Annotated in this window: 212 protein-coding genes, 1 tRNA gene, 1 other RNA gene and 2 pseudogenes (1 of these 216 cut by a window edge); 28 read left to right on the top strand and 188 right to left on the bottom strand. The window is 48.1% G+C overall.

Going from position 1 to position 230,686, the window contains the following annotated elements; genetic code table 11:
* The 10 genes from DW949_RS03260 to DW949_RS03215 all read right to left on the bottom strand — a co-directional run.
* A protein-coding gene (locus DW949_RS03260; protein WP_118021843.1) for a DMT family transporter crosses the window boundary here: on the bottom strand, nucleotides 1-586 show its 5' portion. It extends 314 nt beyond the left edge of the window; the window shows 586 of its 900 coding nt (coding positions 1-586); its start codon is at nucleotides 584-586; its stop codon lies beyond the left edge, outside the window.
* Between the two features lie 22 nt (nucleotides 587-608).
* Entirely contained in the window at nucleotides 609-2,111 is a 1,503-nt protein-coding gene (gene thrC / locus DW949_RS03255; protein ID WP_118021842.1) for a threonine synthase, read from the bottom strand.
* Between the two features lie 101 nt (nucleotides 2,112-2,212).
* Nucleotides 2,213-3,436 (bottom strand): class I SAM-dependent rRNA methyltransferase, encoded by a 1,224-nt coding sequence (locus DW949_RS03250; RefSeq protein ID WP_118021841.1) that lies wholly within the window; start codon nucleotides 3,434-3,436, stop codon nucleotides 2,213-2,215.
* Nucleotides 3,437-3,600: 164 nt separating this feature from the next.
* Nucleotides 3,601-4,605, bottom strand: coding sequence for an electron transfer flavoprotein subunit alpha/FixB family protein (locus DW949_RS03245; protein WP_118021840.1), 1,005 nt, complete (start codon nucleotides 4,603-4,605; stop codon nucleotides 3,601-3,603).
* 14 nt (nucleotides 4,606-4,619) lie between these two features.
* Nucleotides 4,620-5,405 (bottom strand): electron transfer flavoprotein subunit beta/FixA family protein, encoded by a 786-nt coding sequence (locus DW949_RS03240; RefSeq protein ID WP_118021839.1) that lies wholly within the window; start codon nucleotides 5,403-5,405, stop codon nucleotides 4,620-4,622.
* Between the two features lie 180 nt (nucleotides 5,406-5,585).
* Entirely contained in the window at nucleotides 5,586-6,272 is a 687-nt protein-coding gene (radC, locus tag DW949_RS03235; protein WP_118021838.1) for a DNA repair protein RadC, read from the bottom strand.
* Nucleotides 6,269-6,829 carry a nucleoside triphosphate pyrophosphatase gene (locus DW949_RS03230; protein ID WP_118021837.1) on the bottom strand — a complete coding sequence of 187 codons (561 nt, stop codon included), beginning with the start codon at nucleotides 6,827-6,829 and terminating at the stop codon, nucleotides 6,269-6,271. Before DW949_RS03230 ends, radC begins: the two co-directional genes overlap by 4 nt.
* Before the next feature lie 24 nt (nucleotides 6,830-6,853).
* Entirely contained in the window at nucleotides 6,854-7,123 is a 270-nt protein-coding gene (locus DW949_RS03225; RefSeq protein ID WP_118021836.1) for a DUF4321 domain-containing protein, read from the bottom strand.
* 156 nt (nucleotides 7,124-7,279) lie between these two features.
* The gene (locus DW949_RS03220) at nucleotides 7,280-8,974 is read right to left on the bottom strand and encodes a glutamine--tRNA ligase/YqeY domain fusion protein (protein ID WP_118021835.1); all 1,695 of its coding nucleotides are present in this window, start codon (nucleotides 8,972-8,974) and stop codon (nucleotides 7,280-7,282) included.
* 187 nt (nucleotides 8,975-9,161) lie between these two features.
* Complete coding sequence (locus DW949_RS03215; protein WP_118021834.1) at nucleotides 9,162-10,331, bottom strand: iron-containing alcohol dehydrogenase; 1,170 nt, start codon at nucleotides 10,329-10,331, stop codon at nucleotides 9,162-9,164.
* Between the two features lie 315 nt (nucleotides 10,332-10,646).
* Between DW949_RS03215 and DW949_RS03210 the strand changes: the two genes are divergently transcribed.
* Nucleotides 10,647-11,558, top strand: coding sequence for a LysR family transcriptional regulator (locus DW949_RS03210; protein WP_118021833.1), 912 nt, complete (start codon nucleotides 10,647-10,649; stop codon nucleotides 11,556-11,558).
* Nucleotides 11,559-11,562: 4 nt separating this feature from the next.
* Here the strand turns inward: DW949_RS03210 and DW949_RS03205 are convergent, their stop codons facing one another.
* From DW949_RS03205 to DW949_RS03180, 6 genes are all read right to left on the bottom strand, one after another.
* The gene (locus DW949_RS03205) at nucleotides 11,563-12,135 is read right to left on the bottom strand and encodes a DapH/DapD/GlmU-related protein (RefSeq protein ID WP_118021832.1); all 573 of its coding nucleotides are present in this window, start codon (nucleotides 12,133-12,135) and stop codon (nucleotides 11,563-11,565) included.
* Between the two features lie 29 nt (nucleotides 12,136-12,164).
* Nucleotides 12,165-13,325, bottom strand: coding sequence for an alpha/beta hydrolase (locus DW949_RS03200; protein ID WP_118021831.1), 1,161 nt, complete (start codon nucleotides 13,323-13,325; stop codon nucleotides 12,165-12,167).
* A 195-nt stretch (nucleotides 13,326-13,520) separates the two neighbouring features.
* Nucleotides 13,521-14,147 carry a flavodoxin gene (locus DW949_RS03195; RefSeq protein ID WP_118021830.1) on the bottom strand — a complete coding sequence of 209 codons (627 nt, stop codon included), beginning with the start codon at nucleotides 14,145-14,147 and terminating at the stop codon, nucleotides 13,521-13,523.
* 37 nt (nucleotides 14,148-14,184) lie between these two features.
* Nucleotides 14,185-14,628 (bottom strand): carboxymuconolactone decarboxylase family protein, encoded by a 444-nt coding sequence (locus tag DW949_RS03190; protein ID WP_118021829.1) that lies wholly within the window; start codon nucleotides 14,626-14,628, stop codon nucleotides 14,185-14,187.
* A complete protein-coding gene (locus tag DW949_RS03185) occupies nucleotides 14,612-15,031 on the bottom strand; it encodes a cupin domain-containing protein (RefSeq protein ID WP_118021828.1) in 420 nt (139 codons plus the stop codon). The genes DW949_RS03190 and DW949_RS03185 overlap by 17 nt, the downstream gene beginning before the upstream one ends.
* A complete protein-coding gene (locus tag DW949_RS03180) occupies nucleotides 15,028-15,240 on the bottom strand; it encodes a hypothetical protein (RefSeq protein WP_118021827.1) in 213 nt (70 codons plus the stop codon). The genes DW949_RS03185 and DW949_RS03180 overlap by 4 nt, the downstream gene beginning before the upstream one ends.
* Nucleotides 15,241-15,398: 158 nt before the next feature.
* Here DW949_RS03180 and DW949_RS03175 point away from each other — a divergent pair, with 158 nt between their 5' ends.
* Both DW949_RS03175 and DW949_RS03170 read left to right on the top strand, forming a co-directional pair.
* Entirely contained in the window at nucleotides 15,399-16,304 is a 906-nt protein-coding gene (locus DW949_RS03175) for a LysR family transcriptional regulator (protein ID WP_118021826.1), read from the top strand.
* A 49-nt stretch (nucleotides 16,305-16,353) separates the two neighbouring features.
* Nucleotides 16,354-17,256: a fumarylacetoacetate hydrolase family protein gene (locus DW949_RS03170; protein WP_118021825.1), complete on the top strand. Its 903-nt coding sequence runs from the start codon at nucleotides 16,354-16,356 to the stop codon at nucleotides 17,254-17,256.
* Between the two features lie 180 nt (nucleotides 17,257-17,436).
* On the opposite strand, the gene DW949_RS03165 is transcribed toward DW949_RS03170, so the two are convergent.
* From DW949_RS03165 to DW949_RS03155, 3 genes are all read right to left on the bottom strand, one after another.
* Nucleotides 17,437-24,675: an ESPR-type extended signal peptide-containing protein gene (locus DW949_RS03165; protein ID WP_158570626.1), complete on the bottom strand. Its 7,239-nt coding sequence runs from the start codon at nucleotides 24,673-24,675 to the stop codon at nucleotides 17,437-17,439.
* Between the two features lie 463 nt (nucleotides 24,676-25,138).
* Nucleotides 25,139-25,318: a type II toxin-antitoxin system RelB/DinJ family antitoxin gene (locus DW949_RS03160; RefSeq protein WP_075582262.1), complete on the bottom strand. Its 180-nt coding sequence runs from the start codon at nucleotides 25,316-25,318 to the stop codon at nucleotides 25,139-25,141.
* Between the two features lie 548 nt (nucleotides 25,319-25,866).
* Nucleotides 25,867-27,063: a PLP-dependent aspartate aminotransferase family protein gene (locus DW949_RS03155; RefSeq protein ID WP_118021823.1), complete on the bottom strand. Its 1,197-nt coding sequence runs from the start codon at nucleotides 27,061-27,063 to the stop codon at nucleotides 25,867-25,869.
* 201 nt (nucleotides 27,064-27,264) lie between these two features.
* Between DW949_RS03155 and DW949_RS03150 the strand changes: the two genes are divergently transcribed.
* Nucleotides 27,265-28,185 (top strand): LysR family transcriptional regulator, encoded by a 921-nt coding sequence (locus tag DW949_RS03150; protein WP_118021822.1) that lies wholly within the window; start codon nucleotides 27,265-27,267, stop codon nucleotides 28,183-28,185.
* A 222-nt stretch (nucleotides 28,186-28,407) separates the two neighbouring features.
* On the opposite strand, the gene DW949_RS03140 is transcribed toward DW949_RS03150, so the two are convergent.
* Both DW949_RS03140 and DW949_RS03135 read right to left on the bottom strand, forming a co-directional pair.
* Entirely contained in the window at nucleotides 28,408-28,965 is a 558-nt protein-coding gene (locus DW949_RS03140) for a flavin reductase family protein (RefSeq protein ID WP_118021820.1), read from the bottom strand.
* Nucleotides 28,966-29,075: 110 nt separating this feature from the next.
* A complete protein-coding gene (locus tag DW949_RS03135) occupies nucleotides 29,076-29,774 on the bottom strand; it encodes an alpha/beta hydrolase-fold protein (protein WP_233539471.1) in 699 nt (232 codons plus the stop codon).
* A 195-nt stretch (nucleotides 29,775-29,969) separates the two neighbouring features.
* On the opposite strand from DW949_RS03135, the gene DW949_RS03130 reads away from it, so the two are divergent.
* A complete protein-coding gene (locus tag DW949_RS03130) occupies nucleotides 29,970-31,007 on the top strand; it encodes an HAD family hydrolase (RefSeq protein WP_118021902.1) in 1,038 nt (345 codons plus the stop codon).
* A gap of 83 nt (nucleotides 31,008-31,090) precedes the next feature.
* Here DW949_RS03130 and DW949_RS03125 read toward each other — a convergent pair whose 3' ends face one another.
* From DW949_RS03125 to DW949_RS03115, 3 genes are all read right to left on the bottom strand, one after another.
* The gene (locus tag DW949_RS03125; protein ID WP_233539477.1) at nucleotides 31,091-31,561 is read right to left on the bottom strand and encodes a nuclear transport factor 2 family protein; all 471 of its coding nucleotides are present in this window, start codon (nucleotides 31,559-31,561) and stop codon (nucleotides 31,091-31,093) included.
* A gap of 18 nt (nucleotides 31,562-31,579) precedes the next feature.
* Nucleotides 31,580-32,017: an Rrf2 family transcriptional regulator gene (locus DW949_RS03120; protein WP_118021819.1), complete on the bottom strand. Its 438-nt coding sequence runs from the start codon at nucleotides 32,015-32,017 to the stop codon at nucleotides 31,580-31,582.
* 157 nt (nucleotides 32,018-32,174) lie between these two features.
* Complete coding sequence (locus DW949_RS03115) at nucleotides 32,175-33,101, bottom strand: pyridoxal-phosphate dependent enzyme (RefSeq protein ID WP_118021818.1); 927 nt, start codon at nucleotides 33,099-33,101, stop codon at nucleotides 32,175-32,177.
* Between the two features lie 188 nt (nucleotides 33,102-33,289).
* Here DW949_RS03115 and DW949_RS03110 point away from each other — a divergent pair, with 188 nt between their 5' ends.
* Nucleotides 33,290-33,844, top strand: a complete 555-nt coding sequence (locus DW949_RS03110) for an XRE family transcriptional regulator (protein WP_158570624.1) — start codon at nucleotides 33,290-33,292, stop codon at nucleotides 33,842-33,844.
* 99 nt (nucleotides 33,845-33,943) lie between these two features.
* Here the strand turns inward: DW949_RS03110 and DW949_RS03105 are convergent, their stop codons facing one another.
* The 26 genes from DW949_RS03105 to DW949_RS02980 all read right to left on the bottom strand — a co-directional run bounded on the left by DW949_RS03105 (nucleotide 33,944) and on the right by DW949_RS02980 (nucleotide 59,679).
* The gene (locus tag DW949_RS03105) at nucleotides 33,944-34,225 is read right to left on the bottom strand and encodes a glutaredoxin (protein WP_118021816.1); all 282 of its coding nucleotides are present in this window, start codon (nucleotides 34,223-34,225) and stop codon (nucleotides 33,944-33,946) included.
* A gap of 188 nt (nucleotides 34,226-34,413) precedes the next feature.
* A complete protein-coding gene (gene brnQ / locus DW949_RS03100) occupies nucleotides 34,414-35,754 on the bottom strand; it encodes a branched-chain amino acid transport system II carrier protein (protein ID WP_118021815.1) in 1,341 nt (446 codons plus the stop codon).
* A 264-nt stretch (nucleotides 35,755-36,018) separates the two neighbouring features.
* The gene (cobD, locus tag DW949_RS03095) at nucleotides 36,019-37,101 is read right to left on the bottom strand and encodes a threonine-phosphate decarboxylase CobD (RefSeq protein WP_118021814.1); all 1,083 of its coding nucleotides are present in this window, start codon (nucleotides 37,099-37,101) and stop codon (nucleotides 36,019-36,021) included.
* Nucleotides 37,102-37,105: 4 nt separating this feature from the next.
* Complete coding sequence (locus DW949_RS03090; protein ID WP_118021813.1) at nucleotides 37,106-37,963, bottom strand: GHMP kinase; 858 nt, start codon at nucleotides 37,961-37,963, stop codon at nucleotides 37,106-37,108.
* The gene (gene cbiB, locus DW949_RS03085) at nucleotides 37,957-38,910 is read right to left on the bottom strand and encodes an adenosylcobinamide-phosphate synthase CbiB (protein ID WP_118021812.1); all 954 of its coding nucleotides are present in this window, start codon (nucleotides 38,908-38,910) and stop codon (nucleotides 37,957-37,959) included. Before cbiB ends, DW949_RS03090 begins: the two co-directional genes overlap by 7 nt.
* Complete coding sequence (locus DW949_RS03080) at nucleotides 38,907-40,436, bottom strand: cobyric acid synthase (protein ID WP_118021811.1); 1,530 nt, start codon at nucleotides 40,434-40,436, stop codon at nucleotides 38,907-38,909. The genes cbiB and DW949_RS03080 overlap by 4 nt, the downstream gene beginning before the upstream one ends.
* Before the next feature lie 129 nt (nucleotides 40,437-40,565).
* The gene (hslU, locus tag DW949_RS03075; protein ID WP_118021810.1) at nucleotides 40,566-41,969 is read right to left on the bottom strand and encodes an ATP-dependent protease ATPase subunit HslU; all 1,404 of its coding nucleotides are present in this window, start codon (nucleotides 41,967-41,969) and stop codon (nucleotides 40,566-40,568) included.
* Nucleotides 41,970-41,992: 23 nt separating this feature from the next.
* On the bottom strand, nucleotides 41,993-42,532 hold the full coding sequence (gene hslV, locus DW949_RS03070) for an ATP-dependent protease subunit HslV (RefSeq protein WP_059077238.1): 540 nt from the start codon (nucleotides 42,530-42,532) through the stop codon (nucleotides 41,993-41,995).
* Nucleotide 42,533: 1 nt separating this feature from the next.
* The gene (gene trmFO, locus DW949_RS03065) at nucleotides 42,534-43,844 is read right to left on the bottom strand and encodes a methylenetetrahydrofolate--tRNA-(uracil(54)-C(5))-methyltransferase (FADH(2)-oxidizing) TrmFO (RefSeq protein ID WP_118021809.1); all 1,311 of its coding nucleotides are present in this window, start codon (nucleotides 43,842-43,844) and stop codon (nucleotides 42,534-42,536) included.
* Nucleotides 43,834-46,107 (bottom strand): type I DNA topoisomerase, encoded by a 2,274-nt coding sequence (gene topA / locus DW949_RS03060; protein ID WP_118021808.1) that lies wholly within the window; start codon nucleotides 46,105-46,107, stop codon nucleotides 43,834-43,836. Before topA ends, trmFO begins: the two co-directional genes overlap by 11 nt.
* A gap of 184 nt (nucleotides 46,108-46,291) precedes the next feature.
* A complete protein-coding gene (locus tag DW949_RS03055) occupies nucleotides 46,292-46,780 on the bottom strand; it encodes a GNAT family N-acetyltransferase (RefSeq protein ID WP_118021807.1) in 489 nt (162 codons plus the stop codon).
* Nucleotides 46,781-46,858: 78 nt separating this feature from the next.
* Nucleotides 46,859-47,281, bottom strand: a complete 423-nt coding sequence (locus DW949_RS03050; RefSeq protein ID WP_118021806.1) for a F0F1 ATP synthase subunit epsilon — start codon at nucleotides 47,279-47,281, stop codon at nucleotides 46,859-46,861.
* Between the two features lie 3 nt (nucleotides 47,282-47,284).
* Entirely contained in the window at nucleotides 47,285-48,703 is a 1,419-nt protein-coding gene (gene atpD, locus DW949_RS03045; RefSeq protein WP_118021805.1) for a F0F1 ATP synthase subunit beta, read from the bottom strand.
* A 38-nt stretch (nucleotides 48,704-48,741) separates the two neighbouring features.
* A complete protein-coding gene (gene atpG, locus DW949_RS03040) occupies nucleotides 48,742-49,599 on the bottom strand; it encodes an ATP synthase F1 subunit gamma (protein ID WP_118021804.1) in 858 nt (285 codons plus the stop codon).
* Nucleotides 49,600-49,602: 3 nt separating this feature from the next.
* Nucleotides 49,603-51,138 carry a F0F1 ATP synthase subunit alpha gene (gene atpA / locus DW949_RS03035; RefSeq protein ID WP_118021803.1) on the bottom strand — a complete coding sequence of 512 codons (1,536 nt, stop codon included), beginning with the start codon at nucleotides 51,136-51,138 and terminating at the stop codon, nucleotides 49,603-49,605.
* A complete protein-coding gene (locus tag DW949_RS03030) occupies nucleotides 51,135-51,704 on the bottom strand; it encodes a F0F1 ATP synthase subunit delta (RefSeq protein WP_118021802.1) in 570 nt (189 codons plus the stop codon). The genes atpA and DW949_RS03030 overlap by 4 nt, the downstream gene beginning before the upstream one ends.
* Complete coding sequence (gene atpF, locus DW949_RS03025) at nucleotides 51,701-52,204, bottom strand: F0F1 ATP synthase subunit B (protein WP_118021801.1); 504 nt, start codon at nucleotides 52,202-52,204, stop codon at nucleotides 51,701-51,703. Before atpF ends, DW949_RS03030 begins: the two co-directional genes overlap by 4 nt.
* Nucleotides 52,205-52,242: 38 nt before the next feature.
* A complete protein-coding gene (atpE, locus tag DW949_RS03020) occupies nucleotides 52,243-52,488 on the bottom strand; it encodes a F0F1 ATP synthase subunit C (protein WP_059077229.1) in 246 nt (81 codons plus the stop codon).
* A 40-nt stretch (nucleotides 52,489-52,528) separates the two neighbouring features.
* Nucleotides 52,529-53,200, bottom strand: coding sequence for a F0F1 ATP synthase subunit A (gene atpB, locus DW949_RS03015; protein WP_118021800.1), 672 nt, complete (start codon nucleotides 53,198-53,200; stop codon nucleotides 52,529-52,531).
* Between the two features lie 18 nt (nucleotides 53,201-53,218).
* Nucleotides 53,219-53,596, bottom strand: coding sequence for an ATP synthase subunit I (locus DW949_RS03010; RefSeq protein WP_118021799.1), 378 nt, complete (start codon nucleotides 53,594-53,596; stop codon nucleotides 53,219-53,221).
* 14 nt (nucleotides 53,597-53,610) lie between these two features.
* Complete coding sequence (locus tag DW949_RS03005; protein WP_199595717.1) at nucleotides 53,611-53,865, bottom strand: AtpZ/AtpI family protein; 255 nt, start codon at nucleotides 53,863-53,865, stop codon at nucleotides 53,611-53,613.
* A gap of 169 nt (nucleotides 53,866-54,034) precedes the next feature.
* Nucleotides 54,035-55,183 carry a non-hydrolyzing UDP-N-acetylglucosamine 2-epimerase gene (gene wecB, locus DW949_RS03000; protein ID WP_118021797.1) on the bottom strand — a complete coding sequence of 383 codons (1,149 nt, stop codon included), beginning with the start codon at nucleotides 55,181-55,183 and terminating at the stop codon, nucleotides 54,035-54,037.
* Nucleotides 55,184-55,222: 39 nt separating this feature from the next.
* Nucleotides 55,223-56,257 carry a glycosyltransferase family 4 protein gene (locus DW949_RS02995; protein WP_118021796.1) on the bottom strand — a complete coding sequence of 345 codons (1,035 nt, stop codon included), beginning with the start codon at nucleotides 56,255-56,257 and terminating at the stop codon, nucleotides 55,223-55,225.
* A 40-nt stretch (nucleotides 56,258-56,297) separates the two neighbouring features.
* Complete coding sequence (locus tag DW949_RS02990) at nucleotides 56,298-57,656, bottom strand: PFL family protein (RefSeq protein ID WP_118021795.1); 1,359 nt, start codon at nucleotides 57,654-57,656, stop codon at nucleotides 56,298-56,300.
* Between the two features lie 12 nt (nucleotides 57,657-57,668).
* Nucleotides 57,669-57,941, bottom strand: coding sequence for an ACT domain-containing protein (locus DW949_RS02985; protein ID WP_118021794.1), 273 nt, complete (start codon nucleotides 57,939-57,941; stop codon nucleotides 57,669-57,671).
* Nucleotides 57,942-58,041: 100 nt separating this feature from the next.
* On the bottom strand, nucleotides 58,042-59,679 hold the full coding sequence (locus DW949_RS02980; RefSeq protein ID WP_118021793.1) for a phosphoglucomutase: 1,638 nt from the start codon (nucleotides 59,677-59,679) through the stop codon (nucleotides 58,042-58,044).
* A 155-nt stretch (nucleotides 59,680-59,834) separates the two neighbouring features.
* Here DW949_RS02980 and DW949_RS02975 point away from each other — a divergent pair, with 155 nt between their 5' ends.
* The 6 genes from DW949_RS02975 (at nucleotide 59,835) to DW949_RS02950 (ending at nucleotide 65,228) form a co-directional block, all read left to right on the top strand.
* Nucleotides 59,835-60,587 carry an exodeoxyribonuclease III gene (locus DW949_RS02975; RefSeq protein ID WP_118021792.1) on the top strand — a complete coding sequence of 251 codons (753 nt, stop codon included), beginning with the start codon at nucleotides 59,835-59,837 and terminating at the stop codon, nucleotides 60,585-60,587.
* A gap of 23 nt (nucleotides 60,588-60,610) precedes the next feature.
* Complete coding sequence (locus DW949_RS02970; protein WP_118021791.1) at nucleotides 60,611-61,114, top strand: hypothetical protein; 504 nt, start codon at nucleotides 60,611-60,613, stop codon at nucleotides 61,112-61,114.
* 100 nt (nucleotides 61,115-61,214) lie between these two features.
* Nucleotides 61,215-64,277: a leucine-rich repeat protein gene (locus DW949_RS02965; RefSeq protein WP_158570623.1), complete on the top strand. Its 3,063-nt coding sequence runs from the start codon at nucleotides 61,215-61,217 to the stop codon at nucleotides 64,275-64,277.
* A gap of 115 nt (nucleotides 64,278-64,392) precedes the next feature.
* Nucleotides 64,393-64,707, top strand: a complete 315-nt coding sequence (locus DW949_RS02960) for a Bro-N domain-containing protein (RefSeq protein WP_199595715.1) — start codon at nucleotides 64,393-64,395, stop codon at nucleotides 64,705-64,707.
* A complete protein-coding gene (locus DW949_RS02955) occupies nucleotides 64,682-64,993 on the top strand; it encodes a DNA-damage-inducible protein D (RefSeq protein ID WP_118021788.1) in 312 nt (103 codons plus the stop codon). Before DW949_RS02960 ends, DW949_RS02955 begins: the two co-directional genes overlap by 26 nt.
* 19 nt (nucleotides 64,994-65,012) lie before the next feature.
* Nucleotides 65,013-65,228: a nuclease gene (locus DW949_RS02950; RefSeq protein ID WP_233539470.1), complete on the top strand. Its 216-nt coding sequence runs from the start codon at nucleotides 65,013-65,015 to the stop codon at nucleotides 65,226-65,228.
* An 89-nt stretch (nucleotides 65,229-65,317) separates the two neighbouring features.
* Here DW949_RS02950 and DW949_RS02945 read toward each other — a convergent pair.
* The 12 genes from DW949_RS02945 to DW949_RS02890 form a co-directional block, all read right to left on the bottom strand.
* A tRNA-Leu gene (locus DW949_RS02945) sits at nucleotides 65,318-65,401 on the bottom strand.
* Nucleotides 65,402-65,531: 130 nt separating this feature from the next.
* A complete protein-coding gene (locus tag DW949_RS02940) occupies nucleotides 65,532-66,683 on the bottom strand; it encodes a S41 family peptidase (RefSeq protein WP_118021787.1) in 1,152 nt (383 codons plus the stop codon).
* A 12-nt stretch (nucleotides 66,684-66,695) separates the two neighbouring features.
* Nucleotides 66,696-67,937 (bottom strand): murein hydrolase activator EnvC, encoded by a 1,242-nt coding sequence (locus tag DW949_RS02935; RefSeq protein WP_199595713.1) that lies wholly within the window; start codon nucleotides 67,935-67,937, stop codon nucleotides 66,696-66,698.
* Nucleotides 67,938-67,941: 4 nt separating this feature from the next.
* Nucleotides 67,942-68,829, bottom strand: a complete 888-nt coding sequence (ftsX, locus tag DW949_RS02930; RefSeq protein ID WP_118021786.1) for a permease-like cell division protein FtsX — start codon at nucleotides 68,827-68,829, stop codon at nucleotides 67,942-67,944.
* Nucleotides 68,819-69,505, bottom strand: coding sequence for a cell division ATP-binding protein FtsE (gene ftsE / locus DW949_RS02925; RefSeq protein WP_059077213.1), 687 nt, complete (start codon nucleotides 69,503-69,505; stop codon nucleotides 68,819-68,821). Before ftsE ends, ftsX begins: the two co-directional genes overlap by 11 nt.
* 95 nt (nucleotides 69,506-69,600) lie before the next feature.
* Nucleotides 69,601-70,710: a polysaccharide pyruvyl transferase CsaB gene (gene csaB / locus DW949_RS02920; RefSeq protein WP_118021785.1), complete on the bottom strand. Its 1,110-nt coding sequence runs from the start codon at nucleotides 70,708-70,710 to the stop codon at nucleotides 69,601-69,603.
* Entirely contained in the window at nucleotides 70,703-72,760 is a 2,058-nt protein-coding gene (locus tag DW949_RS02915) for a DUF5693 family protein (RefSeq protein WP_118021784.1), read from the bottom strand. Before DW949_RS02915 ends, csaB begins: the two co-directional genes overlap by 8 nt.
* A 14-nt stretch (nucleotides 72,761-72,774) precedes the next feature.
* On the bottom strand, nucleotides 72,775-73,461 hold the full coding sequence (locus DW949_RS02910) for an LmeA family phospholipid-binding protein (protein WP_118021783.1): 687 nt from the start codon (nucleotides 73,459-73,461) through the stop codon (nucleotides 72,775-72,777).
* Nucleotides 73,461-74,598, bottom strand: a protein-coding gene (gene prfB / locus DW949_RS02905; RefSeq protein WP_366516715.1) for a peptide chain release factor 2 whose coding sequence is annotated in 2 segments (ribosomal slippage) — nucleotides 73,461-74,513 and nucleotides 74,515-74,598 — 1,137 coding nt in all. Because the reading frame shifts where the segments join, the coding sequence is not laid out codon by codon here. Before prfB ends, DW949_RS02910 begins: the two co-directional genes overlap by 1 nt.
* A 107-nt stretch (nucleotides 74,599-74,705) precedes the next feature.
* On the bottom strand, nucleotides 74,706-77,165 hold the full coding sequence (secA, locus tag DW949_RS02900) for a preprotein translocase subunit SecA (RefSeq protein WP_118021782.1): 2,460 nt from the start codon (nucleotides 77,163-77,165) through the stop codon (nucleotides 74,706-74,708).
* Between the two features lie 274 nt (nucleotides 77,166-77,439).
* A complete protein-coding gene (locus DW949_RS02895) occupies nucleotides 77,440-77,841 on the bottom strand; it encodes a C-GCAxxG-C-C family protein (protein WP_118021781.1) in 402 nt (133 codons plus the stop codon).
* Between the two features lie 170 nt (nucleotides 77,842-78,011).
* Nucleotides 78,012-78,353: a cupin domain-containing protein gene (locus DW949_RS02890; RefSeq protein WP_075582235.1), complete on the bottom strand. Its 342-nt coding sequence runs from the start codon at nucleotides 78,351-78,353 to the stop codon at nucleotides 78,012-78,014.
* 158 nt (nucleotides 78,354-78,511) lie between these two features.
* Here DW949_RS02890 and DW949_RS02885 point away from each other — a divergent pair, with 158 nt between their 5' ends.
* Entirely contained in the window at nucleotides 78,512-79,675 is a 1,164-nt protein-coding gene (locus DW949_RS02885; protein ID WP_118021780.1) for a 1-deoxy-D-xylulose-5-phosphate reductoisomerase, read from the top strand.
* A gap of 22 nt (nucleotides 79,676-79,697) precedes the next feature.
* On the opposite strand, the gene DW949_RS13785 is transcribed toward DW949_RS02885, so the two are convergent.
* Together DW949_RS13785 and DW949_RS02880 are read right to left on the bottom strand one after the other, a co-directional pair.
* Nucleotides 79,698-79,844: a hypothetical protein gene (locus DW949_RS13785; protein ID WP_233539469.1), complete on the bottom strand. Its 147-nt coding sequence runs from the start codon at nucleotides 79,842-79,844 to the stop codon at nucleotides 79,698-79,700.
* A gap of 30 nt (nucleotides 79,845-79,874) precedes the next feature.
* Entirely contained in the window at nucleotides 79,875-80,333 is a 459-nt protein-coding gene (locus DW949_RS02880) for a flavodoxin family protein (protein WP_233539468.1), read from the bottom strand.
* A 128-nt stretch (nucleotides 80,334-80,461) separates the two neighbouring features.
* On the opposite strand from DW949_RS02880, the gene DW949_RS02875 reads away from it, so the two are divergent.
* Both DW949_RS02875 and DW949_RS02865 read left to right on the top strand, forming a co-directional pair.
* Nucleotides 80,462-80,923, top strand: coding sequence for a MerR family transcriptional regulator (locus DW949_RS02875; protein WP_118021779.1), 462 nt, complete (start codon nucleotides 80,462-80,464; stop codon nucleotides 80,921-80,923).
* A 298-nt stretch (nucleotides 80,924-81,221) separates the two neighbouring features.
* On the top strand, nucleotides 81,222-81,551 hold the full coding sequence (locus DW949_RS02865; protein WP_118021777.1) for a helix-turn-helix transcriptional regulator: 330 nt from the start codon (nucleotides 81,222-81,224) through the stop codon (nucleotides 81,549-81,551).
* A 2-nt stretch (nucleotides 81,552-81,553) separates the two neighbouring features.
* On the opposite strand, the gene DW949_RS02860 is transcribed toward DW949_RS02865, so the two are convergent.
* The 11 genes from DW949_RS02860 to DW949_RS02810 all read right to left on the bottom strand — a co-directional run bounded on the left by DW949_RS02860 (nucleotide 81,554) and on the right by DW949_RS02810 (nucleotide 90,214).
* Complete coding sequence (locus DW949_RS02860; protein ID WP_199595711.1) at nucleotides 81,554-81,847, bottom strand: aldo/keto reductase; 294 nt, start codon at nucleotides 81,845-81,847, stop codon at nucleotides 81,554-81,556.
* 394 nt (nucleotides 81,848-82,241) lie between these two features.
* Nucleotides 82,242-82,841, bottom strand: coding sequence for a flavodoxin (locus DW949_RS02855; RefSeq protein WP_118021775.1), 600 nt, complete (start codon nucleotides 82,839-82,841; stop codon nucleotides 82,242-82,244).
* Between the two features lie 75 nt (nucleotides 82,842-82,916).
* Nucleotides 82,917-83,789, bottom strand: a complete 873-nt coding sequence (locus tag DW949_RS02850; RefSeq protein WP_199595709.1) for a carboxymuconolactone decarboxylase family protein — start codon at nucleotides 83,787-83,789, stop codon at nucleotides 82,917-82,919.
* 225 nt (nucleotides 83,790-84,014) lie between these two features.
* On the bottom strand, nucleotides 84,015-84,530 hold the full coding sequence (locus DW949_RS02845) for a cupin domain-containing protein (RefSeq protein WP_118021774.1): 516 nt from the start codon (nucleotides 84,528-84,530) through the stop codon (nucleotides 84,015-84,017).
* Between the two features lie 16 nt (nucleotides 84,531-84,546).
* Entirely contained in the window at nucleotides 84,547-84,774 is a 228-nt protein-coding gene (locus DW949_RS02840; RefSeq protein WP_199595707.1) for a hypothetical protein, read from the bottom strand.
* Nucleotides 84,775-84,779: 5 nt separating this feature from the next.
* Nucleotides 84,780-85,955 carry an iron-containing alcohol dehydrogenase gene (locus tag DW949_RS02835; protein WP_118021773.1) on the bottom strand — a complete coding sequence of 392 codons (1,176 nt, stop codon included), beginning with the start codon at nucleotides 85,953-85,955 and terminating at the stop codon, nucleotides 84,780-84,782.
* A 17-nt stretch (nucleotides 85,956-85,972) separates the two neighbouring features.
* Complete coding sequence (locus DW949_RS02830) at nucleotides 85,973-87,049, bottom strand: alpha/beta hydrolase (protein WP_118021772.1); 1,077 nt, start codon at nucleotides 87,047-87,049, stop codon at nucleotides 85,973-85,975.
* Nucleotides 87,050-87,375: 326 nt separating this feature from the next.
* A complete protein-coding gene (locus tag DW949_RS02825) occupies nucleotides 87,376-88,044 on the bottom strand; it encodes a hypothetical protein (protein WP_118021771.1) in 669 nt (222 codons plus the stop codon).
* Nucleotides 88,045-88,140: 96 nt separating this feature from the next.
* The gene (locus DW949_RS02820) at nucleotides 88,141-88,800 is read right to left on the bottom strand and encodes a TatD family nuclease-associated radical SAM protein (protein WP_118021770.1); all 660 of its coding nucleotides are present in this window, start codon (nucleotides 88,798-88,800) and stop codon (nucleotides 88,141-88,143) included.
* 28 nt (nucleotides 88,801-88,828) lie between these two features.
* Nucleotides 88,829-89,656 (bottom strand): pyridoxamine kinase, encoded by an 828-nt coding sequence (locus DW949_RS02815; protein WP_118021769.1) that lies wholly within the window; start codon nucleotides 89,654-89,656, stop codon nucleotides 88,829-88,831.
* A gap of 9 nt (nucleotides 89,657-89,665) precedes the next feature.
* Nucleotides 89,666-90,214: an ECF transporter S component gene (locus tag DW949_RS02810; protein ID WP_118021768.1), complete on the bottom strand. Its 549-nt coding sequence runs from the start codon at nucleotides 90,212-90,214 to the stop codon at nucleotides 89,666-89,668.
* Nucleotides 90,215-90,480: 266 nt separating this feature from the next.
* On the opposite strand from DW949_RS02810, the gene DW949_RS02805 reads away from it, so the two are divergent.
* Nucleotides 90,481-91,644 (top strand): M20 aminoacylase family protein, encoded by a 1,164-nt coding sequence (locus DW949_RS02805; protein ID WP_118021767.1) that lies wholly within the window; start codon nucleotides 90,481-90,483, stop codon nucleotides 91,642-91,644.
* Nucleotides 91,645-91,954: 310 nt separating this feature from the next.
* Here DW949_RS02805 and DW949_RS02800 read toward each other — a convergent pair whose 3' ends face one another.
* The 25 genes from DW949_RS02800 to trkA all read right to left on the bottom strand — a co-directional run bounded on the left by DW949_RS02800 (nucleotide 91,955) and on the right by trkA (nucleotide 121,995).
* Nucleotides 91,955-92,332, bottom strand: a complete 378-nt coding sequence (locus DW949_RS02800; RefSeq protein ID WP_118021766.1) for a hypothetical protein — start codon at nucleotides 92,330-92,332, stop codon at nucleotides 91,955-91,957.
* Nucleotides 92,333-92,432: 100 nt separating this feature from the next.
* Entirely contained in the window at nucleotides 92,433-93,896 is a 1,464-nt protein-coding gene (locus tag DW949_RS02795; RefSeq protein WP_118021765.1) for a 4Fe-4S binding protein, read from the bottom strand.
* A complete protein-coding gene (locus DW949_RS02790) occupies nucleotides 93,897-95,282 on the bottom strand; it encodes an aldo/keto reductase (protein WP_118021764.1) in 1,386 nt (461 codons plus the stop codon).
* 71 nt (nucleotides 95,283-95,353) lie between these two features.
* Nucleotides 95,354-95,803: a flavodoxin gene (locus DW949_RS02785; protein ID WP_199595705.1), complete on the bottom strand. Its 450-nt coding sequence runs from the start codon at nucleotides 95,801-95,803 to the stop codon at nucleotides 95,354-95,356.
* A gap of 88 nt (nucleotides 95,804-95,891) precedes the next feature.
* Nucleotides 95,892-96,608: a flavodoxin gene (locus tag DW949_RS02780; protein WP_118021762.1), complete on the bottom strand. Its 717-nt coding sequence runs from the start codon at nucleotides 96,606-96,608 to the stop codon at nucleotides 95,892-95,894.
* A 27-nt stretch (nucleotides 96,609-96,635) separates the two neighbouring features.
* Nucleotides 96,636-97,979, bottom strand: coding sequence for a GDSL-type esterase/lipase family protein (locus DW949_RS02775; RefSeq protein ID WP_199595703.1), 1,344 nt, complete (start codon nucleotides 97,977-97,979; stop codon nucleotides 96,636-96,638).
* A 12-nt stretch (nucleotides 97,980-97,991) separates the two neighbouring features.
* Nucleotides 97,992-98,876: a LysR family transcriptional regulator gene (locus DW949_RS02770; protein WP_118021761.1), complete on the bottom strand. Its 885-nt coding sequence runs from the start codon at nucleotides 98,874-98,876 to the stop codon at nucleotides 97,992-97,994.
* A 20-nt stretch (nucleotides 98,877-98,896) separates the two neighbouring features.
* Entirely contained in the window at nucleotides 98,897-99,427 is a 531-nt protein-coding gene (locus DW949_RS02765) for a flavodoxin (RefSeq protein ID WP_118021760.1), read from the bottom strand.
* 19 nt (nucleotides 99,428-99,446) lie between these two features.
* Nucleotides 99,447-99,854: a MerR family transcriptional regulator gene (locus tag DW949_RS02760; RefSeq protein ID WP_118021759.1), complete on the bottom strand. Its 408-nt coding sequence runs from the start codon at nucleotides 99,852-99,854 to the stop codon at nucleotides 99,447-99,449.
* A 51-nt stretch (nucleotides 99,855-99,905) separates the two neighbouring features.
* On the bottom strand, nucleotides 99,906-100,640 hold the full coding sequence (locus DW949_RS02755; protein WP_158570621.1) for a flavodoxin: 735 nt from the start codon (nucleotides 100,638-100,640) through the stop codon (nucleotides 99,906-99,908).
* 223 nt (nucleotides 100,641-100,863) lie between these two features.
* Nucleotides 100,864-103,908, bottom strand: a complete 3,045-nt coding sequence (locus DW949_RS02750) for an efflux RND transporter permease subunit (RefSeq protein WP_118021757.1) — start codon at nucleotides 103,906-103,908, stop codon at nucleotides 100,864-100,866.
* The gene (locus DW949_RS02745; RefSeq protein ID WP_118021756.1) at nucleotides 103,905-104,996 is read right to left on the bottom strand and encodes an efflux RND transporter periplasmic adaptor subunit; all 1,092 of its coding nucleotides are present in this window, start codon (nucleotides 104,994-104,996) and stop codon (nucleotides 103,905-103,907) included. Before DW949_RS02745 ends, DW949_RS02750 begins: the two co-directional genes overlap by 4 nt.
* On the bottom strand, nucleotides 104,993-105,454 hold the full coding sequence (locus DW949_RS02740) for a MarR family winged helix-turn-helix transcriptional regulator (protein ID WP_118021755.1): 462 nt from the start codon (nucleotides 105,452-105,454) through the stop codon (nucleotides 104,993-104,995). The genes DW949_RS02745 and DW949_RS02740 overlap by 4 nt, the downstream gene beginning before the upstream one ends.
* A gap of 169 nt (nucleotides 105,455-105,623) precedes the next feature.
* Nucleotides 105,624-106,148 (bottom strand): hypothetical protein, encoded by a 525-nt coding sequence (locus DW949_RS02735; RefSeq protein ID WP_147349044.1) that lies wholly within the window; start codon nucleotides 106,146-106,148, stop codon nucleotides 105,624-105,626.
* Nucleotides 106,149-106,234: 86 nt separating this feature from the next.
* A complete protein-coding gene (gene mscL, locus DW949_RS02730; RefSeq protein WP_118021753.1) occupies nucleotides 106,235-106,675 on the bottom strand; it encodes a large conductance mechanosensitive channel protein MscL in 441 nt (146 codons plus the stop codon).
* 105 nt (nucleotides 106,676-106,780) lie between these two features.
* Nucleotides 106,781-107,113: a YerC/YecD family TrpR-related protein gene (locus tag DW949_RS02725; protein ID WP_118021896.1), complete on the bottom strand. Its 333-nt coding sequence runs from the start codon at nucleotides 107,111-107,113 to the stop codon at nucleotides 106,781-106,783.
* A gap of 88 nt (nucleotides 107,114-107,201) precedes the next feature.
* Nucleotides 107,202-110,843 (bottom strand): PolC-type DNA polymerase III, encoded by a 3,642-nt coding sequence (locus DW949_RS02720; RefSeq protein WP_118021752.1) that lies wholly within the window; start codon nucleotides 110,841-110,843, stop codon nucleotides 107,202-107,204.
* 21 nt (nucleotides 110,844-110,864) lie between these two features.
* Nucleotides 110,865-112,427, bottom strand: a complete 1,563-nt coding sequence (locus DW949_RS02715; RefSeq protein ID WP_233539467.1) for a VanW family protein — start codon at nucleotides 112,425-112,427, stop codon at nucleotides 110,865-110,867.
* A gap of 1 nt (nucleotide 112,428) precedes the next feature.
* Complete coding sequence (gene holA, locus DW949_RS02710; RefSeq protein WP_370448705.1) at nucleotides 112,429-113,469, bottom strand: DNA polymerase III subunit delta; 1,041 nt, start codon at nucleotides 113,467-113,469, stop codon at nucleotides 112,429-112,431.
* Nucleotides 113,438-115,588, bottom strand: coding sequence for a ComEC/Rec2 family competence protein (locus DW949_RS02705; RefSeq protein ID WP_118021750.1), 2,151 nt, complete (start codon nucleotides 115,586-115,588; stop codon nucleotides 113,438-113,440). The genes holA and DW949_RS02705 overlap by 32 nt, the downstream gene beginning before the upstream one ends.
* Nucleotides 115,585-116,112 (bottom strand): helix-hairpin-helix domain-containing protein, encoded by a 528-nt coding sequence (locus tag DW949_RS02700; protein ID WP_118021749.1) that lies wholly within the window; start codon nucleotides 116,110-116,112, stop codon nucleotides 115,585-115,587. The genes DW949_RS02705 and DW949_RS02700 overlap by 4 nt, the downstream gene beginning before the upstream one ends.
* A gap of 121 nt (nucleotides 116,113-116,233) precedes the next feature.
* Nucleotides 116,234-117,685 carry a TrkH family potassium uptake protein gene (locus DW949_RS02695; RefSeq protein ID WP_118021748.1) on the bottom strand — a complete coding sequence of 484 codons (1,452 nt, stop codon included), beginning with the start codon at nucleotides 117,683-117,685 and terminating at the stop codon, nucleotides 116,234-116,236.
* Between the two features lie 29 nt (nucleotides 117,686-117,714).
* On the bottom strand, nucleotides 117,715-119,166 hold the full coding sequence (locus DW949_RS02690; protein ID WP_118021747.1) for a TrkH family potassium uptake protein: 1,452 nt from the start codon (nucleotides 119,164-119,166) through the stop codon (nucleotides 117,715-117,717).
* A 31-nt stretch (nucleotides 119,167-119,197) separates the two neighbouring features.
* Nucleotides 119,198-120,646, bottom strand: coding sequence for a TrkH family potassium uptake protein (locus tag DW949_RS02685; protein ID WP_118021746.1), 1,449 nt, complete (start codon nucleotides 120,644-120,646; stop codon nucleotides 119,198-119,200).
* Nucleotides 120,647-120,648: 2 nt separating this feature from the next.
* On the bottom strand, nucleotides 120,649-121,995 hold the full coding sequence (gene trkA / locus DW949_RS02680) for a Trk system potassium transporter TrkA (protein WP_118021745.1): 1,347 nt from the start codon (nucleotides 121,993-121,995) through the stop codon (nucleotides 120,649-120,651).
* Between the two features lie 155 nt (nucleotides 121,996-122,150).
* Here trkA and DW949_RS02675 point away from each other — a divergent pair, with 155 nt between their 5' ends.
* Both DW949_RS02675 and nadE read left to right on the top strand, forming a co-directional pair.
* On the top strand, nucleotides 122,151-123,698 hold the full coding sequence (locus tag DW949_RS02675) for a polysaccharide biosynthesis protein (RefSeq protein ID WP_118021744.1): 1,548 nt from the start codon (nucleotides 122,151-122,153) through the stop codon (nucleotides 123,696-123,698).
* 137 nt (nucleotides 123,699-123,835) lie between these two features.
* Entirely contained in the window at nucleotides 123,836-125,734 is a 1,899-nt protein-coding gene (nadE, locus tag DW949_RS02670; protein WP_118021743.1) for an NAD(+) synthase, read from the top strand.
* 201 nt (nucleotides 125,735-125,935) lie between these two features.
* Here the strand turns inward: nadE and DW949_RS13610 are convergent, their stop codons facing one another.
* The 37 genes from DW949_RS13610 to DW949_RS02480 all read right to left on the bottom strand — a co-directional run bounded on the left by DW949_RS13610 (nucleotide 125,936) and on the right by DW949_RS02480 (nucleotide 162,671).
* The gene (locus DW949_RS13610) at nucleotides 125,936-126,079 is read right to left on the bottom strand and encodes a hypothetical protein (protein WP_158570620.1); all 144 of its coding nucleotides are present in this window, start codon (nucleotides 126,077-126,079) and stop codon (nucleotides 125,936-125,938) included.
* Between the two features lie 284 nt (nucleotides 126,080-126,363).
* Nucleotides 126,364-128,052: a phage terminase large subunit gene (gene terL, locus DW949_RS02665; protein ID WP_255417791.1), complete on the bottom strand. Its 1,689-nt coding sequence runs from the start codon at nucleotides 128,050-128,052 to the stop codon at nucleotides 126,364-126,366.
* Nucleotides 128,048-128,347 (bottom strand): hypothetical protein, encoded by a 300-nt coding sequence (locus tag DW949_RS02660; protein ID WP_118021741.1) that lies wholly within the window; start codon nucleotides 128,345-128,347, stop codon nucleotides 128,048-128,050. The genes terL and DW949_RS02660 overlap by 5 nt, the downstream gene beginning before the upstream one ends.
* Nucleotides 128,348-128,744: 397 nt before the next feature.
* The gene (locus DW949_RS02655; protein ID WP_147349042.1) at nucleotides 128,745-129,143 is read right to left on the bottom strand and encodes a hypothetical protein; all 399 of its coding nucleotides are present in this window, start codon (nucleotides 129,141-129,143) and stop codon (nucleotides 128,745-128,747) included.
* On the bottom strand, nucleotides 129,144-129,740 hold the full coding sequence (locus DW949_RS02650; RefSeq protein ID WP_118021739.1) for a GH25 family lysozyme: 597 nt from the start codon (nucleotides 129,738-129,740) through the stop codon (nucleotides 129,144-129,146).
* Nucleotides 129,741-130,154: 414 nt separating this feature from the next.
* Nucleotides 130,155-130,625, bottom strand: a complete 471-nt coding sequence (locus tag DW949_RS02645) for a holin family protein (protein ID WP_118021738.1) — start codon at nucleotides 130,623-130,625, stop codon at nucleotides 130,155-130,157.
* Nucleotides 130,626-130,639: 14 nt separating this feature from the next.
* Nucleotides 130,640-130,843 (bottom strand): hypothetical protein, encoded by a 204-nt coding sequence (locus DW949_RS02640; RefSeq protein WP_118021737.1) that lies wholly within the window; start codon nucleotides 130,841-130,843, stop codon nucleotides 130,640-130,642.
* Nucleotides 130,844-130,962: 119 nt separating this feature from the next.
* A complete protein-coding gene (locus DW949_RS02635) occupies nucleotides 130,963-132,222 on the bottom strand; it encodes a phage tail fiber protein (RefSeq protein WP_118021736.1) in 1,260 nt (419 codons plus the stop codon).
* 6 nt (nucleotides 132,223-132,228) lie between these two features.
* On the bottom strand, nucleotides 132,229-136,923 hold the full coding sequence (locus DW949_RS02630) for a transglycosylase family protein (RefSeq protein WP_118021735.1): 4,695 nt from the start codon (nucleotides 136,921-136,923) through the stop codon (nucleotides 132,229-132,231).
* 18 nt (nucleotides 136,924-136,941) lie between these two features.
* Nucleotides 136,942-139,191: a hypothetical protein gene (locus DW949_RS02625; RefSeq protein ID WP_118021734.1), complete on the bottom strand. Its 2,250-nt coding sequence runs from the start codon at nucleotides 139,189-139,191 to the stop codon at nucleotides 136,942-136,944.
* Nucleotides 139,192-139,196: 5 nt separating this feature from the next.
* The gene (locus DW949_RS02620) at nucleotides 139,197-139,964 is read right to left on the bottom strand and encodes a hypothetical protein (protein ID WP_118021733.1); all 768 of its coding nucleotides are present in this window, start codon (nucleotides 139,962-139,964) and stop codon (nucleotides 139,197-139,199) included.
* Nucleotides 139,965-139,984: 20 nt separating this feature from the next.
* A complete protein-coding gene (locus DW949_RS02615) occupies nucleotides 139,985-142,303 on the bottom strand; it encodes a hypothetical protein (protein ID WP_118021732.1) in 2,319 nt (772 codons plus the stop codon).
* Nucleotides 142,300-142,866, bottom strand: a complete 567-nt coding sequence (locus DW949_RS02610) for a hypothetical protein (protein ID WP_118021731.1) — start codon at nucleotides 142,864-142,866, stop codon at nucleotides 142,300-142,302. Before DW949_RS02610 ends, DW949_RS02615 begins: the two co-directional genes overlap by 4 nt.
* Nucleotides 142,867-142,947: 81 nt before the next feature.
* Nucleotides 142,948-143,940, bottom strand: coding sequence for a phage capsid protein (locus DW949_RS02605; protein WP_118021730.1), 993 nt, complete (start codon nucleotides 143,938-143,940; stop codon nucleotides 142,948-142,950).
* A gap of 24 nt (nucleotides 143,941-143,964) precedes the next feature.
* Nucleotides 143,965-144,702 (bottom strand): hypothetical protein, encoded by a 738-nt coding sequence (locus DW949_RS02600; protein WP_158570618.1) that lies wholly within the window; start codon nucleotides 144,700-144,702, stop codon nucleotides 143,965-143,967.
* Complete coding sequence (locus tag DW949_RS02595; protein ID WP_233539466.1) at nucleotides 144,695-146,218, bottom strand: portal protein; 1,524 nt, start codon at nucleotides 146,216-146,218, stop codon at nucleotides 144,695-144,697. The genes DW949_RS02600 and DW949_RS02595 overlap by 8 nt, the downstream gene beginning before the upstream one ends.
* Before the next feature lie 3 nt (nucleotides 146,219-146,221).
* A complete protein-coding gene (locus DW949_RS02590) occupies nucleotides 146,222-146,527 on the bottom strand; it encodes a hypothetical protein (protein ID WP_118021728.1) in 306 nt (101 codons plus the stop codon).
* A gap of 185 nt (nucleotides 146,528-146,712) precedes the next feature.
* Complete coding sequence (locus tag DW949_RS02580; protein WP_147349041.1) at nucleotides 146,713-147,054, bottom strand: hypothetical protein; 342 nt, start codon at nucleotides 147,052-147,054, stop codon at nucleotides 146,713-146,715.
* A gap of 116 nt (nucleotides 147,055-147,170) precedes the next feature.
* Nucleotides 147,171-147,926: a hypothetical protein gene (locus DW949_RS02575; RefSeq protein WP_118021725.1), complete on the bottom strand. Its 756-nt coding sequence runs from the start codon at nucleotides 147,924-147,926 to the stop codon at nucleotides 147,171-147,173.
* Complete coding sequence (locus DW949_RS02570; protein WP_118021724.1) at nucleotides 147,923-148,504, bottom strand: FAD-dependent thymidylate synthase; 582 nt, start codon at nucleotides 148,502-148,504, stop codon at nucleotides 147,923-147,925. The genes DW949_RS02575 and DW949_RS02570 overlap by 4 nt, the downstream gene beginning before the upstream one ends.
* A 20-nt stretch (nucleotides 148,505-148,524) precedes the next feature.
* Nucleotides 148,525-148,674, bottom strand: a complete 150-nt coding sequence (locus DW949_RS13605; RefSeq protein ID WP_158570617.1) for a hypothetical protein — start codon at nucleotides 148,672-148,674, stop codon at nucleotides 148,525-148,527.
* Complete coding sequence (locus DW949_RS02565; RefSeq protein WP_118021723.1) at nucleotides 148,674-149,369, bottom strand: hypothetical protein; 696 nt, start codon at nucleotides 149,367-149,369, stop codon at nucleotides 148,674-148,676. Before DW949_RS02565 ends, DW949_RS13605 begins: the two co-directional genes overlap by 1 nt.
* Before the next feature lie 21 nt (nucleotides 149,370-149,390).
* Nucleotides 149,391-151,238, bottom strand: a complete 1,848-nt coding sequence (locus DW949_RS02560; protein ID WP_118021722.1) for a DNA polymerase — start codon at nucleotides 151,236-151,238, stop codon at nucleotides 149,391-149,393.
* A gap of 15 nt (nucleotides 151,239-151,253) precedes the next feature.
* A complete protein-coding gene (locus DW949_RS02555; RefSeq protein ID WP_118021721.1) occupies nucleotides 151,254-151,451 on the bottom strand; it encodes a hypothetical protein in 198 nt (65 codons plus the stop codon).
* Between the two features lie 14 nt (nucleotides 151,452-151,465).
* Nucleotides 151,466-153,229, bottom strand: coding sequence for an anaerobic ribonucleoside-triphosphate reductase (gene nrdD, locus DW949_RS02550; RefSeq protein WP_118021720.1), 1,764 nt, complete (start codon nucleotides 153,227-153,229; stop codon nucleotides 151,466-151,468).
* Nucleotides 153,230-153,495: 266 nt separating this feature from the next.
* A complete protein-coding gene (locus DW949_RS02540; protein ID WP_118021718.1) occupies nucleotides 153,496-153,966 on the bottom strand; it encodes a 4Fe-4S cluster-binding domain-containing protein in 471 nt (156 codons plus the stop codon).
* Entirely contained in the window at nucleotides 153,944-155,536 is a 1,593-nt protein-coding gene (locus DW949_RS02535; RefSeq protein ID WP_118021717.1) for a DnaB-like helicase C-terminal domain-containing protein, read from the bottom strand. Before DW949_RS02535 ends, DW949_RS02540 begins: the two co-directional genes overlap by 23 nt.
* Nucleotides 155,529-155,876 carry a hypothetical protein gene (locus DW949_RS02530; protein ID WP_118021716.1) on the bottom strand — a complete coding sequence of 116 codons (348 nt, stop codon included), beginning with the start codon at nucleotides 155,874-155,876 and terminating at the stop codon, nucleotides 155,529-155,531. Before DW949_RS02530 ends, DW949_RS02535 begins: the two co-directional genes overlap by 8 nt.
* A 3-nt stretch (nucleotides 155,877-155,879) precedes the next feature.
* A complete protein-coding gene (locus tag DW949_RS13920) occupies nucleotides 155,880-156,341 on the bottom strand; it encodes an endonuclease I (protein WP_370448708.1) in 462 nt (153 codons plus the stop codon).
* Nucleotides 156,342-156,355: 14 nt separating this feature from the next.
* Complete coding sequence (locus tag DW949_RS02520; protein ID WP_118021714.1) at nucleotides 156,356-156,898, bottom strand: hypothetical protein; 543 nt, start codon at nucleotides 156,896-156,898, stop codon at nucleotides 156,356-156,358.
* A complete protein-coding gene (locus tag DW949_RS02515; RefSeq protein WP_118021713.1) occupies nucleotides 156,895-157,380 on the bottom strand; it encodes a dUTP diphosphatase in 486 nt (161 codons plus the stop codon). Before DW949_RS02515 ends, DW949_RS02520 begins: the two co-directional genes overlap by 4 nt.
* Nucleotides 157,377-157,808, bottom strand: coding sequence for a DUF3310 domain-containing protein (locus DW949_RS02510; RefSeq protein ID WP_118021712.1), 432 nt, complete (start codon nucleotides 157,806-157,808; stop codon nucleotides 157,377-157,379). Before DW949_RS02510 ends, DW949_RS02515 begins: the two co-directional genes overlap by 4 nt.
* A 249-nt stretch (nucleotides 157,809-158,057) precedes the next feature.
* Complete coding sequence (locus DW949_RS02505) at nucleotides 158,058-160,598, bottom strand: DNA-directed RNA polymerase (RefSeq protein WP_118021711.1); 2,541 nt, start codon at nucleotides 160,596-160,598, stop codon at nucleotides 158,058-158,060.
* Between the two features lie 484 nt (nucleotides 160,599-161,082).
* On the bottom strand, nucleotides 161,083-161,667 hold the full coding sequence (locus tag DW949_RS02495; protein ID WP_118021709.1) for a hypothetical protein: 585 nt from the start codon (nucleotides 161,665-161,667) through the stop codon (nucleotides 161,083-161,085).
* Nucleotides 161,668-161,751: 84 nt separating this feature from the next.
* A complete protein-coding gene (locus DW949_RS02490; protein ID WP_118021708.1) occupies nucleotides 161,752-161,976 on the bottom strand; it encodes a hypothetical protein in 225 nt (74 codons plus the stop codon).
* Nucleotides 161,969-162,217, bottom strand: coding sequence for a hypothetical protein (locus DW949_RS02485; protein WP_147349040.1), 249 nt, complete (start codon nucleotides 162,215-162,217; stop codon nucleotides 161,969-161,971). The genes DW949_RS02490 and DW949_RS02485 overlap by 8 nt, the downstream gene beginning before the upstream one ends.
* Nucleotides 162,218-162,227: 10 nt before the next feature.
* Nucleotides 162,228-162,671 (bottom strand): RadC family protein, encoded by a 444-nt coding sequence (locus tag DW949_RS02480; RefSeq protein WP_118021706.1) that lies wholly within the window; start codon nucleotides 162,669-162,671, stop codon nucleotides 162,228-162,230.
* A gap of 491 nt (nucleotides 162,672-163,162) precedes the next feature.
* Here DW949_RS02480 and DW949_RS02470 point away from each other — a divergent pair, with 491 nt between their 5' ends.
* The 3 genes from DW949_RS02470 to DW949_RS02460 all read left to right on the top strand — a co-directional run bounded on the left by DW949_RS02470 (nucleotide 163,163) and on the right by DW949_RS02460 (nucleotide 165,354).
* Entirely contained in the window at nucleotides 163,163-163,321 is a 159-nt protein-coding gene (locus DW949_RS02470) for a ribbon-helix-helix protein, CopG family (protein ID WP_118021704.1), read from the top strand.
* A gap of 84 nt (nucleotides 163,322-163,405) precedes the next feature.
* Entirely contained in the window at nucleotides 163,406-163,657 is a 252-nt protein-coding gene (locus DW949_RS02465) for a hypothetical protein (RefSeq protein ID WP_118021703.1), read from the top strand.
* A 614-nt stretch (nucleotides 163,658-164,271) separates the two neighbouring features.
* Nucleotides 164,272-165,354: a site-specific integrase gene (locus tag DW949_RS02460; RefSeq protein WP_118021702.1), complete on the top strand. Its 1,083-nt coding sequence runs from the start codon at nucleotides 164,272-164,274 to the stop codon at nucleotides 165,352-165,354.
* Between the two features lie 27 nt (nucleotides 165,355-165,381).
* Here DW949_RS02460 and DW949_RS02455 read toward each other — a convergent pair whose 3' ends face one another.
* The 10 genes from DW949_RS02455 to DW949_RS02410 form a co-directional block, all read right to left on the bottom strand.
* Nucleotides 165,382-168,549, bottom strand: coding sequence for an efflux RND transporter permease subunit (locus tag DW949_RS02455; RefSeq protein WP_118021701.1), 3,168 nt, complete (start codon nucleotides 168,547-168,549; stop codon nucleotides 165,382-165,384).
* An 11-nt stretch (nucleotides 168,550-168,560) separates the two neighbouring features.
* Nucleotides 168,561-169,718 carry an efflux RND transporter periplasmic adaptor subunit gene (locus tag DW949_RS02450; protein WP_118021700.1) on the bottom strand — a complete coding sequence of 386 codons (1,158 nt, stop codon included), beginning with the start codon at nucleotides 169,716-169,718 and terminating at the stop codon, nucleotides 168,561-168,563.
* The gene (locus tag DW949_RS02445) at nucleotides 169,702-170,295 is read right to left on the bottom strand and encodes a TetR/AcrR family transcriptional regulator (protein WP_118021699.1); all 594 of its coding nucleotides are present in this window, start codon (nucleotides 170,293-170,295) and stop codon (nucleotides 169,702-169,704) included. Before DW949_RS02445 ends, DW949_RS02450 begins: the two co-directional genes overlap by 17 nt.
* Nucleotides 170,296-170,473: 178 nt before the next feature.
* Nucleotides 170,474-170,986 carry an energy coupling factor transporter S component ThiW gene (gene thiW, locus DW949_RS02440; protein WP_118021698.1) on the bottom strand — a complete coding sequence of 171 codons (513 nt, stop codon included), beginning with the start codon at nucleotides 170,984-170,986 and terminating at the stop codon, nucleotides 170,474-170,476.
* Nucleotides 170,979-171,788, bottom strand: coding sequence for a hydroxyethylthiazole kinase (gene thiM, locus DW949_RS02435; protein WP_118021697.1), 810 nt, complete (start codon nucleotides 171,786-171,788; stop codon nucleotides 170,979-170,981). Before thiM ends, thiW begins: the two co-directional genes overlap by 8 nt.
* 11 nt (nucleotides 171,789-171,799) lie before the next feature.
* A complete protein-coding gene (locus DW949_RS02430) occupies nucleotides 171,800-172,261 on the bottom strand; it encodes a YhcH/YjgK/YiaL family protein (RefSeq protein ID WP_118021696.1) in 462 nt (153 codons plus the stop codon).
* A gap of 24 nt (nucleotides 172,262-172,285) precedes the next feature.
* Nucleotides 172,286-173,230, bottom strand: a complete 945-nt coding sequence (gene ftsY, locus DW949_RS02425) for a signal recognition particle-docking protein FtsY (RefSeq protein ID WP_118021695.1) — start codon at nucleotides 173,228-173,230, stop codon at nucleotides 172,286-172,288.
* A 2-nt stretch (nucleotides 173,231-173,232) separates the two neighbouring features.
* The gene (smc, locus tag DW949_RS02420; protein ID WP_118021694.1) at nucleotides 173,233-176,787 is read right to left on the bottom strand and encodes a chromosome segregation protein SMC; all 3,555 of its coding nucleotides are present in this window, start codon (nucleotides 176,785-176,787) and stop codon (nucleotides 173,233-173,235) included.
* 385 nt (nucleotides 176,788-177,172) lie between these two features.
* Nucleotides 177,173-178,099 (bottom strand): ketopantoate reductase family protein, encoded by a 927-nt coding sequence (locus DW949_RS02415; RefSeq protein ID WP_118021693.1) that lies wholly within the window; start codon nucleotides 178,097-178,099, stop codon nucleotides 177,173-177,175.
* Nucleotides 178,100-178,158: 59 nt separating this feature from the next.
* On the bottom strand, nucleotides 178,159-178,836 hold the full coding sequence (locus DW949_RS02410; protein WP_118021893.1) for a DUF554 domain-containing protein: 678 nt from the start codon (nucleotides 178,834-178,836) through the stop codon (nucleotides 178,159-178,161).
* A gap of 207 nt (nucleotides 178,837-179,043) precedes the next feature.
* Here DW949_RS02410 and DW949_RS02405 point away from each other — a divergent pair, with 207 nt between their 5' ends.
* Nucleotides 179,044-179,997 carry a magnesium transporter CorA family protein gene (locus DW949_RS02405; protein ID WP_118021692.1) on the top strand — a complete coding sequence of 318 codons (954 nt, stop codon included), beginning with the start codon at nucleotides 179,044-179,046 and terminating at the stop codon, nucleotides 179,995-179,997.
* A gap of 147 nt (nucleotides 179,998-180,144) precedes the next feature.
* On the opposite strand, the gene pfkA is transcribed toward DW949_RS02405, so the two are convergent.
* The 27 genes from pfkA to DW949_RS02270 form a co-directional block, all read right to left on the bottom strand.
* Entirely contained in the window at nucleotides 180,145-181,107 is a 963-nt protein-coding gene (pfkA, locus tag DW949_RS02400) for a 6-phosphofructokinase (protein WP_118021892.1), read from the bottom strand.
* Entirely contained in the window at nucleotides 181,097-181,666 is a 570-nt protein-coding gene (locus tag DW949_RS02395) for a shikimate kinase (protein WP_118021691.1), read from the bottom strand. The genes pfkA and DW949_RS02395 overlap by 11 nt, the downstream gene beginning before the upstream one ends.
* 173 nt (nucleotides 181,667-181,839) lie before the next feature.
* Nucleotides 181,840-182,994: an N-acetylmuramoyl-L-alanine amidase gene (locus DW949_RS02390; RefSeq protein WP_233539465.1), complete on the bottom strand. Its 1,155-nt coding sequence runs from the start codon at nucleotides 182,992-182,994 to the stop codon at nucleotides 181,840-181,842.
* Between the two features lie 83 nt (nucleotides 182,995-183,077).
* On the bottom strand, nucleotides 183,078-183,989 hold the full coding sequence (locus DW949_RS02385; protein WP_118021690.1) for a ComEC/Rec2 family competence protein: 912 nt from the start codon (nucleotides 183,987-183,989) through the stop codon (nucleotides 183,078-183,080).
* 7 nt (nucleotides 183,990-183,996) lie between these two features.
* Nucleotides 183,997-185,652 carry an NAD(P)H-hydrate dehydratase gene (locus tag DW949_RS02380; RefSeq protein ID WP_118021689.1) on the bottom strand — a complete coding sequence of 552 codons (1,656 nt, stop codon included), beginning with the start codon at nucleotides 185,650-185,652 and terminating at the stop codon, nucleotides 183,997-183,999.
* Nucleotides 185,653-185,669: 17 nt separating this feature from the next.
* Nucleotides 185,670-186,602, bottom strand: a complete 933-nt coding sequence (locus DW949_RS02375; protein ID WP_233539464.1) for a peptidoglycan DD-metalloendopeptidase family protein — start codon at nucleotides 186,600-186,602, stop codon at nucleotides 185,670-185,672.
* A gap of 90 nt (nucleotides 186,603-186,692) precedes the next feature.
* Nucleotides 186,693-187,052, bottom strand: coding sequence for a holo-ACP synthase (acpS, locus tag DW949_RS02370; protein ID WP_118021687.1), 360 nt, complete (start codon nucleotides 187,050-187,052; stop codon nucleotides 186,693-186,695).
* Nucleotides 187,053-187,182: 130 nt separating this feature from the next.
* Nucleotides 187,183-187,482 carry a hypothetical protein gene (locus tag DW949_RS02365; RefSeq protein ID WP_118021686.1) on the bottom strand — a complete coding sequence of 100 codons (300 nt, stop codon included), beginning with the start codon at nucleotides 187,480-187,482 and terminating at the stop codon, nucleotides 187,183-187,185.
* A gap of 7 nt (nucleotides 187,483-187,489) precedes the next feature.
* Nucleotides 187,490-188,713 (bottom strand): aspartate kinase, encoded by a 1,224-nt coding sequence (locus tag DW949_RS02360; protein ID WP_118021685.1) that lies wholly within the window; start codon nucleotides 188,711-188,713, stop codon nucleotides 187,490-187,492.
* Nucleotides 188,714-188,954: 241 nt separating this feature from the next.
* Nucleotides 188,955-189,302, bottom strand: an RNA gene (rnpB, locus tag DW949_RS02355) — RNase P RNA component class A.
* Nucleotides 189,303-189,379: 77 nt separating this feature from the next.
* Nucleotides 189,380-190,363: a P1 family peptidase gene (locus DW949_RS02350; RefSeq protein WP_118021684.1), complete on the bottom strand. Its 984-nt coding sequence runs from the start codon at nucleotides 190,361-190,363 to the stop codon at nucleotides 189,380-189,382.
* A gap of 11 nt (nucleotides 190,364-190,374) precedes the next feature.
* Entirely contained in the window at nucleotides 190,375-190,899 is a 525-nt protein-coding gene (gene dcd, locus DW949_RS02345; RefSeq protein ID WP_118021683.1) for a dCTP deaminase, read from the bottom strand.
* Between the two features lie 74 nt (nucleotides 190,900-190,973).
* The gene (locus DW949_RS02340; protein WP_118021682.1) at nucleotides 190,974-193,106 is read right to left on the bottom strand and encodes a DNA topoisomerase III; all 2,133 of its coding nucleotides are present in this window, start codon (nucleotides 193,104-193,106) and stop codon (nucleotides 190,974-190,976) included.
* A 27-nt stretch (nucleotides 193,107-193,133) separates the two neighbouring features.
* Nucleotides 193,134-194,837 carry an ATP-dependent endonuclease gene (locus DW949_RS02335; protein WP_118021890.1) on the bottom strand — a complete coding sequence of 568 codons (1,704 nt, stop codon included), beginning with the start codon at nucleotides 194,835-194,837 and terminating at the stop codon, nucleotides 193,134-193,136.
* 316 nt (nucleotides 194,838-195,153) lie between these two features.
* Nucleotides 195,154-195,498 (bottom strand): histidine triad nucleotide-binding protein, encoded by a 345-nt coding sequence (locus tag DW949_RS02330; RefSeq protein WP_118021681.1) that lies wholly within the window; start codon nucleotides 195,496-195,498, stop codon nucleotides 195,154-195,156.
* Nucleotides 195,499-196,815 (bottom strand): tRNA (N(6)-L-threonylcarbamoyladenosine(37)-C(2))-methylthiotransferase MtaB, encoded by a 1,317-nt coding sequence (gene mtaB / locus DW949_RS02325; RefSeq protein WP_118021680.1) that lies wholly within the window; start codon nucleotides 196,813-196,815, stop codon nucleotides 195,499-195,501.
* Nucleotides 196,815-197,540, bottom strand: coding sequence for a 16S rRNA (uracil(1498)-N(3))-methyltransferase (locus DW949_RS02320; protein WP_118021679.1), 726 nt, complete (start codon nucleotides 197,538-197,540; stop codon nucleotides 196,815-196,817). The genes mtaB and DW949_RS02320 overlap by 1 nt, the downstream gene beginning before the upstream one ends.
* Complete coding sequence (prmA, locus tag DW949_RS02315; RefSeq protein WP_118021678.1) at nucleotides 197,540-198,418, bottom strand: 50S ribosomal protein L11 methyltransferase; 879 nt, start codon at nucleotides 198,416-198,418, stop codon at nucleotides 197,540-197,542. Before prmA ends, DW949_RS02320 begins: the two co-directional genes overlap by 1 nt.
* 132 nt (nucleotides 198,419-198,550) lie before the next feature.
* Nucleotides 198,551-199,510, bottom strand: coding sequence for a serine O-acetyltransferase EpsC (gene epsC / locus DW949_RS02310; protein WP_118021677.1), 960 nt, complete (start codon nucleotides 199,508-199,510; stop codon nucleotides 198,551-198,553).
* 180 nt (nucleotides 199,511-199,690) lie between these two features.
* Nucleotides 199,691-200,071: a PH domain-containing protein gene (locus DW949_RS02305; protein WP_118021676.1), complete on the bottom strand. Its 381-nt coding sequence runs from the start codon at nucleotides 200,069-200,071 to the stop codon at nucleotides 199,691-199,693.
* Nucleotides 200,072-200,250: 179 nt separating this feature from the next.
* A complete protein-coding gene (gene dnaJ / locus DW949_RS02300) occupies nucleotides 200,251-201,477 on the bottom strand; it encodes a molecular chaperone DnaJ (RefSeq protein WP_118021675.1) in 1,227 nt (408 codons plus the stop codon).
* A gap of 26 nt (nucleotides 201,478-201,503) precedes the next feature.
* A complete protein-coding gene (gene dnaK / locus DW949_RS02295) occupies nucleotides 201,504-203,366 on the bottom strand; it encodes a molecular chaperone DnaK (RefSeq protein ID WP_118021674.1) in 1,863 nt (620 codons plus the stop codon).
* A 35-nt stretch (nucleotides 203,367-203,401) separates the two neighbouring features.
* Entirely contained in the window at nucleotides 203,402-204,019 is a 618-nt protein-coding gene (gene grpE / locus DW949_RS02290; RefSeq protein ID WP_118021673.1) for a nucleotide exchange factor GrpE, read from the bottom strand.
* Nucleotides 204,020-204,033: 14 nt separating this feature from the next.
* Nucleotides 204,034-205,074, bottom strand: a complete 1,041-nt coding sequence (gene hrcA / locus DW949_RS02285; protein WP_118021672.1) for a heat-inducible transcriptional repressor HrcA — start codon at nucleotides 205,072-205,074, stop codon at nucleotides 204,034-204,036.
* A 222-nt stretch (nucleotides 205,075-205,296) separates the two neighbouring features.
* Entirely contained in the window at nucleotides 205,297-206,079 is a 783-nt protein-coding gene (locus DW949_RS02280; RefSeq protein WP_118021671.1) for an enoyl-CoA hydratase-related protein, read from the bottom strand.
* A gap of 42 nt (nucleotides 206,080-206,121) precedes the next feature.
* Nucleotides 206,122-206,979, bottom strand: a complete 858-nt coding sequence (locus DW949_RS02275; RefSeq protein ID WP_118021670.1) for a 3-hydroxybutyryl-CoA dehydrogenase — start codon at nucleotides 206,977-206,979, stop codon at nucleotides 206,122-206,124.
* 367 nt (nucleotides 206,980-207,346) lie between these two features.
* A complete protein-coding gene (locus DW949_RS02270; RefSeq protein WP_118021669.1) occupies nucleotides 207,347-208,873 on the bottom strand; it encodes an FGGY-family carbohydrate kinase in 1,527 nt (508 codons plus the stop codon).
* Between the two features lie 228 nt (nucleotides 208,874-209,101).
* Between DW949_RS02270 and DW949_RS02265 the strand changes: the two genes are divergently transcribed.
* The 5 genes from DW949_RS02265 to DW949_RS02245 are packed head-to-tail and all read left to right on the top strand — an operon-like array spanning nucleotide 209,102 to nucleotide 214,755.
* Complete coding sequence (locus DW949_RS02265) at nucleotides 209,102-210,088, top strand: HlyD family efflux transporter periplasmic adaptor subunit (RefSeq protein ID WP_118021668.1); 987 nt, start codon at nucleotides 209,102-209,104, stop codon at nucleotides 210,086-210,088.
* Between the two features lie 23 nt (nucleotides 210,089-210,111).
* Nucleotides 210,112-211,866: an ATP-binding cassette domain-containing protein gene (locus tag DW949_RS02260; protein ID WP_118021667.1), complete on the top strand. Its 1,755-nt coding sequence runs from the start codon at nucleotides 210,112-210,114 to the stop codon at nucleotides 211,864-211,866.
* On the top strand, nucleotides 211,863-212,981 hold the full coding sequence (locus DW949_RS02255) for an ABC transporter permease (protein ID WP_233539463.1): 1,119 nt from the start codon (nucleotides 211,863-211,865) through the stop codon (nucleotides 212,979-212,981). The genes DW949_RS02260 and DW949_RS02255 overlap by 4 nt, the downstream gene beginning before the upstream one ends.
* Nucleotides 212,981-214,096 carry an ABC transporter permease gene (locus DW949_RS02250; RefSeq protein ID WP_118021665.1) on the top strand — a complete coding sequence of 372 codons (1,116 nt, stop codon included), beginning with the start codon at nucleotides 212,981-212,983 and terminating at the stop codon, nucleotides 214,094-214,096. The genes DW949_RS02255 and DW949_RS02250 overlap by 1 nt, the downstream gene beginning before the upstream one ends.
* A 14-nt stretch (nucleotides 214,097-214,110) precedes the next feature.
* Nucleotides 214,111-214,755: a TetR/AcrR family transcriptional regulator gene (locus DW949_RS02245; protein WP_118021664.1), complete on the top strand. Its 645-nt coding sequence runs from the start codon at nucleotides 214,111-214,113 to the stop codon at nucleotides 214,753-214,755.
* Nucleotides 214,756-214,840: 85 nt separating this feature from the next.
* Here the strand turns inward: DW949_RS02245 and DW949_RS02240 are convergent, their stop codons facing one another.
* Together DW949_RS02240 and alr are read right to left on the bottom strand one after the other, a co-directional pair.
* Nucleotides 214,841-216,013 (bottom strand): pyridoxal phosphate-dependent aminotransferase, encoded by a 1,173-nt coding sequence (locus DW949_RS02240; RefSeq protein WP_118021663.1) that lies wholly within the window; start codon nucleotides 216,011-216,013, stop codon nucleotides 214,841-214,843.
* A gap of 132 nt (nucleotides 216,014-216,145) precedes the next feature.
* Nucleotides 216,146-217,348, bottom strand: coding sequence for an alanine racemase (gene alr / locus DW949_RS02235; RefSeq protein WP_118021662.1), 1,203 nt, complete (start codon nucleotides 217,346-217,348; stop codon nucleotides 216,146-216,148).
* 201 nt (nucleotides 217,349-217,549) lie between these two features.
* Here alr and DW949_RS02230 point away from each other — a divergent pair, with 201 nt between their 5' ends.
* The gene (locus DW949_RS02230) at nucleotides 217,550-218,410 is read left to right on the top strand and encodes a DMT family transporter (protein WP_118021661.1); all 861 of its coding nucleotides are present in this window, start codon (nucleotides 217,550-217,552) and stop codon (nucleotides 218,408-218,410) included.
* Here DW949_RS02230 and DW949_RS02225 read toward each other — a convergent pair.
* From DW949_RS02225 to DW949_RS02165, 12 genes and pseudogenes are all read right to left on the bottom strand, one after another.
* Nucleotides 218,390-219,592, bottom strand: a complete 1,203-nt coding sequence (locus DW949_RS02225) for an MFS transporter (protein ID WP_118021660.1) — start codon at nucleotides 219,590-219,592, stop codon at nucleotides 218,390-218,392. The two genes, DW949_RS02230 and DW949_RS02225, sit on opposite strands and share 21 nt — an antisense overlap.
* A gap of 99 nt (nucleotides 219,593-219,691) precedes the next feature.
* Entirely contained in the window at nucleotides 219,692-220,573 is an 882-nt protein-coding gene (locus tag DW949_RS02220) for an NAD(P)/FAD-dependent oxidoreductase (protein WP_118021659.1), read from the bottom strand.
* Between the two features lie 12 nt (nucleotides 220,574-220,585).
* Entirely contained in the window at nucleotides 220,586-221,773 is a 1,188-nt protein-coding gene (locus DW949_RS02215; protein WP_118021658.1) for a pyridoxal phosphate-dependent aminotransferase, read from the bottom strand.
* 170 nt (nucleotides 221,774-221,943) lie between these two features.
* Nucleotides 221,944-222,489 carry a phosphodiesterase gene (gene yfcE / locus DW949_RS02210; protein ID WP_118021657.1) on the bottom strand — a complete coding sequence of 182 codons (546 nt, stop codon included), beginning with the start codon at nucleotides 222,487-222,489 and terminating at the stop codon, nucleotides 221,944-221,946.
* Between the two features lie 15 nt (nucleotides 222,490-222,504).
* Nucleotides 222,505-223,074, bottom strand: a complete 570-nt coding sequence (locus tag DW949_RS02205; protein ID WP_158570614.1) for a TlpA disulfide reductase family protein — start codon at nucleotides 223,072-223,074, stop codon at nucleotides 222,505-222,507.
* Nucleotides 223,075-223,426: 352 nt separating this feature from the next.
* Complete coding sequence (locus DW949_RS02195; protein ID WP_118021654.1) at nucleotides 223,427-224,350, bottom strand: Rpn family recombination-promoting nuclease/putative transposase; 924 nt, start codon at nucleotides 224,348-224,350, stop codon at nucleotides 223,427-223,429.
* A gap of 281 nt (nucleotides 224,351-224,631) precedes the next feature.
* Nucleotides 224,632-224,826 (bottom strand): annotated as a pseudogene (locus tag DW949_RS02190) (dTDP-4-dehydrorhamnose 3,5-epimerase family protein); the annotation flags it as partial.
* A gap of 37 nt (nucleotides 224,827-224,863) precedes the next feature.
* Nucleotides 224,864-225,925, bottom strand: a complete 1,062-nt coding sequence (locus DW949_RS02185; protein ID WP_199595700.1) for a hypothetical protein — start codon at nucleotides 225,923-225,925, stop codon at nucleotides 224,864-224,866.
* 383 nt (nucleotides 225,926-226,308) lie between these two features.
* Complete coding sequence (locus tag DW949_RS13915) at nucleotides 226,309-226,482, bottom strand: NAD-dependent epimerase/dehydratase family protein (protein WP_233539461.1); 174 nt, start codon at nucleotides 226,480-226,482, stop codon at nucleotides 226,309-226,311.
* A gap of 210 nt (nucleotides 226,483-226,692) precedes the next feature.
* A pseudogene (locus DW949_RS02175) lies at nucleotides 226,693-227,064 on the bottom strand (dTDP-4-dehydrorhamnose 3,5-epimerase family protein); the annotation flags it as partial.
* A gap of 117 nt (nucleotides 227,065-227,181) precedes the next feature.
* Nucleotides 227,182-227,466 (bottom strand): P-loop NTPase fold protein, encoded by a 285-nt coding sequence (locus tag DW949_RS02170; protein ID WP_118021653.1) that lies wholly within the window; start codon nucleotides 227,464-227,466, stop codon nucleotides 227,182-227,184.
* Nucleotides 227,467-227,562: 96 nt separating this feature from the next.
* Entirely contained in the window at nucleotides 227,563-230,451 is a 2,889-nt protein-coding gene (locus DW949_RS02165) for a P-loop NTPase fold protein (RefSeq protein WP_118021652.1), read from the bottom strand.
* Nucleotides 230,452-230,686 lie beyond the last annotated feature (235 nt).

The raw sequence follows: 230,686 nt of genomic DNA, 5'->3' as shown, positions 1-230,686 counted from the left end.
CGCCCAGTATCATGAGCACAGCTCCCGACAGGGCCGCACAGACCAGGAAATACAACACGATTTCATAGGGATGATGCTTCCCTGAATCGGTCAGTTTACTCACTGTCGTATAGGCACCGGCAGCAAACACAGCCTGGGCCAGGGCAAACAGGGAGTATACATTGAAGGAATCAAAATTCCATGGCCGGACGACAAGACAACCGCCGGCAAAAATGACGACAAGAGGGAGTTTCGCACCTTTCGGCAATACTTCTTTCAGGAAAATCGCTGCAAAAAGCATGACAAAAAATGCCGATAACTGGGAAATGATGGAAACGTCTGCCAGAGGCATGCCCCGGAGGGCATAAAAAATGCATATCATCCCCGTACCACCCAGTATGCCGCGCAGCCAGAGCGTGGGCCGGTCTTCGCGAGATAAGTGGACGTGATTGACCCGCATCAGTCCCAGGATAAGAACAGCACTGAGAAAACCGCGAAAAAACGCGATTTCCCCAGTGCTCATGGTATACGACAACTCCTTGACTATGACATTCTGAATGCTGAACGCCAGAGCTGATAAAATGGCATACACAACGCCTTTATTCATATAAAACCAGAGCGCCTCTTTTCTATTGCTTCTTGCTGATATCGTCAATAAAGGACAATACCGCCTGCTTCATATCTTCTTTTTCAATAGTGTCTGCAAAACGGACCGGCTTCTGCTGCAATGCGGCCAGCGGTTCCGGCAGGGCGATGCCGGTCAGACTGCTGATAGACTGGAGCATGGTAAACGGATCGTCACTGGACGGCAATGCCAGGGCCTTGCAGATGACTGGTGGGAATTTGTACGGATGGGCCGTAGACATGATGACCGTATGACGGCCCTGGTCCAGGCCCTGCTTGTGACGGTTCAGATACACGCCATAGGCGACAGCCGTATGCGGATCCAGAAGATAGCCAAAATCATTATATACGTGATTGATGACGGCTTCTGTTTCGTCATCGTCGATCCAGCCGCCACAGAATTCCTGTTGCAGCCATGCCAGTTCCGCTGCATTTACGGCCATCTTTCCCGTTTCCTGCAGATTCTTTTCCCACTGGGCTACACGCTGGCAGTCGCCCTTTGCTACGTAGAATAAAAAGCGTTCGAAATTACTAGAAAGGAGGATATCCATGGACGGGCTGTCTGTCGTATAGAAATCGCGGTTCATATCATAGACACCAGTTTCAAAGAAATCCGCCAGGACTTTATTGCGGTTGGATGCACAGATGAGCCGCCCGATATGAGCCCCCATCTTTTTGGCAAACCAGCCAGCCAGGATATTGCCGAAATTTCCTGTAGGCACGACGACATCAAACGATTCATCGGGACCGATGACGCCATCATCTACGAGGCGTACCCATGTAGAGACATAATAGGCAATCTGCGGGAAGAGGCGGCCGATGTTGATGGAATTGGCACTGGAAAAGAGCACGCCATGATTATGGGCATAGGCATTGACTTCTTCGCTCGTAAAGACCCGTTTCAAAAAGCTCTGGGCATCGTCAAAATTCCCGTGGATAGCGCTGACACGGACGTTCCGGCCTTCCTGTTTCTGCATCTGCTGTTTCTGCATGGGGCTGACGCCTTCGCTGGGATAGAAGACCATGATATTCGTACCATTTACATCCTTGAACCCTTCGAGAGCTGCTTTTCCCGTATCACCACTGGTTGCAGTGAGGATAAGAATATCCCGTTTTTCTTCTTCCTGCACCTTGGCTGCCGTCAGTAAATAGGGAAACAGGGATAAGGCCAGATCTTTGAAGGCCAGCGTGCGGCCATGGTACAGTTCCGCAATAGAAAGGTCCGTGTCAATCGAATGGAGAGGCACGATGCGGTCATCACGGAATGTCTGGTCATTGTAAGCGGCATCAATCATTTTCTGCCGTACTTTGGGAGTAAAATTCGTAAAAAAGTACGATAACACGGCATCGGCAATTTCCTGATACGATTTTTCTTTCAGGTCTGTATAAGACAATACCTGTTCCGGGAATGTTTCCGGGACATAGAGCCCGCCATCCCGGGCCAGGCCATGTAATAAGGCATAGGACGGAGTAACTGTTTCTTGAGAACGAGTACTTCTGAAATTCATGGGACCCTCTCCTTTATTTCATTCAGTAATAGTAGGCCAAATCTGCTGTTTTATTATACCATACTTGACTGGCGGCGTCAGCCTCGCCAGATGCATGTGTGTCAGACGACCTGAAATAAATAGAACTTCAAATAATTCGTTTCTGGTACATTCCAGAGAATGGGATGGTCCGGAGACTGCTGGCGCGCTTCAATCTGGCGCAGATGAACACCGGCATCGGAAGCCGCATCGGCCAGCATAGACCGGAATAAGTCATCGCGCATGAAATGGGAGCACGAACAAGTAGCCAGATACCCGCCCCGTGGCAGCAGCTTCATGGCCTTCAGATTGATTTCCTTATAGCCCCGGATGGCATTACGCACCGTATGGCCCGATTTGGTGAAGGCAGGCGGATCGAGGATGATGAAATCATAGTCATGATTTTTATGGTCTGCCAGATCCGTCAGGAGGTCAAACACGTTGGCCTGCCGGGCCGTAACCTTGTCTTCCAGTCCGTTGCGGCGGATATTTTCCCGGGTCATGGCAACGGCTTCGTCTGATATATCGACGGCAGTCACACTTGCCGCGCCGCCTCTGGCAGCATTTAGGGCAAAGGCACCAGTATGAGTGAAGCAATCCAGCACATGATGACCTGTTGCAATTTTGGCTACAGCCAGCCGGTTATATTTCTGGTCGAGGAAAAATCCCGTTTTCTGTCCGTTTTCTACGTCCACGTCATATAATATACCGTTTTCATCGATAGTCGTAAGCACACTGCCCGGTTCCAGCAGATAGGGTGCACGGTACCAGCCTTTATACTGCTCCATCCCATCCAGTTCACGGACGCGGACATCGTTACGTTCGTAAATGCCACGCACAGTGACTCCCATAAGGCGCAGCTGTTCAGTCAGTGCCTTGAAGATAACCGGTTTTACTACATCCATGCCATAGCAAAGCGTTTGAGCCACAAGCAGGTCATTGTAGCGGTCTACAGTCAGGCCCGGCATTTCGTCGGCATCGCCAAAAATAAGACGGCAGCAGGCAAAATCCTTTTCTCCCATTACCGTCCGGCGGTACGCCAGCGCATACTGGACACGGCGCTGCCAGAAGGCTTCGTCGAAACGGTCGTTAGCATTATGCGATACGATGCGGACGCGGATTTTAGAAATATCATTGGCAAATCCCGTTCCCAGGTATTTTCCTTTTTCACTGAGGACATCTACCAGGTCCCCCGTCTTGTATTGCCCATCGACATGGGTCACTTCTTCTCCATAGACCCAGGGATGGCCGCTGCGGGCAGCCCGTTCTCCTTTGCGGGTCAGATATAATTTGGCGTATGGTCTCATATGACTCCTTTATACTATACGAAAATGGTAAACAAAAGATAAACCAATTATAAGGTTATTGTTAATTATGTCAAATATCAGCCGGAAGTGCAATAGCCAGTCGAGAAAACAAGGCCAGGACCGCTGCATGACAGCGTTTCCCGGCCTTGATGGAATACAAGGGTTTATTTGGCCTGCAATTTTTTGATTTCCCGCTGAAGAACAGGCATGACTTCAAATAAATTACCTACGATACCATAGTTGGCAAATTTGAAGATAGGTGCATTGGGATCGGTATTGACTGCTATAATCAATTCCGCTTCTTTCAGCCCCAGCTGATGCTGGATGGCACCGGAAATTCCCAGGGCAATATAAATCTTAGGAGCGATTTTTTTGCCTGTTACGCCAATCTGGGCATCATGGGGCATCCAGCCGTTATCGACAAGCGGTTTGGAAACGCCTAAGGGAGCGCCGATGGAAGCTGCGAAATCAGCCACCTGTTTCAATCCTTCTTCATCTCCTACACCCCGGCCTGCGCCAACGACCAGGTCAGCCGTCTCAATAGTCAGAGTTTCATCGAGAGGAGGCAGGCTTTCAAAGGCTGTCACCTTCTGGGAGGCCGTGCGCGTACCAGGAGCCATATCTTCTTTAATAATTTCTCCGGTCCGGCTGCTGTCAAACGTATTTCCCCGGAAAATCCGTTCTCCGATAGTCGCCAGCTGGGGCCGCGTCGTCGTCAGGATCTTGACAAATAATTTTCCTGTATAAGCCGGCCGTATCCAGGTCAGGCTGTCGTCATCCCCTTCGTACCGGCAATCGATGCAGTCAGCAACGAGGCCCAGATTCATAGCGGCAGAGAGCCGTCCGCCCAAATCACGGCCATCGGGAGATGCACCGATCAGCATGGCGCTGGCTTCGTATTTGGTCAGGATCTGCTGGACCGTTTCCGTATACAAAGAAGCATTAAACGATTCCAGTTCCTCACGGCTGACTACAACCGCTATATCGGCACCATAGCCGATAACTTCAGAGGCAGCTTCTTCTGCCCCGTTTCCCACGAGGAGCGCCATCAGGGCTTTGTTTCTGCTGTCAGCCAGTTCCCGGCCTTTTCCCAGTAGTTCCAGGCTGAGCTGTGACGGTTTTCCATCTACCAATTCTATATACACCCAGATATTGTGTTTCTTTTCCATAACCCTGCGCCTCCTTATATCAGTTTTTTCGCTTTCATATCTGCCATCAGTTTCAGGACAGCTTCTTCGGCCGTATTGCCATCAATCATGATGCCGACAGCATGTTTTTCCGGCGCAAATAATTCGGTGACATCTGTTGCCGAGCCGGCACTGCCCGATTCGGCCGGGTCAAGACCGATATCTTCCAGCCGCCAGACATCAAAGACGGCCTTCTTTGCTTTCATTTTGTTGCGGATACTGGGAGAACGGGGCACATTCATCGATTCCATGACTGAGCAGACTGCCGGAAGCGCCGCTTCTACCGTTTCCATTCCGCCGCGATTCTTACGCGTTGCCCGGACTACGCCGTCTTCTGCGGTGAGACTTTCCGCATAGGTAATGAGATTAAATCCCAGATGTTCTGCAATAGCCGGTGGAATTTGTCCCGTATCGCCGTCGGCCGATTGTTTTCCTGTCAGGACCAGATCGACAGGTGCCAGCTTTTTGATGGCCAGAGCGAGGATTTTCCCTGTCGCCAGCGTATCCGATCCGGCCATCCGTTCGTCAGACAGGAGGACGCCGCCATCGGCTCCCATAGACACACCTTCCCGCAAGGCTTCACTGGCCATAGCCGTCCCCATAGAAACCAGGGTCACTGTACCACCCAGAGTTTCTTTTATGGCAAGGGCCGCTTCAATAGCATTTTTGTCTACAGGGTTCAGCATAGTCGGCGCTCCCACACGAACCAGATTATGATTCTGCCTGTCAATCTGGATATCTGAAACAGCCGGTACTTGTTTAATCAGTACTACGATATTCATACAACACTCCTCCTTTATCTTAGCCGGATTACTTATGTATTTATTTTATATATATTATCTCACGGTCACATGAATTTATCAAGAAATAATGTTTATTATTTTATAAAAAAATAGGCAAATTAAAAGCATCCGTAAACGGATGCTGGTTCATATTGCATATGCATACATTGTCTGGTCATCTTACAAATAGCCACGCTCACACAGGCTGACAAATACGCCGTCGCCGATGATGATGTGGTCCAGGACAGGAATTTCCATGACATCACCGGCCTGCACCAGGCGCCGTGTAACGTCTATATCTTCCTGGCTCGGTTCGGGATTGCCACTGGGATGATTATGCAGCAGTACTACGGCTGCCGCATTGCACTGCAGGGCATAGCGGAACACATCCCTGGCCTTGGCCAGGCTGGCATTGATTGTCCCTACCGTCAGAGTCTGGACGCGCAGGAGCTGGTTTTTCGTCGAAAGGTATACGGCAGCAAACCGTTCTTGCGGCAGAAAGCGCATGTCCTCCATAACGTATTCAGCGATGACCTGGGGAGAACTGAAATCGGGATTATCGCGGCGTACCCGGCAGCGGACGATGCGCCGGCCGAGCTCTACCGCCGCACAGAGAGTGACGGCTTTATCCGGGCCGATACCGCGGATACGGCATAACTCATTCAGGGTAATTTCACCGAGGCAGCCCAGGTTGCTTCCCGGCAGGGATGACATCAGGCTGCGGGCCACATCCAGAACGGAGCAACCCCGTGTGCCGGTCCGCAGGAGAATTGCCAAAAGCTCTGGATCGGTCAGCATGCGTGCGCCGTGCTGGATCAGTTTTTCCCGTGGTTTTTCCCGCGATGACAGTTCTTTGAGACAAGTCATTCGATGATTTTTGCCTTCTGGAGCATCGTGTAGACCTGGGACAGGGGCAGGCCGACTACATTCGTATAAGAACCATTGATTTTTTCAACGAAAACAGCCGCCTTTCCCTGGATACCGTAAGCACCGGCCTTGTCCAACGGTTCACCGGAGCTGACATAGCGTTTGATTTCACTGTCTTTTAACTTCCGGAACCAGACCTTGGTTTCCACCACTTTCGTGTAAGCCTTTTTACCCCGTACCAGTGCCATCCCCGTAAATACGGAATGTTTCCGGTCGGACAGCTCCTGGAGCATGCGGATGGCATCTTTTTCATGTTTCGGCTTGCCCAGGATTTCACCATCGAGGGCCACGACCGTATCGGCACCCAGTACCCACTGGCCCGGATATTTTGCCGATACATCATTGGCTTTGCCCAGTGCCTGGGCCAGGACAAATTTCGCGGGATCCTTCTTTTTGGGTACATCTTCTTCATAGGTGCTGGGATTGACCATATAGGCCACACCAATCTGGGACAGCAGTTCCCGGCGCCTTGGCGAAGCGGAAGCCAGAATTAGCATAACAAAAACCTCCTTATATACCAATTATAACCGGCGGAAAATAAGAAACGCCAGAATAATGCCAAGAATACTCAGCAGATTGGGGGCAAAATGAATGCCGAACTGAATCTGCATGACATATAAGTTCAAATTAACGTTCTGGATATTAAAAATTTCATAATGCTGGGACAGCAAAGGCATGAGACTGCCGAAGCTGACGTGGGACAGCAGTTCTCCCAGGATGCCTCCCAGGATACCGCCGACGACGATAAATAAAATAAAAAGCAGGACACTATGTGTACCTAATACTTTCATATGTACATCTCCTCTGCAGTAGCTACGGACTTCATTATACCGTTATTGCCTTCACAGCGCAATGATAAGACAGAAAAAGGCCGGTTTTCTCAGTTAATTTTAATATACTGAAAAAAGGCGGCCCATTTTCTCACTTTATTTTAATCTTACCGTTTCTTATTTATTTTTCTTCTGCATCTTGGCCCATGTATCCCGCAAGCCGACGATACGGTTTACGACGATATGGTCTTCTGTCGTATCGGGATCGATGACAAAATATCCTTCACGCAGGAACTGGAAGTGGTCGCCTGCTTTATACTGTTTGATGCAGGCTTCAGCCTTGCTGTGATACACATCGAGGCTGTGCGGATTAATCTGGGAGAGGAAATCCTTGCTGTCCGTTTCTTCTTCATCGTCGGTATCGGCATCTTTGAGCAGATAGTCATAGACCCTCGTTTCGATATCGACAGCATCATCAGCATTGACCCAGTGAAGTGTCCCTTTAACCTTGCGATTGGCATTTTTGCCGGTACCGCTCATGCTTTCCGGATCATGACTACAATGGATTTCTACGATATTGCCATCAGCATCTTTGATGACTTCTTCGCATTTGATGATATATGCATATTTAAGGCGCACTTCCCTGCCCGGAGCCAGGCGGAAGAATTTCTTTACCGGTTCTTCCATGAAGTCTTTGCGGTCAATATAGATGTTTTTGCTGAACGTCATCTGACGCGTACCCATGGCTTCATTTTCCTGGTTATTTTCTGCCGTAATGGTTTCAGTCTTGCCATCAGGATAATCCGTAATAACGACTTTGATGGGGTCGATGACAGTCATGATGCGCGGAGCCTTGAGCTTCAGATCTTCACGGATGCAGTATTCGAGGAGGGAAATATCGACGACGCTGTCGGCTTTTGCCACACCGATGCGGTCGCAGAAATCACGGATGGATTCCGGTGTATAGCCACGACGGCGGATACCGGCAATGGTCGGCATACGGGGATCATCCCAGCCGCTGACAATACCCTTTTCGACGAGGACACGGAGCTTACGTTTGCTCATGACCATCTTGGTCACATTGAGGCGGGCAAATTCAATCTGACGGGGCAGCTGGCCTTCCGGGTCTTCCCAGTCCTGGATACACCATTCATAGAGAGGACGGTGGTCTTCATATTCCAGGGTGCAGATAGAATGAGTTACCCGTTCTATCGCATCGGAAACAGGATGGGCAAAATCGTACATAGGATAAATGCACCATTTGTCGCCTGTACGGTGGTGGGATGCATGGAAAATACGATAAATGACAGGGTCACGCATGTTGATATTTGGGCTTGCCATGTCGATTTTGGCACGCAGGACCTTTTCGCCATCGGCATATTTCCCAGCCTTCATTTCTTCAAAAAGGCGCAGGTTTTCTTCGACGCTGCGGTTACGGTACGGGCTTTCCTTGCCTGGCGTATTGAAGGTGCCGCGATATTCCTTGATTTCTTCCTTCGACAAATCATCGACATAGGCCTTGCCCAACTTGATTAACTTGATGGCGTAGTTGTACAGGATGTCAAAATAATCCGACGTAAAGTACAGGCGGTCGCCCCAGTCGAAGCCCAGCCATTTTACGTCATTCATGATATTATCGACGTATTCGACAGTTTCTTTTGTCGGATTCGTATCGTCAAAACGCAGATTCGTAATGCCGCCATATTTCTGGGCCAGCCCGAAATTCAGGCATATCGATTTGGCATGACCGATATGCAGATATCCATTCGGTTCAGGAGGAAACCGTGTCACAAAACGCTGTCCGTATCTATTGGATTTGAAGTCTTCATCAATGAAATTTTCAATAAAGTTTTTTGCAATTTCAGTACCCATATAGTGTCGCTCCTCGCTATTACAATATAATACTCTCACATTGTATCATAAATATCGGTTCAACACTAGCATATATCAACGTCTTTCCCACTTTTCCAAGCATTTATAAAGTCATATTTCATGGACTGATTTTAATAAACAAGGGCATAGCAAGACGATTTTACTATGCTATGCCCTGTACCCTGACTTATAAGCTTTCTCTGAAAATTTCGATGATTTCCTGGCGGCCCAGTTTCTTATAACCGCCATCGAGAATTATCGTCGCATCCGCCAGCTCGTCTAGCATTGTTTCGTCAGCTCCCAATTCGCGAATCGACATGGCGACGCCGATTTCTTTCATCCACGCCTCCATGCAGGCCAGTCCTTCTTGCGCCACTTGTTCGTCCGTCTTGCCGGCTGCCTGGACGCCCCAGACGTTTTCGGCAAAGCGTTTGAACTTAGGCAGGCCATAGGGCAGGATATGGCGGTAATACGGCAGGGAAACGGCCGCCAGTGTCATGCCATGAGTCGCATTGGTATAGCCGCCAACGGCCTGTCCCAGCATGTGGACCATCCAGTCACTGGACTTTCCACAGGCGACGAGGGTATTCAAGGCCCAAGTAGCCGTCCACATGATGTTACTGCGGGCTTCATAATCCTGGGGATTTTTTATAGCTATACGGCTGGAATGGATGACTGACCGCATCAAGCCTTCACTGATGTAATCACTGGTCGTATCGTCATCGCCGGAGAAATACTGTTCGCAAATGTGATTGAAAATATCATAGATACCGGCTTTCATCTGGTATTCCGGTACAGTCATGGTATAGTGCGGATTGAGGATAGAAAATTTCGGCATCACCTCTTCACTGGCAAAGACATGACCGATTTTCTGTTTCGTATCGCTATTGGTAATGACCGAGCCAGCATTCATTTCCGAACCCGTACCGGCCATAGTGAGGACGCAGCCTACGGGGACGAGCTGGCAATCCGGTTCTTCAAAGCGGATGAAGTATTTGTCCCACGGGTCTTCGTCGCAATGGACAGAAACGGCGACCGCCTTGGCATAGTCGCAGACCGAACCGCCGCCGACAGCCAGCAGCAAATCAGCTTGATGCTGGCGGGCGATATCGATGCCTTCATAGAGTTTCTTCAGTGTCGGATTAGGCATGACCCCGGAAATCTCAACTACATTCTTGTTATTTTTTGTCAGGATGTCCATGACAGCCTGATAGATGCCATTTTTTTTAATAGAGCCGCCGCCATAGATGAGGACGACGTTATGACCATATTCAGGTAGCTCCTGATTCAAAAATTGCAGAGATTGATTGCCAAAGTAAAGTTTCGTCGGATTGTGGTATTTAAAATTTCCTAACATAATATATCTCCTCCCCTTAGTGCTGCGTCACTGCCATTACTTTTTTTAAGATATTGTTTTTCATGTAAATTATTCTCCTTAGAATGTTAAATGCACAAGAAACTGTTTTCGTATTCATCGCAAGTCCCCCTTGCTTGACTATAGTATACGACAGCCCATACATATATCAAATACCTATGGATTTTATTATTCCATGCTTTTTAACTATGGTTATTTTTATATTCCATCCCCACGAGGAACATTGTAAAGACGAGAGAATGGCCTTATACTAAATGAAAGATAGGAATCAATCGTTTCAGAAAGGGTGTATTGTTCATGTTGGATTTACGGGTACTCAATTATTTCCTCACCGTCGCCCGCGAAGAAAGTATCACCCATGCTGCCGAAGCTCTGCACCTATCCCAGCCGACGCTGTCGCGGCAGCTGCGCGACATGGAAAATATGCTGGGAAAAGAACTGATGATCCGCGGCCCCCGGCGCATTACGCTCACCGAAGAAGGCTTATTCCTGAAAAAGCGGGCTGAAGAAATCCTCTCCCTGGCCAGTCATACAGAAGAGGAACTGCGCAGCGACGATACGGAACTGAATGGCAATATCCGCATCGGCTCGGCCGAAGCCGACAATGTCCGCTTCATCATGCAGACAGCCCATAAGCTGCAAAGCCGCTATAAGAACCTCCATTTCCACGTTACCAGCGGCGATGGTCAAGCCATCATGGAAGCCCTGGACAAAGGCCTCATCGACGTCGCCGTCATCTACGGCCATGTCGATACGGAAAAATATGAGGTCCTGTCCTGCCCATACACTGACCACTGGGGCCTCCTCCTGCAGCGCAGCCATCCGCTGGCAGCCAGGGAAGTAATCCATCCGCAAGACTTATGGACGGAAAACCTCATCCTGTCCCAGCAGGTATTACAAGCCAACAGCCACGGTAACAAATTGCAGACATGGATAAAAAAGCCCTTTGCCGAACTGCACATCCAGGCGACTTACAATCTGGCCTATAATGCGTCCCTCATGGTCCGCGAAGGGCTGGGGTCCTGCATCATGCTGGAAAAAATCATCAACGTGCCGCCCCATGACCCGGCGCTCTGCTTCCGCCTCCTGGACCCGTTGTTGGAAGATACCTTGTTCATCGTATGGAAACGATTCCAATTATTTTCCAAAGGGACCCAGCAATTCATCCATCTCCTGAAGGAAGAGGCGGAAAAAATAAGCCCGCCGTAAAACCTCAATGTTCAATGTTTTTGATGAAGTGAGCCGGTACGCCGCCGACGACGGTATATGGCGGGACGTCCCGGTTCACGACGGCACCAGCTGCGACGATGGCATAACGGCCGACAGTGACACCAGCCGTTATGGTCGCATTGGCCCCGATCCAGGCGCCTTCTTCCAGGACGATCCGGCCGGGCATGAGCTCACTCCGTTTATCCGGGTCAGGATGATGATTGAGCGTAGCCAGGACGACATTATGGCCGATGAGGACATTATCACCGATGAAAATGCCGCCCTGGTCCTGGAACTTGCAGCCGCTATTGAAGAAGACATGCTTGCCAATATGGATATTCTTGCCAAAATCCGTATAAAACGGCGGAAAAAAGGCAAAGGTATCATCGACAGGACGGCCGATGAGCCGTGAAAAAAGTTGGCGCATCTCTTCCGGTTCGTGGTACTGTGTATTGATTTCCATAGTAATCTTCTGGGCCTGCCGGCTGTAAAATCGCATCGTTTCGATTTCGCCTGCTGTCGTGCCAATGACCGGCTCCCGGTCCCAGCGCTTCAAGGCCTGCGATAAAGATAGCATATAAAGGCTCCTTTCTGATATTTTTACCTTTATTTCAAGGCATCGTCAAAAAATTGGACCAAATCGGCAAAAGGAATCTTATCCATCTGGTCATATAAATCGGTGTGCGTAGCCCCGGGAACGACGATTTCCCGTTTCGGCGCCTTCAATTTGGCATAGGCCGCATCGGCAAAGTATTTCGAGTGAGCTTTCTCACCAGTAATGAGCAGGACCGGGCGCGGACTGATTTCGTCAATGTGTTCCATGAGAGAGAAGTTGAAGAACCCATAAGGCGTCGTCGAATCCCAGGCCAGTGTATTGGAATTGATGGAACGCGGATGATAGGCCCGGCCTACATAGTAATCATAGAAGCCTTTGACGACATCATTGGCATCGTCAGGCAGCTTGTCCGGGAACATCGTGTCATGAGAAACGACATGTCCCTGGGCGTCGACGGCCAGTTCATGCGAACCCGGGATAGGCTGACCTTCTTTTGCTTCTTTATCCCGCATAACGGCCAAATGTTCCTTCACTTTTTCCCGCTGTTCCGGCGTATAGTAATCTCCCTGATAGTGATTGCGGATACTGTCGGACATATCATACATCGCTGAAGTCGCGACGGCTTTGATGCGCGTGTCATTGGCAGCCGCCGTCAAGGCCATACCGGACAGGCCGCAGATGCCGATAGCCCCTACTTTATCGGGATTGACGAATTTCAAATTGCTGATGAAATCGACAGCGGCACTATAATCTTCTACAAAGATATCAGGCGAAGCCATATTACGGCGCGTTCCCCCGCTTTCCCCAGTCATGGACGGATCAAAGGCGACAGCAACATATCCGTGTTTCGCCATTTCCTGGGCATATAAGCCGGAAGATTGTTCTTTGACAGCGCCGAAAGGCCCTGAAACGACGACGGCCTTATATTGCTTCTGGGCATTGAAGTTTTTCGGCAAATAAAGGTGGCCAGCGACGTCAAAACCATAACGGTTCTGAAAGCGGACATTCTTCGCTTCAATCTTGGGGTCAACTTTGAATACCCGTGTATCATTCGTTAATTCGCTGATGGAAGACTGTTTCATCTGCGATTCCGCCTGCAAAACCGCTGCCTGCGTCGCCGCATATGCGGCACCCGTGCCGAATCCAGAAAAAGTAAAGGTACTGACAACCAAAGCAGCCGCTACTAATAAGGCTTTCTGATGTTTTTTCATGTTATATACTCCTTTTTCAACGCTCTTGAATCTCTATCTATTGCTTGATTACAGTATACTTGGTTATCCATTAAATAACAAATACCTATGTACTTCATTAATCAATGCTTTTTCCCTATACTTATTTGAATAAAAAAAGAGAGCAGTCGCATTAAGCCAAAAATGGTTTAATGCGACAGCCTTCTCCTTTTTCTATCAACGATTCAGGCTCTGGACCCACTGCTGGACCGTACTTTCCGACACATTGGACGGGAAGCGTTTGCCTTCCAGCCAGTTGCCCGTATCAGCCATCTGCTGCAGCTGTCTGCCGCTGTCGCCGAGGTCGGAGCTGGCCGACGTGGCAAAGGGGATGACCATCTTACCACTGAAGTCATTGTGTTTGACGAAAGTATCTACCGGCCAGGCAGCGATCCCCCACCAGATAGGATATCCGATGAAGACCGTATCGTAGCCTTCCCAGTTGTCTGCCTTATCCTTGACCAGAGGGATGTCGCGCAGGCTGGCATCATCGTGTTCGCGATAGACGCGGCTCTCCCGGTTATTATAGTCCAAATCTGCTTCCGTATAGTCTTGGACCGGCTTCAATTCCATGACGTCGCCGTTGGTCGCTTTGGCAATGTAATTGGCTACATTCTTGGTATGTCCGCCGGCCGAAAAGTAAACGACCAGCGTCTTGCCATTGCCCTTGGCCGGAGCCTGGGCCGCCGCATCCGTCTTTTTTGAGGCGCTGGAAGACGCATCGGCACCGTTCGTATTGCCACAGGCAGCCAGGCCCAGGACCATGAGACTGCTCAGGGCAAGCATTAAAATTTTCTTCATCATCTGCTTTTTACCTCCTGATTATTTCAAATAGAGACATTTACTCCCCATATACTTCTTTGGCATAGCCAAAGGCAGCCCAGGCTTTGGGCCAGCCACTGTAAAAGGCGAGCTGCGTAATGATTTCCGCCATATCGTCCTTGGTGACGCCATTTTTCTTTGCTGTTTCCATATGATATTTCAAGGAACTATCGGTAATGCCCTGGGCGATGAGGGCCGATACGGTAACAATGCTCCGTTCCCTGAGGGGCAGGACATCGTTCTTGCTCCACACTTCACCGAAAAGAATGTCATCATTATAGCGGGCAAAATCGGGAGCAAAGGTCCCCAGCTGCTGCCGGCCTGCAGTCTGTACAATCTTGACGGCTTTTTTCGCTTGATTATCAGTCGTATTCATAGCATATGCATCTCCTGTTCCCAAAAAACCGATTCCCGCCAGGACCATGAGCCCGGCCGCTAAGAAGTGCTTACGGAAGGGCATCATAATCGGCCTCCGCTACGGCTTCGCACCATTCTGTACCCGTATCGCTCCCATCGACTTCAATAGCCAGATGCTGGAAGGCACTATCCTTAGCCGCACCGTGCCAATGCTTGACGTTGGCCGGAATGTGCACGACATCACCGGCGTGGAGTTCCTGTGCCGTTTTTCCCCATTCCTGATACCAGCCGCGGCCGGCCGTGACTAAGAGCATCTGTCCGCCGCCCTGACTGGCATGATGGATGTGCCAGTGGTTGCGGCAGGCCGGTTCAAAAGTAACATTACCTACAACGACCTGTTTCAAAGACAGCATATTCAAATAACTCGTGCCGTCAAAATACTGGGCATAATTGACATTTTCTCCACCCATAGCAAAGGGACTTGTTTTTTTGATTTCTTCAATAGTCATTTTCGTTGGTCTCCTCTTTTTCGCAATACATATAATACATAGTCCAACCGGTCCAGCTGAATCTGCTTATCGTGGATTGAATCGAGCAGATAGCGCCGATGACGCTGAAGAGATTGCAGCTGCTGCTCTCTCGTCTGTGTCCGGTATTGCTCGATGAAATCGCGGGAACAACCTGTATCAGCCAGACTTTCCCACATATCTGAAGCCATATCTGTGCCTCCTTTTCTATCATTCCCTACGCTTTTATCTTAGCAGTCGGCAATTGAAATGTAAAACGCTTATATTTTATTTCTGGACATACGTAAAAAGCATTGCCAAATGGACAGACCTGCCGTATACTAAACGAAAGAGAAAGGAGAGTGTTGCTATGGAACTACGGACCTTACATTATTTTCTGGCTGTGGCCAGAGAGGAAAACATGACCGGCGCCGCCAATATGCTGCATATTACCCAGCCCACATTATCCCGGCAGATGGCCGATCTGGAAGAAGAACTGGGCAAGCAGTTGTTCGTCCGGACCAACCGCAGCACCCATCTGACGGAAGAAGGAATCCACCTCCGGCAGCGGGCCGAAGAAATCCTGTCCCTTGTCCGTCAGACCGAAGCGGAAATCAGCAATGACCAGCTGGAACTGACCGGCTGTATCCGCATTGGCGCCGGAGAAACACCGGTCATCCATTTCTTGACCGATGCCTTTGCCAGGCTGCACCATCAGCATCCCGGTATCACGTGCGAACTCTTTACGGGAAATGCCGATACGGTGGAAGAACGACTAGTCCATGGACTCATCGACTTTGCCCTGTTCATCGAGCCGTTCAATCCGGAAAAATACGAATACATTCGTCTGCCTGAAACCAATACGGTCGGAATCATTACCCGCAGTGACAGCCCGTGGGCTGATCTTCCGGCTATTACCCCGGACATCTTGAAAGATATTCCCCTGCTCACGTCTTCACGGACGGCAACAGCCGCCTTTGATGTCCGTGCCTGGTCCGGGGGACAGGTGACAACGGAAGACCTGCAGATTGTCGGACGGTTCGACCTCATTGCCAATGCGGCCCAGCTTATCCGGACAGGCATTACCAGTGCCATCGGAATCAACGAGCTCTTCCAGCTCCATACACCGGATCTGGCCTTTGTTCCCCTGGAGCCGGCCATCTCCTTTTCCTGTCTCATTGCCTGGAAAAAATATCAACTTCTCACCAAGCCGTGCGAAACCTTTATCCGGCTGCTGAAAGAAAGCTGTTCTCCTGCAGGCACAGAGAATACATGACGTCATGAATATGATATAATAAAACAAATACGACAAGGAGAAGATAGCTATGATGATAAAAAAACTGATTACCTTTGAAGACCTGGGATTTGTCCAGTGGGGCGTGCTGGATGCCGAAGAAACAGGAGTATACAGCGCCATCGCTCTGGAAGAAGCGTTCTTTACTCCCCTTCCGGAAACATTGGCAGAATTTGTCCAGCAGGGAAATGAAGGCCTGCTGGCTCTAGCCGATGCTCTCGAACAGAATGAAAAGACCCAGGCTGTAAAAGCCAGACCGTTGGAAACGATTCACATTCTGGCACCTCTGCCGCATCTTACAAAAAATATCTTCTGTGTCGGCGAAAACTATGCCGAACACATCGAAGAATTCCACAAGAAAAAGCTCGATTCCCTGCCAAAATATCCTCAGTTTTTCACTAAAGCCCCGACCTGCGTCATCGGCCCGGAAGATACCATCGATTCCCATCCGCAGGTAACGAAAGAACTGGATTATGAAGGAGAACTGGCCGTCATTATCGGCACCAGCGGCAAGGATATCCCTGTCAGTGAAGCCATGAACCACGTCTACGGATTCACCATCATGAATGATGTAACTGCCCGTGACCTGCAGCGCAACCACGGCCAGTGGTTCCATGGCAAAAGTCTCGATACCTTTGCCCCCATGGGCCCCTGTATCCTGCTGCGCGATGCGGCCCCCGATGCCTTTACTATCGTGACCAAAGTCAATGACGAAGTCCGTCAGGATGCCTCGACGGAAGAATTCATCTTCCCCATCCCGTCGCTCATATCCACCCTCTCCCAGGGCACGACACTCCAGCCCGGCGATATCATTTCGACGGGCACGCCATCGGGCGTCGGTGCCGGCTTCAAACCGCCCCGCTATATCCATTCCGGCGATACGGTAGAAATTTCCATCTCTTCCATCGGTACATTGAAAAATACGGTTAAGTAAGGAATAGTTTGTCGTTTGCAGTATAGAGAAAAAGCGGTTTGCCATGTTATACTTTTCTGAATTATATGGGAATTCAGAATAAAAGGCCACCGCTAAAAAAACCAGTCATAACGCGATTTTTCGCGCTATGGCTGGTTTCTTTTTTGCCTGTTCTATTTTCGTTATGCAGACACGTACGGTTTACCCATTCAGGCGGGACAGGATTTCCTGAATCTGTTTCTTCATTTCCTGGTTTTCTTTTTCCAGTGCATCGATTCGCTTATCCTTGGCTGCATCATTTGCTTTGATAGCCGAGATTTCTTCAGCCTGATCATGGATAGTCTGTGCCATTTCGGCCTTGCTGACACCGTTGTATGCGGAGCCTTTTCCCAGTTTGAAGGAGACTCCGGCATTGAAGCCCGGGTCGCCGTTGCCAAGGGAAATACCCATGTTGACCATGGTGTTGGCATTTGGCTGGTAGAAAGCACCGATAGCAGCAGCATTAGCGTTATGGTAATGGCCGTAGCCTACAGCGAAGCTGGCTTTATCAGCTGGATCGAAATCAAGCGGATGGAGGGCTGCCAAAGCATTGCTGCCGGCTGCCGCTCTGTTAATATTCGTATCCAGACGGCTGTAAGCATTGTTCATATCGCGGTAAATCTGCTGTGTATTAGCACTGGTAATACCGTTGACATAGCCGACATTTGCCGCACTGGTCAGATCTTTGCCCTCTGTCACGATGCCGGTGATGACGCGGCCTGTAGTATTGCCATCCTTGTCCTTACCACTGACATCAATCTTCGTGGCCGTGCTGTTGCCACCAATCTGGATAGTGTCACCTTTAGTATTCGTGTGGATGAGGTCACTCGTCGTCTTGAGGCCCGAATCCAGAGCAGACAGGTTCTGGCCGACCGTATTACCACTTCTGATGTAAGAGCCGTCCTTATCGACATGGACTTCGTTGTAGAGCGTGCCGCCGGAAATCAAACCCGTATCGCCGGAAGCGACCTTGCCGTCTTTGGCAGAAATCGTATAGGTCTTGTTGCCGGTCGTTTCATCCGTTTTTGCATCAATCGTAATATGGTCGTCGCCAGCCTTGACCTGTACTGCATCCTGCGACAGTTTCTTGATGACTGTCTGACCATCTTTCGTGATATTATCCAGAGACGTATTCGCCTTGCCATCCAATTGGGTATTCATATCACCCGTTACTTTACTGATAGCCTGGCTGACAGCATCACCGGAAACAGCACGATTTTCACCGGCTTTGACTTCGCCCCTAGCAATCTTTTCAGAGAAACTATCAGCTTCTTCATCAGTCAGATTAGAGCCATCTCTATTGGCTTTGGTATCTACTGCTTTGAAAACAGTATCCCCAGTTACAAGGCCCTTGTTTCCAGATACCACCTCGCCGTTGCCGAGCTTTTCCTGCCACTTTGTCACGTTATCAGGGGTGAGATTCGAAGCATCCACATTGGCTTTGTTTGCCAAATCCGCACTCGTCTGATTTTTGACATCCTGCAAAGCACTATAGACCGTACCGCCATTGACGATTCCCGTATTATTTTCAGCTACCTGACCGTCAACTGTCACATCCACCTTGTAGGTGTCGACGCCATTCACATCCCGGTGGGATACGCTCGTGTGGCTGCCGTCTTCCATCCCGATTGAACCTTTGGCCAGTTTCTTGATGACAGTTTCCCCGGCAGAAGAAATATTGGACAGGTTTTTCAGGTTGGAAATATCTCCGGTGTTTGTGCCTACCTGTGCATCGAGACTGCCCAGGTTCTGGCCTGTCGTCTTGGTGTCAGAAACGTAGTTCAGCGTCTTTCCTTCGGCTGCGACCGGTTTGTTGTACGCATAGACCGTCTTGCCTGTTACCAGCTGACCGTTATCAGCTGCGATGCTGCCCGTACCTATAGCTGCACCCCAGGCGTTTTCATTGACTGTCTTATCTTCATCCGTGACAGCTGTGCCATCTGCTTTATGATTCAGGTTCTTCCCGATATTGGAGGCATCCACATTGGCCTTGTTTGCCAAATCCGCACTCGTCTGATTTTTGACATCCTGCAAAGCACTATAGACCGTACCGCCATTGACGATTCCCGTATTATTTTCAGCTACCTGACCATCAACTGTCACATCCACCTTATAGGTTTCAACCCCATTCACATCCCTATGGGATACGCTCGTGTGGCTGCCGTCTTCCATTCCGATTGAACCTTTGGCCAGGTTCTTGATGACGGTCTGACCTGCTTCGGTGATATTCGACAGGTTCTTCAGGTTCGTGATGTTTTCTGTATTGTTCGAGATGTTCGTCGTATTCGTACCAATATTATCGGCATTCGTCTTGATCTGTGTATCCAGAGCAGTCAGGTTCTGGCCTGTCGTCATGGTGTCAGAAATATAGTTCAGTGTCTTTCCTTCGGCTGCGACCGGTTTGTTGTACGCATAGACCGTCTTGCCTGTTACCAGCTGACCGTTATCAGCTGCGATGCTGCCCGTACCTATAGCTGCACCCCAGGCGTTTTCATTGACTGTCTTATCTTCATCCGTGACAGCTGTGCCATCTGCTTTATGATTCAGGTTCTTCCCGATGTTATCTGCATTCACATTAGCCTTCATGCCGTTCAGTTTCTTCAACTGTGCGACGTTGACGGCATCGGTTTCCTCTTTACCAGCAGCCACGCCAGTAATCTGACGAGTTTCATCTGCTGTACCAACGGATACAGCCGCCTTCTTGGACGTCCATGCAGCTGTAGTATCTGCTGTTGCACCAGTGGGATCATACCCGGCAACACCGGCTGCTGTCGTTGCTTCAGAACCGCTGCCAATAGCCACGCCACCTTCTTTGGTCACTTTTGCATTATGGCCGATGGAGACCACGTCAGAAACGGTCGTAGTATCCACATTATCAGCGGAACCCACAATAATATTGTTCTTTGTATTCGTCAGGGTGTGATTATCCCCAAAGACGATATTGGACTTGTTCGTATCGGTGCTGTCCCCGGTTACGGTATTGTGAGCCCCGATCAGGTAGTCATTCTTCCCGTTGGTCAGGGTGGTGTAGAACCCTTCCACATAGTTCAGCTGAGAAGATTTATCCGCATCATAGGCATCGCCGCTGCCGGTAACGGTGTTTCCAACGCCGGTGACCTGGGTCATATAGGCATTTTCAACAGAGTTGCCGCCGCCCATGACCATGACCTGACCGCCACTCCCAGGAACGGCTTCCTTCAGTGCAGCTGTCATATCTCCTGACAAATTCAAGTTGCTGATAGTCCGATAGGAGTCCTTGACTGTGTTGCCTGCACCCAGGATGATGGCCGCGTTGGAATCCGTGGTCACATTCGCCTGCCCGATGAGGCTGTTGGCGACGCCGCTGTAGGGCTTTGTTGTGTCCATATTCCTGTTGATATTGACCGTACCAAGGGACAGCGCTGCCGCTCCGCGGAAATCAGTGCCTGATACAGTTCCCTTATTGTAAATACCGGAATAGGAACCGGCTACCGTAGAAGCCAAGCCATCCGCATGGGTGATAAAGCCGGCGGCCAGGCTGGCTCTGCCACTTGCTCCGTCATTTTTTTCATTGGTGTAGACATTAAGGCCAAAGGTAGGAGCATTCGTACTGTTGACAGAGTAGTACTTGATATTGTGGGTCGAATCGTTCAGGGTATCCGCATTGGCTTTTACCTGGGTGTCAAGAGCAGTCAGGTTCTGGCCTGTCGTTTTATCTGCAGAAACATAGTTTAGCGTCTTGCCAGATTCTGCAACCGGAGCGTTGTAGGTGTAGACCGTGCCACCGGTAACCAGCTGCTGAGAACCGTTGTCGGCAGCGTTTGTTGCTTTGGAATCAGCAATCTTGCCCGTGCCGATAGCTGTGCCCCAGAGGTTTTCATTCGCTTTTTGAGCCGCTGTGGATGCATCTGTATCCTCAACGGAATTGCCGTTTTTGTCCGTCGTATAAACCTTGATGTTGCTACCGATATTGCCCGCATCTTTCTGGGCATACTGCTTCAGCTGTTTCACCACTACCACATCATGGTCATCCTGGCCCTCAGCCACTTTGACCAGACGGTTGTAGTAGGAATCTGTATAAGTAGTAGCTGTTACAGCTTCCGGAGCCTGGGTATAGTCATTGGTCGTAAGATCTGCATTGGTCTTGCCGTCGGTCCGCTGTTTCCAGGTTACTGTATATCCGGATACATCACCAGCGTCATGGCCAAAAGAGATTGTCCCGGATTCATCGGTTGTAGCCTGATAGCCGACAGCCGTGCCATTTTCCGTGGTTACCACAGCCTGGCGGCCGGCAGCCAATGAATAATCTGCCTTATCACCTGTAGAACCACCTGCTATACCGACTGAATAGCTGCCATTGACACTGCTGTTATAACCAGTAGTATAATCTTTACCATAACCGCCAACAGACGTTGCCCCAGTTCCTAATGCATAATTGAAAGTACCACCAACAGCAGTTGAATTCTGGCCATTAGCGACATTCATGATACCACCACTTGCTGTTGAGGTAATTCCCGAAGCTGTATTATCGCGTCCGCCGAATACGGCAGACTGATTTCCGCTTGCCTTATTATTGTCGCCGCCAACAACGGTGGAATTGGCTCCGGAAGCAACATTATCCAATCCACCGACAACAACGCTGTTATCGTTGGAAGCCAGGGCATTTTGAGCCCCCACGATTACAGAAGATGCAGTTGCTGCGCCGTATTTCTTATCAGCCTTTCTTTCCTTGATGGAACCGCCCAGAATGAGGCCTGTAGCATCGGTATCAGCATACGCTGAGTCCCCCGAGCTCAGGTTGTGCTTGACACTGATGGTATTATTTTTTGTCTTATCAACATCAATACCCCAACCGGCATTGACAGATAAAGCATCCGTCAAATCCGTTTTCTGCTGCTGAAGGGCATTATAGACCGTGCCGCCAGTGACGAGCTGTCCAGACCCGTTGCTATCTTTGTCCTTTGCATTAGGATCCACCACCTTGCCGGTACCGATTGCGCTGCCCCAAGCATCTTCACTAGCTTTCTGTGCAGCCGTTTTCTTTGTTTCTGCCTCAGCGCTTGTATCTTCAATGGGGTTGTTGTTTTTATCAAACTTTATGTTTCCATTTTCATCCGTCTGATAGACTTTGATCTTACTGCCCACATCAGAAGCATTTTTCAGCTGTTCCATGACAACAGCATCATGGTCTTCAATGCCATCTGCTGCTTTGACAAGGCGGTTGTAGTAGGCAGAATCATATTCCTTTTTTTCAATCGTTGCTATTGGCTGGCTATAGTCATTCCATGTGCCATCAGCATTCATTAAAGACTTATAACTTTTTTCATCAATTTCTTCGCCGTATTCAGTGTAATAATGGCCATCTTTGACTGTGGCCTTCTGCTTCCATGTATAGGTAGTTGTACCATAGTACGTATCACCTTTATCATGACCAAAAGCCACTGTCTGTGCTTCATCAGCCGTTGCCTGATAACCAACAGCAGTAGCAAAATGATCAAGAATCTTAAAGGTAGGATTGTCAGGGTCCCCACTGCCCACAAGAAGTCCTGGGTGTGTACCACCTGCTTCTAAGATTTTGTTATAATCTTCTTCAGAAATGGGCGTACTCGTAACACCTGTGTCAGTTACAGTAGACTGATACCCTGCAGCTAAAGTTAAGGGAGCATTCATTCCAGTCGAACCGCCAAGGATTCCCACTGAGGCAACACCATTAACACTTCCCTTAGTACCGCCTAAAGCAGTGGCATTGGCTCCTGTCACAATATTGGCTTCACCACCAACAACAGCACTTCCTAAGCCTGCTGCTTCATTACCTAAGCCACCACTAACAACTGCTTCCGATCCAGCTTTATTGGAACCACCACCTAAAATGGCGGAATATGTACCATAAGCAGAATTTGCCACGCCGCCATAGACGGATGCAAACTCATCAGTTGCCTTATTCCCATATCCGCCCCAGATGGACGCATATGTTCCGCTGGCTTCATTTAATGCACCACCACCAACGGTTGTCCACATATTGGACGCCTTGTTCTGCGCTCCGGCAAAAATCGATGCATATGTTCCACTGGCTTTATTATCAAAGCCGCCATAGACGGATGCAAAACTACCAGAAGCTACATTAGAACTACCACCGCTGGATACAGCTGCTTCATCGGATGCTGTATTTCCAGAGCCACCAATAACAACGCTCGCTTTTCCTGAAGCAGTATTTGCACCGCCACCAACAGTTACCGCATAATCACCGGTAGCACCATAATGCAAATCCACGTCTGTTCCTGGTGCTCCATCCACAACTGTACCGAGAACTAATCCTGTCTTGCTGACATCCAGATGTACATGCCCTGTCGTATCCAAATTCGTTCCCAGGTTGCGATCTACACTGATGGCGTTTTTCACTGTGGTCTCAGTTCCATTGGCATCTTTCTTCGTGTAGTCGCCAATCTTAATGCCCCAGCCTTCATTGTAGACACCTGCTTTCTCAGACATTTTTTTCAGCTGCCCAATAGTAGCTACATCAGAATCAGCGGCACCGTCAGCGACATTGGTGATGCGGCGTTGTAGCTGTTTTTCCTTATTGCCTACGGATACATAGGACGTTGCAGTCTTTCCTGTTAAATAGGATTTCGCTTTGTCACTGGTATCGGCACTGAGATCCGTAGTTGCCTCAGAGTACGCACCAATGGCGATGTTGCCATCTTTTGAATGAGCACCGTAGCCTAAAGCGACAGAAGCGCCGTCAATCGTCGGATTTTTCTCTATTTCATAAATGCCGTTCTTCTTATCTTCATCCGTGTTTCCTGTCATTGTTACTGCAGTGTCAGTCTTCTTTGTATTCTCTGCTGTTGCATTGGAACCAATTGCAATGGAGCCCCAGCCTGTTGCATCAGACTGGAAACCAACAGAAGTCACATAGTTATTACTCGAGCCCTTTGGTACATTACTAGCTTTATCATCATACCCGCTATGTTCGCCGATGAATACACTGCCCCTTGACTGACCTGCATTGCGATTGCCGATGGTAACGGTCTGCATTCCTGCCTGTGCATATAAGCCTGCTGCAACTGAACCTGTTTCCTTGGCTCCAGCTCCTTCATTGTTCGGCAGATTCTTCCGTGGGAGATGTCCAATCAAAGCGTCACGATATGTCTGCTGTTCCCACTTCTTTGCTTTCGCATCCCAATACCAGTAGTAATCATTGGCTCCTATAAAATCGTTATTATGCGCATCCGCATCCGCCTGCGCCACTGGCATCCCTGCAAACGAAAAAGCGCCTAACGCCAGCAGCACTGCTGCCGTCAATGCTGTTTTATTTCTTGCCGTATGACTACCTGCCGTTTTGCAGTGACTTTTAGCCAATTCTGAAACGACAACGTAACAATGTTTTGTTTTGCTGTAGATGACTTTAAATATTTTGTTCATGAAATTACGCATCCTTTGTTTGTAACGATTTTATAACACGCACAGGTATTCTATAGTTTTTTATTGTACCTCCTCTCATTTATTGCATTTTTATACGTATTATACAATTTTAAGGCTAAGGAATTATAGCACGTATCTTATATAATGAAAAGGCTTCATTTAGCCATTTTGCTTTCGTTTACAGCTGTCATTACATCGTTTTGTTACGATATATTTATTCATTTTATGATAAATAATCTATATGTCGTATGCACAACATATTAATAAAATATTGCATAAAAAATTTATAAAAAAAAGAGCATTTTATGAAATTGCCTGATGGAAAATTTCATAAAATGCTCTTTTTCCCTGTATATTATGGTATTATAGTGGTTTCTAAGCTGAATGTTTAACTATAATATGGTATTATTGTGGTATTATTAATTTAATGGCTATCATACATCGCACCACCCGCTTACAAAAGTCACGATTTCTTCGTCTCGTCCTTGGCTGTAATATCGAAGGGAATCCGTTGTTCCCGTACGGATTTCATAATGAAAATATTAATCGCTGTTGACATACTCATCCCTGTAGAACTACAAAACTGTTCAAATTCTTTCTTCAAATTCTCATCCAAACGGATGCAAATCGTCGTCTGTGCCATTGTATACACTCCTATTTCTTACTAACACGCTGTTTAATCATTACACTTTGTTTCTTTATTAAGCCTTCCATGGTGCGCTATGCCATTTTCTGGTCCTGGTCTAACATTCAAACCCGTTCGTTATTTTCCGATACTGGCGATATCATCACCAAAGTGTAAAGTCCCCCCCCAATGGACAATTTTTGACCGGTTCAGGTATAACTTCATTATATGGATTCACGTAATTCCCAATAATTCATCGCCAAATAACTTCTTGTTACTTATCAATAAATAAAGTAACAACTGATTCTATATCTCTATCATATACCAAATATCAGTATTTGTCACAAATTTATTGACTTTTTCTATATCTTATTTGCATTATTTATATTTTTTATATTATGTTTTTCTTGAATGGACAGTATGGTAACAATGATAATATAGACAGCACAAATTGAAAAAAGAGATTGTCCTTCGAAGACAATCTCTTTTACTCTTTACGTATGAATGGTTCAATTTTTAGTGAAATCTTAAAACCTCAAATTTTTCTACTGCAGCTCAGACCTCTATCAGATTTTGCTGAGCGCCTGGTCCATATCGGCAATGATATCGTCAGCATGTTCTATGCCAATGGAGAAGCGGATCATGCTGGCAGAGATACCGCATTTCTTCAGTTCTTCCGGCGGATAGGCCCGATGGCTGGTCTTGACCGGATAGGACAGCGTCGTCGAGAAGCTGGCCAGGCTCGGTACGAATTTGATGTACTGGCAGGCGGCAATAAAATCTTCCGCCCCTTTGGCACCACCGGCAATGTCAGCACTCACCATGCCGCCGCACATGGCATCGGTAAACTGGGAAATGGCCCGGTCATGATACGGCGAACTTTCAAGGCCCGCATAATATACTTTTTCCACCTTGGGATGCTGTTCCAGGAACTGAGCCACTTTCAGGGCATTTTCACTGTGCTGGCGGACACGCAGTTCCAGAGTGCGCATGCTGCGCGTCAGGAGGAACGAATCAAAGGGGCTCAGGAGGTCACCGTATAACGTAGCATATTTCTGAATATTGGCAATATCTGCTGCACCAGCGCAGACGGCACCGCCCGTAAAATCACTATGTCCGCCCAGGTACTTGGTAGCACTGTAGACGACGATATCGGCACCCAGTTCCAGTGGCCGGCAGACGACCGGTGTGGCAAAGGTATTATCTACGACGAGCTTGCACCCATGCGCATGAGCGGCAGCTGCCGCTTTGCGGATATCCGTGACTTCCATGAGCGGATTGGCTATCGTTTCCGTATAGACAAGCTTCGTATTTGGTTTGATATGGGCTTCTATATCTTCTGTATCAAAATCGACAAAATCAACGGTTACACCCCACCTCGGCAGTTCATTGGCAAAATAATCGTAGACACCGCCATACAGGACCGGGGACGATACGATATGATCGCCGCTTTTTACATTGCTCATGATAGTCGTAATAATAGCTGCCATGCCGGCACTGAAGACGATAGCCCCATCGGAGCCTTCAGCAGCCCGCAGTACATCCTGAGCCGCATCAAGGCCCGGATTTGCCATGCGGCTGTACACATAGCCGGATTTTTTGCCTTCATAAACGCTGTCCAGCGTAGGCACATCGTCGAAGCTGAAGACGCTGCTCATATAAATAGGAATGACTTTCGGAACCGATACCGATTCCGCTATTTCCTTGGCCAGTTCATGTTCCCCCGCCCGGCACAACTCAGTGGTAAGATGACTCGTACTCATGACTATTCCCCCTCATCAGGCATCATATAATAGATAAAGTCGATGAGACAGCACTGCATATTTTTAGGTATCCAATAAGTCTGTCCATCATACATTCATTGACCTGCCTATGCGGTTATAGTATCATAAAACGAGTTACTTTTCTAATAAGAAATATTTTATCAGTAATAGGTGTCCCCTATTACACGAAGAGGTGCAACCATGCGTCTGCAACAGTTGTTATACGTAAAAGAAATCGCCCGCTGCCGTTCCATGAACCAGGCAGCCGTCCATCTGTACATATCCCAGCCCAGTCTGTCCGAAGCCATACGGGACCTGGAAAAGGAATTTGGCATTACTATCTTTGAGCGTTCCCGCCGCGGTGTCAGCCTGACGGCAGAAGGCATCGAATTTTTACAGCTGGCAGATAAAGTCATTGCCGATGCCGACGAACTGCGCAACCATTATCTCATAAAGAACGATGTGACACGGCTCCACCTGCAGATATCCTGTCAGCACTATGCCTTTGTCATCGATGCCTTCATCCATTTTCTCCGCACCTTTCAGCAGGAACGCTACACTATTTCCCTGAAAGAAACGGAAACCATCACGGCACTGGAAGATGTATACCTGAAAAAGAGCGCCTTCAGTATCGTCGCCATCACCGGGGAAAACAGCCATTACATCCACCAGGTACTGGACAAATGGGGCCTTTCGTTCCACGTATTATGCCCTGTCATTCCCCATGTGTTCATGAATATCCATCATCCCCTGGCCCGGCGCCAGTCTGTGACGCTGGACGACATACGGCCCTATCCCCTGATCCAGTATGCCCAGTCCGCAGCCACAAGATACGCCGACGAAGAACTGGTCACGCTGGATGATCATGACAAAATCATCTATTCGTACGACAGGGGGACGACCAATAATCTCCTGGCCAGTACGGATTGCCTGAACATCGGCACAGGCTACCTCATCCCGGCAGTCATGCCATCTGCCATCACCGCCATTCCCCTGTCAGGCCTCACCGTACAGGCTCAGATTGGCTATGTACAGCTCCATGCACAGCCATCCAATGAAATTATCGACGCCCTCATACAGGGCATCCAGGAATCACTGAGGACCTACGATCCGGGCAGATAATGCTACTGTCATTCCTCCAGTAATTTTTCTAATTTCATCTGACAGTCCTTCAGGTCTTCCATTTGTCGTCTGACTGTTTCCCCATGAGTCGTCTCATTCTGTTTCATACGGTGAAGCAGCATTTCCGACTGGGAAGTGAAGAAATAAAAGATATACGTGAGAAAAAAATAGGCCGTACATGATGTCACTTCATGCACGGCTTTTTGAGGTTGTCTGAAGACCTTATCCTTTTATTTTTAATCCGTCATGAAAGGCCTGTCCTACGACAGGACCAATCAGACGATAGGTCATGGTAGAAATGTCAAAGATGATGGGCTGCAGTTTGTCATAATCGATTTTGCCGTCAGTCAGGACCGATTCATCAGCCTGCTGGGCTACGATTCTGCCCACGAGGATGCCCGTGTTATCATCATAGCTGGTGCATTCACATTCCAGTGTGACCGGAAATTCTTCGATAATCGGAGCATTGACATGAAGGCTTTTGTGGACGTGGCAGCCTGCTTTTTCTATCTTATTTACCTTATTACCCGTTTCTACACCGAAATAATCGGCAATGTCCACCGTATCTTTCGTAGCAAAGGCTACAGTAAAGGCCTTCGTGTGCCTGATGTTTTCCGTTGTCTTGTGCTTTGCCAGAAAGAGCGTGATTTCGCCATAATCCGACTGGGCACCCCAGGCTGCATTCATAGCATTAGGTACGCCATTTTCATCATATGTCCCGATGATAAATACACCTTCCGGCGCGATGCACGCCTTCTTCCCTTCAAATTCTACGTTCATTCGATATACCTCCTCATCAGTTATTCTTTACTTAGTATACACCATCCTATCCCCCGACTGGAAGACGGACCTTTGCCCGTATGAGATCATCTGGATTCACAATTTTTGTTTTATTGCATTTTTACAAATTCCGACATACACCAGACAAAAGCCTTAGCACACCGCTGACCTGTATGCTGGAAATGATTTCCTTTGTTCCATTCTAATGTGGTCTGGATACGGGGCAGCATTTCCAGATGGGCATGCAACTGACGGATACGGTCCCCTACAGTGGCCATGACAGGGTTCCGCGTTCGTTCTTCTCTATCACCCAGGCTCAGGTATACGGCTTTCGTCATTGGCTGCTGCTGACTGGCATATTCCAGCCAGCCAGGGAACCAGACGGAAGGGGAAGCAGCGGCGACCGCCGAAAAGGTATCAGTCTGCCAGGCACTCCACAAAGAAAAGAGAGCTGCCAGAGAATAGCCGCCTAATATGACAGGCACTTCATCAGACAAGTGAAATTGTATCCGGACAGCAGGCAGAAGCTCCTTTTCTACAAAATGCAGAGTTCCTGCCGCACCGTGCCCGAAGTCATCCGGGCCAAAAACAGCCGGATTATCCCAGGGAGATAATTCCTCGTTCCAGTCCGTTACAGGAAATGCCACAAACACGAAGGGAGATGGAGAGGCTCCGGCAATAGCGGTAACCTGCTCATCCAGTACTTCCCGGTCGTGGTCATCGACAGGCTGGACCAGTATATACGCCGGCTTACCTGTCAAATACAGGAGGCAGTCTCTCCCGTCAATAGAATATGTGGTTTTGTCCAAGAAATTCACCTTCCTTATCGTGTTTATGCTATTCCAGGTTATGGTATGGAAACGTAAGCAAAATAGGACAGTAGTTATTTTATCTGTCCTGGTTGTTTGTAGCTATTTCTCATGTTATAATGAGTACAAATTCCACAACATGAGGTGATTAGTTTGAAAAGGAAACACTTTGCATCCATTTTAGCCGTCGCGGTTATGTTAACCAGTTTTAGCATGACGGGAACGATTGAAGGCGCCAGCCGGGCTGAGCTGGCAGCCATCCACGTCAATAAATCGGGAAATTTTCAGTACTGGAACCGCGATTCCGCCGCTAAGGAAAAACTGGTATCGTATGTAAAGGATGTAACCAATCCAAAGAGTTCCAATTTCATTCCTGTGGAACACCGCCTGGCCGTCTTCGATATGGATGGGACTCTTTTAGGTGAACGGACACCGTCCTACACAGATGGCGTCTTTTATGCGGACCGGGTCCTTCACGATCCCGACTGCAAGGTATCGGCTGAAGACAAACAGTTTGCCAGGGACTATTGGGATGCCATTTCCCAGCGCAAACCCGTTCCGCCGGAAATCGACAATAATTTATACAACAAATTATACGCCGGGCTGGCCGGAATGACACCGCAATCTCTGGACGCCTATGCACAGGGATTCATGAAAAAGCCGGTCATCGGCCTGACCAACCTGACCTATGGCGAAGCATTTTATATGCCCATGGTGGAAGTCATTTCCTATCTGCAGTCCAATGACTTTACGTGTTACATCGTCTCTGCTTCGGACCGTCCCCTCGTCCGTGCCCTGACCCGTGACGTCATCCATATTGCGCCAAACAACATCATCGGTTCCGATCCACAGATTGTCGCTTCTCATCAGGGAGATACAGCCGGCGGTTCGTACCAGATGACATACGATGACACCATTCAGTATGGTACACTGGACCGGGTCAATGAAAAGATGAATAAAGTATCCTCTATCGTCCGTGAAATCGGAATCCAGCCTGTACTGGCCTTTGGTAACAGCAGTGGCGATTATTCTATGTTCCGCTATACCTTAAAGGATAATCCCTATAAAGCTGAAGTCTTCAATGTGCTCTGCGATGATACACAACGTGAATACGGTCGTCCTGAACGGGCGGAACGGGATAAGAAGACATCCGACGAAAACGGCTGGAATACTATTTCCATGAAAAATGACTGGAAAACTATTTATGGCGAAAATGTAAAGAAAACAAAATAATAGCCTTTCAAAGTAAGAGAAACTGGCACAGGACATGCTCTACATGCTCCATGCCAGTTTTTTTATGCTCCCGGCAGATCCAATCAGAACATAGTATTGTTATTTTCTGCTTTTTCCGGGATATCCTGGATGACATCCCAGTGTTCCACGATTTTCCCATCTTTGACACGGAAAATATCGACTGCCGCCTGTCCCCGGTCTGATGCATTCAGCGTAATATGGTTATGGATGAATACAAGATCTCCGTCGGCACCGATATGCTTGATTTCCGCTTTGCTTTCAGGAAATTCTTTCAGGAAACCGTTGATACCATCTTCAAAAGCCTGACGCCCGTCGCGGAAGCCGGGGCTGTGCTGAATATATCCCGGTGCTGTCAGACTGTCTATGACAGATGTATTGTGCTTATTGAATACTTCATTCCAGAAATATTCGACCATCTGTTTGTTATTCTTGAACGCCGGCATCTTATCCGCAGCAAAGACAGGGCCGGCAGACATAGCTGTAACCAGGCTCAGCCCCAGTATCAGGGTCATCATTTTCTTCATATTTCTCATCTTCACAAACGTTCCTCCTCACTCATGTTTCTTCATCTCGTCCTGCATCTCTATAAATAAATTTTCCAGAGTGACTTCCTGCATCTGTTGCAACAGCAGTTGTTTCCATGCAGTAAGATGCTTGTCCAGCACTCCTTTGATTGATTTTCCAACAGGACAGTTCGTATTCGGGTGCTCATGCATATGGAACAGTTCTCCTGTAGAATCCTCTACGGCTTCAAAGATATCCCTCACAGTGATATCTCCAGGCGCTTTTTTAAGGCAGGCACCGCCAGTCCCTCTGCGAATCTCGATGAACCCGGCTTTCTTCAGGAGTTGCAGCGTCTTGCGTATATTGACTGCATTGACACCGGTCGTATCAGCAAGGACTTCAGAGGTTACTTTCTCTTCTTTTTCATATTCTTCCAGATACAGCAGGATATGGATGGCCACGGTCATACGGCTGGAAAATTTCAACAGGATCACCTTTTTTGTCTTTGTTGTTGTTCGAACGGCTACATCGTAGCATACTTTCGTTGTATTGTAAAGAGCAACAACGAAAGTATATAAGTAACAGATTTTATTATGAGACTATTTTCAAAGAAACGTCAGGAGGACAAAATAGCCAGGCACATCATTTCATGTACTCTGACCGGAAATTTTCAATAGTGTCTAAACTGATTTTAGCCCCTCCGCAGGCTTCCACAACGATATGATGGAAATCACGGAGAATAGGGACATCATCATATACCAGTGAAAGAGAGGCCCCGCAGGCAGGTTCGATGAGCGTACGGAACTCATCAGCAAAGTGTACACAGGCCCGGGCTGCGGCTGCATCAGATACGGTATAAGAAATGACCTTATAATGTAAAGCATAGTCCAGTGCCTGGGCAGCAACCCGTTTGGCACCAAGACTTGTCGCCAGAGTATGAATTCCATCAAGTGTTACCAGATGACCTGCCTGACAGGATACGTGGAGAGAAGCCGCACCTTCTGTCTCTACAGCAATCACGGTTGTATCCGTCCAGCCATGACGCAAAAGTCCTTCCATAACACCGCAAAACAAACCACCGCCACCAACAGAAAGGATAATGCAATCCGGCCGGGTCTGACATTGTTCTGCTAATTCATCGACAATCGTTGAATGTCCTTTCCATAAAAGGGGATGATCAAAAGGAGGAATATAGGCACCATGGACACGTTCTGCCAGTTGTCTGGCATACTCATCAGCTTCATCCCAGACAGAGCCATAGACAATAGCTTCAGCCCCTTCCTGTCGTAATCTGCCTATGGTCTCTGCATCTGTCGTATCCGGAACAACAACAGTAACAGGAATCCCTGATTTACGCCCCGCATACGCAGCGGATAGTCCAGCATTTCCTCCTGAGGACGATACAAGCCGGGATGCCCCATCATGAATCATCTGAGAACAAAGAACATCCATGCCACGCAACTTAAACGAGCCTGATGGCTGCCATGCATCCATTTTGACTTGAACCTGCCTTTGAGAATTATTTAAAGAAAGCATATCAACTAATGGTGTTTTAACGTATAAACTCATACTGATCCTCCTGTAAAAAATACCAAAAAGTAAAAATAGATACCACACCGTTTGGACATACCCCCGGTGATTGCGATATAATAATTAATATGTTCGATATATCGTATTTCTTTTATATCGAACATATTTCTTCTATATCGAATTATAGATGATGGACTATGTTTTTGCAACCCTTAAAGGAGATATCGATGGCATCTATCAACGAAAATATTGGCTTCAATCTCAAAAAAATCCGGAAAGACCGCGGTCTGACCCTTGAATCTTTATCTTCCCAGTCCGGAGTCAGCAAAAGTATGATCAGTGAAATTGAGCGGGGAATCCGCAATCCTTCGATTTCAATATTGTGGAATCTGGCTAATACGCTGAAAACACCTCTGAATTTCTTTTTGAAAGACCCCGTTCCTGATACGGCAGTCATTTACCGTGCAGGCACTCTGCCTGATATTACAGGTCCCGGTTACTGCTATCATCCCCTGATGAATTTTGACGATACCAAACGAATCGAACTCTACTCCGGTGTTTTTTATCCAGGCGGCTGTACGACAGAACAGATTCATTATACCGGTGTTGAAGAATATACTCTTATCGCCTCAGGCAATTTGACACTCCACCTGGCTGATTCCGTCTATACCGTAAAAACCGGAGAAATTCTCCACTTCACAGGCGATAAACCTCATTGGTACTGCAATGAAGGAACTGATGAAACCCACGTCTTTGTTATGATGTACTATCCTGACACTTGAATCAGTAATATGTAAAACAAATGGAAATCATTTCATAGATTCATGCCATAAAAAAATAAGGCCCATCGTCATGTGATGAGCCTTATCTATTGCTGTTTATCAATATTTCAATGCATAGTCCAGAACGCGCCGGACGTTGGCTTTTGTTTCTTCAAAACTTTCTCCCGGCTGGGCTTCATATAATTTATGGAAGCCATCAAACATGCTGGGATCGTAGTAATACTGATGACCGGCTACCAGATCGGGATTCTGGGTTTCTTCAATCCAATCTATTTCTACTTTCCCATATTCCGGGTTTTCTGCAATCAGGTCCTGCAGGGCCTGTCTGGCATTGGCGCAGTACGGGCAGCCTGTCAGATAAAAAGCTGTAATTTTTTTCATGTCTATACACTCCTTATATTTTGTATTGGCAGGCCGGATATCCGCTCTGCCTGTAAGTTGAACAAACGCATATTCTATATTGTTACTATAACATAATTCGATATGAAATTTCCACCAAAAATTAGAAAAAGCCGGAGCCGTCTCATCATGACAGCTCCGGTTTTCTTACATTACATCATATTTTATTTTTATGCTTCTTCTGTTTCAGCTTTTTTGTCGGGAACGACAGCCTTGTAAATCAGGCCGACGATGAATCCAACTACGAGGAACGGAATCCAGTCCATGCCGAGGGAATGGAGAGGCAGTCCCTGGAAGATAGCGTCAACAGGTCCAAGCGGAACCTTAGCCGTCTGCAGGCCCGTTACGAGAGCCGGCACAAAAGTGAAGGCTGTCGAGCAGACCCATACACAGCGGCGGCCGCCGAACAGATTGTGTGTAAAGGTAAGAATAATGTTAGCAACGACCAGAGGATATACGAACATCAGGACCGGGATAGCCGCGACGATAATGGTCTTCAGGCCGGCAGTTGCTACCGCAAAGGATGCGATGGTAAAAATGGTAACGTAATTCTTATAGCTCGTCTTGCCGATGAGCTGATGGAAGTACGCTGCGCACGAGGTAATCAGACCGATAGAAGTGGAAAGACAGGCCAGGAGTACGATGACTGCCAACAGCAGGGCACCGCCATACCCGAAGAGAATCTGAGCGCTCATGGAAAGGACAGGAGCACCTGTTTCCTGAATGGAAATGGCCTGTACGGACTGGGCACCGAGATAAGCGACGAAGACGTAGACGAAAGCGAGCAGCGATACAGCCAGGCCGCCGGCTTTGAATACTTCATGGGTAATTTCTTCTTTCGTCGTGGCACCGTCTTCCTTGACGAATTCGATGACCAGAATAGCAAATACGAAGGCTGCGATAGCATCCAGTGTATTGTAACCATCAATAGCGCCCTGTGCCAATGCCGTCGTTGCCGTAGCATAAGCCGGCAGCGGATTCTGGGGAACGCCCATAGGCGTAATCAGGGATTTTACAATCAGTGCCAGAATGGTGAGCAGCAGAGCCGGCGTCAGGATTTTTCCGATGCGGTCAACCAGTTTGGCCGGGTTGATGGAGAGCCACCAGGAAAACACGAAGAATAATACCAGGAACGCCCACATAATCGGCTGGGAACCGCCACCATCGAGGAGCGGACGGACAGCGATTTCATAGGAAACCGTCCCGGTTCTAGGAATAGCAAAGGCAGGACCAATAGCCAGATAGGAAATGACCGTGAAGAAAATAGCGTATCTTTTATCTACACGATTCATTAATTCCTGCAGGTTGCTGCAGCCCGAATAGCCCATGGCCAGTACGCCCAGAAGCGGCAGCCCTACACCGGTAATAACGAAACCAGCAACAGCGTACCAAACGTTCGTACCTGCCGCCTGACCCATGGATGCAGGGAAAATAAGGTTACCGGCACCAAACCATAAGGCGAATAACATTAAGCCAATTGCGATCGTTCTATTGCCCTTTTTTCCTCCCATACGTCAAACCTCCTTACTTATAAGAACAGATAATATAGAATAATAACAACATACCAGAAGCTCGGCTTCATTTATTGTTTGTTTTATTCTATCATAAATTTTTAAAGTTATCCACCCTTTTAAGTAGCAGATTTGCATATTTAACCTTATTTTAACTTTGTTCTAATCTTCATTTAATTTGAATGTGAATTTTTTCCTTTATAATATCTGAATTGCCATAATAAAACAAAAAGATTATCTGATTGCTCACCATAATTCCTAAAATTATTCGATTTTATTTTTTAAGCATACTTTCATTGTCCGTACGACATAATCATTTTCTTCTCTGCCGCGGACAGCTAGGCGGATATAGTATGGAGTAAGGCCGGGATAGTTGCTGCAGTCACGGATGAGGATGCCCTGCTCCTGCATCTGCCCAGCCAGTACCGCAGCCGTCATGCCCGTCTCCCTGATATGGCATAACAAAAAATTAACAGACGGCGGGCAGACTGTCACACCGGAAATACGCGACAGTTCCTGTCTCATTCTCTCTCCTTCTTCTGCCACCATTTTGCAGGATATCTGTTGATATTCTGTCTCCCGGAGAGCCGCAATCCCGGCAATCTGGGCCAGTGTATTGACATGCCAGACGTCGGTCTGCTCCATCAGTCCCTGTATGACCGTTGCCGGGGCGATGCCAAATCCGAGCCGCAGTCCGGGAAGAGCATAAAATTTCGTCAGGGAATGAATGACAAAGACGTGTCCGGACCGGCTGGCAAAATCTGCCACAGTGAAGGCAGTCCTGTCATTGCGGAAATCGAGAAAGGATTCATCCACAATGACACATTGGCCCCGTGACGCTGCCCGTTCAATAAACGGAATCAGCTCCTGCCGCCTGATAAGATTTCCCGTAGGGTTATTGGGATTACCGAGGACAATGCAATCAGCACCTTCCGCCTGACGTTCTATGGCAGCCAGATCAGGCTGAAACGCTTTATCCGGATCCAGATAGGCATACACTATTTCTGACCCGGCAGACCGGGCGGCCCGTTCGTATTCGCTGAAAGCCGGTACGGGAATACAGACGCGGCAGAAATGAAAATGGTGGAAGTACAGATACAATAGCTCGGCGGCTCCATTTCCGGGAATGATGGCATCAGCAGGGATACGATAAAACTGGGACAAGGCTTCCCGTAGTGCCGTACAATCGGGATCTGGATAATGAACGACATCGTCCAGATGAGCCGCTATAGCCGCTCTGACTCCTCCAGCCAGTCCCAGGGGATTGATATTGGCACTGTAATCCAGCACGGGCCGGTCACCGGTATGACGGTATATATTGCCTCCATGTTCAAAGGGACGGATCATATAGTCACTCTTCTTTCTTTATGTCCATGGCACCGCTGATGAGCGGCACTATATTTAGCAACGTATAGTCCGGGAAGCGGGCAGTCAAGGACGCCATATACTGCTTTATTTTTTCAAACGGAGTATGGGAAGAAAATAATACGCCGCATACGGTCCCGCTGTGGGCCGTATTGACACCAAGAGCGCCCATTTTCCGGCAGGCCCGGACGAGCTGAAAAAAATCCGGCTTTGGTAATACCGCCTGGTGAGCCAGGGCACTCCTGGTCGCCGCCTCCCCAATCCGCTGCTCTGTCAGGCCCTCATCAAGGAGCGAGAGTGCTGACACGGCCGGAGCCGTATGAAGCGGCATAGTATCATCCCACTGCCGGTGAAAGGCCTGTGTATCCACCGTTCCGCCCGTATCCAGTATGGCAATCCGGATGGGAGGGACCGGCGCATAGGAACGGATAAGATTGCCGCTGCGGTACTGGATCAGCAAGAGTCCCCGGGCAAATACGCCATCAACGGGATCGACCCGGGCCGCCAGATGACCTACTTCCTGCTCACTCAGCACCGTACCGCAGGCACAGGCTACGGCCTGTATCACAGCTGCCACGTCGGCACTGCTCGATGCCATGCCTTTTCCCCGGGGAATGGACGAAGTAAGGCTCACATGATAGGGAAAGACAGAACGTTGCAGATGCGCCAAAGTGACCTTCATGGCCTGCGTTGCTTTTTCCGGAAGCCGGGAAGGGGCCGGGCGGTCAGACACACAGACCGTACTGTACAACGGTACCGGGCAGGTCAGGAGAAAAGGCGTCCCGTGACAGATACCCTGTACCAGTTCTCCGCAGGAGCCGGGAACCCGGACACGTATCACCATAAGCTCCTCCCAGCCCAGCACAGGACCGTAAGAGCAGTGCCCATGAGAGTCACGGCATACATGAGGCGTACAGCTCCACGGATATGACGGGCCCGCAAAGCCTGCCGCGCATCCCCCATATAGGCCCGGAAGGTCATCTTGCCGAAATAGGAATTATACCCGCCGAGACGGATATCCAGCGCCCCCGCCACCGAAGCTTCGGCGTAGCCTCCATTGGGACTGGGATGTTTTGCGGCATCACGGCGCATCATACGCCAGGCATTGCCGTAATCCAGACGCAGGAAAAAGGCGGCTGTGACAAATAACAGTCCCGTAATCCGCGCCGGGATAAAATTGCAGATGTCATCCAGCCGTGCTGCCGGCCGGCCGAAATACAGATATTTTTCATTCTTATACCCCAGCATAGAATCCATCGTATTGACAGCCCGGTAGAGAACTGCCAGGGGAAGACCGCCGATGGCATAGAAAAACAACGGTGAAATAATTCCGTCCGTCGTATTTTCCGCTACCGTTTCTACGGTCGCCCGGACAATTTCTCCTTCATCGAGCTGATCCGTATCGCGGCCTACAATCCAGCCGACTTTTTCCCGGGCTGCGCCCAGATGATGATGAATGAGGAATGTATAGATTTCCTCTGCCGCGCTGGCCAGACTGCGCGGACAAATGGTAAAGCTCAGGAGCAGTGCCTCTGCTCCTGTCGTGACATAGGGGTTTCCCAGTGCGTCGAGCCCCCAGTACAAGAGGTACAATACGTTGAATACGACCAGAAGAACAAGGAGGACCACGACCAGACCGGCCATCATCTGCCGGATGGGGCGGGTCCGGCTGGTATAAAAGAGACGGTCCAGAAAGCCGATGAGCCGCCCTATAAGTGCCACCGGATGGAGACGCGTACAGGGATCTCCAATCAGGGTATCAATCAGTAATGCTGCCAAACAAGTTATCATAAGTCACTATCACTCATTATCCGTAATAATTTATCCATATCGAGATGACGCGCTGTCACCGCTGCCAGACGGTCATAGCTGCGTTCTTTTTCTGCCTTGTAATTGCGCTGTGCCGGAAGTGGCGCCAGACCTTTATGACGACGCAGAATATTGAGCATATCCCGGCGGAACTGGTCGTTGTCAAAGAGGCCATGGATATAGGTGCCAAAGACCAGTCCGTCTTTCCGGGCCGTTCCGGCTGTAAGCGAACAATCTTTGCCTGAACGCTGGCATACCACAAAGGGCTCGGATGCGCCGGAATCTACGACAGTCTGGCCCATATGGATTTCGTATCCCGTAAGGTCACGGGCCTCAAGAGTCTCTCCCATAAAAGGAAAAGGACGGCACAGGGCCTGCACCTGATAGGTCTGTTTCCAGTCGGCAAAGGTTGTCCTGACCGGCAGCAGCCCCAGACCGGCAGTTTCCGGGAAATCTGATTCCGTATGATGCGGGTCATAGATAACCTGCCCCAGCATCTGATATCCGCCACAGATACCGATGACAGGCGTCCCGTCTTTTACCAGCTTCAATACGGCCCCGGCCAGTCCCGACGCATAGAGCCAGCGCAGATCTTCCGTTGTATTCTTGCTGCCCGGCAGGAGGATGACATCGGGATGCCCCAGTTCCGCAGCCGTACGGACGTAATACAGGGATACATCCGGTTCGTCAGACAGGCTGTCGAAATCGGTGAAATTGGAAATCTTCGGCATCTGGATAACGGCTATCTGCACATCGCCGGTCCGGGGTGCGCGCGGTTTGTCATCGAGAGAAACCGAATCTTCTTCATCGATGCCCAGCTGCTCTATAAAAGGGATAACACCCAGCACGGGTTTTCCCGTCTTTTGTTCCAGGAAATCCACAGCTGGCGTAAACAAGGATATATCGCCACGGAATTTATTGATGATGAGACCTTTTACCAAATTCCGTTCCTCCGGCTCGAGCAGTTCCAATGTACCTACCAGTGCCGCCAGAGATCCGCCACGGTCGATATCGGCCACGAGCAGGACCGGTGCCCGGAGATACTTTGCAACGCGCATATTGACGATATCATGGTCCCGGAGATTGACTTCTGCCGGGCTGCCCGCTCCTTCGATGACAATCGTGTCATACTGGTGTTTCAGCCGCTCCAGCGCCTCCGTCACAGCGGAAAAGGCACGGAGGGAATACCCTGTGTGATAGTCCCGGGCAGACATATTGCCAAGCGGCATGCCATTGATGATTACCTGGGAGCAGCTGTTCCCCGTCGGCTTCAACAGGACAGGATTCATATCGACGTCCGGTTCCAGGCCGGCCGCCTCGGCCTGTGCTACCTGAGCCCGCCCCATTTCCAGTCCCTTTCGTGTCACGTATGAATTCAATGCCATGTTCTGTGCCTTAAACGGAACGACCTGCCGGCCCATGCGATAAAAAATGCGGCATAATGCCGTCGTCAGGATGCTTTTGCCTACATGGGAACTCGTCCCCTGCAGCATAATATATTGTGCCAAATCGATTCACCACCTGCGAAAGTGTAAGACATACATCATTATTATAAAGAAAACCTGCCGGAGATACAACCTCAGGCAGGTTTTGATTTGTTCATACTATATGCGGTTTTGACTGCGCTGTATGCCTTTTTACAGGATATAATGGCTCAGATCGACGTTTTGTACGACATCGTTCAGTTTGTCAGCCACGAAAGCTTTGTCAATCACGATATGCTTCGTTTCAATATCCGGTGCTTCGTAGGCCACGTTTTCCAGGATTTTTTCCAGGATGGTGTGGAGGCGGCGGGCACCGATATTTTCTGTTTCCTGATTGACCCGGTGGGCATATTCGGCAATGGCGTTGATGCCGTCATTGGTGAATTCAAGGGTAACCCCATCAGTCGCCAGTAGTGCCGTATACTGTTTGACCAGAGACTGGTTCGGTTCCGTCAGGATGCGGCGGAAATCATCGACCGTAAGCGACTGCAATTCCACGCGGATAGGAAAACGGCCCTGTAATTCAGGGATAAGGTCGCTCGGCTTGGATACGTGGAAAGCACCGGCGGCGATGAATAAGATATGGTCCGTCTTGACGGGGCCGTATTTCGTATTGACCGTAGCGCCTTCTACGATTGGCAGAATATCCCGCTGTACCCCTTCACGGGATACGTCAGGACCGTTGGAACGTCCTTTTTCGGCAATCTTATCGAATTCATCGATAAATACGATACCCGCTTCTTCCGTCGCTTCGATAGCTTTATCGACGATGACATCCATGTCCAGACATTTTTCCAGTTCTTCTTCTTTGAACACTTCCCGTGCCTTGGCGATGGTCATTTTTTTCATTTTTTTCTTCTTGGGAAGGATACTGCCCAGCATTTCCTGGAAATTATTCGTCAGTTCTTCCGTCGAGTTGCCCGTCAGGATGCCCTGGATAGTCCGTTCCTGTTCAGCTACTTCCACTTCGATTTCCCGGTCGTCCATCTTATGCTGGCGGATATCGTCGAGCATCTGCTGACGGCGGCCGGACATGGGTTCTTCCAACTGCTTTGGTTCTTCTTTTTCTTCTCCTTCATCGCCGGAAGAAAAGAAGACATCCATGGGGTTGGGGACTTTATCGGTCACGCTCTTCTTTTTCGGCCACAGGACCTGCAGAATACGCTTATTCGCTTCTTCTTCAGCTTTTTGTTCATAGCGCTGGCTTTCCTGTTCCTGAACCATGCGGATGGCATTGGCCACGAGGTCGCGTATGATTTGTTCTACGTCACGGCCTACATAGCCTACTTCCGTATATTTCGTCGCTTCGACTTTGATAAACGGCGCGCCGACCAGACGGGCCAGGCGGCGGGCGATTTCTGTCTTACCTACGCCGGTCGGTCCGATGAGCAGGATATTCTTTGGAATGATTTCATTCTGCATATCTTCACTCAGCCGTTTACGGCGCCAACGGTTGCGCAGGGCAATGGCTACGGATTTCTTGGCTTCGCCCTGGCCGACGATGTATTTATCCAGTTCAGCAACAATCTGCTTTGGCGTTAATTCTATTTCGTTCATGCTATACCTCTTTCCTACATTGATTATATTTCTTCTACGATTACATTATGATTAGTGTAAACGCAGATATCTGCCGCTATATGAAGAGATTTTTCCGCAATATCCCGGGCAGACAGGTCCGTATTCTGCAGCAATGCGCGTGCCGATGCCAGGGCATAATTGCCGCCCGAGCCGATTGCCAGCACACCGTCATCGGGTTCGATGACTTCCCCATTGCCGGAAATGAGCAGGATGCGCTGGCTGTCTGCGACGAGGAGCAGGGCTTCCAGCTTGTGCAGGATTTTGTCAGACCGCCAGTCTTTGGCCAGCTCGACAGCACTGCGTACCAGATTGCCGTTGTGTTCATTCAGTTTATCTTCAAAGCGGTCGAACAAGGTAAACGCATCGGCTACAGATCCGGCAAAACCACTGACGATTTTGCCATGGTACAGGCGACGGACCTTCTGGGCCGTTCCTTTCATAATGACCGAATTGCCCATCGTGACCTGTCCGTCACCGGCAATAGCCGTTTTGCCATCCCGCTGGACGGCACATATAGTCGTAGCATGAAATTCTGTTGTCATATCATATACTCCCTTTTATTTCATCAATTTCTTCCAGGGCCCGTTTGGCCAGAAGGCCATTCTTTTCTTTCTTTTTCATCCGTTTTTTGATTCCCAGTGGTTCCATGATGCCAAAATTGATGTTCATGGGCTGGAAATTATCATGGGGCGTTGAAATATACTGACTCAGACCGCCTATAGCCGTGCGTTTGGAAAAGGTCATGCAGGGCTTATCCTGCAGCAGCCGGGCGGCGTTGATACCTGCCAGAAGGCCCATAGACGCTGATTCCAGATATCCTTCGACACCGGTCAGCTGGCCGGCAAAGAACACATGTCTATTTTTCCGGTACTGAAGAGTTGCATCGAGCAGTTCCGGAGAATTGATATAGGAATTGCGGTGCATGACGCCGTAGCGGACAAATTCCGCCGATTCCAGGCCGGGAATCATGGAAAATACTCTCTTTTGTTCCGGGAATTTGAGATGAGTCTGGAAACCGACGATATTGTACAGCGTTGCGCTGCCATTATCCTGACGCAGCTGTACGACCGCATAGGGCAACTCTCCTGTACCGGGGATTTCAAGGCCTACAGGCTTCATGGGGCCGAACCGCAGTGTATCGATACCACGGGACGCCATGACTTCTACAGGCATGCAGCCTTCAAAGACGGCATCATTTTTTTCAAAATCGTGGAGTTCGGCACATTCTGCCGTCGTCAGGGCCTGCCAGAACGCTTCGTATTCTTCTTTCGTAAACGGGCAGTTCAGATAATCGGCTCCGCCTTTGCCATAGCGGGCAGCCCGGTATACTTTAGTCATATCCAGCGATTCCACAGTTACAATAGGCGCCGCGGCATCGTGGAAATGGAAATATTCTTCTCCTGTCATCTGGCGGATAGTCTCCGTCATGGCCGGACTGGTCAGCGGTCCCGTGGCGATGATACAGATCTGGTCCGAAGGGAGCTGCGAGACTTCTTCGTGCCGGACCGTCACCAGCGGATGATGCTGCAGATGGTCCGTAATATACTGACTGAAAGGGATGCGGTCCACGGCCAGGGCCCCCCCGGCCGGCACGCGGTGCGTATCGGCCGCCGCCATGATGAGCGATCCCAGACGGCGCATTTCTTCCTTCAGGAGGCCAACGGCATTTTCGATATTGGCAGCCCGCAGTGAATTACTGCAGACCAGCTCGGCAAAGAGAGCTGTATGATGGGCCGGAGACGGTTTGACCGGACGCATTTCAACCAGTTCGACAGGGATTCCCCGCTGTACCAGCTGCCAGGCGGCTTCTGAACCGGCCAGGCCTGCGCCGATGACGAGTACGCTATTCTTCATTCACTTCTTCACCCTTTTTATGATTTTCACATTCCGGATTGCTGCAGAAGAGCTTATCCGGACCTTTTTTATAATGTTTGATGGTCATAATACTGCCACAGAGCTTGCACTTCTTATCTACAGGCTGGTTCCAGAGGACGAAATCACATTCCGGATACTGGCTGCAACCGTAGAAGACGCGGCCTCTTTTGGACTTGCGCCGGATGAGCGTACCCTTGCCGCATTTGGGACAGGTAATGCCCAGATCATCGACAATGGCCTTGGTATTATGACATTCGGGAAAATTGGAACAGGCCAGGAATTTGCCAAACCGTCCGAATTTATAGACCATAGGCGCACCGCAGAGTTCACACACTTCTCCCGAATCCTGTCCGGCTACGGTGACTTTTTCCATGCCCTCTTCGGCCGCTTCCATTTCCGGCTCAAAGACATCATAAAATTCTTTCAGGACGTGGACATAGGTGTCCTTCCCCTGTTCGATGGCATCCAGTTCTTCTTCCATATGAGCCGTGAAGCTGACGTTGATGATGCGTTCAAAGAACTTTTTCAAGAGATCGACGATAATGACACCCAGCTCGGTCGGAACGAACTGCTTATCCTTCTTTTCGACATAATTGCGGTTCTGGATGGTATCCATAATCGGTGCATATGTACTCGGACGGCCGATGCCTTTTTCTTCCAGGGTCTTAATCAGGCTGGCTTCGGTATAGCGGGCCGGCGGCTGGGTAAAATGCTGGAGCGTATCGATAGTCTGGTTGTGGACGACCGTGCCGGCTTCAATAGACGGAAGTACGGAAAGAGTCTTATCTTTTTTCGTATCTTCATACAGTTCCGTAAACCCTTTGAACAGCACTGTATACCCGGCGGCTCTCAGTTCGTAAGGGCCGCTCATGATGACGATGGCCATATGTTCCGTTTCCACAGGAGCCATCTGGCTGGCCAGGAAACGGTTCCAGATGAGCGTGTACAGGCGCATCTGATCCCGTGACAAATACGGTGCCACCTTGTCCGGCGTCAGTTCAAGCGACGTAGGCCGGATGGCTTCGTGGGCATCCTGACTGGACTGTTTGGCCTTGTAGACATGGGCCTTGGCGGGAATATACTCTTTCCCATACGTTGCCGTAATGAAATCCCGGGCATTCTGCACCATATCGTCGTTGATACGGACCGAATCGGTACGCATGTAGGTAATAAGACCTACATGACCGTGTTCGCCGATATCAAGGCCTTCATACAGCTGCTGGGCCAGCATCATCGTCTTCTTGGCACCGAAATTGAGCTTGCTGACGCATTCCTGCTGCATCGTAGACGTCGTAAACGGCGGCTGGGGCTGGCGTTTACGCTTCCGCTTTTCTACTTTTTCTATACGGTCCGGCTCATGGCCGGCTTCTTCCTGTTTTTCCCACTGCAGGGCCGACGCAATAGCTGCGGCCTGTTCCCCGTTTTCAATAGATGCTTTTTTCCCGTCGATTTTCGTCAGTTCCGTATGTAGTTCCAGCCCGTCTTCCGTCTTGTATGTACCTTCTACGGTCCAGTATTCTTCCGGTACGAACGCCTTGATTTCCTCTTCCCGTTCGCAGATGAGCCGTACGGCAACAGACTGGACACGGCCGGCACTGAGACCCTTGCAGACCTTCTTCCATAGGAGCGGACTCAGTTTATACCCGACGATACGGTCCAGGACACGGCGGGCCTGCTGGGCATCCACTTTTTTCAAGTCGATCGGCTGGGGGTTCTCCATCCCCGCCAGAACGGCCTTCTTCGTTATTTCATGGAACATGACACGGCATGACGTATGGGGATCCATATCCAGCAGATAGGCCAGATGCCAGGAAATGGCTTCCCCTTCACGGTCCGGGTCAGTTGCCAGATAAACGGTTTTGGAGCGGACATACTCATTCTGCAGGTCTTCGATGAGTTTGCGCTTATCGAACATATTGGTATAGGTCGGTGTAAAATTATCTTCAATATTGACACCAAACTGATTGCGTGGCAGGTCGCGCAGATGTCCCCGGCTGGCCATGACCTTGTAGTCACTGCCCAGGAATCGTTCGATAGTCTTCGCCTTAGCCGGCGATTCCACAATGACCAGATTTTTTGCATTTTTAGGCAGGGGATCCATTTTCTTCAGAGGCTGCTTCTCCGGCAGGTGGACCGTGCCCTTGATGACCATCTTTTCGTCGCCGCCCTTTTTCTTACAGCCCCGGCCTTTCTTTTTCTTGTCGTCAATGACGATTGTTCGTTTGATTGGAAATTCTAACATCCCTATATCCCAACTCTCTGTGTATCATAGTATCGTATATATTCTGCATGATTATAAACCTATGTATATTCAGTTATCCATGATACACTATAATCTCTGCAGGTTCAACCTCTATTATAAGAAAACTGCCTGTCCTGATGTGCCGGGCCCACAGAAAAACAAGATGCACGACTTAAAATGACAGCTAAAAAGTCAGCCTCATCTGATGCCAGACGGCTCCGCCGTGGACAGATTTGCTGCTCACGCCTTCATCGATAAAGCCAAAACCGCTATAGTAGTGGATGAGCCGGTCTTTGCAGGTCAGGACCAATCCGCGCCGGCCCTGACGGCGTGCATCGTCAATCGCCACCTGGATGAGACGTCCGGCATAGCCTTTTTGGCGATGTGAAGGAATCGTATTGACGCCAAATATCATCTGCCATGCGCCCTGTTCATCATGCATGGCGGCCCGGGCATACATATCGTCTGTCAGGTCCGTTTCGTCAGTGACCATGCCATCGACAAAGGAAATAAGTGTATCGCCTTCAAAGAGGAGCCAGAAATGATTGGCGTAATACGTCAGCCGTTCGTAAAATTCATCTTTCGATGCCGCTTCAGCCGGAGGAAAACAAGCCGCTTCTACAGCGCTTACGGCGTCCAAGTCCTGGAGCGTGGCAGTACGGATAGTAATCATGATACAAATGTCTTTCCTTTCTATTCCATCAGTAAAATCGGAAAAGGGGCTGTCGCACGTGCGGCAGTCCCCTTTTTCTTATCTTCCACCATATTTATGAGCCACGTCGATGCGCAGCAGCGCTCGTTTCAGAGAAGCTTGCGCTCTGACTTCATCAAGGTCTTTTTTCTTTTCCTGCAGGCGTTTTTCCGCTCTGGCCCTGGACCGTTCTGCCCGGTCCAGATCGATATCTGCCGGCAGTTCAGCCGCCGGTGTGATGACCGTTATGGTGCTGCCATTGACTTCAAGGAACCCGGAAGCCACGCAGACACAATGACGCTTGCCATCTGTTTCATAAAACAGCGGCCAGATACGCAAAGAAGCAATGAGCGGTGCATGACCGGGCATAATGCCCAGGTCGCCATCGAGGGCACGGACGAGGACAAAACTAACATCCGTATCCAGGACAGCAGCATCAGGCGTGATAATTTCCAGGTGGATTGTTTTGCCTGTTTCTGCCATGCCTTATTCTCCTTTCAGAGTTTTGGCTTTTTCATATGCTTCTTCAATATTGCCGACCATATAGAAGGCTTGTTCCGGCATGTCATCACATTTACCCGACAGGATTTCCTTAAATCCTTCGATGGTTTCTTTCAGCGGGACATACCGTCCGGGCTGCCCTGTAAACTGTTCAGCAACAGCAAAAGGCTGGCTCAGGAAACGCTGGATTTTACGGGCACGGGCAACGGTCAGCTTATCTTCTTCCGACAATTCGTCAATACCCAGGATAGCGATGATATCCTGCAGGTCATTGTATTTCTGCAGAATAGCCTGTACGGCACGGGCCGTATTATAATGGTCTTCCCCTAATACGTGGGGGTCGAGGATACGGGATGTGGAATCGAGAGGATCCACAGCCGGATAAATACCGAGTTCGGCAATCTGACGGGACAGGACGGTCGTCGCATCCAGGTGGGCAAAGGTAGCGGCCGGAGCCGGGTCTGTCAGATCATCGGCAGGGACGTATACGGCCTGTACTGATGTGATGGATCCGTTCTTCGTCGAGGTAATCCGTTCCTGCAGGGCACCGACATCGGTCGCCAGCGTCGGCTGATAGCCAACAGCCGACGGAATACGGCCCAGGAGGGCCGATACTTCCGAACCAGCCTGGATGAAACGGAAGATATTATCGATAAAGAGCAGCACGTCTTTGTGTTCTTTATCACGGAAATATTCAGCCATGGTAAGACCTGTCAGGCCGACACGCATACGGGCTCCTGGCGGTTCATTCATCTGGCCGTATACCAGAGCCGTCTTGTCGATAACGCCCGATTCTTTCATTTCATTCCACAAGTCATTGCCTTCACGTGTCCGTTCACCAACGCCGGTGAATACGGAATAGCCGCCGTGGCCGGTAGCTACGTTGTGGATCAGTTCCATGATGAGGACGGTCTTGCCAACGCCAGCACCACCGAAGAGGCCGATTTTGCCGCCTTTGGCATAGGGGCAGATAAGGTCAACGACCTTGATTCCTGTTTCAAAGATTTCTGTACCCGTAGCCTGGTCTTCAAATTTCGGTACCGGGCGGTGGATTGGCCAGTAGTCGGCAGCTTCTACCTTCTTATCTACTTTATCAACTGTCTGGCCCAGGACATTGAAAATCCGGCCCAGAACGCCTTCTCCGACAGGTACCTTGATCGGGCCGCCTGTATTTTCTGCTTTCATGCCGCGCACCAGACCGTCTGTGGAGCTCATGGCTACACAGCGGACGACATCGTCGCCCAGGTGCTGCATGACTTCTGCTACCAGATCAATCGCCTGATCGCCTGTGCCGCCGGTGATATGGATGGCGTTATATATAGCCGGCAGGTCTTCTTCGCTCGCAAAGCGGACGTCTACGACCGGGCCAATGACCTGAATTACTTTCCCAATTGTATTGCTCATGAAGAGGCTCTCCTCCTTATTTAGATTTTCCTTCGTCCTTACTGCAGTGCATTGGCACCGCTGACGATTTCCGTCAGTTCGTTTGTAATACCGGCCTGACGGACCTTATTATAATGAACGGTCAACTTTTCAATCAATTCACCGGCATTATCGGTCGCGCCGGTCATGGCCGTCATACGTGCTCCCAGTTCACTAGCTGCAGACTGCAGCAGGCCATTGTAAATGACCATGTCGATATACTGCGGCAGCAATGTCGATAAAACCTGACCGGCATCGGGAGCAAAGAGGTATTCTTCCGAAGGGCCGCTTTTTTCCGATACGGAAGGTTCGATTGGCAGCAGCTTTGTCTGTGTCACGACCTGTGACAGGGCAGATTTGAACTTCGTATACACCAGATACACTTCATCGACGTTACCGGCGAGGAATTCTTCCGTCGCCTTCCGCGCCAGATTCTGGGCATGACCGAAATTCGGCTTGTCAGAAAAACCGGCCCGTTTATAATCCGGCGTGATGCGCAGATGCTTCAGATACTCTACCGGTTTACGTCCTGTCACGATGAGGTACGAAGCCGAACGGGGCTTATCTTTCAGGAGACTCACCATTTCCTTGTTGATATTGGAATTGAACGCTCCTGCCAGGCCCTTATCGGAACCAATGATAACATAACACGTACGCTTCACGTCACGCTTGACGAATAACGGATTATTTTCTCCTGGTATAGCTGCCGACAGACGCTGCAGCATTCCTTCCATTTTTTCAGTAAAAGGAGCAGTTGCCAGAGCGCGTTCCTGTGCACGGCGCAGACGAACGGAGGATACCATCTTCATAGCCTTTGTAATCTGCTGCGTATTCGTTACGGATTTAATCCGACGGTTTATTTCGCGTGCACTCGGCATAGACTATTCCTCCTCTTTAATCAGCTTGTGGCTTGTACCGAACTGCTTCGTAAATTCCACAATAGCTTTTTTGAGAACTTCTTCATTATCTGCACCGAGTTCTTTGGTCTTTTTGATATCTGCACCGACTTCAGGATAATTAGCATGCATAAATTTGATGAGCTGGTCTTCAAATTCCTGTACGTCTTCTACTTCTACAGGCATGAGATACCCTTTGACAGCTGCATAAATCTGGATGACCTGGTCTTCGACGGGCATAGGCTGGTACTGCGGCTGGATCAGCATCTGCATCGTCCGTTCACCGGCGTCAATCTGGGCCTTGGTACTCTTGTCGAGGTCTGAACCGAACTGGGCAAACGCTGCCAGTTCACGGTACTGGGCCAGGCTCAGACGGAGCGTGCCAGCAATTTTCTTCATGGCCTTGATCTGGGCAGACCCGCCGACACGGGATACGGAAAGACCGACGTTGATAGCAGGCCGTACACCGGAGTTGAATAATTCTGTTTCCAGGAAAATCTGGCCATCGGTGATAGAAATGACGTTTGTCGGGATATAGGCCGATAAGTCACCTGCCAACGTTTCAATGATCGGCAGGGCCGTAATGGAACCGCCACCCAGTTCATCAGACAATTTGGCAGCCCGTTCAAGCAGACGGGAATGTAAGTAGAATACATCGCCCGGATACGCTTCACGTCCTGGCGGACGACGGAGCAACAGACTCATGGCGCGGTACGCCTGGGCATGCTTGGACAAATCATCGTATACGCAGAGGCAGTCCTTGCCCTGATGCATAAAGTATTCGGCCATGGAAACGCCAGAATACGGTGCCAGGTACTGGAGAGGCGAACCATCGGAAGCCGTAGCAGCAACGACGATGGTATACGCCATGGCGCCGTGTTCTTCCAGTGTCCGTACGACACGGGCAACAGTAGAAGCTTTCTGGCCGATGGCGACGTATACGCAGATGACGCCTGTATCTTTCTGATTAATGATCGTATCAATGGCGATGGCCGTCTTGCCGGTGCCGCGGTCGCCGATGATCAGTTCACGCTGGCCCCGTCCGATAGGAACCATGGAGTCAATGGCCTTCAGCCCTGTCTGGAGCGGCTGCTTGACCGGCTGGCGGTCTGCAATGCCGTGAGCTACGACTTCGACGCGGCGATATTCCGTCGCTTTGATGGCACCTTTGCCATCAATAGGTGCACCCAGGGGATTGACGACACGGCCAATCATGGCATCACCGACAGGAACACTCATAACCTTGCCGGTCCGGCGTACCGTATCGCCTTCCTTGATGAGTTCGTCTTCACCGAGAAGAACGGCACCTACGTTGTCTTCTTCCAGGTTCATGGCCAGGCCATACACATTATGAGGCAATTCCAGGAGTTCCCCGGACATGCACTTATCCAAACCGTATATATGCGCTATGCCGTCCCCGACTTCCAGGATGGTGCCTACGTCATCGACGTTCATTTCGACGTTGTAGTCTTCGATTTGTTTTTTGATTATAGCCGTTATTTCTTCTGGCTTCATTTTCATTTTTCGTCCGTCACCTCATTCATTACGTCAGACTGAAGCAGGGAATGCTGCATATCCGTGAGCTGCCGCTTCAGACTGCCGTCTATTAGCCGGTCGCCTATCTGGACAATCATGCCGCCGATAATGGAAGGATCCATATAATACAGCGGTTCGATATGTTTGCCAGTCATCTTTTCCAGAGACGCGACCAATTGTTTTTCCTCTTCTGCTGACAGCGGTTTTACGAGGCGGATCTTCGCGACTTCGATATTCTGAGCTGCACGGGCCAAATCGATAAACCCGTCGATAGCCGCGATGATGGCCGCTTCCCTGCGCCGGTCTATCATGACGTAGAGAAACTGCAGGACAACAGGGGACACGTCATCAGCAAAAATAGCGTGGAGTGTTTCTTTTTTCGACTGGGGTGGAACCAGCGGATGATGGATGAACTTCTTCAGCTCCGGATTGAGCTGCATCGTATCGCGGACGGCTTTTAATTCAGTACCGTACTCGTCCATCTTGTGCTGTTCCTTTGCTATGTCAAACATAGCCTGGCTGTATTTGCTGTATACGGCTTCAGGAATCATGACTTTTTACCTGCCGGCTGCTGCCCGTCAAACTGCTTCAGGCATTCTGCTACCAGTTTCTGATTCATATCCGTATCCATGTTCTTTTTCAGCAGTTTTTCTGCCACAGCCATAGACAGCGTCACTACTTCATTTCTCATTTCGCGAATAGCTGCTTCCCGTTCATTGGCAATTTCAGCCTGGGCGATTTCCTTTTCCCTTGCAATCTGGGAACGGATAGCATCGAGCTGAGCCTGCGCTTCCTTGTCGGCTTGTTTTACAGCCTTGTCCACAGTGGCCTGGGCTTCCGCATGAGCTTTCTGCAGCTGTGCTTCATAATCGGCTTTCAGTTTTTCCGCTGAAAGGCGGGCTTCTTCAGCACTGCTAAGGTCAGAAGCGATTTTATTCTTGCGGTCTTCAAGCACTTTTAAAATAGGCTTATATGCAAACTTGGCTAAAATAGCGACGAGGACAAAGAAGTTGATGAACTGGATTACCAGTGTAAAGTTAATATCTACCAAAACTTTCTCCTCCTTTTACCGAACTGTGCCGGTACAGTTTAGCCTGCCAGAGGGTTGGCAAATACGAGCACGATAGCGATAACAGCTGCAATGATAGGCATGGATTCAATCAGGCCTACAGAAATCAGGAAGTTGACCAGGAGCTTGCCGCCCATTTCCGGCTGACGTGCCAGACCTTCGAGCATCTTCGATGCGGCATGACCATCACCGATAGCAGCACCCATTGCTGCCAGACCAATACCAATAGCTGCGCCCATTGCGGATAATGCTAATACTAATTCCATAATTATAATCCTCCTTGATATATGAGTTACTTGTCTTCACTTACTCTTCTCTGAGGGAATCTGCCAGATACGATGTGGTCAGTATAGTGAAGATAAAGGCCTGAATCAGGCCGATGACCAGACTGAATATCAACCAGATGATAGGCACCCCGACGGGGACCAGTTTGTACAGCACTTCCATCAGGATTTCACCGGCAAGGATATTGCCGAACAGACGGAAGGCCAGCGTAATAGGCTTTGTAAATTCTTCCAGCAGGTTGATGACAAAAAATACAGCGAACGGTTGAAAATAATGTTTGATGTGTTTTTTCAGACCTTGGTTGCGCAGAGCAACAAAATGTACCATAAAAGATGATACCAGGGCCAGGCCCAGCGTCGTATTGAGATCATTCGTCGGCGACGTCAGGATATGCGGACTGGGCAGCAGCCCTAATTCATTGCCGACCAGAATAAACAGGAACATAGTCAGAAGGACCGACACGACCTGTCCCCACTTCGGACCCAATGTTTCCTTGAACTGTGCCAGAAGTGCTTCTACGACAATTTCAACTGCGTTCTGGATACCGGAAGGAACCAGTGACCGGCCCCGCGTCGCGGCCAGCGTAATGATAATAACGATAGCCGCCGTGAGCCAGGTCATGTACAGCGTATCCATATTGACATTCATGCCAAACAGCTGATAAATCAAATGATGACCCGTATGCAGCTCCATGATAAGCGCCTCCTTTCCTTAAAGATGTCTTCGGATGCAGGCATGATACACCGCTTCGAAGTATATGAGAATCCGATACGTCAGGATGCCGGCTACGACCGCCCATATGCGGACAGAGGGAAACTGTAGCACCACAATGAGTATCAGAACGATGGTAAGTATACGCATCAGCGCGCCGCCACGGAGAACGGTAAACGCCTTTGCAGGATCCATCTTCATAGCCCGGAAGGACCGGCTGCACAACATGAGAAAGTATACGCCATTGATAGCGCAGCCAATAAGCCAGCCGCTGAGGTATTCCGCCTTTCCCAGAAGGAGCAGCAATCCTGTCACCAGAAGGGTCAGGCTCAATAGTCTGAACAGTGTCACTTTTACATATCGTGTAAATTCTTCCATAGGAGTCCTCTGCCCTATCTCTCTTTCTGGCGTGGCGGATGATCGTTCATAAAACGCACGGCCTTCCTGAAAATAGACCAGAAGCCACTGACCGCCCCAAGAACGCCACCAATGAGCAGTCCCCAGGGAATCGTGCCCAGCTGCGCATCCACCCAGTACCCGCAGGCAATGCCGATACACATGCTGACACACAACGTCAGTCCCATAGAGGCGGCACTGACCAGTATATCCCGTAGGCGCACTGTTTCCTTTTCGTGTTTTTTCTGCATGGTCCTTACCTCGGCGCAGGCTGCATTACAAATTTTCATGTATAGGATTCATGCCCCGCAATACAGCTATTGTATCACGGGACTTATGTAAAATCAATAATTTTTAGCTATTAGTCATAAAACTAAAAAAAAGTATGTTTTATGAAAAATCCTACAAAACTCTGTAAAATTACAGAGAAAATTCTTTTGGCTTTTCGGAACCACTGCCGAAGGTATACAGGATAGCCTGTACAATCCGGCGCGACGCCTGTCCATCCCCATAAGGATTGACAGCATTGCTCATGGCATCATAAGCATCCTTATCCGTGAGCAGCCGCTTCGTTTCTTCGTAGACACGGTCCTTATCGGTGCCGATGAGACGTACCGTTCCGGCTTCCACTGCTTCCGGCCGTTCCGTCGTATCCCTGAGGACCAGGACAGGTTTTCCCAGAGAAGGCGCTTCTTCCTGGATGCCGCCGGAATCGGTCAGGACGAGACAGCTGTGATGCATCAGATTGGCGAACGGTTCGTATTCCATGGGCTCGATGAGATGGATGCGGTCCACACCGGACAATTCTTCTTCTACGACTTTGCGTACCAGTGGATTTCGGTGCACGGGAAAAACAATTTCCGTATCGGGGATTTCTTCGATGATCTGGCGCAGAGCCTTATATATATGTCTCATAGGTTCACCAAGATTTTCACGGCGATGTGTCGTCAGGAGAATGATGCGGTGATGCCGGAAATCGACAGTCTGTAATTCTTTGTCCTCAAAGTCATACCCTTCATCGACAGTCGTCATGAGAGCATCAATGACCGTATTGCCGGTAACGAAAATCGCATCTTTGCTGATTCCTTCCCTCAGCAGATTGGCCCGGGCCGTCGCCGTCGGTGAAAAATGAATCGCCGCTATGGCACCGGTCAATTTCCGGTTCATTTCTTCCGGGAACGGTGAGTAAATATTTCCTGTACGCAGCCCCGCTTCGACATGACCTACGGGAATCTGCTGATAATACGCAGCCAGCGCCCCGGCAAAAGTCGTCGTCGTATCGCCATGGACCAGGACGAGATCCGGTTTTTCCACTTCCATGACCGACTTCAGCCCCTGCAGGGAACGGGTCGTAATATCATACAGTGTCTGCCCCTGGCTCATGATGTCCAGATCATAATCGGGACGGATCTGGAATAAATCCAGCACCTGATCCAGCATCTGCCGGTGCTGGGCCGTAACGGCCACGACCGTCTGGATCTGATCCGGATGTTTTTTGAGTTCCAGGACGACAGGCGCCATCTTGATGGCCTCCGGGCGCGTTCCGAATACAGTCATTACCTTAAGCATATAAAAACCTCCTTGAACTAAACAAATTCTACTCATAAATCAATCTTTATGAGTAGAATTTGTCGTTTTATGCAGTATTCCTATTCGTTTTGCTGAATATATAATCACCGCCAGGACCACTGCTACGGTCAAGATACCGGTTTTGTAATTGACATTTGCTACAAAAATAGCCACAATTCCCAATACGATACTGACACAATACATGATGAGCACGGCCTGCTTCTGGGACAGTCCCAGCGCCAGCAGACGGTGATGAAGATGTCCCTTGTCCGGTGTGAAAATAGGCACGCCACTCATCTTACGGCGGATGATGGCAAATAAAGTATCCAGAATCGGCAGTCCCAGAGCGATGACCGGTACGACCAGCGCAATCGTCGCGGCAGTCTTCACCAGTCCCAGCACAGCCGTGACAGCCATAGTATACCCCAGGAGCATACTGCCCGTATCACCCATAAAAATCTTTGCCGGATTGAAATTATACTGCAAAAACCCCAGAGCAGCCCCCGCCATGGAAATGATAATCATGGCCGGCAGGTACTGATTCATGCTGACAGCCATGAGGAACATCGAAATGGACGCAATAAAGGACACGCCGGCAGCCAGGCCGTCGAGGCCGTCGATGAGGTTGACCGTATTCGTAAAACCGATAATCCAGAATATGGTCAGTGGAATCGCGACGACTTCCGGCAGGATGATCAGATTGCCAAAGGGATTAGTCAGCCATTCAATCTGGATGCCAAAGGCGACGGGAATTGCCGCCGACAAAATCTGCCCGACGAGTTTTACTTTTGCCGGGATGTTGCAAATATCATCCCAGATGCCGACACAAACAATGGCCGTACATCCAAGCAATAGTCCCAGCATTTCATGATTCATGGGCATAGAATACAGGACACCGGCCAAAAAGCCGATATAAATAGCCAGACCGCCCAGCCGGGGAATGATATGGGTATGAACTTTCCTCGCATTGGGTCTGTCAACAGCACCCACTTTGATAGCCAGTTTCTTGACGCTCGGCGTCAGGGCATACGCTACAATCAATGCTATAAAAAAGGGTACGAAATATACAAGCACAACACACGCCTACTTTCAAAGGGATTCTCGACACAACCTGTCAGTTCGTCAGGCTGCGCATCGGTGCCGGAATACGGCCACCGCGGGCAATAAACGCATCAGACTTATACTTGTTGATATCGATAATGGGGCAATGGCCCAGAAGTCCGCCAAATTCAACCGTATCGCCCACATCCTTGCCCGGTACGGGGATAACGCGGACGGCCGTTGTCTTATTATTAATCATGCCGATAGCCGCTTCGTCGGCAATGAGTGCCGAAATCGTGGCGGCCGTCGTACTTCCCGGAATGGCAATCATATCGAGGCCGACAGAGCAGACGCAGGTCATGGCTTCCAGTTTTTCCAGACTGAGGCTGCCCCGACCAACGGCTTCCAGCATGCCCTTGTCTTCACTGACCGGGATGAAAGCTCCCGAGAGGCCGCCGACACGGCTCGATGCCATGAGGCCGCCTTTTTTGACGGCGTCGTTGAGGAGAGCCAGCGCTGCCGTCGTGCCACAGGCACCGCAGCTTTCCAGTCCCATTTCTTCCAGAATGGCAGCTACACTATCACCCACAGCCGGCGTCGGTGCCAGTGACAGGTCGATGATGCCAAAAGGAACGTTGAGCCGGCGCGATGCTTCCTGGGCTACGAGCTGGCCTACGCGGGTAATCTTGAATGCCGTCTTCTTGATCGTTTCGGCGACGACATCAAAAGGTTCCCCTTTGACATTTTCCAGGGCCCGTTTGACAACGCCAGGACCGCTGACGCCGACACTGACGCAGCTGTCGCCCTGGGTGACGCCGTGAAAGGCGCCTGCCATGAACGGATTATCTTCTACGGCATTGGAAAAGACGACTAACTTGGCACAGCCCAGAGCATCTTTGTCTTTGGTCAGTTCTCCCAGTTCCTTGAATACCCGGCCCATTTCAGCTACGGCATCCATATTGATACCGGCCTTCGTCGAACCTACGGCAACGGAACTGCAGACCAGATCGGTACAGGCCAGTGCTTCCGGAATGGAAGCGATGAGCTTCTTGTCCCCGGCAGCATAGCCCCGTTCCACCAATGCGGAAAATCCGCCGATGAAATCGATGCCGATGGTCTTGGCTGCTTTATCCAGAGTACGGGCAATTTCGACGTAATTATCGAGATCGCTGCATCCGGCTACGAGCGCTATAGGGGTGACCGAGACGCGCTTATTGATGATGGGCACACCAAATTCCCTGGCAATATCTTCCCCGGTCTGTACCAGGTGTTCCCCATAGCGGGTCACTTTATCATAAATATTATTGCACAGAGTCCTGCCGTCACTGCTGCAGCAGTCGAGGAGACTGATGCCCATGGTAATAGTGCGGACGTCCAGGTTCTGCTTCTGAATCATCTGATTTGTTTCTAACACGTCATGGATAGTCAGCATTCTCTCATCCCCCTATCCGACACGGTGCATGGCATTGAAGATTTCCATGTTCTGTGCCCGGATTTCTACCCCAAGGGCATCGCCTTTATCTTTCAGCAGCTGCTGAAGTCCCCCCAGGTCTACCGATGCCTGATCCATGTCCACAATCATGGCCATATTGAAAATACCATCGAGAATTACCTGATTGATAGTGAGAATATTTACCTGATGTTCTGCCATAATCTGGCTGACAGCGGCAATGATGCCGGTACGGTCCACGCCGACTACTGTGATGACAACTTTCATTCTGATGCCCACTCCTTTTCCATGTACGGAGACATGATAGAATGCCCCTCTTGATCATTCTTCCCTATTATAGCATATATCCGCGATAAATTACTATTGCTTATTTTTTTAATGCCCGGCTGATGAGCGCCCGTCCTTCGTCCAGCAGTTTCCGCGCATGGTCTTCCGATACGAAACTTTCAGCATAGAGCTTGTACATATCTTCTGTACCCGAAGGGCGTGCCGCAATCCATCCGTCGGGACTGCAGATTTTGACGCCGCCTATAGCATAATCGCCATAGGGAGAATGGGATAATACAGCCGTGATTGGACTGCCGCAGAGCGTCTTTTCCTCTACGTCGGCTTCGGTGAGACTGCTGATCTTGGCCTTTTCGTCAAGCGTTGCCGGCGCATCACTGCGCATGGCGTAAGGCCGGCCCAGTTTCTGGCACAGTTCGTCATAATACGCAAGGGGCAGCTTGCCTGTCACAGCCCGGATTTCTGCTGCCAGGAGGCACATGATCATGCCGTCTTTATCTGTCGTCCACAGGCTGCGGTCTTTGGCAATAAAGGAACCGCCGGCACTTTCTTCACCGGAAAAGGCAATCTTCCCATCGCTGTAGAGGGAGCCGAAATACTTAAATCCCACGGGAACTTCATAAAGAGGCACGTTAAGGGAGGCTGCCGAACGGGCCAGGAGGTCTGTCGTCACTACCGTTTTGGCAATGCCCAGCCCGTCAAAATGGCGATGGGTCATAAGATAATGGGATGCTACGGTCAGATACGCATTGGCCGTAATCATGCCCTGACTGCCCGAGATGATGCCAAAGCGGTCATAATCGGGGTCGTTGGCCAGGATGAGGTCATAGTCCCCGCTCTGCTTTGTCACGGACGACATGACATAGGCCGAAGAGCAATCCATGCGGACCTTACCGTCGTGGTCGTAATTCATGAATGTAAACTGGGGGTCGTACGTATCGTTGACGAAATCCATATCGAGGCCATACCGGTCAGCAATGGCATGCCAGTAATTCATGCCGGACCCGCCCAGGGCATTGACCAGAATGTGAAGCCGGGCCCCGCTGATGGCTTCAAAATCGATAATAGATGATAATTCCGCGACGTACAGTCCCTTATAATCATATCCCGTCACCAGAGAACTTTCCCGGGCCTGTTCATAAGGAATCTGCCGTACGTCACGGTTCTTCCCTGCCAGCAGGCGGTTTGCTTCCGTTTCGATAGCTTTTGTAATATCCGAAGGCGCAGGACCGCCGCTCGTCGGATTATATTTGATACCACCGTGTTCCGGAGGATTGTGGGACGGCGTGATGATGAGACCGTCGGCCAGATAATCTTTGCGGCAACTGTTATAACGCAAAATAGCACGGGAAACGGACGGTGTCGGCACAAAATCGTCGTCACTGTCGATATACGCCGCTACGCCATTGGCTGCCAGTACACCCAGTACCGTTTCAAAAGCCAGTTTGGACAGATAGTGTGTATCTTCGCCAACAAATAACGGCCCTTCGGCGCCAAAGGACTTTCGCAGATTGCACACTGCCTGGGTAATAGCGGCAACATGGGCAGCGGTAAAACTGCCATTTCCGGCCTGTCCCCGGTGTCCCGATGTCCCGAACCGCACTTGGCATGCCGGATTGGTTATATCTGGAACGATGTGGGCATAAGCATCAGCAATTGCCTTTAAATCAATGTAATCTTCTTTTCTGACTTTCGTACCTGCTAATTCGTGTACTGCCATAACAATCACCTGATTCCTTCATTTTGACAATCCCTGTAAATTTCTATACAATAACGTCATAATATAGAAAGTACTCTATTGTTTACTGTATGACTTCATTATAACAAAGAATGACCAAATATTATAGCTTCTTTGCAAAGAAAGGACAAAATCTCATGAAATGTATTTCCTGGAATGTAAACGGTCTGCGCGCCGTCATGAAAAAAGGATTCATGGATGTATTCCACCAGCTCGACGCCGATATTTTCGCCCTGCAGGAAACGAAACTGCAGGCCGGACAGATAGACATGGACCTGCCCGGGTATGAACAGTACTGGAATTACGCCGACCGCAAGGGATATAGCGGCACGGCCGTATTCAGCCGCCTCCATCCCCTGTCGGTCCACTACGGCATGGGCATCGACGAGCACGACCATGAAGGCCGTCTCATCACTCTCGAATTCGACACGTTCTACTTTGTCACCTGCTATACGCCCAACAGCCAGAGCGAGCTGGCCCGCCTCGATTACCGCATGAAGTGGGAAGATGACTTCCGTGCCTACCTTTCCGGGCTCAACGACAAAAAGCCGGTCATCCTATGCGGCGATCTTAACGTGGCCCACGAAGAAATCGACCTGAAAAATCCCAAGACCAACCACAACAACGCCGGTTTCTCCGACCAGGAACGGCAGAAGATGACCGATCTGCTGGCAGCAGGCTTTACCGACACGTGGCGCTACTTTTATCCCGACGTGACAGGCATCTACTCGTGGTGGAGTTACCGGTTCAAAGCCCGTCAGAACAACGCCGGATGGCGCATCGACTATTTCATCACCTCAAAAAGCCTCGACGATAAGCTGGAAAAAGCTTCTATCTATACAGATATTACCGGCAGTGACCACTGCCCTGTCGGCTTGGAATTAACATGAAATCACACAAAGGAGAGATACCTATGTTAAAGAAACTGACCACGACCCTGCTGGCCTTTACAGCCCTTGCCATTACCCCGGCTTTTGCCCTGCCTGTCGTACCAGAAGCTGGCATCAGCATCGGCGTCGGCACAAAAGAACAATACGCGGAAGCCAAGGTCCTGCCACGGACGACCATCGGTTACAAACGGGCCGACCGCGACCAGTACGGCAATCAGAACGACATCTACGCCAAATATAATGTCATCGGCTCAAATGTCCAGCTTCTTGGCGGCTGGCGCAACAATATCGACCATCAGTCCGATTCGACCTCCTTTTACGGTGGCATTGGCGTCGCTGCGCCCCATATTCTGGGAATCCAGCCCTATGCCACGTATGTCAAAGGATCCCATTTTTCTGAAGCCCAGGCCGGCATCAACTATAACATCGCCCTGGGATGGGGACTGAATATCAATTACCATAATTACATGCCAGAAGATGGCGATAACGAACACGGTGTTGGCGCCGGTGTCACGTTCCATTTCTAAGAAATAACGACTATCACAAACCAGTCCCTCTTTTTTTTCCCCAGTAGCCGTAGTAAAATAAAACAAGAGGACATTTACATGGTAAAGGAGAATGATAACTATGTTTTGTACAAATTGTGGAAAACCGGTCCCTGATGGATCCAGATTCTGCCCGTACTGCGGAACACCAGTAGCCGGTTCAGCCGATGGACCTTCCTATGAAGATGTACTAAAAAAGGTAAATGCGCAAAAAGAAGAAAAAATATATCCTATTTTCTGTTCTCCTGATGACGATAGTCCGGAACTGAGGCCTTTCCATGACGGAGAAAGAGGCAAATATGTCTTTGATGTAGGCAGGTGCCATTTCGAATACGATGAACGGCAGGTCGGCTTTATCCGTCTGGCAAAAGCCATGACAAAAGAAGCACTGTCAGATAAAGAACTGAAACGCATATACTGGAAAAATGACAGCGTAGAAGAGCTTCTGCAATTCCTTACGGGCGAAGAAGCGGCCGAACAGATTATGGGCAGCGTACTGAAGAAGGAATCTTCTCTCCTGTTATCCCGTGATATTTACGGTCTTACGAAGGATAATCTCCTGGCCCGTGACACGGCAGACGGGGCCCCTTCTGCGCTCGATGCATGGCAGGATTTCGTCCAGTCTCTGCTGGGCCAGGTTGGCAAAATCACAGGAAATGCCGAAGCGGAAAGAACTTACCGGGAACTGCGGAAAGAATACCGCGGCCGGATTATAGGCGGAGGCTTCGGGCTTGGCGGCGCTTTGCAGGGTATGATTACTGCCGGTGTTCTCAATCTGGCAAGTGGTGCGGCGCACAGCATATTTAATGCCATCGGCAACGCATTCACCAACAGCCGGGAAAAAAGACAGCTCGATAATTTGTTCCGTTCTGACGATCTGGTACAATCGTTTATTGATACGTACAGACGTTCTGTTTTCTATCTTACTATGGACGCCGCCGATCGCCTGAACCTTATTCCACCAGATCCAGAAAAGGATGAACTGCCTGAGGTCATGGAAGGTGCCATCAAGGATGGAACCGTAGGAAAGGATGAGCGGAAAAAAGCAGCATTCTATGTGCTGGACCGCAATCCCTACAAACCCCTTTCCTACAAGTTATTTTATCTCCATTTCAACGATAGAGACGGTATCGTTGACCGCATAGCCGAAGCGTTCGGACTTTCTGAAAAGCTGGAAAATGTCAAGTTCCGGATGACCAAAGGCGTACTGGGCTATTGGGGAAAGAAGAGAGATCTTCCCCTGGCCGATTTATTGGACTACATACAGGATGGGTGTCCTCTGATAGACGCGTTCATGTCCCTGGGTCTGCTTTCTCAGGCAGGTGACATAGCCGGTGCCCTGCATGATGTGCAAATGACCTTCCCCTATCCCCTTTTGGACAAGTTGAAGCAGGAAGCGGAAGAAATTGTCATCCTGAAAGGATCATCCCAAGAAACAGGCGATGGGACAACTATTCCTTCCTTTCATTTTTACGGAGTCTCCGATGAATCCATCACCATACCCGAAGGAGTAACCACCATTTCAGACTATGCGTTCTTCTGTTGCGAACATCTGAAGGAACTCATCCTGCCGCAAAGCCTGAAAACCATAGGCCACCGTGCCTTTTTCGATGTGCCATGTTTGAAGAAACTGGTCATCCCCCCTTCCGTTGCGACCTATCCGTTATCTGCCGTCGGGGACAAAACGGTAGTGTCCCTTTCTGAACACACTACTGTTGTCAATGATGAATTCTACAATATAGATGTGCGCCTCGATATTCCCCTTGGCGGGAACGTCTATGAAGACATGAAATCATGGGGACTACTGGAACGCAATACATCCATTTTTACACCAAAAAATGCCATCGACAGAATCAAAGGCGACAAACGCTGTGAGCTTCCCATAGAATCACGCAAGCTGCTTCCGCCTATTTCCGATGTCTGCTATAAAGAAAGCAAACAGTATCCGGAAGTCATTCATATTCCCGAAAATACGGAAAATGAAGAAGATTCGCTGCCCTATACGAAACTGGATACAAAGGCACTGGCATATGCCCCCATATGTTATCTCCATCTCGCCGGTGATATACGGGAAATCGGAGAATGGTGTTTTATGAAATCCACCCTTCTTCAGTTCAAAGCGGAAGAAGGTCTGGAAAAGATAGGTGCCCATGCTTTTGAAGGACTGCATTTCTTGGACCGGGTGGAACTTCCTGCCTCCCTTTCCCATGTAGGCGACGGTGCCTTTGCCCATTGCCGCGACCTTCATTTCATCGAACTGTTACAGATGGACTGCCATATAGGAGAAGACGTATTTGCCGGAACGGATATCACGGTCTGCTGCCTGCCAGGGAGCACCTGGGAAATGTACTGCCAGAAACATGACATCCCCTATTTCCTGAAAGGGGAAGATTCCCCCGTACGCCAGGAACTGGAAGAACGGCAAAAACAAGAGGAAAAACGCGCCCGGAAACACTATGATATTTATAAAAATTCAAAAACCTACACGTTATATAGCTATCGGTCGGATTTCCGGAACACAGTACATACGATCAGTAATGACCGGGGCATTCCGATTCTTCCGGGAGGAGGAATCAATCCGAAAGACAATAAACGGATTTACGTCGTGAAAAGCCAGGCAGAGAAAAACGGCGACTATGACAGGGATGCAATCGTCGCCGCCATCAGACGCTGTCCGGAAAAGCCTGCCTATCAATCGGAAGACGGTATGAGGGATATCAGCATCCACCCATGGACTATGTCTTTCCAAAAATGTATCGGCGAAGACGCGTATATGAATTCCTCCCTGATCTACGTCTACGGCGGAACGAACATTTCCTATATCGGGGAAAATGCGTTTGCCGGTTCCAAAATCGTTGCATTTTATGCAACTAAGGTGAAAGGCATCTGGGCCCGTGCCTTCAAAGGATGCAGAGAACTTTCCTATGTGGAAGTAGGAAACTGCCTGGATTCGCTGGAAGACGAAGCCTTCGCTGACTGCCCGAACCTCAAAACGATTAAATTCACAGCTGTTACCCATATAGGAAAAGACGTATTCAAAAACACCCCTGTCACCGTACTCTGCTGGAGCGGCTCGTCCCTCTATGACTACTGCAGGGAAAACGGAATTGACGTGGAACCATACGATATGGGATCAGACTGGTAACGTACAGCATAATCGTAAAATAAAACCGTGCATGTAAAACGGGGCTGCAACAAAATGAGTTTTTTTGCTCATTTTGTTACAGCCCCGTTTGAAACTTCAGGTGGCTGACGGCAAAATGCGTCTTACAGATGTAGCCAATACGGAAGAACTTCTTCGAATCATACAGTCCGTTCCATCGCCCAAGGCTGAACCTTTCAAACTTTGGTTGGCGCAAACTGGTGCTGATCATCTTCTGGATCTTGCCGATGCAAAAAAACTGCAAGAAGAAATAGACACGCGGATACGGGCTCGCGATGACATCCGCGAACATAATAAATCGCTGGCGAAGGCGGCCCAAGATGCCGGCGTTTCGACAAATCAAGAATTTGCAAGACTCCAGAATAGCGGCTATATGGGGCTATACGATGGAGAAACCAGCAGCTGCCATTAAGCGACGCAAGGGATTAAAGAAAAGCGAAGATATTTTGGATAATGATAATATGGGCAGTGAAAAACTAGGCGCCAACCTCTTCCGCATTACACAGGCAGAAGCCAAGTTATGGCGTGAAAACATTCAGTCCAAAGAAGAAGCCAATAAGGCTCACTTTGAAGTCGGATATACCGTCCGCAAGGCCATCGAATCATTAGGCGGAACCATGCCAGAAGACCTCCCTACTCCTGATAAAAGCATCAAGCAGATTGAGCATGAAAGGAAAAATCAGCTGAAGAAGAAATAAAAAGAAAGGATGACCTTTTATGATGAAGAAATTATCTCTAGCCCTGGCTATGCTTTGCTTATTGTCCTCAGTCGGCACGGCCTTTGCCGCCGACTACCTGGGCAATCCCCGCTCCATGAAATTCCACTATACCGACTGCCGTACCATCAAGCATCCCGAAAATTTTGTCCCCATCGACTCCCGTGATGAAGCCCTTGCTGAGGGGTACGTTCCTTGCGGCGTATGTAAGCCTTAATGATTTAATTATTTCTCTACTTATGTCGTCATTGTTATGGCGTCATTGAAAAAAGCAACCACCGCCTCATGCGATGGTTGCTTTTTTGTTGGTGCGAGTGAAGGGACTTGAACCCTTACGTCATAAGACACCAGATCCTAAGTCTGGCGCGTCTGCCATTCCGCCACACTCGCCTGCCGATTGTCATATGCGGTCTGACACGATATTTATTGTATCATGAAAGCGGGGACTATGCAAGGATTCTGCCAGTCCCCGGTTCATGCTTCTGTTTTGATTCTGTATCCCCTGCCCGTTCTGTTCCGGTTACAGAGTCTGCACGACTTCCAGTGCTTTTTCGTACTGATAGTCTTCAGGGTCATTGGGCTGCAGCTGGACTTCTATATCGGGCTGTATGCCTACGTCGTCGATTTCTCTGCCACTGGCAGTACGGTATTTGGCGACCGTCAGTTTGATGGCGTCATCGGAATCAATAGGATAGACGCCTTGTACGGTTCCTTTGCCATAACTCTTCGTTCCGATAACCGGCCCAAGTTTCAGGTCCTGAATGGCACCAGACACGATTTCCGAGGCACTGGCCGAGTTTTCGTTGATCAACACTACGAGAGGAATGGTATCACCACTGCCATTGGCCTTGTATTCCGATTCCTCACCGGAACGGCTTGTAAACGACACGATGACACTGTCTTTGGGAACAAAATTTGATGCTACGGCTACGGCCTGATCGACAATGCCGCCGGGATTATTCCTAAGGTCGAGAATCATGCGCTTCATGCCCTGCTTGCGCAGTTCCTGATACTGGCGCGTAAATTCCTCGCCCGTATTTTCACTGAAAATCGCTACCCGGATATATCCTACATCGGTCCCTTCAATCATCTGGCCGCCGACGGTCTTCATATGAATCTGCCGCCGTGTTATGGCCACTTCCTGAGAGCCGCCATCCCGTCCCAGAGTCAGCGTAACCGTCGTATCCACGGGGCCACGGATGGTCTTAGAAATATCTTCCAGACTCATGCCTTTCGTAGACGTGCCGTTAATGGCCTGGATCAGGTCGCCGCGCTGGACACCGGCTTCCGCTGCAGGACTATCATCCATGACACCGGCTACAATCGTTCCTTCCTCGCTGGAACCGATATACACGCCAATGCCGGCATAAGACCCGGACGTCTGGTCGGAAAAAGCCTGGAACTCATCACCATCAAGATAGATACTGTGCTTATCTCCCAGCTTCTTTACGATTCCTTCCAACGCTCCGTTGAGGAGATCCTGCTTATCGACAGCGCCGGGGAAATTCTGCTCCACCACATGAAGAGTGCGGAAAAATTTGATGAATCCTACGGGTGTCCCCGTGTAATAGTAAAAGAGGCCCACTAGCAGCAACACACTGCAGGCTGCCGTAAACAGCCCCCAGGCAATGGCCCGGAACAACATCTGAAACATGTGTTTTTTCTGGTTCATAGTCTGCCTCGTTTATAAATACGAATTTGGATCAACTGGTTCACCGCCGACACGGACTTCAAAGTGGACATGCGGCCCCGTCGAATTCCCTGTAGAACCGGCATAGGCGATGACCTGGCCCTGGGAAACAGACTGCCCCGACGATACGGCCAGGGATTCGTTATGTCCGTACAAGGTCGATGTCCCATTGCCGTGGTCGATGACGACGGCATAGCCATAGCCGCTGATCCATCCCGCTTCTACGACGACACCGCCGTCAGCAGCATGGACAGGTGTCCCGTAATCGACACCGATATCAATACCGGAATGAAGAATCTGACGGCCAAAAATAGGATGTTCACGGTAGCCAAAGGGTGATGTGATGACACCGTTAACCGGCCATATCATCTGTCCGGAACCACTGACTGGCTGATAATAGCCGCCATCATCACCACCGGATGAACCTCCGCTGTCACCACTGCTGTCACTGCTGCTGTCACTGGAGGACGCTGCCGCAGCAGCAGCCGCAGCAGCTGCTGCCTGACGGGCCGCTTCGCGGTCACGGAGCATCTGGGCAATCTGATTAGACGATGCTTCCAGTTCAGCATAGGCTTCTTCTGCCGTCGCCTTATCGGTCTGGGCCTTTTCCAGGATGGCCTGCTGTTCCGCCTTATGCTTGGCAATTTCTTCTTTCTTGGCCGCCGCTTCTTCTTTCAGACGTGCCTGTGTTTCCCGCTGTTCTTCCAGAGCCTGCTTTGTCTTGTTGATCTGGTCCCGTTCATCCTTGATAGATGAAATGAGCTCCAGATCCGAGCTGACAATACGCCGCAGGAGTTCGACCCGGTTGGCGAAATCATTGAAGTCTTTTGCCCCGATGACGACATCGAGATAATTGAGCTGGCCGTGCATGTAAATATCACGGATACGGCGGCTCAGTACCTTTTCCCGGCTTTTCAGATGGGTTTCCGCCTTTTCCAGTTCGGCCTGGGTTTTGGTAATCTGGCGTTCCGTTTCAGCCAGTTCCTGAGAAATAGACTTATACTGTGCATTGGCGGCATCAAGGTTTTCCTGGATGACCCGCAGTTTTTCAAAAACATTGCCGATGACAGCTTCGGCTTCACTCTTCTTCTGGGCCTGTTCTGCCATCTGTCCCTGGACAGTCGATAACTGATCCTGCAGATCCTCATCTTCAGCAAAGATGATGCCACAGGGATTCAGGAGATAAAGGACCGTCAGAGCCGCTGCCAGCGGCTTTTTATATTGTATACTCATCATACCGTTACACCTTCATATAGCGTTTCAGAGAAATGGTACTACCAATGGCCCCGATAACCATGCTCAGTATGAGTATGAGACCGCTCGCCTGATACATAAACGGATAGGGGCTGACCATGGGCAGAAAAGCCAACGTCCGGTGAATCGTCAGGGTGACGAATTCATAGAACTGCAACAGAGCCACATCGGCTATGGCTCCGCCGATGAATCCCAGGAACAGCCCTTCCAGCAGAAATGGCCAGCGGATAAACCAGTTCGTCGCGCCGACGTATTTCATGATACCGATTTCCCGGCGCCGGGCAAATACGGTCAGGCGAATCGTATTAGAAATAATAAACAGCGTCGCAAACGTCAGGAAAATAATGAGGGCAATGCCGCCCCAGCGGATAATAGTCGCCACGCGGAACAACTGTTCCACGATTTCCTGACCATAATGGGTGCTTTCTACTTCATCATACTCTCCGACGACGGCTGCCGTCTTTTTTACCTGTTCCGGATTGCTCAGGGTCAGCGTATACGATGTAGGAAGCGGATTTTTCCCGTCTAAGGCATCGAGGATGCCCGGCTGGTCTTTCATCCGTTCCTTCAGTTTGTCCATGGCCTGATCTTTGTTGGTAAATTCCAGTTCCTTTACATCGGGCAGGGCTTTTAGCCGGCTACCTACGCTCATGACCTGGTCCGTCGTCAGATCATCTTTCAGATAGACACTGATCTGGACCTGGTTTTCCAGATTATCGGCAAAATAATCCAGATTGGCTACCATAATCAGGAATAATCCCAGGATGAAAAAGGAGACGGCAACCGTCGCAATGGAAGCAATGGACATGAAACTATTGCGCCAGAACGACGTAAAGGCTTCGGAGAGATAATACCTCATAGTTCTAATTTTCATCGTCATATCCTCCCTGCTGTTCATCGCGAACAATCTTGCCATCGACGATTTCAATGACCCGCTTGTTCATCATATCGACGAGCTGCTGGTCATGAGTTACCATGACGACGGTCGTCCCCATGTGATTTACTTTGGTAAAAATATCCATAATCCCCTTCGACGTTTCCGGATCCAGATTGCCTGTCGGTTCGTCGGCAATGAGCAGGAGTGGCCGATTGACGATGGCTCTGGCAATGGCTACGCGCTGCTGTTCCCCACCACTTAAGTTCGACGGCAGGGCATCAGCTTTGCCTACCAGGCCAACCAGGTCGAGGACGTTGCGAACCCGTTCCTTGATGAGTCGCCGTGGCGCTTCGATGACTTCCATGGCAAAGGCAACATTTTCCTCAGCCGTTTTGTTGGGAAGCAGGCGGAAATCCTGGAACACGATACCCATGCGCCGGCGCAGATACGGGACCCGGCTTTTTTTCAGCTTATTGACTTCGATGCCATTGACGATGACCGACCCTTCCGTCGGCAGTTCTTCATGGTCGAGCAGTTTAATGAACGTAGACTTGCCAGCACCGCTGGCCCCTACGACAAATACGAACTCTCCTTTTTTAATATGCACATTGGCATGATCCAGAGCAACGGACCCATTGTCGTATACTTTGGATACATTCTTGAAATATATCATCGATTTCCTCTTTTCTGGCAAATCACACTTTTATCAGACATACTCTCTATTATATATAAAGAAAAGCGGCCGTCAAGTCACTGCTCCTTTGAGCGTCAACCTTTCCGGGCCGCCGTATGTTCTTCTATGACACGCAACGCCAGATAGGCATTGCGCAGGGACTGGCGTCGTAAATGATTCAGGCGCGCCCTGACTTCCGGCTGGATACCGCCGGCTTTCAGTCTGGCAGTCACATCTTCTGTGAGTGCTTTGGCAGTGACCGTCTCCATGGTCCCGCAGAGGGTCTCCCCAATGAGACTGATGAAGCCGTCGATTTTGGGATCGTACGAAATGGCCGCTACCGGGACCTGCATGATGGATGCAAAAATAAGGGCATGGAGCCGGTTAGCAATGACCACATCCATACAACCCATGAGTGCCATGAATTCCACCGTATTATAGGATTCCTTCAGGACCGTCGCCGGTTCCTTCATGAGCGCAGCCACATCGGACGCAGCCTCTGCATCAGCAGGATACTGCATGGGAATAAAAATAATCCGGGCTCCCAATGTGCGTACCAGTTCATCAGCCGCCTTGGCGATTTCTTCTTTGTAGTGCGTCATGTGCTGCCAGTTGCGGATGGCAATGCCGATACGGGTGCCAACCCCTTCGATGCCGTGTTTTTTCAGGAGATAAAACCCGATTTTTTTATCGACTGGCGGCATGGACAAAACGGCGTCAGCCGTCACGTGGATAGGTGGTACCGTAACTCCCAGCCGCTGCAATTCCATCCGCGATTCACTGTCGCGGACGCCTATCATAGTCACCCTCTGAAGCACATTGCGGACCGCTTTTCTGGCCTTCGGGCGCCGGATGGGCCCGATGCCCTGGGCATACAGCATGACCGGCTTGTGGAAAAAGAGGGCCATGCGCATAATCAGCAGATAGTAGTAAAGACTGCGGGCACTGGTCACATCCTGCAGCAGACTGCCACCGCCACTGATAAGGAGATCTGCCCGGCAGATAGCCCTGGCAATACCCGGGAAATTCAGACGGTGCACCGCTTCAACATGATGATTTTCCCGGGTCATGTCAGGATGGCCTGAAATGACCGTGATAGAAGCGCCTGGAATGAGGTCTTCAAGCGAACCAAGTAATGCCGCCAGCATCGCTTCATCACCGGCATTGGCAAATCCGTAATAGCCGGAAATGACAATGTTAGTCACGACTCTTCACCCGCTTTCCCATCCAGGCCGTCACATACTGCACGACTGCAATAGCACAGATCAGCAGGATACCCAGTACCAGCCCGGTGAGCCAGCCATTGAGGCCGCGTATAAAGGACATGATAAAGGGAGTCCGGATATGGGCAAAGGTTTCTACCATCGATCCTACTCCGATGACCGCCGCCAGGACCGTAAAGAAATGGACCAATTCCGGCCATTTACGGTACATAGCTGCTACCATGAGGAAAAATGCCGGATGACCGATGAGGAATTCTTTTTCCCGCGGCCGGGCATACATAACTGTTTCCAGGAAGCGCCGCATGGCCACTTCGATTCCCGGTACGGGCACGCCGGCCGTATGACCGCTGCGTCCGACAAACACGATGGCCACCAGGCCCAGAAGTCCGACGAGAATCAGCGTTCCCATGCGGATGGGGATGCGGAGAAAATCTTTGGCAAAAGATATAAAATCAGAAGACGTTGCAAAGTCATGGCCCATGAGCGGGAACCGCCGCAGATAACCAATCGCAACGATGATGATAGGCAGAATAAACGTGAGCTTGACGCCGCGATAATAGTCAAACTCCATGAAGAACCGGATATTTCCCAGCATAGCTGCAATGAAAATACCGCCAACCATGGACATGAGGACAGCCGCCGTAAGTCCCAGCGTACCATCCCGGATGACCCGGCCATAGCCCAGTTTCTTCGTCAGATCCTGATGACGCCAGAAATCGAGCAGCACCAGAATAGCTGCCGACGGTGCCGTTACGGCACAACCTACGGCCATCATCTGCAAAAACAGAGCCCCTTTGGCAATCCAGGCACCACCAGCTCCGAAAAGGACAACCAGGACCATGAGCCCGTAATTGACCCGGTCCGAAAGTGGCACCAGCAGATTCAGCAGGAACAGGAATCCGCAGGCCGCAGCAGCGGCTGCAATTGCCAGGAGTACCTTATTGGGATAGTAGACGGGCAGTACGGACGCCCGGTCCAGATGATAACCACGGCCTTCCAGTTTCTGTGTTACCTTGCTGATATAGCTCAGATTCGTATCCAGCAGGGACTGGCCGTAGCGGGGTTTCTTGTACATGGGGAACAGATTGACCCTGACATTTCGTTCCAAATCACTGATATAAAAGCGCATGGCCGCTTCTTCAGGCGTAATCTTTTCCAGTTCTTCCTTGGCCATGGCGTAGACGCGGCCCGTATCATAATGCATGAGGCCGGCCAGATCATACATGCCATCCTGGTTATCATACTGGAGCTGGTTGACCGATTCAATCATATAAAACGGCATCTGCCGGGCCAGCATGCGGTCCGCCGTCAGCTGCAGCAAATCTTTGCGCTGCGCCGGGTCCGGGCTATAGCCCAGTACTTCCTTGCCGACAAACATGATGCCCGTCACATTGCGGATTTTATCTGCACGCTGGAAGAAGTGTTCCAGATCAGCTGCCGTGACATTATGGTAATTGGTCGGGCGGAGGATGACATTGAAGCCATAACTGGCAATGCGGTTGGCGTCGGCCGACATGATGCCCAAATTCACTTCACCCAGAGCCGGCATGACGCCGTGCAGTCCGAGGATACGGTACTGGGGATTGTCGAGGACGACAGCATTTTCCTTCCCCAGCCGCAGCTGCAGGTCTTCCGTCAGTTCATCAAAATACAGATCCTTCTGGTCTTTCGGCTTGCCGATAAGATAATATTCGTACTGATACGAATCAAGATGGAACTGTGGATAATAGAGCTCTACCCCCAGACGGGTAATGAGAGAACATTCCCCGCGCTGGGTCATCTTATTCAGCGTCGTATCGTATATGGTGAAACTGGTGATACCGGCCTGACGGCACTTTTCCAGTGTCGTTTCCAGATCGTACCCCTCGTTGCGTCCCAGGACGACGACGGCATCATAATCCATCGCCTGTTCGATGGACATATTTTCATTTTCCACATAGTATCGCTGCACACACAGATATGCACATGAAAGCAGACCGATGAACACGGCCAGAAGCATGAGCAGGATACTGCGCTTGTTCTTTTTTTCCATTCTATCCACCTTATTCAATGATTGCTGACTCTGCCGTGCAGCGTAAGCAATCCGTTATCCAGGCTGACCTGGTCCGGAACCATATGGAGCGGGAAGTCCGAAAAATCGTAGACTTCCAGACGGGCCAGATTCGAAGCATTGACCCGGACGCCTTTTGCCGATATGGCGGCATCTTCCGGCAGGAACATCAGCTTGGTTCCTTCCATGGCAAACCGGCCGGCAATATCAGCATCGGCACGTAAAAAGCCACCGACCCGTACTTTGCCCCTGACATGGATGGTATCGCCCTCAAAGGCCACATCCATCTGATCGGTGCCTTTTACCTGCTTTTTGAGGAAATTACTCAGGTCTTCCTGGGAAACCGTGGCCAGCAGTTCGCCCTGCTCTGCCGATTCTGCCTGCAGACGGCCGTCTATCAGGCTGGTCAGCGGATTGAACCGGACACCTTCCAGAGTACAGTCAAAAGACTGAAAACGCAGCTTGCCGACACGGAAATCAGCACCGCCTGCATGGACGCGGTCCAGACGGCCCGTCAGAACCGACAGGCCTGGACTGGCTTCGACGAGGACATTATCCGGCGAAAGTTCCATATGCCGGGAAAGGCCCCGGTACAATCCATAAGCCGCCAGATGCGGGGCCGCTATATTGAGGCCCATAAGGACCACTACGACCACGACGGCAGCATATATCCATTTCTTCATTATATCGTCTGCTTAGCCAGACGCTTTTCCTTCTGCTGCTGCAGATATCCTTCGATGAACATATCAATATCGCCATCCATGACAGCCTGGATATTGCCTGTTTCCACGTTTGTCCGGTGGTCTTTGACCATCGTATACGGATGGAATACATACGAACGGATCTGGCTGCCCCATTCAATGGCCTGATGTTCACCGCCGATTTCTGCTTTGAGCTGCGCCTGTTTTTCCTGTTCTAATTCAAACAACTTGGCACGCAGGTATTTCATACACATTTCCCGGTTCTGCACCTGCGACCGTTCATTCTGGCATTGTACGACAATGCCCGTCGGGATATGAGTCATGCGGACAGCCGAACTCGTCTTGTTGACGTGCTGGCCACCGGCACCGGATGCGCGGAAATAATCGACACGGACATCGTCCATATTGATTTCCACATCGACATCGTCAGGCAGTTCGGGCATGACATCGACGGCCGTAAACGACGTGTGCCGCCGTGCCGCCGCGTCGAACGGCGAAATACGGACCAGGCGGTGCACCCCTTTTTCCGACTTCAGATAGCCATAGGCGTATTCTCCTTCGATGGTAAAAGCGGCACTCTTGATGCCCGCTTCATCGCCAGGCTGCATATCCATGACGGTAATGTGGAATCCGTGCTGTTCTGCCCAGCGCGTATACATGCGGACCAGCATCTGGGTCCAGTCCTGGGCTTCCGTACCGCCGGCACCGGCGTGGAAGGTCAGGATAGCATTGCATGTATCATATTCACCGGAAAGAAGAAGCAGCACTTCCCGTTTCTCGATATCCTTTAGCAGAGCATGGTATTGCTTTTCGATTTCATCGGCCAGTCCCGTTTCCTTTTCTTCGATTGCCATATCGAGGAAATCGAGCAGGTCTGCACACTGGGTTTCCAGCTTTTCATGGCCTTCTACTTCCGTCTTCAGGAGTGTTGCTTCCTGGGAAATCTTCTTTGCTTTATCGGGATCACTCCAAAAATCAGGATCACTCATCTGCATATCGAGGTCCATGATTTTTTCTTTTTTCCTGGGGAGGTTAAAGTGAATCCCCGATTTCCTGTATTCTCTTCTTCAAATCTTCCAGCGGTTTACGCATTTCATCTAATAACACAAGAATCACCATCTTTCAAAGACATAACCATAAACAGAACCCCACCACCATTTCGTGGCCCTCCTCCCCTTCACAGGGGAGGCTTTTGGGGATACCTAAAACTGCAACCTGCGGCTCTTTTACTGCCGTTCTTCGTCCCGCTTGATATCTTCTGCCGTTACCGGGGCGCTTTCATCATGGACTTCCCGGGCGCCCTGCAGATGATCTTCTGCCTGGGGAACAGGCTTACTGTATGTAATCTGGATATGATAGAGGAATGTAACCGTCGTCCGTTTGATGGAATCGACCATTTCTTCAAACATATCATACGCTTCAAACTTATATTCAACGAGAGGATTCTTCTGCCCGTACGCCCGGAGATTGATACCTTCCTTCAGAGCATCCATAGCATCGAGATGATCCATCCACTTGCTGTCTACGACACGGAGCATGATGGCCCGTTCCAGTTCACGCATCGTTTCTGTTCCGATTTCCTTTTCCCGGGCTTCATAGAGATCGACAGCAATCTGATACAGTTTTTCTTTGACTTCGACACGGCTGAGATTTTCCAGTTCTTCGCTGGTCGTCGCGTCTTTCGGTACGAAATACTGCTGCATCTGTGTCAGAAGGCCGGCAAAATCCCATTCTTCCGGATAGAGTTTTTCATCGGCATATTTATTGAGGCCATCGTCAATGATATCGCTGACCATGCCGAGGATTGTATCCTTGAGGGAATCCGACGTCAGTACCTGACGTCGCTGTGCATAAAGCACTTCACGCTGCTGATTCATGACATCATCGTATTCCAGGACGTACTTACGGATTTCAAAGTTATGGCTTTCGACTTTCTTCTGTGCCTTTTCAATCGATTTGGTAATCATCTTGGCCGTAATCGGTTCGTCTTCATCCAGGCCCAGTTTATCCATGAACTTGGAAATATTATCCGAACCAAAAATACGCATGAGATCGTCTTCCAGAGACAGGTAGAACTGTGTCGTACCGGGATCCCCCTGACGGCCTGCACGGCCACGGAGCTGGTTATCGATACGGCGGCTTTCATGGCGTTCTGTACCGATGATCATGAGCCCGCCCAGTTCGGCAACGCCCTTGCCCAGCTTGATATCGGTACCACGGCCGGCCATATTGGTAGCAATAGTAACCATGTCCCGCTGTCCGGCATCCTTGATGATTTCTGCTTCTTTTTCATGATACTTGGCATTCAGGACGTTATGGACGATATGTTCCTTATCGAGCATCTGACTCAGGATTTCTGACTGGCTGATGCTGGTCGTACCTACCAGGATAGGCTGACCCGTAGCATGGCGTTTGACGACTTCCCGTACGACGGCACGGTACTTGGCATTCTTCGTCTTGTAAATGACATCAGGCAGATCCTTACGGATCATCGGTTTATTGGTCGGAATGACATAGACATCAAGCTTATAAATCTTATTGAATTCGTCTTCTTCCGTCTTGGCTGTACCGGTCATGCCGGCCAGCTTTTTGTACATGCGGAAATAGTTCTGGAAGGTAATCGTCGCCAGGGTCTTGCTTTCGCCCTGCACTTTGACATTTTCCTTGGCTTCAATGGACTGATGCAGGCCATCGCTGTAGCGGCGGCCAAACATGAGGCGTCCCGTGAATTCATCGACGATGACGATTTCGCCATTTTTCACGACATAATCCTTGTCACGGTGCATCATGAACCGGGCGCGCAGGGCCTGGATGACCAGATGGTTCAGGTCGAGGTGTTCATTATCAAACATATTGCTGATACCCAGCATCTTTTCGACCTTGGCAACGCCCGAATCGGTCGGAGCAATGGTCTTCTGCTTTTCATCCATGATGTAATCATCTTTGGTGAAGGTCTTGACAATGCCTGCCAGCGTATAGTAGAGGTCCGTCGATTTTTCACCCGGGCCGGAAATAATCAGCGGTGTACGGGCTTCATCAATGAGGATAGAGTCCACTTCATCGACGATACAATAATTCAGCGGACGCTGGACCATCTGATCTTTACTGATGACCATGTTGTCACGGAGATAATCAAATCCGAATTCGTTATTCGTGCCATAGGTAATGTCAGAATTATAAGCACGGCGGCGCTGTTCGTAATTCAGGTCATGGACAATAAGTCCGACAGACAGGCCCAGGAACTTATAAATCTGGCCCATTTCTTCGCTGTCACGGGTTGCCAGATAATCATTGACCGTAACGACGTGGGCCCCTTCCCCCGTAAGGGCATTCAAATATACCGGCAGAGTCGCAACAAGCGTTTTCCCTTCGCCGGTCTTCATTTCTGCAATATCCCCGCGGTGCAGCACAATGCCACCCAGGAGCTGTACATCAAAATGGCGCATGCCGAGGACACGCCGCGATGCTTCACGCACGACTGCAAACGCTTCCGGCAGAAGATCATCAAGCGTTTCTCCTTTTTGCAGGCGTTCTTTAAATTCAAAAGTCTTAGCCTGGAGGGACGAATCGCTGAGCGCCGTCATCTGTGGTTCCAGATCATTGATATGGCGCACGATAGGCCACATTTTTTTTAGTTCCCGGTCTGTATTATTGCCGAGAAGGTGTTGTATAAAAGAATCAAACACGAAATAACCTCCATTGCAACTTATTCATCACATAGTAACATTCATATCAATTTTACATTTTACATCATTTACCCCACTTTTTGCAATAGCTGGCGCCGTATCTGTCCCATTCCTTTACACGTTTCTTACGCGAAACAGGCTTTTTATTTCTATTCGACAACACCCTGTCTCCCAGGGCCTGTCCGTGGCTCTCAAAGAAAGAAAAGCCGGACCCACTGGGCCCGGCCTGGTCCCCAAATTAAATAATCTGGGCAACTCTGTTATTTTTAAGATTTTATTTATTGCGTTTGTCCAGGATGTCTTCGATGAGCTGGACGGCTTCGAATACCATGCCGTCGCAATGGGGCTTCTTTTCCCCGCCGCTGGCCTGATTCATGCGCAAAAGGTCCGCGCAGTCGAGACAGTTCTGATGATGATCCAGGAAGGCTTTGTGGAAAGCGGCGATAGTCGGTCCGTCTTCGATACCCAGGAGTCCTAATGTCATGAGGCCGCCCGTAATAGCACCGCAGGTACCGCCCCGTTTCATGCCACTGCCAAAGTTTGCCCCGATTTTGCGCGATGTGGTATCGTCAAGCCCGGTCAGTTCTTCAAAGGCGCAGATGACAGACTGTGCGCAGTTATAATGTACGTCCGTAATGACACGCAGTTCTTTTGCTTTTTCCAGATATTTTCCCATGGGAATCACTCCAGTCTTTGTAGTACATCCATCAATGATGCTGCGAGAATTTCGCATACACCATGAATAACGAAAATGCAACGAGTGCCGAAACAATAATGCCTATGAGTTGTGACATAGGAATCACGTCCTTTTATGAAAAACGGTATCGGCAATATACCATTGCTGTCTTAGTCGTTATAAATGAGTGCCATGAATACCAGGTCTTCGGTCCCGTTATTGGCAATGCAGTGGGACTGCCCCGGTTCGATAAGGCAGCAGTCGCCAGCCGTTACTTTGGTAACGGAGCCATCATTATCGGTAAAATCGCCTACGCCGGAAAGGATGTAGTACGGTTCTGTTTCATGGACATGCTGATGAAATCCCAGACTGGAACCCGGCGGCAGGATGACTTTGGCATACATGCGGCCATGGCCCATCAGTTCGTCTTTTGTCAGGATATGACAGACCGTTGCCGGACCCTTGCCGCCGGCCAGTCCTTCTACTTGTACTCTGTTTTCTTTGCGGATCATTGCAAAAACCTCCTTATAACTTCTACTTCTGACATTATTTTAGCATAGAAAGCAAAGGCTTTCTACCATTTCTCTTTCAGAAAGAAAAAGTCCTTTCGTTCTTCTCTGCGGCCTGTTACAATAGAAGCAATAAAACGCAAACGGAATAGGAGAAATCAATGAAACAAAAACAGATATGTATATTAGGCAGTACCGGATCGATTGGAACCCAGGCACTGGATGTCATCGCCGCCAATCCAGAGGACCTGCGTGTCCGCGTGCTGGCAGCCCATCAAAGCGTCTCTCTCATGGCTGACCAGATCCGCCGGTTTCACCCGGATTTCGCCGTCCTGACCGATGAGACGGCCGCCAGAAATCTACAGCACCTGGTAGGAAAAGAATGTGATATCCTGAGCGGCAGTGATGGTCTCAGTGCCGCCGCTTCCTACGGTCCTGTCGATACGGTGCTGGCCGCCATGGTAGGCTATGCCGGACTGAAACCGACCCTCGATGCCATTGCCGCCGGGAAAACCATCGCCCTGGCCAATAAGGAAACTCTCGTAGCTGCCGGTCATCTGGTCATGGAGGCGGCCCGGCAGCACGACGTGCAGGTTGTACCTGTAGACAGTGAGCACAGCGCTATTTTCCAATCCCTCCGCGGCGGCAGAAAAGAAGAAGTACGCCGTCTCATCCTTACAGCATCAGGCGGTCCGTTCCGGGGCTGGACAAAAGAGCAGCTCCTCCATGTAACGAAAGAGCAATGCCTCCATCATCCCAACTGGGATATGGGACCCAAAGTGACCGTAGACAGCGCTACGCTGGCCAACAAGGGGCTGGAAGTTATAGAAGCGCACTGGCTGTTTGATATGCCCTATGAGGCCATCGACGTCGTCATCCATCCCCAGAGCCTGGTCCACTCCCTCGTCGAGTTTTGCGACGGCTCGGTCATAGCCCAGCTGGGACTGACGGATATGCGACTTCCCATCCAGTACGCTTTTTCCTGGCCTGCCCGCTACGACTGTTCCTTTGGCCACCTCGATCTGGTCCGTGCCGGCACATTGACTTTTGAAGCGCCGGATCTGGATGCCCTCCCCGCCCTGCGGCTTGCCATCGAAGCCGGAAAGGAAGGCGGCACGGCTCCCTGCGCCTTCAATGCCTGCAACGAAGTCTGCGTTGAGGCCTTCCTCGCAGGACGCATCGCCTATACTGATATTGCCCAGACGATAGCCCGGATTCTCGACGCCCATAAGCCAGTCAGTCATCCTTCGCTGGCGGAAATCGCTGCAACCGATCAAAACACGCGCATAGATACAAAGCGGTATATTTCAACGATAGAACGGTAATGACGAATCTGAATAAGATTGATTAGTGGATAAAATTCATGAAAATAGGTGGTTCTTTTTCCGGAAGCGGTACGCCAACTTTGCGTGCTGCTTCCTGACAGTGCAGGAAATAGGCCATGTTGCGTCCCAGGACCCGCATCGTATACAGCCCTTCTTTGTCCTGCAGCACGTCTTTCGGAGATGCTCCATGGACTTCATTTCAGTACCGTGACGAAATAACTGGCATTTCCTGAATCGTAAAATATTTGTTCATCTGGTCAAACGAAACGGTCGTCCCGGCACGGCGGGCTGAAATGACGGCAGCTGCCGGTTTCAGGTAAAAAGCCTTATTGCCATTGCCATTCGCTTCAGAGTAAAAGACACGGTCCATGAATGCTGTCATGTTCCCGGAAAGAGCTGCATAGTGCACCGGTGAGCCAAAAACGAAACCGTCCGCCGAAAGGGCCAGCTCGCGGAATTCATTGACTACATCGTTAAATACGCAGCGGCCGATATCACGGCACTTGTGACAAGCAATACATCCGCCGACGGGCTTGTTCCCAATCCAGAAAAATTCTGTATCCACTCCATTTTCCCGCAGTGTGTTGCTTACTTCCGTAAGGGCTGTATAGGTACAGCCTTTTTCGTGAGGTGAACCATTGACTAATACGACTTTCATTGTATCCTCTCCTCTTGTAATTCTATTTGTTTTCCTGCTACAATAAAACTTGCTACAAGAAAACTATACTACCCGGTAGCAGCTACCGGTCAATAGCCTGTTTTACTTTTTTTGAAAGGAGTTTATCTATGGTGCAGCAGCAAAAGAAATTATATCCCATGAAAGAAGCCTGCAAGCAGACGGGCATGGCTTATGAAACGCTGAAATTCTATTGCAATACCGGTCTGGTGCCCAATGTCAAACGGTCAGCCAATAACCGCCGTGTCTTTGACGACCACGATATTGCCTGGATCAAAAGCCTGGCCTGCCTGAAAAAATGCGGCATGACCATCGAAGAAATGAAACAATATCTCGCCTACTGTCTCCAGGGGCCTTCCTCCATCCCGGTCCGCAAAGTCATGCTGGACAAAAAGCGGGTTATCCTGGAAGAAAAGAAAAAAGAAATCCAGGAATCCATCGATTACATAGACTGGAAACAGAATCTGTATGATAACGTCCTGTCTGGTAAAGTCCCCTATGTCAGTGACCTGCTCCCGGAATACAATGACGACGCTCCTGCCGAAACTGACACGACAATAAAAGAAAAATAAATGTCTTCTTTTGAGACAGAAAAGGAAAAAGCCTGTGCTGAAAATACGGTTTTCCGTATCATAAGCATAGACTTTTTTAAACGGCACGATGCTCTGGAGCCGTGCCTGGAGGGCCCCTCCGGTATATACAACCGGTTTTGTTATAAGGCAGAAAATAAATATATTACTATAAACCGGTAGTTTATATCGGATTATATTTTTTCACTATTTTTATTGTCTCCGTCACGATTTCTTTCTATAATAATAAGCAGGTTATGTATACTATCCAATAGATAAATCATCATGACGTGAGGTCTTTATGAAATCGTCTTTTCGTACGCGAATCATCCAGCGCATGGCGGAAAAGCATATGAATCAGGCCGATCTGGCCCGGGCTGCCCGTATCCGTCCGTCATCACTGTCTGACTATCTGACTGGCAAATACCAGCCAAAACAAGATAAAATCGCACGCATGGCAGCAGCACTCGAAGTCAGCCCGGCATGGCTCATGGGATATGAAGAATCGGATCCAATCCTGTTTCCGGTAACAGCGGCAGAACGGGAACTGCTGCTGCACTTCCGGTCACTCACCAAAGAACAGCAACAGTCCGTACTCTCCATGATATCTCAGTTCAAAGATACGGTGTAACTTTATTTCTTTTCTACAGCAGTCCCGCCAAACACAGCGGACATAGCGACGTGATCCAGGGCGTCATCGATATGCTGCACTTCTTCCGGAGTCAGTACGATATCCGCAGCGCCGCCGTTTTCCTTCATTCTCCCCAGATTGGTCGTGCCGGGAATGGGGACAATCCAGGGCTTCTTGTTAATCATCCAGGCAAGGGAAATCTGGGCCGGAGTTGCCTGTCTGCTGTCAGCCAGCGTCTGGATCAGGGCCAGCAGCTTCTGGTTCTGTTCGACTGCCTCTTTCTGGAACTGGGGCATGACGCAGCTTTCGGCTTGCCGTAGCCATGGCTCATGCCCATACATCCCAGGCCTACAGCCGAAACAGTAAAATCAGTTCCCAATGTGCGGTATTTCATAGATATTCCTCTTTTCTTTGTGTATACATCACGTCTATCGTTTCAGACTGAAAGAATATCCCGGCAGTATCGGATCATACATGCCTTCTTTCCGGTACAAACCCATCCTATCATCCAGTTGTAACTACCGGTCAAGTACTATTTTTCTAATTATTTTTCTAATTTCACAATACAGATACATGGTCATTTCCAGTCAGGAAAACAGAGGCTGTAACAACATGAGCTTTTACGCCCTATTGTTACAGCCTCTGTCAATTGTAGAAAAACGGCTGTTTAATTCAACCTTACTTTGTGAACTACAATTTTTTCAGCCAGTTCAGGACTTCATTCTGGCTGACACCGCCACTGAAGCGGACACCAGTCTGCCAGTCACCGGTTCCGGCTGCTTTGGCCAGATTTTCTCCGCTGTTGCCCAGCGGGCTGGAAACGGACGTGCAGAAGGGAATGACTTTCTTGCCTTCAAAGTTGTGGTTTTCCACAAAGGTGTAGACGACGTGTGGAGCCTGCTGCCACCACAGGGGATAGCCGATGTAGACCGTATCGTACGAATCCCAGTCGGCGACGTCACCGTCATAAGCCGGGCGCAACTGGGGCTGGGCATGTTCTTTGACGACGCGGCTGTTGTCATTGCGATAATTCAGATCGTCATCGGTATACGGCTGGGACGGCTTGATTTCAAACAATGTTCCCTTCTGTTTGTCGGCAATCGTTTCGGCGACGCGTTTCGTATTTCCCGACGCCGAGAAATAGACAACCAATACTTTTCCCTGACCTGTCGCCGCCTGTTGGGCAGCACCGCTTTCCTCTTTTTGAGCTGAATTGCCCGTACTGCCACATGCAGTCAGCGTGACAAGAGCCATCACGGTAAGTAAACCGGTCATGATTTTTTTCCACATATTAATTACCTCCTAGGTATTGGAAATAACATACACTATTTAATACTTAATATATTTTTTCAAACCACATCTTCCTTATTTTCCCTGGAAAACTTCATTGGTAAGACGCAGCAGGTTCAGCGTCCGCGGAAAGCCTATATAAGGGTTCATGGTCGTAAGGACGCCGATAACTTCATCCTGCGATGCGCCGGCAGCCAGGGTTCCGCGCACGTGAGATTTGAACTGGGGATCGCCTGTTCCCAGGGCGCCGATTGCAGCAATGGTAATCATCTCTCTCGTTTTCAAATCCAGTGTTCCCCGCGTATAAATGTCGCCAAAACAGAATGCCGACAGGTCGTCCTGCAGATGTTTCTGATTCTTCGGCGTCGCGGCTCTCATTTTATTGATCCGGTCACCATAAGTCCCTACCTGAAAAGCCAGCCCTTTATCGAAACGGTTGGCATCGGTCGTCGTCCCTTGATCCGGCAGAGGCAGTCTGATTCCGTTTTTCCGGAAAACCTGGTTGACGGTCTTCATGGCTTCGCTCACCTTGGCAAAACCGATATACGGCGCCAGGTGATATTCCGTTTCCCTGATTTCCAGAGGCGTCACCCCGTCATGTAGCGCGCCTTGTACATTTTTTGCCAGCAGTTCTTCGCTCTGATAGGTCGTCAGGACCGCCAGTGTGACCAGATGCTGGTCGCGGCGGCTGATGTTTGCCTGACTGGCAATATCACCATAGACATATTTTTTCATCATTTGATCCAGTTCCGGGTCGGTTTGTTCCAGCCCTGTTTTCTGGTCGCCCATCATGCGGGCGTAGGTCTTTTCTGCCTGAGATGCCCGGGGAGACAAATCCGCTGGCTGGGTTGCCGAAGCAGAGCCGCCTACAGCCGCACCGAGGAAACAAAACCCTAATCCCACCATGCTGGTGCATATGAGTTTTCTTAAATATCTGACTGACATCATGCCATCCACTCCTTTTCATCACATCTTATGAATAATTCTCTTCTTACCTGTACTATACGTTACGGTAGTAACTACCGGTCAAGTGGTTTATCCATAAAAAGGCGTCTATATTGAATACGGAAAACCGTATTCAATATAGACGCCTTTTCCCTTCTTTGTCAATATATCCCATGCATGTATACACAATGCATATAGTTATCATCCATCTCTGCGCCAGAAGCCAGACTAGGGCAATGCTTCAAATTCTTGATCATCAACGGCTTCGAACCACTGGGTCCAGGCCCCCTTGACCGGTTCCATGACGGCAATATGCTGGAACATCTCACCCGGTGCCGCACCATGCCAGTGCCGTGCCCCAGCCGGAATAGTAACGCTCTGTCCCGGCAGCAGCTGCCTCGGCGGCTGGCCATCGATCTGATAATATCCCCGTCCCGATACAGCTAGCAATGTCTGGCTGGTGCCATGATGGACATGCCAGTGCGTATGGGCTCCCCGGACAAACGTCACATTGGCAACGGGAACAGGGCCTTTGGACAAGGGCGCTACATAGCTGTCTCCCGTAAAGTGATTGACGTTCCGTGCATTATAGGACCCTATAGGAAAGACAGCGCCATCACTATGGCGCAGCATACGGCTCACGTCATGTACGGATGGCGGAACTGCTGCAAAAACAGTGACAGCAGCAGTCTGAATCAATGTAAAAGCTGCCGCCACAGCCAGGAACAGATGCTGTTTTTTCATGGAAATACCCTCCTTATTATCCCAATCCGGTTGCCAATGCTACAATAGGCATGGTGACAACGGCAACGGCAGTCGTTACGGCAATCCCCTGCACGGAAACAGGATAAGCTTCTTTATTATACATCGCCGCCAGAAGAGGTATGACATTTCCTGACGGAGTAGCCAGAGCTGCCATGCATGTGGCCAGAAGATACGTATTATGAACGAATTGCCCCAGGAGCATCATAGATAGCGGTGCCGTCATATTGCCTACCAGGCTTCTTCAAAAATCGACAATAGTTCTGCTTGACTCAGTCGTTTGTAACTGCCCGGCGAAGCGACACAGGTTGCAGCGATAACCGGAAGCAGGGGTTTTTGTTCCTCTTTCATACCCAGTTCACGCAGTGTCGTGGGAAGTCCTATTTCTTTTACAAAGGCTGCCAGTGCTTCTACGCCATCATTGGCCAGCTGGGCCGTCGTTGCGCCTTTTCCCGGAATTCCCCAGACGTTTGTCGCAAAACGGGCAAATTTTTTCGCACCGGCTACTTTGATATGGCGATAGTACACGGGCAGGAGCACGGCCAGTCCGCATCCATGATTGCAGTCCGTAAAGGCACCCAGGGCATGTTCCAGAATGTGTCCCTGGAAATCACACTGTTTCCCCAACTTGAGAATACGGTTTTCTGCCATGGTCGATGCCCAGACGAGATTACTCCGGGCCGTGTAGTTTTCCGGTTCGGCAATAGCCGCCCGCAGATTGCGGATGACACTCTTCATGAGAGCTTCATTGATACTGTCTGATACGTTATCGTCATCAGGTGCGCTGAAATAGGTTTCCATCATATGTGTAAAGGAATCAAAGGCACCAGAAATCATCTGTTTTTGCGGTACTGAATAGGTATACAGCGGATCCAGCAGCGCAAACTGCGCATTGAGCCGGGGATAATCCCGGCCGGTCTTCACCTTCAATCGTTCGTTGGTGATGACAGCTCCCCCGTTCATTTCACTGCCTGTACCCGATGTGGTCATGATAATCCCCAGAGGAATAGTCGAAAAATCAATGGTCCCGGCTTTGGCCCAGAAATCCTGCCAGACATCACCGGTATACACAGCCGCCAGAGAAACGGCTTTACAGCAGTCCATGACAGAGCCCCCGCCGACAGCGAGGATCAAATCTACGTGCTGTGTGTCCGCAATAGCCGCCCCTTCCAGGACTTTGGCATATGTGGGATTGGCCATGATGCCGCTGAATTCAACGACCGTTTTGCCAGCGTCTTTCAATATGCCCATGACTTCATCATAAATGCCATTGCGTTTGATAGAGCCGCCGCCATAAGCCAGCATGACCGTCTTCCCATAGCGGGCCAGAATCGCCGGCAGGTACTGACTGACACATTGTTTGCCAAAATATGCTTTGGTACTATTTTCAAAAATAAAATTTTCCATTTCTCTTATCTCCTTTATTATTTCAAGGTGCGTCCAAAGAACTGGATCAATTTTGCCATTGCCTGGTTGACGTATTGCGGTACATAATATGTCTGGATGTGGGTAGCTCCCGGAATTTCATATAATTCCTTATCCGTCGTCCCCGTCGCTTTCTGGAACGCATACTGTGTCAGGTACAGCGAATCGGCTTTGCTGCCAGCAATCATGAGCAGCGGAACATTGATCAGGTCAATCTGGTCCGTTGCATCCCAGGTCATGAGTTCAGACAGGCTGTCTGTCGTATAGTCAAAGCTCGAATTAGGATGACGATGCGTCTGACCGTAATAAATGAGGCCTTCGCGGTAGAGATCAGTGGGAATGCTCTTCAGTCGTTCCGACGTAATCGTATCAAAATCGACATGGCCGGATATTTCGTGTTTTCCCGTTTCTACGGCTTTCCGACGAGCGTCGTTAGCTGCTTTCAACCGCTGCTGCACGCTGTCTTTCTGGGAATCCATATACCCTTCACGACGGACGCGGCCCGTATTGAACATGCTGATGGTGGCAACCGATTTCATCCGTTTATCCGATTTTGCCGCATTCAGGGTGTAGCCGCCACCACCGCAGATGCCCAGAGCTCCGATGCGGTTTTTATCTACGCCGGGATACTGGCTGATATAGTCCACCATGCCATGGATATCTTCCGTACGGAAATACGGCATGTCCTGATGACGCGGTTCCCCGCCACTGGCACCCTGGAAAGATGCGTCGGCTGCAATGGTGATATACCCTGCTTCAGCCAGTTTCTGGGCATACAGACCGGCAACCTGTTCTTTTACCCCGCCGTTTGGATGAGCCACGACGACAGCCGCATAGGAATGAGACGGATCGTAATTTTTAGGTGTATATACGTTGGCAGCAATCTGACGGCCGTCTAAGTTATACTGGACCGGATGGATATTGACCTGTCCTTTGACATTTTGTGTGATGGCATTGGCATATACCAGACCGTACGGATTGGCGGTCTTTGCCGGACCAGCTGCAAATCCTACAGACGTCACCCCCAGTGCCATTGTCATCAAAGCCATGACGAGAAGTTTCTTTTTGGATATCATACTAAGTTCCTCCTTTTAAAGCAAATTACATTTTATTTACAAATACTCCATATGAAATAACTGGGATGTACTGTTTCTGGGGCTTGTTCCCCGGTACGTTTTGTATGGTATCATCCGGTTGTTACAACCGGTCAAGCCCTTTTTTCAAACTTTTTTGATTTTTTTTCCGCATTCTACCGTCCATAGAAACTGGCGTTGTATTTCACATAAAAAAAGAGTTGTAACCCCCTGAAACCAAAGGGTTACAACTCTATATCCTGTATGTAATTTGTCCAAAATGGACTTATCATGCTGTCATGCCACATACCGCTGCATGAGTGAACGTATCAGCCTTCTTCATCAGCCCGGGCCTGATGTGCTCCATCCTGTGGCCCCTGCTGGTGCATGAGCTGCATGATTTCCTGCAGCCGGTCTGTGGAAATCCCCGTTTCCTCAGATAATTCCTGTTCCAGTTTCTGACGGTCTGGTTTCTGCCCACGAGCAGGCGCCTTGGAAGGCTGTCCCTGTCCGGGATGATGCTTCTTAAAGCTCTGTTCCAGTGCCGTCGCTTCGCTTTGTGTAATGGAACCGTCCTTTACCAGCTGCTGCAGCCGCTGCTGCGGTCCGGATCCGCGGAGCATACGGGGCGGCGCCATGATTTCACGGAGCGTTGCTTCCGATATACCTGTCTTATCGGTCAGGCTCTTCATAAATTTCTGATGGTCTTTCGCTTCTTTTTCCCGGAAATCAGCTATGGCCTTCTTCAGTTTATCAGCCTGTTCTGACGTGATTTTCCCCTGCTGGACCATGCGGTCGATTCGGGCATTCTGTCCTATGCCGGGATGCATCGGCGGCATCTGCCGTGTCATTTGAGGACGGGTGCTGGCGCCCGCTGCCGCATCTGCTGTATCCGCAGCCTGTGCTATGGCAAAAGGAGCCACACCTATCATTACGGCAGCCGTACCAGCTAATACAGCGGCCAGTGTACGCCGCTGCCATGTATGTAACATTTTCATCGCCATCACTCCTTTTCTGATGATGGACACAGTATAACAGATGCATGTTACATTTCTATGACGCCGTAGTCACAAATCGAAATAAACTGTTCTAACTCAATTGGCTTCATAGGCACGAACGCGTAGCGTCAATCCCCTGTCTTCACAAATTTTACGGCATTTAGCAATTTCTTCATCGCTTTCGACATGATCGACGACAGTCAGTACGACGTTGGGTACATACTTCTGACAGTGCTGGGCAAAGGTCAGCAGAGCTTCGTAGGAACCGATGCCAAATTTGCTGCGCGTCAGGTCGAGATAGCGCTGAGCATTGGAGGCATTGAGGCTGATAGAAACCGTATCGAGGATGCCGCCCTTGAAATCGACAGACGTATCACGGCCATATTCCAGGTCCGACAGGCCATTCGTATTGATCCGCGTCTTGACATCGGGGTGATTCGCTTTGATATATTTCAACAGAGTCACGACATCGTCCAGGCGCATCGTCGGTTCCCCAAAACCACAGAATACGACTTCACCGATATATTTCCAGGGCTGGGCATCCAGTTCTTTTTCCACATCTGCCACGGTCGGTTCTTCTTTGAGCCACAATTCCATATCTTCTGCTTCTTTTTTCAGACTGCGCAGGCAGAATGTACAGGAACAGGTACAGCGGTTTGTCAGATTGACATAGAGATTACGTTTTCCCTGCGGCTGTTTCGCCAGGCTTTCTGCCATGGTAATGTAGTGTCCTTTGTCATATACATAGGTAATCATCAGTACAACATCCCTTTTCTATATAAATTTAATATAATTCCGTCAAAAATTGTTCAAATGCCAGTCCCCGGTTGGTAGGAAGTCCCAGTTCTTCTGTATAGACCAACGTCCGGCTGATAAAATCCGTCGCCCGTACAACAGCATCCTTCAGGCTGTCACCCCGTACGACCGAAGCCGAAACGATAGCGGCAAAGGCATCTCCTGTACCGGACCGGTCATGGCCGATTTTCTGTACCGAAACGATTTCCGGTTCTTTTCCCGTTTCGTAGATATAATTGTCGATATGATTCTCATCGGCCAGTCCCGTAATGACAATCTGTCCCGGCCCCATGGCAGCCAGCCGCCGGGCGATATTCTGCAGATAAGCCCGGTCCGTGTGGCCTTTTTCCGGATAAGGAATGCCCAGGAGCTGGCAGGCTTCAGTCAGATTTGGTGTAATGACGTCGGCATACTGCATGAGGCGGCGCATTTCAGCGCACAGCTTTTCCGTATAAGACGGATACAGCCGGCCGTAGTCGCCCATGACCGGATCGACGATGACAATCGTATGGGGCTGCTTGAACTGGTGAATAAAGTCGATGACAATATCGATCTGTTCCAGGGAATTCATGAATCCTGTGGAAATCCCGTCAAAAGTCAGGCCATTTTCCTTCCAGCTGGCGATGTAGTCTTTCATGCGGTCCGTATAATCGTCGATAAAATACGTGGGAAATCCCGTGTGGACCGACAGGATAGCCGTCGGCAGGGGGCAGGCCTGTACTTTCAGAGCCGAGATGAGCGGCAGTTCGACGGCAATCGAACAGCGGCCGAATCCCGTTATGTCATTGATGAGTGCAATCTTCTTCTGCTGTTCCATCGTATCGCCTCATCCTATGCTGCCCTGACGATTCCGGGGCAGTTGTTTTAGAAAAATACCGGCCCCCATGGCAGCGATGGTATTGAGCAGGCCTTCCATGAGAAGTCCCGGCAGGGAAGCCAGACCGGCCTGAATGCTGCCAAAGAGCACAGCACCGGCCAGAGTATAGGCGATGGCCATCCACAGAGAGGAAAGGAGAAATGCCATGAGCGTGCGGACAGAATAAAGGGCGCTCTTCTGCGTTCCCCGGCAGCAGACAGCAAATACGATGAATACCATGACGTATTTGATGACAAAAGTCGGTGCGATCCACAAAGGGAATCCACCGAGGAAATCGGACAGACAGGAACCGATAGCGGCAGCTAGTGCGGCTTCCCGGCGGTTAAAATACAGGAAACTTAGGAAAATGACAGCATCTCCCAGATGGGCATATCCCAGAGGAATGGGGATGCGCGGTACAAAAGTCATAATAAAGACAATAGCAGCCAGGACCGCCGATAGACAAATAGATTTCGTAGTATACGGCGCCTGAGGCGCTGCATCAGCAGGATGAGACATACATACCCCTTCTTTCACGATACTGTACAGATACAATACCTTCTATTTGTCCTCTATTTTATTATAAAAATCGTATAAAGTAAATAGGACAGATTGGTGCATTTCTGTCATCGTCAAGCAAATCTAATGTCATTGTCCTGTATAGCCGGGGATTTCTCAACATAGTGATATTTATACCTGCAATTCCCCTATGAAATGCAGCACGAGTATCGTATACTGGATATAAAATATACATTACCGCTATGTAGTAAAGGAGTGACCCCTCTATGGATACGAATTCACTAGCTCATAAGCTCACAGATTGGCGCCATGAATTGCACCGTCATCCGGAAACGGCATTTGACGAACACTATACCAGCGCGTTTCTGGCAGATCGTCTGGAAGAAATGGGCATCACCGTCACCCGTGGCATAGGAGGCACCGGCCTGGTTGGCACGTTGAAAAAAGGAACACGCCCCAACGCCGTAGGGCTGCGCACGGATATAGACGCCAATGCCATTACCGAACAGGGAAACCCGCCCTGGAAATCCCAGAATCCGGGACGGATGCATGCCTGTGGTCATGATGGTCATATGGTCCAGTTATTAGGCGCAGCCTGGCTCTTATCGCATACGGTAGATTTCGACGGCACGGTGTATTTCATCTGCCAGCCTGCCGAAGAACCGGGGAAAGGCGCCCGGGCCATGATAGACGACGGCTTGTTCCAGCGATTCCCCATGGATTCTATCTACGGGCTCCATAATATGCCCATGCTGCCTGCCGGCCAGATACACGTACGTCCCGGCGGCATCATGGCCAGTGAAGACAATTTCACCATACAGATTACGGGCAAAGGCGCCCACGCATCGAGCCCGCATATGGCCATCGATCCGCTGGTAACGGCTGCCGAACTCATTCTGGCCCTGCAGACCATTCCGTCACGGACAGCCAATCCACTGGATCCTGTCGTCGTTTCCTGCACGGAACTCTATATGGACGGGGCTCATAATGCCATCCCGTCCCACGTCACAATCAAAGGCGATACGCGCAGCTTCTCCCCTGACGTGCAGACCATGATAGAAACACGTATGCACGACCTGACAGAAGCTGTATGCACCGGCAATGGTGCCACATACGATTTCTCCTATACCCACGAATTTGCGCCGACACGCAATACGCCAGCCAACACAGCCTTAGTTGCCCGAGCCGCCCACCGCGTCCTAGGCAGTGAACAGGTCTACGATACCTGCGAACCCATCATGATATCCGAAGACTTCGCCCAGTATCTGGATCACGTGCCCGGTGCCTTCTTTTTCCTCGGGAGCGGCGTCAGCAACATCCCGACAGAAAATACGATGCTCCATAACGCCGGATTCGATTACAATGACCATATCCTCATGACAGGGGCCACCGTCCTCGCAGAAATTGCCCGTCAGGCACTGGAAGACTGACTATCGCCCGCTCTCCTACAAAACTAGCCATAGGAATCATGACCGGTAAAAAACAGCAGTCCCATACCTCTTCTATATCCGGAAAAGAGGTATGGGACTGCTGTTTTTATAATCAGGTATCATAAAATACGTAGTTTTATTTTTCCTGTAACGAAACGTCTGTTTCTTTCACCCGGCGCAAAGGCTGGATACACCAGCTCATGATGCTGGCAAAGAGGCACAGAGCGATATCAATCAGCCAGATTGCCGTATAATTTCCCGTTGCCGTAAATAAGATACCGCAAAACCAGGCGCTGCAGAATGCACCGACCTAATGGCAGAGAAACAAGAATCCCATGAGCGTAGCTACCTGGCGGATAGAAAAATGTTCATTGATCAGTCCTGCCGTCGGCGATACTGTCGCATCTCCCGTAAAGCCAAGGCCCGTCGCAAAAAGGACAGCCGTCAATACCGTTTTAGGCATGAGGAAGAGATAGGCCGCGACCCAGACAGCCCGGAAGCCATAGAGAAATCCCAGTATCCATCCTTTTGGCAGGAGGCTGGAGACGTACCCCGAAGCCAGCGCGCCGAGAATCGTCGCAATGCCGTAAACCGAAAAGGCCCAGCTGGCATCTCCGCCATCTATTCCATAAAAGACGAATTGGGAAATGCGCTGTATTTTTACCACGCGCAGGGCTAAAAATATCAAACAGTTTTGACAGTCTGAACCACCCGGCTTGCCTTATAGGAGGAGCCAGATTTCATGCCTTTACGATACTGCCCGCATCATAATCCAGTCAAAACTCCTTCTACGAACGCAAGGGACTGACTGATATGGCGGCCGGCCGGGCGGGACAGTGGTATTCACAGGAGCCACAGCCGATACAGCGTGATCCATCGACTTTGGGATAGCTGCGGCCGTCGCGGTTTTCGACCATCGTGATGGCCTGTACCGGACAATGGCGGGCACAATTTCCGCAGATGATGCCCTCGCGGGTAATGAGGCAGTGAAACTGGGCATAACGGGCAATGCCGATTTTTGTCTGCGCCTTTGTGGCCAGGTCCAGGGGATGGATAGCACCGGCCGGACAGGACTGGGAACAGAAATTACAGTTATACACGCAGTAGCCGCGGGTAAAATCCATATGAGGCTGGCCCATCTGCATGATGCCATTTTCCAGGACAGCCGGCGTCAGGACACCGCTGGGACAGCGGCTGACGCATAGATGACAGGCCGTGCAGTGCTGGGAAAAATCAGCCAGTGATACGGCTCCCGGCGGCAGGACAGATTTCTTTCTCTTTTCCGTTCCCAGCAAAGCCGGGATCAGGGTCTGGCTCCGTGCAAGGCCCGCGGCCAGCGTTCCTGCAGCAACCGCCGTCGTAATCAGCATGTCCCGGCGGCTCATGCCTTCTGGTTCCCGTATTTCCGTTGCATCTTTCGCTTCAGTCCGTTCTGCAGCGCCTTGTTCCCTTCCATGCCGGAAAACGGTCAATGCTCCTTTGGGACAAATAGATATACAGTCAAAGCAATCGACACAGCGGCTGGAATCTACAGTCCCATGAGTCACGTCAATGCAGGACGAACGGCAAATCTTCTCGCATTGCCCACACCGGACACAGCGGCTACTGTCTATGACGGGACGGAACAGGCTGAAACGGCTGACCGTTCCCAGCAAGGTGCCTACAGGACACAAGGTGTTGCAATACCAGCGGCCATACCGCCAGGAAAGGATGGCTAGGATGAGGAAATACACCCCGGCCATTACGGCAGCCGGGACTACCAGAGGCAGGATATCCACTTTCGATATAATCGGAAGCCAGCCAGATGAAAGACCTGCCAGGCCATTCCACGCATACGATGCCGGGATGGCCAGTATATCTGTGACGATACGGCCAAAGATACTGTATGGATCTACGAGAGCTGGAACCAGGGATATGCCCAGCAGCAGGGATATGGCCACTGCAGTCAGGATACCATACCGGATCCACCGCTGCTCTCTATGATAAGCAAATTTCCGGCGATTTTTTTTGCGCCTTTTTGCCAGCCAGTATACGGCATCCTGCCCGATTCCCAGAGGACAGATCACACTACAGTACAGCCGGCCACAAAGAAAGGTAACAATAAGAATGAAAGCAATGACGAGAACATTGGCAGCCAGCAGGGCCGGCAGGAACTGCAGCCGTGGAAGGAAGGGAGCTGCCAACCCGCCAAAGGACAGCAAAACCGCCGTCATCGTCAGCCACGATACGAATATACGTCCTTTTTTCAGCATCTATATCACGACCTTTCCCGTATCCAGGCTGAACTGCTGTACCATATCATCGATGGCCCGGATATCCCGGGGAATGGGAATATGCTGGGGGCACCGTGGCAGACAGATATTACATGCCGTACAGCGGGATGCCCGCTGATTCCGCTCCAGATTATTCTGATACCGCGTCAGGAACTGCCGTTTTTTCGCATCGTCTGCCCTGTCCGGATGGGCCATATCGATACCGGCCGGTTCACCAAAGCGGTTATACAATTGAAATACCGTAGCTATATCGACGCCGTAAGGGCAGGGATCACAATATCGGCAGTACGTACAGGGAATGGCCGCGCTGTCAGCGCTCTTTCCCAGAGACCTTTGAATGGCCCGCTCTTCTGCTGGCGATAAAGGAGTAAAATTGCTCATAGTCCTGATATTATCGAGAACCTGTTCCAGATTGCTCATCCCCGAATTCATCGTGATGACACCTTCTTTGGAGCCGACCCAGCGCAGTGCCCACGACGCCATGCTGGCATCAGGGTGCATTTCTTTCAAAACGGCTTCTGAAGAGGGCGGCAAATCAGCCAGATTTCCCCCTTTGACCGGTTCCATGACGAAAATAGGAACATTCTTTTCCCGGCACTTCCGGTATAAATCACCGGCCTGACGGCTGCCCGACGGCGCTTCTCCCGGATCGTTCCAGTCGGCGTAATTGAGCTGGATCATACAGAAATCCCAGGGGTACTGGTCCATGAGATACTGGAAGAAAGGCACGTCGCCATGAAAGGAAAATCCCAGGCAGCGGATCCGTCCCCGGGATTTTTCCTGACGAAGGTACTCGAGGATTCCCTCCTGAATATATAACCGGTCAAACTCCTCCCGGCTGGAAAGAGAATGAAGCATGTAATTGTCGAAATATGTGACCTGACAGCGATCAAGCTGTGTCTGGAAAATATCCTTTGCCTGATTGAGACTCTCCAGAACCGGCGTCGGCATCTTGTCGGCGAGGAATACGCTGTCGCGGGGGTACTGTTTCAGGGCCTGACCGATAAATTCTTCCGATTGTCCATCATGATAAAACCAGGCCGTATCGTAATAATTGATACCATGACGGTAGGCAAAATCAATCATCTTGCCGCCCAGTTCCGCATCAATGACCCGTCCCTGGGCAGAAAATCTCGTCGGCAGACGCATACATCCAAATCCCAGCAGGGACAAGTCTTTCCCCAACGGAGCGTAATACCGCGTCGCGACTTTGCCCATATCCTGTCCTGCATCGGCTGCGGCTTTGTCGGCATCGAGAAAGGCCATGATTTCATGACGTTTCAACACGGCCCCACCAGCAGCCACACCGGCCAATCCCCCGCCGAGGATTTTCAAAAACGTGCGCCGGCTCACTTCCTTACTCATCGTACCACCTCATCCTGCCCTTATGTACGTCTGACCAGCCCTGTACACAATTTTCTGATTTCATTAATAATTCAAATGATATCGCCTTTTACGCTGCTATTCAATAATTTTCCTGCTTTGATATCCAGCTTAGGATATTGTTTTTGCAATGTCCTGACCGCTGGCTGCAGGCCACTGCCTCCTGATGTAGCAAAAATGACAATTTCCTTATTGCGTAAGTCATTGCTTTCTATAAATGTATTGATTACCTTGGGTGCGATGCCCCACCATATAGGAAAGCCAAGATAAATCCGGTCGTATCCTGCAAAATCCACCGTTCCCTGTTTCAGCGCCGGCCGTACGGCATCATCAAGGTTTTCCTGATAACTGCGGCTCTTGTGATCCATCCAATCCAGATCAGCCGGCGAATAGGACTGTGCCGGTACGATGGCCTTTACATCGGATCCAGTCACAGAAGCCAGTTCTTTAGCCCGTTTTGCTGTAACACCACTAGCTGAAAAATAAATGACGATTTTTTTCATAATAATGCCTCCATTATTTGAGTATGTCCCCTGTTCCTATTCATGAACATCTCAGATTGCTAATCTTATTCCAAATCCCGATAATCCATTACAGCAGACCTGCCTGTACCAGCCAGGGCTCAATGACGCTGTAATCCGTATCTTTATCCAGTGTCAGCCCTTTGAAAATCCGCGCGCCCGGTGCTGCCGCTGCCAATGCAGGCAGTGTCACTTCAAAGGGGCTGCTGTAAGAGCACATATAGGGAACGATGAGCTTCCCTTCCAGGTTCTGTCCTTCCAAAAAGGACGGAATAATCATAGGTGCTGTAAACCACCAGCAGGGATAGCCCAGGACGATGACATCATACTGGGACAGGTCCGGCCGGCCTCCGGTCAGTTGTGGCCTGGCGTTGTCATCGACTTCTTTGGCCGATTCCTTGAGGACTGTCGAGTAATCACGGGAATAATCGGGATTCCGTTTAATTTCATACATGTCACCGCCGATTTTGTTCTGGATCATATGAGCCACTTCACCGGACCGGCCACCCCAGGTGAAATAAGCGATGAGAATACGCTGGCCTTTGTGACTGCCTTCCGGTTCTTCCTGTACCGTCTGGATAGAAGCCGCTTCCTGCTTATGCTTCGTTTCCAGTTCGTCCTTTATGTCTTCCGACATGGGTTTACCCGTCTGATTCGGTACATAGACTCCTGTCGATGCCGACGGGGCATCCTGTACTGCCTGAGTATTTTCTGCATTTCCGCAGGCTGTAAGAGTGCAAAGAGCCATTCCCATACACAATATCTTTAAAATGTACGTAAGTTTCATAAGTCATTCTCCTATTCTCTATCAAAGCTATAATATGACGTATTTTTTGATTTTCTCATTGATGACCTGTGCCATCTTTTCTTTCATGACCCAGTCACCATGTATGCCATCAAGGGCCAATTCTGTAGGAAGTGTTTCGCTGTCATCAAAGACAGCTGCGATATCAATGTGGTCCTGTGTGCGGAGGTAGGAATTAACAGCATCAAAGGAGGTCTTCCAGTCCGGATTAGTCGGTTCCTGGAATGCCGTTTCTATGTTATCCGGATTAATAGGGGGCAGCGTCAGATAAATAGGCCGGATTCCCATTTCTCTCGCTTTTTTGCCCATATCCCTGAGATCGGCAATGACATCTTCTGCCGGTACGCCGGCCCGCAGGCTGTTCGTACCACCCAGTATCAAGATATACTTCAAGTGAAAGGGGCGGACATCCCGGTCAAACCGCTCCCGCATCATAGCACTCGTATCTCCGCTTTCTGCCAGATTGATTGTCGGAAAGTCCAGATAGTGACTGTAACTATAAGCAAAATCCACAGGACTGTACGATAAATGACCGCCACCATGAGAAATACTGTCCCCATAAATACCGATTTGTACATTTCGTGAAGGAAGCGTAGTAAATTGTTGAGGCTGGCTCCATTCCCCTACAGGATTCCCAGTTTTATCCATTCCCCGGACGCGCCAGTAATACGTTCCTATGCGTGGTTTTTCATCATATAAATCGGAAAGCGTCGTTGTCCTGGCATAAATCCGGTACCGGGACGGTGCTGACCCATGAAGGTTTTCCGGCGTCTGGCTGGTCACTTCTACTTCGTACTGACTGGCACCGGGATTTCCCGTATACGCATACACCGGATACAGGAGGCTAGTCCCGTTATCATCCTGATTCTGCGATCTGACAACCGGTGCATTGCGGGTAATCTTCTGAATATGATTATCTAATGGTTGAGGGCTTGTATACACTCCCAGAGCATTTCCATCAAGGTCAAAAGCCTGTACCCGGTAATATAATGTATCCGTTTGTTTTTTTTCTGAAAGATTCCCCATTGGAAGCAGTATCTGATTCGAATACACCTGTTCATTCCGATATAATGCAGACTTGTACGGCCGGGAATCCGAAAGATTGGAAGGAACTCCATCGAGTATTTCTACAGTATACCGCACGGCATTCAGTTCTCCAGGCCATGTCAGAAGTCCCAGATGGGCAGATTCCGAAACAGGGGCTCCTTGTTGTCCTGACAATTGTGCAGGCAGAGTATTGATCACTGTCTTTGTACTGCATGGCTGAGTGAGGAATAGTGCAGCCATGGCCAATACCAGTACGAGCAATCCCCATTGTCGTTTATCCATACTTGTATGATTCATTACCTGCATAGCTTTACTCCTTTATCTCGATTGGCTTTGTTTCCTAATGAGCTGGATAAATCGTTCCGTTGCCTCACTGTGGACCGCCCCCCGCTTCCAGGCCAGGACAGCTGTGACTTGCAAAAAGGGATTTAAAGAACGTGCTGCAATATGTGTCTTATCCATGTACGGAAGGGATCCGCTGATGCAGAGAAGCCGTCCCAGCCCATGTGTAACCATAATAATACCGTTTGTCGAAAAATTCGTTGTAAGCAATATATCTAATTTCTCATATACGGTTCCAAACCAATTAGCCAGTTCACTTTGAACTTTCATGCGTCGCGGTAAAATAACTGGTGCAGACAGTAAATCTTCCGGACTGACACATTCCTTTTCTGCCAACGGATCATCACTGCGCATGAATACCTGCCACGTCTCTGCAATGGGCAGCCGGACATAATCAAATTGTTCCAAATCAGTTGGTTCTAATAGCAGTCCGATATCAATAAGTCCATCCTGCATACGTTCTGTCACTTCATCTGCTGTTCCTGTATATAAATCAAATGTTACCAAGGGAAACCGCTGGTGGTACTGTCTTATCAGGTCAGCCAGCAGATGGCCCGATGACAAAATTCCACAGCCCATAGTGATGCATCCATCCACGCAATCATCAGCATGGGCAATTTCCTGCCGCGTATGGGCAACCAGATCCGTAATTTCTTCAGCCCGACGCAACAGCATCCGCCCTTCCTTTGTCAGAGATACACAGTGTCTTCCTCTCACCAAAAGAGGAGCACCCAATTCCTCTTCCAATTGAGCCAGTTGTCGTGATAATGTAGGCTGGGTCATATGCAGCACCGAGGCTGCACGGGTAATATTTCCTTCTCTGGCTACGGTCAGAAAATAGTAGAGTACACGAAATTCCATGGCATATCCTCTCGTTTCTTTCAGATGGCAGCCGGGTGCTCAGATGACTCTGGCGCCACGATATGGCGTACCTGCTGCAGCCATTCAGACAAATCAGGCGTGCTTTGTTCGATTGTCCCTTTTCCGGCTACATCAAAGGTTACCGTAAGCGGACATCGGATTAGCGAGCCGGGTATCAGTGAAGCTATGTCCTCCATGACATGTCCCGGCCATCCGCCATTAGTGACAAAGGGAATCACGATCTTACCATGGAAATCATGCTCCGTCAGAAAGGTACGCATAGCCGGTGCCATAGTATACCACCAGGTAGGTGTCCCCAGTATCACCGTACCTATATCATCCCAATGGATATCTGCAGGCTGCAATGGCGGGCAATAAAGCCGGTTTACTTCTTCTTGTCCTGCAGCCACGATATTGTCATAGCTTCCCGTATAGGGACGGACTGTCTCAATGCGGATCAGCCGGCCGCCGGCCTGCTGCTGTATTCTGCGGGCAATGCTGTAGGTATTGCCATTGGCAAGAGAATAATAAATAATAGCTGTCTCTTTCATACGTTCTCCTTATTTCGTGTCATACATAGGAGACTGCATCCTGAGTCCATTCAGATACCGTCTGAGAGCAGACTGACATATATGTACGATTCTGGATTTTCAATAAATGATCGACTTTCTTCAAAGCCTGCTCTAAGTCTTCCATCTTCCGGATCAGTGTTTTCTGCGTCGCCAGTAATAAAATATGCTGCTGTTCCTTTCCTTCTTTGCCACTCTGTGTCAGTTCCAGATACTGCCGGATATCGGTCAGCGAAAGTCCGCTGGCTTTTAGATACATAATCTGCTCGATTTCTTTGATTTCTCTGCTGCTATATACGCGGTGCCCGCCGGCATCGCGGGGAACGTGGGCCAGCAATCCGATTTTTTCATAATACCGCAGGGTATCTTCCGAAAGATGTACCCGTTCTGCCATTTCCCGTATAAACATAGTATCCCCCTCATTTCTCAGACTTCATGATTCACATAAACTATCGTACACTTATTGCAGCCATCCTGTCGTTTCCAGCCACTTCTGGGCCGCCCCTTCGGCATCGGCCATATCGCTGTGATGAAGGGCAAAACCTTCTTTCACCGAAGCTCCCGGTTCCAGCTGCTGGATGAGCTGTATCGTATCGGAGAATCCGCTGCCACCGGATGTAACGACAGCATAAATATTTTTCCCTGACAGGTCCGTATCATGGAGGAAGGTCTGTACCGGTGCCGGCAGTGTACCCCACCAGTTCGGATAAATCAGTATCACCGTGTCATAGCCGCTCAAATCGGTCACGTGGGTTTTCAAGGCCGGCAATTCACTATTTTCTATTTCCTTTTTTCCCTGTGCCACCGTTTCATCATAACTTTCCGGATAGGGCTTTTCTGTCAGGATGGATACGGTATCCGCGCCGGTTTTTCCCGCCATATACATCGCAAGGACAGCGTTATTGCCAACGGCTTTCCCATCTCTGGCATTCAGGCTGGCCGATGCCATGACATCGTATTTATCTGAATGAATGGCTTTGGCGTCCGTATTTTCCGGATAGGTGAAATAGGCGATGAGGATTTTATGGGAATTTCCCATAGGATTGTGGATAACAGACGCTGACGTTTTCTGATTTTCCAGTTCCATGGTCTGCGCCGACGATCCTTCGGTTTTTCCTGTCACTGCCGGACCACAAGCGGTCAATGCCGCCATCATCGTAAGGCTGCATACTGCAATAATCAATTCTTTTTTCATAAGGCTCTGCTCCCTTCCTGACTCCTGACTATTTTCATTTCCTGCTTGTATTATATGGCTCCGGTTATGGTATGTAAAATGCTTATTATATTGAGTTAAGAAATGCCTTTCAGGCATTTCTAAAGTCAGATATACCAAACAGAGGCTGCGGCACCAGAACCGTAAAAGCTCATGGTACCGCAGCCTCAGCATTGGCTTGGTTATATTGAATTAGTTGTCCCTATCAGGACGTGCGTCTGACTTTGAACCAGGCAGCGTACATGGTCGGAAGGACTAAGAGGGTCAGGACCGTCGCTACGAACAGTCCGCTGGCGATGGCGACAGCCAGAGGGCCCCAGAAGACGCTGCGCATGAGGGGAATCATCCCCAGGATGGCCGCTGCCGCTATCAGCATGATGGGCCGGAAGCGCATGACCGCCGAGTCGATGATAGCGTGCCACGGGTCTTCCCCGGCTGCCATATGCTTCTGGATCTGGTCCAGGAGGATGATCGAGTTGCGGATAATCATTCCGCCCAGAGCCAGGATTCCCAGATAGGCCACGAATCCCAGGGATTTGCCAAAGAGGAGCATCCCCAGGGATACGCCGATAAGTCCCATAGGAGCCGTGACCAGTGCCAGTACCATCAGCGATGGGCTGCGGAGCTGGAACATGAGCAGTGTCATGATGATGATGATCATGACCGGCACGGGAACGAGCAGATAGTTCAGTGATTTCTGGCTGTTTTCCAGAGCACCATCTACTTCAACAGTATAGCCGAAAGGCATGTTTTCCCGGATATCGGCAATGGAATCGTAGGCCTTCTGGGTCGCGTCGTTCGCCGTCCCCGACTTGATGCCGCCATTGATGGTGATGGTCGGTTTCAGGTCCCGGCGCCAGATGAGGCCGTCTTCCCCTTCGTAGGAGATACGGGCAATCTGTTCCAGCGGCACATAGCCGGCCTGGCCGACGTAGACAGGGAGACTCTTGATCTTGGAAAGGTCATTGCGGTCGCTGTCCTGAAGGCGGAGCTGGATACCGATGGTCTTATCGCCGGCATAATACTGTGCCACCGTCGCACCGGACAATTCCGTATACAGGGTCTGGGCGATATTCTGGCCGGAAATCCCCATAGCCCGCAGTTTATTCTGGTCCAGTTCGACATGCATGACCTTATTTTTCTGATTCCAGTTGAGGAATACGTTTTCCGTATTGGGATCTTTGGCAATGCGGTCGGCAATCTGCTGGGCATAGGCTTTGACCTTGTCCGTATCATAACCGGATACGCGCAGCATGATGGGATAATCCGACGGCGGACCGAGAGGAACGTTCTTGACATTGCAGCGGACATTGGGGAACTTGTCCGCCATTTCCTGCTTGATTTCCTTCGTCAGGGCCTCCCGGGTTTGCGTGTCTTTTGCGACGACGACAAACTGGGCGTAATTATTGGCCGGCAATACCGGTTCAATCGTAAGGACAAACCGCGGGGCCCCTTCGCCGACATAGTAGGAATAATCCTTCAGCTGGGCCTGCTGCGTATCGAGATACTGGGCAAAGCGGGCTGCCTCATTCTGGGTCGCCTGCATGGAAGATCCTTCAGGGAGCGTCATTTCCACAATCAGTTCGGGACGCAGGGACGGCGGGAAAAATTCCTGGGGAATGAGTTTCATGAGACCCAGGGAGAGGACGAACAAGGCCGCCGTGCCGCCAATGACGATGATGCGATGAGTCAGGCACCATGTCAGGACCTTGCGGAAAAAGACGTAAAAGCGGCTCTGATACAGGGGTTCCGGCTTTTCGTCTTTACTGACTTTCGGTTTGATGAGATAGTAGCCAAAGAGGGGCGCTACCATGACCGATACGATCCACGACAAAACCAGCGATGCCGTGATGACGGGAAACAGGTCTTTGCAGAATTCCGATGCCGCCCCGTCGGCAAAGGCAACGGGAATGAATCCGGCACAGGTAATGAGGGTCCCTGTCAGCATGGGCTTGGCTGTCGCCTTGAAGGCATAACAGGCCGCATCAACACGGTTCATCCCCTTTTCCAGCTGGACGGTCATCATTTCTACGGCAATGATGGCATCATCGACGAGAAGGCCCAGGGCGATGATGAGCGAGCCAAGGGATACTTTATGCAGGTCAATGCCAAACACTTCCATCACGCAGAAAACGCCCGTAAGGACCAGGGGGATACAGAATGCGACGACCAGGCCCGTACGAAGGCCCAGACTGAGAAAGCTGACGACGAGGACGATGATAATGGCTTCCCGCAGAGTATTGATAAAGTCGCTGATGGATTCTTTGACTACCTGCGGCTGATCCGATACCTGATGGATTTCCATTCCTGCCGGCAGGTCAGACTTGACACTCTGCTGCAGTTTCTTCAGGTTTTCGCCGAGCTGCAGATTGTTGCCACCGCTCTTCATGGACAGGGCGATGCCGACGGCGGGTTTTCCGTTATAGAACATTTTGGGATCCGATGGCTCGGTGTATCTCCGTTCTACTGTCGCAATGTCGCCGAGGCGGAATACGCGGCCATTGGCATTGATGGGCAGGTTGCGGATGGCCTCTACATCTTCAAAGACACCGGACAGACGAAGATAAACATTATCCGACTTCGTATCGACCATACCGGCCGGTGTCATGGCATTCTGTCCTTTGACGGCATCGGCAATGGTTGTCGGCGCAATGCCCAGTTCAGCCAGTTTGGAATTGGCTACTTCGATATAGACTTTTTCCGTCTGTTCCCCTACGAGTTCTACCTTGCTGACATCATCGACGGACATCATCATGCGGCGGATCTTTTCGGCTTTCTGCCGCAGTTCTTCATAGGAATAACCATCGCCGGTAATGGCATAGATGGAGCCATAGACATCATCAAAGCGATCGTTATAATAGGGACCATACACACCGTCGGGCAGGTCTTTTTTCATATCTTCCGTCAGGTTCCGCACTTCATGCCACGTACTGCGGATACTATCCCTGGGAGCTTTGTCGTCCAGGTATACGTAAATGACCGACTGGCCGGGCCGGGAATAGCTTTTGATATAATCGAGGTTCGGTGTATCCTGCAGTTTCTTTTCGATTTTATCGGTCACCTGTTCCTGCATCTGCTCTGCCGTCGCGCCGGGCCAGGCTACGGAAACGACCATGGTCCGCACCGTATAGGTCGGGTCTTCCATACGGCCCAGTTTCATGTAGGAAAATATGCCGGCAATGGCAATGAGGATGATGAAATACCAGACGAGGACCCGGTTATGGATAGAAACTTCTGATAAATTTCTCATTTATCTTCCCCCTCTATCCGCACGGTTTCACCGGCACTGAGCATATGGACACCGGCTGTCACGACTTTTTCTCCCCGCATAAGGCCCGTGACCTGTACTGTATTATCGCCGAAATCCGTAATGGTCACGTCTTTGAGAGACAGGGTGTGATCACTGCCGACGACCCATACCCGGGGCGTATCACCGGTCTGATAGATGGCTGACAGAGGCAGGGTGAAGGAATCAGCGGCAGATGCTTCTTCGGTGCCGTTGGCTACAGTCGCCGTCATGCCGAGTTGCATTCCGTCGGGAGGATTGGGCAGGGAAATATCGACTTCATAGGTCCGGGACGCTGCATCCGCCATAGGCGAGACTTCACGGACGACGCCTGGCACAGTCTGGCCCTGCAGTGCCCAGAAGGATACAGATACGTTCCGGCCGACAGGAAAATCGGCCAGTTTGTTTTCCGGTACATTGACTTTGACTTCCAGGTCCCCCGAATGGACGAGGGTGACGACGGTCTGGCCAGCCGCCACGACCTGACCAACTTCGGCGGAAACAGCGGAAATGACGCCGTCGGCATCAGCCGTAAGCTGGGTGTAGGACAACTGGTTTTCCTGTGCCTGCCGGGCTGCCAGAGCCTGATTGTACTGGGCAGCGGCCTGATCGTACGCCGTCTGGTACTGGTCAAGTACGGAGGCGCTGATGGCGTCCATCTGATACAGCTGCTGATAGCGGGCGAGGTTCGACTGGGCCAGCTGCAGTTGAGCTGCCGCTGCGTCTACCTGGGCCTGGGTCTGATTGACGGCCTGGGTGATGTCCTTCGGATCGATCGTCATGAGGACATCCCCGGCACGGACCTGGGAGCCAAGCTGCACATTCCGCGCCGTAATCCGTCCTCCGGCCTGAAAGGACAGATTGCTCTGATAACGGCCCTTTACCGTACCGGAATAGGTTCCTGCCGTACTGCCAGCCCTGTCGCTGCCGGCCCGGATGACCTTGACCAGCTGGGCCTGTTCCGGCTGCTCCGTCTTCTGGCCGCATCCCGATACGAAAAGCGCCAGTACGACCATCAGGGTCAGTGCCATATAGGTTCCATTCCTCTTCATACGTTCATCTCCTTTACCGCACTCAGTGCCGGAATATCGGCATGGGCCGCGTTTTCGGCGACAGCATGCATAATGCACAGAGCCTTGTCCAGCTCCTCTGCATCAATACCCTGCACCAGCGCTTCTACCCACTTTTTCAAGAAATGTTCCATCCGTTCCTGTAAGGACCAGGCTTTCTGCGTCAGATAAATATATTTTACCCGCCGGTCCTGGTCACTTTGCCTGCGGCACAGGAACCCCTTCTCTTCCAATGTCTTGACACAGCGGGCAACCAGAGCCTTGTCCGCTTCGATTGCTTTGCATAACTCACTCTGCTGGCATCCGTTGCGCGTATACAGGCTCATGAGGAGGATGTGTTCGGAATAGGACAAATCCCAGGGACGGCAAATTTCCGTCACATAAGCCTGGGACCGCCGGTTTATGACACCAAAATCATGACCCGCTTTCAGATAATCCATACAGCATGACTTCCTTTCTGTTTTAGTTGATTTAATCAACTAATTGTCTATAGTATAGCAAATTACGAAGGGGAGCGCAATATACCTGCGGCTCCTTTGCCTGCAAAATTTCTATACAAACAGCCCCTGTCAGCCAGATGTCCATGTTCTCGCTGACAGGGGCCTGATTTCATATACTGCCCATGAGATGCTTCATCAGTCCTTCCGTCCCCGATGCCGCTTCGGGAAAGCGGCGCAGGTCGGTCTGCCCTTCCATATAGTCCAGGAAGGCACACATACTCTTTTCTATGTCACAGCGTGTTTCTTCTGAAATATTTTCCAGGACAGCCTGACGGTTTTCTTCATAGCGGTTTACAATAGCCAGCAGATGGGCAAAATCCCCCTCTTTCCCGCTCCATTTCCGGCAGTCTTCCAAAAGGTCCTGACAGGCCGTAGACAGGGATACGCCGGATGCTGCCCCCTGACGGATACGCCAGCTGTCCAGCACCGTCGAAAAAAAGGTAAACAATGTGATGATAGCAGTCCGTTCATAGCGCCGTACCAGCAGACTGGCCTTCGGGCTCTGTTTATGGCGGTGGCTGTCTGCTTTTTTACAAAAAAACTGATAATCTCTCCACAAATCTTCCGGCAGAGATTCTTTCAATATATCCATATCACCATTAGAAAAAATAGTGACGCCAAACTTGGTTTTCACGTCCATCACACTCCGGAAAACAAATTAAACGGGCCTGCCACACATAAGGCAGGCCCGCTTCATCATGCACCTATACAAACATTCCGCTATTTTTCAGGCAATTCGCTCGTACAATGCGGACACCGCGTCGCATCATCAGCAATAGGCTGACGGCAATACGGACACAGGCGGGGTTCTGCTGCCGGTTCCGGTTTTGGCAACAGACGGTTCAGCTGCCGGATGACAATAAAAATAGAAAATGCAATGATGAGGAATTCCAGTACCGTATTCAGGAAAGCCCCATAGGCAATGACGGGAATACCGGCAGCCTTCGCTTCGGCCAGACTCCCTACGTGCTGCGTACTGAGGGGAATAAAGAAATCAGAAAAATCAATGCCTCCCAGGAGAACGCCGATAGGTGGCATGATAATATTATTGACCAGTGACGTGACAATCTTGCCAAAGGCACCGCCGACTACGACGCCGACAGCCATATCCATGACATTGCCGCGCATGGCAAACTCTTTAAATTCCTTGATGAAACTCATTCCATCCACTCCTGTCCGTGTATTAGATAAGAAAATTACATAGAATCTGTCTCATCATATACTAAACTGTACTATTTTGCAACAAACTAAAACAACAAGATATAATTATTTTTTGTCACTGCTCAGTTTCAACAAATCCGGATTTTTTTGTGCCATTCGTTCGAGAATCTTGCCATAACCGCCGCTGCCATAATTCAGGCATCGCTTGATACGGCTGATGGTGGCCGTACTGGCCCCGGTCTTTTTGACGATATCCTCATAGATATCACCGGCTTTCAGCATCCGGGCTACTTCCAGCCGGGACGAAATGGCCTTCATTTCCTGTATAGTACACAAATCTTCAAAAAATTCATAACATTCATCGATAGACTGGAGTTCCAGGATTGCCTGGAAAAGCTGGTCATGAAGATGATCCCTTAATTTTTCATTGACAGCCATGATGACACCTCGCTTGCCGCTTTCATACTTTAGCATAGTAAATACTCTACCTTATTATAAAGCAGAACGGCCGCTCTGTCGATACCTCTCACATGGCAAATAAATCGAGTTGTTCATCTTCGGGCAGATCGTCCAGGCATCCTTCTGTCGTCATGGCGTCTACCAGGGACTTGGACACCTTCCCGCGGATCTTCAAATCTGCTTTGGACGTAAAGGGGCGTTCGTCGCGGGCCGCTACAATCTGTTCCGCAACATTGGCACCCAGTCCGTCGATAGCCGTGAATGGCGGCAGGATTTTCCCATCGCAGACAGTGAATTTCGTCGCCGCCGACCGCTTGATATCGACGTTCATGAAGGAATAGCCGCGGAGACTCATTTCCTTCGCCAGTTCCAGGGCCGAATACAGGTCCTGATCGATTTTGGATGCACTCTTACCCTGTGCCTTGATTTCCTTCATGACCTTTACCTGTGTATCGAGGCCATGGATCATGGCCGATAATTTAAAGGCCTTGGCACGGATTGTAAAGAATGCCGCATAATACGCCAGGGGATAATTGATTTTATACCAGGCAATGCGGAAAGCCATCATGACATAGGCAACAGCATGGGCCCGGGGGAACAGATAGCCGATTTTATGGCAGGAATCGATGAACCACTGGGGGATGTTCCCTGCTTTCAGTTCCCCTTCATAATCGGTCGTCTTCTGCCCGGCCTTATTCAGTTTGTCAATGCCCTTGCCTTTACGGACATTTTCCATGACCTTGAAACTCGTCTTTGGCTTGATACCATGCTGGATAAGATAGTTCATGATGTCATCACGGGTAGAGACGGCTTCTTTCAGGGGAACGACTTTGTCCCGGATCAGGTCCTGGGCATTGTTCAGCCATACGTCTGTCCCGTGGGAAAAACCGGAAATACGTACCAGTTCGGAGAACGTTTTCGGTTTCGTATCGACCAGCATCTGCCGGACGAAAGGCGTACCGAATTCAGGGATTCCCAGACTCCCGACCTGGGAACCCAGTTCTTCCGGCGTCAGTCCCAAGGCCTTCGTCGAGCTGAACAGGCTCATCGTTGCCGGATCGTCGAAGGGAATGGTCGTCGCCTTGATGCCCGTCAGATCTTCCAGCATGCGGATGACTGTCGGATCATCATGGCCGAGGATGTCCAGTTTGACCAGACGGCCTTCGATAGAATGGTAATCAAAGTGGGTCGTAATGATACCTGAATCCTTTTTGTTGGCTGGATACTGTACGGGCGTGAAATGGTGGACATCCATATCGCGTGGAATGACCATGACGCCGCCAGGATGCTGGCCCGTCGTATTCTTTACACCCGTGCAGCCGGCAACGAGGCTGTTGACATAGGCGTCATTGACTTTGATGCCGCGGGCATCAGCCCATTTCATGACGTACCCATAGGCCGTCTTATCCTGGACGACGCCGGTCGTGCCGGCACGGAATACATTGTCCTTACCAAAGAGTTCTTCTGTGTACTTGTGGGCTTTGGGATGGTATTCACCGGAAAAGTTCAAATCGATATCCGGTACTTTATCACCATCGAAGCCAAGGAATATGGCAAAGGGGATATTGTGGCCGTTCTTCTTCAGCTCAGCCCCGCATTTCGGGCATTTCTTGTCAGGAAGATCGAAGCCACCGCCGTATTCGCCATGGGTAAAAAATTCACTGTACTGGCATTGGGGGCACACATAATGAGGCGGCAGCGGATTGACCTCTGTAATATCCGACATGGTCGCGACAAAGGACGAGCCGACGGATCCACGGGATCCGACCAGATAGCCATCGTCATTGGAATGCTTTACCAGCTTGTGGGCAATGTAATACAAGACGCCGAACCCATGGCCCAGGATGGACGTAAATTCTTCGGTCAGGCGGTCTTCTACAATCTGGGGCAGGGGATCGCCATAAATCTGATGCGCCTTGTCATAGCACATCTTTTTCAGTGCTTCCGATGAACCGGCAATCTGCGGGAAATACAGTGTTTCTTTCGGCACTGGCCGGACGTCGTCGATCATGTCGTTGATCTTGTTGGGATTGGTGATGACTACTTCCCGTGCCCGGTCCTCTCCCAGATAGGAGAATTCCTTGAGCATTTCGTCGGTCGTCCGGAAGTACAGGTCTGGCTGGTACTGGGCATCTTTAAAGCCCTTGCCGGTCATAAGGATTTCCCGGTATATCTTATCTTCGGGATTGAGGAAATGGGCATCACAGGTAGCAACGGTCATCTTTCCCAGCTCATCGGCCAGGCGGATGATCGTACGGTTGATATTGCGCAGTCCCTCTTCATCTTGTACCAGACCTTCCCGCACGAGGAACTGGTTGTTCGTCAAGGGCTGGATTTCCAGATAATCATAATAGGAAGCTATTTTCAGCAGTTGTTCATAGGGCAGCTGTTTCTGCACCATGGAGCGGACCAATTCCCCCGCTTCACAGGCAGACCCCAGGATGAGCCCTTCCCGGTATTCGTTGAGCACCGCCCGGGGAATACGGGGCCGGCCACGGTAAATATATTTCAGATGGGAAATGCTGACCAGCTTGTATAAATTACGGATGCCGATCTGGTTTTTGGCCAGAATGACGATATGGTACGATTCATCTATTTTTGTATCGAAGAGATAGCCTTCCATCCCATAGATGACTTTGACGTTGTTCGTCTTATCCGTCGAAATTTCCTGCAGCAGCGGGAAAGACTGGACGACGCCGTGGTCCGTGACGGCAATAGCCGGATGATGCCATTTCTTGACCGTTTTAATCAGCTGTTTGACCGTGATCAGGGCATCCATATCGCTCATGACCGTATGCAGGTGCAGTTCCACCCGCGGCGTCGGGTTAGTATCTTCCCGTTCAACGGCCCCGCCTTTGGATGGCATGATGCTGTCTACGTTGAGTACGTAGTCGTTGAGATAATCACTGAATTTGACATCGCCGTGGACGCGGACCCACGTTCCTTCTTTCATATTGCCTTTCAGTGCGTCCAGTTCTTCCGCCGTAATCATATTGCGGCGGCGATACTTGCTGTTGCTGCTGCCCCCGATATCGAGGAATTTTTGTGCGGAAATGCCGTTGGTCTTGTCGGCCATCTGGAAGTTCAGGATGATGCGCTTCGTCTTCGTTTCCCGGAATTCCACTTTGACGAGCTTGCCCCGGAAGATGACATCGGGCCGTTCTTCACCCATGACATCGTTTATGGGCGTAACGTCGCCATCGACATATTTCCCCAGCCAGACGCGGCTGTCACTTTTTGTAGGGCTGCTGCCATTTCCTTTTTTGCTGCTATGGTTTGCCGTGCTGCTTTCTTTGCCATTCCCTGCCGCAGCCGCACAGGCTTTCTGATATTCCGGATCGTCCTTGAGCCAGTCTTCGTCGTCATTGACATCGTAAATATCTTCATGGGGGATGCTGTATCCGTCCATATCATCACAGCTGACCTGGGCCACACTGTTCCATTCCGCTTCGGTCTGACTGAGGGGTATATCCCCGCCGTGGCGTATGAACTCCACTTCGTTTTCCAGTGTCACGTCTCCCGGCAGCTGTAAGGCCTGGCAGACGGCCTGTTTCAACACGTCCGTATCGGTCACCGGCCAGTCCGATTTCGTACGGACATGCCAGCGGGGTCCCGGATCTTCTGCACAGATTTCATGGACCAGAACATTGTGACTGTCATCAATCGCTATGGAAAATTCCTTTTTGGGAACAATGTGCCAGATTTTCATATCCGTTCCTTTCTCTTACTTCTATTCATCATCGGCTGCCCCGCTGTCACTATCGCCACTGTCTCCCCCATCGTCGGTACCCGTATCGGGAGCTGCCGGTTCAGGTATTTTCGTCGGGTCATGCGGTGCGTTGATCATAGCATCCTGGGGCTGTTCCCCATCGAGATTGGTCGTCTGTACGACTTCTTCCGAGGAATCTCCCGGCGTGAGAATGATTTCTGAATTCGGGTCATAATGGGATACAATCGTATCGGTGTAATGATCCCCATCGGTATAATTGACGGTGCGGCGGATGGTAATGTCATGTCCGTCATACCCTTCCTGATCCCGCTTATCTTCTGTGACTTTGTCATCATGACGGCGGATGACACGATGAGGCAGTGTTTTCTGGGATACTGTCGTAAAGGTCACATTGCACGTATCGGCATGATTGCCCAGTATATAGACCGTTACCGAAGCATCTCCCATTTCCGTATAAATGTATACGGGCCGGGTGAACGGATTGGTAAAAGCAAAATCCAGAGAATCATCGGCTACGGTAGCGTCCATGCCTACAGGCACATAGCCTGCCGGTGCATAATGAGGAGAACGGCTGGCAATGATCATGCCAGCCCGGAGTGCCGCATTGAATAAGGTGGTACTGACCTGGCAGACGCCACCACCTGCGTCGAGTACGACTTTATTGTCAAAATAGACGGGTGCATCTTTATAGCCTTTTTCCCGTGTCCGCTTGCCTACAGTCTTATTAAAGGAGCAGTCCTTCCCGGCCGGCACGAGTGTGTCGTTCAGCGCATTCTGGGCTATGCGGATATTGGCATCGCGGTTATCATTTTTCCCGTCAAAATGAGTGGTGTAATAGGAAAGGACCGTATCGATACTCTTGAGGTCCTTTTCTTTGATCTGCGCTTCTTTACGGGCCGTGACGGGAACATCTACCGTATCGGTCTTACCATCGCCCAGTTCGTCCAGAACAGCCGACTGCAGGGCGTCTGAATCAATGGTAATCTGATTCCGCTCTTTCTCGATTCTTACGCCGCTGCCATCAGGCCTGGCATGGGCATTGCGCGGTTCCTGATCATACTGGTCGTGCATGTCACTGATATACGATGCCAGTTTCTCTTCATCGACGGCAATGGAAAGGGGAACATCCCTGCCAAAACGCAAAATGGAAATGACATCGGAGATACGCTTGACCGGAGAACCGGTACGGCCGACGAGGAACAGGGCATCGTTGATACGCTGCCGGTCAAAATGAGCATCGACTTTGCTGAGAGGCAATGTTTCATCGACATCATCGGCTGTAAGATGGACCGACTTTTTCTGCAGGTCTCCTTCACGCTGATCCAGATATTCCCGCACATCCTCTTCCGTCATTTCCGTAACCGGCTTCCCTTCAAGGGTCACCATGGCTGCGGCTTTGCTCTGGGCGGCAAAAAAGCTGCCCGAAGCGGCAATGCAGACGCCAATGACCACGGCAGCTATTTTTTTCAGCCGGTTGGGATGTTCTTTGATGCCGTGTTTCTCCCGGTAACGGCGGCGGTACTCTTTCATTCGTTCTTTACGTGCTTTTTCTTCGTCCTGCAATTTAAACCCTGCCTTTATTGCTGCAATACAAACAGATGAGCTGCTCCATATCCATGGACTGGGCCGTTCCTCTGCGTATATTGAGTTGTAATGTAAAAATCTGGAGGAGTAATTCGTCCAGCTCCTCTATTTTCCAATAAGATGCTGTTTTTTTCAAGTGGTATAGTGCATATTTTACCGGTTTCCCCTTATTGACTTTCGTCAGGACCTGTTCGCACTGCCCTTCCCTCATGCCCGCTGCCAGCAATTCTTTATAGGCCCGCAAAAGACGAAGCCGGGACAGCATATACCCCGTATTTTTCAGGAAGGCGTCCTGCCGGCCAAACAGGCTGGCCGCAAAAGGAATGGTGTGCCGGCCGTCACGGCGGAGGAAATACTCCATAAAGGTAAAGAGATTCTTTTCCATGGTGCCGGAAAATAACGTCGTCAGCTGGCTTGTTTCTATTTCTGCCGTTCCGTCAGGGAGCATGATACATAGTTTGTCCAGTTCGGAAAATACGTACTGCAGCGGAATCGCATCCCAGGTCTGGAACAGTCCCCGCAGATAGCGGTCGGCAGAAATGGAAAAACGTAATCCACGTTCCTTCATATAGGAATTGACATAGGACATGACGGTTTTATCCGTAACGGGCTGACATTCTGCCACATCGGCCAGCTTCTTCACTTCTTTGAAGAAAGCACATCCCGTATCGAGTTTGCTCTTTTCCTTGGGGAATTTAATGATGAACAGGAGTCCATTTCCTTCGGGGATAGCGGCCAGCTGCTCCAGGAACCACGATTCGTCCTTGGTGAGCCGGCTGCGCGACCGGCCGCCCCGTTTGATGGGAAGGTATGGGCAGTCATGCCAGATACAGACATTGGTACCACCAAAGAGCGACGACGACTGGAATGCTTCTACGACCTGGGACGGCACGGCATCTTTCCCAAACACGGAGAGTGCCGGATCTTCACCGGCCTGTTTGCGGAATGCTTCCACAAACGACTGCTCTTCCCTATGCATTAAATAGGTTTCACTGCCATATATGATTTTTACCTGTTTCAAACCATTCACCACCTGGGGACTGTACAGTCCAGTTACCCTTGCGCCAGGAAAGAATAACGGCTCCGTCTTCTTCGGGCGTCACACAGGGTATATCGTAAAGCGCTGCCGTCTCCCGCCACCGCTTCCACAAGACATCCCCGCGGCCACCGCGGTGCAGGATCAGGAAGGGAGCGTCGTGGGGAAATGCAGTCCGTCCCGCCTGACGCAGCGACTGGATTTCAAACACGGCTCCTGACGGAAACTGCCGTGGCAGGGCCGTTCCATACAGATAGTACGGAACGGCTGTCTGTGTCAGTTCTATGCCGCCGGCCTCTTCCTGCTCCGTCACGATGTCGAGACTGCCAATGGAAAAATCCTGCATAAGCTGTGCCGCTGCCGGGCCGGCATCACCGCTGACCCGGACCTTGTCCAGATGAAATATACCAGAATGGCGGAGAGCCGGCGTGAGAGCGCAGGCTATTTGTCCCTCATGGGACCACTGGCTTTTATTATACCACAGGCAGGCCGAAGTATCATCATAGACAACGCAGGTTGCCCGGTCATTTCCCATATCATAACTGTAAACAGTAATTTCCGGACGGGTATATCCGGCATAGAGCGTGGGTACAAGGAACAGGATAGCGGCCCATCGCAGCAGGACTTTCCTGTATCGCGGCAGGAAAAACAGAGCTGTCAGTGCGAGATAATAGGCGGCTGCCGTATATACCGGCCAGGCCCCCTGCCAGAACCGGCTGTACGGCAGGGATGCAATAAAATAATTGCCCTTGACCGCCATACAGAGTAACGGCTGTATCAGGAAAAGCAGCAGCTGTCCCAGTGGCAATACGACCATCCCCAGTAGAGACGCCGCGAGTCCCAGCAGGATGACACCATCCAGGACGGGAGCTATCAGCAGATTCGCCAGCAGGGAATAAACAGGCAGGGATGAAAAGTAATACAGCAACAAAGGAATCAGCAACAGCTGGGCACAGATACAGACGCTGACACCGGATCGTAAAAACGCCGGCAGGACGGATAGCCATCTTTCCACAGGGCGCTGAAGCAGCACGATACCGGCCGCGGCGCCGCAGGATAACTGAAAGGACAGGTCAAACAGCAGATAGGGACTATATAACAGCATGGCTATGGCTGCCAGAGCCAGGGCGTGGCAGGCCGTGTACTGTCGCCGGGCCGTCAGACTGTACGCTGATATGAGGCCCATGAGAGACGAGCGGATGACCGGCGCCGTTCCCTCTGCCAGCGCGCCATACAGGATGACGACGACGGCGGAAAGGATAAACAGCGGCCGTTCCCTCAGAGATGCCATCCTGCCCAGAATCTGTACCGCCGCCAGTAACAAAGACATGTGCGATCCCGATACGGACAGGATATGGATCAGACCGGTAATGCTGAAGCTTTCCAGCAGCTCCGGAGGCAGCTCACCATAATGACCGCCAAAAAGCAGACTGCTCAGGATATAGGCGTAGTCCCTGTCGAGGACGGTTCTGTACATTCTGGTCAGATACTGTCTCAGGCGCCACAACTGACAAGCTATGCCCTGGCCGGGCTCCAGCACCTGTATCTCTGTATCGGGCACGATATAGCTTTTCAGGAAAATGGATTGTTCCCTGTCCCTGTGCCGGGCATCATACAGTCCCGGGTTCTGGTAGTACGACAGGTCTTTCATATCCAGCCAGAGTCCGAGGCGCTCCGATGGTGGATGGGTGGGACTGGCCGGAAGAGTGACGTATATCTTCCCCTTTCCCCTGTGCCGCGCCGGGTCATCGGGAAAAGCAAACTGGTCCATGGTCAGGATATAGCGGCTCATCTTCCCCTGTTCCGTTTCATAGGAATTTTTCTTTTCTTTCACCGTCCCTTCTACGTATACTTCCATTCCCGCCAGATACGACGGCAGCGATTCATACTGCCTGTTTTCCCATGCCAGGCGGAAGAGACCCAAAGAAAACATCATGCACAGAAATAGAACCAGGACACTGCGGAACCGGCGCCGCCCTATCCACATGGCGGGCAGGCAGAAACCCACTCCGGCAAGACCGGCACCGGCAGGAACAGGCAGAATATCCGCTGCAATAATGCCGGAAGCTAAGGCTATGGCGGCAAAAAGACTGATGTACGTCATACGGTCACCTTATCCTTCAACTTTTCAAACTTGGCAGTACCGATGCCTTTGACCTGCTGCAGCTGCTCACAATCGGTAAACCCGCCATGTTTGTCTCTGTACTCGATGATATGCCGGGCCATGGCAGGACCGATGCCGGGAAGTTCGGTCAATTTCGTTTCGTCTGCATCGTTAATATTGATTTTTCCGTCGCTCTCTGACGCAGCAGGCACGCCATCCAGATTATAGGGCAGGTGGATCTGCATGCCGTCTTCGATACGGGCCGCATAGTTCACAGCCGATGCTTCGGCATAGGGAAGAGCATCGCCGGCGGCATGGACGGCATCGCCGATGGTAACGACATCGGGAAAGGAGTACAATCCCGGCTTTCTGACTGCACCGGTAATATATACCATATACTCCGGCTGTTCCACTTCTGCCACGACAGGGGCCTCCGGTACAGGCGATACATGAGTCAGCCCTTCACTCCACATAAACCAGCCTGCTAAACAGGCACAACCAATCAGCAAAAACATTTTTTTCATTTTCTCTCCTCCTTACGTTATGTGTTATCAAACAGGATTGAGTTTTCTTTTCATATACAAAAAAACAGCCTCCGATACACACATGTATCAAAAGCTGTTTCCTTAAAGGACTAAACGTTTCTTACCAATTTCCCCGCTTCTTCCAGAAGCTGATGTGCAGCATGGCCAGCACCGTGAACAATTCCAGACGCCCCAGGAGCATGGAGATGCACAAAATGGTCTTGGCAAAATCGGACAGTCCGGCATAGGTGCAGGTTGCGCCGGTAATGCCAAAGGACGGGCCAATGCATCCCATAGTCGTGACACTGATCCCGATGGCATCAAAAATGCCGATTCCATCAAAAGTCAGAAGCAATGCCCAGAAAGCGATGAACACCAGGTACAAAAAGAAAAACTGATTGACCCGGATAATCGTATCCTGGCCGATAAGGCGGCCATTCATCTCCACGTCCATGACCATCCGTGGATGAAGTTTTTCCCGGACAGCCGCTACGAGGGAACGGCAGAGGATGACGACACGGGAAATTTTGATTCCCGCCGCCGTAGAGCCGCTGCAACCACCGCTGATCATCAAAAGCAACAGGATTCCCTTGGAAAAAGATGGCCACTGGTCATAGTCAGCCGAAACAAATCCTGTCGTAGCAATGGAAGCCGCCTGGAAGGAGGCATAGCGCAGTGCCGTAAAGATATCGGCATCAAAGGCATGGATCAAATCGGCGGCAATACATACGGTCGCCAGAAACAGGATGAGCAGGTAGGCCTTGAATTCCGTGTTTTTCTTCAGGGCATGGAATCCCTTGCGGTATAACTGATAGTACAAGCCAAAATTGCCGCCGGCCAGAATCATGAAGAAGGTCATCCACCCTTCAACGGCAGCACTGTCAAAATGGGCCGCACTATCATTAAACGTAGAAAATCCGCCGGCTGAGATGGTAGACATGGCATGATTGAGGGCACTGAAGAAATCCATGCCGCAGAGCATAAAAATAACGAAGGCAATGGCCGTAAAGGTCATATAGATACGGAACAAAACGCCCGTCATATCCCTGAGGCGCGGCAGCAGGCGGTCCGTCGCCGGCCCGGCCGATTCGGCATTATGGAGATAGAGTGTATTCTGCCCGGCTGCCGGCAGGAGGGCAATGAAAATGACGACGATGCCCAGCCCTCCCAGCCAGTGGGTCATGCTGCGCCAGAACAAAATACTGAAAGGCAGGCTTTCTATATCTTCTATGACCGTAGCCCCTGTACCGGTAAAGCCGGAAATGCTTTCAAACACACCGTCGATCAGATTCAGGTACCCGCCAGCCACATAGGGAATCATCCCCAGGAAGGTGGCTAAAAGCCAGCCAAGGCCCGTAATGGCAATCCCCTCCCGGATGGTAAGGTGCTTGGTCCGCACCCTTCCGTAACGCAGCAGCAGAATCCCGCAGGCAATCATGATACCAATGGCCAGGATAAAAGACCCTGTACACTCATCACCAAATCCCAGTGCCAGGAACAGGGGCACACAGGTAACGCAGGCTTCGGCTAACGATATTCTCCCTAAAAAACGGCAGACGACACGTAAATCCATAACAACACCTTTTTTACTTCTATTCTGCTCTACCAGTTGCTATGCCGCCAGAAGGAAGGCATGAGCAATGCCAGGACGGGAAACATTTCCAGTCGTCCCATGAGCATAGAAATACATACGATGACTTTACTGAAAACAGGCAGCTCCGCATAGGTGCAGGTCGGCCCGACTGTACCAAAAGCCGGGCCACAACTTCCCATCGTGGAAACGCTGAGGCCGATGGCGTCCAGAGTCGGCACGCCATCCCCGATAAACAGGACCGTCCATAAAATATCGAGTATGACATAGGCTACGAAAAAACGGGCTACCCCATATAGGATTTCTTCATTATAGTCTTCCCCATTGGAATGGACCTGCACGACACTACGGGGAGACAGTTTCTGCTGTACCACAGAGCGCATGGTCTTCATGAGCAGCATGAGCCGCGTCACTTTGAGACCGCCGGCGGTCGAACCGGCACAACCGCCGCAGAACATGAGAAACAACAGGATTCCCTTGGAAAAGGAAGGCCACTGATCAAAATCCGCTGAAACGAAGCCTGTCGATGAGGAAATAGACGCAGCCTGAAAGAATGTCTCACGTACGGCCTCCAGCGGATCATACGATGCTCCATAGGTCAGATTGAGACTCATCAGGGCCGAGGCTCCCAGGACCAGTGCCACATACAGGCGGAATTCCGTATCTCTGAAAATGACCCCGATTCCTTTCCGCCAGGCCGCTACGTAAATGGAAAAATTGGCACTGGAAAGAATCATAAACAGCGCGAGGACTCCTTCTATGAGAGGGCTGTTAAAATGGGCCACACTGTCATTATAGGGGGAAAAACCACCGGTGGCAATCGTCGAAAACGCATGTTCCAGAGCGGTCAGGAAATCAAGGCCGCAGGCCATAAGCGCCACCGTCGCTGCCGTAGTCAGGACGACGTATACCGTAAACAGTGCCTTTGCCATCTGACGCACCCGGGGCAGCATGCGGTCCGATGTGGGTCCCGTACTTTCGGCATCCATCATGTGCACGATGCCATGACCGAACTGGGGGAACAGGGCAATGAAAATAACGATGATGCCCAGGCCTCCCAGCCAGTGAGTCAGGCTGCGCCAGACTAACAGGCTTTGTGGCAGTACTTCTATATCGGTAATGACCGTAGCCCCCGTGCCGGAAAGACCGGAAATACATTCCAGTATGCCGTCCAGGATATTCAGATAGCCACCGAATACATAGGGCAGCATACCCAGAAAAGTCACGAGGATCCAGCTGAGGCTGGTTATGGCAATTCCCTCCCGGACGCTCAAATCTTCAATGGCCCCTTTCCGGCTGCGCTGCATTCCCATGCCGACGGCAAAACTGACAAGAGCCGCCCCGGCCAGTGCCAGAAGGCCGTCATCCTGACAGACGATGGATACGACGGCATTCAGAGTCAGTACCATCCCCAGTGCCATTGAAATACGTCCTAAAACATACAGGATAATGCGTATATCCATGATTTGTACACTTCTCTTTTCTGATTGGAAATTACCATTTGCTGTGGAACCGGGCTGCTATGGTCTGCAGCACAATGAGAAAGGAAAAAATTTCTATACGTCCCAGAATCATCACAAAGGAACAATATAATTTAGTCCACACCGGAAGCGCAGCATAGGAAGTCAGGCCATAGAGTTCTGCTGTCGATCCCACACTGGAGAGACACCCGGCAGCCACGCCCATGGCCTGCAGCAGCGGAATGCCTGACAGTGAAATAACCAGCATGGAAAAGAAGAATGCTCCTATGTACAGGAAGAAAAAGCTCAGGACCCGGCTGATGATTTTCATGGAAACAGGAACACCGTCTATTTTCAGGCTGACAACCATCTGAGGATGGAGTGTGCGCCGCATTTCCCTTGCTGCCATGCGGAACAGGACGATGATGCGCATGATGCGAAGTCCTCCTGTAGCCGATCCGATACAACCGCCGGCAAACACGAGAAGAAACAGGACGTAGCGGTCAAATCCGGGCCAGAGAGAAAGCTGTGCGGAAGCAAACCCGGTCGTACTCAGGAAAGAAACTACAGCAAAGGTACCATAGCGCAGGCTTTGCCAGATATCGTAGACGCCGCTATGCCAGAGGTGGAATACAATCATCACACTGACCGCACCCAGAATGGCCAGGAAGGTCCGCAATTCCGTATCAGAAAAGATAGAACGCAGTTCCCGCCGGGACACGGCTCTCCAGATGAGAAGAAAGTTGCAACTGGCCAGAATCATCGATATCATGGCCGCTACTTCCAGAAACAGATTGTCGTAACCGGCAAAATCGAGGGACGCCGTACCACCGCTCGTCGAAGCCGTGGTCATAGCCTGATTGACAGCTTCGAACACATTTAATCCGGCTGCAATATATAAGGCAGCCGAAATCAGGGTAATCCCAACATATATTTTTCCTGTCTGCAGTGCCGCATTGTGCATGCGGCTGACCATCGGACTGAAGGCAATACTCTGATGGGCCGACAAGGTCACTCCAAAACAGCCGCTGACCTGGGGCACGACCGTAACCAGCATGATGATAAAATTCAGTCCGCCCATCCATTCCATCAGGCTGTGCCAGAACAAAAGGGAACTGGCCTCTGCCTGTCCCGGGGCCAGACAGGAAACACCTGTCGTCGTATACGCGGAGATACTTTCAAAAAACGCATCGGCCGGCGTAAGGATGCCCGTCAGCACATACGGCATCATGCCAATCAGTCCCAGCAGGAACCAGACAGACACTAAATACCATGCGCCTTCTGCTACACCGAGCTGTTTCTTATGCTGTTTCCCTGCGTTCTGCAGCAGCAGTCCCAGCACCAGTGTCACCGCCATCGGTATGGCAAAGGCCTGTACCGTATCTTCTCCCCAGTACAGAGCACAACAGAGAGGCAGTCCCAGGACGACTGCATTCAATAAGGCTATCCGTCCCAGAAGAAACAGATAGAGCCGCATATTCATACTCAGTCCCTGCCTTTAAAATATTTCATGACTTTTTTGGAATGTTCCGTCTGAATGAACAGAATCGTCCTGTCACCGGCCTGCAAAACCGAACTGCCATCTGGTATATGAGCCTGTCCGTCACGGACATAGGCGCAGACCAGACACTCCCGTGGCAACCGGACATCCATCAGGCGCTGTCCTGCTACAGGCGCGCCTTCCTGTACGATGACTTCTACGGCTTCCGCCTTGGCCCCTTCGAGAAGAGAAACGGACACGACGCCGCCACGGCGGGCAAAAGCCAGTACTTCACTGGCTGACAGCAGGCGGGAAGAAAGGACGATATCGACGCCCACTTTCTGCATGAGATCGACGTATTCGATGCGGGCCACGCGGACAATAGTCTTTTTGGCACCAAAATGCTTGGCAATGAGAGCCAGCATGAGATTCAATTTATCATCATCAGTCACACAGATAACAGCATCGGCATCGGCGACCCCTTCCTGAACGAGGAGGTCGATATCCGTACCGTCGCCGCATATGGCAATCCCCTCACTCAGCTTATCGGCCACCATGCGGCACCGTTCGCGGTCCTGCTCAATGACTTTTACCTTGACGCCCTGCTTATCCATCATAGGAGCCAGGAAACGCCCTGTCCGGCCGGCACCGATAATCATGACCCGTTCCACTTTTTTCGTGCCACTGGGAACAAAATTCTCACTGAATTTTTCAATAGCCTTGGGATCACCGATAAAATACGCATTATCGTGAGGCAGGAGGCAATCATCGCCATGAGGTATGATCATGCGGTGATCGCGGAAAATCATCCCTGCCAGGATGGACTTGGGCATGTGCAGGTCTTTCAGAGGTACATTGGCCAGATGGGAATGGCGGCGGACCTTCGTTTCAAACAGCCGGACCTTGCCATTGGCAAAATCTTCGACATCGAGAGCCGCCGGCATCATGAGGATGCGGTCGATTTCACGGGCCGTGATCATTTCCGGATTGAGCATGAGGTCAATATCAAAATTTTCCTTCAGATAATCCTGGGCTTCCGACATGAACTGCATATCCCGGATACGCGCCGCCGTATAGCGTATGCCATGTTTCTTGGCAAGGATGCAGGAAACCATATTGACTTCATCAATAGCCGTCACAGCGACGAGAATGTCGGAATTACGGATATCGGGATCGTTCATGGTGATAGGACTGGCACCATTGGCCAGAATAGTCAGTACATCGAGATTGTTTTTGACAGCCTCCAGCCGTTCTTCATTCTGATCGACGACGACGACGTCATATTGTTCATTAGATAACAGCTCGGCAATACTGTACCCCAGCTTACCGGCTCCGATTACTACAATACGCAAGATATGTCCCTCCCTTGATATCTGTATAGTATAGCATACCTCTGTAAATAAAGACAGCTTTCCCGCTTCATCTATCTTTTTCTCTGACAATATGATAGAATTAGGTGTTTGTTATAGATTTTTCCACATCATTTTCCGTAAAAAGAGGTTTCACAATGGCAAATAAATTCGTATCAGGTACGCTGATCCTGACCCTTTCCGGTTTTGTCGTCAAGGCGATCGGCAGTATCAACTGGATCATCCTTTCCCGTATCCTGGGGGGCGAAGGTATCGGTATTTACCAGATGGCTTTCCCTATTTATCTGCTCGCACTGGAAATATCCAGTGCCGGTATCCCCATCGCAATTTCTATCATCACCGCCGAAAAAGTGGCCCGTCTGGATTATAATGGCGCCCAGCGCATTTTCCGCGTTTCCCTGACCATGCTCTGTTCGACGGCGCTGTTTCTCAGTGTCCTCGTCTTTTTCGGTTCCCGGTTTCTCATCGATTATCATATCATCCGCGAAAGCCGTGCCTATTATTCGCTCATCGCCCTGGCACCGGCCATCTTCTTTACGACCATCATAGCCGGATACCGCGGGTATCTCCAGGGCTGGCAGCAGATGACGCCGACGGCACTCTCACAGATTGTCGAACAGCTCGTCCGCGTCGTGGTCATGCTCGGATTTGCCGCACTGCTGCTTCCTTACGGGCTTGATTATGCCGCTGGCGGTGCCAGTCTCGGTGCCGGTGCCGGCGGGGTAGCGGCATGGCTGGTCCTCATCTACTACTATCATAAACTGAAACGCCATCTGCCGACAGACGGGCCGGTCTTTCCTAAGGAAAGTATCCGTCACATCCTGAAACGGCTCATCATTCTGGCCGTCCCCATTTCTCTGGCCAGTATCATGCTTCCCGTCGTATCCAACCTGGACCTTTTGATCGTACCGCGACGCCTGGAAGTAGCCGGTTATCCGACCCATCAGGCAACGGAATTATTCGGGTATCTCACGGGCATGTCTGTACCGCTCATCAACCTTGCTACGATTCTCACGGCGGCCATGGCCATGAGCCTCGTACCGGCCATCAGCCATAGTTTCACCTTGGGTGACACGAAAGAAATTTACAACAAGACGTCCGGTGCCATGCGCATCGCCCTTCTGGTCACCATCCCATTTTCGGTCATGCTCTACGTACTGGCCGAACCGGTAGTCACCTTTATTTACAACGCGCCGGCTGCGACCGACGCTACGCGGGCCGTCGCCATTGCCATCTGCTTTCTCGGCGTTCACCAGATTACGACGGCTATCCTGCAGGGTCTTAAAAAACCAAAGATTCCGGTCATCAACATGGGTATTGCCTGCCTGGTCAAAGTGGCCTGCAACTGGTTCCTGGTCGCCATTCCTGCTCTGGGGATCACCGGTGCTTCTTATGCCACTGTCGCTGACATCGGCGTAGCAGCTGCCCTGAATCTGGTATTTATCTATCGCAAGACCGGTTATATCATCGATATCAAAACGGTCGTGCGCAACGTCATCTGCGCCGCCGTCATGGGGATTGCCATGTACTTCCTTTACGATGCCATCGGACATATCGGCCTGTTCCTCAGCCTGACGATTACGACAGTAGCCGGGTCTGCCATCTACATCGGCCTCATGGCTGCTACCGGCGGCGTCACCCGTGCCGACGCCCAGCGTCTTCCTTTCTTCGGCCGTTTCTTCTGATTTCAACCTGTCTCTATCATCTAAGAGCCCTCTCCGGAGCGGCTCTTTTTATATATGCGCCTGATGCATTTACGGGTAAAATATGGTACTATAGTAGGTAATTGAAATCTAACCCATCTATGAGGGAGGCCTATCTCATGCTGAAAATAGCACTCGCCCAGCTGAACGTTCATGCCGGCGATCCGCGCCGCAACGTGCAGTCCATGGAACGCTGCATATCCCAGGCAAAAGAGCAGCATTGCCACGTCATTGTATTTCCGGAATTATCCATCCCGGGATATCTCATCGGTGACCTGTGGGACCAGCCTGATTATATCCGCGAATGTGTCCGTTTAGGGGACCGGATCCGGGATCTGTCCGATTCGATTACCATCCTGTTTGGCAACGTCGCCTGCGACGAAAGCCGTATCAATCCCGATGGGCGTCAGCGCAAATATAATGCACTGTTTGTCGCTCAGAACAGACAGTTTATCGGGCCGGACCGTTCTCCTTATCCCTACTATATCAAGACGCTCCTGCCAAATTACCGTGAATTCAGTGACACCCGGTATTTCACCTCTCTGCTGCAGACGGCCCAGGAACGTCATGTATTCCCCGAAGACCTGACCTCCCCGGTTACGCTGACCTTCGCCGGCGGTCAGACACTGCGGATTGGGCCGCTCATCTGTGAAGACAGCTGGGATGACAACTATCCGTTTAAACCCATGCAATGCCTCCACGACAACTATTCTCTGGATCTGTTCATCAATATTTCCAACTCTCCCTTTACCCTCGGCAAAACCCAGCGCCGTCACCGTCTGTTCGGCAAGTCGATTGGTCAGCTCAACGTACCGGCACTATACGTCAATTGCACGGGCATCCAGAATAACGGCAAAAACGTCTATACCTTTGACGGGGCCAGCGGCGCCTATACCAAAGACGGATCCCTTCATTACGAATCTCCCCTCTTTAAAGAGGAACTGGCCGTTCTCGATTTTGATGAAACAACCCATGCCTTCGTCAGTCCGCAGAAACAGAATCCGCCTGATGAAGAAGTAGCCGATATCTATCACAGCCTTCATTACGGCATCCAGTCCTTCATGGAAAATGCCGGACTCAGCAAAGTCGTCCTCGGCGTTTCCGGTGGCATCGATTCGGCGGTCAATGCGGCGTTATATGCTTCCATCCTGCCAAAAGAGAATATTCTCCTTGTCAATATGCCCAGTGTCTACAACTCGTCTATGACCAAAGATCTGGCACAGCAGCTGGCTGATAATATCGGCTGTTACTACACGGTCATCCCCGTTCAGGAAAGTCTGGAACTGACGCGGAAGCAATTCCGGGAAGCAGTCCTCCTGCAGAAGGGCGAAGAGAAAGGCCATCTTCAGCTCACCAGTTTCATCGAAGAAAATATTCAGGCCCGGGACCGTTCCAGCCGTATCCTGGCGGCGGCAGCGGCGGCTTTCGGCGGTGTCTTTACGTGCAACGCCAATAAAGCCGAATCATCTGTCGGCTATGCGACACTCTATGGCGACCATGCCGGTTTCCTGGCCGCAACAGCCGATTTATGGAAACATCAGGTTTATGCGCTCGCCCGGTATCTGAACGATGTCGTATTCCAGCGGGAAGTCGTTCCCCAGGGCAGCATCGATATCGTTCCCAGTGCGGAATTATCGGCCAGCCAGGACATCACCAAAGGCCAGGGGGACCCCATCGTCTATCCCTATCACGATTACCTGTTCCGCGCCATGGTCGAACGGTGGCAGCGGGTCACGCCGGAAACCATCCTCACCTGGTATGCCGAAGGGACACTGGAAAAGCAGATTGGCTGCGCCGTCACCGTCCGGGATGTCTTCCCCACGGCCAAAGCCTTTATCGACGACCTGGAACGGTGGTGGCGCCTCCTGTCGGGCTTTGCCGTGGCAAAACGGATCCAGAGCCCGCCCGTCCTTTCCATCAGCCGTCGCTCCTTTGGCTACGACCTGCGGGAAGCCCAGCTGAAACCGTATTACACGACACGATATGAAGAACTGAAACAAACGTTGCTGAATCAGTAACTAAACCGGTATAAAACAAGGGACTGTCTCATGATGACATAAACCTTCATGAGACAGTCCCTTGCTCTTTATATTTTATAGCAGTCTGTAGTTTTTAGAATTTTTAAATGTTCAGGCAACATCTGTAAACTATAAACTTAAAAAGGAGCTGCCTTCATGAGACAGCTCCTTTTTTCGTGACGTCAGTAATCACTCACGGAATTATACATCCTGTATCCGCTGTACACCCTGAGGCTTCTTTTTCGAACGACGTCCGATATTTTCTACGATGACGAACAGCATCGGAATGAGGAATACGCCGAAGATGGTCGCAATGGATGTGCCAAAAACGACGGTGATGCCCATAGGCTTCCTATGAGTGTGTAATTAGTGGTAAGTGGTTAGCTGTTAGTTGCTTATTCCTTGTCTATCCGATATGGGATATAGTGTTTGATACTTTAGGGATACTGAAGAATACAGGAATGCTTCAGTGTACTAAAGGACAGCTAACTGAGTACATATGTATACTTAGTATAATTAGAGTTCCTTAGATACTTTAGTTTTCCTTTGTCTTCCCTTCCCCTCTACTATGTGGGACAATAAGCGACTTTCCTATATGTGGGACAATAAGATTTCTGGTATCCCAGAATCTACCATTTTTTATTCATTATATTCCGATTTTTATTCATATCGGTATTACCATACATCAGAGAGAAGATACCCCTGTCATCATCCATAGCTGTTTCCAGAAAGTCATCCAGTTGTTCATCCATTCCTACCTGCTCATCCCTATCCATGACTTCTAACCAATACGACACAGCCATTGTTAAGGAGTCCAGGCGGTCATCATGTGATAGTGAACCTTTGTCTCTGCTTAAGCGTGTCAGCTGATATATCAGAGAGTAATTCTGCCCTTTATTTTCATATATTATATAATCATCTTTTATAACTGACTCTGCTACTATCAACTTGTGTCTCATCATAACAGGCTCCAGTGTATCAATAATACGAGCTTCTTTCTGCTTAGTGTTCTTTACTTCTTGAATGGAGCATGGATGTATTTTGTTTAGTATAGGCTTGAATAACTGTGTAAACATGCCATCCCCGAAGTTAGCTTCTACGACAATCTCATTTACTCCATACACTTTTGCTTTATTTGCTAACTGTGTCAGTACAGAATCAGAGTATCCTTCTGAATAACCGCCCACTTCTACTACAAAAAGATATCCATTCAGGTATTTCACAATAGAGTAAGCAGTTTCATCTGTTCCCCTACCAGATGGGTCTATAGACATAACGGTACCTGTATATTTAGCTGTCTCCTTACTCCTACCAAACTCTCTATAGAAGTAATCACCTTTGACGGCTACACAAGGTAAGGAATTTAATCTGTACTCATAACTGCTTGCCCATGCCCACTTCAGTGAACTTTCATCCAAATCCACTTCTGAGACAATTAGGTCTTGTACTTTTAATGGATACTTTTCATAGTCAGACAAGTTAGTATTCAGTTTGAACTGTAAGGAAAACCCTGCCTTACCATAGGATAATCTACGTTCTTCAATTTCTTCTTCTGGGAATCGTTTAGGATCTGTTGGCTTGCCTGCGTATAGCTCCGGATTTCTATCATACGGTTCAGCAATAAAGGGAGCTAATTTGTCTCCATAGTATTCACGTTCCTCTGGTGTTTCCGGGTATACGATAGGGAATACAAAGACACCATAGCCACGATTCTGTAATTCATTATATAGCGACATCTCATTTTGAGGAGTTCCAAGGTATATAATCTTACTACTATCCCCCGGCTTTATAATAGCATCAAATTCTTTTACATCCTCGAATAGTTTGTCTCTACGGACCTGTGTACTAGAATTGTTTGGTATCTCTACGTCATCTGCAACCAATATGTCTGCACGGCTACCTGTTATCTGACCTGTAATACCAACGGATTTTACAGAAGGAGAAATATCAGGTATTGCTAAGCCAACATCAAAAAGGTTCTGTGTATTACGTTGCCCATCTCTAGGCTTAAGATCAGACAAAAAGTCTAATAAGTAAATGATACGCCGGATAAACACAGCATTAGCATCTGCTCTATCCTTACTGGCAGATACTATCAAGCATTTCAGCTGCGGGTTATTCCATAGACACCAAACAATATAAGCACAGGTAATAAATGACTTAGCTACACCACGGAATCCTTCTATAATGAATCGTTTCTGTGGGCATTTCATCAATAATGACGCTATGGCATATTGTATGCCTGTAGGCTCAGGGAGCGCAATCTCATCCCATAAAATGAACAGAAACTTACGAAAATCTTTCTTAGCGTCATCAATTTGTTTTTGTGTCCATTGTGTTAACAGTTAAATCATCATCCTCTCCAAAATCAGGTAATTCTTTCGTAATCTGTTTAACCAAAGGTGCTGTAGTTTCTGGTGTTGTCTTCAAATCATTGTCTTTTAAGAATTGTCTTACTTTAGCCAGGAATGCAGGATTTTGTCGTAATTCTTCATCCCGTATACCATCAAGTAGAGCCTGTACTTCTTCCTCTGCAAGTTTATCTAAAAGTTTAGGATCTATCTTCATTATTTCCTCACCCCTTTGCGAATTAAAAATAATAAAAGGCTCCATAGGTACTTACACCTAGATGGAGCCTTATGTGTCTCTATCCCCTTCCCAGTCGGTCTAGGGAATAATTTTAACGATATCTCTGTTCCTGTTTATATAGCTTTTGGGATTACACCCAAATCGGTATGGAAACAGAGGACATCTATCCAAAATACATTTCCGTACTTCTGCTGTGTCTCCACAACAACAATCTATACATTTCTCACGGATTGCCTTAGCCATTGATGGTTTCTCTACATTTTTCATACGTACTTTCATGTTTTTTCTCCTCTATCACGCTCCCAGAGCGTTTTTAGACACATAACACTATCCTCAGGACAAATTACTCATGGACAAAAATAACTTTTCTTATTTCACAACCAGACCAATCAGAAGACCACCTGCAACAGACCACGCCAGTTTATTTTGTCGTTCCTTCACTGCTAGTTTGTGCTTCAGGGAGTCCATTTGCTCTGTCAACGTCTTTAAAGATGTTTCTACTTCTTTCAATAAGTTCTCTGCTTTCTCTGAGCTTTTCTGTGCTAACAGCATTTGACTCTTGCAAGTCTCCAACTCGTTCCTCAGCTCTACCAACTGCTTCTTGTCCGTACTGGAGTTCTGTTCTAATATCTGCAAGTTCATCTCCAAGCTGTCTATGTTCATCTTCAATTCGTTGTATTGTGACAGTGTCATTGTGATTGTCTGCTGATTTGTCTGTGGATAGGTAGTTGTAGACGCAAAAGAGACAGAAGATAGCGAGGCAACCAATAATGCAGACAGCAACAATCTTTTCAGCATATTTGATTTTATCATCATTCATTTACAGCTCCTCATACCATTCATTCATATCAACATTAGTATCTCCAATATACTCCTTATCACTCCACTGCCAACCTGCTACATGCTTATCTGGATACGTCTGAGCAAACCCATTGTATCCACGATAATCTGCAATCCAATACGGTACATAATCAGCGAGCAAGTTCGGCTGAATGGAGTTTTCCATGTAGTCTGTAAACTTCAAGGAAGACGAGTAGATACCTGCTCTGAATCCAGCTTCATTACATTCTACGATAAAGGCTGAGCAGACTGCTGTTGTGTCTACACCTCCCGCAAAGCACTCAGGGGCTTCACAATCAAACCAGATACACATAGGCGGTGCAGGATATCCAGACAAAAGCATGATAGCTGTCTCTGCTTCCTCTCTGGCTCTTTCAGGTGTCGAAGCATGAGAATAGACATAGACACCCCACTTCAGACCGTGTTCAATACACTGTTCTACATGGTGTCTCCATGTTTCTTCTTCAGTACATCCTTCAGATATCTTGATAATGACACCCTCGACACCTGCATCAACTACTGCATCATAATCTATGTCTTTCTGCCAATAGGATACGTCAATAACTTTACTGGCCATTTAAATAACACCTCCATTAAAAAATGTGATAACTGAATAGTAGTAAAATAGTCATTATCCAACAACTCTGAAATATAATGATAACTTTTTCGTTAGCATCTACCTCTAAACTTACGAGCGTTAAGAGATACAAAATAAATTGAATAATACATAGGAATTGCCCAAAGTTAACCATTTAATTTAACCCCACGATTTAATAACAGTATAAAATAAACTAAGGATAATACATTGCAACCAAATAAAACAAAAAATAACTGTACAGGTATCTTTATCATTTACTCGTGTGTGAAGGACAGTAGCAACAATGAAACACAAAAAGCAAATGTTAAGTACAACAGAAATATCAATCATTTAAATAACACCACCTTTTATAAGGCATAAGAGAAAAAGGTACAAAATTAGAACGTACAACATCTATTTGTCCACATCCTTTTCCACATGTTTTTCTCTAGCAATCTGTGCCAAAGCATTTCGTATAAAATTAGGGATATATTGACCATACCCCAGTTTGTCTATGTTCTCTAAGATACTCATGGCCTCTACAATCGCATAGGCCCCGATGAACATCGTGCGGATCATATGCGTATGCATGGCACTGTCCAGTAAGACACCCAGACCAATGACTAAGAACATGACAGCTTTCTTACAAAGTCCTCTCGTAGCAATGGCACTCGCAAAGGAGTGTGATTTACAAGATGCAACCATGCCAGTCAGTATGTCTAAAGACACAAGAATGACAAGTGCTTGTATCTGGTCATCCACACCCCCTACAAGTGTATTGAACGCTAACCAGAGGATAGAAAAAAGACAGCCTATTTTAACTTCTGTGGCTGTCCATAAGTTCCATATTGTGTTAATCATATTAGTTAGCGAACCTCGTTTCATTTTTCATCGTCCTTTTACTTTTCTTTGAGTTTAGCATGATCAATACGAGCGTTAAGAAACATGATATATTTTTCCATACACTTAATTTGCTGTTGCATCAAGTATATTTCTGTTCCATCAAGGTTATCATAATGCTCGCCCACATATTTAATAAGTTTGTCCCATTTAGTTTCTAATTTCGCACGTTCATCCTGCATACGAATAATATAGTCTTTCATCTATCATTCTCCTATTACGTAATCACAAATGTAACCAAGGTTTTCTGAGGTATTTTGAGTGTTCTCAAGAACTCTTAAAATACCTCATCATAAGATTACCTACATTTATTATTCGCTTATTATCCGATCATCATGATATAAGACGTGCCTGGAATAAATTTATCTCTTAAATCCGGTGTGCCATTTGTCCCATCACATACATGCCATGCAAAATTAGGAGTATTTAAAGAAGGAATAATCGGGAATCCATTTGTATCTAGCTTTCCCTTGAATGCCACTATCATTCCTGTGGTCACAAGGAGATAAATAGGTTCCCATGTACCACTACCAGCTAAGAAACTAGTCTGTTGTCCTGCCAGTGGTTTTGGTACTATCCCGGCTAAGCCATCTTGTGTAGCTGTGGCCCCTGTGAAAGCATTCGAGACAACAGCGGATTCGGCTGCCTGTTTTGCACTCTCAGCTGCGTTTACCTCAGATATCTGAGCCGCATTCGCATAAGCACCTGCATTGTTTTCTGCCAAGAGTGCTTTCTCTGCGCTTACAGAAGAATTTTCTGCATTAATTCTACTATTCTCAGCATTTTTAGCGGCATTGCTCGCTTGTTCTATAGCAACAGCAACTTTTTCATCCATCGTGCTAGTAGCTGTAATCGCTTCCTGCGCTTTTGTCTTGCTATATAATGCCCAACTCCGGGAACTCTGTGTCTTCCCTGTCGTACTATCTGTGTCTGCCTGATTATCTGGTGAATCCGTAGACTCAGCCCACTTCTTAGCCGACTGATTAGATGTTTCAGAAGCACTGGCACTAGAAGCACTCTGGGAAGCTGATGTAGCCGCACTGGATGCACTGTTTTTCGCATTGGTCGCCTGTGTAGTCGCCTGTTCTACCAGTGCTGTATTCTGAGACACAAAGCCACCCTGTACCGTTTCCATGTAGTGCTTCGTTACAGCATCCTGTGGTTCTTTGGGGTCTGCAACATTTATAACACGTGCTCCCAGAGCATTAAAATTAACTCCATCTGGATACTTAGACATGCCATTGATGATTACATAGTCCTGGGATTCTTCAATCAGATGTAACTGCTGAACGTTTTCGAGCGTCATCTGTAAAGCTTTAATGAATGCACCATCAGACCATTCAATAATTCGAGATGTATTAGTTTGTCTATAAATTCGAATTGGTGTACCGTTAGCAGGTGCTTTCACGAACTCTACCTCTTTATCATTCACCGTGTAATCTGTAGGATAAGACAAAAGTGTGCCGTCTGTCCCCACAGAGACCTTAATAAACTGTTTATTAATATAATCAAATCCGAAATAAAATTTAGTAGTATTACCATCACCAATAAAAGATACACTTGCTTTTAAGTCTTGAGCCATAATGTGTTACCACCTTTCTCCATTCATAGGAATAATTTCTTTCTTTTTATTTTTGTCTCTTTTCATTTTCTGACTTTCTTTCATCTTTTCGTTCTGTTCTTTTACATCATTTGTCCCTGTAACATAATCTTTCAGCATCTGTACAGGATTGTTAGTCAGTCTCTTTTCCGGACGATTCTTAAAGTTATTTTCTACGGTTTGTCCTTTGTGGATATCAAGGAGTCCAGATAAAACTGCCTGTGTGCCAACAAATTTGTCTATCGGGAACATGTTAGCTACTGTTTTGGCATCATCTTGATATACTTCATGGTCTTTCACAAGGTCGTGCAAAGCACCCCATACACCACCAACTCCAGACACTATAGTATTAGCTGAACCAAAGGCAGGTAACTGATTGACATAATCGCCAATTCCCGTAGCCTGTCCTTGTCTATTTACAGTAGTACGTACAGTAGGAGCACCAGATATCATTTCGTACAAGTCGTTCCCATAAGATAATCCGGCTAACAAGGAACTTCTGGTAATACCTGCACGAGCAAAATTATCTGCCGTCAAGGTATCATCAAGATATTTTTGTCTTTCCTTTTCGTCTTTATATTTATAATTTGCATATACCTGTGTACGCAATGCCCAGATACCTGCACCTGCTACCCCTGAAGACAAGAGCTGTGTCATTGCTTCCCTGTCTGGTCTTTCCAAGGCTCTTGCTAAATGGGAATCCAAAGCCATTCGTGAGAAGTTCTTGAACTGAAACAGAATAGGCCACATACCTTTTTTAGCAAAGTAATTATCATTAGACAAATTAGGCTGTAAGATACCTCTCTGTACTGCTTGTGCTGACAATGCTCTCATGGAAACAAAGGCTTGATAGTCTTTCTCCTGCATTTCATGTATAGCCTTAAATACAGCATCTGGATCATCATGGTCTAAATTACCAAAGTACTTATTGATTGTGTCTTTGAATTTGTCTTCATCACGCACCCCGGCTTCCCTCATGAACCTATCAGAAAATATTTTCTTCCTTGTCTTACCCAGAACAGCCCAGTCCACCAAATCAGACATAACATCCGCTTCGCCCAAACTGACAGCCTTAGAAGTCCACGCGGACAATCTGTTTATCATGGAAGTCATATCAGAAGCATAGTCAGCCATAGTATTTGCCTTAGCCATTACCTTAGCTCTCAATCCTATACGCTCTACCTGTGGTGTGGTTAAGTCCATTGGATTCAAGAAATTGTAATGGGCGTAATCACTGGCTATACGCAGCTTCTTTATTTCATCCGGAGAAAGTGCAGTGTGTCTCATACCCTGTAAAACTTTGTCTAACCCAGGAATCATATGAGTTATGGCACGGCTACCAGTAACAGACATAAGCCCCATATTTTCATTTATCTGGTTAAGCCCCATGTTGAAGCCATTCATAGAATAGGAAAGTTTATTGAGTAAGCGTACCATACCTTTCATTGGGTCTTGTGCTTGCTTAGTTCCATAACGATACCCCATAAGTTTAGATACAATATAGTCAAATTCTTCCAAGCTTTCTTCTACCTTTGACCGATTGATAAGCCGCCTGTTTTCATTAGCACCTCGTAGTTCCCTATATATCTTGTCTCTGTAATCATCAAAGAACTTACCCATATCCGTTACACCAAAGGAGCGTAATGTAGCTTTAGCAGAACTACGGTCAGCTATTCGTTCCATGGTCTTAAAGATATCGTGGTCTCGCATACAATCATCAAAGGACCATAGGCCACCACCATTAGGAAGTTCTCTGGAAGAAATAGCAGCTGTGTCTACAGGGAATCTTCTCTGGTACTGTTCAAGCTTATTCATATGATTCAGATCACGTAACTCAATTCTGGAATTAGACAAATTTCTGTCTATGATACCATATGCCCAGTTATGAGCTTCTCTATTGATAAAATCATCTAAGGTTTCAGTAGCGAGCGCTTCTTCCTCTGCTTCTGTGATCTTCTTACCGGCTTTTCGTCTTGCTTCTATATCTGCTTCACGTTTAGCCAAGTCTTCTTTCCACATTCTTTCTAGTGCACTTCTGTCTGCATTTTCAGCTCCATATCTTTCCAACCATCTAATAGCATCATCAGTCGTGTCAAAGTGAGTAAGGAAGTCAGCTACTTTGTCTACATCAGCATTCCTGTAAAAACCTGTGTCTGGAATTACATCATCCAAAAGTCCGGCTTTATGTAGCATCCACTGTTCTTCCTTACGGAACTGTTCCGCCAACTTAACAGCTTCCTTAATTTCGTCCGGATACCCATCTATAACCTGACCTTTCTTAACTTTCGAATCATAGGCTTCCGTAAACAGTTTGCCAAATTTCTGCCTGACTTCTGTAGGAGTCCCAGGATTCTTGTTGAAAAAAGACACATACTGACTATACATCTGACCGAGATAATTCTGTAATTCTCTGCGTGCTATTGTCTTTCGTGTATTGAAGTCCAGAGTCATACCATCATTCAGTCTATCAGCATTTTGTCTTGTATCACCAAGCATCTTCCTACCAAAGTCACGGAGATGATTAGACACAGAGTTTGTAAAATGCCCATAGGTATTACCGAGATATTTACTATCCTGTAGTTTTCTGCCTATGTACTGCATCACTCTGCTCTTGAATGCTACCTGTGATTCTTTTTCCACTTCTCTAGGTGTTTTTGAACCAAACTCAGTATCTTTCTGGAAAGCTTCCTGTTCTTCCCTACTGATTATTCCGTCTTTCTTCAGTTCCGTAGGAGACACAGAGCGAGAAGCCACTGTCATATCTTCAAGTTCTGGTGCGTCCATACCGATAGAGTAAATATCTGGATGTACAATAGAATCATGAACAGGCGATTCTGGTCTAATGCGTGTACCATTGATTATGATGTCTCCAGACTCTTTGTACGTAACCCCAGTTTCTTGATACAGTATTTTCTTTAAGCTCCGTCTAACATCCTCATTAGTTACCTTTTCACCAGTATTCTTTTCGATTTGCAGACGGACGTTATTAGCTTTTTCAGAATCAGTAAGAGCTTCCATGGCATACTTAGCTTTTTCATCTACACTCTTTTCACCCTTCTTGTACAGAAAACCATTCCATGCTCCATCCGAGAAAGGTGTTTTCAGATACTTTTCAGTGGCCTTTCTTACCTGTCTACCAATATCTGGATTGTCTCTAGCTACCTGTAATAAATCAGACAGAGAAGCATCCTTATCCAATCCTGCTTTCCGTAACAAAGTGCTTGCTTTCCGTCCTACAAGGTCAGACACAGTTTTAGCCTGTTGTAATTTCGTTGTTGTCATTCTCACAGCTTTTTCCATTGCTTTACCTGTAGTTACTTTTCTACCTGTGAGTTCATCAAGCCCTTTAGCTATGTCTTCTTTAGAACGCAAAACTTCAGATACTGCTCTTTCTACAGGGGTATCATTATGTCTAAGAGCCACATTAGTTACCAAAGAAACATTATCTGCCATGTCCATTGCTCCCCTGACTGCCTGTTCTTCCTGCGCTTTTGTCTGAGCAATGAATTTCTGCATATTCTCCCCATCAAGCTTAGTGCCTGGAATATTCCGCATGGTCCTAAGCAAGCGAACACCTGCACCACCTGCCGCTCCGAGTAAGCCAGACACAGCATAGTTAGCTTCATTTATTCCGTGTCTTTCAGAAAGGAAGGAATCCGCCATATTAACTAATCCCTGTGTTGCCCCAGATTCTGCGATTTGATAGACACGTTTAGCTCCTATGTTCTCCAATGTCTTCAGGCCTAACTTAGAACCTACCTTAGCTACCATAGCACCTTCACCAACGAAAGGAATAAGATTCAGAGGGTCAAGGAGCATTCCAAGGCCACCACCAATAATGGAATGAATGCCCCAAGAAGTTTGCTCCGCTCTCTCAGCTCTATCTATATCTTCTTTCTTTGTCTTCAGAAATGCCCTGAATTGTGCTTCATTGTCGGAGTTAAGAAGTACTGACTGTTTTGCTACTTTATTATCCCCCAGTAAATCGTCCATTAACTTCAGGTCATCGTCAGAAGGTGTCCAGTTTTTCTCGTACCCTCTATTAACAGACTTTATCAAAGCAGACCGGATAGCAGATATAGTTCCATTTTCATACCACATATTCTGGAATGAATCAGACAACTTATCAAAGAAAGGCCTATTGTTTAACTCTGTATTATCTACCTTGTATATGTCCGGATTGATGAAAATAGGTAGTACGCTTGTTTGTTGTAACATGGGTCTGCTATTAGACACGGCTTTATCCATGCCACCAAAAGAAGGAACTGCACTACCTGAAGAATTTGCTATGGCATTTGCATATTCTAACTGAGAGGGATACCTGTCACCATTGAACCACTCTGGTGCATCTGAAATGACACCTGTCTCCATTGCCCTATCCGCTACACCAGAACCACCATAGTGTTCCAAAGCCATTAGGCGAGTATCCCCACCATATCTATCATACATTTCAGAAGTCTTAGCATACATTACAGCATCCTGCACATCTGGAGGTGCACTGGCAGGATCTATTCCTACATACTCTGGTGCTACACTGCTTGCATATGCATCCCATGTACCTTGACAGAACTGGTATGCCCCTGTACAACCAGAGCCAGATTCATTAGGTTTTGTATAATCCCCGCCCGACTCCTGCCCCTTGATAGCCATCATAAATTTTGCTATATCTTCCTTCTTGCTCATGAAATTCCACCACCTTTCTTACATCCAGAAATGATTACCACCATATACATACGACCGTTCATCTTCCTTAGTTTGTATAGCATTATCTCTTGCAGTATTATCTTCTTCCTTAGCGAGCTTCTCACTGGCAGGAATTTCATATGTCTGATTACCACTCTGTTCCAAGTTTGCTCTAGCTTCAGTGATAATACCGTTGTCACCCATTAAAGGATACGATACAATACCTGCCGAACTGGAGAAAGAAACTATAGATTGTCCATTAGCATTATTCGAACGATAAGACACAGTTACCACCGACGAGTCTACACCTGCACTTTCACAGTAATTCTTTAATTTACTACCAAGTACCCAGTAGAAAGCTGATCTACAGGTGTCTTCATCCGTGCCCCCTATATCACACAGTCGTGCTACTGATTTAGGAATAGGACAACCATTAAATGCATAATATTCAGAAGACAAACGATAATTAGTCTGCCGAATCGCTTCATCAACAGAGAAACCTTCTGCCCTGTATATGCGTGCGTAGTTTTTATAGGTATCATTAAAAGCTAATGAGTTAGGTTCTGTATATGAAAATCCTTCATATGAACTTCCATCAGCCAGGGAGGGTAAAGACATACCAGATACGCCATCCTGTACAGCATCCTTCATATCTTTGTCTATCTGCTCAAGCTTACTTTTGTCTCCTAATACATCTTTTACCTGTAAGTAAGTAGGAACACCCTGAGTGGCTACACACATGACACCGGCTTGTAAACTGGAATCAGAAACCATGTCGTTAAATAAACTGGGAGAACGCAAGTATAAATCAACGCATCGCTTTAAGGATGGTGTTAGTTCTTGATTGTCTATTGTCAGACTATTCAGACCTGCTGTAGCGTCATATTGCAATACCTTAGAAAAAGCTCCTTTATATGCCGGATGATAAGACAAACGCATCAGCTGAGACATAGCATTAGGATCATCAAAATTCAGACTCTCAATAGTTGAATCTATAGCAAGAATCATATCATTTTCATCTATACCAAGCGATTTTAATTGTGAAGCAGTAGTAACAACGCCATTTCCCATGGCATCTGTTGTCTGTCCATTCATAATAGCTGATAATTGTGCTTTTAGATTAATATTGCCAACAGCCGCTTTAGCCATAGCCTTAGCAGATGCAAGCTCAATCGCTCTTCTCTGTCTGTCCTCAGCTTCGATACTGGACAACTGCCCACTGACAAAACCAGAAGCAATTTGTCTATCTTCATCATCATCAAAACCATCTACTATTTCATATAGAGAACGTTTGTCTTTAGCTGTAGACACCTTATCATATATATCTCGTGTTCTCTGCATCCAGTGTGCCTTATTGGATTCATTGGCAAGGTCTTTATATTTGTCTATATCAATAAAATCACCTAAGCGTTGATTACCGTAGACAACAGCTTCCTTCAATTTAGATAATATATTGTAGTTACCTGTATTAGTAGCTATTGTCTTCATCATGTTGTCTAGTATCTGATAGTTCTTTGTCGGGTCACGCTCCTGTGTAGTGGTAAGAAGATTGCCAACTTGTGAGACAAAACTATTTTCCTCATCTTCTGACCATTTCCATCTATTGCGTGTATTTTCAGAGACAAAAGAAGATATGGCTTCAGAACGATTGATAGACATTTCTTCTTCTTTTTCTGTGATGAACTTACTCGCTACTTTACCAGTATTAACTACTCGTGATTCATACAGGCCATTATCCATAGCGTACTTATTGTTAACGTTTAGATTAGACAAATAGTCCTGAACATGTTCATTATAGAAATCATCGTAACTCTTAATCTCATCCTCAAGAGTACCTTTCAGACGTTCCTGAGAAGCATATGCATCATATCTCTTATGAATTTCAGAAGACACTTCCTGCCCTCTCAACTGGTCTATCAAAGCCAAGGCATATGGATTATCTTGCAAACCACCTATACCGGCTTTATTCAAAAGAGCGACACTATCAACAGTCAGCCGGGTATCATGATCTTCTTTACCATACAGGATAGGTACTACTTTGTCTGCAATATCCTTTTGTCTGGTATCATAATCCTGTCTGTATTTTTCTACTGCATTTTGTAGAACTCCCAAAGATTCTGCTAACTGTGCTCCTGCTGACTGTACATCTCTGGAGCGAATAGTATTTCCTAATCTAGGAGTTATAAGCTGTCTCTGATACGTGCTCTGGGGCTGTGGTGTGAACTGTCTGGCAGTACCTACAGCATTGCTAGTATTCGTATTTGCCATCTAATTCACCACCCCCTTGTATTTTTGTATGTATAAGTAGAAGGCAAAAGAGTATAGTAAGTAGGCATGTTAGGGAAAGAATACCGTATAGGAATATTTCTAGACATATAGTTTGTATAGTTGTAACTATTTGGAAGCCCAGAAGAATACGTAGGAATACTAAAGTGATACCGATTAGCTGTATATGTCTCTGGATTCTTTGCTCTCCACCATGTGTCTAATTTCATCCCCTGTGAAGCCGCTGACTCACTCGCATTCTGGTACGAATTATATATAGACAAAGCCCCACCTGCTACCTGCCCTATGAGTGACCAGACAGACGGCATTTGTGGAGCCTGTGCTTTAATATTATTAATTTCATCAATAGCTTGTCTTTTCTCTGCTTCTTTGTTCAAGTCTATTTCATCAGATTGTCTTTCATAGTTGTCTTTAATGGAACTTTCAGTACGTAACACGTCGGCACTGGAAGCTCTCTGTAGTGCCCTGCCAGTTCTTGAATTACCGCTTGTCTCTTCATTTATAGCTGCGCGTACACTAGAAGTAAGTGCTAATGCCTGCTGTCTTGTCTTCATCAAACTATTCACAGCAGAATCAAAGGCATCAACACGCTGTAATTCATAGTTCTGGAATGCATACGCTAAATTTTTTCCTATGGCACTTGCTTGTTTAGACAAAGCTTTTGCTTGCTCTTTCGCCTGGTCTCTTTGAGCTTTCCATCCTGTATAAGCCTGAGTTAACATTAGGCCACCTTGAATAGCTCCCATTGCACCCATATTATATAACTCTCCTTTCCTTACAAATTCTTAAATCTTGTTGTGTAATTGGCTTCATAACCACCACCAATAATAGACAAAGGTAATGGTGATGAATTGATTACTTTTATAACGGCTTTAGTATTCAGTTTTCTAACCGGCACTCTGAATGTTCCGGTTAGCAATGCAATATTACCTAATCTATATGAACCAACTTTCTTATTTGTCAGTTTGTACCTATACTTATTGTCAACAGCGACTTCCATAAAACCCGTATCAGCATAGTCAAAAAATACGTGTCTCAACATCAACTTATAACTAGGAATAGTTACTGTACTTCCCTGACTGTTTTTCTGTTTCATATAAATAGTAGAAAGTGTCATTTCAAAATCATATGGAACACCTACTATTACTTTGCTTCCCATCTTTGTTACATCATTTTTGAGAATTTTATTGTCTTCATACACTATACCGTCATTCGTAACTATTGAGATATGAGTATTCGCATCTCCATACAATTTAGACACATCTATAATAATATATTGGTCATCCTCAGTGGCATTAGCAGTAGACAATGTTACTTCTATTTTTCTATCAAGCATCACACGGTATTTCTCTGTATCTTTAAAATCCTCAGTATTGTAACTCAAAGTCAGTTTCTCAAGATATATTGAATTGTCACTATATTTGATAGCGAGATACATAGTAGATCCCACAAAATCAGCACCAATTACTTCACCTGTAAATTTCCATTTAGACCATGAACTCTGTACCCTATTGCCGTTCATATACAAATACTTATATACATATATTATATGCTTGTCATTATCAGACATACAGAACAGTAAATTGTCATTAGAACTACCAATCATCCTGTAGACATCATTTGGGATATAATAAGGAACATGAGCTGTTACATCTTCTGCATCCTTTACATCTGTATAATATTGAGCTACCCGATATTCATTGACAGAAGCAAAATCCGCTCTCTTAGAGACAAAGTACACAGAATTACCCGCACCAACAGGAATAACATCTGTATCTGAAGTAAACTCTGTAATACTATCCAGCCTGGCATTTTTAGGAGATAGTGTACCGTCTGCCGTGAGTGCAAACTGTGTCTGGCCGGAGAATACGTATAAAGCACCTGAGAATGGAATAGCATTATACAGAACAGACACTTTGTTGTTAGGTGCGTTCGTATCTATCGTATCATCATCCTGTACATCCACTACACTCTGCATCCAGAAATTAAATAAATCTGAAGAAGAAGACAAAATGATATTCTCACCACTAAGGAATCCAAGACGATTTCTGTAGAAAAACAAATCATTGATAGTGCTACCAACAAATGATGGTTCTTCATTACTGCTCTCATCACCTGTTTTTCGTTCTGCCCAGTCTAAGGTTTTGAAAGTAAAGCTTCCATCTGAATTACGAATTAGAGCATGTGGCATCGTCTTTTTGTCTATTGTATTATCTATTCCTGTCTTCACCGACTCTACCCAAATGTTTCTACTGGAAGAATATTTTACATAGTAATCGTCATCAGCATTAGACTCACCTCTAATTAAGACAATGTAGCCATCTGGAGCAGAAGCAGGTAAGTTTGTGAATTTATTCGTATATGATGTAATTCCAATTAGTGCCAAGTTGTTGAATGAGTCAGATGTTTCTACCTTGCTAATATTACCTCTAACACGTAGCCAGGACGAACCTGTATCAACCGTATAACCTGCACTACGAATTTGTGTTGCTAGTTGGTCACGTATATAATCAGTAGCAATATTCTTTACATGAGCTGCTTGTGAACCATCAGGAGTTTCATAGGAAGCGACCTGCTTACCATCAATAGACACTTTGTACGTTCTACCATATTGCCCCTGTTTGACATTAATTAGACACCCCTGATTAGCCATAGTATCAGAAGTCTTAACGCCAGACATACGTACTTTCTTTGTCTTATTCAGAATAAATGTATAGTCAGCCACCGTAATAGCTTTCATTTGAGCATATGAATTGCCTGTGATACCAGACAAATAATCTGGGTCTTCTACAGTGACTTTTATTTCCTTGCCCGACAAATCAAATACTCTGATACTCTTTTTCGTCACATCTAAGATTACAATATATCTCTCAGTTTCATCTCTATTTATAATATGAACATATAGGTTATCATTTGTCTCAGTACCACTAAACAGTTTACTTATAGATATAGTAGGAGGTCTTTTCTGTAATCCCCCTGCTTCAGTACTGTAGCCATTAATTTGTTCCTCTAGCTGTTCAGCATGACGCAACATAGGTGACTGTTGAGACACACCTTCTATAAAGTTGTCTATTCTCTGGGTCATATTACTCATCGTGTTCCCACCTCAGATACAGAAGTATTATTAAAGACATTTACTTTCTGTGTGTCTAACTCGTATGTCATTACATCAGCATACGCTTTAGAAAGTTCAGAAGACAAAGAGTTTTCGAGTTCAGCATCCCCCAAGAAACGGGTAGAAAATGCTAAAGCCGCTTTTGTCGTTACATATTTTCTGAAAACCTCCGGTAGTTCATCGAAAGGAATAAGCACAATAACATTACTAAAAACTACAGATGTGGCAAATTTGTCTGTACTGTCTGTAATGTTATAAAGATATCCACCTCTATTTCTGTATTCAGTTGAGCCTAAACGTAAGAAATACGTATTCCACTTTATTTTTCCTGTGTTTGTATCTGGAAATAATGTAACCTCTGGAATAGTATTGAAGTCCCATCCTTCCTGTTGTATCTCCCGGCTTACAGATTCTATCATCTTCTGAGCCATTGTAGCATCTGCATTTTCTGAAACTTCTTCGATAGACAAAATTCCATCCTCACCTGTGGCTGTGATAATTTCATTAATTGCATCTAACTCAGTCAATGGTGTAAGTATCATATGTCTCACCTACCTTTCTTTACAGAGAAATAAATAGGGAGAGGAACCCTAAAAGTAAACCTCTCCCATCCATAAACAAACTTATACAGAAGCAGAAATAGTACCGATTGCGCAAGCTTCCGGACGCAAACCACCGTGTCCCATAGAATACTTACCAACTACCTGATCCGCCTGGTATTCGATACGACGGGCAGTTTCTACAGCAAGGTCTTTCAGTTTAACTGTACCAACAGCAGTATGATGAGCGGCGACAAATACGGTTTTGTCTTTATATGCAGACGGGAAATCGTGAGCAACACCAGACCGCAAGACATGTTCACCATCTGCTCCGCCAATAGTAAGATGAGGAACTTCAATGATATTGAATCCTGCGAGTTTGGTAATGTTCCCATCAACAATAGTACCAACAGCACCATAGTCACGGTTGATAGCATTCCACGAATTAATGAGAGCTGCTACCCCTTCTGGTTTCATATAGACATAGCGTTCATCATTGGGTACGTACTGATTAGAAAACTTAGCTTTCAGTTCGAGAAGCATCTGTACAATCATCTTACCTTCAGCTTCCGTAATACCAATGTCACCAGAAGCCAGCTTTTTCTCAATGATAATACCTTTACCAAGACCTGTAATGTTTTCAGTATTAGCAATAGCCAGTTTAGCAATTTCAGCAAGAATAGCACCATCGGCAGACAAAGCAAGTGCTTCACCCATCTGTTTGGAATATTCCTGTCGTACATCAAAGTGAGACATAGCTTCATAAATGTCAGTAATCAACTGGTCAGAAGTAAGCAAGCCATCAATACCAATAACTTTTTCGTTATGCGGAATGGCTTCTCGTACGTCATCCAAAGACTGGCCCGGTGCAAGATAGTGAGCAGTCGCCCGACCCATTACAGGGAAGCTTGCTGACTTGCCACTGGAAATAGTACGAACGATATGATTATTCACACTTTTAGAAGCTCTATCGAATGCAGAAATAACTTCACCACTGAATACTTTAAGAAAACCCTGCAAAGCATCAGACTGCCCCTGATTAAGACCGGGCTGAGAAATATTTGTTAAATTTGCCATATTAATTAATCAATCTCCTTTTGTTTAAAATAATTTAGAATTAATAACCTTTTGTTCAACTTCATGAGTATAGGCTTTGTCTTTACCGTACCGAGGGTCAGACATAGCTTTAATCATGTCCTGTCTAGAAGTGAATCCTGCGTTTCCGTTGCCTGCCCCAGAAGAACCACTTCCCATAATAGTACTTTTCTGTGTACCCTGAACTGCAATCATGGCAGACTGGATACCAGACAGCATCGTCTTAATTGCTAACACATTGCCACTATTCATCGTGTCATTCCACATTTTCTGATAGTCTGCATTCTGTATCTTTGCAAAATTCTGTAATTTAGTAAATTGTTCTGCACCACCTACACTTTCTACAACATGCATAGCAAGCCGTTCATACTCAGCTTCCATACCATTGATGTATGCATCTACTACGCTCTTAGGGTATCCGGCCTTTTCTAATGCTTCCAAGGATTCTTTGGACAGCTCACCATTATCTGTATATTCCTTTTCAAGAACATTCCAATCGACACCTTTGTTAGACAAATCATTTTTAAGATCTGTATTTGCCTGTGTCTGAGCATCAATACGTTGCTGTACATTCGCATCTACATCCTGCCCAGTAGGTTCATTCGTCTGCTCCTCATTCGTAGTAGTCGTAGATTCATGAGTATCCCCTTGTGCTTCAATAGTAATATTCTGATTTGTCTTAATTTCTACATCATTGTTTTCCACTGCGGGAGTAGTTTCTACATTAGTTAATTCATCAGCCATTAGTTTCATCACCACCTTCCTTTACTGCTTGCATTGCCACTTCTTGCCCCATAGCCATTTGCTGTTCTTCCTCTATCTGTTGCTGTGTCTTAATCAAACCTTCTGTCTCTACACCAACACCAGTAAATAAGTTAAGAAGCATGACATTCCAGTTAATCATTTCCTGCGCTCCTGGTATCTGTGAAATAAGATTCAATACAGTAGCATATTTTTCAAGATCATGCCCTCTTCCCAGTGCTTCAAGACCAGTAGTAATAGTAGGCTCTACTGTCCCTTCTGGTAAATTCGGAACTTCACCTGTACTCTGTAACTGATTAAGGATACGCCGTACCAACGGCAATTGAAGCTCTTGAGACAAAATAGAATAAACTCCACCGAGAGTATCTTCAAGTTCAGACGCTACTGTTCGAACTTCTTCAGCGGTAACTCGTTCAGCATTCCGCTGTACTACAGAAGACAAAAGGAACGCAAAAGATAACCGATTTTCTATAGCATCGGCCTGCGCCTTTGTCATATTGAAGTCATAATATTTGTCCAACTGAAGAACTTCCACATCTTCCTTACGACCTGCAACAAAATCACCACTGGTAGCATTTTCCAATTTCTTAACCCTTGTTACACCGTTGGGATTTACAAGGAAGTAGATATTAGCTGCTATAGTTGACAGTTTGAACATGGCTTTAGACAAATTTTCCAAAGAGTTTAAATCACCTAAGTATTCTTCACAGAAGGACCTGCCATAAGATTCACCATCCATCTTAACCATACGAATAGGAATATAAGGTGTCTTAGCTATGGGATAAGTCTGTTCACTTCCTTGAATTACCTGTTCATCCACCTCTTGATAAGACAAATAGTTATCACCACTTCTGCACACATGTGTATATACATTTATAAGGTCTTCTGGTTTCTTGTCTGTCTTAATAAGGTTTTGTATGGTTTCATCAAGTGTTGCATACGCTACTCTATCTAATGTAACAATCTGCACGACATTGCCCAATCCATCTCTTTGTATTACATAGTCCATCAGTTTGTACAGTTTGATACCGCCCTCAGCAGGTGGAAGAAACAGCAAGGCATTTCCGGCAACAATCAGCTGTTTAATACTTTCCAGGACCGTAACACGTATCTGATTAGACTCTATGTACTTCATCACTCTGTTCTCAATCATCATCAGAGCCTGTTCAACCTGCGCTTTTGTGTCTTCCTGCCCATTATTCATATACTCAGCTAATACTTCATCAGACATACCTAATCTGAAGAAAGGCGAGTTCGGCGGCATGAGTGCAAGAATCAACTTAGACGCAAGGTTATTGACACCTCTTGCTCCTACCGATTGATATGGTGTCTCATATTTCGTAGATTTATCATCATTTTCTTTAGGGAACAATGCAGGAATAGTGACCTTTGCACAATCAACAGCACGATCAACATAAGGCTGTCTGTCCGACTTTAATCGTTCATATGTCTTCTTTGCTCCCTGCTCCTGCATTTCCTGTGTCGTAATATCCGCCATATCTTAGATATTCAGCCCTGTGTAACCACCACTGTTGCCGCCAGAACCGTTGTCTTTAGATATGAGAAGCCCTGCTTTACCTTTTTTCTTCTTCTTGCCATTGGAATCTAATGTGGTATTTTCAGTTCCTAATACAGGTGCTTCTGGAGCCTGAGCCTGCGTACTCGCCTGTATCTGTGCTCCTGTAACTTCCGGTGTCTGTACCTTTACAGTCTGTGAACCGCCACCACCAACACCAAGAACCTTCCCAACAACTTTAAATGGTGCAGACACTACCTTCTTCAGTGCCCTACCAATTCCACCACTCATACGTAAATCATTCTCCTTTCCCATCAATACTGTTTTCTAAATAATTAATAAGGGAACATATACCGTCCATAAAACCTAACTGATACTCAGCAGTAAACTTTTTATTAGCGTTAAGGAAATAGTTAGGTGTAAATGTCTCCCGTAAATTTGCGATTAATTGTGCAGACACTAGATACCGTAATTCTTCATTCAACAGCATCACAATCCTTTCTAAGACAAACGTAAGTGGGGTACTCCTCAGAATACCCCTTAACCTTTTTATAGCTATTGTTAGAACCCAGAAACGCCCCTGCAAACACTAAGTCACATTGATTTTCCTTGCACAAATCTTTTAAAAACTGAGCCGCCACTCTGCCGAACCCTGCATAATCATCAGACATGCTCAGGACAAAGACTTCTTCCACAGCCTTAACCATATATCCCCACCAGACAAAATCCGGATTGATATTAAAGGCCACTACACCAACAAGGGTGTCTTTGTAATAAAAATAGGCAAGTTGACCATACCTGTTCAGTTCAGTAACCATTTTGAATACTCTGTCTTTGTCCGCGAGTGGCTCGATTACCTTGTGTCCTTTCCGTAACTCCCATAAACGTTCGTAAACACTATAGACAAGTTCGGTATCCTGACTACCATAGGAAACTACGAATCGGGTTCCCAGAGCTTTATACTCCCTGTTTTCCAATCATAATCACCTGCCTTGTGCAAGATATATGCTAACCTTGCGTTTTTCAGTGCTTCCTGTTCATTTCCTTGATATGCTTTTACCACCGTTTCCCATGTGTACCCCAGTTCATCTAGAATGCGTTTTGCTTTCACTTCACCAAATCCCGGAGCACCTTTGTAATTATCTGTTGAATCCCCTAAAATAGTTTGATATAGATGAAATTTGGCTGCATCCTCATCTGTTGTCTGGAAATATTTGTCTCTCATGAAATCATAGAATTTACCCGGTATAGAGCGAAAATCTTTGTCTCCCGAAATAAGAATGTAATCACCGTCAACTTCACGTGTCAAAAGACCTGCACAGTCATCCGCTTCTAGATGTGGTTCCATGTAGCTAATATAGTTATCACGAATCCATTCACGCATCGGATTGAAACACACAGGTCTACGCTTGCTCCTCCTATTCGCTTTATAGTCAGCAAAAACTTCTACATTACGGAAATTATCATGTTCTTTATCAGTAAGACACATGAACAGCTTATAGTCTCCATCATATTTATAATGATTTAATACTTTTTCCGTAAGATCAGTAACAAAGTTATCATAATAGACACATGCTTCTCTCATATCACAGTGCAAGGTCCAGATATCATTGCTCCAATGAACAGCTTTTTCACATTCCAGGAGAGAGATAAAAAGTAACATGTCAGCATCAAAAATAAGATTCATCATGAGAACGAACAACTCTTTTCAGTGCATCTATCGCAATTCATAAAATCTCTATCAAAAATCTCTGGTGCTGACTTTGCTAACAGTTTCTGAATCTGTTCTGCCATTTGTCTATGTTCCTTCTGTGCTCTCTTGCACATCCGCTTAGGCAAATACTCATACCATGCCCTGAAGTTTCCTGTAATAAGTAATTTATATTCAGCGGCTTTAGGCAGTAAGTAAGCAGCATCTTCTTTATTCTTACAACCATCTTCTACAGCATACTTATAATCAGCCATATGCTCTATCAGCAGACTATCTAAAAACTCAATGCCAGTCTTGTGAAAGTGTGTAAGTTCGCATCCCCTAGAACTCTGTACTGTAAAGGAAAAATGTCTGTGTCTGGTCAGTTGTAGCAACACAGAAATAGAGCACTGAATCTCAAACGTTGCTGAACAATGTTCAAGTACAGACAAATGCCCTGCTTGAATAGCTTTCTTTACCGTCTTTTCTCCTACAGGGCGCTGATAGCATTCTCCCATAGCTCGCTGAATTAACTGAATATAGTTAGGCGTAATAGCAATTAGTTCTACTTTAGGCAACGCGCATACCCCCTTTTATTTTATTTCTCTCTGTATATTGATATAACCTCGATATCCTCAGCAAACGGATGTATTACATCTTCTATTTTGTCATATGCTTCTTCTTCTGAATCAGCTTCAATGAGAACATACTCATCTAATTTATATTTCACATGAGCACAATATTTCATTATCCTTTATCTCCTACAGCATTCAGTTCAGCTAATTTTAAGATATTTTCATATCGAGCCATTATTTTGTCTTTGTTCTCTTTTGCTACCTTTTCTGTGCGGAAGCAATTACCCATGGCCTTGTTGAAGGCATCACTAAATATACCCCCATAATAAACACTGCTATACACCGTTCCTGAAGTAGGTAAGATTGAGTAATATTCTTCCCCATCTTTAGGAATGAAAGGGAGCCTTTCTGCCAATCGCTTCATAGCTAACTGTAATCCCACTTCGATATTAAAAGCATCATCAGGATGGCATTTTGAAATCCCTGTCTTCCCACTGTTGTCCTTCACTACGATTTCTCCATCTTTGCGAATAGACACATGTGTAAGGCATGTCCCCTCAGGTAAAAACTCTTTCTCATACTTAGCAATAACAGTCTCAACATAAGATTGAAACTCTTTACTATCTATTAGATCTATGTCAAACTTAGGTGGCTTTTTGGTAAGCTGAATGCTATTATAGGGTTTTAAAGTTTTTAAATCAAACGTTGGATTCTCACTGTCATCAAAAAACCACAATTTAAAAAATTTGTCATCCGATACAACCAGTACACTTTTATCCTGCGTGTCGATAATGGTAATTGTCCCTTTCATTTTAGTACTTCCATTCCAAATTACTTCCATACCAATCTTTGCTTCTTCAAATTTCATAATAGTCCTGTCTCCTTCTCATCAATGACATTCGTACCAATTGTGCCCTATGATACCTTCCGTATCTAACTGACACTTAAAGTTATAGTATTTTTGTGTATCCCTCATAGCTTCCTGTGCTTCCCTTACTACAATCTTAGCAATGTCTTTATTACGACACGCTATCTGTTGTTCATCGTGCACCCATGCCATGAGCTGAAAATCTTTACCATGGTCTAATCCCAGGTTCAATAAGCGTTCTTCAGTTCGTACAATCCAGTATTTACAGACAATAGCACCTGCTGACTGTAATAGTAGATTAAGGGCACTATGGATAGACCGAGTATAAAGCAATCGACCATCAAGTCCCTTCAAATATCGTGTTTTCCATTTCCTTTGTCTGAGTCCTACATCATATTCAGACAAAAGATTTTTTACATAACTCTGTAATTTCTTTATAGCAGGAGTTTCCTTTAAGAACTTCTTCCGTAGTTCTGCTCCATGCTCTGCTGTACCACCTACAATCTGTCCAATCTTTGCATCACCTGCCCCATATAAAAAACCATATATAAACGTCTTCGCCATATTTCTCTCTGGCAATCCTGCGGCTATCTGGTTTTTCGTATGAATATCACCATTGACGCATTCGTTAGCATATTCACCATTGTCAAAAGGATACATGTAGTGAGATAGACACCGTAGTTCCAGTCCACACGCATCTATACCGACCTGATACCATCCTTCGGGTACGGTAAACAGTTCTCTGCACTCCTTACCATACTCTGTGCCAACATGTGGTACTTGAGCAATATTAGGTTTACGGTGTGTGGCTCTGCCTGTAATAGCTCCATTAGGATTAACATGTCCGTGTATTTTCCCATCTTCACTTACGAGTTTCAGCCAACCGTTTTTCCCATCAATCAGTTGTCCTAGTCGCTTAGTCAATAAGAAGTTTTCTTGAAATAGCTCAGCAAGTTTACGAACTTCTTCTGGTGCTTCTGTGTCTTTTACTATTAATTTAAAGGTTTCTTCATTCAGCTGTATCTTCCCGTCCTCAGTATGCATATCCGGATTACTGAAAGGATATTTGTAGTAATCTTTCATGATCCATAGAACCTGCTGTCTGCTATTAGGATTGAATTCTTTATATCGCTGAATAGGAATGCCTGCTTTATATCCCTTGCTTTTGTTATCTCTTTTAGGGATGAAAACTTTGTCGGGTATACGTGGAACCATATGGGCTAACTGATTCAGTACTTCAATCTGTTTATTCTGTAATGTAGACATAAGCTCTATCGCCTTTTCTTTATCGAACGTAAATCCATTGTTCTCCATCCTTACCATCAACCACTGAGCCTTATGTTCCAAAGACAAAGCCTGTTCCGTAGTAGTTTTCTTACTGCATTTCTTATACAAAGCTTCTGTTACAACAACGTCTTGTTCGTTATAGTCCAACATTTCTGGAGTGAAAATTGCCCAGGCATCTTCTGTCTCACAGTAAGTACCTTTAAGTACTCCCAAACGATATCCATATGCTTTTAGAGAGTGTGAACCATACAAGCGTTTTGGTAAGACACCTATTCTTGTCAGTTTGTTATCAATATAGTTGACTTCAGAAAACACCAGACGAGCGTAGACAAGAGTATCAATAACTTTGTCTTTACAAACAGTGAACCATGGGTATAGCTTCTTAATGGCAGGTAAGTCGAATGCGATTACATTGTGACCACATATCGTTTCACCTGCCACCATCAGCTTTTTTATACCGTCTTCTATGTTTTCTGGAGTATACCGATACATCGTGTCTGTAGAAGTGTCTTTAATACACATGCAATGGATTTTAGTTAAATCTTCTAATAGTCCATCCGTTTCAATATCAAAAAACAACATATCCTACAACCTCCATCACATATACAGCTTTACATCCTCAATCTTCTCTTTAATTTTGTCTTCTGCACGTTTAGTTTCTTCTCTTAGTTTAATCAGAGAGTAATTCAGTTTTTCCATAATCTGCTGACCATACTGAACACGCCGCACCTGGCACTTATAGGCCTGTTTCCGGTAAAACTCTTCCAATCGCATCAGAAATTTTAATAGAATCATTAGGTCCTCCTTTCTTAAGTATAATGTCGTTTAAAAGCTTCCTTCTGACGTGCTGTGGAAAAACTATCAATACGTTTGAGATAGCCAATGACACGAGTGGCATAACCAACATTGGTACTTCCACATTTCGTGCACTGCCTTTCCGTGTTCACATCGATATATCCACAATCGTCACAAATTGTCATTAAGCAGTTAAATGTCCAGTAATTAACGCCCTTCTTACCTGCAAGACACATTAGTTGATACGCCTGTTTCTCAGTCAATAACTGCGCCAAATTAAGATGACAAGCTGCTCCCCCGTCAAGAAACGCTGTAGTACGTGAACCATGCATATCAAGTTTGTCTATAATGCTGTACTCACTGCTCTCTACAGGAAAGAAATAGGAATTATAGCAGTCTCTAGGAACCACTAAGCCATCTTCTTTGTCCCACTTCGCATTCTTCACACCTAAATTTTCGGCAGGGACAAACTCCGTATTATATTTAACTTTGTATCTTTGGCCATCCTCTTTATTCAACAAGTAGATAGTCTTCAATGTATCTCTATAGAAATCTATGTCTGGTTTACCATGCAGAAACTCAGAAGCTTCCAACATGCCATTGATACCAACGGTAAGAAACTGCTTGTCCAGATTAATAAACCCAGCTGTATACGCGGGCAACAAACCACTATTCATGTAGTCTTCAATCACTGCCCTGTGCGCCAAAAGGTACTTATGAACACGTTTTACAATGTCAGATACAGTATGGTCTTTCTGTTGTACGAGTCTGTTCATGTTCAGTGTAATAACCTGTATGGAACCTGTAGATACCCCGCCTGCTCCCAGTGTATAGCTAAACGTATTGTCAGACAGTTCGTTGCGCAATCGACAACAGGAAGCAAGTGAGTCAACACTTTGTGATTCATAGACAAAGAAGCTCAGACCTTTGGACATTTTCTCAGCACACATCTCTGCAAATTCTGTGTCTACAGGAACTCCCTCATCGTCGATAAGCATAGAAGCTGTTAAAACGGGATATGTCAGTAGCTCTTTCTCCCTCTCTTTCCTAAACCACTCCATAAAAAGCTCCTGCAAATCATGGAATGAGCCATAATACATAGCCTTTGAACCATCCGGGAAATGAAATGTACCAAATAGGTGCTCAAAATAATGCTTGTCTAATACAGAGATATTCCAGAACACGCTCTGATTTCCCCGCGCACTAGCAGGCTGATTCAAGGCATATACGACACCCTGTAGGGCCTGCTCTACCTCTTTCTTGTTAGTAGTTATGTAAGCACTGCCATATGTCTTTCTCGCAAAATAATCAAAATATAGCAGAAATTCGACAGTAGCCACAGCACCTGCAAAACCAGACGCTACCTGATAGACAAGATTAATGAATGATCCACAAAAACTATGCAGGTTCTTTGGTGCTTTGCTTGTCCCACCCAGAGGTTTAGTACCATTTAGCAGGAAAGGAAACAAGGTAATAGAAGCACAGTAGGGACGCAAGGACGTTTCATCATGGATATAAATAAAGTGACTTTCTATGTCCTTGATATACTGTGCTCCTAGTCCAGGAAACATGCTGTCTAACTTTTGCTTCACAATCTCTCTATTAATCTGAATCGTCTCTGGCTTATACAGTTCCGCTTCCAGAATGCCTATGTTTTTTGTGTCTACATTAGCATTACTATCAACTAATGAACCATCAGCACTATTGGACGCTTGTGAATACTTCTTAATATAATCAATCTTCCCCTGTATCTGATCAGGAGTTAAGTTCAAAATCATTTACCTCTATTAAGACTCCTTTCTACAAAATCTACAACATCATTGATGTATAGCATGGAATCTTTTTTGTCTCTATACACACCGTCAACATCAAGATGATATGCTTCAATATATGGATATACTATACCCTCATTTGCACTTTCATCACATTTCATATTGAAATATAACTTGGGATATCTCTTTACCAATGATGGATATAAAGACAAAATAGCATCACAGTATGCACAACCTTTAATAACATGTAATGTGAACGTCATTGTTACCACCTATAAGAATTTATAATTTTGTACTTCAAAAAACAGCTGATTGGTAGCTGGAGAATCTAATCCACCGTAATCCTCTTTATAGCAGCCTACTTTAATCCATCGGCAATATTGAGACGCAACGAATAAATCATTAGCATCCCAAGCTCCCATGTAGATACCAACATCCATAAATTCAGACACAGGCTTCAACACTTTGTCTGCAAATTCTTCAAAATCCATGCCATTCCGATTACCACCCATGAACACAATAGCTGTTACATCATCTTTGTATTTCTTGACAATAGACAAAATTTCATCTACCGTTTTCATCGGTGTATTCAAATGTGTATCCCACAGAAAATCACTATGACAACCTTTACAATGGCACTCACAATTCCCAATGTTAAAATACAGAGTGATTTCATCTGGAATTTCTGTTAATGTAATCCCATAATCATGAACAGGGACCTTAAAACTCTGCTTCATCATCATTATTATTCTCCCTCTTTCCTTTTACTTCTAATCTATCTGTCTTCTTACTGTACTCTAGGTATCCGGCTATTCCAGTATCGCCACTGAACCGATTCTTAAGAACCCGTATTTTTATGGTGTTTTTCGTATGTTCATCCTCATCCTGTTGGTTTCTCTCCAAGCCAATAACTATGTCTGATAACTGAGAAATTGCATGAGAACCTCTTAACTGAGACAAAGACGTTATTCCGCCTTCCTCATGAGATTGTTGCGATGTATCTGGTCGCCTTAAGTGACTGATAACCAACATACCTACACCAGTTTCTTCTACTATGCTCCTCATTTGTGTCATAAGATAGTCTATGAGTTTCCGCTCATTATCTCCTTCAAGCCCCGAAACAGCTATAGACACATGATCTAAAACTATGAAATCACACTCTTCTGAGATAGCCAGGTATCGTATTTTGTTGAGTAAGTTGTCACCATCGAGTGAACCAAAATGATTGTATAAGACATAGTGACCTGTACCCAGTGTCTCATCGAATGCTTTATGATATTCTTCTTCCGATATTGCATGTCTATTTAAGTGCAATCTATTACCTGTATGGATAGACATAAGGCCGATTGCTGTACGCTTAATATTTTCTTCTAGCATCATACAGCCTATCTTTCTGCCCTGATTGACACCTAATTCATACATAAGTTGTCTGACAAATGTAGTTTTACCTACGCCTGTCCCTGCGGTAATCACTACCAGTTCGCCTTTTCGCATACCGAGTGTCATGTCATTTAATGGAATATCCCAAGGATAACTGTACCCTTTTGTGTCTTCCTCACTATCTACAATATCCCATAGTTCAGCACCATTAACTATTCCATCCGGCCTGTATGGTTTCGCATTCCATATAGCATTTATCACAGCTTGACCTTTGTCATTTAACAGACATTCGTTAGGATCTTTCATAGGTAAATTAGCTACCTTAATGCCTTTGAGAAGGCCTGCACATTCTTTTACGGCCTTTCTCCCCGGCTCATCCATATCGAACATCAGAATGATTTCATCGAACTGTGAAAGCCACTCCATGTTATGCGTTATCACTTTTTTAGCAGACACAACACCTGTTGGGATAGACACAACTGGATACTTATTTCCCTGCAGCTGTGAGACAGTAAGACAGTCAATTTCACCTTCAGTGATAACTAACTTTCCCCTGCCAGAGAACAGCTCCTGTCCGAAAAACCTTTTAGAAATCTTTCCGATTGTCTCAAACGTCTTATCTGGATAGCGTACTTTCTGACCTATCAGCTCCCCTGTGTCGTCATAATAGCAAGCTACGTGAACAGGTTTCCCGTTGTGATATCCTGTGTAATAATGATATTTCTCACATGTGTTTGTCATAATACCGCGCTTTTTTAGTGGTGAGAAAGACAAAGAGTTTATGTCAATCAATTTACTTTCACGCGCTAAAGTATTCCTGACTGTCTGACATGAGAAACAATATGTGTGCCCATCTGAATACTCTGTTAATGCATCATGAGAACCACAATCCGGACACGGTAAATGCGTTTTAATAGGAACATTATCATTCATAATAGTTTTCTTCAGGTATATCTGGATATTTTACATTGATATCATTTAGAACATCCTCCAGAGATAACCGCTGTACTCTAGTCATTAAATCTCTACTAATGGAATCAACTAAGATGTGCACTCCAAACTCATTGTCTGCCAGTTCATACCCTGCAACCGCTTCCAGATTTCTAATATGATGAATCGTACCATCCTTAGTAATAATCATGTGATATGGAGCAGTAAAGTCACCCTTAGTTCTCCTAATCTCCTTAAGCAGTCCAGGGACAGACAGACCATTTAAATCATGCCAATAGACACGTACAAATTCTGTGTCTTCTCTGTCTCTAAACTTTAACAATAACTATTTCTCCTTTCTCTTTTTCAGTAGTAATCCTTCTGTATCCTTAGGCTCTTCTTTCAGCCAACTGTCTGGTATGGAGTCACCTATGTGATACTTGAAACCATGTTCTTTACACCATGTACTACATTTTTTCCCCAGACTATGCAGTGTCTGATCTGTTCGGAAGACAAAGCGTATATCTAAGTTCGGATACAGCTTCTTGATACGCAACATCTTCCCTCTGGCTGCGGAATCCAGAGAACCCCTGTAGTATGAGCTTTTGCCAACATGAGCATACCCACCTTCACCATCTTTGGCTTCTACAATAATGCCGTTAGGTAGTACAAAATCAGGTGTATATGTATGTTCCACTGTGTACTTCAAAGAATACTGCTCATATGCAAAAGAGACACTTCTGTCTTTTAGATTCTGTAAAAGTGTCTCTTCATACTTTGAACGTGTACCACGTTTATTCTTATGTATGCCACCAATTCGTATTAGAAATCCACCTCATCTTCCTGCACGTCTGCTTCTTCCCCTTCAGGACGTTTCTTAAACTCGAATTCATCTGAACCGTCTGTACTGTATTTGACAAGATTAGTGACCATCATGCTCTGTAAGTAGAGCCGTACGCCCCACTTCTTAGCAGAATCATAGAAGAATTTGCAGTTACAGGCTACTTCTACATCAGAGCCGTTCCCAATAAGTACATCCTCCGGAATAATTTCACCATATTCGTTGTAAATAGGGATTACCTTATTAACCTGCTTGCCTGTAGCTTTTTCGACATAGAAGTGTTTAGTCTTTACCTTTACCGTTTTTCTACCTGTGGTTTCATCAACCTTGATGGGCAGTGTGATTTCACCATCACAACGTTTGTCTGTAAACTGTTCATTTTTGCATTTGTCAGTAAAGTAGTCTTTCATACGCTGAAGATTTTCCTCAGGCATTTCAACCTGTACAGAGTATCCTACAGGATTTCCCTGATATGTTTCTGGTGTCCTTACTTTTGCCCAAAATGCTTTCCCTTTGATTTTCATTCGTTATCGCTCCTTTTTCTGTTGGTGGAACCGAACCCACCTGTTCTTTTCTGGATTGGGATTTTATCCCTCTTCTCTCTACTATGTGGGACAATAGAAGAAAATTCCCACTTCGCACTGCAGAAAGGTACCATTTGTGCCATTCGAGTCCCACTTTTGATGAAAACAGTATTTTTAGACAAATTATCTAATAGCAGACAAATTTCGCCTTTGTAATCTGAGTCAATCAAACCAACACCATTAGATAACCGTAATGGAGTATTCAGCCCTACACTTGACCGTAGCATAATGTGTACCTGCATTCCTTTAGGGATATCCAAAGAGAACCCTAAAGGCACAAGCGTCCCATGACCTACACTATGAAAAGGTGGAATATAGGTATCATCTGGTACTACTAAGTCTGCACCTGCTGAACCCTCCGTCTGAATCTGTGGTAACTCAACATCCTCTCGTAATTTATGAAATCCAATTTTATAAATCATACCGTAATCCCCTTGCCCTCCTCTGCTTCTGCTAACCACTGTTCGTATCTCTGTATCTTGTCCATTTCCTTTTGGATATCGTCTTTATGTCCCAGGCGTAATCTGTATTTCAGAATGTTTCCCTTGAGAAATCCTATGAACTCTTCATGTGTGAACATGCTCTGCATTATCAGAATAGGTTCCAAGACACTGTTTCTGTAGTGGGAGTCGTGGTAGCAATCTTCCTCCTCCTCATCATCCTCGTATAATGACAAATAATTCTCTTCTACTTCAAAAGAACCTCTCTCTTCATATCCGCAAACTGTGACATAATACACGTTGTCCACTGGCTTGCTGTCCACAACCTGCGCTACCAGACCATTATATGCAGACGAGACATAAGATATGGGTACATCATGAATAACTACATAATCTCCTATGCTATACATTTTTCTTCTCTGCTCCTTCCTAGTATTCCTTAGGAATACTACTAACTAACTACTAAGTAAGTAACCAAGAAAGTAACTAAGTAATACTTAAGTATACCTAAGGCATTCCTTTCCCTTCTCTCTACTATGTGGGACAATAAGATTTTCAGTATATGTGGGACAATTAAAAAGTAGAAGCAGAAGTCTTGACTTTTGTCTAAACCTATGCTTCTACTCTGTGCGCACTTCTGCAAAACTCTATGTTCTTACTCAGTGAAATACAAATTTGCTAGACAAAATAGAATTGATATCTAATGTGCCTTTTTGAGGTAAATCTATATCAATATGTTTGCCTAGCAATTCTTCCGCGTGAGCTTTAAAATCTTTTAGTGGCTCATTTTCACTATACAGTTTAACCATTTGCTGTCTAATAACTTCTCTCAGCTCCTCTGCTTCACCTAATGACGTACCAAATGAATCATGGACTGTAGTGAAGTTAGACACATTTTCACAAGCATTAACAGACATCATCAAGTGAGTAGCATCTAGGGAGTGAATGAAGTTAGGAGCAACACCAGACACCTGCTTCTTTTTGTCTGTGTCTTCCCCTTCCTTCGGCTCTGTAACATATATACGATAGCGCACACTGGCACCACCAAACCGCAACCTGAAGCATTCCGTATGTAAGTCAAGATACATCTGTTGTACGGGTAATCCTAATGGCGTAATCCATTCGACAGGCATGTTGTCAGACGCTAGTTCATTAGCTAGGTTTTTCAAGAAAGACATGCCCTGTGTAGCAGAAACTACAGTTGTCTGTACTGCATCCCATACCTTACTGGCCATATATCTAGCTGCCCTGAAGTCACCTACACCATTAAAGAAGGGATTGTCTTTTGTCGTATCTTCAAAAATCTGGTCCCCAAAACCATATTGCCCAGATCCATAGGCTAGTGTCATTACAGGGCGTTTACAAACTTTCCGTGTAATACCATGTGCAAGCCATGCTTCCGCTATTGCTTTTGTACCAGGCATCTTATTTCCTTTTCTGTCTGTATCTTCTATAGTGCCGTTGTGAGAATTATTCTCTACTGATATCAGAACTTTATTTGCTACTTCCTGATAAATATCACTAGGCTTATCATGGTCCACCAGATTTACCGCACTGCCACCAACAGGATCTCTCAGTAATGCAGAGTAATGCTGAAGTCCAGAGCAGGTACCGTCATATGCTATTACACAATGACACTCGAACCCTATTAAAGAGCCATTGTGTGCAGACATATAAGCTAAGGCATTGACGTATTCTCTGCTCCACGCTAGGAACTGGAAAGGTTTATCCTGCTCTTGCCACCATGTGTACCCTATGGGATTATCGACACTATTTACAATGTTATCTTTGTTATCCTGTACCCATTGGATACGTTCATCCAGACAAATTTTATCATGACCTGCCAAACCTGCACCATGAATCATAAGCCATTGCAAGGAATCTTCACTAGACACAGCTTTAGGAAAAGCATATTCCAGTAAACCTTTTGTCATATCATCCCCTTGTGGATTAAGACCCGTAGGAATGGGATATATACGCCCGCGAAAATCAATATTCATTGGGAAATATATTGTCTCGAATCTGCTAAAATCTTTAGCTAATTTGTACACCATAGTGCACCTTAGCGCCTTTCCTTGTCTCTGATTTTCCTTGTGTATCATAGTTATCATTTTCTTCTTATGTTCTTTAAATAGCACTTGCAATTCCTCAGACTCTTCTATCTCTTTGTCTCCATACGGAAAAGCCGGAAGTTTTTCATATGGTTTCATCTGGGGTATACCGGCCCTATTTCCACCGCTTTCCAATATAGTACCTACTACATTAAGCATATAACTATTGATATGATAGGCAGTGTTCTGGATCCTATTCACCGCACTATAGATAGGTGCTAAGTCTAATTCATTAAGCCGTGCCAGGTATCTTTTTAGTGTCTTAGTATTATGGATATATGGATGATACCGCATGAATACAGAGTTATATGAATAATAACCCCCTTCAAACATACCATTCCATGATTTAGGCTGTATGATAGTAGGTACATATTTTACTACTCTTGCTAGAGAATTATCTTCACTATTTTGGAGTGCTTGTAGAAATATTTCTGTAGGTCTTAACTCTGCTATTTTCTTTTCTACAGATTGGCTGTTGTCTATATAAAAATAATCTGTAGTTTCTACTAACAATTCTATCAAATGCATTCCTAGAGATACCATATCTTTTAAGGAATACTCTGCAAATTTGAAATCGTTACCCTGATATGCATGGAAGATAAACTGTTTTTTAAAGTGTCTGCCTACTCTTTTATTCATTTCCTTGCTATAGCGTTTATCTGCATTTTCTACTGTAGTCATGAAAGCATGTAACTCTACTTCATCATGTAATTCATCACTAATTTTTTTAGATATATTAGACAATAAAAACTGTTGGGCCACTACACTATTGATAACTACCTTCAAAGTTTGCACCGCCAGTGTCATATAAAAATCATTCAGGTTATTTTTATAATATACAATATAATTTTTCAATATTTTAGAATAACTAGGCTGTATACCTTTTTTCTTATTTATAACAGTTTCTAAAACATTCTTTTCAATATTAGACATATAGTTATCGAGTACTATCTTAATAATTCCTTTACCTATTTTAGTATCTGCATACTCATCATTTTGTTTAGCTTTTGTAAGGAAATTAAATTCTTTGTCTTCAGCTAATGTTTTGTACAGCTTCTCTACTTCTATCTGTTGCTCTAATGTGTACATATTCTACCTTCCTTTCGATGGGACAAAATTCTTTCTCTCTACTATGTGGGACAATTAACAGAACGTTTGTTCATGCTTTTATATATAAAAATAGCGTGTACTTAGAGTGACTTAAAAATTTCTAAGTACACGCTATTTTTAGCTTAACTATATTAAGTTTTTATCTAGGTATTCACACAACATGCATAAGAGACAAAGTATGATGTAGTATGCATATCCTTCTACCTTATGCCACGAATGCATACAAGCTCACCTCTGTAATTTTTATCTACATCGAAATTCTTACCTAGCATTCGTTCAACTGTTTTCCGTGTTGTTGCCTGTGCTACCAACGTAGCCGACCACCTGTCCCATTCGTTTTCATCCAGCCAACGTTCACGCTCTTTTTTAGATCGGAATGCATAGAATTCAAATGCATTTCCATTTAAAGAGTCATAGGATATGTGTATGCCATAAGGGCAATACTCTGCATAGTAATATTTCATTATTTTTCACCTTCCTTTTTCATCGGACAAATTAAGAATGCATCACCATTTTCTGTATAACCGTATGCAACACAGCTATTTTTTGTATGTAAATTCAGTTTGTCCAGGCCATAAAATTTGAAAACTTTGTCAACTAAGCAAGTCTTGAAAACCGAATCCCCTATTGCGATTATGTCTGCTTCTTTTTCTTTTTTCGTCGGTAGACAAGCAAGCCGTGCTTTTACGTCCTTGTATTCAACACTTGCATTGGCTTTATCATTGCCTACACTCTTTAAAACATTGTCTACATTTAGTTTTTCCTTTTCTGTTGCTAATAACTCAGTTGGAAATGTATCATCTCTAAACGTGCACAATACATAAGCATCGGTCCAGACTAGGCCATATTTTTCCGATCTGTGTACCTTTGTTAAGCAAGGTCTTTTAGCCTTCTTACACTCTTTCTGTATGAATTTGAACCGATTGCCTACAGGCTTGCTACATGTGTGTACATAAATATCATCGGTGCATAGTTTTTGGATTTTTTCTACTTTTTCTTTTTCAGTCATATCGAGTGCTAATACTTTTAAAATTTCCTGTGCTAACATATGTATCATCCTTTCTGGTTACATGTGATAAGTCACTAGTGGACTTAATCGAATACCTTAGTTATCTAAGGTACTCTGTTAAATTCACTCTTGAAAATAAGGACAAACAGCTAATGCGAAAATGATATCCAGTTCTGTATCTGTACACGTTATGTCTAAAATGTCTTCTCTATACTCATCTAACAGGATATACATACATTCTTCTGGCGTCCTGCCATCTAACTCGCTTATGTGAAAAACCCAGTTTCCTGTAGTTGTTTCATTACACCCCGTATCGTATATTTTTCTTGCTAATTCTTTGTTAGTCATTGTTTTGCACCACTTTCTTATGAATTTTATTAGCTACTAGACATAAATTAGATATACCAAAAATTTCCTCTTCTGCAGCCTGTAATGTCATTCCTCTTGATATATCTTCCCAGGTATCATCCATATACTGGATAACATACCCATGGGCACGTTTTTTGATACATAAGGAGATATTTAAATATCTTTTAATGTATTCGCATGTATTTTCTATTCTTGTTAATATTTCTCTTTCATTTGTCATGATAACTACCCTATATAAGGCCATTATTTGCAAAACTATAATATGTATCTCCAATAACTACATGATCGAGTACAGGAATTTCTAATATTTCTCCTGCCTTTTCAATTGCATCTGTAACTTCTATATCATCCTTAGAAGGTGTAGCATCCCCAGAAGGATGATTGTGAAACAAAATTACACTGCATCCGTTATGCAATAAGGCTACTTGAAAAACTTCTCTTGCCTTAGCCATGGTAGCGTTCAATGTTCCTTTTGTTAGTATGTGACTGGCTATTAAATTGTTGTGTACATCAAGTACTAATACTCCAAAATTTTCTACAGGACTTTTATTTATCCTAAGAATGTTAGCTAAGAAAATTGCAACGTTTTTAGGGCTAGACATATCTCTGCTAATGTTATAGTTGTGACTTTCTTCCTTAACTACTTCAACGTGATAAAAGCTAATTCTTGTCATGATATTACTTCCTTTCTACCTAACTGCCTAAAGGCTTATAGTGGCCTTTATCGAGTGCCTTAGAAAACTAAGGCCCCTGTAAAATCCACTAATTATGATTGATGAAGTGCTGTAAAGCATCCAGGACATAATACATTTCCCGTTTTGTCATTCTATAACTTTCATCTGTGTACCCACCGTTTTCGTATGTATGCACCAGTTTTACCCCACCGTATGCATATTCTAAGAAGTACTTTCTGCCGGTTCTGTTATTGATGTTTTTAATCATGTTATCTAAAAATTTTTCCGTGATTCTCTGTGTCATAGTAATTACCTACCTTTCTTGATTACAAGTGCGTCTATGTACTCACAAATTTAATCATGTGAATCCGTGTACTCACTTCTTTTTGATGGCTACATCATATCATACATGTTCTCACATGTCAACACATTTTTTAAATTTGTAATAACATGTGAAGCATGATATAATATAAAAAAGGAAGGTGTTAAATATGATAGAAAAGACAAAAGAAGTGAGAATAAACATAAGGTTAGAAAAAGATACAAGAGATAAATTTCAACAAATTTGCAAAAGTAAGGCTGTTAATGGTAGCGAATTAATCAGGCAGTGGATAGAAAAATACATACAACAGAATACAAACAAACAGTAATAAAAAGGGAAACCAAAAGCATACACAAATGGTTTCCCTTTTTGATATAATATAGACAAAAGTAAAGAAAGGCAGGTACAGCGAATGAGTCAAAAGATACCTTCTTTTGGTGGCGTGGATAAAGCAATGCAAAATAGCAAACCGATGATTACGCCAGCCAATGATACAGAGAACCAAAAAGTTAAGGATTCTCCAAAAACGAAAACAACGACAAAAACAGAAATACCCAATCAATACCAGAGCGATATAAATTATAATTTGATATGGGGTATAGTAATACTGTGTATGATATTGTTATTTTTCCTTATGTCCTATATGTATCATAAAAAAGAATAATTCAATATTATTTATGCTTCCTTAGTGGATCTAGATTAATAGCAATATGCTATAGACCATAAGTCATGTATCTCATCATAAGTATACCCCATGCCTGGAATATGTATATTATAAGTATTTCCAATGTATCTTATAAGTAACATTGATGTATCTTATAAATATTTCTGATGTATATAGACAGATATTTTATAGAGCAATTTTTAATATCACATGAACATTCATTCATATATCTTAATGTTTCCATCATATATCCTTGAGTATCCATATAGTTGACTCATTCAACTAATTAAAAAAACTGATAACATCAATACAACGGCTCCGTGTGTATCATAAATAAAAGCAATAGATAGACACTGGATACCGTGTAAACCTTGATATTATCAGGGATACCGTGAGACCTTATGTGTTTCTGTTCAGACATATAATAGTATATAATTAAGTTTATTTTATTTTATATTGTTGTCCAGGGGGTACACGGGGGAAAATCTGAGGAGATCTCAATCAATCTAGTATCACAAATTTTTCTCCAATTTTCATCTGGAATACTATGTCACCTTATGCTATCCTACCCATAGAGGGAACAACTAAAAGTATCTAGGGAAGAAAGGTGATATATGAAAAGAATAAGAAGAGAAAAAGGTACTGGGTCTATAACAAGAACACCAAATGGAAAATTCAAAGGTGCTATACGCATCGGTAATGGTAAGCGAGTTAGTAAAACGTGTGATACCCGACAGGAAGTTGAGCAGTTTTTCGATAAGGTACGAGGAACAGACATAAAGTACTTCACTCCAACTACCGTAGAAGAATATTGGGAACACTACATAGAACTGAAGGAAAATGTGTATCGTGAGTCTACCTTAAATGGTATCAAGCATTTCTATAACAAACATGTAGTAGGCAGTAAGTTGGCTAAGACAAAGTTTTATGATCTGACTACACAGGATATCAATAGGTATTTCCTAGGTCTGGCTTCCCATGGCTACGCTACTTCTACCCTGTCACGATGGAGAAAGAACTTCAAAGCTATACTGGAAACCGCGGTATACGAGGGATACCTTGATAATAATCCAATGACAAGCAGAGGTGCCATAAGGACCATCAAGGGTAAACCCAAAAGACACATACGTACATTCTCCAGTGAGGAAGTCAGTAAGCTGCTAGATAAAAAAACTTTGTCTACTAAGCTTCCCCTAGTCTACCAAATATACATAGTAATCGGTATGATAACTGGGGCACGTCCACAGGAAATACTTGCGCTTACCAAAGAAGACGTTACAGAAAACTGTGTAAACTTCAACAAATCCCTGGGATTCAGAGGAAAACTACAGGATGGCATGAAGACACAGGATAGTAGTTATAGGATAGTACCGATAGACAAAAGGCAATATGGTAAGTGGTTAGTAAGTAATATAAAAAGGCTCCCAAAGGATAATATCTTCTATTCCTTCAAGAGCCAATATGGTTACATGAGTATTGATAATGTAAATATGCGATTCAAAAAGTATACCCATGCCGTACTGGGTAGAGGACACCACCTGTACGACATGAGACATACTTTTGCTACCCTACTCATAACTGAGAAACATGTGGATGTTATGAGAGTGAGTAAACTAATGGGTCATAGTAGTGTAGAAACTACTTTGAAGTACTACACACACTCTACAGACAACCGAGTTACATGGAGTTACCCGTGAGACACAAAAGTGCTTATAAGTTGCTTATTATGCTCCTGAACCCTGCTGTTTTCCATCGGATTTCTTTACCGTGTTAAAGGATTTTCCTCTGTGTCCGATATTTTCTACGATGATGAACAGCATCGGAATGAGGAATACACCGAAGATGGTCGCAATGGATGTACCAAATACGACTGTGATGCCCATAGTGACTCGCGACGCGGCGCCCGCCCCAGTGGCGATGGCCAGGGGGATAGAACCTACGACGAAGGCCAGGGACGTCATGATGATCGGGCGGAGACGGATCTTGGCCGCTTCGATTGCTGCCGATACGGGATCCATGCCCCGTTCATCGACACGGACTTTCGCGTATTCGATGATCAGGATGGCGTTCTTAGCAGCCAGGCCGATAACGGCGAGTATACCAATCTGGAAGTAAATATTATTCTGCTGATTGAGCAGATAGGCAAAGGCAGAAGCCCCGAACAGGCCGGCCGGCACACTGAACAATACAGCAAAAGGTACCTTCCAGCTTTCGTACAAGGCAGCCAGTACCAGGAATACGAAGAGGATAGCCAGACTGAATACATAAACGGTCTTATTTCCTGCTTCGATTTCTTCACGGCTCATGCCGCTCCATTCATAGGCATAACCTTCACCGAGCGTATCCTGGGCGATTTCTTTCAATGCATTCAGGGCATCACCAGAACTGTAGCCATTGGCCGGTGCCCCCTGAACAGTAATGGAAGGATAATCATTGAAGCGGTTGATAATAGAAGCAGAACCGATAGGCTTGGGCCGGACAAAATTAGATACCGGTATGAGCTCTCCGCTGCTGTTCTTGACATAGAGATGTTTATTGGCATCAATAGACTGGCGGAACTCCGGCGCCGCCTGAATGACGACTTTAAAGTTACGGCCAAAAATGGTGAAATCATTGACCTGATAGGAACCATAGAAGGATTGCAGCGTCGTATACAAATCACTCAGCGATACTCCTTCCCGTGCTACCATGTCGCGGTCAATATCCAGCTGATAGCCCGGAGTATCGGCAGCAAAGGCCGTATAGACAGAACCGATTTCCGGACGCCGACGGGCAGCGGCGATAAATTTCTGCGTCGTCGCATTCAAATCCGATGTGCCATGACCACCACGGTCTTCAATGACAATGCTGAAGCCGGACGATGTACCCATGCCATCAATAGGAGGCGGATTCAAGGCCATGACCTGTGCCTGAGGAATCTGGTTGCCAAACATCATCGTTTTACCTACCAGCGCATCGACAGACAAATCTTTCGTCTTACGCTGCGACCAGTCATCCATACCCAGGAAAATAGTCATACCATTCGGTTTGGCACCACCAGCCAGGATACTGAAACCGGTAACGTTCATGACGCCCTTGACAGCCGGCTGACTTTGAAGCCATTGTGTCATCTTTGTCGTCAATTTCTTGGTTTCTACCTGCGATGTCCCTTCCGGGAGTGTGGCGTTGACCATGATGAACCCATTATCTTCAGAAGGAACAAATCCCGTAGGCATAACCCTGAAAACAACCCCGGTCAGGCAGCAAAGGAGAAGAAGGAACGCCACGACCCATTTCAGATGGAGCTGGAGATGAGCCAGGCGGATGCCATACCAGTCGATGAGGCGGTCAAAGGCCAGGTTGAATTTCTGGAAGAACTTATAAATGCCCTTCGGGTTGTCATTGGGCTTGTGTATATTCAGGATAGAAGCGCACATGGCCGGCGTCAGCGTCAGTGCGACGAAGGCCGAAATGGCGACGGAAATGGCGATGGTAAAGGCGAACTGCCGGTACAAAATACCACTCATGCCGCTGAGGAAACCGACCGGTATGAATACCGATGCCAGTACACAGGCAACGCCGATAACCGGGTTCTGTACATTGCGCATGGCAATGATCGTCGCCTCCCGCGGCCCCTTGGCATTATACTTGATTTCGTATTCGACGGCTTCGATGACGACGATGGCATCATCGACGAGCAGGCCGATAGCCAGGACCATGGCAAACAGGGTCAGTGTGTTGATGGAGAAATCGAGCACTTTGAAGCTGGCGAAGGTCCCCAGCAGCGATACCGGTACGGCGATGAGCGGAATCAGTGTCGAGCGGCCGCTCTGAAGGAACAGATATACGATGAACGCAACGAGAAGCAGCGCTTCCACGAACGTTTCAATAACTTCTTTAATAGAGGCCCGTACAAACTGTGTACTATCATAGACTACACTGTAATCCATGTCATTCGGGAAAGACTGCTTGGCCTTTTCCAATACTTTTCGTACGCCATCGACAGTCTGCATGGCGTTGGCATCGGATGTCAGGCTGACCATGAACCCTGCCGAATTCTGGCCATTATAAGAGCTGGTGACATTATAATCTTTATTGCCAAGATTGACACTGGCAATGTCGCCTATGCGGATCATAGATCCGTCACTGTTAGTGCGGACAATAATATTCTTAAACTGTTCCGCTGTCTGAAGGCGGCCGTCTGTACGCATACTGTACTGATACGTCTGGCTATCTGGCGTAGGCTGTGACCCTACTGTACCGACAGCAGCCTGCGTATTCTGCGATTTAATCGCCGCCATGACTTCGGTCGGCGTTACTTTTAAAATGCTCATTTTCATCGGATTGAGCCAGATACGCATGGCATAGTCCGATCCGAATTCCTGTACGTTACCGACACCAGACACGGATTTTAATTCATCCATGAAGTACTGGGTCGCATAGTTTTTCAAAAAGGTTGCATCATACGTGCCACTAGGAGATACGAGCGCAAAAACCATAGCGGTCGAACTCGTTGACTTCTGTACAGTTACCCCCGTCTGCGTTACTTCCGACGGCAGGGTGGACTGAATCTGACTGATACGGTTCTGGGTATTGACCATGTCCATATCATCATTCGTGCCCGTCTTAAACTGGGCCGTCATGGAATACCGGCCATCATCGTTACTGGAGCTGGAAATATAATCGAGCCCGTCAACACCGGTCATCTGACGTTCGATGACGCTGGCTACGGTCGTCCCGATGACTTCCGAGTTGGCTCCGACATATGTCGCCGATACACTGATCTGCGGCGGCGTTACTTTTGGATATTTTGCTATCGGCAATGTCAGCAGAGACAACAGCCCCAGAATGGAGATGACCAGCGAAATGACGATGGCAAAAATAGGCCTGTCTATAAAAAACTTAGATATCACTGTACTGCCTCCTATTTGGATGTACTATCCGTCGTCGTATCAGAACTGCTTTCAATATCCGTCTTTGTCAGCAGATGCTGATCCAGCGTTGCCCCTTTGGCTTTCTGATACCCATCGACGATGACCGTATCCCCGTCGGACAGGCCGTCTGTAATGATCCAGAATTTGCCGACTTTCTGTCCCGGCGTGACTTCTTTCGTCTGTACCTGTCCATCACTATCGACAATGGAGATATAATACTTGCCCAGTGTCTGCTGTACGGCACGCTGCGGTACGGCCAGAGCATTCCGCTGTACCTGTGTATCGGAAACGACCGTTGCATACAGTCCCGGGATGAGAAGATTTTCCGGGTTATCAAATACGGCTTTTACGATAATCGAACCGGAATTGCCATCCATGCCATGGTTGACCTGGACGACGCGGCCTTCATAAGGATAGGTAGACCCGTCGCTAAGGCGCAGGAGCAGATGGTCTCCCCAGCTGCCGGCCCCGGTCTGTTTCGTCATCTGCAGGTATTCCGATTCGCTGATCGAAAATTCGACAAATACAGGGTTTGTCGAGGAAATCGTAACCAGTGCCGTAGAACCGGCCGTGGCAAAGGTGCCGATTGGTACATCATCGACATTCAGTTTTCCCGAGAATGGCGCATAGACGATGGTATCATCGACGTTATCCTGGGCGGCATCGACCTGGGCGGCATTGGCTTCTACGACGGCCTGCTGCTGGGCCGTCGCCGCTTCCTGATCGGTAACGATCTGCTGGGCAACGGCATCCTGGCTGGCCAGTGTCTGATAGCGGCGCAGGTTCAGTTCCTGATTGGCCAGATTGGCAGCAGCCTGTGCCTGATTGGCTTTCGCCTGGGCCAGAGCCGCGTCATAGGTACGGCTGTCCAGACGGAACAAGGCCTGTCCGGCCGTTACTTCCTGACCGCCCTGGACGTATTTTTCCACAACCCGGCCGGAAATCTTCGGCCGTACGGGAACCTTATCCGTAGCCGTTACGGTGCCGCTGTATTCTGCTTTGACAGGCGTATCCTCCGCCTGTACCTTGTACGTATTGACGGCGACAGCACCTTTCTGCGCCCCCTGCTGGGCCCCGCAGCCCGTCAATAAGGCCGCAACAGTCAGCGCCGTTACGCCCAGTTTGAATAAATTACCCTTCTTTATCATGCAATGTAAGCCCCCTGTCTTTTTTTATTCCATATAAAATAATACGGATACACTTTTCCATATATTCAGGAAACGAGTAATCCTGATCTGTCTGTTCCACATAGTCCAGTACATCATCAGCCGCGCTGTGCAGCATATGAATGAGCAGCGTTTTATCAAAATCAATAAACTCATCGTTTTCCTGTGCCTGTTCAAAAATCTGTTCCAGAATCTGCCAGTCCCGTTTGGAATAGGTCTGCATGGTAGCACAGATTTCCGGCATCTTGGTGAAAATTTCCTTGGCTTTGCGCATGGAAAACACCTTGCCGCTGGCATTGACATTAAAATACTCTATTAGTTTTTCTTCTGCCGTAAGTTCCTGATTCTGCAACAGTTTCACATGACGGGTATATACTTCATCCATCAGGGAATATAACGCTTCAATAATCATTTCCTGCTTGGACGAAAAATGTTCATACAACGTCCGCTTGCTGATACGGAGACGGCGGGCCAGATCATCCATATGGAAATTCGGGCCATGCACACGCAACTCGTCTATCGCCGCCTGCAAGATTTGTTCACGGATATCTTTATTCATGCACTCACCCTATCCATCCTCCACTTCAAAACGAATATGTCCTATTCAAAAAAATAACAACAAAAAACTCAAATAGAAAACTCAGTACCAATTTATAGTTTAATATACGGGACTGTATTAGTCAATGAAAATCTACAGCCCCGTATAAATTTGTCTTGTTTTAGAACTATTTATTTTGTTATCGTTTCAGCATATCCTCTACCATCCGTTTCAGCGGAATGATTTTGAGGAATATCGCCCCACAGATGGCACCAATAAATGTATTAGGCAGGAACGCGACGACAAAGAACCAGAGGGCCACGGCTTTGGAATCGAGAATAAATGCAGCCAGCGGATAAGCAATCAGTCCTCCCAGTATGCCCGTGCCAAAAATTTCCCCGACGACGGCTCCCCATATGGATCCGGTCTTTTTGTACAGGATCCCCGAAAGACAGGCACCGATCATACTGCCCGGGTAGGCCAGGATCGTGCCGACACCCAGAGCGATACGGATAGAAGAAATGCAAAATGCGCCAGCAACCGAATAACGCCATCCCAGCAGGACTGCCAGCAGGACATTGATCAGATGCTGCAGGGGAAATACGCGGGCTCCTCCAAAGGGAAATGATACGAGAGGGGCCAGAAGGACGCCGAGCGCAATAAAAATAGCCGTGAGAGTCAGTTTTTTCAAATATGCATTCTGATTATTCATCGTAGGTCAGAACCTTTCCATACGTAAGATATGTTTCTGCTTGTAACTGGTATAACGCATCGATGAGATGCAAATGAAATGTCCCCGGCCCCTGGGATATGCAGGCCGCTTTTTCTCCGGCAATTCCCATGGAGAGAATGCCGCTGACAGCCGCCGTAAACGGGTCGGACACGGCCGCAAAGGATGCGATGAGCGATGTCGTCATACAGCCCGTACCCGTCACATACGTCAGAAGGGAGGTACCGTTTCCCAGAAGGACACTGCGCGTTCCGTCTGATACGGCATCGACCGGTCCCGTGACAGCCACGGTCGTCTTTAACAGCTGTGCCAGACGGCGGACTTTTTCGATAGTAACCTGCTCCGTATCATGACTGTCCACGCCCGGATTGACTCCGCTCTTTCCCGCGGCGAGACACATCATTTCGCTGACGTTTCCCCGGATAACGGCCAGAGGCAGATGTGTCACCAGCTGCATGGCTCTCTGCGTCCGGTACGTCGTCCCGCCGGCACCTACAGGGTCGAGCACGATAGGGACTCCCTGTCCGGCTGCTGCTTTACCGGCTTTTTCCATCGCATCGATGGTCCACGGCTGGAGAGTCCCCATATTGAGAACCAGAGACGAGGCAGCACCGGCCATTTCTCCTGCTTCAGCCGGAGCCCAGGTCATGGTCGGCGATGCTCCTATGGCCAGCGTCGCATTGGCACAATCGTTGATGGTGACGACATTGGTTATATGGTGGATGAGTGGCCGCTGCTGCCGCAGGCGCTGCAGTGCCTTTCCTGCTTCCTGTAATACATTCATGACATAGCCTCTCAGATATGGATTTTCATAATAATCTTACGGACAGGGCCGCACATCCCATCCGGCGCACACAACGGACGATGGCCGTCGCCGGGAAGAAAGATGGCAAACGTCCCCGGAGTCATGAGAACCCGCGTGTCATCTTCGTAGGAACCGTCATAAAACCAGATATCATCATCAGGGCGCGCTTCTATGACCTTTCCCGAACGGCACAAAGGCTGCCAGCCAATGTATTCTCTCCCGGCCAGCACCATCTGGATATCGACATAGGACCGGTGTGCTTCTATCTTACGGGCCGAAGCATTTTCCGTCATGACTTCATCAACATTGAAAAAATGCGGCCCCGAAAGCTCGTGGCGTCCCGGTTTGAGCAAAGCCGTACGGAGCGTCGCCAGTTCTTTGATCCAGGGACGCAGCCATTCCGGCATTGCCTGTACTTCCGTCTCCCATTGCCTGATATTTCCTGCATACATGAAAATCCCACCCTTCCAGAGTAATCAATCTTCTTCCTGTTCTCTCTTTTCCACATTGCGGTCAAAAAGTGCATCGGCGAACTGGGCTGCATCAAAGGGACGCAGGTCATCGACGCCTTCCCCGACACCGACCCAGCGCACAGGCACGCCCAGTTCCCGTTTGACCGATAAAATGACGCCGCCCTTTGCCGTACCATCCAGCTTGGTGAGGACGACACCCGTAAGGGGTACGACATCGCCGAATAATTTGGCCTGACTGACCGCATTCTGCCCGGTCGTCGCATCGAGGACCAGCAGCGTTTCCTGCGGAGCCCCTTCAATATTGCGGGAGGCTACACGGGCCATTTTACGCAGTTCTTCCATGAGATTGGATTTAGTCTGCAACCGGCCGGCCGTATCGACGAGGAGGATATCCGTATGATGGGCCTTGGCAGACGCCGTCGCATCAAATACAACCGCAGCCGCATCGGCCCCTTCCTGATGTTTCACAATGGGGACACCCGTGCGTTCTGCCCAGATAGTAAGCTGTTCTGCCGCGGCTGCCCGGAAAGTATCTCCAGCGGCCAGCATGACCGATTTTCCCTGCTGCGTATAATACTTGGCCAGCTTGCCGATAGTCGTCGTCTTGCCTACGCCATTGACACCGACAATGAAAATAACATCGGTCGTACCGGTGCAATCAGGGACCGGTTCGTTATTTTCTTCCAGCAGGGCTACGATACATTTTTCCAGATAGGGAATGACATCATCGCCATTCTGGATTTCCCGGCTCTTGACGCCGTTGCGGATCTGGTCGAGAAGATATTCCGTCGTTTCCACGCCGATATCACCGGTGAGCATGACCGCTTCCAGATCATCGTACATATCCTCGTCGATTTTCGCATAGCCGCGGACGACGGTCTCAATATTTTTAATCAGCGAGCCTTTCGTTTTTTCCAAACCTTTGCGTAATCTTGAAAAAAATCCCATAATTAACTTCCTTTCTCTATCATATCGTCTACCTTGACTGTAAGCAGGCGGGACACGCCTTTTTCTTCCATAGTCACCCCCTGCAGGGTGTTGGCCGCTTCCATCGTCTTGCGCCGGTGGGTGATGACGATGAACTGGGTCGTCCCGCTGTAATTCTTCATATATTTTGCCATGCGGATGACGTTGGCTTCATCAAGGGCCGCATCGACTTCATCAAACAGCACGAATGGCGCCGGATGATAGGCCAGGAATGCCAGCAGCAGGGCAATGACGGTCAGTGCCCGTTCCCCGCCTGAAAGCAATGTCAGGGGCTGCTGTTTCTTTCCCGGCGGCTGAATGAGGATAGACACGCCGGCCTGAAGTACATCGTGACTGTCTGTAAGGGAAATGTGGGCCGTCCCGCCGCCGAAAAGCTGGCTGAATATACGCTGAAAATGACGGGCAATCTCAGAAAAGGCCTGACTGAACTGGCTGGACATGGCCTCATCGATTTCGGCAACGACGGTCTGCAGCCGTTTCCGCGATTCCAGCAGATCCTCACACTGGGTATGATAAAAATCCCGTTTATCTACGGCATTCTGATATTCCGTATCGGCATTGGGATTAATCTGTCCCAGGCCGGCTATCTTCTGCCGCAGCTGTGCGACCTGTTCGTTCAACTCACGGAGAGACCCTTCACGGCGCCGCTTCATCGCCTCTTCCCGGCTCAGTCCCTGACGAGCCAGGTGTTCTTCTCCCCGCCCGATTTCACCACGGTACTTTTCCTGCTGTACTTCGGCTGCATGGACGCGCTGATTCCACTGTTCCTGTTCGTCCCGGAAACCGTGTATCTGTTGTTCCAGTTCCCGGCTCTTCTGGAAATCCGCTTCCCGTGAAGCATAAAAGGCGGTCTTTTCGTCATCCTTGGCCTTCGTTTCCGCTTCTTTTTCTTTAATATGCTCTGTCAGGTCCTGCAACAGCTGCCGCGTTTCCTCCTGACGCTGCCGTATCGATTCCAACCGGCCTGCCGCTTCCCGGGACGCATCAGCCGCCTGGCGGGACAGTTCGTCGTGCTGACAGATCTGCTCTTTCAGATGACGAATTTGTTCCTCCAGGGTAGCCAGGGCGACCTGCCGGTCTGTCAGAGCATGACGGCACTGTTCCAGTTCGTCCTGTGTCCGCTGCTGTCTTTCTTCCAGTGCTTTTGTGTCTGCCGGCTTTTCCTCCATCCAGGATGCATGGATTTCCTCTTTCTGCACCAGCGCTGCCTGGATATCAGAACGGGCTGCATACAGCTTCTGCAAGGTCTGTGCCGCTTCGCTGGCTGCATGGCTGGCCTGCTTTTCTTCTTTTTCCATACTTTCTACGCTGAGACGCAGTTTTTGCTGCTCCATATCGGCCTGCTGGCGGAGCTGCTGCTGCTGAGCCGCTGCCCGGTCCGCTTCGTCTGCCGCATGGCGCAGTTCATTGCCCTGACGGACCAGTTCCTGCAGTTTCTGCTCCGATGCAGCGGCTTCGGCCTTCAGGTCCTGCAGGGCCGCCCGCCGGCTGATGAGGGATCCTTCCCTGTTTTTTATACTGCCACCGGTAAGAGAGCCGCCGGCATTGAACAAGGTCCCATCAAGGCAGACGATGCGCAGCCGGTGCTGATACGCGCGGGCTGCAGCAGAAGCGGCATCGACCGTTTCTGCTATGAGCGTCTTGTTAAGAAGAGAAGAAAATATATTTCTGTATTTGTCGTCAAACTGTATCAGGTCGTTGGCAAAGCCAATGATGCCTGCCATAGAAGAAGCCGACTCTTCATCGCGGGTCCGGCTGCGGGGCCGCACCGTGTCCAGTGGCAGGAACGTCGTGCGGCCGGCATGCCGTTCTTTCAAATAGGAAATGGCCTGTTTCGCCGTCCCTTCATCTTCCGTCACCACGTATTGAGCTGCGCCGCCCAGGGCTATATCCAGGGCCGTCGCATAAGCCTGCGGTATGGTACACAATTCCCCGACAACGCCGCAGACCCGGGACCGCCACGGCTTCTGTGCCAACAGTACCGTTTTTACGGCCCGTCCCAGTCCTTCGTGTTCCTGCTCCATGCTTTCCAGTACGCGGATGCGCTGGGAAAGTGCGGCCGTACTTCCCCGCAGACTGCGGTATGCCTGTTCTGCCTGGCGGAGACGCTCACCGGTTTCCCTTCGTTTCCCTTCCCACGTTTCAAGAAGAGCTGCCGCTGACTGAAATTTCTGCTGCGCCTGTGACAGTTCTTCTCTGGCCTGCTGTACGGCACGGGTAGCCCTGGATGCGGCCTGTTCCTGATCACTTTTCGTCTTTTCCAGTTCTCCGGCCTGACTCCGGTTTTCTTCCAGACGGCGCCGCAAGTCTTCCATGTCCCGGGTCAGAACAAATAAATCCTGCTGTCTTTTTGCGCTTTCCGTCTGTATCTTTGCTACAGCCTCTGCCGCTTTCCGGGCTTTTTCTTCAGCCTGACGGAATAATTCCTGCGTCAGGGACAATCCCTGGCGGGCCGCTTCCAGTTCCTGCTTTTTCCCTTCGAGCTGCCGTGAATAGGCCGCCTTCTGTTCGTTGACCTGTTCTTCTTTTTTTTCTGCCAGACCAGCATCCTGTCCGGCCTGCCGGAAGGATTCCGCCAGTTCCTGCTGACGGCTGGAAAAGGCTTCGTGACGGCTTTTCATACTATCCAGTTCATTGTGGACGGCCAGTGTTTCCTCATCGAGACGCCGCAGAACACCGTTTTCTTCTTCCATACGCGTCACCAGATCCTTGCGGACCGCTGCCGCCTGTTCCAGCTTCGCTGTGACCGCATCATGTTCCTGCTGGGCCGTGATGCGGTTATTTTCCGCTTTGGAAAGGAGTCGTTCGGCATTGCGCAGCTCCTGCAAGGCCAAAGTACCTTCATAGGCCAGTCGCTCCCCGTCAAGCTGCCGGAACGCCTGCAGCCGCTGTGCCTGTTCTTTCATTGGTTCCAGTTGTTCTTCCAGCACGCTCATCATATCGTGGATGCGTTCGAGATTATGTTCCGTTTCCGCTATCTTGCGCAATCCTTCCTGTTTACGGCTCTTATAGCGGCTGATACCGGCCACTTCTTCAAAAATGACCCGACGCTCCTCTGGCTTGCTGTTCAAGATGCGGTCCACCCGGTTCTGGCCGATGACAGCCATCGAATCCTGGCCAATACCCGTATCAGCAAACAAAAGATGAATGTCTTTCAAACGGCACGGCCGCTTGTTAATAAAGAATTCACTTTCGCCGGAGCGGAAAATCCGCCGTGTTACGACGACTTCCGCAAATTCGACATCGAGCTGATGATCGCTATTGTCAAAATACAGGGATACTTCTGCCGCTCCCTGGGGACGCCGTTTTTCCGTACCGGAAAAAATAATGTCCTCCGACTTCTGACCGCGCAGCTGGCGGACATTCTGTTCCCCCATGACCCAGCGGATGGCATCGGAAATATTGCTCTTGCCGCTGCCGTTCGGTCCGACGATAGCTGTGATTCCCTTATCAAATGTCAATGTTGTCTTATCTGCGAAGGACTTAAATCCCCGCAGTTCCATCTTTATTAATTGCATACTCTGTCAACTTTCCCAACCAGATATTTCTGTGGATACGATATTCCCATCCTATCCATAGTTTTTCTGCCCTATGGAACCGCTCCCGCTTCGGTAAACAGGGAGCCTTTCCAAACGATTGATATAATAAACATATTCTATCATACCATAGATATGTAAAAACACCAATATAATAGACTTAAAAGAATAGGTAAAGAATGAAGGGCCTGTCATTAAATATAACTATTTTTATTACATTTAAGATAATAGCACTCCCAGATAATAATATTAATGCTAACATTACATCTGATTTCATACACAAAAAGAACAGCAACATGAACCCATACATTCACATTGCTGTCCCATCTCTTTTCAGGATATCATATGCTGACCCTGTTTTTACCCGTCACGGGTTTTCTCTATAAGACGATTCTTTTTTCCACAATGATGTATAAAAAGATTCCGATAACGGGACTGATACGTGCCACCGGGCAGCATACCGGAGCAGCGTGCCGCCGAACGTTTCCAGTTCACTTGGACGGTGAGCCAGAAAATCACGGGCCGTGGAACTCGTGTCATCCAGACTGCGGCGATGCAGGATCTGGTCATATATATCCTCTGCAACAGATTCGTCGAGAGGGACATCCCCTGCCCGTGCGACAGCATAGGCTTCACGGATCAGTGTCCGGAACTGCTGCAGCCGCTCCGGATGTTCAGCCAGCCCGCGCGTCGTACAGCCGTAATAGGCAGTAATCGTATTATAGGCACAATTCAGGATAAACTTATGCCACAATTCGGGACGCAGATCGGCAACGGCCGTGCATTCCAGCTCCCCTTCGTGATTCAATACGGCTGCCACTTCAGCGGCTCCAGCGGTTCCCGGACTGGATACGAGCAGGCGGGCATAGCGGCTTTTCTGATCGATAGAATAATCGTCCCGGTATGAACAGGTGACAAAAATGACCGTATTAACTACGATACCACAAGGAATGGTACGACGGGTTATGTCATCATGATCCACACCATTCATCACCGGAACTACTATCGTGGCAGGGCCTATACACGGTATAACATCCTGCAGTGCCTGTACGAGGGAAAACGTCTTCGTACAGATAAATATCATGTCTTGTATCCCTGCCGACGCCGGAGTATCTGTAACAGCCGGGTGAAATACCCGTTCTCCCATGAGCAGACTGTGCAGTATCAGTCCGTTTTCCTCCAGAGACTGACGCCGTTTCCGTCGTGCTACCAGAGTTACATCCGATTCATGGGCACAAAGTACAGAGGCTATGTACCCGCCGATGCCGCCAATACCACTCACCATGATGTTCATCCTATTCCTTCTTTCTTATTCCAAAGTCCGGTTCCCTTATTTTCTCCACGATTTTCTCTCTAACAAATGAAATGATAATAGATCATCGGTATGAACAAAGCCGGAAGGAAATCGGCAATTTTCAACTTCGTCGTGCCAAACATATTTAGGGCTATCCCCAGGATCATGACGCCGCCTACGGCATTGAGTTCCCGGATGACATCGGTCGTCATGAGCGGCAGAAAGAGCGTCGCCAGCACGTAGAACAATCCCTGGTACACTAAGACGACGAGTCCTACCGGCACGATTCCCAGACCATAGATGGTCGCAAAGATAAATGCCGACGTAAAATCGAGGACGCTTTTAAAATACAGTAGCTCATTATTGCCGAGAGCCGCCTGGACCGGACCCAGGATAGCCATGGCACCGATGACCTGCATGGAAGACAAGGTAACAAATCCCTTGACGAAATCCGATTCATTCCCCGCACGGAGACGTTTTTTCAGATATTCCCCGAACTGCTGCATATGGTCTTCTATATGCAGCGCCGTCCCGGCCAGTGTGCCCACAATCATGCTGGCCAGCACCAGTATCAGATTCTGCGTCGCGACGGCAGCTTGTATGCCCATGACGGTCACACAAAGAGAAATGACGCCAAAAATTGCCTGTGTATACTGCTTGGGAATCCCCCGTTTCAGAAAAAATCCAATGAGTGCCCCCAGCGAAGTCATACAACCATTGAATACGACAGCCAACATATTCCATTCCCCCATATCCATAGAAAATAAACCTTTTAATTATAGCAAATTTCTGTGTTTCCCGCAACCATCGCAGATTACAGGCCGGCAGTCCCGTATTTTACAGAGTCATTACAATTAATATCGCCTTTTCTCTTGACGGATGAGTAAATTATGATTATATTGTAATTTGGACTTACAACACACACAGAGAAAGGGGCTGCCATCATGATTCAAGTTTATAAACACAATAATGGTCATCTGGAAGACAACATTTCTCTCGCCTCTGCTGAGAAAGGCTCCTGGATACATGTGGTCAACCCCGATTCGGAAGATCTCCAGCTCGTTTCCATGGTGACGGAAATTCCGACAGACGTTCTCAAGACCTCTCTGGATACGGAAGAACGGTCCCACGTGGAACTGGAAGACAATTATATCTTCATCGTCATCAATATCCCTATCATCCTGGAAACAGACAGTTACGACACACTGCCGCTGGGCATATTCATTACGCCAGACTTCATCATTACCCTGTGCATCCAGGAAACGGAAGTCATGCGGGCTTTTACAGAAAATAAATATCCCCTGTTTTATACATTCAAAAAGACCCGGTTCCTGTTTCAGATTTTATACCGCACGGCAACACTCTTCCTGCGCTACCTGCAGCAGATCAATCATCGTACCGATGACATCGAACAGGACCTGCGCCATTCTATGCAGAATAAGGAATTTTTCCTGCTGCTGGAATTACAGAAATCACTGACCTATTTCACATCAGCCCTGCGCGGCAACGGCATCGTCATGGAAAAGCTCATGCGTCTGCGCCGCAATACGACACTGCACCATCTGCTCAAGATGTATGAAGAAGATGAAGACCTGCTGGAAGACGTCATCATCGAAAACAAGCAGGCAATTGAAATGGTTGAAATGTACTCCAATATCCTCATGAGTATGTCTGATACCTTTGCTTCAATCATATCCAATAACCTGAATATCGTCATGAAATTCCTCGCTTCCATAACGATTATCCTGGCCGTACCGACGATTATTTTCAGCCTCTGGGGCATGAACGTTCCCGTTCCCTGGGCCGATGACCCTATGGGGTTCCCCATCATCATCGCCATCGCCATTCTCTGCTCCGGAGCCGCCGTCGCACTGCTCTGGCTCAAACATTTATTTTAAAAACTACAACCTGGCAAAAAAATGCTGTCGCATCAGGCACTTCTGCTTCGTGCGACAGCATTTTTATATCGGATTTATACAACGAGCTGACCGGCCCCTGGCTGGTGACATTATGGGAACGCCCTGGTCCGTTATGGCCAGATTCCTTTATCGTCCCAGTTCGAGGACGAGGCGGTACATGTTTTCATCGAGGGGGAAATGAAGCCGTTCCGCTTCCGTATAAGGCGTAGCGACGATGCGTTCACCAATCTGTCCGATGACACAATTATACGTACCGGCCAGCAGGCTGTCTATGGCCTTTTCCGCAAACAGACTGGCCATAATCGCATCTTTCGCCGAGGGCGAACCGCCACGCTGTACATAGCCAAGCACCGTCAGGGTCGGCTCCAGATAGGTATGGCCTTTGATATAATCGACCACATCGGCTCCTTTGGCAGCGCCTTCGGCTACGACGACAATACTGCTCATCTTCTTCATGCGGTGGGATTCATTGAGATGGGTGCACAAATCTTCCAGCGATACTTCATGTTCCGGTACCAGTACCGCTTCAGCACCGGCAGCCATCCCGGCATAGAGAGCAATAAAACCGGCATGACGGCCCATGACTTCAATAACGGCAACCCGGTCATGGGAAAAAGCCGTATCACGGATTTTATTGACCGATTCCAGGACCGTATTGACAGCCGTATCGAAACCGACAGTGTATTCGGTTCCGCCCATATCATTATCAATGGTGCCGGGGATGACAACCGTAGGAATCCCCAGACGGCTCAACGCCTGGGCGCCGCGCATCGAACCGTCACCGCCGATGACGACCAGAGCGTCCATTTCCTGTTCGCGGATATAGGCCGCCGCTTTTTTCTGCGTTTCTTCTTCCAGAAATTCCAGACAACGGGCCGTGCGCAGCATCGTGCCACCGCGATGGATGATAGCACCGACGCTCCGGCGGTTCAGTGGCATGATTTCATGGCTCAGAAGCCCTTCATATCCCCGGACAATACCGGTTACTTCCAGCCCTTTTTCAATAGCATAACGGGTAACGCCGCGGATAGCCGCATTCATGCCCGGCGCATCACCACCACTTGTAAGTACACCAATTTTATTTATCATGATGACCATCTGCCTCCTTTGGTTCGCGGGAAACGAAGACGATATCGTCCCCTTTGATGCGTTGTACAATAATATCTACTATCTCTTCAGCACTGTAATCGGTCGTATCGACGACATAATCACAGTACGGGTATACATGCTTCCACTGGGCATCCATTCGCGTAACAAACGCATGGAGATTGTCATAGTCTACAGTCGGCCGTTTGCCGATGTGGCGCCCCACCCGTTCTTCAACGCGGAACGGCTGCGAGCGCAGGGCCACAATATAGCCATGACGGTGAAGGATACGGTATGTTTCGATATTCATTGGGAAATTCCCGCCAAAAGAAATAACCGCTTCATGGTAGCGGCTGACCTGTTGCAGCACATTGATTTCCCGTTCACGGAATACCTTTTCCCCGGCCCGTTCAAAAAAGTCGGCAATAGTCTGTCCCATCTGGCGTTCGATCCGACGGTCTGTATCGACAAACTGCCACCCCAGACGGACAGCCAGCTTGCGGCCTATATGGCTTTTGCCACTCCCCATCATGCCTACAAGAACTATATTGCGCTTAATCATACCCTTTCCCTCCTTGCAGTATGTTGCACCTGCAACGTATTTCATTTATCTATTATAGCAAAATTTAAAGGGTATGAGTATATATAAATTAAAAAAACAACCATAATGGAATGCCCCTGCCAGTCCGGCTTTTTGCACGGACCGACAGGGGCATCTGTCATCAGTTGTTTTTATTATATGCCATTATTATCAAAATAATCAGCCAGGCCCTTTACAATGCTTTCGGCAAAGTTCTGCTGCTGTGCTTCTGTATTCAGGGCTTTTTCTTCACCTGGATTGGAAATAAAGCCCAGTTCCAGCAACGTTGCCGGCATGTTCGTATGGAGCAGGACGTAGAAATTAGCCGTCCGTATGCCCCGGTCCTGGAAATTCGTCGCCTTCATATTCTGATTGTGAATATACTTGGCAAGGCCGGCGTCGTGGGATGTCTTGCTGTTGTAATAAGCCGTTACGCCACCGGCATCGGCTGAAGAGTAGGAATCAATATGGATGCAGACAAAGGCATCGGCTTTCGCTGCATTGGCAATATTGCAGCGTGCCTGCAGTTCTTCTACTGCTCCGTCATTAGGCGCATACACATCGACATCAGTCGTACGGGTCATGATAACGTTGGCTCCGGCCTGCTGCAGTAGACTCTGTACTTTCTTGGAAATGGCAAGAGTAATATTCTTTTCCTGGCTGAAACTGCCAAGGGCTCCTGTATCGCTGCCGCCGTGGCCAGGATCGATGCAGATGGTCTTCCCTTTCAGCCCCTTTGTCAGGCTGTAGCTGGCACTGCCGCCGTAGGATGGCACCGTAACCGATGCTCCGCCCGTTTTAGAAGCTTTCGTATTCTGCGAGGAGTGAATGCCAATAGATTCATTGCCCCAGTGTTTCCACTGCTTTACTTTACCGGATTTATCGTTGACATCGACGACTACCCGGTCTGAGCGGTTCGATTTTTTATCCCCCGGCAGGGTGAATACTTTCACATCCTGGGCCGTGACCTGACGCGGCACTTTGATATTCAGATCCGTACCGGAAGAGCGTTGTGTCAGCCATATACGGGACACGACGTTGGAATTGGCATCATACTGCTTTTGCACATTTTTATCGATTTTCGCATTGGGCAGTGTAACCGTCACATATTTGCCGCTCTTGTCAATATACAGGCGGGGTGTGACTTTCCGGGACACATCGAGGACTGTCCGGACAAAGGGGGTATTTGCATCATTGCGTGTCGCTACACGGACACTGGTAATTTCCGTATTGGCTGCAGCCTGCACAGAAACGAACGGCAGCAGGCAGGCAAGAGCCAATAAAGGTATCATACATAGTTTTTTCAGCAATAGTATCTTCTCCTTTACAAATGAACGTTTTTATTATACCATACCTCCTGCTCTATTTTAAGTTCTTCTTTTTCACAAATCCGTCACAAAGTTCTATCATCATGAGATGGTTCTACCGTATAGGATGTGCCATCGCTGTAAATCGATATGGTTCCGTCCCGGTCGGTACGATAGACAGGAATATGATACGACGCGAGGAGAGATAATACTTCCCGGTGAGGAAAGCCAAAGGAATTGCCGGCACCACAGGAAATAACGGCTGCAGCAGGAGCTGCTTCTTTTACCAATTCTTCCGTTGTCGCCGTACGGCTGCCATGATGACCGTTTTTCAGCACAGCCGACCGCACCTGCGGGGATGGTATATGTTGCAGCAGGATCCGCTCGCTTTCTCTTTCGGCATCACCCATAAACAGCATGGAAAAGGTTCCATATTCCAGGCGGCAGATGAGAGAAAAATTGTTTTCCCTGCTCTTAGAAGCCTGCAGTGTCCAATAGCCGCTTTCTCCCCGTGCCGGAGGCGATAAGACGGATAAAACCAGCCCATCGGGCCAGGTAAGCTGATATCCGCGCTGCAGTGGTTTACAGGGAATACTTTTTTGGGCCGCTATCTTACGATAGTGAACATATACGGGAGATTCTGATTCCTGCCCGTTGTCATAGATACAGGCTACAGGCAGAGTCTCCAGCAGCACCGGCGTACCGCCAATATGGTCTTCATGAGGATGAGTCAGAATCAGCGCCTCCAGACGGCGCACGTGAAACTTCTGCAGCTGGGACAAAAGCCTGTCTGTCCCGTCACTGTCCCCGCTGTCAATGAGGAAATCGCCGGTTTCGTGCCGTATGAGCACGGCATCAGCCTGACCGGCAGACAGGACGTGAATTTGCAGATTGCTGTCGTCGCGTGTATGCGGTGCACAGCCTGCCAGACAAACAACAAGGACTGTCACCAGTATCCAAACGATACGGAACAGTCCTTTTCCCTTAAAGGGATACACGCTGCGGCTATGCCTCCGTCACCAGCGGCTGCTGCAATACAGGCAGTGGCCGGTTGTCTTCCAGACGGGCTATGACCCGGGGAACGGCATCAGCGACTTCCATAGGCAGAAATCCATAGGAGCCATACGTGTCATAACAGACATCACCGGCAGCACTGTGAAGCCAGACAGCCGCACAGGCAGCGGTACACAGACTGGTCATGCCGTCATGGGCCACAAGAGCGGCTGTCATACCTGTAAGGATGTCCCCCATGCCGCCACAGGCCATGCCGGCATTGCCGCCGGGATTGACATACGCATGGATCGTCTTTGGCGACACGATAACCGTCGGCGCTCCTTTCAGGACCAGCGTTACGTGCCAGTTTTGCACGAACTGCTTGGCTGCAGCGATACAATCTTTTTTGATATCTGCCAGGGACAGGCCGCTGAGGCGACTGAATTCCGCCAGATGGGGCGTCATAATGATGCGGCTGCCGTAAGGGGCTATAAAATCCCGTTCCCCTGCAAGGAGATTCAGCGCATCGGCATCGAGCACCAGCGGGCACGACGTATGGGCAATGACTTCTTTGAGGAATGTCTTCGTTTCTTCTGCTTTCCCCATGCCCGGCCCCATGGCCAGTACCGACCATTGCCGGCTTTCTTCAATGATTTCCGCTGCATCGGCAGCTGTAAAATGATCACTGCTTCCGACACCGCGCACCATGGCTTCAGCCTGACGGCCGATGCAATAGGCTGCCGTACGTGCCGGCACACGCAGAAAGAGCTTTCCCGCTCCGCTGCGCAGGGCACCGCGGGCAGCCATCAGTGCGGCTCCTGCCATATCACTACTGCCGGTCACGATGGCGACCGTACCATGAGTGCCTTTATGGGAATCAGGGCTGCGCGGAACCAGAACTTCCGATATATCATTTTCTTCGAGCATATACGCGGCATCATCTTCCCGGCCGGCCAGGAGAGGCCGGGGCATGCCGATATCATCGCAGACGACGAGTCCGGCACAGGTACGACCCGGATACAGGAGCAGTCCCCGTTTCCAGACGCCGAAGGTAACCGTCATGTCGGCAAATATGGGACCGGCTGCTTCTTCATCGCCACTGCCGCTGACGTCGCCCGTGTCGGCATTGACCCCTGTCGGGATATCGACGGCAATGACCTGAAGGCTGCCCGATGCTGCCACTTCGTTGACCATATTGACCATGCGGCTCACGGGCATGCGCAACGTACCATGGAATCCTGTTCCCAGTATGGCATCAATCACAACCTGGCTGGATGCCAGTCGCCGGTACATTGTATCCCAGGCCTTGTCCGACGGTACAAAGTAATCTATAAGGCAGGTCTCCTCATCGGCCAGTTCCTGCAGGGTATGGAGATGAGCCTGTGCTTCCGGGCTGTACGATTCTTCTGTTCCCAGCACATAGACATAGACCCGGGCGCCACAGTTCAGAAGATGACGGGCTATGACAAAACCGTCTCCCCCGTTATTGCCCTTGCCGCACAAAATCACAACGTCCTTACCCTGCCAGCCATGGACGGCCTTTTCCGCGCAGGTAACGACGGCGTGACCTGCATTTTCCATGAGGACTGCCGGCGCAATGGCATACCTGCCATGCATGGCTGTCTGATCCATGCGCCGCATCTGGGCTGCTGTATTGAGCTTTTGCATGATACCCTCCTTATCGATTACAAATACAAAGCCGGGTCAACGGCTTCTCCATTGACGCGGATTTCAAAATGAACGTGAGGCCCTGTCGAATTTCCTGTAGAGCCGGCATAAGCAATGATATCTCCCTGCTTTACGTTCTGTCCCGTTTCGACATTGAGCCGTTCATTATGGCCGTACAAAGTAGTCATGCCATTGCCGTGGTCAATGATGACAGCGTTGCCATAGCCGCTGATCCAGTCCGCTTCGACGACGACGCCATCCAGGGCCGCCTTGACAGGAGTACCATAATCCACACCGATGTCCATGCCGGAATGAAGAATCTGACGGCCGTAAATCGGATGGATGCGATACCCGAAAGGCGACGTAATGACCCCTTTGACAGGCCAGATCATATCTCCTTTGCCAGGACCGGCAAAAGGTTTCTGCCCCTTAAAGCCTTTCTTGATGGATTCACTGAAGGGCTTGGAAATACTGTCTTTGGAATCATGCCAGTGACTCCACTGCTGTATCTTGCCCGATTTATCGTTCACATCGATAACAACGCGGTTGCTGATTTTCTGCTTGGCATTTCCATCCAGGGTAAAGACTTTCAAGTCTTTTGGATTCACGGCTTTGGGCACGCGGATGCGGACCTCTGTATGGGGGCCTTTATTGCCCAGTTCCAGGCGCGAAATGACATTCTGATTGACCTGGGGACGGGGATTGATACTCCGGCTCAGGTTCGTATTAGGAATGGTGACGACAATATTATAGCCACTTTTATCGATGGCAAACCGGGGCTGCACCGGGCCGGTGACATCCAGGACAGTGCGGACAAACGGTACATCGGCATCATTGCGTGTCACGACACGGACATTAGTGACATTGGCTTTTGATGCCCCATGGGATATTCCCACGGGCAGCAGGCTGGCCACGATAATCAGGGGCCAGATAAGGAATTTCTTGTACACTCTATCTTCTCCTTTATGTGCTTTGGATTCAACGACTCTATTATAGCACATCCGGAATAGAAACTTAATCTCAACTCTAAGGAATTCGTGTTACATCCAGACGACCTGGGCAATGGCATACGTGCCATCGTGTGCCAGAGACAAGGACAGGTCTCCCCGTTCCTTCAAGAGGGCCGCACAGCCCCCGTGCAGGGCCAAATAAGGCGCACCCAGCTCATCATGCCGCACTTCCACATCAGTCCATGCTCCTTCCCGGAAGCCTGTACGGCAGGCTTTCCAAAAGGCTTCTTTGGCGGCAAACACAGCGGCAAAAGAAGCATACTGTCCTTTTCCCCGGCTGCGGCAATAAGTAATTTCCTGTTCCGTAAATAAGCGGTGCAAAGACTGGCTGTGGGTACAAACCAGTTTTTCCATACGCCGTATGTCTACTATATCCACTCCACAAGTCATACAAAATCCTCCCAGACGGGCATATCCCGTTGCATATGTTTGATATCTGATGTTTGACGCTTGAAACAACAAGAGGCTGTCGCACTAAGTTTTTTCTTAATGCGGCAGCCTCTCTTCTGACTAACAACCCTTACCATTTCTGCATACGGATACAGACAGCAATGCCTTCCAGCAGTACCTTGAACGTAGCAAACGCAACGGTCACATCATCATATACTTTAGGTGCTACTTTATACGAAATAGTGACTTCTTTCTTCTGATAATCATAGCGCAGGCCATGCAGATTGGATTCAAACGTGTACTGCGGTGCCGGTATCTTGAACTGTGGCGGCTTTTCGACCTCAAGGCCGTGCAGCATGCGTTCCAGAAGAACACGTTTAGGAACTTCTACCTGAAGCATTTCTTCTACAAAATTATCCAGCACAGACATAGGAGCCTCAGTTTTCGTCAAAGAAATAGGCGTGGATAGCACGTACGGCTGTATCTACCTGGTCCTGGGAAATGAGGCAGGTAATGCTGATTTCAGAAGTAGAAATAATTTCAATATTAATATTATTTTTACCCAGCACGCCAAACATGCCGGAAGCAATGCCCGGATGGCCGGCCATGCCTGCGCCAACAACGGAAACTTTTGCCATCTTGTCATCAATAAGGATATCTTCTACAGGCATCATCCCTTTGATCTGTTCCAGTACATCCTTGGCAGAAGCCAGTTCATCGCGGGAAATCGTAAAGGTAATGTCCGTTACGCCTTCGTTGGCAACGCGTACGCTCTGGACAATCATATCGACGACTACATTGGCATTGGCCAGGGTTTCAAATAATTTGTATGCATAACCCGGTTTGTTTGGAATTCCCAGAACGGTAATTTTGGCAACATTTTTATCTTCTGCGACGCCGCGGATCAAATACTGTTTGATTTCCATGGAATAAGCCTCCTGTATAATAGTACCTTCGTTTTCAGAAAAAGTGGAACGGACATGAATAGGAATATTGAAACGGCTGCCCATTTCAACAGCGCGGGGCTGCATGACGCCGGCCCCGAGTTTTGCCATTTCCAGCATTTCCCCGTAGGTAATTTCTTTCATTTTCCGTGCATTGGGTACGACGCGGGGATCCGATGTATAGATACCTTCTACGTCTGTATAGATTTCACATACGTCAGCATGGATAGCTCCTGCAATGGCGACAGCCGTCGTATCCGAGCCGCCACGGCCCAGCGTCGTAATGTCGCCTGCATCGGTAATCCCCTGGAACCCGGCGACGATGACGATATTGCCTTCATCCAGTGCTTTTAAAATGCGGTCCGGCTGGATGTCCAGGATGCGGCCCTTATTAAACGCATCACTGGTTGTAATACCTGCCTGGGCGCCGGTAAAGGAAATCGACTTATGTCCGGCTTCCTGAAAAGCCATAGCCATCAGCGCAATAGAAACCTGTTCCCCCGTAGAAAGAAGCATATCCATTTCACGGCCATATGTTTTCGATGTGATCTGGCCGGCCAGTTCAATCAATTTATCTGTTGACTTACCCATAGCCGATACGACGATGACAATCTTGTCATCGGGCTGGGATCCTTTGAGAACGCGCTGCACGATGGCGCGCATCTTATCCGGCGTGGCTACAGAGCTGCCGCCAAATTTCTTCACAATTAATGCCAACTTATATCCCTCGCTTTTATTGAAATAAAGCCTGTAGTAAACGTTACTAAACGACTACCTTCTGCCATGATATCATGCGCTAAGCCTATTGTAAAGTATCAAAAAAATGTATACAAAAATTTCGTTATATCTAATGAAATTTCAAACGGAGTTCCCGGTATTGATGATGCCAGCACGCCCGGTACAACAGTAAAAAAGACTGTCGCACCGCATAGATGCAACAGCCTTCTCCTATCACAGTATGATGAGTAATCAGTAAGCCGAGTTTTGTTCTGCCTTGCGGCAGCGACAATCATCTATCTAGACATACTGTTGCCAGCATGTTCAAGCGACACAACCCGGAAGATCAGCGGGCCGCCTCATCCCTTCCCTATTCGGTCTTGCTCCAGATGGGGTTTACCTAGCCAGCACATTACTGTACTGCTGGTGCGCTCTTACCGCACCGTTCCACCCTTACCGCTTGCGCGGCGGTACACATTTCTGTGGCACTATCCCTGAAGTCGCCTTCGCCGGACGTTATCCGGCATCCTGCCCTGCGGAGCTCGGACTTTCCTCTGACCCGGAGGCCAGCGATTGTCATTCATACTCATCTGCGCAATCATATCATAAATCCGCCATGCCGTCAAGGGACGGAAGAAAGGGGGGCGTCCTTTATCCCTCCCTCTATCACTGCCAGTCGTGAAGGGACGGAATGCCGTATGCCGATTCGGCATGACAGACGGCGCGGCGTACAGCCTGTTCCACGGCATAGGCTGCAAGAGCACCCACCGTATTAAGTTCAGCCTGCACATGTCCCACGCTGAGGGCGTACACCGCATCGCCGTCGGCTGTCGTATTGACCGGCCGGATGGTCCGTACCAGTCCGTTGCTGGCAAGGGCTGCAATTTTCCCCATATGAGCTTTATCAAATGCCGCATTAGTCACGATGGCCCCAATGGTCGTATTGGTCGTCCCGCCAGCTGCCTGACGCTGGGAGAACAAGGTGTCTGTCTTTCCATATTCTTCCAGGAGCACCCTGCGCGTATCGGCAAATCCCCGGCCTTCCCGGGAGCGCATGCCTGCCAGGATACGGCCGTTTTCATCGAGCACGTCACCCAGGGCATTGACGGCAATGACGGCACCGACCTGGATATCGCCGGTCTGTACGGCATAGATTCCCAGGCCGGATTTCATCATGTAGGATGGGCCACAGCATTTCCCCACCGTAGCACCCGTACCGGCTCCGTGATTGCCCATGAGAGTATGATTCTGTTCTGCCTGTACGCAGGCTTCGTATCCCATAGCCGCATCAGGACGGACATTACTGCCACAACCCAGATCATAAATGCACGAGGCCAGTACGAGGGGGACTTTGCAAATCCGCGTATCGAATCCGATGTCATGTTCTTCCAGATACTGCATGACACCGGCAGCCGCATTCAGCCCGAAGGCACTGCCGCCACTTAAAAGCACGGCGTGGATACGTTCAGCCGCTGCTCTGGGATTGAGCAATTCCGTTTCCCGGCTCGCCGGTCCGCCACCGCGAACATCGAGGCCACACGGAGCCCCATCGGGACAAATCAGAACAGTACATCCGGTCCCACCGGCCGCATCGTCACTACTGCCGATGCGGAAACCTTGTATATCTTCCAGAGGAATTTCACGCAACATGTTTTCACCTGCTATTTCTTTTCAAAGTCTTTCCAGAGCATACTGGGCTGGATTCCCGTATTATTCTGATATTTGCCGCCATGATAGGTATCGTATTCCCCGTCGATATCATGATAGTAGATCTGGCAGATTTCCACATCAGGATAAATGCGGATCGGCTGTACACAGAAAATTTCCAGCGTCCAGTAACCGGCAAACCCTACGTCGCCAAATCCGGCAGTGACATGGATAAAGACACCCAGACGGCCCACAGAAGAACGGCCTTCCAGCATGGGAATGTAGCCATCGGTCTTCGTGTATTCATTGGTCCGGCCCAGATATAACTTATTGGGCTGGAGGACATATCCCGACTTGGGAATATAGATGGTCGATGCCGGATTGGGTTTGGCCATATCCAGTTCCGGATGGTCGTACACCATCAGTTCATGGTACAGCGACAAATTATAGCTGTTGGGATTGACCCGTTCCGGATGAAAGGGCGTAATGATGATTTCCCTGCCCAGATGTTTAACGATTTCCTTGCCCGATAATATCATAGTTTCACCTTTCTTCAGGAATATAATAGTTTCATTTCGTTTATTATAGCCCAGAGCAGAGAATCCGTGCAAGGCTATTTGTTATGAAAGAGGCTGGGAACACCATCTACATCGGCGCACCGCGTATGACACGACGGTGTACTGCAGGTCCAGTAAGGACCATAGGGACCTTCCCGCTTCTGGAAATATCCTTCTTTGCACCGCGGACACTTGTAGGTCCTGTCGATTTCGTCAGGCGATGCTGTCTCTGCCGGTTCCGTAGCCCGGCAGGCAGGATACTGGCTGCACCCATAAAAATCGCCGTATTTGCCATGGCGCAGGATCATCATACTCCCACACTTTGGACAGCGTTTCCCTCCGCCTGTCTGCTGGCTCATATCAGCTTTGCCGGCTGCTGTGATGAGTGTTTTCAGAAAGGCAATCTGATCTTGTAAAAAGGCGTCGAGGCTGTCTTTTCCTTCGCTCATCTTATACAGCCGGTCTTCCCAGACAGCCGTTTCATCGGGATATACCATGGCGTCGGGCAGGGCATCGACGAGGAGATAGGCCATATCTGTCGGTTTTAAATATTTTTTCTTTCCTTCTTCGACGAGGAACTTCCGCTGGATGAGCTCACTGATAATAGTAGCCCGTGTCGCTTCCGTACCAATGCCCTGGACTTCTTTCAGTTTCTTCTTCAGCGAATCGTCTTTGACGTATTTATATATTTCTTTCATGGCAGCCAGAAGCGTAGACGCCGTGAACCGCGGCGGCGGTTTCGTCTGCTTCTGATCGACGCTACCTTTTTCATAATGGACCTTGTCTCCCTTGCGGACGGCCGGCAGGTCCCCTTTGATATCGTCATCTTCCTGATTTTTATCGCTGCGGTACAGCTCTTTCCATCCCCACTGGGTTACTACCTTGCCATGAGCAGCAAACTGTTCTCCTGCCGCTTCTATGGTAATCTTCGTCTGATCATATTCATACAAGGGATAAAACTGGGCAATATAGGCCTGGGCAACAAGATAGTATACATGCTGCTGCATGGCATTCAGATGAGCAAAATCACAGCGTACCGTCGTGGGGATAATGGCATGATGAGCCGTGATTTTACTATCGTTCCAGGCCCGGCTCCTGATTGACTGATCGGCACCGGAAACCCAGTCCGCAAGCTTTCCTGCCTGTATCTGACGCAGATTTTCCAATATGCGCGGTACATCCTTGCGCTGGTTGAGCGGCAGATACTCGCAATCGGAACGGGGATAGGTCGTCAGCTTCCGTTCATATAACTGCTGAGCCGTATCCAGGACCTGCTGCGGGCTGTATCCATACCGTTTCCCTGCCAGCACCTGGAGCGCCGAGAGAGACAGAGGCAGCCGCTGGGCTTCTTTTTTCTTCGTTTTCTTCCGTTCTGCAATCGTCCCGTCAGGATGTTCCTGCAAACGCTGGAGCAGTTCCTGTGCCTGCTGTTCTTCTATGACGCGCCCTTCCGGGTCGAGCCCGGCCTGCGTGTCTTTTGGCTGCCACTGGGCCGTTATACGGCCATTTTGATGAAGGAAATCAGCCTTTACGACATAATAGGTAACGGGTTTGAAATCATCCAGCTCCCGCTGGCGGCGCACGACAAGGGCCAGGGTCGGTGTCTTCACCCGTCCTACGGGCAGGACAACTTTATGCCCCTGCCGGCGGGCCGCCAGCGTATAGGCACGGGACAGGTTCATGCCGATGAGCCAGTCAGCCCGGCTGCGGGCCAGGGCCGATTCTTTCAGGTGATAAAAATCGCGGTTGTCCCGCAGATCCGATAAGGATTCATGAATGCTTTTTTCATCGAGGGCATTGAGAAGTATGCGCCGGACCGGCTTCGTATTGCCAATATAGTCCAGTATTTCATCAATAAGCAGCTGTCCTTCCCGGTCCGGGTCACCGGCATTGACCAGGGTATCGGCCTGTTCTATGAGCTGGCAGATGATCTGGAACTGTTCTTTGCTCGCCGGGCTGACCAGAAGTTTCCACTTCCGGGGGATGATTGGCAGGTCTTCAGAACGCCACGTTTTGTAACGGCTGTCATAATCCTGCGGTTCTGCCTGCTGCAGGACGTGGCCGTACGCCCAGGTCACGATACCACCGCCCGTACGGATATATCCATTGCCACGCTGCTGCGGTGCCGGCAGGCATTTGGCCAGTTCCCGGGCCATACTTGGTTTTTCAGCTATAAACAACGTTGTCATTACATAACATCCTTATGAAAACATCAGTTACCGTTCTTCTTTTTCCTCTTCGCGGCGCAGTCCCTCTTCTTCCCGCTGGAGAGTAACCCGTGCCAGATCGCCGGCTGCCCGGATGGTACGGACAAAGGCCGGGGGAATCAGACTGGCTTTCAGGGACTGGCCGATGAGCCGTCCCAGGATAACCCCTTTATTGCTGTACAACCAGGCGAAATAATACACGCAGAGTGCGTCCTGATTGCGGGGATTGACATGCCAGAGCATGCGGGCCGGATAATCATGATAATTAAGATCCAGCTTGCGGCATGCTTTCTTGAGCATATCCGTCGTCGCCCGGGCATGTTCCCCATTGGCCGTATCGATAATCCGGTCCAGTTCCCGGCGCCTGCCATGGGAAATCATGGTCCGCACCAGATCCATTTCAAAACAGATACCGTCGGTAAAATACGTGTTTTTTTCGTGCCCCCTGCTCCCCTTGACATCGGCATCATACAACACCACCGTAGGAATATGGAAAAATTGCAGTAATTTCCTGATTTTGGCAATGGAGCTTTCTCCACGGGCATTGATAAGACAGATGCCGTAGTAATCGAAGGGAAGGCCCAATGTCGTACCGAACAGGGAAAAGCAGCCATATTCCGTTTCCCCTTCAACGATAATGACGCTCCGCGAATACAGGGCTTCCTTTACTTCCGGGAAGTGCATGATCAGATGCTTTTCAATTTCTTCACTGAAGTGGATGGTCGCCCCGCAGGCAGCCCGTACCTGACCGCCGTCATGACGATAAAAGCGGACAATGTTGCGGTAATCATCAACCAGAGCATCCGTAGAATGAGTGACGACAAATAACTGCCCCCGCAGACCGTCAATATGAAACAGCCCTTTCAATAGTTCCGTAAAACGGGGATCGCCGTTGCTGAGGAGTTGCTTATAATAATGCAGGATGGACCGTTGCATATACGGATGAAGATGGATTTCCGGTTCATCGATGGACGTAATGAGTGGCAGCCAGCGCCGTCCTTTTTCATCGACAATCAGATTGTGCTCAATGGGCACGGCCTTGCTATGGCACATGATATAAATCTGGGTAATCAGTTCCAGCGCCACAAGGGAAATGAACTTCATGTTATCCGCCAGGGACCTGTCCTGACGCCGGAGCAGACAGGATAGGAGGAAAATATCGACATAATAGGACGAATCAAAATGGCCATACCGGGCTTCGTGACGGATGAACCGCTGCAGTTCCGGCGTGATTTCTGCCTGCTGCGTCTGTCCCCATGACGTGAGCATCTCTTCAATAGCACGGTACACCCGGGCCGGAGCCGCGTATTCCTGCGGAAGGGACGAGGAATAGGATACGTAACGGATGCGGCGGATGACATCCAGTGGCAGTTGTTCTCCCGTCTGTTCGTCATATAGCCGGGGATAAATCTCTTCCACATTTTTTTCCATCCGCACCCGTATAGACGTATGATGCTCTTCCGGAAGGTCGGCAAAGGCTTCCTTGTCACTTTCCAGCAGCTGTAATTCCAACGTGATGACAATAGGCTGCAGGACCGAATCATAATCGTCTTCTGTAATGCCGCATCCTTCGCTCATGAGCTTTAAAAGCCGCAGAAAACTGCTCTTGCCGATGGCATTTTCCCCGACCAGATAATTCGCTTTTTCATGGAACGTCATTTCTACATCCCGGAAATTCCGGTAATTTTCTATGCGTATATATCGTATGTACACATGCTTCACCTGCCCGTACTTCATTTATACTGTGTTTCATGCACCATGCATGATTCTTATTTATACTATTCGACACAGAAACACAAACCCCTGCCGTCACCGGGTCTATTCTTTTATACAGGCATAAAGATACGGCCGCAGCCGTACTGCAGCCGTACCAATTATTTCATATGGAAAATAAGGAAAGCCATGATGGCCGCCAATAATAGGAGAGACACAATGCGTATCATGGCGCCCTCATTCACAGCCTTTCTGCGGCGTACCTTCCTCCGGCGTCTGCGGTGGGGTGCCGGACGCTGGCTTGTATCCGGTTCCCTTATACTCCCGGCCATGCCATTTCCTTGCCACCGAGAATGTGGGCATGCATATGATGAACGGTCTGGCCCGCCTTTTCCCCTGTATTATATACGACGCGGTAGCCTTCTTTATCGAGTCCCAGTATCTGCGCTACTTTCTGGATAGCATAGAGCATTTTGCCTGCCACATCGGCATCATCCGGCGTCAGGGCAGCAATACTGGCAATGTGCTTTTTGGGAATGACCAGGACGTGTACCGGTGCTACGGGAGCGATATCTTTAAAGGCATAAAAATCATCGTCTTCATACACTTTTGTGCTGGGGATTTCGCCAGCAGCAATTTTGCAAAATAAACAATCTTCCATTTAAATCTCCTCCTTAATGATGCCTGTTAATCTATGGTCATCTGCTCCCGTCAGTACGACGGGAACAATGGAACCTTCCTGATGAGATGTAAGTCCCCTGACACAGACGCGTTCGTAGTTTTCTGAAAAGCCTTCCCCCGTCGTACCATCCTGTTTTTCAATCAGGACCCGGACCGTCTGGCCGATCATCTGCTGCAGCCATTCTGCCTTCTGCCGGGTTGACAGGGCCTGTACGATTTCCACCCGCTTTTTCTTGACAGCCGGGTCTACCTGGTCTTTCATAGCCGCTGCCGGCGTTCCCTGGCGGGGAGAATAAGGAAAGGCATGGATATGGGAAAAGCGAAGCTTCTGCAATGTATCCAGCGTTTCTTCAAAGAGTTCATCCGTTTCACCGGGAAATCCCAGGATCAGGTCCGTCGAAACCGTCAGATGATGAATACGGTGGCGCAGGGTCTCAATGAGACAGATGAATTCCTCTTTTGTATATTTACGGTTCATCGCTTTCAATATGGTATCCGATCCCGACTGGAGAGGCAGGTGCAGATGGGGACAGATGCGGTCGGACTGGTTCATGACATCAATGAGTTCATCATCGACTTCCAGCGATTCCAGCGAGCCAAGCCGGATCCGCTGTACATCCGTTTCTTCCAGGAGCCGTCTCAGTATCAGCGCCAGGCCGGGATGGTCCGGCAGCTCTCTGCCATAAGCGCCGAGGTGGATACCGGTCAGGACCAGTTCCCTGAACCCTGCATCCACCAGCCGCTGTGCTTCCCTGATTATCGCATCGGGCTGGCGTGATTTCAAAGCTCCGCGGGTGTAAGGAATGATACAATAGGAACAGAAATTATTGCACCCTTCCTGGATTTTCAGATCCGCCCGGGTATGTTCAACCGCCGATGGATACAAGGGTATTTCCTCAAAGGCATCGGCATTACGGGCATCATGGACAGCCGTCACTGCTTCACCGCCGCCCCGGCCGAGAAGCATCTGTACCAGCGGTACGATACGGTGCCGTTCATTCGTACCTACAACGGCATCTACATCGGGCATAGATGACAGCAATTCCGGATTCAGCTGGGCATAGCAGCCTGTCACTACGACGATGGCCGATGGATTTATTTTTTTTGCACGGCGGATCAGCTGCCGTGACTTTTTTTCTCCCATCTGTGTCACTGAACAGGTATTGACGACGTAGACATCAGCGGCATCATGAAAATCCCGCTCTGTATAGCCTGCTTTTAGAAACAGGCCGCGCATGCTGTCCGTATCATATTGGTTGACCCGGCATCCCAGGGTAACAAAAGCAATAGTTGGCATTATTTGAATCCTCTTTCATACATGATAATCGCCAGAGACGCGATAGCTGCCGTCTCAGCCCGTAATATCCGGGGACCAAGGGAAACGGTCTGGCACTGCTCCCTCATTGAAGCCGCGGCGATTTCTCCATCGGAAAAACCGCCTTCCGGGCCGATACAGATGACCACGTCCCCCGTCCGCACGGTGGCGCAGCATTCGCGCAGAGGCCTCGTTTCTTTCTCAAAGGGAATAATGACAGGCATCGTCCCGTATGTATCCAGTACTTCCGTAAAAGACAGTACATCCGTCACGTCCGGGATATCATTGCGGCCACACTGCTTAGCCGCTTCCTGTGCTATCCGCTGCCAGCGCAGGCGCCGGTCCTTGCGGCGCGTATCGTTTAATTTTACTACACAATGCTCCATTTGTACAGGAACGATAGCACTGACCCCCAGCTCGGCTGCCTTCTGGACCACCCATTCAAACTTATCATTTTTTAAAAGTCCTGCCGCCAGGATCACTCTGCCTGCCGATTCCGGTCTCTCACCCGTCCTATGCAGGGGTTCCATCAACGTCTGCTGGCTGTCTGCCTTTTTGATACGGCATTCATAAGTCACGCCTTCTGCATCCGTCACAGGGACACGATCACCCTGGCGTTTGCGCAGCACCGTGACGATATGGCGCGAATCTTCCGGCGACAGAATAAAATCAGATGTAATCGGAAAACCGACGAATACTTTACGCATTATTTCCTCCTGAGCAAAACAGCATACCAGCCATCCTGCAAAGTGTCTGATACCCATTCATAACCCGTCTGTTCTGCTGAATTCCGTATTTCTCCGATACGGTCATCAATGATGCCGCTGACGATCACATCGGAGCCGCTATGAGTATAGCTGGCCAGATCCGGCAGCAAAGATAGTACGGCATTGGTGACCAGATTGGCCGTAACAACATCGGCTTTATGTCCCTTGTCCGATATGGCGCCGAGAAGGTCGCTGTTCATGACATCGACGCGGTCACTTAACTCATTGAGTTCCACGTTGACTACCGCCTGGTCCACCGCTTTCTGGTCGAGATCCACGGCTGTCACATGACCGGCTCCCAGTTTAGCCGCCGCAATGGCCAGTATACCCGTACCAGTCCCGATATCATAGGCGAGCTGCCCCGGCTGTATAACCTGTTCCAGATAGGAAATGCACATAGCCGTCGTCGCATGGAGGCCGCTGCCAAAAGCGACGCCGGGATCGATGCGGATGACTTTTTCTCCCGGCCCCGGTTCCGCCGTCTCCCATGATGGTTCTACCCAGAGATGGGGAGAAATCTTCGTCGCGTGAAAATAATCCTGCCAGCGGTATAACCAGTCGGCATCATCAGCGTTGCGGGTCATTATATGCCAGCGTCCCATACGGGGAGTCCGCTCCTGCAGCAATTTCATCCGTTCCCGTACGGCCTGTTCCGCCGTAGCATCGTCTGCCGGGAAATAAGCCGTGATGCGGATCAGGTCATCATACGTTTCCTCATCATGGATAATCGATCCCTGACTGCCACACTCACATAAAATGAGAGAAATCAGATCGGTAAACCCGGGAGATACAAATACATCTATTTCTTTATATTCCATACGCTTCTCCTGTCTGCTGCGGCGATTCAGCCAGCTGGCAGCCCTTATGCATAGTAATAATAAATCTGATTTATATTATACCATATTTTTTCCACCTTCTGGCAATGAAAAAAGAGCCGCCAATGGCAGCTCTTAAATAATGTAAAACCAGGTTTCATCATTTTCATCGACATTCTTCACAGCATGCTTATCTTCATCAAAGCGCAATTCCTGATTCTTGACGCTGACTTTGGTACCCGGTGCTACCGATTTAGTGATAAACACGTTACCGCCTATGACCGAATCATGGCCGATGACTGTATCGCCGCCCATGATGGATGCTCCGGAATAAATGGTCACATTATCTTCGATGGTCGGATGCCGTTTCTGATGAACCAGCTTGCGGCCATCTTTCAGCGAGAGCGCCCCCAGGGTAACGCCCTGATACAATTTGACATGTTCGCCGATTTCTGTCGTTTCTCCGATGACAATGCCCGTGCCATGGTCAATCATAAAATATTTGCCTATCTCTGCGCCAGGATTGATTTCAATTCCCGTCATACCATGAGCATATTCCGACATGACCCGCGGAATGATAGGAATCTGCATTTTGTACAGAATATGTGCCACGCGATGGACGGAAATGGCAAACAGGCCGGGATAGGAAAAAATAACTTCGGCCTTACTTTCGGCCGCCGGATCCCCCTCGAAAATCGCTTCAATATCCGTTTCAATGTATTCCCGGATTTTTGGAATCGTCTTGAGCAGCGTCAGCGTTGCCTGTTCTGCCCGCTGTTCCACATTATCAATCTTGACGTTCTGAGTCATTCCCTTGTACTTCAGGGCAATAGTAATCTGCTTACAGAGATTGTACGCCACATCTTCGATGACGACGGTCAGATTGTTGCCAATATCATAAAACCGGTAGGTCTTATCCTTGATATACCCCGGATAAATAATCCGCAGCAGTTTAGTAATGATATCGACAATGACCTTCTTATTCGGTTTATTGAAAATATCCAGTTTGTCGATTTCTCTCTGCCCTTCATGATTATAGTCAGCCAGAATGCTATCGACGACACCTTGTATGTTTTTGGAAATCAGTTCACCCATGCTCAACCCTTCTTATCGCATAAATATTACTATTATAGTACACTTTATAAGTATACTTGTCAAGTACAGATTTTACATAGAAATAGATAAAAACAAGAAGCTGCCCCGTTAAGATAGAAACGTAACGGGGCAGCTTCCTGGTGAGTTTCAAGTTCAAAGTTTGATGTTTAGTATTTGGCGTTATCCGATATACGTTACCAGGATATGAAGGATTTCCTTCATATCAATCGTATCTTCCAGTACGCGGAAGGTGCAGCAATCAACAGACGGAGCCCAGATTTTGAATTCCGTATCCATTTCCGAATTATCGCTGACTTCAGCCGAATAGGCCGTAATCTTGCTGTACGGGATGACCAGGGCTGCTTTATGCCGCGCCGTATAGGCTTCCACACGGACGCCGATGATTTTTCTATCGGTCAGTACAACCACATTGCGCTGGGCGTTGAATTCAAGCAGTACCTGTTCTCCTTCAGCCAGAAGATTCTGATACAATTCTTTCCGGAACCCGATTTCATTTTTTTCTGCCAACGTAAATTTCTTATCGTCTTTATCTGCAAACATGGTATATCCTCCTCATAAATCGATAAAATAGTATTTTCCATAAAAGGCATACAATCCTTATTTATTATATTCGTCACAGGACAGTAAAATCCTGCCAGATTCTAAAAATATTCTTATATCTTTTCTTATGCATACAAAAACACTGCAGATGCAAATCACACCTGCAGTGTTTTTGTGTTTTATAGATTTCCGGCAATTGTTCCGGAATTATTCATGGAGCGGATGAAGTCGGTTACTTTCTTTTTTACTTTTTCAAAGAAACCTTCTTCTTTAGACTCCCCCACCCAGGTTTCTCCACCGGCCCGGGCAAATTCTTTCAGGAGTTCTTTCTGTTTGGCATTCATGCGCTTTGGCGTCGTGATGTTGACCTGCACATGGTGATCACCTCTGCGGCCACTGGAGCCCAGATAAGGTACGCCATGGCCTTTGATCCGGAAAATGGTGCCACTCTGGGTACCGGCCGGAACTTTCAGATCGACCTGTCCGTCGATGGTATCCACGCGGATAGTGCATCCCAGTGCCGCCTGTGCAAAGGTGATGGTCTGCTGTGACACGACATCATTGCCCTGGCGGGTAAACTGCGGATCCCGGCGCACGAAGATATAGACATACAAATCGCCATGACCGCCGCCGCGTACACCCGGTTCGCCTTCGCCGGCTACGCGCAGGCGGGCGCCGTCATCGACACCGGCAGGAATCTTGATTTTCAGTTTCTTGCGCACTTTTACCGTGCCTTCGCCATGGCATTTCTTGCATTTTTCATGGATGATTTTGCCAGTCCCGCCACAATGGGAACAGGTCCTGACATTGACCATCTGTCCGAAAGGCGTGTTCTGTACGACCCGCTGCTGGCCGGTACCATGGCAGACAGGGCACGTATCTACCTTGCTGCCAGGTTCGGCACCATTCCCATGACAGTGTTCGCATGTTTCATTCTTCGGCACCTGAATTTCCATTTCCGTCCCGAAGGCAGCCTGCTTGAATGTAATATCCACATCAAAGCGGAGATCGGCTCCCCGTTCCGGACCATTCGACTGTCGGCTGCCCTGGCCGCCAAAGAAGGAATCAAAGATATCACCAAATCCGCCGAATCCGCCAGAGCTGAAACCGCCCTGACCAAATCCGCCGAATCCGCCAAAACCACCCTGCCCGAAGCCGCCGGCTCCGGCTGCGCCGTTCTGGAACGCATCGGGGCCGAACTGGTCATACTGGGCGCGTTTGTTCTTATCTGACAAAACGCTGTAGGCTTCGTTGACTTCTTTGAACTTTTCTTCTGCAGCCTTAGGGTTGTCCCGGTTTTTATCTGGATGATATTTTATTGCCAGTTTGCGAAACGCTTTTTTAATTTCCGCTTCGCTGGCGTCTCTGGGAACGCCAAGTACTTCGTAATAATCTTTTTTGCTCATATGGGCAGCCCCTCTTTACTTACAACTTACTTCTGATCGTCATCGACGACTTTGTAGTCTGCATCGACGACTTTTTCACCACTCTGGCTTTCCTGCTGCTGTGCACTGCCACTCTGCTGTGCTCCTGCCTGCTGTTGTGCAGCCTGCTGCTGGGCATCGGCCTGTTTGTACATATCGCTGGTCAGGTCATAGAGCGGTTTAGTCAGAGCTTCCGAAGCGGCTTTGATCTTATCGACATCGTTTGTCTTGACGGCTTCTTTGAGGTCGGCAATCTTCGATTTGATTTCAGAAACTTTAGAAGCATCGGCTTTGTCACCCAGGTCTTTAATCGTCTTTTCTGCCTGATAAATCAGGGAATCAGCGTTGTTCTTGGCTTCAATGGCTTCTTTACGTTTCTTATCTTCTGCTTCATGAGCAGCGGCTTCCTTGACCATGCGGTCGATTTCGCTCTTATCGAGGCCCGAAGAAGATTTAATAGTAATCTTCTGTTCCTTGCCCGTTCCCAGATCTTTAGCCGATACATTTACGATACCGTTGGCATCGATGTTAAATGTGACTTCGATACGGGGTACTCCACGGGGAGCAGCCGGGATACCGGTCAATTCGAAACGGCCCAGTGTCTTGTTATCGGCAGCCATTTCACGTTCGCCCTGCAGGACATGGACATCGACAGACGGCTGATTATCGACAGCAGTCGAGAAAATCTGGCTGCCCGATGTCGGGATGGTCGTATTGCGGTCGATGATTTTGGTGAAGACACCGCCCAGTGTTTCAATCCCTAAGGACAGCGGCGTAACATCGAGGAGCAGTACGTCTTTTACATCACCGACGAGGACACCGGCCTGGATAGCAGCGCCGACGGCAACACATTCATCGGGGTTGACGCCCTTGCTCGGTTCTTTGCCCAGTACCTGTTTGATGGCTTCCTGTACAGCCGGGATACGGCTGGAACCACCAACAAGGATGATTTTATCGATTTCATCGATAGAGAAACCGGAATCAGCGATAGCCTTACGGGTCGGTTCCATCGTAGCCTGTACGAGATCTTCCGTCAGTTCGTTGAATTTAGCACGGGTCAGCGTCAGGTCGAGATGTTTCGGACCTGTTGCATCGGCCGTAATGAACGGCAGGTTGATATTGGTCGAAAGGACCGTAGACAATTCAATCTTGGCTTTTTCTGCAGCTTCTTTCAGACGTTGTTCTGCCATTTTATCCTGCGAGAGGTCAATACCGGTCTGGCTCTTGAATTCGCTGATCATCCAGTTCATGACTTTATTATCAAAGTCATCGCCGCCGAGGTGTGTATTCCCGTTTGTAGCTTTTACTTCGAATACGCCATCGCCCAGTTCAAGGATAGATACATCGAATGTACCACCGCCAAGGTCGAATACGAGAATCTTGCCGTCGCCGCCTTTATCCAGGCCATAAGCGAGGGCTGCAGCCGTCGGTTCATTGACGATACGAAGTACGTCGAGGCCGGCGATTTTACCAGCATCTTTCGTAGCCTGACGCTGGGCATCATTGAAATATGCCGGAACGGTAATGACAGCCTGGGTGACTTTTTCACCGAGGTAGCTTTCCGCATCTTCCTTCAATTTCTGCAGGATCATGGCCGAGATTTCCTGGGGTGTATATTTCTTGCCCTGGATATCGACAGTATAGTTTTCGCCCATGTGACGTTTAATGGAAGAAATCGTGTTTTCCGGGTTGGAAACAGCCTGGCGTTTTGCCAGCTGGCCAACGAGACGTTCACCGGTCTTGGAGAAGCCAACGACAGACGGTGTCAGTCTGGAACCTTCTGTATTCGTGATAACGGTCGGTTCGCCGCCTTCCATAACAGCTACAACCGAGTTTGTCGTACCTAAATCAATACCAATTACTTTAGACATAAGTAATTCCTCCAATCTTATACTTTCTACGATACTTAACCGTTAAATGCAACTTTAACCATTGCCGGGCGCAATGTCTTGTCACCCAGCAGATATCCTTCCTGCAGGACTTCCACAACGACGTCATTGTCGTATTCATCGCTGGGGACCCGCATGACTGCCTGATGATAATTCGGATCAAACGGCTTGCCTACGGCATCAATTTTCGTAACACCTTCTTTTTCGAGAACCGTCATAAGCTGTTTGTAAATCATGGTATAGCCATCTACAAACGATTTGAGCTCATCCGAAAGAGAATCCTGCGGCACTTGCAGTGCCCGTTCAAAATTATCAATCACCGGCAGGATGTTCTGAAGGACATCCATTTTGACGACTTCAGAAATCTGCTGCTTTTCTGTAGCAGTCCGCTTCTTGAAATTGGCAAAATCAGCCTGGAGACGTACGTAGCGCGATTTCATTTCCGCTGCGGCCGCCTCTGCCTGCGCTGTGGCATCCGGCTGCTGTACGTTCTGGTTGTCCGCCTGTTTCGTATCAGCGCCATCATCTGCCGCTTTTTCTTCTGCTGCTATTTCATCAGCAGGCTGTTTTGTTTCTTCTACAGCCTCTGCAGTCGTCTGTTTTTCTTTTTCCTCTTTTTTCTTATCCTTACTCATGAACTGCATCCCTCCTATTTATCATCCTGGTAATGTTCCAGAATATGCGTCACATGCTGTTTCATAAAATCGAGTAAGCCAATGATCCGGGCATATTCCATGCGGGCCGGTCCCAAAACAGCAATCTTACCGAGGACTACGTCATTGGCAGTAAAGGTTGCTTCTATAATACTGCAGTCATTGATAGGAGATAACTTAGCTTCATCACCGATACGTACCGTTACCGGTTTGTCGGTCTGTTCTCCATCATCATGCAGGATGTTGGCTACGATATCCTGTTCTTCCAGCATGGTAAACAAGCTTTTCGCCTTATCGACATCTTTAAACTCCGGCTTATTGAGAAGTTCCATCGTCCCGCCCTTATACAACTGCTGATGGCGGCGGAATGCTCTGTGCAGGGAACGAAAAGCTGTCCGGTACAAATCGAGGTCATCGACAACATCGTCGCGGAACTGCTGCAGCATGTCCATGTCTATCTTGGCCATAGGCACACCAGCCAGGAAATTCGTCAGTTTCTCAGCCACAATGTTGAGTTCATCTACATCGACTCCATCTGGCTTAGAATAAATACAGTTTTCAATCTGACCGGAATCGGTGACGACAATCATTATCGCCCGCCGGTGATCCAATGGCAGGAACCGTATGTATTTCAATCGGGATCCGGGCTGCTGTGACGTCATGACCAAGGTCACATTGTGAGTAATTCTGGCCAGTCCCTTTGCCGTATTCTGAAATATCTGATCGACATCGCTTACTTTATCCTGAAACCAGGTTTCAACAAACTTCTTTTCATCATTTGTCACCTTTTCCGGCTTCAGCAGGCAATCCACATAGAAGCGGTACCCTTTGATGGAAGGAATCCGGCCAGCCGATGTATGGGGCTGTTCCAGATATCCCATCATTTCCAGATCAAACATTTCATTACGGATAGTCGCGGCACTGACCCCCAGGTTATATTTGCGGGCAATGGTCCGTGACCCGACAGGTTCGGCAGATGTGATGTAATCCTGAATGATAGCTTGCAATATTTTCTGTTTTCTTTCATCCAAATCCATTTCTATCACCTCGATGCCGCGTTGTTTTAGCACTCTTTTTATTGGTGTGCTAACAACTATATAAAAGATAGCATGATTGAGCAGATTTGTCAATGATTTTAGGCTAAAAAAGTCAAAAAGTCAAAAATATTTTTCTCTCATACTATTCTTTTGACTTTTATGGTCAAAAAAAATACAGTGCCATCTCTGACACTGTATTTTTATTAGATTATGAAAAACGTATTATTCACCTTTGAATGCAGCTTTACGTTTTTCCATGAAAGCTTTCATGCCTTCCTTCTGGTCTTCTGTAGCAAAGCAGAGGCCGAAGACATTGCTTTCAAACTGGATACCCGTAATGATATCGCACTGTAAACCATTATTGATGGCTTTCTTAGCGATCTGTACTGCTACAGGACCCTGTTTCATGATTCTCTTAGCGGTCTTGATGGCAGCCGGCATCAATTCAGCCTGAGGAACGACCTTGTTGACCAGACCGATGCGGAGAGCTTCAGCCGAATCAATATTCTGATTGCTCAGGATGATTTCTTTTGCCATGCCAGGACCTACGAGGCGGGCAAGGCGCTGTGTGCCGCCGAAGCCAGGGATAATGCCCAGGCCAACTTCCGGCTGACCGAATACAGCGTTATCCGAAGCATAACGGAAATCGCAGGCCATGGAAATTTCGCAGCCGCCGCCCAGAGCATAGCCGTTTACTGCGCAGATAACCGGTTGTGGCAGTCTTTCGATCTTCGTGATGACGCCAGCACCATATGTGCCCCAGTCACCAGCCTGTTTCGGGTTATAATCAGCCATTTCTTTAATATCTGCACCGGCAACGAAGAATTTGTCACCAGCACCGGTAATGATGACTACCTGTACATCTTTCGAACCAGCAATGTAGTCAACAGCTTTTTCAATATCACGGACCGTAGCAGCATTCAGGGCGTTAGCCTGTTTCGGACGGTTGATCGTAATTGTAGCAATACCTTCTTCTACGGTGAAGAGAATGTTTTCAAATTCCATAGGTAGAATCCTCCTTAAGGTCAGTATCAAGCTATCCGGGCATTATTTGTTGTAATCGTAGAAGCCTTTGCCTGTCTTGCGGCCGAGCCAGCCAGCAGCAACGTATTTACGGAGGAGCGGGCACGGACGATATTTCGGATCGCCAAAGCCTTCATAGAGGACTTCCATAACGTGGAGGACGACATCGTTACCAATCAGGTCGCACAGTTCGAGCGGTCCCATCGGATGGTTGTAGCCGAGTTTGCAAACAGCGTCGATACCTTCTTTGGAAGCAACACCTTCCATGAGGGCATAGCAGGCTTCGTTCAGCATCGGAACGACGACACGGTTGGCAGCGAAGCCCGGGAAGTCTTCAACTTCGACAGGGGATTTGCCAAGGCCTTCAGCGCATTCGACAACGGCTTTCGTCGTAGCATCATCCGTAGCAATACCTTTGATGATTTCGATCAGTTTCATGACCGGAGCCGGATTGAAGAAGTGCATGCCGATAACTTTTTCCGGACGTTTCGTAGCCGTAGCGATTTTGGTGATAGGCAGGGAAGACGTGTTGGAAGCAAGGATTGTATTAGCCGGGCATTTTTCATCGAGGTTCTTGAAGATGCCGCATTTAATCTTTTCGTCTTCGATAGCAGCTTCGACAACGAGTTCAACGTCTTTCATGTTTTCTTCGGTAATTTCTACGATACCGGTCAGACGGCCCATGATTTCAGCTTTCTGATCTTCCGTGATTTTACCTTTCGTAACTTTTCTGGTCAGCTGTTTGTCGATTTTTTTCATGCCGCCATCGATGAATTCCTGTTTGATATCGTTCAGAATAACATCTACACCGTGTTCAACAAATACCTGAGCAATACCGGAACCCATAGTGCCTGCACCAATAACCATTACTTTTTTGAACATTTGAAACTCCTCCTTTATTAGCGTGATTTTTTTCACTTTTTGCTTCAAAAAAAAATCACTTTTTGGTAAATATAAGATGCACTGCTTACATTCATAGTATAACACGTTTGAAAAAAAAGTCCACTAAAAAAACAGACATTTTCATAACTTTACCTGTTTATTGCCTATTTTACCTTTTATATACGGCGTAAAAACGGCCTTTTTTCATGTATTTATGTTGTTTAATCATTAATTTTCGTAAATCTATGAACCATACTCATAGTAGAATTACTTTGTACCAGTAATGTACAACATACATAACAAAAAAATAAGAACCGGATAAATTTCCGGTTCTTATTTGTGAATTTGTACACATTCACGAACTAATTTATAATTTTCTGATATTATTCAACGCTTCCAGCAGGCCTTTGCGATGTTCATAATTTGTACGATACAACGCCGTATGAGCGGCATCAGGCATAAACTCTTCTTTTACTGCCAGCTGTTTCTGAAGGGCAGCTTTGAGATCCGTCACATCGCCGGTAGCAAAAGCGGCTACCAGGCAGTTGGTCGGTACAGCCCCGCCGGCAACCTTTAATGTCACGACACGGGTATCGAGCATATCGGCCTTGATCTGATTCCACAGCCTGTCGCGGCTGCCACCTTCTGTAATGGTCAGCTGCGTCAGATCGATTCCGGCGCTGCGGTAACGGTCGGTGACTTCCATATAGTCATAGCCGATGCCTTCCAGCACGCAGCGCCATAGCGCGCCCTGGTCATCATCCAGGGTCAGGCCCGTAAAGGTACCGCGCACATTAGGATAATCGCCATTTCCCCCGGTCAGATAGGGAATGAACATAGCTCCATCACATCCTGCAGGATGACGTCGTGCCAGATCGTCCATTTCTCCATAATAGGCATCATCGTCGGCCTTGCGGGCAATATTATCCTTGAACCAGCGCAGGGCCAGTCCTCCGGTCCGCACCATGCCCCAGTAAAAATACGTACCGGGCAGGGTACCGGAATTAAAGACCAGGCCCGTGCCTGGAGCCGACAATTCCGGAATGATCCCATCCGTAGCCGCACAGAACATGGCACAAGTCCCGGCCACATCGACGGCCCGGCCGGCTTCCAGTATGCCGCTGCCCATCATCGATTCCATGGTATCACCGGCACCGGCGCAGATGGGAATGCCTGCAGGGAATCCCGTTTCTGCTGCATCGGCTTCACACAGATGCCCGATAATATCCCAGGGCTTGACGATTCTTGGCATATATGACCGGGGAATGCCCAGGATGCGGAGCTGTTCCTCTGACCAGCACTTTTTCACCACATCGTAGCCGAGCCCCCAGCCGGACATAGTCCCCCAGTCGATGAAGGCGTCGCGGCCGGAAAGGCCTGCCAGATGCATGAGGATATATGGGCAGTTATGGACGAATTTAACACCCTTTTCCCGCACGTCCGGCACATTCTGCAAAAACCAGCGGGCAAACATAGCCGGGAACATGACATTCGGTTCGGCATTGCCCGTTTCCTTAGCCCAGATATCCCGGTGCTGTTCTTTCAGCTGCGCTACGTCTTCTGCCGTCCGGCTGTCCAGATAATTGATATAAGGGGTCAGAGCCTTGCCGTTTTCATCTATGCAGGCAATACCACAGATAATGCCATCGCCCATGATGGCCCGTACACCCGATGGTGAGAGTCCCTTTTCCTTCATGCCGTCTCTGCAGATGCGCATGCACTGCTTGATCAGGCGGTAATATTCATCAACATCCATCTGCACCCAGCCGGGCTGCGGATACGACAAAGTCGTCTTTGCCGTGGACATGACAATTTCCTGCATATTTTCATCATATACAGCTACTTTGACGCTCTGGGTCCCCGCATCAAATCCGAGATAATACTTCATTTCCATATCATCGTCCTCCTCTATTCATTCCTTCCATAGACGTTATCGTCTATGCCGGTATCGTTTCATTACATTTATTTTACCATACGGCCCGTATCCTATCAGTAGTATTTTCGTATTTTTTTATTCTCTCTCATTCTGTTCTGCCGTACAATTTGTAATTGAAATTTAAATTTGAATTAGATATAATAAAAGAAGGCAAACTACACTACGTCCAGGAAGAAGGAATCTATCATGACTGCTCAAACACTGAAGGAGCATAAAAAAGCCGGTATCCTAATCGCCATTGTACTGATTCTGGCCGCTGGTATCATCTGGTATCTGACACGGCCGGTCAATACGCCCCTTACGTTACATGGCAATGTCGATGTCCGTCAGGTTTCGCTGACCTTCAATGCCAGCGAACGGATTGCCACAATGAATGTGGAAGAAGGCGACCGTGTCCACAAAGGGGATGTCCTGGCCACGCTCAACACGACGCCTCTCAAACTGACCATAGCGCGCTGTCAGGCCCAGATTGCCCAGCAGAAGGCCGTCGTTGCCAAGATGCACAACGGATCCCGTCCTGAAGAGATTGCCGAAGCCGCCGCTGCCGTCCAGTCAGCACAGGCCGAAGCCGATAATGCCGCTGCCGATTATCAGCGTATGAGTACCTTATACGCCAGCAATGCCATCAGCCGCCAGACACTGGATACGGCAGAAGCAAAGGCAAAATCGACAGCAGCCTCCCTGGCTAAGTCCCAATCAGCCCACGCGCTGGCCGATAACGGCTATCGCCAGGAAGATATCGATGCCGCCGAAGCCCAGCTGCAGAGTCTGGAGAATGAACTACAGACGGCACAATACAATCTGAGCCAGGCAACGCTCATTGCTCCCCAGGACGGCGTCATCCGTTCGCGCCTCGTCGAACCGGGCGATATGGCATCCCCTTCGACGCCAGTCTATACACTCAGTCTGGATACGACAAAATGGATCCGTGCGTACATCAGCGAAAACCGGTTGGGCCAGATTCACGAAGGCCAGACCGCTACCGTCACCATCGACAGCGTCCCGACACCCCTGACCGGGCAGGTCGGGTATATATCCGACACAGCAGAATTCACCCCGAAATCGGTAGAAACGGAAGACCTCAGGACATCCCTTGTCTATGAAGTCCGTATCTACGTCACCGACCTGGACAACGTCCTTCGTCTGGGAATGCCGGCAACGGTGACATTTTAACACGCTCCGGAGGGAACACTATCATGTCTGATATAATTATGATTCAAGCTCATCATCTGACAAAACAATTTCCCGCCCGTCCTTCTTCCCCGGCCGTCACCGCCCTCTCTACTCTCAATCTGACTGTAAAAAAAGGAACCCTGACTGCACTCATCGGCCCAGACGGAGCCGGCAAGACGACCTTCATGAGACTGGTCTGCGGACTATTGCAGTCCGATTCCGGCAGTCTCTCCGTCTGTGGATACGATGTACAGCAATCTCCCCAGGCCGTTCAGGACCGTATCGGCTATATGCCACAGAAATTCGGCCTGTATGAAGACTTGTCCGTCATGGAAAACCTCACGCTCTATGCCGATATCCATTCGATTCCACCGGATCTCCGCCAAAAGCATTTCCGGGAATTACTGGATCTCACCGGCCTGAGCCCCTTTACGGCCCGTCCGGCAGGGAAATTATCGGGCGGCATGAAACAGAAACTGGGACTGGCATGTACCCTCGTATCTACGCCGGATCTGTTGCTCCTCGATGAACCGACCGTCGGGGTCGATCCGTTATCACGCCGCGAATTATGGCATATCCTGCATACTTTATCGGAAGAAAAGTCTTTGACGGTCCTCGTCAATACATCGTATATAGAAGAGGCAGAACAATGTCAGTATGCCTATATACTACATAAAGGGCAGCTTCTGGCTGACGGCACGCCGGAATCACTGCTCCAGTACGCCCGGGGACGCTGCTATGCCGTCCGTGTCCCCCAGGGTATGCCGCCCCGGTTCATCCAGTCCTGGCTGCTGGATGACCGCCACGTCGTCATGGATGCCGTTCCCGAAGGCAGTCAGGTACGCTTCACCGTATCCAGCCGCCAGCTGCCGAATCATCTCCTGCTGCAGAACTATCTGCCTGGTGCCGTCATCACTCCCGTTTCGCCGCGTCTGGAAGACAGTTTCATGATTCTCCTCCGTAAAGCCGGATCTACGGAAGAAGAAACACCGGGTATGCCGTCTCTGCCCAAAGTCCCGCCGGCTATATCCGGGGATACCATCATCGAAGCCCACGATATTGTCCGCCGTTTCGGTAGTTTCGTTGCCGTAGACCACACATCCTTTTCCGTCCACAAAGGGGAAATCTTCGGTCTACTCGGCCCGAACGGGGCAGGGAAATCGACGACATTCCGCATGCTCTGCGGCCTCCTTTCCGCATCATCGGGCACCATTTCCGTATACGGGGTCAATCTGCGTACCGCCCGTGCCAGAGCCCGTTCCTATATCGGATATGTCGCCCAGAAATTTTCTCTCTACAGTACCCTGTCCGTCTATGAAAATCTCTGCTTCTTCGGCCGGGCGTACGGCCTTGCTGCCCACAAACTGCAGGAACGCATCGAAACCGTCGCCGGGCAGTTTCACCTCAATAACTGTCTTTCCATGGCCGCCGGCTCTCTGCCCGGCGGCTACAAACAGCGGCTGTCCATGGCAGCCGCCCTGCTGCATGATCCGCCCATCCTGTTTCTCGACGAACCAACAAGCGGCATAGATCCGCTGGCCCGCCGTACGTTCTGGCGGCAGATTACCGGTCTGGCTGCCAGGGGAACAACGATCGTCGTCACAACCCATTTCATGGAAGAAGCGGAATACTGCGACCGCATCATGATCCAGGACCGGGGCCGCCTGATAGCCATCGGCACGCCATCGGCTATCCGTCATCAGGGGGGTGACAGCCCGACCATGAATGAAGCCTTCATCCATATCGTCGAGACGGGCCGCCAAAAGGAGGACTCATGATGAATATACACCGTTTTCTCGCTCTGACACGCAAAGAATTCTATCAGATGCTGCGCGACCCCAGCAGTTTCCTCATCGGCATCGTCATTCCACTGATGCTCATCGTACTCATGGGCTCCGGCCTGTCACTGGATGTCAAGAATCTGCCCGTTGCCGTCGCACTGGAAGATACGTCACCGACGGCCCGTGATGCCCTGTCCTTTCTCAATGGGTCCCCGTATTTCTCCCCCTCGTATGTCACCTCATCGAAGGAAGCCATCGCCCTGATGGACGCCCGTCAGGCCGACGCCGTACTGGTCATTCCTCCTGATTTCACCAGCCGGCTGGAACAAGGACACGCAACGGTCCAGATTCTCCTGTACGGCATCGATGCAACAACGGTTAATGCGGCAAATCAGTACATCACCAGCGGCCTCCAGTCCTGGCAGAGCCAGTGGGTGGCCGCACACAGAAAATCTGCCAGGACCGGGACCGTCATCGTCGTGCCCCGGCAGTGGTTCAACGATGCCAATACCAGCTCCTGGATGTTCCTTCCCGGTCTGATTGTCATCGTCATGACTCTGGTCGGCGTCTTTCTCACGGCCCTGGTCATGGCCCGCGAATGGGAACGGGGAACACTGGAAGCCATATTTGCCACACCAGTCCGGCCCCTCGAAATCATCGCAGCCAAAACCATCCCCTATTTCTGCATTGCCATGGTGGGGCTGGGCCTGTGCCTTATGGCATCGTATTACGGCTACGGCGTACCCATTCATGGATCACTGCTGCTGGTATTCCTGTCTTCCGTAGAATATGTCTTTATCGCCATCGGCATGGGACTCACCATTTCCTCACTCGTCAAAAATCAGTTTCTGGCCTGCCAGATTGCCCTCGTTGTCAGCCTGCTGCCCACCATTATGCTGAGCGGTTTCCTCTTCGACTTGCGCAGCGTCCCCATTGCAATTTCCCTCATCGGACATATTCTGCCGGCTACGTATTACATGGAACTGCTGAAAATGCTGTTTCTGGCCGGCACGACGGGACCCATCGTCATCAAAGACTGCCTGATTCTTCTGGTATATGCCCTGCTGTTCTTCTGCCTGTCATGGAAACTGACCTGCAAGGAGGTATCGTAATGTCCTCTCTGTCCCTGACACTGTATCATATCTATGCATTAATCATCAAAGAATTACTGGCTACCCTCAAAGACCCGAAAAGCCGCGTCATCCTCATCGTACCCGTCCTCGTACAGGGATTGCTCTTCGGTTATACGGCCACGTATAATCTGGAACATGTCCCCTATGCCGTTGTCGATGAAGACCACAGCCACGAATCGGCAGAATTCCTGTCCCACCTGGATGGAACGGGAATTTTTGAGCGGGTCGCCACCTTATCATCGCCACAGCAGATTTCCCAGGTCATAGACAATCAGCAGGCCATGCTGGTCCTCACTATTCCATCTGATTTTTCCAAAAACCTTCATGCGGGAAAGACGGCACCTGTCCAGACTATCACCGATGGCCGCAATCCCTCAACGGCCGGACTGGCAGCCGGTTATGTTTCCTCCATTGCCACTGCCTACAACCAGAAACGCAGCGGTCAGCAGTCTCTCGTCGAAATCCGCTCCCGCATCTGGTACAATCCCAACAACATAACCCGCCACATGTTCCTGCCATCACTGATTCCCATGCTGGCTCTGACCCAGGTACTCATACTGGCCGGCCTGTCCGTTGCCAGGGAACGGGAAAACGGGACATTCGACCAGCTTCTTGTCACGCCGCTGACGCCACTGGAAATCCTCATAGGCAAAGCTGTCCCGCCGATTCTTATCGGCCTCGTCCAGGCAAGTCTCATGTTGTGTCTGGTCCTGTTTTGGTTTAAAATACATTTAGTTGGCTCATTAGCCGTACTGTATCTGACCATAAGTATATTTCTCGTCAGCTGTGTCGGCCTGGGCTTATCGATTTCAGCCGTTGCCAAAAACATGCAGCAGGTCATGGTATACTGTTTTCTCTTTCTCCTGCCCATGATTCTCTTGTCCGGTCTGGCTACACCCATACGGAATATGCCTCCCGTACTGCAGTACATTACGTATATCAATCCCATGCGTTTTGCCATAGAGGCCATCCGCCGCATTTATCTGGAAGGAGCCGGTCTTTCCACCGTCGCGCCGGCATATATTCCCATGCTGGCACTGGCCGCCGTGACGCTTCCTCTGGCAGCCTGGCTGTTTCGTCACAAACTCTCATAGAAAGAAGGATGTCTATGGCTTGTAAAGCTCCCGGCACGGGAACCCGCGAAGACGGCAGGGAAACGAAAGAACGCATCATCCAGGCAGCCGGCCCTTTATTTGCCCGCAACGGTTATGATGGCACGACGAGTAAGGAAATCTGTCAGCAGGCCGGCGTCAATATAGCTGCTGTCAACTATCATTTTGGCAGCCGTGACGGATTGTATGTTGCTATACTCGAAAAAGTGCAGGACTACCTGATCAATATTGATGTACTTAAAAAGCTGGCCCGGCAGGAAGGGTCGCCCCGCCAGAAACTGGAACAGTTCGTCGATTATTTTATCGACGACGCCTTTCGTCATAACGACTGGCATGTACGGGTCTGGATCCGTGAACTGCTCCACCCGTCACCGCATATCCATACCATCATTACTAAGAAAGGTCTGCCGAAATTCTATATTGCATCGGAAATCCTGCAGAAAGCCCTGGGCTGTGATCAAAAAGATATCGTATTTTACAGTTCCTATATCTCACTGGCAGCCCCTTTCATCATTACCTTTCTCGCCCAGAACAGCCCCGTCCTGGATGCTCTGCCCGTGCACTACCCAAAAGAAGAATTTATTGCCCATCTGAAAGAAAACTTTCTTAAAACCCTGGACGCACTGGCCGTAAAACAATGAAACCGTCCAGACGCCAATAACCTCACATACAACGAGGAGTAGCCGGAATGGCTGCTCCTCGTTGTATATTCCTTACACATCTTTATTATTTTCTGTACTTTTCAATAAACCGCGCCATCCGTTTCAATGCTTCTTTAATGGTTTCCATGGAAGCGGCATAGGAGATACGGACATGGTTTTCACCGCAGGCACCAAATGCTGTGCCGGGAACGACGGCAACCTTTTCTTCCGTGACCAGTTTTTCACAGAATTCTTCGCTGTTCATGCCCGTGCAGCTGATATCGGGGAAAATATAGAAGGCGCCTTTCGGTTCAAAGACGGGAAGCCCCATATCAACAAGTCCTTTATAAATGACTTTACGCCGTGCATCGTATTCCTGACGCATGGATTCCACGTCAGCGGCACACTCCCGGAGGGCCGTTACGCCGCCATACTGGGCCTGTGTATTAGCACACATGATCATGTACTGGTGCAGCTTCAGGATGTTGGCCAGCCCGTCCCGCGGAGCACACACATAGCCCAGGCGCATACCTGTCATGGCATAGGCCTTGGAAAAGCCGTTGAGGACGATCGTCCGTTCCCGCATATCCGGCAGTTTGGCAAATGACGTAAATTTCGTATCGCCATATACCAGTTCACAATAGATTTCATCACTCATGACGACCAGGTCGTGTTTCTTGACAAATTCTGCAATAGGCAGCAGTTCTTCCCGGGTCATGACCGTTCCCGTCGGGTTATTTGGATACCCCATGACGAGGGCTTTCGTCTTAGGCGTCACAACCTTTTCCAGCGCTTCAGCTGTCACTTTGAAATCATCTTTGGCATAGGTCGGAACGAAAACGGGCACACCGCCGGCAGCTTCTACGGCAGCCGGATAGGCCACATACGCCGGGTCGGGTATGATGACTTCATCCCCCGGTTCGGTCAGTGCCAGCAAAGCCATGGTCAGCCCTTCCGAAGCCCCTACAGTCACCATAATTTCACTAACCGGATCGTAATCAACACCATAGCGGTCATGGAATAATTTTGCAATTTCCTGCCGCAGTTCGATGAGGCCCGAATTGGCCGTATAACTGGTCTGCCGGGCATCGATACTGGCTTTCATTGCTTCACAGACTTTATCAGGCGCCGCAAAATCCGGTTCGCCGATACTCAGGGACAGCACGCCCGGTATCTGATTGGCAATATCAAAGAACTTCCGGATTCCCGACGGCTTGATTGCCTGCACTTTTTTTGAAATTTTGTCATCCCAATTCATAACACGCACCACCTTATTCAGATTATTTCGTTCGTCGCATAGTTTACATGCGTTCTGTTAATACTATAATATACCATATTTCTGCATGTATCAAGGGTCGTTCTTAAATTTATCATGTATCCAAAAGAAAATTTAAGGTTTGTCAAAGAGATATTCTTCCCGTTCTACGACCTTGCCGTTACGGATATAGACCCGCGGCACGCGGCGGTTGATATTACACATGATTTCATAATTGATGGTCCCGGCCTTGTCGGCCAGTTCTTCAATGGGAATGAACTGATCGCCCTGACGGCCAAATAACACGACTTCGTCACCTGCCCGGCAGTTCGCTTCTCCCGTAATATCGATCATGCACTGGTCCATACAGATGGTTCCCACCTGAGGAACGCGATGGCCGTGGAACAGGACTTCCGCCTTCCCGGACAAAGCCCGCATGTATCCATCGGCATAGCCGACAGGAAGAGTCGCAATCTTACGACGCTGGTCACAGGTAAAATGACGGCCATAGCTGACGGTGGCCCCTGCATCGATGAGCTTGACATGAGCTACGCAGCAGCGCAGGGACATGACCGGCCGGAAATCATACCCGTCAAGGGATACATCATGGCTCGGCTGGCAGCCATACTGAATAATGCCGGGACGTACCATATCAAGATGATACTGGGGTAGTTCCAGCGTCGCCGCACTGTTGCAGCAGTGCCGGATGGGGATGTGGACTCCTTCATCCTCCAGGCGGCTGCAGACCCACATAAACCGTCTGAACTGTTCGTGCGTAAAGGTCTTATCCTTTTCATCGGCTACGGCAAAATGGGTAAATATCCCCCGGATTTCGATACGCGGCAGGCTGGAAATTTTCTTGATGACGGAGATACTTTCCTCATCAGGCAGGAATCCAATACGGCTCATACCAGAATCAATGGCAATATGAACCTGCAGGGTCTGGCCCAGACGGGACGCTTCTGAAGAAAAATATTCGGCATTCTTCAGATTGAATACAGCCGGCTCAATATGATATGCCAGGAGTTCTTCTGTCCGCCTGCCGTCAGTATGTCCAAGAATAAATATATTTTTGGTAATCCCAGCATAGCGCCGCAATTCCACTGCTTCATCCAGGCTGGATACGGCAAAACAGTCGGCCCCATTTTCCGCAAAGGTACGGGCCAGTTCGACCGCGCCATGACCATAGGCATTGGCCTTCACAACGGCTGCAATCCGTACATCCGGTCCCACATGGCGCCGGATGACCCGCATATTGTGAGCTGCCGCATCGAGATCAATCTGGGCCCAGAGAGCGCGGCGTGTAAAATTTTCAGTCGTGCTATTGACATCCATCATATACTCAGCTTCTTTCCTCTCGTAGTATTGGATTTTTGTACATCTACGGTCTATTTTATCACAATCCTGTCATAACTGAAACGTAAAACCGATATTTTTTTCCGTTATAATCATGTATACAAAAAAATCAATTCGCCCTTCTCCCGATTCTTTGCTACAATACACATATACAACATAACGCGATACAACGGAGGAAACGGCATGAAAGACTCATATATTAAATTCATCTTGGCAACAGTCATTTTCGGTACAAACGGCATCATTGCCAGTCATATTCCCTTATCGAGCTATGAAATCGTATTGTGCCGTACGGTCCTGGGCGGAACATTCCTGCTCATACTGGCCCTCTGCCGGCACGAATGGCGTGTCCTTATTACGGCACCGCGCAGTTCCCTCGTCTGGCTGGTACTATCCGGTATTTTTCTGGCCGGCAACTGGCTTTTCCTCTACGAAGCCTATAAGCAGATTGGTGTCAGCCTGGCCACACTCATGTGTTATTGCGGCCCCGTCCTTATCATGATCCTGTCACGATTCATTTTTAACGAACCGTTCACCCTTCCCAAAGTCTCCGGTATGATCATCGTCACCTGCGGCATGATCTGCATCAATGGCGCCGATTTTCAGGCCAACGGCCTCTCATGGGGTCTCGTATGTGGTCTGTTGTGCGCCCTGTGCTTTGCCCTTCTCATCGTAGCCATGAAAAAAACAACTGGCATAGGCGGGATCATGTCCCCTGCCTGCCAGCTGCTCATCGCCTCCGTCGTCGTAGGTCTCGTGACCTGTACCATGTCTTCCGGCCCGGTCGCACTGGACGGCACGGCCATTGCCTGCATTCTCTGTCTGGGCCTTGTCAATACGGGCGTCGGTTACTGCTTGTATTTTTCCGGTATACAAAAGCTATCTGCCCAGACCGTTTCTATTTGTGGCTATATCGAGCCCTTGACGGCTCTGGCCTTATCGGGCCTGCTCCTCGGCGAAGTCCTGACCATGATGCAATGGATAGGTGCCGTCCTCGTTCTGGGCGGCGTAGCTCTTTCCGAATTATGGCACCGGAGAGCCTGATGGCGGCGTACGATGGTCGGACATGTGGCCGCTTTTCCATGCCCAGAGCGTGAAAGCAATATACAGCCCCATGACGGCCAGGACAGCGTAGAATATGGCAATATAGCCGACATGACCGGCCAGGGTCCCCAATAGGACAATGCCCAGGCAGGTCCCCAGATCCATGGTGTTGTAGTATGTCGCGCTGGCATTGCTGCGCCGCGCCGGGGCCACGACATTAAACAGCCAGGTCATAATCGCCGGCATGAGAAGCCCGGCGCCCAGACCATAAAAAATTGATCCACAAAGGAGGTACACTGAGGAATGAGCCGTGCAGATCATGAAAATAGCGACGCTGTATATAAGTACGCCGGGAAACATGACACAAAAAGGTCCATGGCGGTCATACAGTTTCCCACCAAACAGACGGGAAATAAAAACGAACAACGTGCCAAATACAAAAAATAAGCCGGCATAAACAATATGTGCTTCTTCCGCCATGAGTGGCAGATACGTATTCACCGATGCATAGACAAAACCGAAAAGAAACGAAATGACTCCCGGAACGGCCGTTCCCTCTTCAAAGAAATGGTGGATAAGGGAAATCGTTTCTTTCTTTTTTTGCATGAGCGGCCGTTCCGGTACCCGTGCAAGCATAAAGAGAAGGATAGCAACGACACAGGCCGCCGACGCAATAGCAAACAGTACCAGCGGGGGAAACGCCGAAAAGACGGCCACGCCGATGGCCGGTGCCGATCCCATGGAAATCGTATTGCCCAGACCAAAATACCCCACGCCTTCACCGCGATGCTCCGGCGGTATGACTTCCACAGCCAGAGCCGCCGCAAACGTCGTCGATAGACCGAACCCGAATCCATGAAGGATACGCGATGCCAGAAGCCCCCCGAAAGTCGGAAACAACCCGTACCCCGTTGTGGCAATCAGGGATGTCAAAAGTCCCAGGAAAAGGCAGCGTTTCTTCCCCAATCTGCCCACCAGGGCATCGGTAAACAGCCGTACGACAATAGCCGACAGGGCAAAGATGCCGGCAATAATGCCGATTTCACTGCCACTGGAGCCAATAGAAGCCGCATACATAGCGATAGTCGGTACAAGCATGTGGAAATTGACAAATAACAGGCCATTCCCAATCGTGATAAAGATAAAATTCCGGTTCCAAATGTGTTCTTGCGTATTCACCATATTCACCTAGTCAATCAAAATATTTCACTGTGTTCTAAGCAGTCTAAAAAGGGAAAGGAGCTGCCGCAATGGGGACAGCTCCTTCTATATATGTAAGTATCAGTGGGATAATCCTTTCTGTTTGCGCACATAGGCAGCCGCACTGATGCCGGCCTGGGCGCCTTCGTACACGGCCTTGGCAATCTGCAACAGTCCGCCCGTAGCATCGCCGGCGGCAAACAGACCGGGAACGGCTGTAGCCATATGGTCATCGACGATGATATGCGATCCCGATATGGGAGCACCAATTTTACGGGCCAGGTCAGCGCTTCCTGCCACGCCACTGGCGACAAAAACACCGGCTGCCTCTATCCGGCTGCCGTCAGCCAGACGGACTGCCGACACCCGGTCTGTACCTTCTACAGCTTCTACGGGCTGGGTACATACGGCCAGTTTTTCCGGTACATCAGCAGGTTCATCGCTGCCATTGGTACAAAGCGTGACCGAAGAAGCAACAGGCAGCAGCACCTGCGCTTCATGCAGAGCATACTCGCCACCACCAAGGACGACGACAGGCTTTTTCCGGTAGAAAAAGGCATCACAGATAGCACAATAGCTGACACCCTTCCCTTCCAGCTCACGGAGTCCGGGGATGGGAAGACTCTGACGGGCCGCACCGGTCGCCAGGATAATGCTGCGCGTTTCGATTTTTTCCGTCGTCGTCTCTACGACAAAATGAGTCAGCGTATCGTCCATGCCAATCCAGACGACTTCCGCTTCCTTGAAAAGGACGCCGAGGCGCCGTGCCCCAGCTATCCCCCGGCTGGCCAGCTCGGCTCCGCTGACCGGTTCGGCAAATCCATAATAGTTTTCGATAAGGGCCGCTTTCTCCAAGGCTCCCGTGCCACGGGAAAGCACTTCCACCGACAGACCGGCACGTATCGCATAGAGCGAAGCCGAAACGCCGGCCGGGCCCGAACCAATAATGATTACATCAGTCATACATACCTCCTGCTACTGATACAGTGCCAGCAGTTTTTTGAATGCCGGCAGGCTGCGGCGGATCATATCGGCATCGACGCAGTACGAAATGCGGGCATATCCCGGACAGGCAAACTCATCGGCTGCCACCAGGAGAATATTAAATTTCTTGGCATTTTCCATGAACTGCAACGAATTTCCGTCAGGCGCTTTTACGAACAAATAAAATGCTCCCGACGGATAGACACAATCATAGCCCATCTTCGTCAGATTATCATAAATGAGGTGACGGTTCTTATCGTATTCGCTGATATCCGCAGTCGCCCCATGTACGGCGGCAATGACCCGCTGGTACGTACTGGGTGCGCAGACATAACCATACATGCGGGCCGTCCCCAGAATGGCCGTCATGAGATATTCATGATCATCCACCGTCGGCGGCACCAGGATATAGCCAATCCGTTCACCCGGAAGGCTCAGGGACTTACTGTATGAATAGGTCACGATGGTATTATCATAATAATGGGGCAGATACAGGATAGGAAGATTATCATAGACGATTTCCCTGTACGGTTCGTCGGAAATAAGGAAAATAGGATGACCGATTTCTGCCGATTTTTTCTTCAAAAGGTCCGCCAGCTTCTGGATCGTATCTTCTGAATACACCGTTCCCGACGGATTATTGGGCGAATTAACGATGATTGCCCGCGTATGCGGCGTAATAGCCTGCGCCACCCCTTCGATGGACAACTGGAAATGTTCCGTATCGGGCGGAACGACGACGCATTTGGATCCGATGGGTTCGATGAAAATGCGGTATTCCGGATAAAACGGTGCAATGACGATGAACTCATCACTCGTATCTTCCTGAAGGGCCCGGATAATGACCGCCAGAGACGCCGATGAACCGACCGTAAGGTGGAAATTTTCTGCCCTGACGCCGGCATCATAGGTTTCATTCATATAGTCTGCCAGATACTGCCGCACTTCCAGCAGGCCTCTGGCATTGGTATAACTGTGAATTTCCCGGCTCGTCTTGTGATCGAGCATATCGATAATCGCTTCTTTGACACAGTCCGGTGCGGGAATAGACGGATTACCCAGACTGAAATCATAAATATTTTCCCATCCGATTTTCGCAGCCTGGGCCTGTCCATATTCGAATAATTCGCTGAACTTGGAGCGTACGGCCCCTAATTCATACATTTTCTTATCTGCCATATCCTGTCCCCCTCTGGTTCTGCCATAACTGGCATTCCCTCTATATACTGAGAATAGTACCGTATGTAATCAGTATACGTATACAATACAAAATCTATTGTATCATCTTTCAAGACGTAATTCTATGTTTTTCCCCTGATTTCTCAACCGTTCTCGAAGGCCATACCCGTTCATATCGTCATGTGATGAAACACCGTTCCATCCATCGTTTTCCAGTACACATCCCGTCCGGAAAGCATCATGTACGAATGAGGACTCTCTTCTTTGGGAAGGGCGGCCGAACCGGGATTCAGGTACAGCACACCTTCATCCAGCCATTCCCAGGCCGGCACATGAGTATGGCCGTGAAGGAGGACATCGCCCCGTGAAAGCGGTGGCAGATGATCCTTGTGGAACAAATGGCCATGTGTGGTAAATATCGTCTTATCCCCTACAAACAAGAGGCACGAATCGGACAAGATGGGAAATGGCAGTACCATCTGATCCACGTCGGCATCACAATTTCCCCGCACGGAAGATACGGGGATCGTAAGGTCCGAAAGCATGGCTATGACAGCCTTGGGATCATATTCCCTGGGAAGGTCGTTGCGCGGCCCATGATACAAAATATCTCCCAGGAGCAGCAACCGCCCGGCCTGTTCCCGTCTGACAGCCTCCATCAGAAGCCGGCAATAATAAGCAGAACCATGTATATCAGAAGCAATCATTATATTCATCAACGCCATCTCCTCCTATTTCAAGCTCCGGGCCAGCGCATATTCCAGCTGCTGCTGATCCAGACTGCCAGTACGCTTTTCCCGGATTGTCCCGCCCCGGTCAATCATAATCCATTGGGGCACTTCATATACATTATATGTGCCGGCCGTTTCCATACTGGCAAAATATAAGGGCATATCGTAGGACCAGCCGGATTCGATGCGCTGCCGTGCCGCATCTCCACGGTCCAGGCAGACAATGACAAAATACACATTCCTTCCCTGCTGCCGGTACATATCATCTAGGACGGGCAGCTCCTTTGCAGCCATGTCACTCCAGCTCATCCAGAAATACAGGAGTACCGGCTTCTTATTGTACAAAGACTGCATCGACACCGTATGACCTGCCTGGTCGATGAGGGACACATTGGGAGCCAGGACCTCGGTCTGCGAACGAGATACCGACTCGGCTTCTTTAATTTCCTCTTTCGTCAGGACATGGGGGTACGGCTCCGGCAGATATCCGATGGTCAGGCCGATGCAAAGCAACGTCAGCAAAACGACGATTTTCTTTTTGAGTGGCAGACGCCTCCACATGTCTTTCATATCATTTCCTCCATGCCCATAACATAACATATTATGTATGTAATTGTACCATAGAGAAGCAATAGAATGAAGTGGGGCCGCACATTGTACCTGGCTTTCTTTCTCGATTTGAACATTAAATCCAGCAGGTTCATCATCTGCTCCTTGACTTTGCTGTTCCCTAAGTAGACAAATACGATGCTTCCTTCCGTTATGCTGTTATCTTCATTCTGTGTTCCTTTGATTTCCAGGGTATCCTGACGCTCTAAGGCGTGCCGGGCTGCATTTGTTTTGTCCTTAGAAACAGGAACCATACGTTGATTATGTAATATCAAGGCCCCAGGGATTATTCCTGAGGCCTTTTTCAGAAGCATTATTTCAAATGATATTCTCGTAGTAATTTTTCCTGATATTCATTGTCCTGTAAAACACGGTTGATGTCTTCTTTCCCGCCTTCCTGCAACAGTTTTTGAAGCAATTCACTGAGTGCCTGCCTCCCTGTTTTATCGCCAATCTTCTCACCACGTTCCTGGCCAATTCTTTCACCACGTTCCTGACCTGCCTTTTCCCGGCTGTAAAGGGCCGAAGCAATATCCCGCATGGTACGTTCATGCTCCCAATAAGCCGATTTCAGCTCATTATTGGTGGCAAATTGTTTTTCATAATCCATCGCTTCCCGGATAGCCGTATCACTCATTGCAAGCGCCCTCCTTTCCTGGTCCGTAAAATTAGGTGAGAAATATGCAATCCACCGTTCCGACCGTTTCAACTTCTTGATGTCGCTGATATGGATTTTCTTGAGTTCGATGAAATGCATTTCCAAATGATTTGTCAATATATCATGGGTATCATCGTTCATGATATGATACGTGTTTACATACGTATCATATTGCGGAAATTGGTTGAAATCCAGCAAATTAATCTTGATGACCGGTCGAAGGTCTGCATATAAATCGCCCTTGTCCAGTTCACGGCTGTATATACGTCCCCAGTAGTACAAGGACCGATTGACCATGTATTCATCCATGAGCACCTGTACTTCTACATGCACCCGCGTCCCGTCATCCATTTTCACCAAAACATCAAGAAATGATAATTTTCTATCAATCCGTGGAGGAACGATTTCCTTATCTGAAAACGTAATGGACGTAAAAGCATTGCTGCCTTCCCGGTTCAAGATGGCATTGATAAAATTCAACGTCAGCGTTTTCCGCTCTTCAGAGCCTAACAAGGCCTTAAAAAATACATCGTTAAGGCGGTTTAAATGAGTAATATCAGGAATATCCTGCATTGGCATCGCAATCACCTTTTCGTTCATTCTACCATTGGCTTAATAGAACGTCAATCATGATGCCTCTCTAGGTTAGTGTCAAGAAGTTTTCGTTTGTTCCCCGTTAGCCTGCTACGGTAGATGCGGCATAGTTGAATATTCAACTATGCCGGCTATAAATCAGTCCCTGCCAGTCAGACTTATGGGAATCTGGCAGCAGGGGCTGATTTATTCATATTTCTTTCAGGTATTCATGGAAAAATGAGTCACCCAGGTATTTCGGACTTAGGGCATGTTTTCCCGCATATTCAGAATTTAAATGTGTCTTTCAGGCCCAGCCATTTTTGGTCTTTATCACTAAGATTCAGTGGTGTGCCATCGTCCAGTTGATATCCTTCTGCACTGGGTGTTCCTTGATATTCGCCGACGAGATGAGGCCATTGGATGCCGATTTCTGGGTCATTCCAGGCCATGCCGCCTTCATCATTAGGATGCCAGAAATCATTGACTTTTTGCCATGTACGGTCAGCATAAGTTGCCCTAAATTAATCTATTTTTTTTAGCAAGCTCCTCAATGATAGACAACGATACTTTGCTATATTTTGCTACTTTGTCCAAGGCCATCCCATCCTTCAACAACTCTAGAGCTAATTCTAATTTTCCTTCTGTTCTGCCTTCTGCTCTACCTTCTGCTCTACCTTCTGCTCTGCCTTCTTTTCTGCCTTCTTCCCAGCCCACTTGTCTGCCTTTCATCAGGCCATCTTCGTATATTCCTTCTCCTAAGTTGCACATGGTTTCCAAATCCCCCTCTCTTTCTTGTGTTAAATCAATCCCAAAATCAGTATGCAAAACTGTAATTTTTTCACTGGCTTTCTTTCTCGATTTGAACATCAAATCCAGCAGGTTCATCATCTGGTCTTTGACTTTGCTGTTCCCTAAGTAGACGAATACGATGCCCATCAGGTCATAGTTCTGACAAGGTTCTTTATAACGGTGCAGCAAATGCTGTTCTTTCAGTTGATACCGGTTGATAGCGCTTTTCCCATGTGGAGCTTCCATACAGATCCAAATGGTATAGATCTTCTTTATTTTGTCGTAATCGCTATTAGTGAATTCGCTCCCTTTTTGCGAAGAAATCAACCGGCTCGCATAATAGACGGCCCTTTTTAATAAGGGATAGGTCCCGCTGGGTTTCTTTTTCGGCTTCAACCGTTTCTGCGCTTCTACATTGATGATCAGTGTAATGACTTCATTTGTTGCCGGCGCCTTCGCCCGAAATAAGATATCAAATACGATGCTTCCTTCCGTTATGCTGTTATCTTCATTCTGCGTCCCCTTGATTTCCAGGGTATCCTGACGCTCTAAAGCGTGCCGGACCGCGTTCGTTTTGTCTTTGGAAACGGGGATGGTACTGACTTCTGGCGTCCCTTCGATGTAAATATTGGCAATATCATCAAGGCTGACCGATTCAAATTCGGGTACGGTCCGCTTCAAAATATAAGCCAGCACCTTTTTCTGCGACAAAACATTTTTTGCTGCTTTATCGTAGGCCAGAGCACCTGCCAGCTGTTCTTCTACGTCCTGCATTATCTCTTCATTCATCGGCCACACCTCCTTTGCCATCATTGTATCAGATTTTAAATTCTTTGTACAACTGGAATACTCCTATGGTTAGTGTCAAGAAGTTTTCGTTTGTTTCCCATCAGCCTGCTGCGATAGATGCAGCATGGTTGAACATTCAACCATGTTACCAAAAAGTGTGATGTAGAAGCGTTGGGTGGCTTCTACATCAAATGCTTATACCAATCGAAGGTGCAGGCAATGCCTTGTTCCAATGTCATTTCTGGTTTCATGTGCAGGATGTGTTGCAATTCTTCATTGCTCAGAACGGAGCGCTGGATGTCTCCGGGGCGGAGTGGGGCGTATTGCACTTCTGCCTTGTATCCCTATTGCCCATTCGAATAAATGGATCAGGTCGTTGATGCTTATTTCAGTTCCTGTCGATATGTTGATTGTGTGGTATCCGGTGAGAGCAATGCCTGTACGATAACCGATGCGATATCTCCGGCATAGACGAAGTCCCGTATCTGATTTCCATCGCCACAGACAGTATGGATGATTGCAGAGATATGATGCCAAGAAAAGAACAGGTTGAACATTCAACTATACCAGCTATGAATCAGTCCCTGCCAGTCAGACTTATGAGAAATCTGACAGCAGGGGCTTTGGTTTATATTCGATATATGGTTGTAATGTTATGCGCCTATATCTCTTTCAGGTATTTGCGGTAAGATGGGCCCACTTTTTCATGATTATAGTGGCTCAAAAATTCGTAATCACACGACTCACTTTTTCATTGACATTTACAATCAGAATTTAAATGTATCTTTGAGGCCCAGCCATTTTTGGTCTTTATCACTAAGATTCAGCGGTGTGCCATCGTCCAGTTGATATCCTTCTGCACTGGGTGTGCCTTGATATTCGCCGACGAGATGAGGCCACTGGATGCCAATTTCGGGGTCATTCCAAGCCATGCCACCTTCGTCGTTGGGATGCCAGAAATCGTTGACTTTGTAGCAAAATTCAGCTACATCAGAAAGGATCAGGAAACCATGGGCAAATCCTTCAGGAATCAGGAATTGTTTTTTATTTTCGTCGATTAGTTCCACGCCATACCATTTGCCATAGGTCTGTGAGTGCTGGCGCAAATCAACGGCCACGTCAAATACACTGCCACGGACAACGGACTTTGAACAGTCCGTACTAAAACTTCTGTTTCTAACGTTTCTTCCCTAATATCTGCTAACTTATCGTACGTACTACAAATATTTTCCTTATCAACAAAATCTGAAAGTTCTTCAATAATCGCCCGTCGATGTAAATCTTCCTGATGCCCCCAAGCATCGTAAAGGTAAAAAAGTAACCTTGATTTTCCAGTTTTTTTCTAGGATTTTTACCAAATTACTTTTCCCAGTTCCCCATCCGCCTTCAATACCTATAAGTCGCATTGGTGTTTTTTCATTATCAATATTCATAATCAAATTTTTAATTGACTCTGCAATATGGTCTTGTGATTTGCTGTCGAATTCATCGTCACCAACAGGAACATTTTGCAGAATTTTAAGAGTTACTATATTAGACATTTTTCCACCTCATCTAACAAAATACTGCCTCAATTGCCTTTAAATCTACTGACAATTTCCTTATTCATTGCTCTCTTACTTTAATGACAAATTATTTCACTGAGAAGCTTTTTCCCCACTAGTCCAATAGTCTAACGAATAGCGAATAACGTCAACTACATATCTTGCATCTAAAACAGTATCTTGATTGACATAAAATTGTCTCCCATCAAAAATTACATTGTTTATAATAGCTTCCCTGTTTTGCAGCCAATAGTTTTTTAATACATTAGGATCTATCAAAGAAATCAATGCTTCAGGACTTATAGTGAATAGTGAAGAATCATTTTGCTGATTATTTCCAAATTTCCTAATAATCCATACATCGCTGGTACTGATAAGCATAAATTCAATAAAATCAAAACAAGCACTATCATGATATAAATCAATATTAAAGCACTGGTTAATCAGATACTGGCTAAAATCAGCACGTATTCCAAAATTATCTTCACTCCCCACCAAGTCATATCCAGCCAGCCCTCTTTCTGGATTTCCAATCTGGTATAGAATGAAAAGTTTTAAACCAAACAATGCTCTTTGCTGCTCAATCACTTGTTCTTCTCGAGGAAGCTCTGAATTGAATTCAAATATATCATCTAATGGAAGATCACTAAATTCATTCCATAAATTTCTATTACCAAAAGCAGTTTTAAAGAAATGATAAATATTTTGAGAAATCGTTCGCAATTCAATCTTTGCCATTTCATCTATATTCATGCTATTCGACAAATGTCCTACAGCCGCACAAATCAAAACATTATTCAAAGGAAATATGTCATTCCTTTCCGTACGAATATCAATAACACCCTTAAGATATAACGCATCAAATAGATAAAATAATGCCAGTGATTGCGGCTCACGCGATAAAAGTCTAAACAAAACTCCTTCACTTTCGCTATCAAAAATAAATTTGATTAATTGCTTATCCTGTCTTTTTGCTAAATCATTCAAAAGGAATCTAATGTAAATAAGTATCTTAGTATGAAAACTAACTATTTCTAAGGTTAATTTATAAGAAGATAACTGTCCTATCGCAGCAACTATTAAATACTTTATTGTCGATATGTTTAACTGTTCATGCTTCATAAAATTGTCTACATAGCCAATAATGAAATCCCACAAATGAATAATATGCTTTTGATGTTTTTCAAATATATGTTGAACATCTTCTATACTGCTTGCTAATAATAATTCATTCATAACAATATTTTCATATAGGCTGTGAGACTCGGACTCCGGAGATATTTCACCAAATATAATAAAGCGCAAATCATTTTCTAAAACACCACTACTTGAATAAGTTGGAATATTAAAAGCTGCTCTTCGGTAAATTTCATCCCTAGAATTATTAAGTATCAATTTATCCGCAAATAATTGTCGAAACAGAAAAGCTGCAAGATATGGCATTTTATCAAAGTTATTTTGTAAACGCTTCAAGTGTTGTTCGACGGTCTCATCCATGGTGTATGAATATTTACCACGTCGCCCATCAGTCTCTGCAGTCCATAATTTATGGAATTGAATCGGATAATACATATAAAGTAATAATAAATTCAATAAATCAAGATTATTAAAATCATAAAGATTGGTTTTAAACCAATCTTTATTAGAAAGCCGAACAATTTGACGCAATATTTTTTTTATCCGTCTAGGCGTCGAAAAAAAGCGTTGATAGTTTTCGTCTTCATCACTGTTGAGAATATATTCAATGCCATGAATCATATTTTTCCAAAAAGATATCCGTACCCGTTCAGTTGCCATTATAGAGTTTGATAATTGAGATAAATATTTCTTAACCGCATCTTTTTTTAAATGTAAATGATATTCATCAGAAACATATTTATCCATAAATTCAATGATTTTTTCTTTATCAAGATTATCTGAATTTAAATTTATTTGTGCTGACCAAATAATATTTTCAATATCATAACAAACAATAAATTGTAATTTATCAAAGCAAAAAATATGCCGCATCAAAAAAAGAATCTTTTTAATCGTCAAAAAATCAAGACGATCCAAGTCATCAATAACAATAAGAATTTTATATTTACAACATTCCAAAGCTTTTTCCAGTTTTTCTATAATGCGCTCTTCACTTGTATCAGAATTAGAAAATTTAACCTTAATGCCATAAAAATTCTGCTCTGATACAGTAGCTACTACTTTATCCATGTAACTCGACAAAAGGGCTTCCAATTCTGGTTCAAAATGTTCTTCGCGGATTTTGGCGATTAAGCCCGTATAAAAATTTCTCAAAACGCGGCTGGAATCTTCATAATTAAGAGGATCAAACTTATAGATAACTATTTTATTCTGCCTATCTTCTGATAAGCGTTTGCATATCAAATTTACAAAAGATGTTTTGCCAACGCCCCATGGCCCTTCAATCCCAAAAACGCAGGCCTTTTTATAATTACTAATCTCTGTAATAAATCTATCTATTTGCCCTTCAAAAAATTGGTCATCTTTGAAATTGTTTATTTCTCGATCCATTAAATAGTCCGTTTCATTCTTTTCTCCTGTTGAATCTAAAACGTTTTCTTGAACAGTGGCAAAAATTACTGCAAGACCACCTAAAATAGCTAAAGACACATACTGAAAAATATCTTTCCATTCGGAAGAACCTATTGCTGGCATATAAGAAGCTAGGATTCCTTTATAAAATCCAACAGCTATCAAAAATCCAGTTAAAAAAATAAAACAGTAAGTTGGTTGCTGAAAATACCACCAATTTGATATTTTTTTCCATTGAGTACGACGAATGTAAAGAAAACGCACTGCAAAGAATGCTACAAAAAAGCCCATATCAATAATAGTACCACTAAGGAAACTATTTAAGTCAATTAAAGAACATTCAATACAAATGGTCTGACAAAAAGCTGCAAATACAGTTCCCAGCACTAATCCATATATATAATATTTTAACTTCACTTTAAAAGTTCCCATTACTCATATCCTCATAGGTAATTTTCAGAATACTGAATAAAATGTTCGTATCTATCCTTAACCGGGATACATACTTCTTTAAATAAATTTCCCAAAGAAGTTATATTAAGCATTTTGGTTTAAACTCCAATTTTTTCATCACGTTTTCAAATTTATTTATGGACAGATTCCAATCCAAAGTTTAGATATGGTGCTAGCATATAAATAGGACAAGTCAAACTGAGGTTTTCCATAA

It is taken from the genome of Megasphaera sp. AM44-1BH (assembly GCF_003467125.1).
GTDB lineage: Bacteria > Bacillota > Negativicutes > Veillonellales > Megasphaeraceae > Megasphaera.
Note: the sequence above shows the minus strand (reverse complement) of the source record. Positions and strands in the feature narration are given on the sequence as shown.

Bases quoted from the DNA above. Each gene is read 5' to 3' on its own strand.
- thrC (WP_118021842.1), bottom strand. From the start codon at position 2,111: ATGAATTTCAGAAGTACTCGTTCTCAAGAAACAGTTACTCCGTCCTAT.
- DW949_RS03250 (WP_118021841.1), bottom strand. From the start codon at position 3,436: ATGAGACCATACGCCAAATTATATCTGACCCGCAAAGGAGAACGGGCT.
- DW949_RS03245 (WP_118021840.1), bottom strand. From the start codon at position 4,605: ATGGAAAAGAAACACAATATCTGGGTGTATATAGAATTGGTAGATGGA.
- DW949_RS03240 (WP_118021839.1), bottom strand. From the start codon at position 5,405: ATGAATATCGTAGTACTGATTAAACAAGTACCGGCTGTTTCAGATATC.
- radC (WP_118021838.1), bottom strand. From the start codon at position 6,272: ATGACTTGTCTCAAAGAACTGTCATCGCGGGAAAAACCACGGGAAAAA.
- DW949_RS03230 (WP_118021837.1), bottom strand. From the start codon at position 6,829: ATGCTAATTCTGGCTTCCGCTTCGCCAAGGCGCCGGGAACTGCTGTCC.
- DW949_RS03225 (WP_118021836.1), bottom strand. From the start codon at position 7,123: ATGAAAGTATTAGGTACACATAGTGTCCTGCTTTTTATTTTATTTATC.
- DW949_RS03220 (WP_118021835.1), bottom strand. From the start codon at position 8,974: ATGGGTACTGAAATTGCAAAAAACTTTATTGAAAATTTCATTGATGAA.
- DW949_RS03215 (WP_118021834.1), bottom strand. From the start codon at position 10,331: ATGTTAGGAAATTTTAAATACCACAATCCGACGAAACTTTACTTTGGC.
- DW949_RS03210 (WP_118021833.1), top strand. From the start codon at position 10,647: ATGTTGGATTTACGGGTACTCAATTATTTCCTCACCGTCGCCCGCGAA.
- DW949_RS03205 (WP_118021832.1), bottom strand. From the start codon at position 12,135: ATGCTATCTTTATCGCAGGCCTTGAAGCGCTGGGACCGGGAGCCGGTC.
- DW949_RS03200 (WP_118021831.1), bottom strand. From the start codon at position 13,325: ATGAAAAAACATCAGAAAGCCTTATTAGTAGCGGCTGCTTTGGTTGTC.
- DW949_RS03195 (WP_118021830.1), bottom strand. From the start codon at position 14,147: ATGATGAAGAAAATTTTAATGCTTGCCCTGAGCAGTCTCATGGTCCTG.
- DW949_RS03190 (WP_118021829.1), bottom strand. From the start codon at position 14,628: ATGATGCCCTTCCGTAAGCACTTCTTAGCGGCCGGGCTCATGGTCCTG.
- DW949_RS03185 (WP_118021828.1), bottom strand. From the start codon at position 15,031: ATGACTATTGAAGAAATCAAAAAAACAAGTCCCTTTGCTATGGGTGGA.
- DW949_RS03180 (WP_118021827.1), bottom strand. From the start codon at position 15,240: ATGGCTTCAGATATGTGGGAAAGTCTGGCTGATACAGGTTGTTCCCGC.
- DW949_RS03175 (WP_118021826.1), top strand. From the start codon at position 15,399: ATGGAACTACGGACCTTACATTATTTTCTGGCTGTGGCCAGAGAGGAA.
- DW949_RS03170 (WP_118021825.1), top strand. From the start codon at position 16,354: ATGATGATAAAAAAACTGATTACCTTTGAAGACCTGGGATTTGTCCAG.
- DW949_RS03165 (WP_158570626.1), bottom strand. From the start codon at position 24,675: ATGAACAAAATATTTAAAGTCATCTACAGCAAAACAAAACATTGTTAC.
- DW949_RS03160 (WP_075582262.1), bottom strand. From the start codon at position 25,318: ATGGCACAGACGACGATTTGCATCCGTTTGGATGAGAATTTGAAGAAA.
- DW949_RS03155 (WP_118021823.1), bottom strand. From the start codon at position 27,063: ATGAGTACGAGTCATCTTACCACTGAGTTGTGCCGGGCGGGGGAACAT.
- DW949_RS03150 (WP_118021822.1), top strand. From the start codon at position 27,265: ATGCGTCTGCAACAGTTGTTATACGTAAAAGAAATCGCCCGCTGCCGT.
- DW949_RS03140 (WP_118021820.1), bottom strand. From the start codon at position 28,965: ATGAACGTAGAATTTGAAGGGAAGAAGGCGTGCATCGCGCCGGAAGGT.
- DW949_RS03130 (WP_118021902.1), top strand. From the start codon at position 29,970: ATGTTAACCAGTTTTAGCATGACGGGAACGATTGAAGGCGCCAGCCGG.
- DW949_RS03125 (WP_233539477.1), bottom strand. From the start codon at position 31,561: ATGAGAAATATGAAGAAAATGATGACCCTGATACTGGGGCTGAGCCTG.
- DW949_RS03115 (WP_118021818.1), bottom strand. From the start codon at position 33,101: ATGAGTTTATACGTTAAAACACCATTAGTTGATATGCTTTCTTTAAAT.
- DW949_RS03110 (WP_158570624.1), top strand. From the start codon at position 33,290: ATGGCATCTATCAACGAAAATATTGGCTTCAATCTCAAAAAAATCCGG.
- DW949_RS03105 (WP_118021816.1), bottom strand. From the start codon at position 34,225: ATGAAAAAAATTACAGCTTTTTATCTGACAGGCTGCCCGTACTGCGCC.
- brnQ (WP_118021815.1), bottom strand. From the start codon at position 35,754: ATGGGAGGAAAAAAGGGCAATAGAACGATCGCAATTGGCTTAATGTTA.
- cobD (WP_118021814.1), bottom strand. From the start codon at position 37,101: ATGATCCGTCCCTTTGAACATGGAGGCAATATATACCGTCATACCGGT.
- DW949_RS03090 (WP_118021813.1), bottom strand. From the start codon at position 37,963: ATGGTGATACGTGTCCGGGTTCCCGGCTCCTGCGGAGAACTGGTACAG.
- cbiB (WP_118021812.1), bottom strand. From the start codon at position 38,910: ATGATAACTTGTTTGGCAGCATTACTGATTGATACCCTGATTGGAGAT.
- hslU (WP_118021810.1), bottom strand. From the start codon at position 41,969: ATGAACGAAATAGAATTAACGCCAAAGCAGATTGTTGCTGAACTGGAT.
- hslV (WP_059077238.1), bottom strand. From the start codon at position 42,532: ATGACAACAGAATTTCATGCTACGACTATATGTGCCGTCCAGCGGGAT.
- trmFO (WP_118021809.1), bottom strand. From the start codon at position 43,844: ATGAAGAATAGCGTACTCGTCATCGGCGCAGGCCTGGCCGGTTCAGAA.
- topA (WP_118021808.1), bottom strand. From the start codon at position 46,107: ATGTTAGAATTTCCAATCAAACGAACAATCGTCATTGACGACAAGAAA.
- DW949_RS03055 (WP_118021807.1), bottom strand. From the start codon at position 46,780: ATGATTACTATCCGTACTGCCACGCTCCAGGACTTGGACGCCGTAAGC.
- DW949_RS03050 (WP_118021806.1), bottom strand. From the start codon at position 47,281: ATGGCAGAAACAGGCAAAACAATCCACCTGGAAATTATCACGCCTGAT.
- atpD (WP_118021805.1), bottom strand. From the start codon at position 48,703: ATGAGCAATACAATTGGGAAAGTAATTCAGGTCATTGGCCCGGTCGTA.
- atpG (WP_118021804.1), bottom strand. From the start codon at position 49,599: ATGCCGAGTGCACGCGAAATAAACCGTCGGATTAAATCCGTAACGAAT.
- atpA (WP_118021803.1), bottom strand. From the start codon at position 51,138: ATGAAAATGAAGCCAGAAGAAATAACGGCTATAATCAAAAAACAAATC.
- DW949_RS03030 (WP_118021802.1), bottom strand. From the start codon at position 51,704: ATGATTCCTGAAGCCGTATACAGCAAATACAGCCAGGCTATGTTTGAC.
- atpE (WP_059077229.1), bottom strand. From the start codon at position 52,488: ATGGAATTAGTATTAGCATTATCCGCAATGGGCGCAGCTATTGGTATT.
- atpB (WP_118021800.1), bottom strand. From the start codon at position 53,200: ATGGAGCTGCATACGGGTCATCATTTGATTTATCAGCTGTTTGGCATG.
- DW949_RS03010 (WP_118021799.1), bottom strand. From the start codon at position 53,596: ATGGAAGAATTTACACGATATGTAAAAGTGACACTGTTCAGACTATTG.
- DW949_RS03005 (WP_199595717.1), bottom strand. From the start codon at position 53,865: ATGCAGAAAAAACACGAAAAGGAAACAGTGCGCCTACGGGATATACTG.
- wecB (WP_118021797.1), bottom strand. From the start codon at position 55,183: ATGCTTAAGGTAATGACTGTATTCGGAACGCGCCCGGAGGCCATCAAG.
- DW949_RS02990 (WP_118021795.1), bottom strand. From the start codon at position 57,656: ATGCTGACTATCCATGACGTGTTAGAAACAAATCAGATGATTCAGAAG.
- DW949_RS02985 (WP_118021794.1), bottom strand. From the start codon at position 57,941: ATGAAAGTTGTCATCACAGTAGTCGGCGTGGACCGTACCGGCATCATT.
- DW949_RS02980 (WP_118021793.1), bottom strand. From the start codon at position 59,679: ATGGCAGTACACGAATTAGCAGGTACGAAAGTCAGAAAAGAAGATTAC.
- DW949_RS02975 (WP_118021792.1), top strand. From the start codon at position 59,835: ATGAAATGTATTTCCTGGAATGTAAACGGTCTGCGCGCCGTCATGAAA.
- DW949_RS02970 (WP_118021791.1), top strand. From the start codon at position 60,611: ATGTTAAAGAAACTGACCACGACCCTGCTGGCCTTTACAGCCCTTGCC.
- DW949_RS02965 (WP_158570623.1), top strand. From the start codon at position 61,215: ATGTTTTGTACAAATTGTGGAAAACCGGTCCCTGATGGATCCAGATTC.
- DW949_RS02960 (WP_199595715.1), top strand. From the start codon at position 64,393: ATGCGTCTTACAGATGTAGCCAATACGGAAGAACTTCTTCGAATCATA.
- DW949_RS02955 (WP_118021788.1), top strand. From the start codon at position 64,682: ATGGAGAAACCAGCAGCTGCCATTAAGCGACGCAAGGGATTAAAGAAA.
- DW949_RS02950 (WP_233539470.1), top strand. From the start codon at position 65,013: ATGATGAAGAAATTATCTCTAGCCCTGGCTATGCTTTGCTTATTGTCC.
- DW949_RS02940 (WP_118021787.1), bottom strand. From the start codon at position 66,683: ATGAACCAGAAAAAACACATGTTTCAGATGTTGTTCCGGGCCATTGCC.
- DW949_RS02935 (WP_199595713.1), bottom strand. From the start codon at position 67,937: ATGATGAGTATACAATATAAAAAGCCGCTGGCAGCGGCTCTGACGGTC.
- ftsX (WP_118021786.1), bottom strand. From the start codon at position 68,829: ATGAAAATTAGAACTATGAGGTATTATCTCTCCGAAGCCTTTACGTCG.
- ftsE (WP_059077213.1), bottom strand. From the start codon at position 69,505: ATGATATATTTCAAGAATGTATCCAAAGTATACGACAATGGGTCCGTT.
- DW949_RS02915 (WP_118021784.1), bottom strand. From the start codon at position 72,760: ATGGAAAAAAAGAACAAGCGCAGTATCCTGCTCATGCTTCTGGCCGTG.
- DW949_RS02910 (WP_118021783.1), bottom strand. From the start codon at position 73,461: ATGAAGAAATGGATATATGCTGCCGTCGTGGTCGTAGTGGTCCTTATG.
- DW949_RS02895 (WP_118021781.1), bottom strand. From the start codon at position 77,841: ATGGGAAAATATCTGGAAAAAGCAAAAGAACTGCGTGTCATTACGGAC.
- DW949_RS02890 (WP_075582235.1), bottom strand. From the start codon at position 78,353: ATGATCCGCAAAGAAAACAGAGTACAAGTAGAAGGACTGGCCGGCGGC.
- DW949_RS02885 (WP_118021780.1), top strand. From the start codon at position 78,512: ATGAAACAAAAACAGATATGTATATTAGGCAGTACCGGATCGATTGGA.
- DW949_RS02880 (WP_233539468.1), bottom strand. From the start codon at position 80,333: ATGAAAGTCGTATTAGTCAATGGTTCACCTCACGAAAAAGGCTGTACC.
- DW949_RS02875 (WP_118021779.1), top strand. From the start codon at position 80,462: ATGGTGCAGCAGCAAAAGAAATTATATCCCATGAAAGAAGCCTGCAAG.
- DW949_RS02865 (WP_118021777.1), top strand. From the start codon at position 81,222: ATGAAATCGTCTTTTCGTACGCGAATCATCCAGCGCATGGCGGAAAAG.
- DW949_RS02860 (WP_199595711.1), bottom strand. From the start codon at position 81,847: ATGCCCCAGTTCCAGAAAGAGGCAGTCGAACAGAACCAGAAGCTGCTG.
- DW949_RS02855 (WP_118021775.1), bottom strand. From the start codon at position 82,841: ATGTGGAAAAAAATCATGACCGGTTTACTTACCGTGATGGCTCTTGTC.
- DW949_RS02850 (WP_199595709.1), bottom strand. From the start codon at position 83,789: ATGATGTCAGTCAGATATTTAAGAAAACTCATATGCACCAGCATGGTG.
- DW949_RS02845 (WP_118021774.1), bottom strand. From the start codon at position 84,530: ATGAAAAAACAGCATCTGTTCCTGGCTGTGGCGGCAGCTTTTACATTG.
- DW949_RS02840 (WP_199595707.1), bottom strand. From the start codon at position 84,774: ATGACGGCACCGCTATCTATGATGCTCCTGGGGCAATTCGTTCATAAT.
- DW949_RS02835 (WP_118021773.1), bottom strand. From the start codon at position 85,955: ATGGAAAATTTTATTTTTGAAAATAGTACCAAAGCATATTTTGGCAAA.
- DW949_RS02830 (WP_118021772.1), bottom strand. From the start codon at position 87,049: ATGATATCCAAAAAGAAACTTCTCGTCATGGCTTTGATGACAATGGCA.
- DW949_RS02825 (WP_118021771.1), bottom strand. From the start codon at position 88,044: ATGAAAATGTTACATACATGGCAGCGGCGTACACTGGCCGCTGTATTA.
- DW949_RS02820 (WP_118021770.1), bottom strand. From the start codon at position 88,800: ATGATTACCTATGTATATGACAAAGGACACTACATTACCATGGCAGAA.
- DW949_RS02815 (WP_118021769.1), bottom strand. From the start codon at position 89,656: ATGGAACAGCAGAAGAAGATTGCACTCATCAATGACATAACGGGATTC.
- DW949_RS02810 (WP_118021768.1), bottom strand. From the start codon at position 90,214: ATGTCTCATCCTGCTGATGCAGCGCCTCAGGCGCCGTATACTACGAAA.
- DW949_RS02805 (WP_118021767.1), top strand. From the start codon at position 90,481: ATGGATACGAATTCACTAGCTCATAAGCTCACAGATTGGCGCCATGAA.
- DW949_RS02795 (WP_118021765.1), bottom strand. From the start codon at position 93,896: ATGCTGAAAAAAGGACGTATATTCGTATCGTGGCTGACGATGACGGCG.
- DW949_RS02790 (WP_118021764.1), bottom strand. From the start codon at position 95,282: ATGAGTAAGGAAGTGAGCCGGCGCACGTTTTTGAAAATCCTCGGCGGG.
- DW949_RS02785 (WP_199595705.1), bottom strand. From the start codon at position 95,803: ATGAAAAAAATCGTCATTTATTTTTCAGCTAGTGGTGTTACAGCAAAA.
- DW949_RS02780 (WP_118021762.1), bottom strand. From the start codon at position 96,608: ATGAAACTTACGTACATTTTAAAGATATTGTGTATGGGAATGGCTCTT.
- DW949_RS02775 (WP_199595703.1), bottom strand. From the start codon at position 97,979: ATGCAGGTAATGAATCATACAAGTATGGATAAACGACAATGGGGATTG.
- DW949_RS02770 (WP_118021761.1), bottom strand. From the start codon at position 98,876: ATGGAATTTCGTGTACTCTACTATTTTCTGACCGTAGCCAGAGAAGGA.
- DW949_RS02765 (WP_118021760.1), bottom strand. From the start codon at position 99,427: ATGAAAGAGACAGCTATTATTTATTATTCTCTTGCCAATGGCAATACC.
- DW949_RS02760 (WP_118021759.1), bottom strand. From the start codon at position 99,854: ATGTTTATACGGGAAATGGCAGAACGGGTACATCTTTCGGAAGATACC.
- DW949_RS02755 (WP_158570621.1), bottom strand. From the start codon at position 100,640: ATGAAAAAAGAATTGATTATTGCAGTATGCAGCCTTACGATGATGGCG.
- DW949_RS02750 (WP_118021757.1), bottom strand. From the start codon at position 103,908: ATGAGAAATTTATCAGAAGTTTCTATCCATAACCGGGTCCTCGTCTGG.
- DW949_RS02745 (WP_118021756.1), bottom strand. From the start codon at position 104,996: ATGAAGAGGAATGGAACCTATATGGCACTGACCCTGATGGTCGTACTG.
- DW949_RS02740 (WP_118021755.1), bottom strand. From the start codon at position 105,454: ATGGATTATCTGAAAGCGGGTCATGATTTTGGTGTCATAAACCGGCGG.
- mscL (WP_118021753.1), bottom strand. From the start codon at position 106,675: ATGAGTTTCATCAAGGAATTTAAAGAGTTTGCCATGCGCGGCAATGTC.
- DW949_RS02725 (WP_118021896.1), bottom strand. From the start codon at position 107,113: ATGGCTGTCAATGAAAAATTAAGGGATCATCTTCATGACCAGCTTTTC.
- DW949_RS02720 (WP_118021752.1), bottom strand. From the start codon at position 110,843: ATGAAAATCTGGCACATTGTTCCCAAAAAGGAATTTTCCATAGCGATT.
- DW949_RS02705 (WP_118021750.1), bottom strand. From the start codon at position 115,588: ATGACGTACATCAGTCTTTTTGCCGCCATAGCCTTAGCTTCCGGCATT.
- DW949_RS02700 (WP_118021749.1), bottom strand. From the start codon at position 116,112: ATGAAAAAAATGTTTTTGCTGATTGGTTGTGCCTGTTTAGCAGGCTGG.
- DW949_RS02695 (WP_118021748.1), bottom strand. From the start codon at position 117,685: ATGGATTTACGTGTCGTCTGCCGTTTTTTAGGGAGAATATCGTTAGCC.
- DW949_RS02690 (WP_118021747.1), bottom strand. From the start codon at position 119,166: ATGGATATACGCATTATCCTGTATGTTTTAGGACGTATTTCAATGGCA.
- DW949_RS02685 (WP_118021746.1), bottom strand. From the start codon at position 120,646: ATGAATATGCGGCTCTATCTGTTTCTTCTGGGACGGATAGCCTTATTG.
- DW949_RS02675 (WP_118021744.1), top strand. From the start codon at position 122,151: ATGGCAAATAAATTCGTATCAGGTACGCTGATCCTGACCCTTTCCGGT.
- nadE (WP_118021743.1), top strand. From the start codon at position 123,836: ATGCTGAAAATAGCACTCGCCCAGCTGAACGTTCATGCCGGCGATCCG.
- DW949_RS13610 (WP_158570620.1), bottom strand. From the start codon at position 126,079: ATGGGCATCACCGTCGTTTTTGGCACATCCATTGCGACCATCTTCGGC.
- DW949_RS02660 (WP_118021741.1), bottom strand. From the start codon at position 128,347: ATGGAGCCTTTTATTATTTTTAATTCGCAAAGGGGTGAGGAAATAATG.
- DW949_RS02655 (WP_147349042.1), bottom strand. From the start codon at position 129,143: ATGAATGATGATAAAATCAAATATGCTGAAAAGATTGTTGCTGTCTGC.
- DW949_RS02650 (WP_118021739.1), bottom strand. From the start codon at position 129,740: ATGGCCAGTAAAGTTATTGACGTATCCTATTGGCAGAAAGACATAGAT.
- DW949_RS02645 (WP_118021738.1), bottom strand. From the start codon at position 130,625: ATGAAACGAGGTTCGCTAACTAATATGATTAACACAATATGGAACTTA.
- DW949_RS02640 (WP_118021737.1), bottom strand. From the start codon at position 130,843: ATGAAAGACTATATTATTCGTATGCAGGATGAACGTGCGAAATTAGAA.
- DW949_RS02635 (WP_118021736.1), bottom strand. From the start codon at position 132,222: ATGGCTCAAGACTTAAAAGCAAGTGTATCTTTTATTGGTGATGGTAAT.
- DW949_RS02630 (WP_118021735.1), bottom strand. From the start codon at position 136,923: ATGAGCAAGAAGGAAGATATAGCAAAATTTATGATGGCTATCAAGGGG.
- DW949_RS02625 (WP_118021734.1), bottom strand. From the start codon at position 139,191: ATGGCAAATACGAATACTAGCAATGCTGTAGGTACTGCCAGACAGTTC.
- DW949_RS02620 (WP_118021733.1), bottom strand. From the start codon at position 139,964: ATGGGTGCAATGGGAGCTATTCAAGGTGGCCTAATGTTAACTCAGGCT.
- DW949_RS02615 (WP_118021732.1), bottom strand. From the start codon at position 142,303: ATGAGTAATATGACCCAGAGAATAGACAACTTTATAGAAGGTGTGTCT.
- DW949_RS02610 (WP_118021731.1), bottom strand. From the start codon at position 142,866: ATGATACTTACACCATTGACTGAGTTAGATGCAATTAATGAAATTATC.
- DW949_RS02605 (WP_118021730.1), bottom strand. From the start codon at position 143,940: ATGGCAAATTTAACAAATATTTCTCAGCCCGGTCTTAATCAGGGGCAG.
- DW949_RS02600 (WP_158570618.1), bottom strand. From the start codon at position 144,702: ATGGCTGATGAATTAACTAATGTAGAAACTACTCCCGCAGTGGAAAAC.
- DW949_RS02595 (WP_233539466.1), bottom strand. From the start codon at position 146,218: ATGGCGGATATTACGACACAGGAAATGCAGGAGCAGGGAGCAAAGAAG.
- DW949_RS02590 (WP_118021728.1), bottom strand. From the start codon at position 146,527: ATGAGTGGTGGAATTGGTAGGGCACTGAAGAAGGTAGTGTCTGCACCA.
- DW949_RS02580 (WP_147349041.1), bottom strand. From the start codon at position 147,054: ATGGTTACTGAACTGAACAGGTATGGTCAACTTGCCTATTTTTATTAC.
- DW949_RS02575 (WP_118021725.1), bottom strand. From the start codon at position 147,926: ATGATGAATCTTATTTTTGATGCTGACATGTTACTTTTTATCTCTCTC.
- DW949_RS13605 (WP_158570617.1), bottom strand. From the start codon at position 148,674: ATGAAATATTGTGCTCATGTGAAATATAAATTAGATGAGTATGTTCTC.
- DW949_RS02565 (WP_118021723.1), bottom strand. From the start codon at position 149,369: ATGAAATTTGAAGAAGCAAAGATTGGTATGGAAGTAATTTGGAATGGA.
- DW949_RS02560 (WP_118021722.1), bottom strand. From the start codon at position 151,238: ATGTTGTTTTTTGATATTGAAACGGATGGACTATTAGAAGATTTAACT.
- DW949_RS02555 (WP_118021721.1), bottom strand. From the start codon at position 151,451: ATGATTCTATTAAAATTTCTGATGCGATTGGAAGAGTTTTACCGGAAA.
- nrdD (WP_118021720.1), bottom strand. From the start codon at position 153,229: ATGATTTTGAACTTAACTCCTGATCAGATACAGGGGAAGATTGATTAT.
- DW949_RS02540 (WP_118021718.1), bottom strand. From the start codon at position 153,966: ATGATGATGAAGCAGAGTTTTAAGGTCCCTGTTCATGATTATGGGATT.
- DW949_RS02535 (WP_118021717.1), bottom strand. From the start codon at position 155,536: ATGAATGATAATGTTCCTATTAAAACGCATTTACCGTGTCCGGATTGT.
- DW949_RS02520 (WP_118021714.1), bottom strand. From the start codon at position 156,898: ATGAAAATCAAAGGGAAAGCATTTTGGGCAAAAGTAAGGACACCAGAA.
- DW949_RS02515 (WP_118021713.1), bottom strand. From the start codon at position 157,380: ATGATTTATAAAATTGGATTTCATAAATTACGAGAGGATGTTGAGTTA.
- DW949_RS02510 (WP_118021712.1), bottom strand. From the start codon at position 157,808: ATGTATAGCATAGGAGATTATGTAGTTATTCATGATGTACCCATATCT.
- DW949_RS02505 (WP_118021711.1), bottom strand. From the start codon at position 160,598: ATGTACACATTAGAGCAACAGATAGAAGTAGAGAAGCTGTACAAAACA.
- DW949_RS02495 (WP_118021709.1), bottom strand. From the start codon at position 161,667: ATGTTAGCACAGGAAATTTTAAAAGTATTAGCACTCGATATGACTGAA.
- DW949_RS02490 (WP_118021708.1), bottom strand. From the start codon at position 161,976: ATGACTAACAAAGAATTAGCAAGAAAAATATACGATACGGGGTGTAAT.
- DW949_RS02485 (WP_147349040.1), bottom strand. From the start codon at position 162,217: ATGACAAATGAAAGAGAAATATTAACAAGAATAGAAAATACATGCGAA.
- DW949_RS02480 (WP_118021706.1), bottom strand. From the start codon at position 162,671: ATGACAAGAATTAGCTTTTATCACGTTGAAGTAGTTAAGGAAGAAAGT.
- DW949_RS02470 (WP_118021704.1), top strand. From the start codon at position 163,163: ATGATAGAAAAGACAAAAGAAGTGAGAATAAACATAAGGTTAGAAAAA.
- DW949_RS02465 (WP_118021703.1), top strand. From the start codon at position 163,406: ATGAGTCAAAAGATACCTTCTTTTGGTGGCGTGGATAAAGCAATGCAA.
- DW949_RS02460 (WP_118021702.1), top strand. From the start codon at position 164,272: ATGAAAAGAATAAGAAGAGAAAAAGGTACTGGGTCTATAACAAGAACA.
- DW949_RS02450 (WP_118021700.1), bottom strand. From the start codon at position 169,718: ATGATAAAGAAGGGTAATTTATTCAAACTGGGCGTAACGGCGCTGACT.
- DW949_RS02445 (WP_118021699.1), bottom strand. From the start codon at position 170,295: ATGAATAAAGATATCCGTGAACAAATCTTGCAGGCGGCGATAGACGAG.
- thiW (WP_118021698.1), bottom strand. From the start codon at position 170,986: ATGAATAATCAGAATGCATATTTGAAAAAACTGACTCTCACGGCTATT.
- thiM (WP_118021697.1), bottom strand. From the start codon at position 171,788: ATGAATGTATTACAGGAAGCAGGAAAGGCACTGCAGCGCCTGCGGCAG.
- DW949_RS02430 (WP_118021696.1), bottom strand. From the start codon at position 172,261: ATGTATGCAGGAAATATCAGGCAATGGGAGACGGAAGTACAGGCAATG.
- ftsY (WP_118021695.1), bottom strand. From the start codon at position 173,230: ATGGGATTTTTTTCAAGATTACGCAAAGGTTTGGAAAAAACGAAAGGC.
- smc (WP_118021694.1), bottom strand. From the start codon at position 176,787: ATGCAATTAATAAAGATGGAACTGCGGGGATTTAAGTCCTTCGCAGAT.
- DW949_RS02415 (WP_118021693.1), bottom strand. From the start codon at position 178,099: ATGAACATCATGGTGAGTGGTATTGGCGGCATCGGCGGGTACATAGCC.
- DW949_RS02410 (WP_118021893.1), bottom strand. From the start codon at position 178,836: ATGTTGGCTGTCGTATTCAATGGTTGTATGACTTCGCTGGGGGCACTC.
- DW949_RS02405 (WP_118021692.1), top strand. From the start codon at position 179,044: ATGATTCAAGTTTATAAACACAATAATGGTCATCTGGAAGACAACATT.
- pfkA (WP_118021892.1), bottom strand. From the start codon at position 181,107: ATGATAAATAAAATTGGTGTACTTACAAGTGGTGGTGATGCGCCGGGC.
- DW949_RS02395 (WP_118021691.1), bottom strand. From the start codon at position 181,666: ATGATTAAGCGCAATATAGTTCTTGTAGGCATGATGGGGAGTGGCAAA.
- DW949_RS02380 (WP_118021689.1), bottom strand. From the start codon at position 185,652: ATGCAAAAGCTCAATACAGCAGCCCAGATGCGGCGCATGGATCAGACA.
- acpS (WP_118021687.1), bottom strand. From the start codon at position 187,052: ATGACTTGTGGAGTGGATATAGTAGACATACGGCGTATGGAAAAACTG.
- DW949_RS02365 (WP_118021686.1), bottom strand. From the start codon at position 187,482: ATGTCTGTGCTGGATAATTTTGTAGAAGAAATGCTTCAGGTAGAAGTT.
- DW949_RS02350 (WP_118021684.1), bottom strand. From the start codon at position 190,363: ATGTTGCGTGAAATTCCTCTGGAAGATATACAAGGTTTCCGCATCGGC.
- dcd (WP_118021683.1), bottom strand. From the start codon at position 190,899: ATGATATTATCGGGCAAGGAAATCGTTAAACATCTGGGCAGGGAAATC.
- DW949_RS02340 (WP_118021682.1), bottom strand. From the start codon at position 193,106: ATGACAACGTTGTTTATAGCTGAAAAACCAAGTATGGCCCGGGAACTG.
- DW949_RS02330 (WP_118021681.1), bottom strand. From the start codon at position 195,498: ATGGAAGATTGTTTATTTTGCAAAATTGCTGCTGGCGAAATCCCCAGC.
- mtaB (WP_118021680.1), bottom strand. From the start codon at position 196,815: ATGCCAACTATTGCTTTTGTTACCCTGGGATGCCGGGTCAACCAATAT.
- DW949_RS02320 (WP_118021679.1), bottom strand. From the start codon at position 197,540: ATGCGTAAAGTATTCGTCGGTTTTCCGATTACATCTGATTTTATTCTG.
- prmA (WP_118021678.1), bottom strand. From the start codon at position 198,418: ATGGAATATAAAGAAATAGATGTATTTGTATCTCCCGGGTTTACCGAT.
- epsC (WP_118021677.1), bottom strand. From the start codon at position 199,510: ATGGGTGAACTGATTTCCAAAAACATACAAGGTGTCGTCGATAGCATT.
- DW949_RS02305 (WP_118021676.1), bottom strand. From the start codon at position 200,071: ATGTTTGCAGATAAAGACGATAAGAAATTTACGTTGGCAGAAAAAAAT.
- dnaJ (WP_118021675.1), bottom strand. From the start codon at position 201,477: ATGAGCAAAAAAGATTATTACGAAGTACTTGGCGTTCCCAGAGACGCC.
- dnaK (WP_118021674.1), bottom strand. From the start codon at position 203,366: ATGTCTAAAGTAATTGGTATTGATTTAGGTACGACAAACTCGGTTGTA.
- grpE (WP_118021673.1), bottom strand. From the start codon at position 204,019: ATGAGTAAGGATAAGAAAAAAGAGGAAAAAGAAAAACAGACGACTGCA.
- hrcA (WP_118021672.1), bottom strand. From the start codon at position 205,074: ATGGATTTGGATGAAAGAAAACAGAAAATATTGCAAGCTATCATTCAG.
- DW949_RS02280 (WP_118021671.1), bottom strand. From the start codon at position 206,079: ATGGAATTTGAAAACATTCTCTTCACCGTAGAAGAAGGTATTGCTACA.
- DW949_RS02275 (WP_118021670.1), bottom strand. From the start codon at position 206,979: ATGTTCAAAAAAGTAATGGTTATTGGTGCAGGCACTATGGGTTCCGGT.
- DW949_RS02270 (WP_118021669.1), bottom strand. From the start codon at position 208,873: ATGGAAATGAAGTATTATCTCGGATTTGATGCGGGGACCCAGAGCGTC.
- DW949_RS02265 (WP_118021668.1), top strand. From the start codon at position 209,102: ATGACTGCTCAAACACTGAAGGAGCATAAAAAAGCCGGTATCCTAATC.
- DW949_RS02260 (WP_118021667.1), top strand. From the start codon at position 210,112: ATGTCTGATATAATTATGATTCAAGCTCATCATCTGACAAAACAATTT.
- DW949_RS02255 (WP_233539463.1), top strand. From the start codon at position 211,863: ATGATGAATATACACCGTTTTCTCGCTCTGACACGCAAAGAATTCTAT.
- DW949_RS02250 (WP_118021665.1), top strand. From the start codon at position 212,981: ATGTCCTCTCTGTCCCTGACACTGTATCATATCTATGCATTAATCATC.
- DW949_RS02245 (WP_118021664.1), top strand. From the start codon at position 214,111: ATGGCTTGTAAAGCTCCCGGCACGGGAACCCGCGAAGACGGCAGGGAA.
- DW949_RS02240 (WP_118021663.1), bottom strand. From the start codon at position 216,013: ATGAATTGGGATGACAAAATTTCAAAAAAAGTGCAGGCAATCAAGCCG.
- alr (WP_118021662.1), bottom strand. From the start codon at position 217,348: ATGATGGATGTCAATAGCACGACTGAAAATTTTACACGCCGCGCTCTC.
- DW949_RS02230 (WP_118021661.1), top strand. From the start codon at position 217,550: ATGAAAGACTCATATATTAAATTCATCTTGGCAACAGTCATTTTCGGT.
- DW949_RS02225 (WP_118021660.1), bottom strand. From the start codon at position 219,592: ATGGTGAATACGCAAGAACACATTTGGAACCGGAATTTTATCTTTATC.
- DW949_RS02220 (WP_118021659.1), bottom strand. From the start codon at position 220,573: ATGACTGATGTAATCATTATTGGTTCGGGCCCGGCCGGCGTTTCGGCT.
- DW949_RS02215 (WP_118021658.1), bottom strand. From the start codon at position 221,773: ATGGCAGATAAGAAAATGTATGAATTAGGGGCCGTACGCTCCAAGTTC.
- yfcE (WP_118021657.1), bottom strand. From the start codon at position 222,489: ATGAATATAATGATTGCTTCTGATATACATGGTTCTGCTTATTATTGC.
- DW949_RS02205 (WP_158570614.1), bottom strand. From the start codon at position 223,074: ATGAAAGACATGTGGAGGCGTCTGCCACTCAAAAAGAAAATCGTCGTT.
- DW949_RS02195 (WP_118021654.1), bottom strand. From the start codon at position 224,350: ATGCCAATGCAGGATATTCCTGATATTACTCATTTAAACCGCCTTAAC.
- DW949_RS02185 (WP_199595700.1), bottom strand. From the start codon at position 225,925: ATGAATGAAGAGATAATGCAGGACGTAGAAGAACAGCTGGCAGGTGCT.
- DW949_RS13915 (WP_233539461.1), bottom strand. From the start codon at position 226,482: ATGTTCAACCTGTTCTTTTCTTGGCATCATATCTCTGCAATCATCCAT.
- DW949_RS02170 (WP_118021653.1), bottom strand. From the start codon at position 227,466: ATGTCTAATATAGTAACTCTTAAAATTCTGCAAAATGTTCCTGTTGGT.
- DW949_RS02165 (WP_118021652.1), bottom strand. From the start codon at position 230,451: ATGGGAACTTTTAAAGTGAAGTTAAAATATTATATATATGGATTAGTG.